206 protein-coding genes, 4 tRNA genes, 2 rRNA genes and 2 riboswitches (1 of these 214 cut by a window edge) are annotated in these 230,686 nt (G+C 37.4%); of the genes, 126 read left to right on the top strand and 86 right to left on the bottom strand.

Annotation, left to right across the window (positions count from 1 at the left end; translation table 11 throughout):
- Nucleotides 1-22: 22 nt before the first annotated feature.
- Both rrf (FNN08_RS01920) and rrf (FNN08_RS01925) read left to right on the top strand, forming a co-directional pair.
- A 5S ribosomal RNA gene (gene rrf / locus FNN08_RS01920) occupies nt 23-137 on the top strand.
- Nucleotides 138-260: 123 nt separating this feature from the next.
- Nucleotides 261-375: ribosomal RNA gene (gene rrf, locus FNN08_RS01925) — 5S ribosomal RNA — on the top strand.
- A gap of 589 nt (nt 376-964) precedes the next feature.
- Here rrf (FNN08_RS01925) and FNN08_RS01930 read toward each other — a convergent pair.
- From FNN08_RS01930 to FNN08_RS01940, 3 genes are all read right to left on the bottom strand, one after another.
- Nucleotides 965-1,375, bottom strand: a complete 411-nt coding sequence (locus FNN08_RS01930) for a GNAT family N-acetyltransferase (RefSeq protein ID WP_143582973.1) — start codon at nt 1,373-1,375, stop codon at nt 965-967.
- 76 nt (nt 1,376-1,451) lie between these two features.
- Nucleotides 1,452-1,949 (bottom strand): acetolactate synthase small subunit, encoded by a 498-nt coding sequence (gene ilvN, locus FNN08_RS01935; RefSeq protein ID WP_143582974.1) that lies wholly within the window; start codon nt 1,947-1,949, stop codon nt 1,452-1,454.
- Nucleotides 1,949-3,673, bottom strand: a complete 1,725-nt coding sequence (locus FNN08_RS01940; RefSeq protein WP_143582975.1) for an acetolactate synthase 3 large subunit — start codon at nt 3,671-3,673, stop codon at nt 1,949-1,951. Before FNN08_RS01940 ends, ilvN begins: the two co-directional genes overlap by 1 nt.
- A 355-nt stretch (nt 3,674-4,028) precedes the next feature.
- On the opposite strand from FNN08_RS01940, the gene astB reads away from it, so the two are divergent.
- A complete protein-coding gene (gene astB / locus FNN08_RS01945; protein ID WP_143582976.1) occupies nt 4,029-5,375 on the top strand; it encodes an N-succinylarginine dihydrolase in 1,347 nt (448 codons plus the stop codon).
- A gap of 75 nt (nt 5,376-5,450) precedes the next feature.
- Here the strand turns inward: astB and ltaE are convergent, their stop codons facing one another.
- Nucleotides 5,451-6,461: a low-specificity L-threonine aldolase gene (gene ltaE, locus FNN08_RS01950; RefSeq protein WP_143582977.1), complete on the bottom strand. Its 1,011-nt coding sequence runs from the start codon at nt 6,459-6,461 to the stop codon at nt 5,451-5,453.
- 166 nt (nt 6,462-6,627) lie between these two features.
- Nucleotides 6,628-6,779: riboswitch (cobalamin riboswitch) on the top strand.
- Nucleotides 6,780-6,873: 94 nt separating this feature from the next.
- Here ltaE and FNN08_RS01955 point away from each other — a divergent pair.
- From FNN08_RS01955 to FNN08_RS01965, 3 genes are read left to right on the top strand one after another with little or no spacing between them, the layout of a single operon-like run.
- Entirely contained in the window at nt 6,874-8,820 is a 1,947-nt protein-coding gene (locus FNN08_RS01955; protein WP_185962542.1) for a TonB-dependent receptor plug domain-containing protein, read from the top strand.
- 14 nt (nt 8,821-8,834) lie between these two features.
- Nucleotides 8,835-9,377, top strand: a complete 543-nt coding sequence (locus FNN08_RS01960) for a DUF6580 family putative transport protein (RefSeq protein WP_143582979.1) — start codon at nt 8,835-8,837, stop codon at nt 9,375-9,377.
- Complete coding sequence (locus tag FNN08_RS01965; RefSeq protein ID WP_143582980.1) at nt 9,377-10,300, top strand: cobalamin-binding protein; 924 nt, start codon at nt 9,377-9,379, stop codon at nt 10,298-10,300. The genes FNN08_RS01960 and FNN08_RS01965 overlap by 1 nt, the downstream gene beginning before the upstream one ends.
- Here the strand turns inward: FNN08_RS01965 and FNN08_RS01970 are convergent.
- The 7 genes from FNN08_RS01970 to FNN08_RS02000 all read right to left on the bottom strand — a co-directional run bounded on the left by FNN08_RS01970 (nt 10,297) and on the right by FNN08_RS02000 (nt 17,228).
- Entirely contained in the window at nt 10,297-11,265 is a 969-nt protein-coding gene (locus FNN08_RS01970; protein ID WP_185962543.1) for a cobalamin-binding protein, read from the bottom strand. The two genes, FNN08_RS01965 and FNN08_RS01970, sit on opposite strands and share 4 nt — an antisense overlap.
- A gap of 2 nt (nt 11,266-11,267) precedes the next feature.
- Nucleotides 11,268-11,870, bottom strand: coding sequence for a cob(I)yrinic acid a,c-diamide adenosyltransferase (cobO, locus tag FNN08_RS01975; protein WP_143582982.1), 603 nt, complete (start codon nt 11,868-11,870; stop codon nt 11,268-11,270).
- Nucleotides 11,871-11,928: 58 nt separating this feature from the next.
- Nucleotides 11,929-12,918, bottom strand: a complete 990-nt coding sequence (locus FNN08_RS01980; protein WP_143582983.1) for a FecCD family ABC transporter permease — start codon at nt 12,916-12,918, stop codon at nt 11,929-11,931.
- Nucleotides 12,908-13,714, bottom strand: coding sequence for an ABC transporter ATP-binding protein (locus FNN08_RS01985; RefSeq protein WP_143582984.1), 807 nt, complete (start codon nt 13,712-13,714; stop codon nt 12,908-12,910). The genes FNN08_RS01980 and FNN08_RS01985 overlap by 11 nt, the downstream gene beginning before the upstream one ends.
- An 88-nt stretch (nt 13,715-13,802) precedes the next feature.
- Nucleotides 13,803-13,965, bottom strand: a riboswitch (cobalamin riboswitch).
- Between the two features lie 51 nt (nt 13,966-14,016).
- Nucleotides 14,017-15,270: a hydroxymethylglutaryl-CoA reductase gene (locus FNN08_RS01990; RefSeq protein ID WP_143582985.1), complete on the bottom strand. Its 1,254-nt coding sequence runs from the start codon at nt 15,268-15,270 to the stop codon at nt 14,017-14,019.
- 134 nt (nt 15,271-15,404) lie between these two features.
- Complete coding sequence (yfbR, locus tag FNN08_RS01995; RefSeq protein WP_143582986.1) at nt 15,405-16,001, bottom strand: 5'-deoxynucleotidase; 597 nt, start codon at nt 15,999-16,001, stop codon at nt 15,405-15,407.
- Nucleotides 16,002-16,004: 3 nt separating this feature from the next.
- Complete coding sequence (locus FNN08_RS02000) at nt 16,005-17,228, bottom strand: pyridoxal phosphate-dependent aminotransferase (protein ID WP_143582988.1); 1,224 nt, start codon at nt 17,226-17,228, stop codon at nt 16,005-16,007.
- A gap of 152 nt (nt 17,229-17,380) precedes the next feature.
- Between FNN08_RS02000 and FNN08_RS02005 the strand changes: the two genes are divergently transcribed.
- Nucleotides 17,381-17,983: a lecithin retinol acyltransferase family protein gene (locus tag FNN08_RS02005; protein ID WP_143582989.1), complete on the top strand. Its 603-nt coding sequence runs from the start codon at nt 17,381-17,383 to the stop codon at nt 17,981-17,983.
- A gap of 107 nt (nt 17,984-18,090) precedes the next feature.
- Here FNN08_RS02005 and FNN08_RS02010 read toward each other — a convergent pair whose 3' ends face one another.
- From FNN08_RS02010 to gloA, 13 genes are all read right to left on the bottom strand, one after another.
- Nucleotides 18,091-19,134, bottom strand: a complete 1,044-nt coding sequence (locus FNN08_RS02010; protein WP_143582991.1) for a GMP reductase — start codon at nt 19,132-19,134, stop codon at nt 18,091-18,093.
- Nucleotides 19,135-19,323: 189 nt separating this feature from the next.
- On the bottom strand, nt 19,324-21,318 hold the full coding sequence (locus FNN08_RS02015) for a flavohemoglobin expression-modulating QEGLA motif protein (RefSeq protein ID WP_143582992.1): 1,995 nt from the start codon (nt 21,316-21,318) through the stop codon (nt 19,324-19,326).
- Entirely contained in the window at nt 21,302-22,336 is a 1,035-nt protein-coding gene (gshB, locus tag FNN08_RS02020; RefSeq protein ID WP_143582994.1) for a glutathione synthase, read from the bottom strand. Before gshB ends, FNN08_RS02015 begins: the two co-directional genes overlap by 17 nt.
- 561 nt (nt 22,337-22,897) lie before the next feature.
- A complete protein-coding gene (locus tag FNN08_RS02025) occupies nt 22,898-24,613 on the bottom strand; it encodes a proline--tRNA ligase (RefSeq protein WP_143582996.1) in 1,716 nt (571 codons plus the stop codon).
- Between the two features lie 117 nt (nt 24,614-24,730).
- Nucleotides 24,731-24,916, bottom strand: a complete 186-nt coding sequence (locus tag FNN08_RS02030; protein WP_143582998.1) for a hypothetical protein — start codon at nt 24,914-24,916, stop codon at nt 24,731-24,733.
- Nucleotides 24,917-25,058: 142 nt separating this feature from the next.
- Nucleotides 25,059-26,039 carry a rhodanese-related sulfurtransferase gene (locus FNN08_RS02035; RefSeq protein ID WP_143582999.1) on the bottom strand — a complete coding sequence of 327 codons (981 nt, stop codon included), beginning with the start codon at nt 26,037-26,039 and terminating at the stop codon, nt 25,059-25,061.
- 139 nt (nt 26,040-26,178) lie between these two features.
- Complete coding sequence (gene tsaA / locus FNN08_RS02040; protein WP_143583001.1) at nt 26,179-26,895, bottom strand: tRNA (N6-threonylcarbamoyladenosine(37)-N6)-methyltransferase TrmO; 717 nt, start codon at nt 26,893-26,895, stop codon at nt 26,179-26,181.
- A 27-nt stretch (nt 26,896-26,922) separates the two neighbouring features.
- On the bottom strand, nt 26,923-27,330 hold the full coding sequence (rcsF, locus tag FNN08_RS02045; RefSeq protein ID WP_143583003.1) for an Rcs stress response system protein RcsF: 408 nt from the start codon (nt 27,328-27,330) through the stop codon (nt 26,923-26,925).
- Between the two features lie 106 nt (nt 27,331-27,436).
- Nucleotides 27,437-29,827 (bottom strand): ATP-binding protein, encoded by a 2,391-nt coding sequence (locus FNN08_RS02050; RefSeq protein WP_143583005.1) that lies wholly within the window; start codon nt 29,825-29,827, stop codon nt 27,437-27,439.
- Between the two features lie 138 nt (nt 29,828-29,965).
- Nucleotides 29,966-31,810, bottom strand: a complete 1,845-nt coding sequence (locus FNN08_RS02055; protein ID WP_143583006.1) for a DUF885 domain-containing protein — start codon at nt 31,808-31,810, stop codon at nt 29,966-29,968.
- A gap of 261 nt (nt 31,811-32,071) precedes the next feature.
- Nucleotides 32,072-33,418: a M28 family metallopeptidase gene (locus FNN08_RS02060; RefSeq protein ID WP_185962544.1), complete on the bottom strand. Its 1,347-nt coding sequence runs from the start codon at nt 33,416-33,418 to the stop codon at nt 32,072-32,074.
- A 17-nt stretch (nt 33,419-33,435) separates the two neighbouring features.
- Nucleotides 33,436-33,978 (bottom strand): YaeQ family protein, encoded by a 543-nt coding sequence (locus FNN08_RS02065; RefSeq protein WP_143583010.1) that lies wholly within the window; start codon nt 33,976-33,978, stop codon nt 33,436-33,438.
- Between the two features lie 29 nt (nt 33,979-34,007).
- Nucleotides 34,008-34,397 (bottom strand): lactoylglutathione lyase, encoded by a 390-nt coding sequence (gene gloA, locus FNN08_RS02070; RefSeq protein WP_143583012.1) that lies wholly within the window; start codon nt 34,395-34,397, stop codon nt 34,008-34,010.
- A 256-nt stretch (nt 34,398-34,653) separates the two neighbouring features.
- On the opposite strand from gloA, the gene FNN08_RS02075 reads away from it, so the two are divergent.
- A complete protein-coding gene (locus FNN08_RS02075; protein WP_143583015.1) occupies nt 34,654-35,358 on the top strand; it encodes a hypothetical protein in 705 nt (234 codons plus the stop codon).
- Nucleotides 35,359-35,396: 38 nt separating this feature from the next.
- Here the strand turns inward: FNN08_RS02075 and nth are convergent, their stop codons facing one another.
- The 8 genes from nth to FNN08_RS02115 all read right to left on the bottom strand — a co-directional run bounded on the left by nth (nt 35,397) and on the right by FNN08_RS02115 (nt 44,416).
- Nucleotides 35,397-36,029 carry an endonuclease III gene (gene nth / locus FNN08_RS02080; RefSeq protein ID WP_143583017.1) on the bottom strand — a complete coding sequence of 211 codons (633 nt, stop codon included), beginning with the start codon at nt 36,027-36,029 and terminating at the stop codon, nt 35,397-35,399.
- Between the two features lie 47 nt (nt 36,030-36,076).
- The gene (locus tag FNN08_RS02085) at nt 36,077-36,784 is read right to left on the bottom strand and encodes an electron transport complex subunit E (protein WP_143583019.1); all 708 of its coding nucleotides are present in this window, start codon (nt 36,782-36,784) and stop codon (nt 36,077-36,079) included.
- Entirely contained in the window at nt 36,777-37,418 is a 642-nt protein-coding gene (gene rsxG / locus FNN08_RS02090) for an electron transport complex subunit RsxG (RefSeq protein WP_143583021.1), read from the bottom strand. Before rsxG ends, FNN08_RS02085 begins: the two co-directional genes overlap by 8 nt.
- A 1-nt stretch (nt 37,419) precedes the next feature.
- A complete protein-coding gene (rsxD, locus tag FNN08_RS02095; RefSeq protein WP_143583023.1) occupies nt 37,420-38,478 on the bottom strand; it encodes an electron transport complex subunit RsxD in 1,059 nt (352 codons plus the stop codon).
- A 2-nt stretch (nt 38,479-38,480) separates the two neighbouring features.
- On the bottom strand, nt 38,481-41,204 hold the full coding sequence (rsxC, locus tag FNN08_RS02100; protein ID WP_143583025.1) for an electron transport complex subunit RsxC: 2,724 nt from the start codon (nt 41,202-41,204) through the stop codon (nt 38,481-38,483).
- Nucleotides 41,205-41,214: 10 nt separating this feature from the next.
- On the bottom strand, nt 41,215-41,769 hold the full coding sequence (gene rsxB, locus FNN08_RS02105) for an electron transport complex subunit RsxB (RefSeq protein WP_143583027.1): 555 nt from the start codon (nt 41,767-41,769) through the stop codon (nt 41,215-41,217).
- Nucleotides 41,769-42,350 carry an electron transport complex subunit RsxA gene (gene rsxA / locus FNN08_RS02110; RefSeq protein WP_143583028.1) on the bottom strand — a complete coding sequence of 194 codons (582 nt, stop codon included), beginning with the start codon at nt 42,348-42,350 and terminating at the stop codon, nt 41,769-41,771. The genes rsxB and rsxA overlap by 1 nt, the downstream gene beginning before the upstream one ends.
- A gap of 152 nt (nt 42,351-42,502) precedes the next feature.
- On the bottom strand, nt 42,503-44,416 hold the full coding sequence (locus FNN08_RS02115; RefSeq protein WP_143583030.1) for an EAL domain-containing protein: 1,914 nt from the start codon (nt 44,414-44,416) through the stop codon (nt 42,503-42,505).
- 279 nt (nt 44,417-44,695) lie between these two features.
- Here FNN08_RS02115 and FNN08_RS02120 point away from each other — a divergent pair, with 279 nt between their 5' ends.
- The 5 genes from FNN08_RS02120 to FNN08_RS02140 all read left to right on the top strand — a co-directional run bounded on the left by FNN08_RS02120 (nt 44,696) and on the right by FNN08_RS02140 (nt 48,585).
- Nucleotides 44,696-44,923 carry a ferrous iron transport protein A gene (locus FNN08_RS02120; RefSeq protein ID WP_143583032.1) on the top strand — a complete coding sequence of 76 codons (228 nt, stop codon included), beginning with the start codon at nt 44,696-44,698 and terminating at the stop codon, nt 44,921-44,923.
- Between the two features lies 1 nt (nt 44,924).
- On the top strand, nt 44,925-47,156 hold the full coding sequence (gene feoB / locus FNN08_RS02125; protein WP_143583034.1) for a ferrous iron transport protein B: 2,232 nt from the start codon (nt 44,925-44,927) through the stop codon (nt 47,154-47,156).
- The gene (locus FNN08_RS02130; protein WP_143583035.1) at nt 47,122-47,376 is read left to right on the top strand and encodes a FeoC-like transcriptional regulator; all 255 of its coding nucleotides are present in this window, start codon (nt 47,122-47,124) and stop codon (nt 47,374-47,376) included. The genes feoB and FNN08_RS02130 overlap by 35 nt, the downstream gene beginning before the upstream one ends.
- 56 nt (nt 47,377-47,432) lie before the next feature.
- Nucleotides 47,433-47,837, top strand: coding sequence for a diacylglycerol kinase (locus FNN08_RS02135; protein WP_143583037.1), 405 nt, complete (start codon nt 47,433-47,435; stop codon nt 47,835-47,837).
- A gap of 94 nt (nt 47,838-47,931) precedes the next feature.
- The gene (locus FNN08_RS02140) at nt 47,932-48,585 is read left to right on the top strand and encodes an outer membrane beta-barrel protein (RefSeq protein ID WP_143583039.1); all 654 of its coding nucleotides are present in this window, start codon (nt 47,932-47,934) and stop codon (nt 48,583-48,585) included.
- A gap of 36 nt (nt 48,586-48,621) precedes the next feature.
- Here the strand turns inward: FNN08_RS02140 and FNN08_RS02145 are convergent, their stop codons facing one another.
- Nucleotides 48,622-50,682 (bottom strand): transporter substrate-binding domain-containing protein, encoded by a 2,061-nt coding sequence (locus tag FNN08_RS02145; RefSeq protein WP_143583041.1) that lies wholly within the window; start codon nt 50,680-50,682, stop codon nt 48,622-48,624.
- 203 nt (nt 50,683-50,885) lie between these two features.
- Between FNN08_RS02145 and FNN08_RS02150 the strand changes: the two genes are divergently transcribed.
- The 3 genes from FNN08_RS02150 (at nt 50,886) to FNN08_RS02160 (ending at nt 54,260) form a co-directional block, all read left to right on the top strand.
- A complete protein-coding gene (locus FNN08_RS02150) occupies nt 50,886-52,712 on the top strand; it encodes a protein kinase domain-containing protein (RefSeq protein ID WP_143583043.1) in 1,827 nt (608 codons plus the stop codon).
- Between the two features lie 12 nt (nt 52,713-52,724).
- The gene (locus tag FNN08_RS02155) at nt 52,725-53,114 is read left to right on the top strand and encodes a VOC family protein (RefSeq protein ID WP_143583045.1); all 390 of its coding nucleotides are present in this window, start codon (nt 52,725-52,727) and stop codon (nt 53,112-53,114) included.
- Between the two features lie 75 nt (nt 53,115-53,189).
- Nucleotides 53,190-54,260 carry a patatin-like phospholipase family protein gene (locus tag FNN08_RS02160; RefSeq protein ID WP_143583047.1) on the top strand — a complete coding sequence of 357 codons (1,071 nt, stop codon included), beginning with the start codon at nt 53,190-53,192 and terminating at the stop codon, nt 54,258-54,260.
- Between the two features lie 32 nt (nt 54,261-54,292).
- Here the strand turns inward: FNN08_RS02160 and FNN08_RS02165 are convergent, their stop codons facing one another.
- The 3 genes from FNN08_RS02165 to cmoA all read right to left on the bottom strand — a co-directional run bounded on the left by FNN08_RS02165 (nt 54,293) and on the right by cmoA (nt 57,439).
- Entirely contained in the window at nt 54,293-55,639 is a 1,347-nt protein-coding gene (locus tag FNN08_RS02165) for an anti-phage deoxyguanosine triphosphatase (RefSeq protein WP_143583049.1), read from the bottom strand.
- An 85-nt stretch (nt 55,640-55,724) separates the two neighbouring features.
- Nucleotides 55,725-56,690, bottom strand: coding sequence for a tRNA 5-methoxyuridine(34)/uridine 5-oxyacetic acid(34) synthase CmoB (cmoB, locus tag FNN08_RS02170; RefSeq protein ID WP_143583051.1), 966 nt, complete (start codon nt 56,688-56,690; stop codon nt 55,725-55,727).
- A gap of 17 nt (nt 56,691-56,707) precedes the next feature.
- On the bottom strand, nt 56,708-57,439 hold the full coding sequence (gene cmoA, locus FNN08_RS02175; RefSeq protein ID WP_143583053.1) for a carboxy-S-adenosyl-L-methionine synthase CmoA: 732 nt from the start codon (nt 57,437-57,439) through the stop codon (nt 56,708-56,710).
- Nucleotides 57,440-57,722: 283 nt separating this feature from the next.
- Here cmoA and FNN08_RS02180 point away from each other — a divergent pair, with 283 nt between their 5' ends.
- The 5 genes from FNN08_RS02180 (at nt 57,723) to ruvB (ending at nt 65,005) form a co-directional block, all read left to right on the top strand.
- On the top strand, nt 57,723-60,545 hold the full coding sequence (locus tag FNN08_RS02180) for a transporter substrate-binding domain-containing protein (protein WP_143583055.1): 2,823 nt from the start codon (nt 57,723-57,725) through the stop codon (nt 60,543-60,545).
- 147 nt (nt 60,546-60,692) lie between these two features.
- Nucleotides 60,693-62,483 (top strand): aspartate--tRNA ligase, encoded by a 1,791-nt coding sequence (gene aspS / locus FNN08_RS02185; RefSeq protein WP_143583057.1) that lies wholly within the window; start codon nt 60,693-60,695, stop codon nt 62,481-62,483.
- Between the two features lie 138 nt (nt 62,484-62,621).
- Nucleotides 62,622-63,149, top strand: coding sequence for a crossover junction endodeoxyribonuclease RuvC (gene ruvC / locus FNN08_RS02190; protein WP_143583059.1), 528 nt, complete (start codon nt 62,622-62,624; stop codon nt 63,147-63,149).
- A gap of 132 nt (nt 63,150-63,281) precedes the next feature.
- Nucleotides 63,282-63,908: a Holliday junction branch migration protein RuvA gene (gene ruvA / locus FNN08_RS02195; protein ID WP_143583061.1), complete on the top strand. Its 627-nt coding sequence runs from the start codon at nt 63,282-63,284 to the stop codon at nt 63,906-63,908.
- An 86-nt stretch (nt 63,909-63,994) separates the two neighbouring features.
- Complete coding sequence (gene ruvB, locus FNN08_RS02200; protein WP_143584512.1) at nt 63,995-65,005, top strand: Holliday junction branch migration DNA helicase RuvB; 1,011 nt, start codon at nt 63,995-63,997, stop codon at nt 65,003-65,005.
- On the opposite strand, the gene FNN08_RS02205 is transcribed toward ruvB, so the two are convergent.
- Nucleotides 65,002-65,586, bottom strand: coding sequence for an NTP transferase domain-containing protein (locus tag FNN08_RS02205; protein ID WP_143583063.1), 585 nt, complete (start codon nt 65,584-65,586; stop codon nt 65,002-65,004). The two genes, ruvB and FNN08_RS02205, sit on opposite strands and share 4 nt — an antisense overlap.
- On the bottom strand, nt 65,583-66,566 hold the full coding sequence (locus FNN08_RS02210) for an XdhC family protein (RefSeq protein ID WP_143583065.1): 984 nt from the start codon (nt 66,564-66,566) through the stop codon (nt 65,583-65,585). The genes FNN08_RS02205 and FNN08_RS02210 overlap by 4 nt, the downstream gene beginning before the upstream one ends.
- Nucleotides 66,567-67,081: 515 nt before the next feature.
- Between FNN08_RS02210 and ybgC the strand changes: the two genes are divergently transcribed.
- The 12 genes from ybgC (at nt 67,082) to FNN08_RS02270 (ending at nt 74,553) form a co-directional block, all read left to right on the top strand.
- Nucleotides 67,082-67,498 carry a tol-pal system-associated acyl-CoA thioesterase gene (gene ybgC, locus FNN08_RS02215; RefSeq protein WP_143583067.1) on the top strand — a complete coding sequence of 139 codons (417 nt, stop codon included), beginning with the start codon at nt 67,082-67,084 and terminating at the stop codon, nt 67,496-67,498.
- A complete protein-coding gene (tolQ, locus tag FNN08_RS02220; protein WP_143583069.1) occupies nt 67,488-68,180 on the top strand; it encodes a protein TolQ in 693 nt (230 codons plus the stop codon). The genes ybgC and tolQ overlap by 11 nt, the downstream gene beginning before the upstream one ends.
- A 7-nt stretch (nt 68,181-68,187) precedes the next feature.
- Nucleotides 68,188-68,610 (top strand): protein TolR, encoded by a 423-nt coding sequence (tolR, locus tag FNN08_RS02225; protein ID WP_143583070.1) that lies wholly within the window; start codon nt 68,188-68,190, stop codon nt 68,608-68,610.
- A 14-nt stretch (nt 68,611-68,624) separates the two neighbouring features.
- On the top strand, nt 68,625-69,653 hold the full coding sequence (gene tolA / locus FNN08_RS02230; protein ID WP_260679258.1) for a cell envelope integrity protein TolA: 1,029 nt from the start codon (nt 68,625-68,627) through the stop codon (nt 69,651-69,653).
- Between the two features lie 20 nt (nt 69,654-69,673).
- The gene (tolB, locus tag FNN08_RS02235; protein WP_143583072.1) at nt 69,674-71,029 is read left to right on the top strand and encodes a Tol-Pal system beta propeller repeat protein TolB; all 1,356 of its coding nucleotides are present in this window, start codon (nt 69,674-69,676) and stop codon (nt 71,027-71,029) included.
- A gap of 58 nt (nt 71,030-71,087) precedes the next feature.
- Nucleotides 71,088-71,636, top strand: coding sequence for a peptidoglycan-associated lipoprotein Pal (pal, locus tag FNN08_RS02240; protein WP_143583074.1), 549 nt, complete (start codon nt 71,088-71,090; stop codon nt 71,634-71,636).
- 40 nt (nt 71,637-71,676) lie between these two features.
- Complete coding sequence (gene ybgF / locus FNN08_RS02245) at nt 71,677-72,426, top strand: tol-pal system protein YbgF (RefSeq protein ID WP_143583076.1); 750 nt, start codon at nt 71,677-71,679, stop codon at nt 72,424-72,426.
- A 170-nt stretch (nt 72,427-72,596) separates the two neighbouring features.
- A tRNA-Lys gene (locus tag FNN08_RS02250) sits at nt 72,597-72,672 on the top strand.
- A 50-nt stretch (nt 72,673-72,722) separates the two neighbouring features.
- Nucleotides 72,723-72,798, top strand: a tRNA-Lys gene (locus tag FNN08_RS02255).
- Between the two features lie 55 nt (nt 72,799-72,853).
- Nucleotides 72,854-72,929, top strand: a tRNA-Lys gene (locus tag FNN08_RS02260).
- Between the two features lie 215 nt (nt 72,930-73,144).
- Nucleotides 73,145-74,203, top strand: coding sequence for a quinolinate synthase NadA (gene nadA, locus FNN08_RS02265; protein ID WP_143583078.1), 1,059 nt, complete (start codon nt 73,145-73,147; stop codon nt 74,201-74,203).
- A gap of 262 nt (nt 74,204-74,465) precedes the next feature.
- Nucleotides 74,466-74,553, top strand: a tRNA-Ser gene (locus FNN08_RS02270).
- 143 nt (nt 74,554-74,696) lie between these two features.
- Here FNN08_RS02270 and FNN08_RS02275 read toward each other — a convergent pair.
- The 3 genes from FNN08_RS02275 to FNN08_RS02285 form a co-directional block, all read right to left on the bottom strand.
- Nucleotides 74,697-75,188, bottom strand: coding sequence for a dual specificity protein phosphatase family protein (locus FNN08_RS02275; RefSeq protein WP_143583080.1), 492 nt, complete (start codon nt 75,186-75,188; stop codon nt 74,697-74,699).
- Nucleotides 75,189-75,201: 13 nt separating this feature from the next.
- Entirely contained in the window at nt 75,202-76,224 is a 1,023-nt protein-coding gene (gene arsB, locus FNN08_RS02280; protein ID WP_143583082.1) for an ACR3 family arsenite efflux transporter, read from the bottom strand.
- A 61-nt stretch (nt 76,225-76,285) separates the two neighbouring features.
- Nucleotides 76,286-77,143, bottom strand: coding sequence for a PA4780 family RIO1-like protein kinase (locus FNN08_RS02285; protein WP_143583084.1), 858 nt, complete (start codon nt 77,141-77,143; stop codon nt 76,286-76,288).
- Nucleotides 77,144-77,310: 167 nt separating this feature from the next.
- Here FNN08_RS02285 and FNN08_RS02290 point away from each other — a divergent pair, with 167 nt between their 5' ends.
- Both FNN08_RS02290 and FNN08_RS02295 read left to right on the top strand, forming a co-directional pair.
- Complete coding sequence (locus FNN08_RS02290) at nt 77,311-77,916, top strand: protein-disulfide isomerase (RefSeq protein WP_143583086.1); 606 nt, start codon at nt 77,311-77,313, stop codon at nt 77,914-77,916.
- A gap of 338 nt (nt 77,917-78,254) precedes the next feature.
- Nucleotides 78,255-78,470, top strand: coding sequence for a TIGR02450 family Trp-rich protein (locus FNN08_RS02295; protein WP_143583088.1), 216 nt, complete (start codon nt 78,255-78,257; stop codon nt 78,468-78,470).
- A gap of 20 nt (nt 78,471-78,490) precedes the next feature.
- Here FNN08_RS02295 and FNN08_RS02300 read toward each other — a convergent pair whose 3' ends face one another.
- On the bottom strand, nt 78,491-78,712 hold the full coding sequence (locus FNN08_RS02300; RefSeq protein ID WP_143583090.1) for a TIGR02922 family protein: 222 nt from the start codon (nt 78,710-78,712) through the stop codon (nt 78,491-78,493).
- A 107-nt stretch (nt 78,713-78,819) separates the two neighbouring features.
- On the opposite strand from FNN08_RS02300, the gene FNN08_RS02305 reads away from it, so the two are divergent.
- Nucleotides 78,820-79,047, top strand: a complete 228-nt coding sequence (locus FNN08_RS02305) for a glutaredoxin family protein (RefSeq protein WP_143583091.1) — start codon at nt 78,820-78,822, stop codon at nt 79,045-79,047.
- A 72-nt stretch (nt 79,048-79,119) separates the two neighbouring features.
- Here the strand turns inward: FNN08_RS02305 and FNN08_RS02310 are convergent, their stop codons facing one another.
- On the bottom strand, nt 79,120-80,124 hold the full coding sequence (locus tag FNN08_RS02310; protein WP_143583093.1) for a YhdH/YhfP family quinone oxidoreductase: 1,005 nt from the start codon (nt 80,122-80,124) through the stop codon (nt 79,120-79,122).
- A gap of 206 nt (nt 80,125-80,330) precedes the next feature.
- Between FNN08_RS02310 and FNN08_RS02315 the strand changes: the two genes are divergently transcribed.
- The gene (locus FNN08_RS02315; protein WP_143583095.1) at nt 80,331-80,756 is read left to right on the top strand and encodes a potassium channel family protein; all 426 of its coding nucleotides are present in this window, start codon (nt 80,331-80,333) and stop codon (nt 80,754-80,756) included.
- Nucleotides 80,757-80,827: 71 nt separating this feature from the next.
- A complete protein-coding gene (locus FNN08_RS02320; RefSeq protein ID WP_185962545.1) occupies nt 80,828-81,721 on the top strand; it encodes a prenyltransferase in 894 nt (297 codons plus the stop codon).
- A 14-nt stretch (nt 81,722-81,735) separates the two neighbouring features.
- Here the strand turns inward: FNN08_RS02320 and FNN08_RS02325 are convergent, their stop codons facing one another.
- The 4 genes from FNN08_RS02325 to FNN08_RS02340 form a co-directional block, all read right to left on the bottom strand.
- Entirely contained in the window at nt 81,736-82,776 is a 1,041-nt protein-coding gene (locus tag FNN08_RS02325) for a succinylglutamate desuccinylase/aspartoacylase family protein (protein ID WP_143583099.1), read from the bottom strand.
- Nucleotides 82,767-84,242 (bottom strand): hypothetical protein, encoded by a 1,476-nt coding sequence (locus tag FNN08_RS02330; protein WP_143583101.1) that lies wholly within the window; start codon nt 84,240-84,242, stop codon nt 82,767-82,769. Before FNN08_RS02330 ends, FNN08_RS02325 begins: the two co-directional genes overlap by 10 nt.
- A gap of 121 nt (nt 84,243-84,363) precedes the next feature.
- A complete protein-coding gene (locus FNN08_RS02335) occupies nt 84,364-84,663 on the bottom strand; it encodes a DUF3301 domain-containing protein (RefSeq protein ID WP_143583103.1) in 300 nt (99 codons plus the stop codon).
- Between the two features lie 4 nt (nt 84,664-84,667).
- Nucleotides 84,668-85,702: a DUF3549 family protein gene (locus tag FNN08_RS02340; protein ID WP_143583105.1), complete on the bottom strand. Its 1,035-nt coding sequence runs from the start codon at nt 85,700-85,702 to the stop codon at nt 84,668-84,670.
- Between the two features lie 89 nt (nt 85,703-85,791).
- On the opposite strand from FNN08_RS02340, the gene FNN08_RS02345 reads away from it, so the two are divergent.
- Both FNN08_RS02345 and truC read left to right on the top strand, forming a co-directional pair.
- Nucleotides 85,792-86,145 (top strand): YqcC family protein, encoded by a 354-nt coding sequence (locus FNN08_RS02345; RefSeq protein WP_143583107.1) that lies wholly within the window; start codon nt 85,792-85,794, stop codon nt 86,143-86,145.
- Nucleotides 86,138-86,920: a tRNA pseudouridine(65) synthase TruC gene (gene truC / locus FNN08_RS02350; protein WP_143583109.1), complete on the top strand. Its 783-nt coding sequence runs from the start codon at nt 86,138-86,140 to the stop codon at nt 86,918-86,920. Before FNN08_RS02345 ends, truC begins: the two co-directional genes overlap by 8 nt.
- A gap of 83 nt (nt 86,921-87,003) precedes the next feature.
- Here truC and FNN08_RS02355 read toward each other — a convergent pair whose 3' ends face one another.
- Nucleotides 87,004-87,387 (bottom strand): hypothetical protein, encoded by a 384-nt coding sequence (locus FNN08_RS02355; RefSeq protein WP_143583111.1) that lies wholly within the window; start codon nt 87,385-87,387, stop codon nt 87,004-87,006.
- 392 nt (nt 87,388-87,779) lie between these two features.
- On the opposite strand from FNN08_RS02355, the gene FNN08_RS02360 reads away from it, so the two are divergent.
- Complete coding sequence (locus FNN08_RS02360) at nt 87,780-87,989, top strand: cold-shock protein (protein WP_143583113.1); 210 nt, start codon at nt 87,780-87,782, stop codon at nt 87,987-87,989.
- A 266-nt stretch (nt 87,990-88,255) separates the two neighbouring features.
- On the top strand, nt 88,256-89,890 hold the full coding sequence (locus FNN08_RS02365; protein ID WP_143583115.1) for an AMP-binding protein: 1,635 nt from the start codon (nt 88,256-88,258) through the stop codon (nt 89,888-89,890).
- 104 nt (nt 89,891-89,994) lie between these two features.
- Here FNN08_RS02365 and ychF read toward each other — a convergent pair whose 3' ends face one another.
- The 6 genes from ychF to lolB all read right to left on the bottom strand — a co-directional run bounded on the left by ychF (nt 89,995) and on the right by lolB (nt 95,155).
- On the bottom strand, nt 89,995-91,086 hold the full coding sequence (ychF, locus tag FNN08_RS02370) for a redox-regulated ATPase YchF (RefSeq protein ID WP_143583117.1): 1,092 nt from the start codon (nt 91,084-91,086) through the stop codon (nt 89,995-89,997).
- A gap of 22 nt (nt 91,087-91,108) precedes the next feature.
- Nucleotides 91,109-91,702, bottom strand: coding sequence for an aminoacyl-tRNA hydrolase (gene pth / locus FNN08_RS02375; RefSeq protein ID WP_143583119.1), 594 nt, complete (start codon nt 91,700-91,702; stop codon nt 91,109-91,111).
- A gap of 16 nt (nt 91,703-91,718) precedes the next feature.
- Nucleotides 91,719-92,351, bottom strand: a complete 633-nt coding sequence (locus FNN08_RS02380) for a 50S ribosomal protein L25/general stress protein Ctc (protein WP_409574592.1) — start codon at nt 92,349-92,351, stop codon at nt 91,719-91,721.
- Nucleotides 92,352-92,584: 233 nt separating this feature from the next.
- Nucleotides 92,585-93,532, bottom strand: a complete 948-nt coding sequence (locus tag FNN08_RS02385; RefSeq protein WP_143583123.1) for a ribose-phosphate pyrophosphokinase — start codon at nt 93,530-93,532, stop codon at nt 92,585-92,587.
- A gap of 133 nt (nt 93,533-93,665) precedes the next feature.
- Nucleotides 93,666-94,523, bottom strand: a complete 858-nt coding sequence (ispE, locus tag FNN08_RS02390; protein ID WP_143583125.1) for a 4-(cytidine 5'-diphospho)-2-C-methyl-D-erythritol kinase — start codon at nt 94,521-94,523, stop codon at nt 93,666-93,668.
- Nucleotides 94,523-95,155, bottom strand: coding sequence for a lipoprotein insertase outer membrane protein LolB (lolB, locus tag FNN08_RS02395; protein WP_143583127.1), 633 nt, complete (start codon nt 95,153-95,155; stop codon nt 94,523-94,525). The genes ispE and lolB overlap by 1 nt, the downstream gene beginning before the upstream one ends.
- A 270-nt stretch (nt 95,156-95,425) precedes the next feature.
- Between lolB and hemA the strand changes: the two genes are divergently transcribed.
- From hemA to prmC, 3 genes are read left to right on the top strand one after another with little or no spacing between them, the layout of a single operon-like run.
- Complete coding sequence (gene hemA / locus FNN08_RS02400; protein ID WP_143583129.1) at nt 95,426-96,706, top strand: glutamyl-tRNA reductase; 1,281 nt, start codon at nt 95,426-95,428, stop codon at nt 96,704-96,706.
- A 39-nt stretch (nt 96,707-96,745) separates the two neighbouring features.
- Entirely contained in the window at nt 96,746-97,834 is a 1,089-nt protein-coding gene (gene prfA / locus FNN08_RS02405; protein ID WP_143583131.1) for a peptide chain release factor 1, read from the top strand.
- An 8-nt stretch (nt 97,835-97,842) separates the two neighbouring features.
- Nucleotides 97,843-98,715, top strand: a complete 873-nt coding sequence (prmC, locus tag FNN08_RS02410; protein ID WP_185962546.1) for a peptide chain release factor N(5)-glutamine methyltransferase — start codon at nt 97,843-97,845, stop codon at nt 98,713-98,715.
- A gap of 33 nt (nt 98,716-98,748) precedes the next feature.
- On the opposite strand, the gene FNN08_RS02415 is transcribed toward prmC, so the two are convergent.
- Nucleotides 98,749-99,489, bottom strand: coding sequence for a YciK family oxidoreductase (locus FNN08_RS02415; RefSeq protein ID WP_143583133.1), 741 nt, complete (start codon nt 99,487-99,489; stop codon nt 98,749-98,751).
- Nucleotides 99,490-99,726: 237 nt separating this feature from the next.
- On the opposite strand from FNN08_RS02415, the gene FNN08_RS02420 reads away from it, so the two are divergent.
- The 3 genes from FNN08_RS02420 (at nt 99,727) to FNN08_RS02430 (ending at nt 104,073) form a co-directional block, all read left to right on the top strand.
- A complete protein-coding gene (locus FNN08_RS02420) occupies nt 99,727-102,141 on the top strand; it encodes a VolA/Pla-1 family phospholipase (RefSeq protein ID WP_143583135.1) in 2,415 nt (804 codons plus the stop codon).
- A 149-nt stretch (nt 102,142-102,290) separates the two neighbouring features.
- Nucleotides 102,291-103,322, top strand: coding sequence for a protease SohB (gene sohB, locus FNN08_RS02425; protein ID WP_143583136.1), 1,032 nt, complete (start codon nt 102,291-102,293; stop codon nt 103,320-103,322).
- Nucleotides 103,323-103,425: 103 nt separating this feature from the next.
- Nucleotides 103,426-104,073, top strand: coding sequence for a thiopurine S-methyltransferase (locus FNN08_RS02430; RefSeq protein WP_143583138.1), 648 nt, complete (start codon nt 103,426-103,428; stop codon nt 104,071-104,073).
- Between the two features lie 83 nt (nt 104,074-104,156).
- Here the strand turns inward: FNN08_RS02430 and FNN08_RS02435 are convergent, their stop codons facing one another.
- Complete coding sequence (locus tag FNN08_RS02435) at nt 104,157-105,491, bottom strand: dicarboxylate/amino acid:cation symporter (RefSeq protein WP_143583140.1); 1,335 nt, start codon at nt 105,489-105,491, stop codon at nt 104,157-104,159.
- Nucleotides 105,492-105,729: 238 nt separating this feature from the next.
- Here FNN08_RS02435 and FNN08_RS02440 point away from each other — a divergent pair, with 238 nt between their 5' ends.
- From FNN08_RS02440 to cysB, 3 genes are all read left to right on the top strand, one after another.
- Nucleotides 105,730-107,874: an Ig-like domain-containing protein gene (locus tag FNN08_RS02440; protein WP_143583143.1), complete on the top strand. Its 2,145-nt coding sequence runs from the start codon at nt 105,730-105,732 to the stop codon at nt 107,872-107,874.
- Between the two features lie 362 nt (nt 107,875-108,236).
- Nucleotides 108,237-110,927, top strand: a complete 2,691-nt coding sequence (topA, locus tag FNN08_RS02445) for a type I DNA topoisomerase (protein WP_143583144.1) — start codon at nt 108,237-108,239, stop codon at nt 110,925-110,927.
- Between the two features lie 172 nt (nt 110,928-111,099).
- The gene (cysB, locus tag FNN08_RS02450; protein WP_143583146.1) at nt 111,100-112,074 is read left to right on the top strand and encodes an HTH-type transcriptional regulator CysB; all 975 of its coding nucleotides are present in this window, start codon (nt 111,100-111,102) and stop codon (nt 112,072-112,074) included.
- A gap of 106 nt (nt 112,075-112,180) precedes the next feature.
- On the opposite strand, the gene FNN08_RS02455 is transcribed toward cysB, so the two are convergent.
- The 3 genes from FNN08_RS02455 to pabB all read right to left on the bottom strand — a co-directional run bounded on the left by FNN08_RS02455 (nt 112,181) and on the right by pabB (nt 115,661).
- The gene (locus tag FNN08_RS02455; protein ID WP_143583148.1) at nt 112,181-113,557 is read right to left on the bottom strand and encodes an L-serine ammonia-lyase; all 1,377 of its coding nucleotides are present in this window, start codon (nt 113,555-113,557) and stop codon (nt 112,181-112,183) included.
- 106 nt (nt 113,558-113,663) lie between these two features.
- On the bottom strand, nt 113,664-114,233 hold the full coding sequence (locus FNN08_RS02460; protein WP_185962547.1) for a CoA pyrophosphatase: 570 nt from the start codon (nt 114,231-114,233) through the stop codon (nt 113,664-113,666).
- A 30-nt stretch (nt 114,234-114,263) separates the two neighbouring features.
- A complete protein-coding gene (pabB, locus tag FNN08_RS02465) occupies nt 114,264-115,661 on the bottom strand; it encodes an aminodeoxychorismate synthase component I (RefSeq protein ID WP_143583152.1) in 1,398 nt (465 codons plus the stop codon).
- 174 nt (nt 115,662-115,835) lie between these two features.
- Between pabB and FNN08_RS02470 the strand changes: the two genes are divergently transcribed.
- The 3 genes from FNN08_RS02470 (at nt 115,836) to FNN08_RS02480 (ending at nt 120,985) form a co-directional block, all read left to right on the top strand.
- Complete coding sequence (locus tag FNN08_RS02470; RefSeq protein ID WP_143583154.1) at nt 115,836-117,359, top strand: fumarate hydratase; 1,524 nt, start codon at nt 115,836-115,838, stop codon at nt 117,357-117,359.
- 129 nt (nt 117,360-117,488) lie between these two features.
- Nucleotides 117,489-119,507, top strand: a complete 2,019-nt coding sequence (locus FNN08_RS02475) for a prolyl oligopeptidase family serine peptidase (protein ID WP_143583156.1) — start codon at nt 117,489-117,491, stop codon at nt 119,505-119,507.
- Nucleotides 119,508-119,695: 188 nt separating this feature from the next.
- Nucleotides 119,696-120,985, top strand: a complete 1,290-nt coding sequence (locus tag FNN08_RS02480) for a DNA recombination protein RmuC (RefSeq protein WP_143583158.1) — start codon at nt 119,696-119,698, stop codon at nt 120,983-120,985.
- A gap of 111 nt (nt 120,986-121,096) precedes the next feature.
- Here the strand turns inward: FNN08_RS02480 and FNN08_RS02485 are convergent, their stop codons facing one another.
- Entirely contained in the window at nt 121,097-122,434 is a 1,338-nt protein-coding gene (locus FNN08_RS02485; RefSeq protein WP_143583160.1) for a sodium-dependent transporter, read from the bottom strand.
- 171 nt (nt 122,435-122,605) lie between these two features.
- Between FNN08_RS02485 and FNN08_RS02490 the strand changes: the two genes are divergently transcribed.
- Nucleotides 122,606-123,235 carry an MBL fold metallo-hydrolase gene (locus tag FNN08_RS02490; protein ID WP_260679291.1) on the top strand — a complete coding sequence of 210 codons (630 nt, stop codon included), beginning with the start codon at nt 122,606-122,608 and terminating at the stop codon, nt 123,233-123,235.
- Between the two features lie 194 nt (nt 123,236-123,429).
- The gene (locus FNN08_RS02495; RefSeq protein WP_143583162.1) at nt 123,430-125,514 is read left to right on the top strand and encodes a PD40 domain-containing protein; all 2,085 of its coding nucleotides are present in this window, start codon (nt 123,430-123,432) and stop codon (nt 125,512-125,514) included.
- A gap of 166 nt (nt 125,515-125,680) precedes the next feature.
- Here the strand turns inward: FNN08_RS02495 and FNN08_RS02500 are convergent, their stop codons facing one another.
- Nucleotides 125,681-126,193: an RNA methyltransferase gene (locus FNN08_RS02500; protein ID WP_143583164.1), complete on the bottom strand. Its 513-nt coding sequence runs from the start codon at nt 126,191-126,193 to the stop codon at nt 125,681-125,683.
- Between the two features lie 598 nt (nt 126,194-126,791).
- On the opposite strand from FNN08_RS02500, the gene FNN08_RS02505 reads away from it, so the two are divergent.
- Nucleotides 126,792-127,160: a hypothetical protein gene (locus tag FNN08_RS02505; protein ID WP_143583166.1), complete on the top strand. Its 369-nt coding sequence runs from the start codon at nt 126,792-126,794 to the stop codon at nt 127,158-127,160.
- On the opposite strand, the gene FNN08_RS02510 is transcribed toward FNN08_RS02505, so the two are convergent.
- Both FNN08_RS02510 and FNN08_RS02515 read right to left on the bottom strand, forming a co-directional pair.
- Nucleotides 127,117-128,940 (bottom strand): reprolysin-like metallopeptidase, encoded by a 1,824-nt coding sequence (locus FNN08_RS02510; protein ID WP_143583168.1) that lies wholly within the window; start codon nt 128,938-128,940, stop codon nt 127,117-127,119. The genes FNN08_RS02505 and FNN08_RS02510 overlap by 44 nt on opposite strands.
- A 176-nt stretch (nt 128,941-129,116) precedes the next feature.
- On the bottom strand, nt 129,117-130,955 hold the full coding sequence (locus FNN08_RS02515) for a M2 family metallopeptidase (RefSeq protein ID WP_143583170.1): 1,839 nt from the start codon (nt 130,953-130,955) through the stop codon (nt 129,117-129,119).
- Nucleotides 130,956-131,307: 352 nt separating this feature from the next.
- On the opposite strand from FNN08_RS02515, the gene FNN08_RS02520 reads away from it, so the two are divergent.
- The 3 genes from FNN08_RS02520 (at nt 131,308) to FNN08_RS02530 (ending at nt 134,426) form a co-directional block, all read left to right on the top strand.
- Nucleotides 131,308-131,934, top strand: coding sequence for a TetR/AcrR family transcriptional regulator (locus FNN08_RS02520; protein ID WP_143583172.1), 627 nt, complete (start codon nt 131,308-131,310; stop codon nt 131,932-131,934).
- 77 nt (nt 131,935-132,011) lie between these two features.
- Entirely contained in the window at nt 132,012-133,034 is a 1,023-nt protein-coding gene (gene nagZ, locus FNN08_RS02525) for a beta-N-acetylhexosaminidase (RefSeq protein ID WP_143583174.1), read from the top strand.
- 24 nt (nt 133,035-133,058) lie between these two features.
- The gene (locus FNN08_RS02530) at nt 133,059-134,426 is read left to right on the top strand and encodes an SLC13 family permease (protein ID WP_143583176.1); all 1,368 of its coding nucleotides are present in this window, start codon (nt 133,059-133,061) and stop codon (nt 134,424-134,426) included.
- A gap of 56 nt (nt 134,427-134,482) precedes the next feature.
- Here FNN08_RS02530 and FNN08_RS02535 read toward each other — a convergent pair whose 3' ends face one another.
- The 3 genes from FNN08_RS02535 to nhaB form a co-directional block, all read right to left on the bottom strand.
- Nucleotides 134,483-134,911, bottom strand: coding sequence for a hypothetical protein (locus FNN08_RS02535; RefSeq protein ID WP_260679259.1), 429 nt, complete (start codon nt 134,909-134,911; stop codon nt 134,483-134,485).
- A gap of 375 nt (nt 134,912-135,286) precedes the next feature.
- The gene (gene dsbB / locus FNN08_RS02540) at nt 135,287-135,817 is read right to left on the bottom strand and encodes a disulfide bond formation protein DsbB (protein ID WP_143583178.1); all 531 of its coding nucleotides are present in this window, start codon (nt 135,815-135,817) and stop codon (nt 135,287-135,289) included.
- A gap of 107 nt (nt 135,818-135,924) precedes the next feature.
- The gene (nhaB, locus tag FNN08_RS02545) at nt 135,925-137,511 is read right to left on the bottom strand and encodes a sodium/proton antiporter NhaB (RefSeq protein WP_143583180.1); all 1,587 of its coding nucleotides are present in this window, start codon (nt 137,509-137,511) and stop codon (nt 135,925-135,927) included.
- Between the two features lie 201 nt (nt 137,512-137,712).
- On the opposite strand from nhaB, the gene fadR reads away from it, so the two are divergent.
- The 4 genes from fadR (at nt 137,713) to FNN08_RS02565 (ending at nt 140,253) form a co-directional block, all read left to right on the top strand.
- Nucleotides 137,713-138,423 carry a fatty acid metabolism transcriptional regulator FadR gene (gene fadR / locus FNN08_RS02550; RefSeq protein WP_143583182.1) on the top strand — a complete coding sequence of 237 codons (711 nt, stop codon included), beginning with the start codon at nt 137,713-137,715 and terminating at the stop codon, nt 138,421-138,423.
- 154 nt (nt 138,424-138,577) lie between these two features.
- Nucleotides 138,578-138,910, top strand: coding sequence for a Grx4 family monothiol glutaredoxin (locus tag FNN08_RS02555; protein ID WP_143583183.1), 333 nt, complete (start codon nt 138,578-138,580; stop codon nt 138,908-138,910).
- Between the two features lie 143 nt (nt 138,911-139,053).
- The gene (locus tag FNN08_RS02560) at nt 139,054-139,659 is read left to right on the top strand and encodes a peroxiredoxin (protein ID WP_143583185.1); all 606 of its coding nucleotides are present in this window, start codon (nt 139,054-139,056) and stop codon (nt 139,657-139,659) included.
- Nucleotides 139,660-139,857: 198 nt separating this feature from the next.
- The gene (locus FNN08_RS02565) at nt 139,858-140,253 is read left to right on the top strand and encodes a hypothetical protein (RefSeq protein WP_143583187.1); all 396 of its coding nucleotides are present in this window, start codon (nt 139,858-139,860) and stop codon (nt 140,251-140,253) included.
- Between the two features lie 89 nt (nt 140,254-140,342).
- On the opposite strand, the gene rnt is transcribed toward FNN08_RS02565, so the two are convergent.
- Nucleotides 140,343-141,008 carry a ribonuclease T gene (rnt, locus tag FNN08_RS02570; protein ID WP_143583190.1) on the bottom strand — a complete coding sequence of 222 codons (666 nt, stop codon included), beginning with the start codon at nt 141,006-141,008 and terminating at the stop codon, nt 140,343-140,345.
- 236 nt (nt 141,009-141,244) lie between these two features.
- Here rnt and FNN08_RS02575 point away from each other — a divergent pair, with 236 nt between their 5' ends.
- The gene (locus tag FNN08_RS02575) at nt 141,245-143,095 is read left to right on the top strand and encodes a M1 family metallopeptidase (RefSeq protein ID WP_143583192.1); all 1,851 of its coding nucleotides are present in this window, start codon (nt 141,245-141,247) and stop codon (nt 143,093-143,095) included.
- Between the two features lie 97 nt (nt 143,096-143,192).
- Here the strand turns inward: FNN08_RS02575 and FNN08_RS02580 are convergent, their stop codons facing one another.
- Complete coding sequence (locus FNN08_RS02580) at nt 143,193-143,573, bottom strand: hypothetical protein (RefSeq protein WP_143583193.1); 381 nt, start codon at nt 143,571-143,573, stop codon at nt 143,193-143,195.
- A 250-nt stretch (nt 143,574-143,823) separates the two neighbouring features.
- On the opposite strand from FNN08_RS02580, the gene FNN08_RS02585 reads away from it, so the two are divergent.
- A complete protein-coding gene (locus FNN08_RS02585) occupies nt 143,824-144,705 on the top strand; it encodes a RimK family alpha-L-glutamate ligase (RefSeq protein ID WP_143583194.1) in 882 nt (293 codons plus the stop codon).
- Between the two features lie 109 nt (nt 144,706-144,814).
- Entirely contained in the window at nt 144,815-145,075 is a 261-nt protein-coding gene (locus tag FNN08_RS02590) for an RNA recognition motif domain-containing protein (protein ID WP_143583195.1), read from the top strand.
- An 83-nt stretch (nt 145,076-145,158) separates the two neighbouring features.
- On the opposite strand, the gene cysZ is transcribed toward FNN08_RS02590, so the two are convergent.
- A complete protein-coding gene (gene cysZ, locus FNN08_RS02595; RefSeq protein WP_143583196.1) occupies nt 145,159-145,926 on the bottom strand; it encodes a sulfate transporter CysZ in 768 nt (255 codons plus the stop codon).
- Between the two features lie 211 nt (nt 145,927-146,137).
- On the opposite strand from cysZ, the gene smc reads away from it, so the two are divergent.
- The 5 genes from smc to FNN08_RS02620 all read left to right on the top strand — a co-directional run bounded on the left by smc (nt 146,138) and on the right by FNN08_RS02620 (nt 154,872).
- Complete coding sequence (gene smc / locus FNN08_RS02600) at nt 146,138-149,614, top strand: chromosome segregation protein SMC (RefSeq protein WP_143583197.1); 3,477 nt, start codon at nt 146,138-146,140, stop codon at nt 149,612-149,614.
- 12 nt (nt 149,615-149,626) lie between these two features.
- A complete protein-coding gene (zipA, locus tag FNN08_RS02605) occupies nt 149,627-150,814 on the top strand; it encodes a cell division protein ZipA (RefSeq protein ID WP_143583198.1) in 1,188 nt (395 codons plus the stop codon).
- Between the two features lie 77 nt (nt 150,815-150,891).
- Nucleotides 150,892-152,925, top strand: coding sequence for an NAD-dependent DNA ligase LigA (ligA, locus tag FNN08_RS02610; protein WP_143583199.1), 2,034 nt, complete (start codon nt 150,892-150,894; stop codon nt 152,923-152,925).
- A gap of 496 nt (nt 152,926-153,421) precedes the next feature.
- Complete coding sequence (locus FNN08_RS02615; protein WP_143583200.1) at nt 153,422-154,381, top strand: 3-hydroxyacyl-CoA dehydrogenase; 960 nt, start codon at nt 153,422-153,424, stop codon at nt 154,379-154,381.
- Nucleotides 154,382-154,623: 242 nt separating this feature from the next.
- Nucleotides 154,624-154,872 carry a DUF3297 family protein gene (locus FNN08_RS02620; RefSeq protein ID WP_143583201.1) on the top strand — a complete coding sequence of 83 codons (249 nt, stop codon included), beginning with the start codon at nt 154,624-154,626 and terminating at the stop codon, nt 154,870-154,872.
- A gap of 54 nt (nt 154,873-154,926) precedes the next feature.
- Here the strand turns inward: FNN08_RS02620 and nhaR are convergent, their stop codons facing one another.
- Nucleotides 154,927-155,820 carry a transcriptional activator NhaR gene (gene nhaR / locus FNN08_RS02625; RefSeq protein WP_143583202.1) on the bottom strand — a complete coding sequence of 298 codons (894 nt, stop codon included), beginning with the start codon at nt 155,818-155,820 and terminating at the stop codon, nt 154,927-154,929.
- Between the two features lie 112 nt (nt 155,821-155,932).
- Here nhaR and FNN08_RS02630 point away from each other — a divergent pair, with 112 nt between their 5' ends.
- From FNN08_RS02630 to FNN08_RS02680, 11 genes are read left to right on the top strand one after another with little or no spacing between them, the layout of a single operon-like run.
- Entirely contained in the window at nt 155,933-156,445 is a 513-nt protein-coding gene (locus FNN08_RS02630; RefSeq protein WP_143583203.1) for a hypothetical protein, read from the top strand.
- 8 nt (nt 156,446-156,453) lie between these two features.
- Nucleotides 156,454-156,750 carry an HPF/RaiA family ribosome-associated protein gene (locus FNN08_RS02635; RefSeq protein WP_143583204.1) on the top strand — a complete coding sequence of 99 codons (297 nt, stop codon included), beginning with the start codon at nt 156,454-156,456 and terminating at the stop codon, nt 156,748-156,750.
- A 51-nt stretch (nt 156,751-156,801) separates the two neighbouring features.
- The gene (locus FNN08_RS02640; RefSeq protein ID WP_143583205.1) at nt 156,802-157,272 is read left to right on the top strand and encodes a Na+/H+ antiporter subunit E; all 471 of its coding nucleotides are present in this window, start codon (nt 156,802-156,804) and stop codon (nt 157,270-157,272) included.
- Complete coding sequence (locus FNN08_RS02645; RefSeq protein WP_143583206.1) at nt 157,272-157,562, top strand: monovalent cation/H+ antiporter complex subunit F; 291 nt, start codon at nt 157,272-157,274, stop codon at nt 157,560-157,562. Before FNN08_RS02640 ends, FNN08_RS02645 begins: the two co-directional genes overlap by 1 nt.
- Nucleotides 157,563-157,913: a monovalent cation/H(+) antiporter subunit G gene (gene mnhG, locus FNN08_RS02650; RefSeq protein WP_143583207.1), complete on the top strand. Its 351-nt coding sequence runs from the start codon at nt 157,563-157,565 to the stop codon at nt 157,911-157,913.
- 32 nt (nt 157,914-157,945) lie between these two features.
- Nucleotides 157,946-158,923 (top strand): Na(+)/H(+) antiporter subunit B, encoded by a 978-nt coding sequence (locus FNN08_RS02655; protein ID WP_260679260.1) that lies wholly within the window; start codon nt 157,946-157,948, stop codon nt 158,921-158,923.
- The gene (locus tag FNN08_RS02660) at nt 158,923-159,306 is read left to right on the top strand and encodes a cation:proton antiporter subunit C (RefSeq protein ID WP_143583209.1); all 384 of its coding nucleotides are present in this window, start codon (nt 158,923-158,925) and stop codon (nt 159,304-159,306) included. The genes FNN08_RS02655 and FNN08_RS02660 overlap by 1 nt, the downstream gene beginning before the upstream one ends.
- On the top strand, nt 159,303-160,775 hold the full coding sequence (locus tag FNN08_RS02665) for a monovalent cation/H+ antiporter subunit D family protein (protein ID WP_143583210.1): 1,473 nt from the start codon (nt 159,303-159,305) through the stop codon (nt 160,773-160,775). Before FNN08_RS02660 ends, FNN08_RS02665 begins: the two co-directional genes overlap by 4 nt.
- Nucleotides 160,772-162,304, top strand: a complete 1,533-nt coding sequence (locus tag FNN08_RS02670; RefSeq protein WP_143583211.1) for a monovalent cation/H+ antiporter subunit D family protein — start codon at nt 160,772-160,774, stop codon at nt 162,302-162,304. The genes FNN08_RS02665 and FNN08_RS02670 overlap by 4 nt, the downstream gene beginning before the upstream one ends.
- A 3-nt stretch (nt 162,305-162,307) precedes the next feature.
- A complete protein-coding gene (locus tag FNN08_RS02675) occupies nt 162,308-162,631 on the top strand; it encodes a hypothetical protein (RefSeq protein WP_143583212.1) in 324 nt (107 codons plus the stop codon).
- Complete coding sequence (locus tag FNN08_RS02680) at nt 162,618-164,318, top strand: Na(+)/H(+) antiporter subunit D (RefSeq protein WP_143583213.1); 1,701 nt, start codon at nt 162,618-162,620, stop codon at nt 164,316-164,318. The genes FNN08_RS02675 and FNN08_RS02680 overlap by 14 nt, the downstream gene beginning before the upstream one ends.
- Nucleotides 164,319-164,387: 69 nt before the next feature.
- Here FNN08_RS02680 and norR read toward each other — a convergent pair whose 3' ends face one another.
- Complete coding sequence (gene norR, locus FNN08_RS02685; protein ID WP_143583214.1) at nt 164,388-165,977, bottom strand: nitric oxide reductase transcriptional regulator NorR; 1,590 nt, start codon at nt 165,975-165,977, stop codon at nt 164,388-164,390.
- A gap of 195 nt (nt 165,978-166,172) precedes the next feature.
- Between norR and FNN08_RS02690 the strand changes: the two genes are divergently transcribed.
- From FNN08_RS02690 to hmpA, 3 genes are read left to right on the top strand one after another with little or no spacing between them, the layout of a single operon-like run.
- Complete coding sequence (locus FNN08_RS02690) at nt 166,173-166,445, top strand: hypothetical protein (protein ID WP_143583215.1); 273 nt, start codon at nt 166,173-166,175, stop codon at nt 166,443-166,445.
- Entirely contained in the window at nt 166,446-167,675 is a 1,230-nt protein-coding gene (locus tag FNN08_RS02695; RefSeq protein WP_143583216.1) for an NnrS family protein, read from the top strand. It begins immediately after the preceding gene.
- Nucleotides 167,676-167,717: 42 nt separating this feature from the next.
- On the top strand, nt 167,718-168,899 hold the full coding sequence (gene hmpA / locus FNN08_RS02700; RefSeq protein WP_143583217.1) for an NO-inducible flavohemoprotein: 1,182 nt from the start codon (nt 167,718-167,720) through the stop codon (nt 168,897-168,899).
- A gap of 63 nt (nt 168,900-168,962) precedes the next feature.
- Here hmpA and FNN08_RS02705 read toward each other — a convergent pair whose 3' ends face one another.
- The 3 genes from FNN08_RS02705 to FNN08_RS02715 form a co-directional block, all read right to left on the bottom strand.
- On the bottom strand, nt 168,963-169,637 hold the full coding sequence (locus FNN08_RS02705) for an NAD(P)H-binding protein (RefSeq protein WP_143583218.1): 675 nt from the start codon (nt 169,635-169,637) through the stop codon (nt 168,963-168,965).
- An 812-nt stretch (nt 169,638-170,449) separates the two neighbouring features.
- Nucleotides 170,450-170,866, bottom strand: coding sequence for a YeeE/YedE family protein (locus tag FNN08_RS02710; RefSeq protein WP_143583219.1), 417 nt, complete (start codon nt 170,864-170,866; stop codon nt 170,450-170,452).
- A 1-nt stretch (nt 170,867) separates the two neighbouring features.
- On the bottom strand, nt 170,868-171,290 hold the full coding sequence (locus tag FNN08_RS02715) for a YeeE/YedE family protein (protein WP_143583220.1): 423 nt from the start codon (nt 171,288-171,290) through the stop codon (nt 170,868-170,870).
- A gap of 100 nt (nt 171,291-171,390) precedes the next feature.
- Here FNN08_RS02715 and FNN08_RS02720 point away from each other — a divergent pair, with 100 nt between their 5' ends.
- Nucleotides 171,391-172,284: a LysR substrate-binding domain-containing protein gene (locus tag FNN08_RS02720; RefSeq protein WP_143583221.1), complete on the top strand. Its 894-nt coding sequence runs from the start codon at nt 171,391-171,393 to the stop codon at nt 172,282-172,284.
- A 131-nt stretch (nt 172,285-172,415) separates the two neighbouring features.
- Entirely contained in the window at nt 172,416-172,694 is a 279-nt protein-coding gene (locus FNN08_RS02725; protein WP_143583222.1) for a hypothetical protein, read from the top strand.
- An 11-nt stretch (nt 172,695-172,705) separates the two neighbouring features.
- Here the strand turns inward: FNN08_RS02725 and FNN08_RS02730 are convergent, their stop codons facing one another.
- Nucleotides 172,706-173,881: a retropepsin-like aspartic protease gene (locus FNN08_RS02730; protein WP_143583223.1), complete on the bottom strand. Its 1,176-nt coding sequence runs from the start codon at nt 173,879-173,881 to the stop codon at nt 172,706-172,708.
- Nucleotides 173,882-174,208: 327 nt separating this feature from the next.
- Here FNN08_RS02730 and FNN08_RS02735 point away from each other — a divergent pair, with 327 nt between their 5' ends.
- On the top strand, nt 174,209-175,123 hold the full coding sequence (locus tag FNN08_RS02735) for an FAD:protein FMN transferase (RefSeq protein WP_260679261.1): 915 nt from the start codon (nt 174,209-174,211) through the stop codon (nt 175,121-175,123).
- Here the strand turns inward: FNN08_RS02735 and FNN08_RS02740 are convergent, their stop codons facing one another.
- Entirely contained in the window at nt 175,124-175,645 is a 522-nt protein-coding gene (locus FNN08_RS02740; RefSeq protein ID WP_143583224.1) for an Lrp/AsnC family transcriptional regulator, read from the bottom strand.
- Nucleotides 175,646-175,853: 208 nt separating this feature from the next.
- On the opposite strand from FNN08_RS02740, the gene FNN08_RS02745 reads away from it, so the two are divergent.
- The 7 genes from FNN08_RS02745 to FNN08_RS02775 all read left to right on the top strand — a co-directional run bounded on the left by FNN08_RS02745 (nt 175,854) and on the right by FNN08_RS02775 (nt 186,687).
- A complete protein-coding gene (locus FNN08_RS02745) occupies nt 175,854-178,001 on the top strand; it encodes a TonB-dependent receptor (RefSeq protein ID WP_143583225.1) in 2,148 nt (715 codons plus the stop codon).
- A gap of 217 nt (nt 178,002-178,218) precedes the next feature.
- Nucleotides 178,219-179,421 (top strand): cytosine permease, encoded by a 1,203-nt coding sequence (locus FNN08_RS02750; protein ID WP_143583226.1) that lies wholly within the window; start codon nt 178,219-178,221, stop codon nt 179,419-179,421.
- 170 nt (nt 179,422-179,591) lie between these two features.
- Complete coding sequence (locus FNN08_RS02755) at nt 179,592-180,698, top strand: DUF917 domain-containing protein (RefSeq protein ID WP_143583227.1); 1,107 nt, start codon at nt 179,592-179,594, stop codon at nt 180,696-180,698.
- Nucleotides 180,699-180,929: 231 nt separating this feature from the next.
- A complete protein-coding gene (locus tag FNN08_RS02760) occupies nt 180,930-181,889 on the top strand; it encodes a helix-turn-helix domain-containing protein (protein ID WP_143583228.1) in 960 nt (319 codons plus the stop codon).
- A gap of 100 nt (nt 181,890-181,989) precedes the next feature.
- Nucleotides 181,990-184,413: an efflux RND transporter permease subunit gene (locus FNN08_RS02765; protein ID WP_143583229.1), complete on the top strand. Its 2,424-nt coding sequence runs from the start codon at nt 181,990-181,992 to the stop codon at nt 184,411-184,413.
- A gap of 158 nt (nt 184,414-184,571) precedes the next feature.
- A complete protein-coding gene (locus FNN08_RS02770) occupies nt 184,572-185,402 on the top strand; it encodes an outer membrane lipoprotein-sorting protein (RefSeq protein WP_143583230.1) in 831 nt (276 codons plus the stop codon).
- A 55-nt stretch (nt 185,403-185,457) separates the two neighbouring features.
- On the top strand, nt 185,458-186,687 hold the full coding sequence (locus FNN08_RS02775; protein WP_143583231.1) for a hypothetical protein: 1,230 nt from the start codon (nt 185,458-185,460) through the stop codon (nt 186,685-186,687).
- A gap of 174 nt (nt 186,688-186,861) precedes the next feature.
- Here FNN08_RS02775 and FNN08_RS02780 read toward each other — a convergent pair whose 3' ends face one another.
- Nucleotides 186,862-188,751: a DUF885 domain-containing protein gene (locus FNN08_RS02780; RefSeq protein ID WP_185962548.1), complete on the bottom strand. Its 1,890-nt coding sequence runs from the start codon at nt 188,749-188,751 to the stop codon at nt 186,862-186,864.
- Nucleotides 188,752-188,906: 155 nt separating this feature from the next.
- Here FNN08_RS02780 and FNN08_RS02785 point away from each other — a divergent pair, with 155 nt between their 5' ends.
- The 6 genes from FNN08_RS02785 to greA all read left to right on the top strand — a co-directional run bounded on the left by FNN08_RS02785 (nt 188,907) and on the right by greA (nt 196,563).
- Nucleotides 188,907-189,719 (top strand): M48 family metallopeptidase, encoded by an 813-nt coding sequence (locus FNN08_RS02785; RefSeq protein ID WP_143583233.1) that lies wholly within the window; start codon nt 188,907-188,909, stop codon nt 189,717-189,719.
- 113 nt (nt 189,720-189,832) lie between these two features.
- A complete protein-coding gene (locus tag FNN08_RS02790; protein ID WP_143583234.1) occupies nt 189,833-190,447 on the top strand; it encodes an FKBP-type peptidyl-prolyl cis-trans isomerase in 615 nt (204 codons plus the stop codon).
- 232 nt (nt 190,448-190,679) lie between these two features.
- Complete coding sequence (dapB, locus tag FNN08_RS02795) at nt 190,680-191,483, top strand: 4-hydroxy-tetrahydrodipicolinate reductase (RefSeq protein ID WP_143583235.1); 804 nt, start codon at nt 190,680-190,682, stop codon at nt 191,481-191,483.
- Nucleotides 191,484-191,711: 228 nt separating this feature from the next.
- Nucleotides 191,712-192,845 (top strand): glutamine-hydrolyzing carbamoyl-phosphate synthase small subunit, encoded by a 1,134-nt coding sequence (carA, locus tag FNN08_RS02800; protein ID WP_143583236.1) that lies wholly within the window; start codon nt 191,712-191,714, stop codon nt 192,843-192,845.
- Nucleotides 192,846-192,868: 23 nt separating this feature from the next.
- Nucleotides 192,869-196,087: a carbamoyl-phosphate synthase large subunit gene (carB, locus tag FNN08_RS02805; protein WP_143583237.1), complete on the top strand. Its 3,219-nt coding sequence runs from the start codon at nt 192,869-192,871 to the stop codon at nt 196,085-196,087.
- Nucleotides 196,087-196,563, top strand: coding sequence for a transcription elongation factor GreA (greA, locus tag FNN08_RS02810; RefSeq protein ID WP_143583238.1), 477 nt, complete (start codon nt 196,087-196,089; stop codon nt 196,561-196,563). Before carB ends, greA begins: the two co-directional genes overlap by 1 nt.
- Before the next feature lie 137 nt (nt 196,564-196,700).
- Here greA and FNN08_RS02815 read toward each other — a convergent pair whose 3' ends face one another.
- Nucleotides 196,701-197,468 carry a hypothetical protein gene (locus tag FNN08_RS02815; protein WP_143583239.1) on the bottom strand — a complete coding sequence of 256 codons (768 nt, stop codon included), beginning with the start codon at nt 197,466-197,468 and terminating at the stop codon, nt 196,701-196,703.
- Nucleotides 197,469-197,763: 295 nt separating this feature from the next.
- Between FNN08_RS02815 and FNN08_RS02820 the strand changes: the two genes are divergently transcribed.
- From FNN08_RS02820 to FNN08_RS02840, 5 genes are all read left to right on the top strand, one after another.
- Nucleotides 197,764-198,153 (top strand): hypothetical protein, encoded by a 390-nt coding sequence (locus FNN08_RS02820; protein ID WP_143583240.1) that lies wholly within the window; start codon nt 197,764-197,766, stop codon nt 198,151-198,153.
- A gap of 263 nt (nt 198,154-198,416) precedes the next feature.
- Entirely contained in the window at nt 198,417-199,106 is a 690-nt protein-coding gene (locus tag FNN08_RS02825) for a hypothetical protein (protein WP_185962549.1), read from the top strand.
- Between the two features lie 8 nt (nt 199,107-199,114).
- Nucleotides 199,115-199,723 (top strand): cytochrome c oxidase subunit 3, encoded by a 609-nt coding sequence (locus FNN08_RS02830; protein WP_143583242.1) that lies wholly within the window; start codon nt 199,115-199,117, stop codon nt 199,721-199,723.
- Nucleotide 199,724: 1 nt separating this feature from the next.
- Complete coding sequence (locus tag FNN08_RS02835) at nt 199,725-200,039, top strand: cytochrome C oxidase subunit IV family protein (RefSeq protein ID WP_143583243.1); 315 nt, start codon at nt 199,725-199,727, stop codon at nt 200,037-200,039.
- 179 nt (nt 200,040-200,218) lie between these two features.
- On the top strand, nt 200,219-200,980 hold the full coding sequence (locus FNN08_RS02840; RefSeq protein ID WP_143583244.1) for a DUF481 domain-containing protein: 762 nt from the start codon (nt 200,219-200,221) through the stop codon (nt 200,978-200,980).
- A 62-nt stretch (nt 200,981-201,042) separates the two neighbouring features.
- Here FNN08_RS02840 and FNN08_RS02845 read toward each other — a convergent pair whose 3' ends face one another.
- Both FNN08_RS02845 and FNN08_RS02850 read right to left on the bottom strand, forming a co-directional pair.
- Entirely contained in the window at nt 201,043-202,008 is a 966-nt protein-coding gene (locus FNN08_RS02845; protein ID WP_143583245.1) for a DUF4382 domain-containing protein, read from the bottom strand.
- Nucleotides 202,009-202,329: 321 nt separating this feature from the next.
- Entirely contained in the window at nt 202,330-204,768 is a 2,439-nt protein-coding gene (locus FNN08_RS02850) for an FAD-binding oxidoreductase (protein ID WP_143583246.1), read from the bottom strand.
- A 131-nt stretch (nt 204,769-204,899) separates the two neighbouring features.
- Between FNN08_RS02850 and FNN08_RS02855 the strand changes: the two genes are divergently transcribed.
- The 12 genes from FNN08_RS02855 to FNN08_RS02910 all read left to right on the top strand — a co-directional run bounded on the left by FNN08_RS02855 (nt 204,900) and on the right by FNN08_RS02910 (nt 215,879).
- Entirely contained in the window at nt 204,900-205,772 is an 873-nt protein-coding gene (locus tag FNN08_RS02855) for a helix-turn-helix domain-containing protein (RefSeq protein ID WP_143583247.1), read from the top strand.
- 143 nt (nt 205,773-205,915) lie between these two features.
- Complete coding sequence (locus FNN08_RS02860) at nt 205,916-207,097, top strand: CaiB/BaiF CoA transferase family protein (RefSeq protein ID WP_143583248.1); 1,182 nt, start codon at nt 205,916-205,918, stop codon at nt 207,095-207,097.
- Nucleotides 207,098-207,263: 166 nt separating this feature from the next.
- Nucleotides 207,264-208,415 carry an acyl-CoA dehydrogenase family protein gene (locus FNN08_RS02865; RefSeq protein ID WP_143583249.1) on the top strand — a complete coding sequence of 384 codons (1,152 nt, stop codon included), beginning with the start codon at nt 207,264-207,266 and terminating at the stop codon, nt 208,413-208,415.
- Between the two features lie 549 nt (nt 208,416-208,964).
- The gene (locus tag FNN08_RS02870; RefSeq protein WP_143583250.1) at nt 208,965-209,471 is read left to right on the top strand and encodes a DUF4381 domain-containing protein; all 507 of its coding nucleotides are present in this window, start codon (nt 208,965-208,967) and stop codon (nt 209,469-209,471) included.
- Nucleotides 209,468-210,514, top strand: coding sequence for a vWA domain-containing protein (locus FNN08_RS02875; RefSeq protein WP_143583251.1), 1,047 nt, complete (start codon nt 209,468-209,470; stop codon nt 210,512-210,514). The genes FNN08_RS02870 and FNN08_RS02875 overlap by 4 nt, the downstream gene beginning before the upstream one ends.
- Complete coding sequence (locus FNN08_RS02880; protein WP_221931759.1) at nt 210,507-211,502, top strand: VWA domain-containing protein; 996 nt, start codon at nt 210,507-210,509, stop codon at nt 211,500-211,502. The genes FNN08_RS02875 and FNN08_RS02880 overlap by 8 nt, the downstream gene beginning before the upstream one ends.
- On the top strand, nt 211,496-212,170 hold the full coding sequence (locus FNN08_RS02885) for a hypothetical protein (RefSeq protein WP_143583253.1): 675 nt from the start codon (nt 211,496-211,498) through the stop codon (nt 212,168-212,170). Before FNN08_RS02880 ends, FNN08_RS02885 begins: the two co-directional genes overlap by 7 nt.
- Entirely contained in the window at nt 212,157-213,536 is a 1,380-nt protein-coding gene (locus FNN08_RS02890; protein WP_143583254.1) for a BatD family protein, read from the top strand. Before FNN08_RS02885 ends, FNN08_RS02890 begins: the two co-directional genes overlap by 14 nt.
- 84 nt (nt 213,537-213,620) lie before the next feature.
- Nucleotides 213,621-214,343: a DUF1538 domain-containing protein gene (locus FNN08_RS02895; RefSeq protein WP_143583255.1), complete on the top strand. Its 723-nt coding sequence runs from the start codon at nt 213,621-213,623 to the stop codon at nt 214,341-214,343.
- The gene (locus FNN08_RS02900) at nt 214,343-215,116 is read left to right on the top strand and encodes a DUF1538 domain-containing protein (RefSeq protein ID WP_143583256.1); all 774 of its coding nucleotides are present in this window, start codon (nt 214,343-214,345) and stop codon (nt 215,114-215,116) included. The genes FNN08_RS02895 and FNN08_RS02900 overlap by 1 nt, the downstream gene beginning before the upstream one ends.
- On the top strand, nt 215,116-215,466 hold the full coding sequence (locus FNN08_RS02905; RefSeq protein ID WP_143583257.1) for a P-II family nitrogen regulator: 351 nt from the start codon (nt 215,116-215,118) through the stop codon (nt 215,464-215,466). Before FNN08_RS02900 ends, FNN08_RS02905 begins: the two co-directional genes overlap by 1 nt.
- Nucleotides 215,463-215,879: a CBS domain-containing protein gene (locus FNN08_RS02910; RefSeq protein ID WP_143583258.1), complete on the top strand. Its 417-nt coding sequence runs from the start codon at nt 215,463-215,465 to the stop codon at nt 215,877-215,879. The genes FNN08_RS02905 and FNN08_RS02910 overlap by 4 nt, the downstream gene beginning before the upstream one ends.
- Before the next feature lie 129 nt (nt 215,880-216,008).
- Here the strand turns inward: FNN08_RS02910 and FNN08_RS02915 are convergent, their stop codons facing one another.
- Together FNN08_RS02915 and FNN08_RS02920 are read right to left on the bottom strand one after the other, a co-directional pair.
- Nucleotides 216,009-216,344, bottom strand: a complete 336-nt coding sequence (locus tag FNN08_RS02915) for a DUF1971 domain-containing protein (RefSeq protein WP_143583259.1) — start codon at nt 216,342-216,344, stop codon at nt 216,009-216,011.
- A gap of 225 nt (nt 216,345-216,569) precedes the next feature.
- Nucleotides 216,570-217,508 carry a LysR family transcriptional regulator gene (locus FNN08_RS02920; RefSeq protein ID WP_143583260.1) on the bottom strand — a complete coding sequence of 313 codons (939 nt, stop codon included), beginning with the start codon at nt 217,506-217,508 and terminating at the stop codon, nt 216,570-216,572.
- Between the two features lie 329 nt (nt 217,509-217,837).
- On the opposite strand from FNN08_RS02920, the gene FNN08_RS02925 reads away from it, so the two are divergent.
- Complete coding sequence (locus FNN08_RS02925; protein ID WP_221931760.1) at nt 217,838-219,436, top strand: DUF1254 domain-containing protein; 1,599 nt, start codon at nt 217,838-217,840, stop codon at nt 219,434-219,436.
- 91 nt (nt 219,437-219,527) lie between these two features.
- Here FNN08_RS02925 and FNN08_RS02930 read toward each other — a convergent pair whose 3' ends face one another.
- On the bottom strand, nt 219,528-220,466 hold the full coding sequence (locus FNN08_RS02930) for a LysR family transcriptional regulator (protein ID WP_143583261.1): 939 nt from the start codon (nt 220,464-220,466) through the stop codon (nt 219,528-219,530).
- Between the two features lie 200 nt (nt 220,467-220,666).
- Here FNN08_RS02930 and FNN08_RS02935 point away from each other — a divergent pair, with 200 nt between their 5' ends.
- A complete protein-coding gene (locus FNN08_RS02935; RefSeq protein WP_143583262.1) occupies nt 220,667-221,731 on the top strand; it encodes a DUF1254 domain-containing protein in 1,065 nt (354 codons plus the stop codon).
- Between the two features lie 57 nt (nt 221,732-221,788).
- Here the strand turns inward: FNN08_RS02935 and FNN08_RS02940 are convergent, their stop codons facing one another.
- Together FNN08_RS02940 and FNN08_RS02945 are read right to left on the bottom strand one after the other, a co-directional pair.
- On the bottom strand, nt 221,789-222,730 hold the full coding sequence (locus FNN08_RS02940; RefSeq protein WP_143583263.1) for a LysR family transcriptional regulator: 942 nt from the start codon (nt 222,728-222,730) through the stop codon (nt 221,789-221,791).
- A gap of 68 nt (nt 222,731-222,798) precedes the next feature.
- Nucleotides 222,799-223,731, bottom strand: a complete 933-nt coding sequence (locus FNN08_RS02945) for a LysR family transcriptional regulator (RefSeq protein ID WP_185962550.1) — start codon at nt 223,729-223,731, stop codon at nt 222,799-222,801.
- Between the two features lie 225 nt (nt 223,732-223,956).
- On the opposite strand from FNN08_RS02945, the gene FNN08_RS02950 reads away from it, so the two are divergent.
- The 3 genes from FNN08_RS02950 (at nt 223,957) to FNN08_RS02960 (ending at nt 228,179) form a co-directional block, all read left to right on the top strand.
- A complete protein-coding gene (locus tag FNN08_RS02950; RefSeq protein ID WP_143583265.1) occupies nt 223,957-225,000 on the top strand; it encodes a DUF1214 domain-containing protein in 1,044 nt (347 codons plus the stop codon).
- 584 nt (nt 225,001-225,584) lie between these two features.
- Nucleotides 225,585-227,120 carry a DUF1254 domain-containing protein gene (locus tag FNN08_RS02955; protein WP_221931761.1) on the top strand — a complete coding sequence of 512 codons (1,536 nt, stop codon included), beginning with the start codon at nt 225,585-225,587 and terminating at the stop codon, nt 227,118-227,120.
- Nucleotides 227,121-227,363: 243 nt separating this feature from the next.
- Nucleotides 227,364-228,179, top strand: a complete 816-nt coding sequence (locus tag FNN08_RS02960; protein ID WP_143583266.1) for a transporter — start codon at nt 227,364-227,366, stop codon at nt 228,177-228,179.
- Nucleotides 228,180-228,246: 67 nt separating this feature from the next.
- On the opposite strand, the gene FNN08_RS02965 is transcribed toward FNN08_RS02960, so the two are convergent.
- Nucleotides 228,247-229,233: a GlxA family transcriptional regulator gene (locus FNN08_RS02965; RefSeq protein ID WP_185962551.1), complete on the bottom strand. Its 987-nt coding sequence runs from the start codon at nt 229,231-229,233 to the stop codon at nt 228,247-228,249.
- A 101-nt stretch (nt 229,234-229,334) separates the two neighbouring features.
- On the opposite strand from FNN08_RS02965, the gene FNN08_RS02970 reads away from it, so the two are divergent.
- Both FNN08_RS02970 and FNN08_RS02975 read left to right on the top strand, forming a co-directional pair.
- Nucleotides 229,335-230,318: an NAD(P)H-dependent flavin oxidoreductase gene (locus tag FNN08_RS02970; RefSeq protein ID WP_143583268.1), complete on the top strand. Its 984-nt coding sequence runs from the start codon at nt 229,335-229,337 to the stop codon at nt 230,316-230,318.
- A gap of 93 nt (nt 230,319-230,411) precedes the next feature.
- A protein-coding gene (locus FNN08_RS02975; RefSeq protein ID WP_143583269.1) for an acyl-CoA dehydrogenase family protein crosses the window boundary here: on the top strand, nt 230,412-230,686 show its start. Its footprint extends 952 nt past the window's final position; 275 of the gene's 1,227 nt are visible here — the first part of the coding sequence; it begins with the start codon at nt 230,412-230,414; the stop codon falls past the right edge of the window.

Raw genomic sequence — 230,686 nt, forward strand, 5'->3', positions numbered from 1 at the left:
ACGTTATTAACAACAGTTTTTGTCTAGCGACAATAGCACTGTGGAACCACCTGATCCCATGCCGAACTCAGAAGTGAAACGCAGTAGCGCCGATGGTAGTGTGGGGGTTCCCATGTGAGAGTAGGTCATCGCTAGGCTCCTAATTTAAAAAGCCCGTATCTACGGGCTTTTTACCCTCTGGGTTTAATTGATTTAAGATTTTAATAGTATTAAATCAATTACATCTTGAAGGCATAACGCCTTATTGATAAAAGCTTTTGTCTAGCGACAATAGCACTGTGGAACCACCTGATCCCATGCCGAACTCAGAAGTGAAACGCAGTAGCGCCGATGGTAGTGTGGGGGTTCCCATGTGAGAGTAGGTCATCGCTAGGCTCCTAATTAGAAAAGCCCGCTCATTCGAGCGGGCTTTTTGCTTTTTGAAGCATAGCTCTATCCCTACTCGTAGGTCACCGCTCATTGCCATCCATGGCATCGCGGCATTAGTGCATCCATGCACTTCATCCCTAGGCTCCCATTTCGAAAAGCCCTTAGCTAACGCTAAGGGCTTTTTTCGTATGGAGCCTTTTGTGACCTACGTATTTGTAGGCATAGCACCGAGTATCCAATTCAAGCACGCCACTGCCGCAAGAGGTCCCCGATGTCGCTTGAGCTCGACAACTGCTCCTGCGTTGTTCTACCTAAGTGCGTCCATGCACAAGTCCTCGAGGATGACGTTGTAAGTAAACTCACACAGTGCATTAACTTTAAAATCAAAACACACCAGAACAAAAAATATTTATAATCACGCTATAAAAGAAAAAATACAACGTCATTCTGTACGAGCCAAAGCGAGATACAGAACCTCCATAATTGACAGCGTGCTTATGTACAGGACCTCCCTAATTGACAGCGAGCTTCTGTAAATAGTTTAAAACATATTTCTAAAAATACTAAAACAAAGAAAAATTTAAAATTTTATAATTTAAACACAAGCTCTAAATGCACTAAGCTGGTTATTCTTCTTATGATAGCAAAAAAATCTTGTTTGTAATTGTTCGGGAAGGATAGATGGATCTATTTGGATATAGTTATTGGCGCTATACAGTGGATTTAAAGAGCGATCTGCAAAGCAGTATAACGTTGAGTGCTTAACTAATGAGTGCTTAAGCAACTGGCTAGCTAAGCCTTTATGTTGGTATTTGTTATTTACCACTAATGCGTGTAAAAAATTACAGTCATCAATATTTGAAATTACTACAGCTGCAATGATTTCATCATTTAGTTTCATTAGGTAACAAGTATCATTACCCATAAAACTTGCAGAGTAATTATTGTTTTTGTAAAAGCGTTTAATTGATTTTTTGTCAGACTTTTCTGCTAACTGTATTTTCATTGTAATAAATTAATTGGTTTCCATAAAAAATGCCAGAGCAAGTCTGGCATTTAGTTAAGTATTTACTGATGTTTCTTTAAACTCTTAAAGCTTTTTCACCACGAGCTATACCTACAGTACCTGAGCGAACAACTTCGATGATCTCTGTTTCATGATTTAATACATCGATAAAAGAAGAAATTTTATCTTCGTCACCGGTTAACTGAACCGTATAAATTTGCTTGCCAACATCAACAATATCGCCTCTAAAAATATCGGCAATACGTTTTACTTCGGTGCGTGTTTTATTATTCATTGCTAACACTTTAACTAACACTATCTCACGTTCAATATGAGGGCGTTCGGTTAAATCTGCCACTTTAATCACGTCTACCAGTTTATTTACCTGCTTAGTGATCTGCTCTAGAACTTTATCATCACCAAAAGTTGATATTGTGATGCGAGATAGAGTTGGCTCATTAGTTTCTGCTACACATAAACTTTCTATATTGAATGCACGTTGTGAGAAAAGGCCTACAATGCGAGAAAGAGCCCCTGGTTCATTCTCTAATAATATTGATACTATACGGCGCATTATACTTTCTCTCCTTTTTTCAGCCACATTTCATCTACAGCTCCAAAACGAACTTGCATTGGATATACATGTTCTTTTTCATCAACTAATACATCAACAAACACTAAACGATTTTTTATTGAGAATGCTTTTTCCATTGCTGAATCTAATTCATCTGGATGGTTTACTTGCATACCTACATGACCATAAGCTTCTGCTAATTTAATAAAGTCAGGTAAAGATTCCATGTAAGATGATGAATGACGTCCACCATAAATCATATCTTGCCATTGGCGTACCATACCTAATGAGCGGTTATTTAGAGCAACTATCACAACTGGAATGTTATATTGCAAACAAGTCGACATTTCTTGAATATTCATTTGAATTGAACCGTCACCAGTAACACAAACTACATGGCTGTCAGGGAAGGCAACTTTTACGCCCATTGCTGCAGGAAAACCAAAGCCCATAGTGCCTAGGCCGCCAGAGTTAATCCATTGGCGTGGCTTTTTAAATGGATAATATTGAGCCGCAAACATTTGGTGCTGACCAACATCTGAACAAATGTAAGCATCGCCTTGGGTATGTTTATAAATAGACTCAATAACCTGTTGTGGTTTAATTAACTCGGCAGATTCTTCATAGCTAAAGCTGTTTAAAGCGCGCCACTTGTTAATTTCGTTCCACCATTCTTTGTAGTCGTCTTTATTTGGTTTATGGCCAATAGCATCAAGCTCTTCAGTAAGTTGATCAATAACAACATCAACTAAACCAACAATAGGTACATGTGCATTAACTGTCTTTGAAATAGAGGTTGGATCAATATCAACATGGATAATTTTTGCATTTGGACAGAATTTTTCTACCTTATTGGTTACTCGGTCATCAAAGCGAGCACCTAGCGCAAGAATAACATCTGCATTAGCCATAGCTTTATTTGCTTCTGCTGAACCATGCATACCAAGCATACCAATAAAGTTTTCATGAAGGCCGCTAATGCCACCTAAGCCCATTAGTGTATTGGTACAAGGTGCATTTAAACGCTCAACAAGAGCCGTTAACTTTTCAGCCGCATTAGCGATAACAATTCCACCACCAGTATAAATAACTAAGCGCTCAGCTTTTGTTATTTTCTCAACAGCCTTTTTAATTTGTTTTGTATGACCTTTAATATTTGGGTTATATGAACGGATTTGTACATCTTTGTTCATTACAAATGGGGCAGTATTATCAGGCACTAAAATATCTTTTGGTAGCTCAATAACAACAGGTCCTGGACGTCCTGTCTCAGCTAAATAGAAGGCTTTAGCGACAACATTTGGTAGTTCTTCAACACTTCGACAGTTAAAGCTGTGTTTAACAATAGGGCGTGAACAGCCGACAATATCGGTTTCTTGGAAGGCATCACCACCGATCAGACCAGAAGCTACTTGTCCAGCAAGAACAACCATTGGGATAGAATCCATATAAGCGGTTGCAATACCGGTAATACAGTTTGTATTACCTGGACCTGAAGTGGCTAACACTACACCACATTTACCCGTAGCACGAGTATAGCCATCGGCCATGTGCGTAGCAGCTTGTTCATGACGAACGAGTAAGTGGCTTACTTGGTCCTGTCTGAAAATAGCATCATATATATCTAATACTGAGCCACCTGGGTAGCCAAAGATATACTCTACATCTAATTCAGCTAGAGCTTTTATTAATAACTCCGCCCCTGAAAAACGTTCTATTGTCATTTTTATGCCTTTTTATAAATTTTTTTTCGTCCAGAAAAAACAAAACCCTCGATTATTTAAGCGAGGGTTTATTGAATTATTATGCTATTTCTAATTATTCAGTCAAAACCCATGCCTTGGTAGTAAAACCACGACTAGCAGGAGTTTAAGGAATAAATGGGTAAATTTCATCAATAATTTTTTATTTGTTTAACATTGATTTATATTTAATAAGTTTGGGCATGAATGTCAACAAGTAATTCACAATACGGCGTAAATAACCGTAAATTAAGGCATTCGGTCATTTACTAGTACAAAAAAGTCGCTACAATAGCCGCAAAGTATAAACTTAAATAAATTAAGTTCGGGAGTGAAAATGAATAGTTTTGAAGCTAATTTTGATGGCTTAGTAGGTCCAACTCATAATTATGCCGGTTTATCTGAAGGTAATGTTGCCTCTAAGCTAAGTGCTAATGATATTTCGAGTCCAAGAAATGCCGCATTGCAGGGCATTAATAAGATGAAGGCACTTCACGATTTAGGTATGACACAAGGTGTTTTTGCGCCGCAAGAGCGACCTGATATTTTTTCTCTACGCCGTTTAGGGTTTTCAGGAACCGACGCAAATGTATTAGAGCAAGCATATAAAGTTGCTCCTAGCGTACTTTCTGCTTGTTGCAGTGCGTCGAGTATGTGGACAGCCAATGCCGCAACTGTTTCTCCATCTGGTGACTCTCTTGATGGAAAGATTCACTTTACTCCTGCTAACCTTACCAATAAATTTCATCGTTCATTAGAGCCTGAAACAACGGGTAACATTCTTAAATCAGTCTTTAATGATGACAAGTATTTTAATCATCACTTACACTTAAATGATAACGATCATTTTGGTGATGAAGGCGCCGCTAACCATACTCGTTTATGTGGTAGCTACGGCGAGCAAGGTGTTGAAATTTTTACTTTTGGTAAATATGCCTTTAACGCAAGTATGCCAGCACCAAAAAAATACCCTGCAAGACAAACACTAGAAGCAAGCCAAGCGGTTGCTCGCCTGCACGGTTTATCTGACGATGGCGTTGTTTACGTACAACAAAACCCTGATGTAATCGATCAAGGTGTTTTCCACAATGATGTTATCTCGGTAGGTAACCAAAATGTGCTGTTTTATCATGAACAAGCGTTCTTAAATACAGACGTATTCTTAAATGAGCTAAGTGAAAAGTTTGCAAAAACAAGCTCTGAGCAATTGCACTTTATCAAAGTTCCTACAGAAGAAGTAAGCTTAGAAGATTGCGTTAAAACTTATTTGTTTAATACCCAAATTATTACTTTAAATGATGGAACAATGACAATTATTGCGCCTATGCATTGTCATGATAACCCGAGAGTTAAAGCTTATTTAGATAAATTAGTTACGCAAAATACGCCTATTAAACAGGTTAAATATTTTGACGTGAATGAAAGTATGAAAAATGGCGGTGGACCTGCTTGTTTAAGGTTACGAGTAGCCATGACGCAGCAAGAGCTTGGCGCAGTTAATCAAAACTGTTTAATGAACGATGAACTTTATAGCAATCTAACTGCTTGGGTAAATAAACACTACAGAGACAGTATTTGCTTTGACGACTTACGTGACCCAAGCTTATTAGTTGAATCTAGAACTGCGCTTGATGAATTAACTCAGTTATTAAAACTTGGCTCAGTGTACCGCTTCCAGCGATAATCATTAACACGGTAAAAAACTTATAAAAGGATCTTGTTTAAGATCCTTTTTTTATTTCACTTGGCATTACTCTCTTTACATTAAACTCAAAATATCTTTAATTGTATCTGCAGTGTATATGATATCGGCTTTATCAATATTTAAGTGGGTTACTAAACGTAACGTTTGGCCGGCAGAGACTTTTATACCTTCTTGTAATAATAATTTTGCCATAAGCTGAGCATTAATTTTTTCATCTAAAGTGATATAAACCATATTAGTTTGAGGCTCTGTAATGGCTAGCTCATCACAGTCAGATAATAAATTAGCTAATAACTTAGCATTTGCGTGATCATCAGCTAATTTAGAAACATTGTGCTCTAAAGCATAATCCATCGCTTTAGCGATAAGACCTGCTTGGCGAGTACCGCCACCGACCATTTTTCGAATGCGTCTTGCTTTATTGATTATTTCTTTACTGCCACAAAGCACCGAGCCCATAGGTGTGCCTAAGCCTTTCGAAAAACAAATAGAAATTGAATCAACGTACTGGCACATTTCAGCTAACTCAATATTTAGCTCAGTGAGAGCGTTGAATATTCTGGCGCCATCTAAATGAATAGCTAAATTATGTTTATTGGCAAGCTTACGAGCTTTAATAAAATAATCTAATGGGATCACCTTACCGCAATGAGTATTTTCTAGGCTTAATAATTTTGATTTAGCAAAGTGTTGGTCATCTTCTTTAATTACCGCCTCTATGTCGTTAAACGCTAGCTCTCCTGAAGGTTGTACTGATATAGGTTGAGGCACAACGGAACCTAATACTGCTGCTCCTCCTGCTTCATAAAGGTAGGTATGATAACCTTGGCCAACAATATACTCTTCGCCACGACTGCAATGAGCGAGAAGGGCGCATAAGTTTGATTGCGTACCTGAATTAACTATCATGGCTGCTTCAAACCCGGTAAGAGCGGCCATTTTTTTCTCAAAAGCATTTACTGTTGGATCGTCGCCATAGACATCATCGCCAAGCTCTGCGGTGATCATTACCTCTAGCATTTTTTGACTTGGTTTGGTTACTGTATCAGAGCGGTAGTCGATCATTTTATCTTCCAACAATTTTATTATTTAAAAAATTATACATGAATTTGATTATAAAAAATGGACAATGGGAACATCATTTATAGTTCATAAAATAGTGTTAAGTTTGTGAATATATAGGATTAATTAGTTATAACTTAAATGTTGCCCATTAAGTATTCAGTCTATACAATAAGTTCATTAATTAGGTGGTGCAGATTAAACTTTGCATCTTAAATGGGAAACAGGTTCAATTCCTGTGCTGCCCCCGCAACGGTATATGGATTTATATTTTGTATGATATCCACAAGCCCGATACCAGCCCAGTTAATTTACCTCAAATTTTTTAATTTGATTACGATGAAGCGGAGGGCTCCATCGGTGAACTAACAAGTGTTAGTATTCGCTGCCCCTCCCCCAAAATATGGGGATTTCCATGTATAAAAAAATAATAGCTAGTTCGCTAGCAAGTATTCTAGTTCCACTTAGTGCTTCTGCACAACAGTCAGCTGACGCCGATATGGATGTTATTTCGGTGAGTGCTGCACGTACCTTATTATCTGATAATAACTTAGGTAGCACGGTAAGTACGATAAACGAAGATGAATTGAATTTACGACCTAATATCTCTGTTGGTGAGTTACTGCGTACGATTCCAGGTGTTTCAGTAAGTCGTTCAGGTGTTCATGGCTCACAAACTCAGTTGCGTATGCGCGGCGGTGAAGCTAATCAAATCCTTGTTTTTATTGATGGCGTTAAAGCTAATGATATTGCTCAAGGTAGTGAGTTTAATTTCGCCCATTTACTTAATTATGATATTGAATCTATTGAAGTTATCCGCGGTCCGCAGAGTGCCTTATGGGGAAGTGATGCTCTTTCTGGGGTGATAAGTATAACTACGAGGCAAGCATCTCAAGGTTTTAAGGCCGACGTATTTGCTGAAGGCGGAAGTAATGACTGGAAAAATGCTGGAGCCACGATGCGTTATGGTAACGATAAGTTTAGCGGCAAATTAAGTGTTTCATCTGTTGATACACAAGGGGAAAATATCTCCCGACAAGGCGATGAAGATGATGGTTATGAAAATGATACTGTAAGTATGAATGGCCAATATAATTTTTCAGACAATTTCAATGTTAACGCCATGGTTCGGGGAGTAAACAGTAAAAGTGAATTTGATGGAACAGATTGGGCTACGGGCTTGCCCGCAGATACTAGTGATTATGTTGAATCGGAACAGATTTACTCAAATATTGCTGCAAACTGGAGTAATTTTGATAGCCGTTTAAACAGTAAATTAAGCTATAGCTATGTAGAATCTGATAACAAAAATGTAGTCGAAGACGCATTTTCTGTGACAGGTTTTACTACAACTAAAGCTATTTCAGATAGCACCACTGTCGGCTATCAGGGAAGTTATCAATTTAATGAGAGCTATCAATTAACTCTTGCAGTTGAGAACTTAGAAGAAGACTTTAAACAACGCGGGCCGGCTAGTTTCTTTGGCGATCCTAATCGTGATGAATCGGTGAGCACAGACTCTTATATTGTTGAACTTCAATCTATGTTAACGCGTAACATTACCTTATTACTTAGCGGTCGACATGATGACAATAGCGACTTTGGTGATAGCACAACCGGTCGAGCAACTGCTGCTTGGATGTTAAACAACAATAACACCAAACTGCGTGCATCATTTGGTACAGGGGTAAAAAATCCAACGTTTAGTGAGCGATTTGGTTATTTCACTAACTTTGTTGGTAATCCTAACCTCGAGCCCGAGGAGTCAACAGGCTGGGAAATAGGTATAGATAATAGCTTTTTAGCTGGTGATTTAAATGTCAGTGTTACTTATTTCTCAGAAGAATTAGACAATGAAATAAATGGTTTTGTACTTGCCGATCCCGTTTTATATACCTATACATCTGCAAATGAAGATGGCACTAGTGAACGTTCAGGTATTGAAATTGAGAGTGACTGGCAACTAACTCAGTCACTGAGCCTAGGTTTTGGCTATACCTTGCTTGATGCTACAGAAGAAGATGAAAATGGCTCTCAACAAGATGAAATTCGCCGTGCACGACACAGTGGTAATGTACATTTTACTTGGATTTCATCAAGCGAACTTGCCAATATTAACTTCAATGTTGATTACAATAGTGAAATGGATGACTTCTTTTATCCGCCAACACCACCGTACTTTGAACGTGTAGAGCTAGATTCATATACGGTAGTAAGTATTGATGCAAGTTATCGTTTTACTTCTAATTTTCAAGCCTATACACGTATTGAAAATGCTCTAGATGAAGACTACGAGGAAGTGTTTGGTTATCAGGCTCCGGGTAGTAATATCTACCTTGGGTTTCGTTATTTACTTAATTAATGGGTATTTAGCTAATGACACTTAAAAATTTACGAGAAGAGCATTTAATTTTTGCCTTTATTATAGTCATCGCTTGCTTAAGAATGATCCCGCACCCATGGAATTTTACTCCTATAGGAGCGTTAGCATTATTTTCAGGTGCTTATTTATCCAAAAAAGGCTATTTCATTATTCCTTTAGCTGCATTATTAATTGGTGATGCCTGGTATGGTTTTTATAATGGTATTGTTTTCACCGCAGTTTACTTAGGCTTTATTGCTAGTACGCTCGTTGGACATAAGCTCTTAGCCGATAAATACAGCCATACACGTTTAGGTTCATCAATTGGTTTGGGAGCGCTTAGCTTCTGGTTAATTTCTAATGCTGGCTCATGGCTCGCGTTTTATCCATTAACATTTAACGGCTTAATACAGTGTTATGTCAACGGCATTCCTTATTTAGGGCGTAGTTTAATTGCTGATGGATTGTATGCAATATTGATTTTTTCAGTATTTCACGCGATAAAAAATAAGATTTTTAACATCAAGTTGAATAACTTAAATAGTAATATTGCCTAATGAGAATAGTATCTTTACTACCGAGTGCTACAGAGATCATCTGTAGCCTTGGCTTGGAGCCTTATTTAGTTGGTGTTACCCATGAGTGTGACTTCCCTTTAACCGTGCAAGGTTTGCCGGTGATCACACAAACTCGCATACCCAAAGGCTTAGCCAGTAGCGAAATTGATGATATTGTTCGTAATCAGCTAGAAACTAACAGCGCATTATATTCATTGCGGATGGATATATTGGAAGAGCTTCAACCCGATCTTATCGTGACTCAAGCATTATGTGATGTTTGTGCTGTATCTGGTGATGAAGTTATACAGGCGGCTAGAAAGTTAGCGAGCAAGCCACAAGTTGTTAACCTTGAACCTTCTTCATTAGAAGAGGTGTTCGATACCATTAAACTTGTCGGTAGCGCTGCAAATGCTGAACATGATACTTCGATTTATTTACAGTCACTTCAGGCAAGAGTGGTGGCAATAACTAAGCAAAGTGATTTGATCGCAATGTCAAAGCGCCCTAAGGTTGCTATGTTAGAGTGGTTAGACCCTTTGTTTAATGCCGGGCATTGGACTCCACAATTAGTTAATATGGCCGGGGGCGTTGAATGCCTTGGAAAAATTTATCAAGCATCCCACACGATTAATTGGCAAACGCTTGCCGACTGTGATGCCGATGTGATTTGTATTGCTCTTTGTGGATTTGATATTGAGAGAAGTAAGCAAGACTTAATTTATCTAACCGAGCATAGCGGCTGGCAGTCGTTGACAGCAGTTAAAAATAAGCAAGTATACGTGGTTAACGGCAATGCTTACTTTTCTCGCTCCGGTCCAAGGTTAGTTGATTCATTAGAGTTAATTGCGCACTTGTTGCATCCGCAATTATTTACCTTACCTAGTTACATTGAACCCACTATTAATATCTTTGATGCCTAACTTTTATTTTCGTTAGTTCCATTATTAAGCCGTTGGTAATACTGGCGGCTTTTATCAATATTAATACACAGCTTTTCTAATTCTGGTATTAATCGATAACTCATGCGATGTAATAAATCGGCATTGGGATACAGCATTTGCTGATGGATAGAAGCTTTAATTTTCGGGTACTTTTGCCAGTTTATAGCATCTACATGTTTCTCACCGTTTGAATTTGGCTGAATAATTATTTGCGGATCAGCTATTATTACTTCTTCCAGATTAACTTGTGGATAATCTTTTTTGATTTTACTAAAAGGATTTTTAGCACCGCATACGTTTAAAGCTAGTTGCGGCCACGCCTTATTGGCAACGGTAGTTACCGGTTTTGACCAGAGTTCATAAAACACTGTGATTGGATCTTTGTTTGCATAGTGTGCGGTTAACCGAGCCAGTTTTTTTTCAAAATTTAACGCTTTTTCCTCAGCCAATTTTTGAGTACCTGTTAAGCGTCCTATTAAGCGGTAATCTTTACTTACATCAGCTAGGGTTGTAGGCTTTGAATAAACCACCTTTATGCCAAGTTTTTCTAATTTAGTTAAATCATCAACCGGATTACCAGTGTGCCAGGCAATTATTAAATCAGGCTCAAGGGCTATGATTTTCTCTATTTTTAATTGCGCATAATTACCGACTCGAGGAATGTTTAAGGCTTGCTCAGGAAAGTCAGAAAACTCAATAGTGCCAATTATTCGATCACCAATACCTAAATCAAACAATAACTCGACTAAATGAGGGGCTAAAGTAATTATTTTTTGCTGACTATAATCTTTATTTTCGTCATTTTGTTCTCGCTGCTGGTTGTCGATGGCTTGATCTGAAACCACTTCAATTGGCGTGCTAGATGAGTAGACGGTAACCTTAACAGTCCAAGCGACAAGTATTAAACTTAAAACAACTAAAACTGAGAGTTTTTTATTCTTCAAGTTTACCAATCAATACCTGCCTGGGCTTTTATGCCATTGTCAAAAGCATGCTTTATTGATTGCACTTCTGAAACGGTATCAGCAAGCTCGATAAGTTTACGATGACATGCTCGCCCTGTAATGATGACATGTTGGTGTTTCGGACGGTTGTTAATACAGGTGATAACGTCTTCTAAGTCAATATAACCATAAGTTACCATGTAAGTTAGCTCATCAAGAAGAACTACATCCGTTTTATCGTCGTTAAGTAATTTTTTTGCGTCTGTCCAAGCAATTTGAGCGGCCGCGGTGTCACTTTCTTTGTTTTGCGTATCCCAAGTAAAGCCTGTTGCCATCACTGAAAAATTTACACCATGAGACTCCAAAAGGTTGCGTTCACCACATTCCCAGCTACCTTTAATAAACTGCACTACATGAGCAGTTAAACCATGACCCACAGCTCTTGCAACAGTGCCGAAACCAGAGGTACTTTTACCTTTACCATTTCCGGTTATCACTAAAAGTAAGCCTTTCTCTTTCGTTGCGTTTGCTACACGTTGATCAACTTTTTCTTTTAATCGTTGCTGGCGTTCTTTATGGCGCTCATCTTTAATTTTGTCATTCATTGTATTTATCTCAGTTTATAATTTGTTTTGTTGTTAGCACAAAATCTTTTTCTCTGGTTTACATTTTCCGCATTAATAATAGAAAGAATACGCTACCTAATGCTGAAGTAATAACGCCAATAGGTAACTCTTGCCCGCTAAGAGCTGTACGAGCTATTACGTCGACAACAACTAAAAAACAGCCTCCCAACATACCTGAGCCAATAATAAGTTTCGTCGTTGTTATCCCTACATAGTGACGAACTATATGTGGGATCATTAAACCAACAAAGCCTATACCACCGCAAAAAGCAACAATAATAGCGGTACTTGCGGCGCAAGTTGTGAGTATTAATATTCGTAAACTTTTAACATTAACCCCTAAAGAACGTGCACTTTCATCACTTAATAATAAGGCATCTAGCTGGCGCGCCATTACTATTGAAATAAACGTCGACAGTAATATTACAGGAGCTATCCAACCAAGAGCATTAAAGTCTGCATTTGATAACGAGCCCATTAACCAAAAAATCACCCTGTTGGTAGCAAAGGCTTCTCCTGTATATAAAATAAAACTAGTCATTGAGCTTAATAAGAAGGAAACAGCGACACCGGCTAATAATAAGTGCTCTACACGTCGCCAATTATTATTTAACACTACTGATAATACGAGAGTGATAGCTAATAACGCACCAATAAACGCAGCAATAGGGGTTGAAATAAAAGCAATACTCTCTGGTAGTAAACTTGCTAATGTGGCGCCTAAACCAGCACCGGCAACGATACCAAATAGATAAGGATCGGCTAATGGATTGCGAGTTACGTTTTGTAATAATGCACCAGCTATGGCCAAGCCAAATCCTGCGATGAAACCTAATAATACTCGAGGTAAGCGGATATCAAATAGAATAGTTTTATATATTTCTTGTTCACATTGACCGGTAAAACATTGCCATACTGCAAGATGATCTACACTGCTAACACCAAAGCCAACTGAAAAGACAAAGGTTATAAATACTAAAATTAGTAATAAGCTGTACGCATATTTGTTGTTGAGTTTATGTTTCATTACATATCTCCTGATGTGAGGAGATATTATTAGCAAAAGTTATTCGAGGTTTGTTCGTGAAAGGATTTTCATCGATTGCACAATCTAAATTAAATACCTTTTTAAGGTTTTCTGCAGTAAGAACTTTTTCAGGGGTATCATCTGCTACAACTAAACCTTTATCCATAAGTACAATTCTATCGCAATACTCGGCTGCTAAATTTAAATCATGTATGGTAATTAACAAGGTAATATTTAAACTTTTTACTAAGTTAAGTATTTGATGTTGATAGTAAATATCTAAATGATTGGTAGGTTCGTCCATGATTAATATATTTGCGGCTTGTACAATAGCTTGTGCAATTAATACTCGTTGTTGTTCACCACCTGATAAAGTATTAAATACTTGATGTTGCTTATTAAGTAAATCTACTTTGTTAAGAGCCTGTTGAATTTTTTCTAGGTCACTTTGAGTATCGCCATCAAATAAATTTTTATGAGGGATCAAGCCCATACGTACAATATCGATTACCGATAAATTAAATGTGGATTGATTATGCTGACTTACAACAGCTATTTGTTTGGCAATTTCTTTGTTGTTTATAGTATGCAAAGGCCTGGCGTTTAATGTTATTTCACCACTGTAATTTGGGGATTGGCCATTTAAACATTTTAATAGAGATGTTTTTCCAGCACCGTTAGGTCCAACAATAGCAACTGTCTGACCTTGGTAGAGAGCAAAGTCGATAGCATCGATAATTGTTTTATCTGTTACTTGCCAAGTTAACTTTGTTGTCTGTAGTACTGTTTTTGCCATGTTATTGATCTTTATAAGAGCAAGCAAAAAAGAAGGGACTATTTAACTAAACAGTCTTGATCTTCTTCGTGTTACCCGCACGTGTTAATCGGACTTGATAAATAAAGGCTGGCATTCTGGCTTACAACATCATCATTTTTAGAAACGCTTATGTTGTTTACAGTTGCGGGAACAGCTATGGACTTTAACCATATTCCCAATTAAGTCTAAAGTTAAAACTAACCGAAGACACCTTAAAATTAATTCTTGATGTTAGCAGTTTAGTTATTGTTTTAATATGAAAATTTTGGCCTATGGTAAGTTTATCGAGCGAGTTTTTTATGGGCTTTAGCAAAATGGCCTGCGCAAAACGCACCTATTATCGAAAGCTCACCGGCTAAACATAGGCTAGCACAAACTTCAGCAAGGGCTTGTGCATTACCTGAACCTGCTAAGCCCAGAAGTTGCAAGTTAGCTTGCTGAGAAGGAAGCCCAGTGCCACCACCAACGGTGCCAACCATTAAGTTCGGTAAAGTTACAGCGGCATATAAACTGCCGTCATCATTTAATTCCATACGAGTAACGCCAACTGCAGATTCAGCTACACAAGCAGCATCTTGGCCACAGGCAATATATAACGCAGCTAAGCCATTGGCATAATGACCTTGCACGCCAACAGAGCCACTTAACACGCCGCCAACCGTTGACATGCGCCAAAAGTCAGCCATACGCTCCGGTGTTGTATGCAGGCGTTTTTGCACAAGGTCTGCAGGAATGTGAACTTCGGCGGTTACCTTTTTTCCACGTACGCCATTAAGTGTTTGTGATGTTGCTTTTTTATCGCCTGATAAGTTAGCGTCTAAAAAGGCATATTTAATATCAATAGGGGACTGCTCTAAAATATGCTCTAATACCGTGTTGGTAGCAATAGTAACCATATTTTGCCCAGATGCATCGCCAGTTAAGTAATCAAAAATAAGATAAACGTGGTTACCTTCGACGTTTATTTTAATATCTTTTAATGTCAGATGATTTGATGTTTTTTCAGCAATCTCAGTCAGCTCTGCTATTTTAGTGCTTACCCAAGCAACAAACTGACCTGATTGAATCAATGACTCAAAAGCAAAGCCTGGCGTGCGGCACACACCTTCATTAAGTAGTATAGCGCTACAACCACCTGCTTCAGAAATTAATAATGCCCCTCGGTTATATGAGGCAACTAAAGCTGCTTCTGTTGTCGCTAGCGGAATAAAGTAATCATCTTTAGCAAATAAGCCATTAACTCTAAGAGGGCCGGCAATACCGACAGGAATTTTTACTGTACCAATAAAGTTTTCAATGTTTTTTTGATATTGCGCCATTGAGGCTTGGGTCAACTCATCAAGTAATTCTGTTTTAGCGTGATCACAATCAAGCACTTGCCAACGTTTATTAACGGCTTTATCACTAATGAACATATTAAGAGGTTGGCGTCTTTGCAAAGGAGAGTAATGTGCAGATAAATTCTCTATTGAGTCTTGCTTGTTAAGTAGGCTATTGCCTTCGGCATATACATTACCATGATTATTTTTTTGCATTTGATCTTCTATTTGCTCAAGCTTGATCGCTTTACTATTTTATGGAGTTTTGTAAAAGGCTAAGTTAAGCCTTTTACAAGCAAGGCATTGTATAAGGCTTAAGCTATGGTGAAAAGGGATTATTAAATAAACTGTTAGCTATGTTTGGTTAAGTTATCGACAGAGGCTGTACAAAAACGAAGAAAAGTTGCCATAAAGTATTCAACTTCGGGCATTGTCTGGGAAAACTCATCTAACTTTGCTTTTAAACGTTGTTCTACGTGTTCAAATTCTGGGTTGTTATGGTTTAGCTCATCAAGAGATTTTATATAAGCAACTAAAATATCAGCAGCTTTTACTATGCTTTTATACTCTTCATCAACGTTATCTTGCACGATTATATCGGCAAATATATCGCGAAATTCTTCTGGTAAAGAATCCAAACACTCTTGCTCGGCAATACGCTCAATCTTTTTAAACTCTCGTGCTATTTCTGGATTAGCGTATTTAGTTGGATTAACAATATCGCCATATCTAGTTTCGCTAGCTTCATGATATAAAGCTGTTGTAGCAACTTTGTCCGCATTTATAGAGCCATTGAACTTCTTATTACGGATCACCGCAAGTAAGTGCGCAACAATAGCAACTTGGTGGCTATGCTCGGCAATGTTTTCTTCTTTAACACAGTACATTAATGCCCAGCGCTTGATCAAAGGCATGCGAAACATCCAAGCTAAAAATGTACTTTCCATTATTTAAACCTCTTCTTGAGAGTAATGACTAAAAAAGTGCTTTAAGCGTGTAATTGCTTGTACTAGATCTTCACTGTGCGGTAAAAATACTAACCTAAAATAAATACCATCAGTTAAGTTAAAGGCACTACCTTGCACTAACAAGATTTTTTCTTGGCGAAGAATGTCTAACACCATTTGCTCATCATCATGAATTTTTAATTTATCGGTATCAACTTTAACGAATAAATACATTGCACCTTTAGCTTTATGACAGCTTAAACCATCAATTTCATTTATCATTTTATGAGCTATATCGAGCTGTACTTTTAAACGCCCACCTTCTGTGACTAACTCATTTATACTTTGATAACCACCAAGTGCCGTTTGAATCGCGTGTTGACAAGGTACATTCGCACACAGCCTCATCGAGGCTAGCATAACTAAGCCTTCAATGTAGTTTTCTGCCTGATGTAATGGACCGGTAAGCATCATCCAACCAGCTCTAAAGCCGGCGATGCGATAGTTTTTAGATAAGCCACCCATAGTGACCACAAGTACGTCTTCAGTTAAACTTGCTGTTGGTGTATGAGTTGCACCATCGAATAATACTTTATCGTAAATTTCATCTGAAAATACAATTAAGTCATGCTCTTTAGCTAAGGCAATAATTTGCTCCAAAACCTCTTTCGGATAAACGGCACCTGTTGGATTGTTTGGGTTAATTAATACAATCGCTTTGGTTTTACTGTTTATTTTACTCTGAATATCCTCTATGTCTGGATACCAAAAGTTGGCGTCATCACAACGGTAATGCACTGCTTTACCACCAGATAATGACACGGCAGCAGTCCAAAGAGGGTAGTCTGGAGCCGGAATTAGTACTTCGTCACCACTATTTAACAGAGCTTGCATAGCCATTACTATTAGCTCACTTACGCCATTACCAATAAAAATGTTATCTACACTTAAATTGAGTAGACCAAATTGTTGATAATATTGCATAACAGCAACGCGAGCAGAGTAGATGCCTTGTGACTCACTGTAACCTTGTGCGGTAGGTAAGTTATGAATTACATCGCGTAAAATATCATCTGGGGCTAAAAAACCAAATGGGGCAGGGTTACCTATGTTCAGTTTTAATATTTTTTGGCCTTCTTCTTCCAAGCGTTTAGCTTCGGCGGCTACAGGGCCTCGAATGTCATAACATACGCCAGATAATTTTTGTGATTTTAAATACTTACTCATGGGCTACTTACTGCGTTTAATGGTCTTCCTTTATAGAATACTTAAATACTAGTCTTTTGAAACACTTGCTGACACTTTTTTTGTGATATTTTGTGATTTTTTGCTTATAACTAATATTAATAGAGCTATTTATAGCAAGTAGAAGGTGATTTATGGCATTACCGTTAATTTTATTAGGCGCCGCTGTAGTTTCTGCTGTGGCCGCGAGTGAATTAAAAGAGCATCAAAAAAAAGCTGATAAAAACCGTAGGTTAGATAGCAATAAAACTATCAGGGATGAATTTGATCTGCACAGCAGTGGTATTGCTAAATACCCTTCTGAAATTTTTGCATCAACGCATTTTGCTAAAATTAAACCTGGTGCATTAGTGTGTTGTGGTTTAGGCGGGGTATTAGATCATACAGGTATACTAATTGATAAAGATACTATAGTGGAATTACACGGTAGTGGCTTGATTAAAGCGATTTCTCCACAGCGATTTTTAAAAGAGCGTTCAGGTAATGAAATATTTGTTGCTTGTGACGCCAAAGGAAATGCTTTGGTTAATGATTTAATTGCACAAAGGGCAATTAAGCAGATATTTAATTATCAAGAATATGATCTAATTAAAAATAATTGCCATCGATTTGTTTGGCAATGTATTAGTGGGACGAATGCTGAACTAACAACCTTTCATCAATTAAATAAGCTGTTTTCGAAATATTTTAAGCAAAAAATTTATTGGGATAAGTGGCAATTCGAGAAACGATTTTGATGTTTTCTAGAAACTAGAAACTTTTTTTTACTAATAAAAAGGCCTGTATTCACATAGAGTACAGGCCTTTCGCTATTTACTTGTAAGAACGTTTCTTATGGTAAAGTTTATTCTTTACCAAAAACGTTATTTTCTTGCTCTTGTACTCGGATAAATGTAGTTCGTTTAGTTAGCTCTTTAAGCTTAGCCGCACCAACATAAGTACAAGTAGAGCGTACGCCGCCCATAATGTCTTGAATTGTTCCTTCAACGCTGCCACGGTATGGTAATAACACTGTTTTACCTTCTGCTGCACGGTAATTAGCAACACCACCTGAATGCTTGTCCATTGCACTTTGTGAAGACATGCCGTAAAACTTCATAAAAGATTTACCATCTTTTTCGAACACTTCACCACCACTTTCACTGTGACCTGCAAGCATGCCGCCAAGCATAACGAAATCAGCACCGCCACCAAAGGCTTTTGAAACATCACCAGCACAGCTACAACCGCCGTCACCAATGATCATGCCACCAAGGCCATGAGCAGCATCAGCACATTCAATAATTGCAGAAAGTTGTGGGTAACCAACACCTGTTTTAACACGAGTAGTACATACTGAACCTGGGCCAATACCAACTTTAACAATGTCAGCACCAGCTAAAATAAGTTCTTCAACCATGTCACCAGTAACTACGTTACCCGCACTAATGATTTTGTTAGGGAATTCAGCACGTACACGCTCAACGTATTCTACTAAATGCTCTGAGTAGCCATTAGCAATATCGATACAGATAAAAATTAAGTCGTCTGAAAGCGCCATAATGTCTTTCGTTTTTTGAAATTCAGCTTCAGAAGTACCAGTTGATACCATCGCGTTGTTCAATACACTTGCGTCGTAGTTTTTAACAAAGCCAGCCCAATCATCTACTGAGTAGTGCTTGTGAATAGCCGTCATTACGTTATGTTTTGATAAAGCTTCTGCCATTTCAAAACTACCTACAGAGTCCATGTTAGCGGCAATGATAGGTACGCCTGACCATTTACGGCCACTGTGTTTAAAAGTATATTCGCGATTCAATTCAACTTGGGAACGACTTTTTAAAGTCGAACGCTTGGGACGGAAAAGCACATCTTTAAAACCTAATTTTAAGTCTTGTTCAATACGCATGGTATGTCCTTTAATCTTTAGCTATTAAATAAAATATAAGTGTCCTGGTTAGCTAAGAACAGCACACTAAAAAAATTCCAAAAAAAAACCGGGATGTCTGGTAATCAGACGCCCCGGTTTTCAGTATTATATGTTGAGATATTTAATTTACAACTTAAATTTTTGATAATTCTGTAACTAAAGGTTAAGTTATTGAATTGCTGAAACTAAATAATCGATAATTTGCGTATCAGCTTTCGGCTCAATCGTTAACGGAAATAATGATTGAGCTCTTGGGATGAAGCCGCGTTCAATCATTTCAGTCACAACAGGTAAATCCACTAAGCCAGTTTTACCTACCAATAGATTATCCAGAGGATGTGTTTTACTTAATGCAACTATATCTCTAAAGCCTTTTAAATAAAGGTAGTCTTTAGTAAAACCGCCACCACGATAGGCTCTTGTCGCTAAGGTGAATGCTTGCTCTCTGCTTACTTGATAATTATCAATAAGGGCTTGGTATGTTTTAGTAAAGTCATTGTGTTCAAGCATAAACTTAACTGCCATTACACGCAGAGCCAACACTTTTAAGCGACTGAGAGTTAAGTTGCCAGAACAATACTCACTAAATATAGCTAAGCCTTCTTGAGTATGGGTATTACCCACTAACCCTAAGGAAAATACTTTCAGTTTTTGGTTTTTCGCATTGATGGTGGTTAACATATGTATGCCAAGCTCATGATAAGCAAATGCTTTTAATTCTTTTTCAGAAAATAACGCATCTTTATTGACCAGTAATAGGCCTTTTTCATTATTAACCATGGCTTTTGCCACTATGCGAGCTGACTTTTCTATCTTACATTTTAAGCCCCATTGTTTGGCTATTTCAGTAAAGTATTGCACCACATAATCGGCATTATGTATTGGCTCTTGGGCATCACCCTCAAGCATTGGTGCGCGCAATATAAATTCAGCATTGGCAATATCATTATCATCGGGTTCGCCATAATATTTTAATGAGTTATAGACAAAATCATCGTTACCAATAGAGCTAAGTAGGTCAATTTTTGTGGCGTAATTCTCAATGACATGACGATATAAATGATTAATATCAGGATCAATTATCTCATCAATCGCAAGCTTATAAAGCTTTTCTCTAAACTGGTGCGGATTGATGTTTAACTGTTTGTACCTAAATTGTGGGTTCTTTTGTGTTTTACTTGATAAAAATTTCTTACGTTCACTGGCAATATTAATCGGATTAATAAAGTTTAAGGTCTCTATTTTTCGGCACAAACTATATAATTTTTTATCAACTGCTAATATCTCAGGGGCTAGGGAAGAAGCGAGCATATCGACTTTACTAACGGATTTCTTCTTTGCATAACGGCGCATAAAGAATGCCGCGGTTTCTGAGATAGCATTCTTAATGCCTGCTTGTAACTCTTCTAAAACTAATGGATAAAGTTCACCATTAGTTTCATTCATAAATACTTTTTTGACCTCTACAGGCAATACCAAGGTATTATCGAAGTGTGCGTTAACATGGGTAATTAAATAACCTCGACCTTGAAATACTTCATTAGTTGCGGCTCGGGCATTAAGGTTTGGTAGTTCAATCTTATGCAACTGCTTTTCAAAATGATTAGCGATTGAACCCCAACGTTCAATATCTATTTGAGCAGAGCCGATATTAAATGTTGGCGTGTCTTGTTCGATGCGCTTGAAGTTATAAGAGTGAATATCAAAGACAATACTGTTTTTAAATTGTTTTTCAATTTTAGCTATAAGCGCCTCAAGTACATTATAAAAAGACTGGTGCTTAGCGTGACTCACTGCTCTTTGTTTAGGGGTTAGCGGTTTTTGCCAAACTTGTTTATCCCAAGCTGTTTTAAAATATGTTGAGAGCGTTTTTGCTCGATTTAAGTCATACTCAAATCGAGAATCATTACCACAAATAGTGATAGGGAAAGAAGATATTAGGTCGTAAGTATACGGATCTTCTTCATAAAAACGCTCATCATCGCTTAATAAAAAAGCTTTTTGTAAATCATCGCGCAGGTTATGGCCATTATGTATCGCTGCGCAGATAACAGGGCAATACTCATCAATTTTTATAATAAAAGCAGCGTTTTCTACTTCGGCATGAAAACACTCACCTTTATTAATCAGCGCAATACATTGTTTCTCAGATAGCGTGAGCATCTTTTATCGCCTTTCTAAATTCAGTTTTACGTAACGTTAATGCTTCTTTGGCGTTAATAACACTCTCGATAAAATCAATTACTTTCTTTTGTAATTTAACATTGTTTAAACGGTTAATACGCATGATGCCACCTGGGCTTTGCACGTTAACTTCAATCAGTTTTTCATTGATTAAATCAATGCCAACAAAATACAAACCATCGCGTACTAATTTAGGCCCAATATGCTTACAAAGCGCTTTTTCTTTTTTAGTTAAACTGTGCTTTACTACTGTGCCACCAGCATGGACATTTGAGCGAACTTCGCCATCTGAAGGAACACGTTTCATTGCCCCAATAGGCTCACCATTAAGCATTAAAACTCGTACATCACCGGCATCTGCCCCTTCCACATACTCTTGTAAAATAACGTAGTTACCACCTTTACCACTGTTAATGTAAAACTCTAATAGGGAATGGAAACTTTTTTGAGCGTGCTTTTCAACTAAGATAACACCAGCACCGCCATAGCCATCGAGGGGTTTCATGATCATTTTATCGGTTGCAGACTCACGCAATACTTCTTCTAAATAATCTGGTGTTTTAGATACATGAGTTACTGGAATAAATTTATTGTTAGGATCATCAAATGAGGCTGTGTACAACTTGTTATTGGCAATACGTAAACCGTCAATGTCATTCATGATGAACACTTCTTCACGCACCGAATCTAAAAAGTTTAAGGCGATTGGATCTAGTGGAGGGTTGGCACGCATAATAATAGTGTCAAAACCAGCAAGTGGCAGCCTTGATTTTTTAAACTTGGCTTTTTTATAAAATGAGACAATGTTTGCTGGTGTCGGCGCCTGAGAAAACACCTGACAAAATGCACTGGCAACTGAGTCGCGCATAGTTAAATTATTTGGTGTGGTGATTGCTACTGTATGACCGCGCGAAACACATTCGTGAATTAAACGTAAGGTAGAGTCTGTTTCAGGATCAATTTTATCCCACGGATACATCAAAAAGAGTATATTCATTTATAACGCCTTGCATAAGGCAGTCTTCAGAATTTCTTTGTAAAGAACTAGGTAAGTTTGCTAATGAAGACCGCAAAAGTTAAAAACAACTAAGTCATCTAGTTACTTTATATTTACTGGCTGAAAGCGAGTGTAACTGTGATGAAATAAACAATTAAAGCAAAAATCTAAATGATAATTAATGAAGATAAAGTTCTTCTACCATTTAATTTAGATCAATAATTTTAAAATGTAGAATTAATGAGTAAATATTTTTCAAAAGCTAATCTGCTTTTGTATTTATCTCTACATTCGATTTATTTGTTCTCCATTAAAAACAGCAAAACCGCTACCTTATAAGGGCTACAGCTAGGCTATTAAAAATAATAATTTACTTAAAGGCTGCATTAGAAGTGCATAAGTAAGACATTTATGAAGGGCTAAATCTAGCTCTATTCATATTTTGCTAATATTAAACGATTGTTAATACTGAAATCTACTAATAAATTGTATTTTTTAGTGCAAAAAAAAAGAGCATCAATAGATGCTCTTTAGACTTTAACTTAGAATAAATATAAAGGTTTACTTATTACAAATAAACTCAACAACATCAGCTATTTTTAATGTTTCTTTATCGCCTCCACGGCGGTGTTTGTATTCAACTTCTTCATTATCTAAATTACGTTCACCAACAATAATGCTGTGTGGAATACCGATTAATTCAGCATCTTTAAACATTACTCCTGGGCGTTCTTTTCTGTCATCAATAATAACTTCAACACCTGCAGCTAACAGTTCACTGTAAAGCTTTTCTGCTGTTTCTTTAACACGAGCAGACTTATGCATATTCATTGGCACAATAACTACTTTAAAAGGAGCAATAGCATCAGGCCAGATAATACCGTTTTCATCATGGTTTTGCTCAATTGCAGCAGCTACAATACGTGAAACACCAATGCCGTAACAACCCATGGTCATGGTTTGGTTTTTACCGTTGTCGTTTAATACCGCAGCGCCCATGGCTTTGGCATATTTATCACCTAATTGGAAAATATGGCCAACTTCAATGCCGCGCTTGATTGTTAAACTACCTTGACCACATGGGCTAGGGTCGCCTGCAACAATATTACGAATATCGGCAACTTCAAATTCAGTGATATCGCGTTCAAAGTTTGCGCCTGTGTAGTGGAAGCCTGTCTCGTTAGCACCACAAACAAAATCAGCTAAATGTGCAGCTGTTCTGTCAACTACTACACGAATATTTAAGCCTACCGGACCGATTGAACCAGCATCACAGCCAGCGGCATCTTGAATTTGAGCATCATTTGCAAACGTAAGTGGTGAAGCTATACCTGCAATTTTCTCTGCTTTAATTTCGTTGAGTTCATGGTCACCACGAAGTACTAAAGCGACTACAGGTGGTGTTTCACCGTCTTCACATTCACCTAAAACTAATAATGTTTTAGCCACTTGCGTTGCATCAACATTTAAGAAGCTAGATACTTCCTCAATGCTATGTACATTAGGCGTTGCAACTTTTTCTAACGCTTTAGTTGCAGCTGCACGTTCGCCTGCTGGCGCTAATGCTTCTGCTTTTTCAATGTTAGCGGCATAATCACTTGCATCACTAAAAGCAATATCATCTTCACCTGAATCGGCAAGTACATGGAATTCATGAGATGCATCACCACCAATTGAGCCGGTATCGGCTAATACTGGGCGGTAAACTAAACCTAAACGATCAAATATACGACAATATGCAGCATGAATTTTTTGGTAAGTCGCTTCTAAACACTCTTGATCTAAATGAAATGAGTAAGCATCTTTCATTAAGAACTCACGGCCACGCATTACACCGAAACGTGGACGAATTTCATCACGGAATTTAGTTTGAATTTGATAAACCGATAAAGGCAGTTGCTTGTAGCTGTTTAGCTCAAAGCTGATAAGCTTAGTGATAACTTCTTCATGAGTTGGGCCAAGTACAAATGAACGGTTGTGCCTGTCTTTAATACGAAGTAATTCTGGGCCGTAATCTTCCCAACGACCAGATTCTTCCCATAAATCAGCAGGTTGTACAAGTGGCATAAGCATTTCGATAACGCCTGCGCGGTCCATTTCCTCACGTACTATGTTTTCAACTTTCTTTAAAACCTTCAGGCCAGTGGGTAACCAAGTATATAACCCTGAAGCTACAGAGCGAACAAGGCCCGCACGTAACATATATTGATGACTGATAACTTCAGCATTTGCTGGCGTTTCTTTTAACGTAGAAAGTAGGTATTGGCTGGTACGCATTGCTGTACAATTCCGAATAAAATGAATAGAAAATTGTCGCTATTCTATCAGCCTCACGGGTAAGGAAAAAGCACAATTTGATGTTTTTGTCTTTTTAAATTGATTGAATACTATTAACTAATGTTTTCGGCGAATAAGGTTGCGCTTTAGGTTGTTGTGTTTATGGCATCGGCGGCGTATGTTTAACCACCACATAGAAGAATGATTATCTGTATCTGCTTGTTCAATCTCGTCAGAAACATTGCTATTTAAACTTTGATTTTCATCTTTTAACTCATCAAAATTTGAAATATCGTCAGCCATAATATAAAACCTGTGTGGTTAATTATTGTACAATTTTAAGCCATCATTAAGTTATTTTCAAATCACAATGTAAGGTGTTGAATTAGTAACAAAAAGGCCAGCGTCTATGCTGGCCTTAAAATTATTTTATATTGCTGCAACGTTATGAACTAGTTCTTTGTTGCTCTATTCTTTGCTTTTTAATCGCTTTACGCTGTTCAATGGTTTTAGCTGCGCCACTACCAATATGTTCTTCACCACGCTGTTTTGCCAGGTTCATTTGTTTTTCACGTTCGGCATAACGAGCACGTTGCTGGTCAGTTACTTTATTAATACAGCGATGACAGCTAACACCTTTTTCATATTCAGGTAGTTGCTTTTCTTTTTCAGTGATAGGCATTCGACATGCATGACATTGATCATATTTACCTTTCTCTAAAGAGTGATCAACCGCAACTCTGTCATCAAAAACAAAGCAATCGCCTTGCCACAGGGTATTCTCTTCTGGTACTTCTTCTAAGTATTTTAAAATCCCGCCTTCAAGGTGATAAACTTCTTCAAAACCTTGCTCTTTCATATAAGCAGTCGATTTTTCACAACGTATACCGCCGGTACAAAACATTGCCACTTTTTTATGTTTAGCAGGATCTAAATTATCTTTAACATATTGAGGAAACTCACGAAATGTTTCTGTATTTGGATTTACGGCATGCTTAAAAGTACCAATCTCAATTTCGTAATCGTTGCGTGTATCTACTAATAATACTTCAGGATCTGAAATAAGAGCATTCCAATCTTGTGGCTTTACATAAGTACCAACAACTTGCTTAGGGTCAATACCTTCAACACCCATGGTAACGATTTCTTTTTTTAGTTTAACTTTACAGCGTTTAAATGGAGGCTCTTGGGTAAATGATTCTTTGTGAGAAAGCTCGCTCAAACGCTCATCGCTTTTTAAAAAAGCTAAAACATTGTCTATGCCTTGACGTGAACCAGCTATAGTTCCGTTAATACCTTCTTTAGCAAGCAATAAAGTACCTTTGACATTATTTTCTTGCATGGTGTTATGGATAGGATTTCTTAATTGCTCAAAATTTTCGAGCGTGACAAATTTGTATAGTGCAGATACAACTATATTGGACATGGTATTTCCTCGTGCTGACCGGAACGTAAATCCGGCGCGGTTATTAAATTGTTTGCCTTTGTTATTTTATGTGATCAAGGCGGCGCAATTATACACAGCAAAGGACACAAAGCAAAATTAAGGGAAGGGGGTCTAGCTATTATTGCAGATTAATGCTGATAACCTCGCATTGGTTATCTTTAACTTGCCACCTTATATTTAAATCATATAAATTCATGCCATACTCTTGCATGTTTTTATTTAGCTTTTTATATGCAGGGCGAGGATCTTGCTTAAGCACTTGTGTGATCAATGTTTCCAATTCAGGGTAGTTAGAGGCTAGTGTATTTAATTCAATGCTTGCTTGTTCGCTAAAACTTACTAATAACTCTTGCTCTGGCGCTGTATTAGCCATGGCCGAATGGGCGCTTGCTATCGAGTCGCTATAAGGGATGTAAGGTTTTATATCCAAAACAGGTGTACCATCTAATAAATCTAAACCTGAGATGTTTAGGTAAATTTTACTTCCTTGCTTAACAACACCCTCTAGCTTGACTACTGACATTCCGATAGGGTTTGGTCTAAAAGTGGAGCGAGTAGATAACACCCCAGTTTTCTTATTGCCGCCTAAGCGGGGGGCTTTTACTAATGACTTCCAACCTTGTGCTTGGGTGGCATGAAAAACAAAGATTACCCACAAGTGACTGTGTTGCTCAATATCTCTAACAAGCTCAATATTACTATAGTCGGCAACCAATTCTATTTTTCCATGTGCGGCACTAACTAGACCCGGTTGGCGGGGAATGGCAAACTTCTGTTTATATGGAGAGTGTACAACTGCAATGGCATTAAAATTAAATGTAGGGCTGTTAGTCAAAATAGTCACTTTAAATAAATAGGCAGATTATTGTTTATCTACGACTTGATAAGCTTTGCCGTAACAAACCATCATTTCAAGACATTGCTGATCTTCAATTAGCGTACATGAGGTAAAAACAACTGCGTTTGCGTTTAATTGTGCAGCTTTTTTACGTGCTTGTGTTCTTGCATCTGCGGCATTAGCAGGCACGCTATTTTCTTTTGCTTTACAGCTTTCACCTTCGACAATGCCAACAAAATTAGATGGACCATTAAATTCATTTTCATCTTGGTAAACGGTTACCGAACCGGTAGCAAAGTAATTCTCAAAATTTTCGGCATCTAAATTTGTTTCTACCTCAACATTACTGCTACAGGCTGTAATTAAGCATAAAATAGTGAGGGGAATAACATAGCTGCGTTGAAATTTATTGATTATATTTAGTGGCTTCATAAAAGTGTCATATTAAGTTGCTAAGTTAGTTGCAAGCGTACACGTACCCCGTGCAATCGTTTATACCAATTTATTGGTGTTAGCTAATGCCATGCATTAGCTTTTTTTATTTTAGATGTTTGAGAATAATTTTTTCTATATCTGCAAGCATAAATGGTTTTGATAAAAAGTCATTCATTCCCGACGTTATACATTTTTCCATATGCTCTTTTTGGGCATCCGCGGTTAATGCGATAATGGGTAAATCATCATATTGAGCTTGTGCTCTTATTTTTTGAGTTGCTTCATGTCCATCCATTACTGGCATATGAACATCCATAAAAATCATCCGATATTGATTTTTTTCAACTGCCGCAAGCGCTTGCTGACCATCCTCAACAATATCAACTTGTATACCAAGTTTTTCAAGTAATCCTTTGGCTACTATCTGGTTTAGTTTAAAGTCTTCAGCAAGTAATACTTTAATGCCATTAAATGCTTTATCTTCATTAATATCTTTTGAGCTCGGGGCCTGTATTTTTAATAGGTTTAGTATTTCTGCAAAAATCAGCGGGCAATGAATATTTACCTTATCGCTTTTATAACTAAACTGCTCTCTGTGCTCTGTTTGGTTGATATTGGTTAAAGTGACCAAGTTGACTTTTTCACTTTCTAATATTGCTTTGTGTTGCTGTGCAATTTTTGCCACTGTGCTTGTTGTTAATGAGTGGCAATCGATAATTACTAGGCTATCTTGCTTAAATTCTTCTATTTCTTGTTCTAACTGCTCGATTGAACGAAGGGTGAGCTCTAAGTCATAAAATTTAGCATTCGAGTCACATAGCTGTTGATGATGTTCATTATCTGAATAGAGTACAACCGGCATTTTATTTAATTCAACCGCAGTGTTGTTTAACTCTTTAATAATAGGCAAGGCGAGGGTGAAGGTACTGCCCTTATTAAGTGTAGATGTAACCGTTAACTGGCCATTCATTAATGCAGTTAAACTATTACAAATAGTTAAACCTAAACCTGTGCCACCAAATTTACGCGTAACTGAGTTATCAGCTTGTGAGAATGGCTTGAATATATGCTCAAGTTGCTCATTACTTAAACCAACACCTGTATCGATAACTGACAGTAATAATTGCTCGTTTTCAGTGCTTAATTTTATTGTAATACTACCTTGCTCGGTAAACTTTATCGCATTTGAGGTTAAGTTCATTAATACTTGCCCGATACGGATAGGATCGCCGTAAAACTGCGTTGGTAGCTCTGCTGGTATGTCGTATATTAGCTCTAAGTTTTTGTCACTTGCTTGAATTGCTAGGACATTGCTAATGCGATCAAATAATGTTTTTAGGTTAAATTCAATAGTCTCAATATGCAGCTTTTCTGAGTCAATTTTTGAAAAATCTAATATGTCATTGAGGATATCTAATAATTGCTGAGCGGATAATAAAATTTTATCAACGTAGGCTTGTTCTTCAACGCCCAATTTTTGTTGCTGCAATAATTGGCTTAGGCCTATTATGCCATTCATTGGAGTACGGATCTCATGGCTCATGTTTGCTAAAAACTCACCGCGACTCTTATTGGCTGACTGAGCTTGATGCTTAGCTTGCTCTGCAAGTGCTGTTTGAGCTTCAAAACGAGATAAAGTTTGCGCTATATCCCCCTGCATTTGCTGCATCGACTTTGCAAGCAAGGTAATATCGGCAGTATCTGTTGTAATTTTTACTTCACTAGAAAAATCACCTTTAGCAATTTTCTTTGCATAGCAAGTTAATGCCGTAAGTGGACTGCTTACATTTTTGATTAAAAAGAAGCGTATTGATAAAAGCGTTAATAAAAACGTAATTTGTAAAAGTAATTTAGTGAACTTAGCCCATTTTATTTGCTGCTCTAATTTTGATGTTTGTTGAAAATGCCATTTATCGTAAGCAGATTCAAAAACGTCAACTTGTTCCATCATTTCACTTTTTAGTTTTAAATAGTGCTTACCATACAACAAGGTTAACGCTTGTTCTTTACCAGAACGTTGATCTTTATTATATAAATTAATAGCTTGTAGCTCTATTTGGTTTATATTGTCGGTAAGTCCCACGGCATTTTTTAAAATTAACAAATGCTCTTCTGGCGTGATCAAGCTGCTAATTATGTCTAGTAGTGGCACTTCTCTGCTTATGCTTCGTTCTGCTCGGGTATGAAGTTTATCCCAGTAAATACTAAAATAATGCTCGGGGCGAGGGCGCTTACCACTATGAATATCTAATATTTCATTAAAATATCTTTCGTAAGTTTTATCTCCTGTAACTACGTAGGTGCGCGAGGTTCTGGTTAGTTTGTTTGAGGTATCACGGACTTGCGCTGACAACTCCATTATTGCTAGGCGGTCGTTTTGTAAGTCACTTAGTTGCTGCTCTGAATGTTGGTAAAAATAAAATGCTGAAATATTTGCCGTGATAACAAATAGTAGGAGTAGAAAAATACCGTTGAAAAAGCGATTTATAGTCATAAAAACAACAAGTGGTTAATAAGTATTATTGATTCTAAGTTTATCATTAGATTACTTTTTTTGCATTATCAACGTTATTTTGCCTATAAAAAAAGCCGCAAAGCGGCTTTTTTATAATAATGTTAGCTGAGAATATTATTATGCAGACTTTTTACTCGCAATATATTCTTTAACCATTTGTTCTACGATATCCATAGGTAGAGGACCATTTTTTAAGTAAACATCATGGAATTCGCGAATATCGAATTTTTCACCCAACTCTGTTTTAGCCATATCTCGTAAGCGTAAAATCTCTAGCATACCTACTTTGTATGCGGTTGCTTGAGAAGGCATTACCGCGTGGCGCTCAACCATTTTAATCGCATCTGATTTAGCGTTTGGTGTATTTTCTACGTAGTAGTTAATACTTTCTTCACGGGTCCATTTTTTAACATGCATACCTGTATCAACTACTAAACGACAAGCACGCCATAATTCCATAGCTAAACGTCCAAAGTCAGAATAAGGGTCAGAGTACATGCCAATCTCTTTCGGTAAAAACTCAGTGTATAAGCCCCAACCTTCGCTATAAGCTGTGTAACCACTGAACTTTCTGAATGTAGGAATACCTTCAAGCTCTTGAGAAATCGCTAATTGCATATGATGACCAGGAATACCTTCGTGGTAAGCTAGAGCTTCCATTTGGTAAGTAGGCATTGCCTTCATGTCATATAGGTTCGCGTAGTACATACCAGGACGGCTTCCGTCTGGTGCTGGGCGGTTGTAAAAAGCTTTACCTGCTGACTTTTCACGGAATGCTTCAACTCGCTTCACGATTAAATCGGCTTTAGGTTTAACTAAAAACAATTCATCTAAATGAGTTTTCATCGTATCGATATAAGCCGTAGCTTCATCTAAATAGCGTTGCTTACCTGCTTCCGTATTTGGGTAGTAGAATTGGTCATCATTACGCATGAATTCCATAAACGCAGCTAAATCACCTTTGAAACCAACTTTATCTTTAATTACACGCATCTCTTCATGAATACGAGCAACTTCGTTAAGGCCTGTTTGGTGGATTTCTTCCGCGGTAAATTTAGTTGTCGTCGTTTTCGCTAAAGCATTGTTATAGAACACATCACCTTCTGGGAATTTCCATGCGCCAGCATCAGCTGTTGACTTAGCTTCTAGCTCGATTAAGTAGTCAACAAGATCTTGATACGCAGGACGTACTTTAGTAAGTAATGCAGTACTTGCTTGGTTAAGTAATTCAGATTTCGCACTTTCTTCTATTTCTAAAGCATTAACTTTCTTTTTAAAGTCAGCTAAAAGAGTAGAATCATCGCCGTTATCAAATGGTGCGCCAGCAATTAAGTTTTGAGAATCACGAATTACATGAGGGAAAACAAAACTTGGTGCGATAATGCCCATGTCTTCACGAATTTTTAATTGAGTGATCAATTGCTCAATTACTACATCAATACCATTTAAACGACTAACATAAGCATTAGCTTCGTCTAAATTTTTAACTGTGTGTTGATTGATTAAGAATGAAGGTACATTTGAGTGAGTACCAAACATTTGGTTAACTGGGTAGTTATGGTAGCGCCATTTATAATCAGCTATTTCTCTTTCCATTGACTGTTTTGCCAATGTGTAGCTGATTTTTGTTTGCTCATCTAAAGCGTCGTAGTCAAAAGTTTGTAATTGCGCTAAATTATCTTTAGTTATTTGCAGCTCTTTCTCAGCATTCGCTTCTGAATTGTCATCCCACTTATCGTAATCATCTTTAATACCTAAGTAAGTTTGGTATTGTGGAGAGCGCATAACTGCATCCATAAACGACTTTTCAAAGAAGGCATTTAAACGCGCTGATTCAGTTTCAACTTGTGTTGCAGTTTGCACTTGCTCTGTAGTTTTTGTTTCAGGTGCAGTCGTGTTATTACAACCCCCGATAAATGCAGCAGACAATGCTAATGCGACAATAGACTTTTTAACTTGCATATTAACTCTCTATAGATTCTATATTTATTTACTATTACTTAGCTCATAACTTATTACAAAACAGCACTAAGTGTAATCTTGAATGTTAAGTTACGCGATAAACACACAAATTTACAGGTTGTGTGACATATAGTTACAATTTTCGTGGTAGAGAGTGTAATGAAATCGATACTGTTATAGCAACTTTATTAATTAACTATCGATTTTAACAAGTAAAAATCGATAGTTAATCGCTTAAGTTGAAAGTATTTTTAGAAGGTGTTAGTAAATTAACCTTGGCGCTTTAGGTTCGGCTAACTCAATTTTAGAAGGCGTATCTTCACCATTTATTAAAGATTTGGAGCCCATTGCAATCGACTTTATTACATCCGTCATTTGAGCTAAATCGAGAGATGCTAAATCATCACTCGCTTGATGATAATCTTCATCATTACTTATTTGAGTACTAGAAAAACTATGGGCAGCAACCCCAAGTTTTGCCAGTGAAGCATTGTCTGAGCGATAAAATAGTCCATATTTTAAATAAGGGTCAGCATAAACTTGGCTATCATTAGGTTTTAAGTTCTTATTGAAAATATCAGCTAAGTTAGAACGTTCAAACCCTGTCATCCAGTATTTTCCTGCACCAAACTCAGACGCTTTACCGATCATTTCAATATTAATCATGGCTTTGATTTTGTCTGCATCAATAAAGTCAGTAAAATATTTTGAACCAATCAAGCCACTTTCTTCAGCAGTGAAGGTGACAAACATAATGCTACGTTTATGTTCAGTTTGACTAAAGTGGCGGGCTAAATTTAATACCGCAGTAACACCAGATGCATCATCATTTGCGCCATTATAAATCTTATCTGCATTTGAATTTTGTTTAACACCTAAATGGTCATGATGAGCCGAAAATATTATAAACTCATCCGCCTTTTCGGTTCCTGGTAATACTGCGACCATGTTAGCGACATTCATTTTATTTTGCGTAACTTTGGCTAAAACCTTAAGGCTAGTCACTTTAGGTAAGTCGGTAAGAGCGAGTACTAGGCTAGAACGCTGTTTTTGTGACGTTGTTTTTATACCACGTTGAAATGATTTTTGATAACGAGTAAATAGCTCAGCATGGTTTGGGTGCACTAATACTAGGGCATTATCTCCTTGGCTATTTAAGTTATTCATTACCTCTTTAATATCATCATCTGCTGATACAGAAACCACATTAACTTTTTGCTCGTTCCAATCGATAGTTGGCGCAGTCCCGATAAATGCGAGATTTTCTTTCGCTATTGATTCGTTATTTAGAGTGACATTAATTTCTGTAGGTAAAAAATGATGAAGTTGGAACTTTTGTTTAAAACTCTCATTGTTACCATAATATTTTAAACCAAGGCTTTTAAATTGAGCGGCAATGTAATCCTCCGCCTCCAAGATCCCTTGGCTGCCTATACTTCGACCTTGGCGTTGATCTGAGGCTAAAAATTGCATGTCTTGTTCGACAGCGTGTAAGTTGATGGTTTTATCAATACTCGTATTGCTACTTGGACTATATGTCGCATTTACCTGTGAGGTAAATAAACAGGTTGTCGCAACAACAGAGAGTAAAATTTGGCGAGTTTTCATCATTATTCTTATTCTGATTATTTTATTTCGAGTAGTTTTTCAGGTTCAATGTGCACTGTGTGTTCATTATTACCTAACCAAACTTGGCCTGAATCTATAGAGCATTGCAAGTCCATAGTACGAGAGTGTAATTGCAGTAATTGCTCACAGGTATTCTCATCTATATGAGTGATAGATAAATTATTAAAACCGCCAAGCTTATTTTGAATTTTTTGCCACCAAGTATCTGCTGATGATCCATAAGTGTATAAGTGCATTTTCTTGGCGCGAGAGCAGCCTTTCTTGATACGCTTTTCATCAATTTGACCAAGTTCAACCCAAAGTTGTAAAACATCGGAGTAATCTTTTAGCCAAATTTCAGGCTCGTCGTCTTCACTTAAACCTTTGGTAAATTGTAAACCTTCTTGGGCGTTAAGAATAAAGGCAAGAATACGTACCATTAATCTGTGCTCTGTTTCTGATGGGTGTCTTGCTATCGTTAAATTGATAGTGTCGTAATAATGCCTGTCCATATCAGAAAGCTGGATGGTCGCTTTATATATCGTTGCTTTTAAAGCCATAATTTTTATTAAAATAAACTAATGGGTAATTAGTCTTCTTTCGCCTGTATTAATTCGATGGCGTATCCATCTGGGTCTTTTACAAAAGCGATTTCGGTAGTACCGCCTTTAACGGGGCCTGGCTCGCGAGTGATCACGCCGCCTAAGGTTTTTATTTTTTCACACGCCCGATATACATTATCAACTTCAATAGCAATATGGCCAAAAGCCTCGCCAAGATCGTAATCGGTTACGCCCCAGTTATAGGTCAATTCAAGTACGGTGGAGTGTGCTATATCGTCGTAGCCAAGGAAAGCTAAGGTGTATTGATACTGTTCATTTTCACTGCGTTTTAATAAGCGCATACCAAGAACATCTTGATAAAAACTTATAGAGCGCTCCAAATCACCTACTCTGAGCATGGTATGTAAAATTCGCATGTCGATTTCCTATTCTAAAATTCTTCTGCGATCACTTTTAACAGTTTTACTCTACATTATCAACGGTTTTACCTGTTGCTAATTTGCTAGTGTTCGATAAGTGCTCAATATTGGCCTTAACCTCAATATTCGTCCTGCTAAAGGAAAATTAAGACAAGTAATATTGTGGTGAAAAAGCTCAATTAAAGATTAAATTTTTAAAAATAGGAATTTTGACTACACTTATGGATTCACTTTTTCACCTTTTAGGGATGCCGTGAGCTCTATACATTATTCACATGATCAACTATTTTTCACCAGGCTATCTGCGGGTATATCTGTATTTATCGTTTTTTGTTTTGCACTCCATGCATATAAAGGTTTTGTTGATATAGCAACTACACCTATATGGGTACATTTACACGGCTTCGTCTTTATCGCTTGGCTATTGCTGTTTGTTGTTCAAAACTATCTCATTTTACAAGGGAAACTTGTCTTTCATCGTAAGATGGGAAGGGCTGGTTGTTTCCTGTTAGTCTTAATGTTTATATCAGGGATATATACCACAATAACAGCGGTATCTTTGGGGAGAGTCCCCCCTTTGTTTGATAATGCTTATTTTCTTGCTTTAGGGCTTATTGATATAACCAGTTTTTTTTGTATTGTTTTATTTTCCGTTTATCAGCGAGCTGATACTCACGCCCACCGCAGGTGGATGCTTGTTGCTACTATAATCTTAATGGAGCCAGCACTCGGTCGAGTATTGCCTTTTGATCTTCTTGGCGTTTATTTTTCTTGGGCGCAACGCTTTTGCCAATTGTTAGTGATTGCAATTGCGGTTATTCATGACATTAGAGTCTATAACAAGGCTCATTCTGTCTGGTGGTGGGGAGCAGCCATTATACTAACTTCGCATTTTATAATCTTATTTTTAAGTCAGTCTTCTATTTTTATAAATTTAAGTAATTCAATAGCTATGTAGATATCTTATAATTGGTCGTAGCTTAAATTGATATTTAGCTATTCAGTTTTATCTTTATACTCACATAAGTCTTCGATGATACAGGCACCGCATCGAGGCTTTCTTGCTACACAAGTATAACGGCCATGCAGGATAAGCCAGTGATGTACGTCTACTTTAAACTCGGCAGGTACAACCTTTAAAAGCTTTTGCTCAACTTCTACCACATTCTTACCCATGGCAAATTTAGTGCGGTTTGATACGCGATCTATATGAGTATCAACTGCTATAGTCGGCCAGCCAAAAGCGGTGTTAAGCACAACGTTGGCGGTTTTTCGTCCAACTCCCGGTAGTGCCTCTAATGCTTCTCTATTTTCAGGTACTTCGCCGCCATGCAAATCAACCAACATCTGGCAAGTTTTGATGGTGTTAACCGCTTTGGTATTAAATAAGCCAATGGTTTTTATATAATCTTTAAGCTTATCTAAGCCCAAATCTAAAATCGCTTGTGGGGTATTTGCCACAGGATAAAGTTTGTCAGTTGCTTTATTAACGCTAACATCTGTAGCTTGTGCTGAGAGCAAAACCGCAATTAATAACTCAAACGGTGATGAGAAATTTAACTCTGTTTCAGGTTTAGGGTTATCATCACGAAAACGAGTGAGTATCTCTATTCTTTTTTGTTTATTCATCGATAATTCTTTATTTTTATTGTTGGCAACATCAACTGAGCTAATGCTTAGCCTTCAAAGTTTACTCTGACACGTTCAATGGTTTTGTCAGTTTCTACTTTCGGCTGCTTTTTCTCGATGTAAGCATCAATGGCATTTTTACCAGCAATTAAAAAACCCATCGCGATAAATGCACCTGGGGGTAATATCGCGAGTAAGAATTTACTGTCAAAAGTAAATATTTCAATTCTAAGTACGCTTGCCCAATCACCTAATAGCAGATCTGCACCGTCAAACAGCGTGCCCTGACCAAGGATTTCACGGATACCGCCAAGTAGTATTAATACCAAAGCAAAACCTAATCCCATCATAAAACCGTCAAAACTTGCTTGTTTAACTGGGTTTTTAGAGGCGTATGCTTCAGCTCGTCCGATAATAGCGCAGTTAGTTACTATTAGAGGTAAAAAGATACCAAGAGATTGGTACAAACCAAAGGTATATGCATTCATTAATAACTGTACGCAGGTTACGAACGCGGCAATAATTAATACAAAAATTGGGATACGAACTTCTTTAGGTACCCAATTACGAATAGCGGAAACGGTAGCGTTAGAACAAACTAAAACTAATAATGTTGCCAAGCCTAAACCTATAGCATTAGTAAGGGTCGTGGTTACAGCAAGTAAAGGACATAAGCCAAGTAACTGCACTAGGCCAGGATTGTTTTTCCATAATCCTTGCCAAGTTAACTCTTTATATTCATTACGCTCAGTCATTGCTTTCTCCACATGTTGAAGTTGGCGCAGCTAAAATGTCGTCTTTATTTTCATTAAAAAATAGCGCAGTATTTTTTACTGCTTTAACAACAGCTCTTGGAGTGATTGTTGCGCCCGTAAATTGGTCAAACATACCACCATCTTTTTTTACAGCCCAGCGTAAATCATTCACCGATTCAACGGTTTTATTATCGAAGCTGTATATCCAATCATTTTTTCTGGTTTCTATTTTATCACCTAAGCCTGGAGTTTCTTGGTGTTTAAGTACTCGCACACCACTAACACTGCCATCGACATTTAAGGCGACCATTAAGTTGATTTTACCATTATAGCCATCAGGAGCTGTTGATGTGATGGCAACAGCTACCGGAATATTATCCATGCGGGCTATATAAGCTGTTTGTTGTTCTGTATTGCCTAAGTAGTCATTGCCTTGAATAATTTGGCAGTCATGATAAAGATCGTTATTTAAACTCATCGCAGGAATAACTTCATATAAGGTATTAAGTAATTGCTGTTGTTGCTGGCGCATAATTGTATCTTTGGTAAACCAGCTTACTAAGCTAACCAGAGCTGTACAGGCAATGGCGAATAAGGCTAAAACTTTGGCATTATTTTGAACTGCTACTTTCATTTTAGTTTACTCCCTTATGCCCATAAGTGCGGGGACGACAGTATTGGTCGATGAGTGGCACAGCCATGTTACAAAGTAAAACGGCAAATGCTATCGCATCAGGGTAACCCCCAAATTTACGAATTAAATATACTAAAAGGGCAGCTAACACGGCATAAAGTACACGGCCTTTTTTGGTGGTAGCTGCAGAAACAGGATCGGTTAAAATGAAAAACGCTCCAAGCATGGTGCCACCAGAAAGCCAGTGGAACATGGTTGATGCACTGCTGTCTGGGCTTATCGTATAAGCGATGAACGAAAATACTAACAATGCCCCAAGAAAACTTACAGGAATAACCCAATCAATAGCCTTTTTAGCAATAAGTAGTATTCCGCCTAATAAAAAGCCGATGTTGACCCATTCCCAGCCAAGACCTATAAATTCGCCAAATACAGGGTTAGCAAAGCTCTCGTTTACAGTTAAACCTAAAGTTAAATCTGTTTTTAAAGTATCTAAAGGTGTTGCCATCGTAATACCATCAACACTCATTCTTATCTGTTCAACAGAGAAACCTTCCCAAGTGTAGCCGGTTAAAATCAGCCAAAAATGATTAAATAAACTGATATCTTCTACTAATAAACTGCTGACAGGTTGCCATGAGGTCATTTCTAATGGGAACGAAATTAACAATAAAACATAAGCCGCCATTGCCGGATTAAATAGGTTAAAGCCTAAACCGCCATAGAGTTGCTTAACAACACAAATTGCAAATATGCTTCCGATGGCGGTGATCCACCATGGTGCTAAAGAAGGTACGCTAATACCAATAAGCAATCCTGTTAATACCGCAGAGAAGTCAGTTATTTGCGATTTAATATTTTTGTCTCTAGCAGCTAAAAATGTAATTTCTGCAAGTACAGCAAATAAAATTGCTAGCGCTATTTGAATTATTGTGCCCCAACCAAAAAAATACCATTGTGCAAATACACCGGGGATCGCAGCTAAAATAACGAGTCGCATTAAAGATGGCGTGGCAGCTTTGATGTGATTATGAGGGGAACTTGCTATCCAAAATGTCATAATTATTCTGATTCTTCTTGATTAATTGATGGTGACGACTTTTTTGCCTTCGCTTTTGAAATTGCGGCTGATATCTTTTTCTTTTTATCGTCATCGGATATAGAGGTTGAAGTACTCTTTGCTGAGCTCTTATTTGCTTTAGCTTTGGCAATAGCCTTAGCTATCTTAGCTTTTTTCTCATCGCTAGCACTTAGCTTTGTTTCTGCTGTACTAGTTTCAGCATCAGCATCAGCATCAGCAGAGGCTTTAACTGGAGCTGAATTATCTTTATCAGCTTGCTGTGCTTGCTCTTTGGCTAACTTTTTAGCTTTTGCTTTTGACGCTGCTGCTTTAATCTTGGCTTTTTTCTCATCACTAGCACTTAGCTTTATTTCTGCTGTACTCGTTTCAGCACCAGCACCAGCACCAGCACCAGCACCAGCATCAGCAGAGGCTTTAACCGGAACTGTATTATCTGTATCAGTTTGTTGAGCTTGCTCTTCGGCTAATTTTTTAGCTTTTGCTTTTGCAGCAGCGGCTTTAATCTTGGCTTTTTTCTCATCGCTAGCACTAACACTTGTTTCTGCTGCACTAGTTTCAGTATCAGCTTCAGTATTCGCAGATGCTTTAACCGGAACTGTATTATCTGTATCAGTTTGTTGAGCTTGCTCTTTGGCTAATTTTTTAGCTTTTGCTTTTGCAGCAGCGGCTTTAATCTTGGCTTTTTTCTGATCGCTAGCACTAACACTTGTTTCTGCTGCACTAGTTTCAGTATCAGCTTCAGTATTCGCAGATGCTTTAACCGGAACTGTATTATCTGTATCAGTTTGCTGAGTTTGCTCTTTGGCTAATTTTTTAGCTTTTGCTTTTGCCGCCGCGGCTTTAATCTTGGCTTTTTTCTCGTCGCTAGCACTTAGCTTTGTTTCTGCTGTGCTAGTTTCAGCACTAGCTTTAGTATTAGCAGAGGCTTTAATAGGATCCGAACTATCTTTGTCTGCATTAGCTACTTTGTCTTTAGCAAGTTTTTTGGCCTTAGCTCGAGCAATCGCTGCCGCCGCTTTTGATTTACTATCATCAGCAATATTAACTTCGTTTGCGCTAGACTGCTGCGCCAGTTTTTTAGCTTTTGCTCGCTCAATGGCTTGTGCCGCTCTAGATTTTACATCTGCATTATCTGTTGCATCAGGCATTGCTGTATCGCCTGTTTGAGCTTTTTTAGCTTTAACACGAGCAAGTGCTGCTGCAATAGCTGAATTATTTGCTTGGCCTTCACTCGTTTTAGCTGCTGCTCTGCGCGCTGCTAAAGCTTTCTGATGTTTTTCTTCTCGTGCAACTTTTTCTTTTTCTAAGCGGACCTTTCTTGCTTCAAACCTTAGTTTTGCGCGTTCAGCTTTGAAGTCTTGAACTCTGTTATGCCTGATCTCAGCTTTGGCAACACGATAGTACTGAACTAAAGGGATTTGACTCGGACATACATAAGCACAAGCGCCACATTCGATACAATCAAAAAGATTTAACTTCTCAAGCTCATCGTATTCTTTTGCTTTGGCTTGCCATTGCAACTCTTGAGGGAGTAGGGAGCTAGGGCACACATCTGCACATTGGCCACAACGAATACATTCTAACTCCTTCATTGCCGGAGATATTTCTGCATTGGTTGGGGCTAAAATACAGTTTGTTGTTTTTACTACAGGCACTTGTAAGTTTGGCAAGGAAAAGCCCATTAATGGACCGCCCATAATAACACGTTGTTTTTCTGTTTGATTAAATCCGCATTGCTCAACTAAGTGCTCAATTGGAGTACCGAGCAGCGCCCAAACATTTTGAGGTTTACTTAGTGCTTGCCCTGTAACTGTTACTACTCTTCTTAGTAGTGGTATATCGTTGATAATTGCTTCAGATATAGCAAATATAGTGGCTACGTTTTGCACCACGATACCTAGCGAACGCGGGATCACACCACTTGGCACCTCTTGCCCTGTAAGTGACTGAATTAATTGTTTTTCACCGCCAGTAGGGTATTTTGTTGGTAATACACATACTTTTATTTTGTCATTTTTTTTACTGGCTGCTTGTAGTGCTGCAATAGCTTCTGGTTTATTATCTTCGATGCCAATTAAAATAGCTTTTGGCTCTAATAAATGATCAAGAATATCAATACCATTGATAATTGCCGATGAATGCTCCCTGATCAGTAAATCATCAGCCGTGATGTATGGCTCGCACTCTGCGGCATTAATGATTAAAAAGTTTAGCCCTGGTGAAGTATTAACTTTAATGCTGGTAGGAAAACCCGCACCGCCCATACCTGCGATACCTGAATCAGAGATTTTCTCAACAATTTGCTTTTTAGATAGGCTATAAAAATTTTCTACTATGTTTCTCTTCACCCAACGTTCTTCGCCATCAGGGATTAAAAAGATACATAACTCGGCCATGCCTGAAGGGTGGGCGATTACTGAATTTTTTATTGCCGAAATTGTGCCCGAGGTTGGCGCATGAATAGGCACACTCATTGGGTTTTCGCTGCGAGTTAGTGCTTGCCCTTTTAATACTTTATCGCCGACTTTTATTAACAACTCGCCTGTATTACCAATATGTTGCTTAAGCGGCAGAATTAATTCTTCAGGTAAACGTAAGTTTTTAATTGGTTTATCATTGGTTAAAAACTTTTGTTCTGGCGGATTTATACCACCTGGAAATTTCCAAAATTGGTTCTTATTGATGCGCTCTAGTACAGAATCCACAGCAACCTCTCTAATCTATCTGTACAACATCAATTGACTGTAAATCCCATTGCCACGTCTCTGGCGTTTGTTTAATTGGGATCATTTCAATACAGTCAACTGGGCATGGATCAACACATAAATCACAACCAGTACATTCATCGGCAATGATAGTATGCATTACTTTGGCGGCTCCGGTGATGGCATCAACAGGGCAGGCCTGGATACACTTGGTGCACCCAATACAATCTTCTTCAATAATAAAGGCTACTTTGGGAGCATTATCAACACTATGATTTTCATCTAAAGGTTGAACCTCGACACCCATTAAATCAGCAATTTTTTTAATGGTGTCATCGCCACCAGGTGCGCATTTATTAATAGCCTCGCCATTTGCAACAGCATCAGCATAGGGTTTACAACCCGGGTAACCACATTGTCCACATTGAGTTTGTGGCAATAACGCATCGATTTGTTCAACTAAAGGATCACCTTCTACTTTAAAACGAACGGATGCATAGCCAAGTAGTGCGCCAAAGCCTGCAGCAATAAGGCCAAAAACTACGATAGAGATTAATATTTCCATTACAGTTTCACCAGACCAGTAAAGCCCATAAAGGCTAACGACATTAAGCCCGCGGTGATCATAGCGATAGCTGCACCTTGAAAAGGTTTTGGTACGTCAGCATTGGCGATACGTTCACGCATTGCCGAAAACATGATTAACACAATAGAAAAACCAACAGCAGCGCCAAAACCGTACACAATTGATTCGAAAAAGTTATGTTGCTCATAGAGGTTTAATAATGCAACGCCAAGTACGGCACAGTTGGTGGTAATTAATGGTAAGAAAATACCTAATAAACGATATAAGTTGGCACTAGTTTTATGCACAACCATTTCAGTGAATTGCACAACTACGGCAATAACCAAAATAAAGCCCATGGTAGTTAGGTGTTCAAGACCGAGAGGCTGTAATAAATAAGTGCTAAATAAATAACTTAAAAGAGAGGCTAAGGTAAGTACGAATGTTGTGGCTAAAGACATACCTATAGCGGTTTCTGTGCGAGAAGAAACCCCCATAAACGGGCATAAACCTAAAAATTTAACTAGAACAAAGTTATTTACAAATACCGTTCCAATTAAAAGAAGTAGATAATCAGTCATTTATAATATTTTTATATGAAATTATTTGAATTAATAAACTATTATCCTAGTTTCTCGACGAATAAACAACTTGTTGTTTGTAGGGGTATTTCAGTTGTTTAATTAATGTTCAGCAATCATGATGCTGCTGAACATTAAAAACGCGTTGAAATTTACAGATTTTCAGGCTTCCCTAAATAATAACCTTGGCAGCCATCCATAAATATCTCGTCAAATGTGTATTTCTCTTCTTGAGATTCAACACTTTCTGCTATTACTCGAATACCAAGGCGGTGGGCAAGATCGATCATTAAGCGTAAGAAGTATTGGTTATTCTTATCATGCTGAATATTTCGAGTATAACTGCCATCCATTTTTATGTAATCAGGCGATAGCTCTCTAAAGAATTTAAATGAAGTAATACCAACACCAAAATGCTCAACACAAATACGTGCGCCGACACGATGAATCATGTCGATAAAATGCGAGCTGCCTTTAATATTTTGCTCTAAGCCATATTCACTGATCTCGAAAACTAAACGAGTGGCAATATCGTGATCTTTAAGTAAACGGCGCTCTAACCAAATGACAAAGTGCTCATCATGAATAGAGCGGGTACTTAAATTGATACCAAAAGACTGGCTTGTTAAGTTTTTCTCTTTGATTTCAGTAAGGGTTTTTTCAATAACCAAACGGTCAATAAGTACGATTTTATCTAATTTTTCAGCCATAGCGATAAATGGTGCGGTAGGCAGTACCTCACCTTCAGAGCTAGTAAAACGAGACAGAATTTCGTGATAAATTTTATTATTACGGCTGCTTGGATGAATGATTTGAGAAAGTAAATTAACACTTTGATTTTCAATCACATAGTTTATTTCTTTAGTCCAGTTTTGATTGCCCAAACTGCTTGTTTCATTTTGCAATAAGCTTGTATCGGTTTGGATAAACCAAGAGTTTTTATGGCGGGTTTGTGCCATGCTAATTGCTGTATCAGCAAGTGCCAACATTTCGCCTAAAGGTCGCTGAGTATCAAGTTTAACAATGCCTGAATAGGCAACTGAATCGAAATCGGCTAATTGCTGGTACTCGTTAAATAAGTTGGTAAGTTCATTACCAACACGTTCAGCGATATTCAATGTTATATTTGGCAAGAAGGTCGCAAAATCAGAGCCATTTAAACGAAACACTCTAGCTTGATCAAAATTCACCACTTGGGTTTTTAATATATTGGCTACTTGGCAAATGTAGCGATCGCCTTCTTGATAACCATGAACTTGGTTAATAGTCATTAACTCTGAACAACGAGTAATGATTAATACTCCAAAGCCGGTATTTTTGTTGGTTTGAGTAAATTGACCAAAGAAGTCAACAAATCCACTGCGATTTTCTAAGCCGGTAAGTTGATCAACATAAGCGGTTTGTTCTAGCTCCTGAGTTTTCTCAAATTTGTTACTAACAAATATTTTTAAATGTGATAGAACTTTATTTACTTCTTCAAACTCGGTCGGCAGGTTTAGTGTATTACTGGCTTTATCATCTCTGTTATTGATTGCTGATTTAATTTCATCGGCTATTAAATCAGAGATATTCTTCGATGCTTTTCTATTAGCACCAGTTGTGATTGTACTTGTTATAAAGGTGCCGACTAAGATCACCAACAAAGTAACAATCAGGATAAATGTGGTTAAGGTGTAATAAAGAGAAAATAATTCATCATGATTTAAACGATAATTTATGTAGATACCTAAATTATTATTTTTTAACTTACTTAGCTCAGGCTCTGCGCTAAACATACTTAAAAAGTTAAATGTAGGATTGGCATTTTTATAAGAGTAAATACCAACGCTATCTAAATTGGTAATGACTAATTCGTCATATTTAAATGCAAGTTTAAGCTGTCTTGAGAAACCTTTTAAGTCGTCCCCTTGATAGTGTTCAGTGATTTTGCTTAAAGCTACGTGGTGGCTTTTTTGCTTTTCACTGATAAAACTCTGCAGACTTAAAACACTAAAACTGAAGTAACAAATGCAAAATATTATCGCTATTACGATATTTTTTATTAATATGCGCGAGAAGGTCGACATAAAAAATAGTATTCCTTTAAAATTATTCTTGTTTATCTAAAACAGTTAAACAAACTAGTTTAAAACAGAGGTTTAGATACTTTTTTATACCTATACAATATGCAAACTGCCAATATAAAGCAATATAAAAAGCGTCATAGCCTAATCTTTATAAACTCGCTGCATACAAAGGCGCAGGTAATGATAATTTATGTCGATACAATTTGATTCAATCTAATGGTTTACCTAGTTTAAATCTAATGTATAATAATAATCATTCTCATTAACGGATGTTTTACCATGACATTATCAGAAGTTAACGTAGGCGCAACAGCCATTATTAGTTCATTATCATCAAATCAACTGATCCGAGCTAAATTGCTCGATTTAGGTATGATCCCCGGTACGCAATTAACAATAAAACGTCAGCTTTCATGGAGTAGATCTTTACAAGTTAATGTACGCCAAGCGGATTTAATTATTCGCCACTCTATGGCCGATGAAATTAAAGTGCAGGTTGTTAAGTAGTATGCAAAAAGAAGTTCTTTTAGTTGGTAACCCTAATGCTGGTAAATCAACTTTATTCAATCAGTTAACCGGTTTAAAGCAACACGTCGGTAATTTCCCTGGTATCACGGTTGAAAAAAAATTCGGCTCATTTAATTCTAGTAAGTATCAAGATAAATTTCAGGTTGTTGATTTACCTGGCGTTTATTCGTTGGTTGGACAACAGCAAACATCAGAAGATGAGCGTGTAACATTAAAGTACTTACTTAATTCAACAAACTCTATTGTATTAAATGTTATAGATGCAACTTGTTTAGAGCGCCATCTGTATTTAACTCTGCAATTAAAAGAGTTAGGTCTGCCTATGATCATTATTTTAAATAAATGGGATATGGTAGAGCAATCAGACTTACAAATTGATGTCGATACATTTGCCAAAGAATTAGATTGTAAAGTGCTAACAATAAGCTCATCAAAGCAAATTGATATTGATGAGATAGCACAAGCCGCTGATGCGGTAGCTACTCCTGAAATTAACTCGTTCAAAATAGAATATAACGCTGAAACAGAGCAAAAACTAAGCGCGAGTCAAAACCGTTTTGTTGAAATAAACAATTTAATTGACCAACAATATTTGGGCAATATCAGCACCGATGTTGAGCTAGATGTCGCTTCGATGCGTTATCAACGTTGTAATGAAATTTGTCAAAATAGCATAATTCAGACTCATCAAGCTCAGCATAAGTTAACAGAAAAACTCGATCATTACTTTATGCGCCCTATAGTGGCTCTGCCGCTATTTTTACTTTCAATGTATCTAATGTTTATGTTTGCCATAAATGTTGGTGGTGCATTTATTGATTTCTTCGATATTGCAGCAGGCGCTATTTTAGTTGATGGTTTAGCACATTTACTTAATTCTTGGTCGTGGCCACAATGGCTTGTGGTATTGCTTACCGATGGTGTTGGAGCCGGTATACAAACGGTTGCGACATTTATTCCATTAATATTCTGTTTGTATTTATTCTTAACCGCGCTTGAGCAAACAGGTTATTTGGCTCGAGCTGCAGTAGTAACTGATAGATTAATGCAAAAAGTAGGATTACCAGGCTCAGCTTTTGTGCCAATGATCATGGGCTTTGGTTGTACTGTACCTGCGGTTATGGCAACCCGAACATTAAAACAAAAGCATGAACGAATTCTTGCCGGAGCTATGAGTCATTTTATGGTTTGTGGTGCGCGTTTACCTGTTTTTGCTTTATTTGCTGCCGCATTCTTTTTAGAAAACGCACTACATGTTGTTTTCTTATTATATATCTTAGGTATATGTGCCGCCGTTTTAACTGGTATTGTCTTTAGACGAACGGTTATTAAAGGAGAGGCCAGCCCTTTTGTGATCGAATTACCACAATACCAATTGCCACACTTTGCTGATTTAATGCATAGAACCTGGCAACGAGTTAAATCATTTGTATTTGGTGCCGGTAAAACGATTGTTATTATGGTGACCTTACTTGGTATTTTTAACTCACTAGGTAAAGACGGAAGTTTTGGCAATACTGGCACAGATAACTCTTTATTAGCCGTAGCAAGCCAAACAATTACACCCGCTTTTGCGCCTATGGGAATTGAAGAAGATAACTGGCAAGCGACGGTTGGTATTTTTACCGGTTTATTTGCTAAAGAAGTGTTAGTGGCAACTCTGAATAGTCTTTATCAAGATAATGAAGAGTCAAACGAGGAGTTTGATTTAGGCGAGCAGCTTAATGAAGCCGTAGCAAGTATTGGTGATAACTTAATGGGGATTGCTGAGTTAGTTTTAGATCCATTAGGTTTAACTTCAGCTGATGTTGCTAGTGTTGAAGAAGCGGCCGAAACTCAGGAAGTTTCAATGACTACTATGGAGCGACTAGCCAGTCATTTTGACGGTAAACATGGCGCATTTGCTTACTTGTTATTTATTTTACTGTATGCGCCTTGTGCGTCGGCGCTTGGTGCAATCGCCCGTGAATTTAATGGTCGTTGGGCATTTTTCATTGCGCTTTGGACTACCGCTCTTGCCTATATTGTCGCTGCATCTTACTATCAGGTGGTAACTTGGACTGGTTTACAGTCGTCTCAAACATGGACTTTAGCTGTTATACTTATTGTTAGTGTTATCATTTATCGATTGATGAAGTTACCGCAATTAGCTGACTGGCTTGATAGGGGGGTTAAACGTGTTAAAACAAATTCAAACGCTACTTGTCACTAACGAAATAATGACGGATAAAACCCTAGCTACTAAGTTAGGGGTTGATCTAAGTGCTTTAGAGGGCATGCTTAAATTACTTCTTAAACGAGATCAAATAGAGTTAGTCGTTGGTGGTGACTGTGAAGGTAGCTGCGGCTGCGTTAATGCGAAAGTTAATGCGTATCGCTGGTTAGATAAAAAATTAACCGCAACGCCACTAAGTATTATCTCTGTTAATTAAAGCAAGATTAGCTTCGAGCGTACTTATTAGACGCTATTGAGATAAAGGGACTTGAGATGTCAAAACAACAAGCAACAACCAACAAACCTAATGGTGCAGGCTTAGCTAGATTATTCAAAGCTACTCGATGCTCAATGCAAGGTTTTGCCGCTGCTTGGCAACATGAAGCGGCATTTCGTCAAGAATTGTTACTAACCAGCATTTTATTTCCTTTTTCTTTTTTTCTGGCGAGCTCGATCAATCACTGGCTCATTTTATTCTTTAGTTTATTGTTTTTATTATTTGCGGAAATTGTGAATTCTGCTCTTGAAGCTTTAGCCGATAAAGTTTGTTTAGACCATGATGTTTTAATTGGCCGTGCAAAAGATTTAGGCTCATCACTCGTCTTTATCGCTTTGGTCTTTATGAAAGTGGTTTGGCTACTTGCAATCTTACAATACTTTAATCTTATCTCTAGTTAATACAATAACCTATCTTTGAGCTGAACCCTTCAAAACAGTAAAATTTGCCTATACTTATAACAATCTTTGGTTAGTTTTAAATTAAGTTGGGCAAATGAAATCTATTTTTCTTATTACTTTGCTTTTGATCCCTAATTTGGTGTTTGGTCAGCAAGACCTAGCTTTTGAAGAAGAGTCTGAGCCAAACCATTCCTCTCTTTATTTAGGCCTTATTTTAGGGAGTGCCAGCACAAAAGAAGATTTTGATCATGTGTTTAATAGTGGCGGACAAGAATATCAGCAGGAAAGTGAAAATTTCAGTTTTGGCATCTACGCCGGGTTTAATTTTGCCGATGTATGGGCACTGGAATCATCGATAGTAGTAACACCAGGTCTAGATAAGCGACCATCTGAGCTTCCCATTGATGAGGTTTACTTAACCACAATCACTCTAACGCCAGTTTTACATATGGAAGTCACAGAGCAAATAGGGCTTTATGTGAAGGCCGGGTTAGGTTTTCTTATTTATGTTGAAGATTATAAAAAACATAGCGTATTTAATCACAAGGACGGAGATTATTGGGCTGGAGTAGGTTTGTCTGTTGGTCTCGGACTAGATTTTAAAGTGAATAAAGCGATTCATTTGCGCTTAGGTTTTGATTATATTGCCGCAGAAATGGACGCCGATGAAGAAAACCACCACATTAATTTAGATGATATTGATGAAGAGTATTCATTAATATCTATGGCAATGCATTATAATTTTTAGCCGCCAATTTTATTACCTAAATTGGCGGTATAAATTTTAAAAGCTATTAACGCTGACAGCGTGGCTATATATTTCATATTTATGACGGATGTTTCTTACGTAGTTTACCGGCTCTTTGCCTCGCACATAGCCATAACGAGCTTTTGATGAGTACTTTCTTTGAGATAGAAGTAACATAGCTCGTTCAACATTATCGAACCATACATCATCTCGCCAGCCTTTTTGTCTAGCAAGCCTTCTTGCATCATTAACATGGCCGTATCCAGCATTATATGAGGCGAGTGCAAACCAAATAACTTGATCTTGTTGTACATTCCAACGCTCAACCCTTTCGGTTACCCAACGTAAATATTTAACTCCGGCATGTATGCCATTTTCTGGTAAATACATATTAGAAATTTTCAGCTCTTTAGCTGTTCTTGGCATTACTTGGAACAGCCCTTGTGCTCCTGCGTATGAACGAGCTTTTGGGTTGAAATTACTTTCTTGATGCATTTGTGCGATTAATAAATGCTTATCAAAGCCATATTGCTTGGCATATTTATCAACAACATCATCATAAGGAGATAGTGCGCCACCAGATTTTTGTAAATTAAAGTCTTGATGATGGCTACTAGTTAACTTTTCATTTTCAAAATATTTATTGTGCAATATATTGTAAAACAGCCCTCGGTAAGTTTTTTTAATGTATGAATCTACATTAGCAAGAAGCTCAGTATTGCCTGTTTTGACTACCCAACTTTGTGCTTTTTCTTTACCCATATAAATGCTTGGTAAAATATCGTCACGCAGGCTCAATTCCATATCTATTAAGTGATTATCCGCTATGGTTAGATCAAATTCTCCTGAAGCTACGCCTGCAATAATTCGCTCGGTATCGTATTCTTCAGGTGCAGCAGTTAGTACTATTTCAGGAATAAGTGTTTGTAAGTCTTTTATGGTATTCCAGTAAGAGCTAGATTTACGTACGGTAATGTTGCGATACTTTAAGTCTTCTACCGACTTGATGTTAAGATCTGATGTACCTATTACTAACTGCTCTGTGGCATAGTGGTATGCTCTTGAAAAAGCTAAACCACTTTTTATTCTATCTTGTGTTGGGGTAAAAAAGCCTAACGCAATGTCGGCCTTTCCGCTGCGGATATATTCAAACATTGCTTCGTTATCTGGCGCTACAATTATTTCATAACTGAGCTTGTTTGCTCTGGCAAAGTGGCGAGCAAGTTCATAATGAAAGCCCATTAACTCGCCTTTCCACAAATAATAAGAAGCAATATTGTTACGCATAACAAAGCGAATGTTTTTGCGTTCTTTGATCAAATCCCAATTGGTTTTAACCGATACTGTATTATTTATGGTGATTTTTTCTAAGAGCAAAAAGTTATTAAGAGCTGTCTTGAGTAGCTTATTTCGTTTATGCACAGCCCAGCCAACTTGTTTGGCACTATTAGCCTGTAAACTTTTCTTAATGTCAGAGCGATAAACTAGCGTAGATTCAAGTATATTACTGTCATTAATGGTGATGTCATATTCGCCACTCGCAATTTTGTCAAAAATTTCATCATGGCTCATCTCTGCTGGAATTTGGGTTATTTTTAAAGAAGGGTAAACTTTAGCTAAACCTATCGCGGTTAACGCAAAACTAGTGCCTGATTGAACCGCTATACTGCGATTAGCTAGGTCTTTTGCAGAAGCTAAAGGCTTAGCACTTTTACCCATTACCATGTATTCAGTGGTTTCTAATAAAGGTAAGGTAAAATCGACTTGGCGTTGACGCAAAGGATTTATGGTAAGGTTAGAGGCGATAACATCACCTTTACCTGCTTGCAGAGCAGGAATTAACTCTTCAAAGCTTTCTACATAGATTATTTCTACTTGTAGTTGATTTTGCTCGGCAAAACGAGAAATGTATTCTTTATCTAAATTTGGTGGCGAGCCAGCTCTTGGTAAGTATTGTTCATTTCCATTCCAAGTAAGTACACGTAGTACTTTTGCTTCTTTAATTTCATCAAGGTCACGAACTTGAGCATGACTTGTTGGCAGATAGATACTGCAAGTAAGTATAAGAATTAAAAGTAAATTTAATAAAATACGCAATTTTTACTCCGCCAAAAATGATATTGTTATATTTGAATTCTATCATAGAAAAAAATAAGCACTATGATATTTAGGATGCTTTTAACGATTTAACTAATTTGTTAACTGGTGGTTAACATTTTGCGGTTGGTTTTGTTAAATGGCTAGATAATAGCTTCTAGTGTGTAATATCATTAACTAAATCTTCAATATTGGGTACTGTTTTGTCAGAAAAAAAACTCCAGCATTTTTATATTGCTGAAGAGCAGTCAATTTATTTACTTAGCCATAAAGACGCCACTAAATTAAAACAGTGGCTTGAATTGTGTCATTCACAATTAGCACAACTTGGTTACCAACATATAGAATTATTAGGCAAGGGCGCTTATGGCTTTGTTTTTTGTGGCACTAATTCATTAGGCCATCAGCATGTATTTAAATTTTCACGAGTTACCTTACCTCAACATGTACAAGACCGATTAGCCGAAGAAGCTGAAATGCAGGCGATGATTAACCACCCGAATATTCCAAAACTGATTGAGTACATGAAAATAAAGCGTCAATCAATTGTGCATATGACTCGCTCTCCTGGCTTAGATTTAGAAGTGATCTCCCATCAACAAGGACCTCTTGCAGTTGAACAAGTCGTTAATATAACTATTCAGCTAGTAGAATTGTTAAAGTTTATACGAGACCCTAAAAATAATACTAAGGGTAAACCTATTGTTCATGGCGATATCAAGCCATCAAATATAGTGCTAAATCCAGAAGATAACACCTTACAACTTATTGATTGGGGCTCTTCTGTGTGGGCTCAGTGTGATAAAGATGGTCATAGTACATCAATCAATGTTATGGATTTAATGAGTGGCGATATACAACAAACTAACTCTCGCATGGGAGATATTTACTTTATAGGTGAAGAGCAGTTAAATGGCGGCTTGTCTTCGCCAAGATTTGATGAACAAGGCATGGCTGCGACTATCTATGCATTAGCCTCAGGACAATCGAGTCGATATGGCTATAAGGTTATAACGGCGTCATCGTTAGGTTTACCGCAAATGTTAGCTAAAGCATTAGACGGTATGTTAGGTGATGATGAAAAACTAAGAAAGCAAGCTGGCGATTACCTATTTAATAACTTAAACCTGCTTAAAAATACTGTGTTATCAGCTACTGAAACAAAACCGAAACTTGCTAATGCAATTCCTATTTGGTTGAAAGACACAAATGAGGAAATTGATACGGTAGTGTATGGTTCAAGGAAGTCTTTTTTAAGAGAACGCTCTCTTGAGGATAGCTTAGTTGATATTGATGATGTACAGCTTGAGAAGTATTACAAAAACTTCTTAGTAGGTATGGGGGCAACGGAAAAAGCTTTTGTAGCCGCGGTAAGTCGGTTAGCAAAATATCCTGTTGTAGGTGGTTTAGCTATTCGTTGGGAAAAAGACGGTGTTTATGTCGACTCAAGCTTGACCTTATTTGATTCTAGCCTTGAATATGCGTTTAAGTCAGCGATCCAAAACATGATCACTCTAGCGCGAGGTATATTTAGGATTGGTATTTTTAAGTCTTGTTTGTTTAATGCCAGAAAAACCCTACATGTCGAGCGAGAAAGTAGTTCTCAACCTTTTATTGCTGACAACACTCAGCAAATTCCTTTTGAATTGAGCAAGCTTAGCGACCTTGATAATGCAACTCAGTTGCACTCTTATTTTGAAGACGGCAAAGATCCTGACGAGTATCTGCATTTACCTGATGAAATGATGGCGGTTCTAAAACGTATGAACCCTATTCATCATACTGGTTGTATTATTTTTGAAGTACTCGAAACTCATTTAAAAATTCATAGTCATTTAGTCTTACTTAACCATGAGATGAAAGATGAATTTGAACAATGTTTACAAGAAATACTTGAATTATTGCCTACTATTAAAGGAATAGGCATCTCTGGATTTATGAAATTACCATACAAAGACACTCGATTCTTTGAGCATGTGAATGAGTTACCAGAGCATTTTTATCCAAAAAATCCAAAATTAAGCAATTAGCGAGGAAATAAAATGGCACACTCTGTTGGCGATATGGCTTGGCTCGACTTAACCGTTACTAATGCTGAGCAGGTAAAAGACTTTTATGCCGATGTTATCGGTTGGCAAGCTGAAGGTTGTAGCATGGGGGATTATGAAGACTTTACCATGATGAGTGCAACGACAGGCGAAGCAATAAGTGGCGTGTGTCATGCCAAAGGCGTTAATGCTGATTTACCACCTGTGTGGATGCCTTATTTTTTAGTTGCTGATATTGACCAATCGGTTAACTCGGTACAGGCTAAAGGTGGTGAGTTACTTACCGAAATAAAGTCGATGGGAGGAGAAGATAAATACGTAATTATTAAAGATCCTGCCGGCGCTGTGTGTGCTTTATACTTCAAAGCTCCCGAACAAGACTAAAATCAAGAGGGTCAGATCAACTTGAAATGTCGCTGCTAATTAACTGGTTTAATATAAGAAATTAAGGACAATACATTGAGTAAAGCGTTAGCTGTATTTGCAGGTAAATCTGCATTAGCGCATATAAAACAACACGGTCTTGGGCAAGAGCAAATTAAAATGATGGTTGGCGCCAGTGGCGGCCCTAAATGGTTTGTGCTTGCTGGCTTAGACCGCTATTTTTGTGGTGATTATTTTAAAGACAGAACCCAACCTTTATATACATTAGGCTCTTCTGCTGGAGCATGGCGCTTTGCTTGTTACGCTCAAAAAGGGCCTCTAGAGGCTATCAATCGCTTAATTCATGGTTACTCGCACATGTCTTATCCTGAAAAAGCTACGATTGCACAAATTACAGAGCAAAGTGAGCAGTTACTTAGCCATATCCTGGGTAAAAATGGGGTTGATGAAGTTGTGCAAAACCCTATTGTTAAATCGACCATTATTGTCGCTAAATCGCTTGGCCTTACTAAATTTGAACATAAAGCAATACAATTACCTGGCTTAATCACCTCAGCAATAGCGAACCGGATTAACCGAAAAAATCTGGGTAAATATTATCAACGAGCGATATTTACTAGTGATACTAATAATATCCCTTTTGACTTTAATGACGGTATTAACTCTCAAGTAACCGAAATAAATGCTAGTAATTACCAACTTGCTCTGCAAGCGACAGGAGCGATACCATTAATTATTAATGGCGTAAAAAATATCCCTGATGCAGGAACTGGTATGTTTCGAGATGGCGGTATTATTGATTATCACTTTGACCAACCCTTTTTAGGTGGAGAAAGCGCTGAAGGTATCGTGCTTTATCCTCATTTTTACAATGAATTTAAACCGGGCTGGTTTGATAAGTACGTTAAGCATCGTTTTGCCAATAAACAGCATTTTGATAATGTCCTGGTAATAGCGCCAACACCAGAGTTTGTCGCTAAGCTGCCATTTGCTAAAATCCCTGATCGAAAAGACTTTACTCAATTAACTGAAAAAGATCGAATAGCTTATTGGAATATAGTCGTCAGTGAAAGTGAGCGCTTAGCACAAGAATTTTTTGAGCTGGTTAATAGTGATAATCCTGCAGATAAAATAACTCTTATTTAATTTAAACAGTCCTAGTAGACAAATTTAAAGAGTTAAAATCCGTGTTCATCAACACTATGGTTTGCAGTGGCTAAAAATAAACTGTTGTAAACTTTAGTTGCGTATTCATCAGTCATTCCAGATAAATAATCAGCGATAACTCGATGCGGGTTTTGACTATTTTCACAGGCATAAAGCCAGCGTTTACAAGTAGCAGTAGGTAATAAACGTTGAGGATCACTAGCAAATGCTTCAAACAACTCCATAACCACTTGTTGTCCTTTGTATTCCATGCGCTGAATATCGGTTTGTTTAATAACAAACCGATAAACATAAGCTTTAAAAATAGCTAATGCTTGTGCAACTGTATCTGGTAGCGCTGCATTAAAGCGCAGTAAGGGCTCATTAAAACTAGTCTGTTTGGTTTTATTTAAATCGATTAACTCAATGGCGGTGATCAAATAATTGACCAAAGAGCCAATTGCTTCTTTTTGTAAGTGATGTTGCTTAGAAAATAACTTGTTAGCTAACTCATCTACAGCACTATTAAGCCAAGTGTCATTGAGCTGTTTTAATGGCTCGATAACGAATGCAATAAAACTCTCTTTGCTAACTATGCCGGTAACAATCGCATCTTCCATATCATGGATGCCATAGGCGATATCGTCTGCTAACTCCATAATAGAGCAATCAAATGATTTGAATTGCGTTTTTTGATGACCATTATTTTGCACTTTATGTTGTTGAAACTGCGCTTTGTCATCGCTCGATAGTGGCTCTAACACCCAATTGAGACAAGCTAAGTCATCATTATATAAACCCTTAGGCGGGTGCCAATCACTGGCTTTTAACTGTCTAAAATTAACCGGCGCAGCAGGTGTTTCATGCTTAGCTAATTTATCAATTAATTGTGGGTATTTAAGCAGCCCAAGCAAAGTTCTTCGGCTTAAATTCATACCGAAATGTTCGGTATAAGGCTCAAGGTTGGTGACAATTCTAAAGGTTTGGCCATTACCTTCAAAACCACCAAAACTGTGCATCATATAGTTAAGTGCTACTTCGCCGCCATGTCCAAAAGGAGGGTGACCAATATCATGGGCTAAACAAATGGCTTCGATTAATGAATCATCTTTTGGTAATAGATTTTCGCTTTGTTGTGGGTATTTTGAACGTAATTGTGCGGTTATTCCTGAGCCAATTTGCGAAGCTTCTAAGGAATGAGTCAAGCGAGTACGATAAAAGTCCGATTGACCAACCCCCATGACTTGAGTTTTTGCTTGCAGACGTCGAAAAGCTGCGGAGTGTAGAATACGAGCTCGATCTCTTTGAAAAGGAGAGCGATGATCTTGCGCTCTAGATACACTGGAATTTAATCTTCTTTGCAACCAATTTTCATTCATATAAACCACAATTCAGTATGTTAACTACAGAGATTGTATTTAACATACTGAATTGTGGCGTAAATACCAAGGAAATTGTTAAAAATTAGATGTTAGCAACAATAATAGCTCTTAGTGGAGCAGGGTGACCTTCGATTGTTTTACTTGCATCATTTGGATCAAGAAAATCTTGTAGTGATTCAGTATCTATCCAATCGGTTTTTCGTTGTTCTTCATAAGCGGTTTGGTCTGTATTTACTACACGCACATTTTTAAAACCAAGGCGCTCCATCCAATGTACTAAGGCATCACCACTTGGTAAGAACCAAACATTACGCATTTTTGCGTATCTCTCGCCAGGAACTAAAACCGTGTTTTTATCGCCTTCTATGATAAGCGTTTCTAGGATCAACTCGCCACCAGGTGCTAATTGTGCTTTTAATTGCTGTAGAAAATCAATTGGTGACCTGCGATGGTATAGTACTCCCATGGCAAAAACCGTATCGAAAGCTTTTAATTCAGGCAGGTGCTCTACACCTAATGGTAGTAGATTGACGCTATCATCTTGGATAAAGTGCTGAATTGATAAAAACTGCATCATAAATAACTGAGTAGGGTCAACACCAACAACGAACTTAGCGCCATCACCACGCATACGCCATAAGTGATAGCCACTACCACAGCCAATATCAAGAACATAGCGACCTTTTAAGTCACTAATGTGTGGACGCAAACGGTCCCATTTAAAGTCACTGCGCCATTCGGTATCAACGTGAGTGCCATGTACATGATAAGGCCCTTTACGCCATGGCTTAAAATTTTTCAGTAAATTTTCAATACGCTTTTGTTGTCCCGCAGGAATACTATCTGCACTACCAACGCTTACACTGTTTTTTAAGTCAACATCACTAGGTTCAATTTTTGGTAAGGCATCTAATGTTTTTTGCCATTTAGCAAACTCGCCATGTAATTCATTCTTTTGCCAATCGGCTAATTGTTTAGGTAAACAGGTTAACCAATGGGCTAAACGGTTGGCGGCAATTTGTTGATAAAATCGGTTAAATAAACTCATTTAAAGTCACTTTTTTGTTATTTGATAGCAATTAAAGAAAAGAAATTGAAGCATTGGAACCAAGGCGTGGCATGGTTGAAACCTGCGGAAGATAAACGCTGTAAATGAATCTCTAGATGATCGGGTAACATAACATTTTCGATAGCTGTACGTTTTTGCGCAATCTCTAAATCGCTGTAGCCGTTTGCTCGTTTAAAATTATGGTGTAAATCATTAAGTAAATCTTTACAGACAACATCTTGATCGTAAATTTTTTCAGATAAAATGAAAATGCCACCAGGCACAAGCGCTTTCGCTATTTTGTCCATCAGTTCTTGACGTTTTTCAGGATCAATAAATTGTAGCGTAAAGTTAAGTACGATAACTGATGCGTTATGCATATCTTCAACTAAAATATCACCTTGCTTTACCTCACACGGTGTATCGGCTTTAAAGGCATTTACATGGATGTCGCAGCGTTCAGCCATTTCTGGTGAATTATCAATGGCAATAATTTTACAGTTATCGGCTTTGATTTTTTGACGCATTACTAAACTTGCTGCGCCTAAAGAACAACCTAAGTCATAGATGTTGGTGTTATCTTGGGCATAACGTTCACTTAATTGACCAATTGTTTCAATAATGGTGTTGTAGCCCGGAACAGAGCGTTTGATCATATCAGGGAAAACTTCAACAACACGAGCATCAAAGCGAAAATCTTCAACTTTGGCTTGTGGCGATGAATAAATTAAGTCTTTGTCGTTTGCCATTTGTGCTTACTGTAAATAGTTATTTAATCTAACTATTTTATCTCAAATATAAGCTAATACCAATCCACATCTAAGCTATTTACTTTGATGGAACATTTTTATTCTTTACCCCCATCATTTTAATAGTCGTTAATTGTTTTTTAGAAGTTTGTACAAAACATTACTTGGATAAGCTTTATTTTGATCTTGTATTAACTATAATCAAGTGATTAAAGTAATAAAATTCATTTACTTGCTTAGCTTTGATAATAAAATAATTCCCTTAAATAAGTAGATTTACTGAATGATATTGAATATTTTTAAAACGATAACTTGTCTTTTTCTGCTCTCTATTAGCGTATTAGGCAATATTGCTAGCGCAAAAGATAGCTACAAAGTTGCTATATCCGAAACATCATATCCTTTTCATTTTGTCGAAAATAAAAAACAACAGGGATTAATGGTGGAGTTTTGGCAACTCTGGGCACAAAAAACTAATTCAACGGTTGAATTTGTCCCTCTACCTTGGCAACAAACATTAGAGCAAGTGGAACAAGGAGAAATTGATTTTCATGCTGGCCTTGCTTTCACGCAAGAACGTAGTAAAAGGCTGAGTTTCACTCAAAATATTTTTGATAACCCTTCTTGGTTATATTTCCCCATTAGTTTTAAACATATTGATGATATCGATAAACTACAACCTTATAGTATAGGCGTTGTCGAGGGCAGTGTTGAACAAGATATCCTTCATAAACAATATCCAAATTTAAATATCGATACATTTGCATCTAGGGCCAAGTTATACGATGCAGTTTTAGCTAAAAAAATTCTTATCTTTGCTGATCACAACAACAATAATAAATTTTATCAGCATTACCTTACCCTAAGAAAACTCTACCCGTTAACCAACCGAACTAACCTTACCGTACAAAATTTTGGCGGAGCGGTGAAGAAAAATAACTATGCCTTGATACAAAAAATTAATGATGGCATTAGCCTGATCACCCCACAGGAAAAATCGGCTCTTTATGAAAAATGGTATTCTCTTTCTAATGTCGATGGTGCCATTACATTAGGTTTTTCAGATGATGTGCCTCCGTTTATGGATGCTGATGAAAATGGCAATGTACGTGGAATATTCATCGATATTTGGCGCTTATGGGCAAATAAAACTGGTCAACAAATAGAGTTCATACCGGTTAATCCAAAAGATTCAAGGCAGTTGGTAAAGCAAGGCAAAATAGATGCCCATGTTGGGCTACCATTAACTGTTGAAGAAAGCGCTCAATTTAATATCCCTACAACTATCTTCAGTACAATATCTTCTGTGTACGTAAAAAATAGCCGCAGAGATATCAACACGATAGAAGACTTAAATGGTAAGTATCTTGGCGTTTTTGGTCATGCTAATTATATAGACGAATTACGAGAAAAATTTCCTGGTATTCACTTAGTTTACATGACAAATATCCCTGAGATGATTGCAGGTGTTGAGTCTGGCAAAATTGATGCTTTTCTTTCATCTTTAGAGACAACTAATAGATCATTAGATTTAGCTAATTTATCTGCTGAATTTAAAACATTGCTCTCGCCAAATTTCGAGATTAGTTTTGTGAGTTTTAGTCAATCAAAAAATTTAGATTTATATAATGTTTTATACGAAGGCTTTAAGTTGATTGAAGCCGAAGAGGTTTTAAAAATAGTAAACTCATGGCAAGTGAAGGAGCAGAGTTCTTTAAAGAAAATCAATTCATACCTTAAAAGTTTGTCTAACGAGGAAGTAACTTTTTTAGCTAAAAATAAACGTTTTTCGGTAGGCGTTTTATCTAATTATAAACCAGTGGAATTCGTTAATTCTGATGGTGAGTTCAGTGGTATTAATGCCGACATACTTGAGCATATATCAAAGCAAACCGGTGTTGAGTTTGATTATAAAATTTATCAAGACTGGAGTGTGTTATTTCATGATTTCCAAAATAATAAATTTGATGTGGCATTAGGTATCACGCCATCAGTCGATCGTAAAGATAAAATGCACTTTAGTGAGCAGTATTGGCAAACGCCTTGGGGCGTTATTGGTGATGAACAATATGAAAATAATATTTCTGATTTATCAGACTTACAAGGTTTAGATGTCGCTATCATTCAAGATTATAAAAGTGTTAATTTTATTAAGAAAAACTATCCTTTAATTCGCTTGCGCTTGGTAGCAGATATTGAAGAAGGAGCTGAACTATTGCTTAATGATGAAATCGACCTTTACATCGATTTCTTTCCTATATTAACCAACATGTTACTCGATTATCCTATTAAAAGTTTTAAGATTAAGTATTTAAATGAGTTGCCGCCTGAGCAGAACCACATGGCGATAAACAAAGAATTAAAACCTTTAGTAGGCATCATCAATAAAGGCATTAATACATTAACTGAATCTGAACTTGAAAGTATTCGAGACTATTGGTTAAGAGTTATCATTGAAGAAGGTTATGATAAAAATGTCATCAATCAAATAGCTCTTTCATTTGGCATCATAGTATTTATCACTATTGGCAGTATATTATTTTGGAACAGGCGCCTTAAAAAAGAAGTTGATATACGTCGTAAACTAGAAGATAAACTAAGACATTTAGCGACTCATGATGGTTTAACCCAACTCGCTAATAGGGGCTTGTTTGAGCGCTATTTGGCCAAGTCTATTTCATATCATAAACGTCATAAACAGACATTGGCCGTATTATTTATTGATATAGATGGTTTTAAAGCGGTGAATGATACCTTTGGGCACGCTTTAGGTGATGAGTTATTAGTAAATTTGAGTCAAATACTTACTGACAATGTAAGAGAGTCTGATGTGGTATCTCGATTTGGTGGTGATGAATTTGTTATTTTATTAAAAAATATCGATAACTATTACGGCGCTCATCAAGTAGCTAAAAAGATAATCGATAAGATAAGTAAGCCGATTAATTTTTCCGGGAAAGAAGTTAATGTTGGCGCGAGTATTGGCATTTCTCTGTACCCAGATGATAACAATAAAGTCGATACATTAATTGCTCATGCCGATGCCTTAATGTATGAAGTCAAAAAGAAAACTAAAAATAGTTTCTTATCTAATGCAAACCGTTAAATTTATCACTTGTTAAAGGTGACATTAGCGCTGTTTGCTTTATAATAGCCGCTTTTAAAAAGTCATAACTCTGTGCCTTAAATACAAGAGCGGTTAAATTTAACAATTACCCCCCTAAAGGCACAAAAACATCAGGATATATAAACAATGCGCAGCTTATTTTGTGGTGAGGTAAATGAATCTCACGTTGGTCAAGAAGTTACACTATGTGGTTGGGTAAACCGTCGTCGAGATTTAGGTGCGGTGATTTTCGTTGATCTACGCGACCGTGAAGGTATTGTGCAAGTTGTATTCGATCCTGATCTACAAGACGTTCTAGCAGTAGCCAACACATTACGTAATGAGTTTTGTGTACAAATCAAAGGTAAAGTTCGTGCCCGTCCTGAGAGTCAAGTTAATAAAGATATGGCAACAGGTGCTATTGAAGTACTTGGCTTAGAATTAAACATATTAAATAAGGCTGCGCCTCTTCCTCTTGATTCAAACCAAGAAAATAGCGAAGAAAATCGTCTTAAATACCGTTACTTAGACTTACGCCGTCCTGAGATGACCGAGCGTTTACGTTTTCGTTCAAAAGTAACATCACAAGTAAGAGCATCTCTAGAGTCACAAGGCTTTATGGATATTGAAACGCCAATTCTTACTGCTGCTACTCCTGAAGGTGCGCGTGATTACTTAGTGCCATCTCGTACGCAAAAAGGTAACTTTTTCGCACTACCACAGTCACCACAATTATTTAAACAATTGCTAATGATGTCTGGCATGGAGCGTTACTACCAAATCGTTAAGTGTTTCCGTGATGAAGATTTACGTGCCGATCGTCAACCAGAATTCACACAAATCGATATTGAAACCTCATTTATGAGCGCTGAGCAAGTAATGAATGTAGCAGAGACAATGATCCAGGAATTATTCCAATCATTATTGAATGTCGATTTAGGTACTTTCCCACACATGACTTATGCAGAAGCCATGACGCGTTACGGCTCTGACAAGCCTGATTTACGTAACCCACTTGAGATCGTTGATATTGCTGATATCGTTAAAGATGTTGAATTTAAAGTATTATCAACACCTGCAAATGATCCTCAAGGTCGTGTTTCTGTAATTAAAGCACCGGGCGCAGCAGCGCAGTTCTCGCGTAAAAAACTTGATGACTTAACTAAGTACGTTGGCATTTATGGTGCTAAAGGTATGCCTTGGCTAAAAGTTAACGATATAGAAGCTGGCCGTGATGGATTACAATCACCTATTTTAAAATTCTTATCTGATGACGCTGTAAACGAATTATTAGCACGAGTAAATGCAGCGACAGGCGATATTATTTTCTTTGGTGCAGATACCTACAATGTTGTTACCGAATCTTTAGGTGCACTTCGTCTTAAACTTGGTGAAGATTTAGACTTAGTTTCTGATGAGTGGAAGCCGCTTTGGGTTGTTGACTTCCCAATGTTTGAAGAAATTAATGGTGGCATGCATGCCTTGCATCACCCATTTACTGCACCAACTAAGTTAACGGCAGAAGAATTAGAAGCAAACCCAATTGGCGCATTATCAAATGCTTACGATATGGTTCTTAATGGTTGTGAGTTAGGCGGTGGTTCGGTTCGTATTCACGATGCAGAAATGCAAGCCGCGGTATTTAGAATCTTAGGTATTAGCGATGAAGAAGCGCAAGAGAAATTTGGGTTCTTATTAGAAGCATTACGCTACGGTACACCACCACATGCAGGTTTAGCGTTTGGTTTAGACCGCATTGTTATGCTCATGACTGGCGCTACGTCAATTCGTGACGTTATGGCATTCCCTAAAACAACAACTGCGGCATGTCCATTAACTAATGCACCAGGTAAAGCAAATCCTGCACAATTAGTTGAACTAGGTATTCAAGCCATTCCAGCTGATGAGTCTGCAGAAACTGAAGCTGACGCAGAATAGTTTAGTGTAAACTTATTAAAATGGCTGATTGTTATGATCAGCCATTTTTTTTATCTACAAAATACCCTAGTATTAAATATCAAGGTGTCAGACACCTTGAAAATAACATTACCAACTTGCAACTGAGCATAATAATAAATGAGCATCATATTAGGCATAGATCCCGGCTCTCGTTTAACAGGGTACGGAGTCATCGAAAAACAAGGTAGACACTTTAATTACCTTGGTAGCGGTTGCATTAAAACTCTATCGGCTGGGGATAACCATCCTGAGCGCTTACAAATTATCTTTGCTGGTGTTTCTGAACTCATATTGCAATTTAAACCCGATATGTTCGCCATTGAGCAAGTTTTTATGGGGCTTAATCCTGGGGGCGCGTTAAAACTTGGCCAAGCAAGGGGAGCGGCAATTGTAGCAGCAACTAATAGTGGCATTGAAGTGGCAGAGTATTCAGCTCGGCAAATTAAGCAAGCCGTTGTTGGTACTGGTGCTGCAGATAAGTCGCAAGTTCAACATATGGTTAAATCATTTCTAAAGCTTCCATCGACTCCACAAGAAGATGCGGCAGATGCCTTAGCCGTTGCTATATGCCATGGACACAGTTATGACTCATTAATTAAACTTTCTGGGCGGGCGAAAAAAACTGTGCGCGGCAGATTACGTTAATTTATATAAAAACAGCACTCGCTGATTAATTACATAAATATTTAAAAACTCACCTGTAAATTTATTTACTATATATTTATACAGTGCTATTGTGTGCAAAGATACTGTATAAACTAATGAAAGGATAGTTCCGTGATAGGACGTTTACGTGGCATTGTTATTGATAAGCAAGCACCAGAAATACTACTTGAATGTAATGGCGTAGGGTATGAAGTTACCTTGCCTATGACCAGTTTTTATCACCTGCCAGCACTAGAGCAAGAAGCAATTATATACACTCATTTTGTTGTACGTGAAGATGCACAACTATTATATGGATTTGCCAATACTACTGAACGTAAATTATTTCGCTTACTTATTAAAGTTAATGGCGTGGGTCCCAAATTAGGCTTAGCTATTTTATCGAATATGTCAGCATCGCAATTTGTTCACTGTGTTAATCTTGATGACGTAGCTACTATAGTTAAGATCCCTGGCGTTGGTAAAAAAACGGCTGAACGTTTACTTATCGAAATGCGCGACAAATTAAAAGATTGGGGCCAGGAAATCGCTACGCCAGTAACCGATGGTATTGCCATTGATACTATTAGCACTGAATCAAGTATTGTTAGTGTTACTAACCATAAAGATGATGCTATAAATGCATTAATTTCATTAGGTTATAAGTTAAATCAAGCAGATAAAGCAGTTAAAGCTGTTTATACATCGGATAAAACTAGTGAAGAATTGATCCGTGATGCATTAAAATCTATGCTGTAAGAGTTTGAAGTTGCTATAAATACTAATAATCTTATCAATAACCTATATACGTAAAAGACTGAAATATTATGATTGAAGCCGATCGCATGATCCAACCAGAGCGAATTATCGAGCCTAAAGCAAGCCGAGAAGAAGAAACGATTGATCGTGCCATTCGTCCTAAAATGCTTGCTGATTACACCGGCCAAGATCATGTTAAAGAGCAAATGGAAATCTTTATTCAGGCGGCAAAAAATCGTAATGAACCACTTGATCATTTACTTATATTTGGTCCTCCGGGCTTAGGTAAAACAACGCTTGCTAATATTGTAGCTAATGAAATGGGCGTTAATATTCGCACCACATCAGGTCCTGTTCTAGAAAAAGCTGGTGACTTAGCCGCGCTTCTTACTAACCTTGAAGAAAACGATGTATTGTTTATTGATGAAATTCATCGCTTAAGCCCAATGGTTGAAGAAATACTGTATCCGGCGATGGAAGATTATCAACTCGATATTATGATAGGCGAAGGGCCTGCGGCACGTTCAATTAAATTAGATTTACCTGCATTTACCTTAATTGGTGCAACCACACGAGCTGGCTCACTTACCTCACCATTGCGTGATAGATTTGGTATTGTGCAACGTTTAGAGTTTTACAAAGTAGGGGACTTAACCGACATTGTTGCACGCTCAGCACATTTTCTTAATGTCGACTTACAACACCAAGGTGCTATTGAAGTAGCCAAGCGCTCTCGTGGTACGCCGCGAATTGCTAATCGGTTATTACGCCGAGTTCGTGACTATGCTGAAGTTAAAACACAAGGTGCTGTGGGTGCTGATACCGCCTCTAAAGCATTAAATATGCTTGAGGTTGATACCGAAGGTTTTGATTTAATGGACCGTAAATTATTGCTCGCAATTATTGATAAATTTGGTGGTGGTCCGGTTGGCTTAGACAACGTAGCCGCGGCTATTGGTGAAGAGCGAGAAACTATTGAAGATGTTATTGAACCATTTTTAATTCAGCAAGGCTTCTTACAACGAACTCCAAGAGGACGAATTGTCACTGACAACGCTTATATTCATTTTGGTTTAGATAAAGTAAATAAAGATTAGCTATGCCAGTCAGTCGCTGTATCTATGTCTTTAATACAGCCTTGATCATTAACACTCACGCAGATTAAGTTTTGTTTATTACGTCTTAATATTATTTTTGCACCCTCATCTCCACACAGGGTACTAAGCTGCTTTAAATAAGCCTTACCAAATATTACCGGGTGACCTTGTTGCTCGGCAAATGTAGGCCTCACTATTGAGTTTTCTTTAGCTACGGATAGTAATGACTCAATGGTTGTATCGAGTAAGTAGGGCATATCAGCTAAAAACAAACTTATTGTTGCACTGTTTTTATACTTCTCATTGGTTAAAATAAACTTAGCTGCCGTTGCAATTGAAGTGCCTAAGCCTATGCCATACTCTGGTGCGCTCACTAAATCTACATTAAGATGTTTTAACTTATTAATAAAAAGCTCATCGTCATCAAATCGGTGTACAACAATGACATTACAATAGTGTTTACACACTTTTTCTATGCATTGAACGCCAAGAGGGGTTGTAGTACCTGATAGCCTTTTATCACTACCGTATCGTCTGGAAAAGCCAGCCGCTAGAACCACTGCAATATGTGATTTAATCATATGTCTTGCTTATTCACTTTGTTCTTTACTCTAATAACATCGGCTAATATCGATATAGCTATCTCCATCGGCGTTTTACTACCAATATGCAATCCAATAGGTGCATGCAAACGGGCCAACTTGTTTGCGCTTAAGTCACAAATTCTGCTTAAGCGCTCAAGGCGATTATTAGTGGTGCGTTTAGATCCCATAGCGCCAATATAAAAAGCTTGGGTGTCGAACACACTCATTAATGCAACATCATCAATTTTAGGATCATGGGCTAGTGCTAAAACAGCGCTACGCGTCGTTGCGTTTTGCTCGACAAATAAGTCTGGTGATTGCCAAGTGATATCGATGCCACCATGGCGGTGATCAAACTTCCAAGTCGGGCTTAATTCTTTGCGCATATCACAAATTTTCACCTCAAAACCAGACATTAAGCTTAACTGAGCTACATGGTGTGAAACTTGCCCAATACCAATGATCAATACAGTCCATACTTGCGCGTATGCTAGAGTTACAAGACTTTCAGATATAGATACTTGCGCACATGACTCTTGGCTATTATGTTTTACCGTTTTATCTGGGCTTAACAAATTAACTTCACGGATAAACGGTAACTTTTCATTGGCTAGAGCCAGTAAATCATCTATATGAGCGCTGTTATTGGTATTTGCAGGTATATATTCAACTAATAGTTGAATAGTGCCGCCGCAAGGGAGCTCTTTAACGATATCTTGCTCATTAGCATGATCGCCATAAGAAAATATTTCTGCGGGTTTGGTGAAACGTTGAACTTTAATAAGTTCAATAAAGGCATCTTCAAGGCAGCCTCCAGATATAGAGCCTGAGCGTGTAACACCATCAGTGACAAAAATTGAGCCAATTGGCCGAGGAGCTGAGCCATAGGTATTTAATATTGTACAAAGCCAAATATCTTTACCATTTTTAAGCCATTGCTGTGCTTGCTTGATAACTTCTAGATCGGTTAATTGCATAACAAAATATTATTGATTAAATATAGTTAACAATTTACTGGTTATAGTAGCTTTAGGCAAAAATAATTTATTGTTTTGCAGATAAAAAAAAGCCCGCTAGTGTTAGCGGGCTCAACAATCATGTTGAATATAGGAAGTTAAATAAATCTAGGAACAATTAAAATACAGGAAATGTTCAAAAGATGGCGCTATTTTATTTGTTAAAATTTTAATTAACAAACTAAAAAAATTTTAACTATCCATTAGAAAAACTAATGTATTTTATTTTGTCTTGCTATATCTTTCTTTGCTATGGCTTGATTTTTCCATATTTAACTAATTATGTATTATTATTTGTGCTGTTTTTGGCTTAATAAAAATAATGCACAAATGTAAATGAATGGTTATGTGTATTTGTTTAGTAACCCATGTATTAAAAAATAACAAAAAAAGTAGCCATAAAGGCTTTCTATTACTTGAGTGTAATGCCTTAAATCGCGTACTATAAAGCGATAATAATTAAATAAACAATTTGTATGGCTGACGAAAACAATACCTTCCAATATCAAGTACGAGTCTTTTATGAAGACACCGATGCCGGTGGAATTGTCTATTATGCAAATTATTTAAAATTTGCTGAACGCGCTCGCACTGAATGGTTACGTAGTTTAGGGATCAACCAATCTTATTTTTTGGAACAAAACTTTGGTTTTGTGGTCAGAAAAGTTGAAATGGATAACAAAGCATCGGCAAAGCTCGATGATTTATTAACAATCCACTCTAAAATAACAAAAACGAAAAGAGCAAGTCTCGTGTTTAATCAACAAATTTTCAATCAACACTCACAACTTTTGTGTGAAGTATCAGTACTTGTCGCTAGCGTAAATCTTAAACTAGCAAAGCCATGTGCTATACCAGAAAACATTTTAGGAGCTTTAACTAGTGCACGCTGAAATTTCATTTTTTGATTTGTTTTTACAAGCAAGTTTACTTGTAAAATCTGTAATGCTTTGTTTATTGGCTTTTTCTATAGCCTCGTGGACAATGATTATTCAACGCAGTAAAGCAATAAATAAAGCACAACTGCAATCGATGAGCTTTGAAGATACGTTTTGGTCGGGTGCTGATTTAAGTAGATTATATAAAGATATTTCAGCGAAAGGCGAACCTGAAGGCATTGAAAGTTTATTTGTTGCTGGTTTTAAAGAGTTTGCTCGTTTACGCAAAACTCAAGACGCATCACCACAAGCTGTTATGGATGGTACTCACCGTGCTATGCGTGTAGCGCTTTCACGTGAAGTAGATAAATTAGAAACGCACTTATCTTTCTTAGCAACTGTTGGCTCTATCAGTCCTTACATTGGTTTATTTGGTACTGTTTGGGGAATAATGAATTCATTTATTGCGCTTGGCGCAGTTCAACAAGCAACTCTTGCTATGGTAGCTCCTGGTATTGCCGAAGCACTAATTGCAACAGCAATGGGCTTATTTGCTGCTATTCCAGCGGTTATGGCGTTTAACCGATTTTCTCATAGCGTAGAAAAACTTGAAAATAGTTACGGTAATTTTATGGAAGAATTCTCAAGTATTTTACAACGTCAATCAATTGCCTTAAACAAACAACAAGCTCAGTAGGTTAATCATGTACGTTAGAGTTAAGCGCAAGCGTGTAGCAGAAATAAATGTAGTTCCCTACATTGACGTTATGTTGGTGCTACTTATTATCTTTATGGTTACCGCTCCTTTGATCACGCAAGGGGTTAAAGTTGATTTACCTAAAGCCGATGCACAAGCAATGGATCAAGATACTAAGCCACCTTTAGTAGCTAGTGTTGATATTGACGGTAAGTACTACCTTAATGTTGGCGATAGTAAAAGTGATGCGTTAGAGCCAGATGAATTAGCCACTTTAGTTGCTGCTAGATTAACGGTTGACCCTGATACTCCTGTTGTGGTCAATGGCGATGGTAATGTTTCTTATAACTCAATTATTCAACTTATGGTGTTGCTGCAAAATGCTGGTGTGCCTTCAGTTGGCTTAATGACCGATTCGCCAGAGAGTTAATCTAGATGTTGCTATTGAAAAAATTTATTGCTGATATTGTCGATAAATGCATGTCGGTGTTTACTATGTTGCCAGATGGCAAAACGCCTAAGCAATCGCTTTATATTGCTATTGCGGCAGCGGTAACATTGCATTTAATGCTGGCAATTTTGCTGTCATTAAATTCAGATAGTGAAACAAAGCCTAAACCAGTTCCACAAAAGCAAATGCAAGTAATTGATGCCGTTGTTGTTGATGAAAGTAAATTAAAGCAACAAGTTGATAAGATTAAAAAAGAAAAAGCGGCAGCAAAAGCTCGAGAAGATAAACGCATTAAAGAATTAGAAAAACGTGCTGCTGATGCGAAAAAGAAACGTCAACAAGAAGCAGATCGTATTAAGAAACTTGAAAACGATCGAAAAATAAAAGAAAGAGAAAAGAAAAAAGCTGATGACGCAGCTAAAAAAGCCAGAGCAAAAGCGGCTAGCGAAGAGAAAAAACGTAAGCAAAAAGAAGCTGAACGTAAAAAGTCTGAGCAAGCAGCTGCCGCAGCGAAAGCTAAACGTATAAAAGAAGAAAAGGCAGCAGCAAAAGCTGAGGAAGATCGTCGTAAGAAGAAGCTTGCTCAAGAGAAAGCTGCAGAGGAAGAGCGCCGTAAGAAAAAATTAGCTGAAGAAAAACGCAAGAAAGAAGCCGCAGAGCGAGCTGAACAAGAGCGTTTATTAGAACAGCAAATGCAAGAAGAGATGGCCGCTCGTAATAGTGCTCGTAACCAGCAAGTAATGAGTGAAGTTGATAAATACGGTGCATTAATCGTAAGTAAGATTAATAACAACTTAATTAGCGATGAAAGCACGATGAAAGGTAAGTCTTGTATTGTAAAAGTATCACTAGCTTCTGATGGTTTTGTGGTAAGTGCAACGCCAGATAAAGGTGATAGAGTAGTTTGTGATGCTGCGGTTAAAACCATATACAAACTGCAAAAATTACCTGTATCTAGCGACCCAGCTGTTTTTAGCAAGATGAAAAACTTAAAATTAACTATTGCTCCAGAATTTAACTAATTGGAATATTTACACGTATTATGTTTAAAAAGATTTTAACCTCTATCGCAATTATTTGTTTAACAATATCTAATGCTTATGCTGAATTAGAACTTGTTATTACTGGCGGTGTTAATACTGCTCGTCCTATTGCTGTACTGCCTTTTACTTATGAAGGTACCTCGCAATTACCAGAAAATATTGCCAAAGTTATTAGTGATGATTTGCTGCGCAGCGGTAAATTTAACCCAATCAGTTCGCTTAAAATGCCGCAACAGCCAAAATCAATTGCAGAAATTGACTATCAAGCTTGGACCGACATCGGTGTTGAAGCGGTTGTTATGGGTAATATTAAGGAAGTATCGGCGAATAACTTTTTAGTATCATTCCAATTAGTTGATGTTATTCGAGGGCAAATGACTGGCGGAGCAGGGCGCTCGCTACAAAATGGTAAACTGGTAAAGAGTAACGATCATATCTTGATCAACTCAAAACCTAATCAATACATACCCGCTAAACTGTTTAGACCGAAAGCTCACCAAATATCAGATAGTGTGTTTGAAAAACTAACCGGTACTCGTGGCGCGTTCTTAACTAAGATTGCGTATGTGATTGTTCGTGATAGTGGTGCTAAAAAGTATCAACTAGTAATTGCTGACTACGACGGTTACAACGAGCAAGTATTATTAAGTTCATCTGAGCCGTTAATGTCACCTACTTGGTCTCCAGATGGCACTAAATTAGCTTACGTAACATTTGAAAAACGCCAAGCTCAAATTTATATTCAAGATATTTATACCGCTAAGCGCGAAGTACTTAGTACGTTTAAAGGTATTAATGGCGCGCCACGTTGGTCACCAAATGGTAAAGAAATGGCAATGGTGCTTTCAAAAGATGGCAATCCTGAAGTTTATGTAATGAATATTGCGACAAAAAAGTTACGCCGTGTAACCCGCCATAGAGCCATTGATACCGAGCCAAATTGGACGCCTGATGGAAAATCTTTAGTAATTACTTCAGAACGGGGTGGAAAACCTCAGTTATATCGCGTAAATTTAACAAATGGTAAAGTGGCTCGCTTAACATTTGATGGTGAAATGAACCTTGGTGGTTCTATCACTCCAGATGGAAGCCAACTAGTAATGGTTAATCGTACACAAGGACAATACCATCTTGCGAAGCAAGGATTAGGTTCGAATAACTCGATGCAAGTGTTAACTAAAACTCGATTAGACGAATCGCCAAGTATTGCCCCTAATGGTGGCATGATAATTTATAGCACCTTACATAATAATCGTCAGGTGTTAGGATTGGTTTCAGTAGATGGACGCTTTAAAGCCCGATTGCCTGCTAAAAACGGGCAGGTTAAAGCGCCAGCTTGGTCACCATATTTATAAATAATAACAATAACTAAAATTTAGCAATTTTAAAATTCACTAAAAATAAGGAAAACTAATGCGTTTAAATAAACTAGTTAAAAGCATTGCAATTGCACTACCATTAATGACTTTAGCAGCATGTAGCTCTAATGATACAACTGATGAAGAAGCGCAAATCGCTGCTAACCAAGCTGCTGCCGCTGAACAAGCTGCTGCTGAAGAACAAGCTGCACAAGCTGCTGCCGCTGCTGAAGTTGCACGTTTAGAGCAAATCAAAGCAGAAGAGCAAGATAAGCTGCAAGCTTCTAACACTATCTACTTCGACTTTGATACTTCTAAGCTTCCAAGTTCAGTTGCTGAATTATTAGATATGCACGCTGCATTCTTAGTAGCTAACTCTAATGCTCGTGTTGTTGTTGAAGGTCATGCCGATGAGCGTGGTACTCCAGAATACAACATCGCACTTGGCGAACGTCGTGCACAAGCTGTTCAAAAATACCTAGAAAACTCAGGTGTTTTACCTTCACAAATCGAAACAGTAAGTTACGGTGAAGAAAAGCCAGCAGTTAGTGACCGTACTGAAGCAGCCTTCTCTAAAAACCGTCGCGCTGTATTAGTATACTAATAACAATTATATCTACGGATATAAGTTTTTAGGATAACAAATGAAATCGTATAATCTTTTATTAGGTTTAACGGTTACTGCTTGTGCACTTGGTGCACAAGCAGCTCAACCTGCCCCTGTTTCTGATATAAACCAACAACCTGCTTATACTTCTCCTGATGTTGAAGCGCTGCAAAGAATGCTTGCCACACGCAATAGAGCATTAAATGATATGCAGCAACAACTTGAAGAGCTACAAACAGAAATTAGCGAGCTTCGCGGTGTTACCGAAGAGCAAGCACATACCATAGATCAAATCTTGCAACGTCAACGTGAGTTGTACCAAGAAATTGACCGTCGCTTAGCGGCTGCTGCAGCTAAACCTGTGGCCAATACAAATTCTAATGCGTCTACTAATGTAAGTTACTCAAACAACTTGAGTGAAAACGAAGCCTATGATCATGCGGTAAATCTTGTATTAAAAGATAAGCGTTACGATCAAGCGATAACCGAATTTACAGCATTTAATAATAAATACCCAAATTCGAGTTATTCAGCTAATGCTCATTACTGGTTAGGTCAGCTTTTATTTAATAAAAATGATTTAAAAGGTGCTGAGAAAGAATTCAGTATCGTCATTAATAATTTTGAAAGTTCAAGTAAGCGCAGTGACGCGATGCTTAAATTAGGCATGGTTGCCCAAAAACAAAATAATAATTCAAAAGCTAAATCAATTTACAATAATTTAATTAAAGAATACCCAGGCACATCTGCTGCTCAGTTAGCAAAATCTCGCGTAGCAAGCTTATAATTGACAACACAAAGTTACATTTGTTGACTGTAACTTGCTCTGTTTGCTTTGTTTTTGTACAAACGCGTTTTTTTTTATAAAAAAACTAAATTTGTTGTTGCACTAAGTTTTTTTATGGGTATTATATGCCCCGCACTGAAGCAGCAAGTCAGGGCAATGAAAAATTACGGCGGCCGTTAGCTCAGCTGGTAGAGCAGTTGGCTTTTAACCAATTTGTCGAAGGTTCAAATCCTTCACGGCCGACCACTTTCTTTTCTTACAAAGAAAGCTATAATTTTTCTGTTAAGTATTTATGTCGGCCGTTAGCTCAGCTGGTAGAGCAGTTGGCTTTTAACCAATTTGTCGAAGGTTCAAATCCTTCACGGCCGACCACTTAATCCTTTTAAGTGGTATGGCATATAAACTTAACAACATTTAGAAATCATGGCGGCCGTTAGCTCAGCTGGTAGAGCAGTTGGCTTTTAACCAATTTGTCGAAGGTTCAAATCCTTCACGGCCGACCACTTCTAAAATATCTTTTCAAAACTTCAAAACTTCAAAACTTATTTAATAGTAATCGGACTCTAAATAATTCGAAATTTTTAACGATCTTTAATTTATTCTGATAATCGTTCCTCGTTCCTCGTTCCTTGCACACAAATTTCCCTAGTTCCAATTTGCGCTTTAATCTTTTATAATGCGCGGATAAATTAATACACCTCAAACGAGCTTCACAACCATGTTAGAAACCACTTTAGCAGTAGATTTTGATTATACTTTCCCAGCTAAACCTGCACCGCTTAATGATGCAGAACGCGCTGACTACAAAGCAAAGATCAAACAACTGCTTGTTGAAAAAAATGCGGTACTTATAGCCCATTACTACACTGACCCTGAAATCCAAGCATTAGCAGAAGAAACAGGTGGCTGTGTAGCTGACTCGTTAGAAATGGCTCGTTTTGGTAATCAACACCCTGCACAAACTATTATTGTCGCTGGTGTAAAGTTTATGGGTGAAACGGCGAAAGTATTAACACCTAATAAAACGGTATTAATGCCAACTCTTGAAGCAACCTGTTCGTTAGATTTAGGTTGTCCAATTGAAGAGTTTAATAAATTTTGTGATCAACACCCAGACCGCACCGTTGTTGTTTATGCTAATACTTCAACCGAAGTTAAAGCACGAGCAGATTGGATAGTTACTTCTTCATGTGCTTTAGAAATCGTTGAGCACCTTGATGAAGAAGGGCAGAAGATCCTTTGGGGACCAGATAAGCACCTTGGCGCTTATATTAAAAAGAATACTGGCGCTGATATGATCATGTGGGATGGCGCTTGTATCGTTCATGATGAATTCAAGACTAAAGCATTAAAAGACATGAAAGCATTACACCCAGATGCTGCTGTTTTAGTTCACCCTGAATCACCATCGGATGTTGTTGATTTAGCTGATGCTGTTGGCTCAACTAGCCAGCTAATTAAAGCAGCTCAAGACATGCCTAACCAAAAATTCATTGTGGCGACAGATCGCGGTATTTTCTACAAAATGCAGCAATTATGTCCTGAAAAAGAATTCTTTGAAGCACCGACTGCAGGTGAGGGCGCTACGTGTAAAAGTTGTGCTCACTGTCCTTGGATGGCAATGAATGGCTTAAAGGCTATTCACGATGCCTTAATCGACTCTACAGGCCGCGAAATCGAAGTTGATATGTCTTTACGTGATGGAGCATTAAGCTCTTTAAATCGCATGTTAGACTTCTCTGCATCGTTAAAGCTAAATCAAGCAAATAACACTTAAGATTTAAATCGTACAAAAATGGTATAAATAGTTAAATTGCAACTATTTATACTTGCGTATGTTAGTAATATTACCTAACATACGCGCTCTTTAGAAACAGACGAAATGTTCGTTTTATCGATAAAATAGCATTTAACGATAAAACAGTCTTTAACGATAAAACAGTCTTTAACGATAAAATAGTATTTAACGATAAAATAGTATTTCCCTATTTCATCGTCTTTCCCTCGAAGGAGGGAATCTAAAATCAAAATCTGAATTAGGTGACGTGTCCGAGTGGCTGAAGGAGCACGCCTGGAAAGTGTGTAAAGGGCAACCTTTCGAGAGTTCGAATCTCTCCGTCACCGCCATATATAAAAAGGCACCCTCGATATATTTCGAAGGTGCCTTTTTTAATTTATAAGCCGTTAAAATATGCCAAACCAGAAAGGTACAATAGCAACAGCGCTAGCTTCAACGAGTTACTAATAGCACTGCCATTAATTAACTTCTATTATTGAAACTCATTGAAAAATGAAAGTTGTAACGGGTTATAAAGCGCCTTTGGTCGTATTTTTTGCACTTGCTTAATTATGTCTGTCTTGTCGTAGCCTAGCTTGTACATAAGTATTGCAATAACTAAGCCTGTACGACCAGAGCCTCCTTTACAATGCACTGCAATAGTACCTTGTGAAGATAAAATAGATAGCATATCTTCAATATGAGATTTGAAGGCCACAGCAAAATCTTCATTAGGGGCATCGTCATCTAAAATAGGCAGCTGAAACCATTTTATACCAAGCTCATTACACACTTGAGGAAGCGTATCAGCTTCATTGGCTTTCATTTCAGCGTCATACATTAAAGTAACCATTGCCTGTGCACCAGCGTCCTTTAATTGCGATATCGACGTTGTTAAGTCAGCTTCTTTTGTTCCGGGACAAGGTGTAAAGATAAAGCTAGCGCCGCTATCAAGACTAAGTTTGTCATAAGGATGCGTATTCATAAAACCTCTCAAATTATCTATTAAACCAATGTTTTGTTCTGTTCACTATAGCAACAAGGGACAGCATAACTGGTACTTCAACAAGTACACCCACTACTGTTGCTAATGCCGCACCTGAATGTAAACCGAATAAGGAAATCGCAACTGCTACTGCTAATTCAAAGAAGTTTGATGTACCAATTAAACATGCAGGAGCCGCAATGTTGTGTTTAAGCTTAATTTTTATCGCAATAAAATAGGTAATGATGAAAATACCATAAGTTTGGAGAATTAGCGGTATCGCGATTAATACAATATTTAGTGGTTGCTCAATAATGGTATTCGCCTGAAATCCGAATAAAAGCACCACTGTCGCTAATAAACCAATGATGGAAAACGGTTTTAACTTACCTAACAAGGTCGTTATAGCTGCTTCATCGCGAGCTGAGCTATTTAAGGTTTTTCTTGTTAGTATTCCTGCAATTAAAGGTAGTAATACGTAGAGTACTACAGATATAAACAAGGTAGACCAAGGAACATGGATATCTGTCACCCCTAGTAGTAAACCTGCAATTGGGGCAAATGCAAAAATCATGATAATGTCATTGACTGAAACTTGAACCAAAGTGTAGTTTGCATCGCCTTTAGTTAATTGTGACCAGACAAATACCATCGCCGTACAAGGAGCTACTCCAAGTAGAATCATACCAGCAATGTACTCTTGAGCTGTTTCTGCTGATACAAAATCGGCAAATACCCCTTCGAAGAATAACCAACCCAATGCCGCCATAGAAAATGGCTTTATAAGCCAGTTGATCACTAAAGTTAATACAAGCCCTTGAGGGTTCTTGCCAACTTCTTTGATAGTTGAAAAGTCCACCTGAACCATCATAGGATAGATCATCACCCAGATGAAAACTGCAACGACCACGTTAACATGAGCGATTTCTAGCTTTGCAATAGCTTCAAAAATTGGCGGGTAGGTAATGCCTAACGCCACACCGACGGCAATAGATATTGCTACCCAAAGAGATAAATAGCGTTCAAAAATTCCCAAGTTTGCTCTCCTTTTTTACAGCCTTTCGATACACGAGTTTGACAGTCACTTATCGCAATTATCAATCGAGTTCATTCGCTTCTTTTATACGTTCTAAGCGTGCCTCTTCTTCTTCAAAAGCTGCTTTAATTTCGTCCATTACACTATTTACATCGGCGTTGCCTGAAGTTTCGGCAAAATATCCGGTTAATTCACTTTCTGGTGTAAGCTCACTTTTTTCATACAAAGCCCACATCTCTTGGGCGTATTTACTGCCAAGTAATTCTGGCGCAAATTGGCCGTAGTAATTTGTCATATTGTCAACATCGCGAATAAGCATCGCTTTTGCATTGTTATTGGCAGCAGCATCTACGGCTTGTGGTAAGTCGATTATGACCGGGCCATAATCATCAACTAAAACATTAAACTCGGATAAGTCACCATGTACCACGCCCGCGCAAAGCATTCTTAGCACATAAATCATCACTTCTTCATGATCTTCTATCGCTTGCTCTTTCGACATAACCACATCGTTTAATCGAGGGGCTACTTCACCGTTATCGTCGGTGATTAACTCCATTAATAAAACACCATCGTAGCAGCCATAAGGCTGTGGCACACGAACACCAGCATCGGCTAGTAAGTACAATGCATCCACTTCTGCATTTTGCCAAGCTTTTTCTTGCTGAGCTCGGCCAAACTTAGAGCCTTTTTCCATAGCTCTAGCTCTGCGGCTATTTCTACTTTTACGACCTTCTTGATACTGTGCTGCTTTTTTGAAGCTGCGTTTATTCGCTTCTTTATAAACTTTTGCACAAATGATCTCTTCACCTGTACGTACCATATAGACAGTAGCTTCTTTGCCGCTCATCAACTGACAAATGACTTCGTCTACTAAGCCATCATCAACCAGAGGTTGTATTCGTTTTGGTATTTTCATTGCGCCGTTATACCTTAGTTGCAGGTTAATTAAAATAGCCGGAGCATATTTATTGTTTGAAAATTATTCAGTTTTATTTTTGCTTGATTACAAACTGATATAGATTATTCCTGCTAAACTATTTAAAATTACATATTATTAATATCATTTGAATCAAGAAGTAAGCCATGAACTCAGAATTGTTTTTTATTTATGACTCGCATTGTCCTTGGAGTTACGCAACAACAGAACTAGTAAACCAAATTGCTAAGGCTTACCCTGATATGCCAATGCATTTATGGCACTGTGCTCATTATAATGGTAGCGATAGTGCAGGCTCTAAAGCGGCAAGTATTGTTGAGCAGCAGTCTGTGGCAAAATTTGATGAAAGCTATACTCGCTTTGCGGATAGCCCGCAAGATGCAACTATGACAGCTAACTTCATGGCATGGGTACAAAATAAAAACTCTGCTAAGGCGTTAGAGGTTTTATCTGCAATTCAAAAAGAACATTTTTGTGACGGTAATGCTTTTAATAATCAAGATGATTTTGATGGCGTGTTATCAGAATTTAGATTATCTCCACCAAAGAAAGTATTTAAAAATGAATTGGGTAAAGAAGCGCAATACGTTTTAGGCGATATTGCTGAAATTCAAGAAATTATTCAAACAACGGCTTTTCCGGCTGTTTTATTAGCTGTGAATGAACGATTAGTTTTATTAAATCATAATTTATATTTAACTAAGCCAGATGCTATCGTTGAAGCTGTTGCTTTAGAGATGAAGCAAGGTTAAAGATAATTGCTAGTTATATCTGTCCATTAATTTAAAAGTCCCTCAGGGACTTTTTTTATGTCTGAAAATCTTTATTGAACATTAATGCGTATAATACCAAGTCCATTAATTAACTGCTCATTTTTAATGGTTAAAATGAATAACTACGGCGTTATAAAATTTATAAATAGAATAACTACTTACTAAATTTTATGCCTTGCCTACATGGAAGTAGGTACTTAGGTTATGTTTGGAACGTATAACCTGTGTATTTATCCATTTTTCCTCATGAAAAAGTTGATCACAAACTTAATGGAATTGGTATAACTAATTAAGATTATTGAGAATAGGGCATCGACATGAATTTAGTATCACCAAAAAAATTACTGCATAGTAAATGGACAAAAGTTGATGTGTTGAATAAAGAAAAGCACTTTAGCATTATTGATGTTGAATATAATGATGAGCAAAAAGTGCTCAAGTGCATTATTCGTGCAGAAATTAATAATAACGAATACGATATAAATTGGCGTATATTAAAAGATCCGAAGCAATGGAAAATCGGTTGGCAATAGCTTTGTCTTATAAAACGTTATTAGGCTACCTTTATTTGCGAGGTTATTCTATCGCCCATACTGTTGATTATTTTTGCTTTACCTTCAATAATCGTTACGATAGATTTGTTTCGCTTGAATGCATCAGGAATGATCACTCTGCCATCTCTACTTTGTTCAAGTTGTAGAGTGTCATACATAAGCTCTAAAGAGCTATTATCATAAAAAATAACAGTGACTTGTTTCAAACAAACGATGTTCATATTAATCTCCTAATGCGATTAAATAATTAAACGAGTATTAGGTATATTTAGATCACTTTGAATTTGTTGTTATAATTTAACTGTTGGTCATTACTAGAAAGGTATTTATGAAAAGAGTCACACTATACACTAAGAATCGTTGTCCTCACTGCGAGACAGCTAAAAAGTACCTAGATCAGCAAGGTATAAAGTATCGCCTGTGTAATACTAGTTCGCCAGCAGGATTAAAAGAGTTTAGAGGAACTGGTTTTCGCGGTGTACCTTTGCTGAAAATTGGCGACCAATTCTTAAATGGATTTTCAATAAAGCAGTTTCAAGCGATGTACAATAAATAAGCCAAATAGATAAAAGCTTATCGAAAACCAAAAGAGTTAGGTGAAAGCATAACTCTTTTGGTTTTATGAGTTTTAAGCCTGTAAATTAACCACGTATCTGCCAACTACCTTACCGTTAATAAAACGATCTAAATATTCTGGTGTTTGCTCAAGCGTTATTTCTTCACTTAGCTCATCTAGATTAGGGAGTTTCATATCGGTAGCAACGCGTTGCCATATATGTTGCTTGTCTTTAAGGGGGATATAAACAGAATCAACGCCCAGTAAAGATACGCCGCGGGTAATAAATGGTAAAACGTTGAGTGAAAAGAATGGCGAGGATGCCAAGCCACAAGCAGATACAGCACCGCCAGGTTTTAATTGTTTAACTACATTAGCTAAATAATCACCACCTAATGTATCTATGGCATTGGCCCAAAGAGGTCTGCCTACAGGTTTGTCATTTACTTTATTAATGTCATCACGGTGTAATACTTCATCAGCGCCAATGTCGATGAGGTGCTGGCTTTGCTCTGGTTTACCAGAGAATGCCACTACGCTATAACCCAGCTGCTTTAATAGGGCAATACTGACGCTTCCTACACCACCAGTAGCACCGGTAACCGCAACAGGGCCATCAGCCGGTGTTGCGCCCATTTTCTCTAACTTTTCAATACACAATGCAGCTGTCAATCCACCGGTTCCGTAAGTCATGGCTTCTTTTAAGGTTAAAGTTTCTGGGCATTTTACAGCCCAATCGGCAGGAATAGATATACGCTGAGCAAGGCCGCCAGGCGTGTTCATTCCTAAGTCGTAACCAAAAACTACTACTTGTTCCCCACAACTAAATGTTCCACTTTTATCACTAATAACAACACCTGCTGCATCAATACCTGGCGTGTGAGGATAGTTTTGTGTGATTGCTTTGTTACCTGAGGCAGACATCGCATCTTTAAAATTTAATGAGGAAAAATGAACCTCTATAAGTAGGTCATTATCGGGTAAGTCAGAAATATTTCTGGAAACAATTGATTTGCTAAATTCTTTATTAGTAAGTTCTTCAACAAGCAAAGCTTTAAACGTTGTGTTATTTGGCATAGATAGGAAATCTTTAGTTTGGTTTTAATTATAAATAACCTTAGCAAGTAAACCAATTTATCGCGAGTGCACTTTAGTCTATGCACAACGCTTATATTTAGAGAAGGTTAAAAGCAAATTTTAGAATTCTATAATTTTTAAGGTTGAGAACTGCGAATAAATAAGACAGTATTATAATTAGTAAACTATTATGAATTAAGGCAAATATGCTTACTTTAACGCTAATCAATATTGTTGTTGTCGCTGCCGTGGTGCTCTTACATTATGAAGTTCTACTTGGCCTTTCTCGAAAACTTCCTTATCTACACTATAAAAATAAATATCAGATAGTTATTGGTGTTTTTGGGGCATTAATAGCTCACTGTATCGAGATTTGGATTTTTGCCGTAGCCTATTTTTATATGCTTAAAACCGACCGGTTTGGGCATTTTGAAGGTAATTTTGACGGTAGCTTACTTGATTGCGCTTATTACTCTTTTACCAGTTATACCACGCTTGGTTTTGGTGATATAGCTCCTCATGGTGCGATCCGGTTTTTTACTGGAGTTGAATCATTAACAGGCTTAGTTTTAATTACTTGGACTGCCTCTTTCTTGTTTTTAGAGATGCAACGCTATTGGAATAAACACTAATAACTCTATTACCCATGGATAATTTAACCAACAAATCAATCATGGTAAATGTGCGTACTTTAATAAAAACTATGCGTCTATCATTTTTAACTTTAACATTATTTTGTGTGCTCGTTGGCTTTGCCACTGCCGTTTATGCAGGAACTGAGATTAACTGGTTGAGCTTTAGCTTATGTTTAATTGGTGCGTTAATTGCCCATATTGCGGTGAATACTTTAAATGAGTATCAAGACTTCCAGTCTGGTTTAGACTTTAAAACGGATAAAACCCCATTTAGCGGTGGTAGCGGTGGGCTTGTTGAAAACCCTAATGCGGCGTCTTTAGTATTAAATTTTACTTATCTTTGTATTGCTCTTGTTATCTTTATTGGCTTGTATTTTATTGCTACCACAGGGTTAGGCATTTTACCCTTTGGTTTAATAGGTATCGTTATTATTATTACCTATACTCGCTACATTAATACTCAGGCTTGGCTATGTTTATTTGCGCCAGGTTTTGCCTTTGGCTTATTAATTGTGGTTGCTACAGATTATATTTTAACCTTGAATTACTCACTCTCAGCCCTTGCAAGTGGTGTCGTTTGTCTATTTCTAGTGAGTAATGTTTTACTATTAAGTCAATTTCCAGACGCTAACGCTGATAAAACTGTTGGTAGAAAGCACATAGTTATTGCTTATGGTAAAAAGTTTTCATTGAGTGTGTATTTAATTTTTACCATCTTTGCAGGCATTACACTTATACTAAGTTGTTTTTATGATGTATTACCTAAACTTGCTTATTTGGCTTTAATCCCAATGTTAGCTGGCGTTGAGGCTTGGCGTACTTTATCAAAGTCGTTAGTTGGTTCGAAAATAGCAAATCAGCCGATGAATAAGGCATTAGCACTAAATGTTATTGCTGCTAATGTTACGCCATTACTTTTATCTATTTGTATTTTAGTTGCTAGTACGAGTCAAAGCTCTTAAGCATAAAGCTTACATTACATCTTATTCTTATTAGGAACTAAGTACAGTAGGCAATCACTTTTAGCAATATTAATTACTTTGGTTGCCATAAATATATTTAAATCTATTTTACTAATCAATTGATTACCACGCAGGGTAAAATATTGATTAATACAATTATTCCCTTGCTTGTCGATAATTTGTAAATTATCTAAACCTAATTGATCTAACCAACCTAACATTTGCTCTGCACGTAAAACGCCATAATTAAACTGTTCAATATTAGTTATCAGAGTTAATCCTGAAAAGCCCTCATCAATATCGGCATAATTAAGTTCGACACCTGGTTTAACCTGTAATCTAAGAGGGGTTAAGAATACATCAACATCTCGGTGATAATGGCATGCTTGAATATTATCAATACTGGCTAAATGACAGATCCCTTGATAAGCGACTTCATGAGATTGTTGATCTTTGCTACCGCCACACTCTACCGTTAGTGTTTGGCAATCAAAGTCTTGCTCCATAATTGCGCCTAGTTTGATTTCAGATAAAATCACCGATGAGCAAAACAGTGAGCTAAGTGATAGAGCTAACTCGGTTTTATTAACACTTACAGCAAAAGCGGGGCCACAACCAGAGGTATTATGTAAATCGATTAACACTTCGGGTTTTACCTCATTTATGGCCTTGCAGATCAAATTTGCGCGTTTAAAGTAACCGTAATCTAGGTTATGGCCAAAGCACCTGTTTAAATCTAAACCATCTTCAAGGTAACGATGGGACAAGGTCGGTGGCACACTGGCAACATCGGGTGAGCAGATAATAAAACGCATATTGGTTACCGGTCTATTAGTCGAACTTAAATTAGTTAACCAGCGATGCAAAGCAATGAGCCCTGAAGGTTCATTACCGTGGATTAAAGTGGTAATTACTCGGCATCTTGTTGGATCGATACCTGCAACATCGATAACGGTGGGGCCACAAATAGATAACAAAAACTGTAAATGATCTGATTTTAAAGTAAACAGATCTGGCTCAGATAAATAGTTTATTTCGGCAAAGTCTATAGCCATGGTTTACTCCAAGTTGCAACGGGTTGTGCTGTTTTACAGTTTTCTATATATAGCTTGAGCATTTGCTCACAGGCTGCATTTTTATCTAATATTTGTTTTAAGTATTTCAAGGTTTTCTTTTGCCAAATAGCACCCGTCATTTGCTGTTGGCAACGATCCTCTATTATGGCTAAGTACGTGTTAATTTCGTCTTCATCAATATCTAAACTCTTTAAACCTTGTTTAGCTATTGGCAATAGTTTTTCTATTACCTCGCAGATAGGTGTTTCGTTAGTTTTAAATTGCTGAGGATCTGGCCATAAAATTTTAGCGTCTAAGCCATGCTGCGCCGCACGATAAAAATTATACTCGGCAAACCTAAACGGGATTAATGGCAAATATTGCTCAATATCATTGGCTAGTCCATTAGCTAAACCGATAGCAAAAGCGGCATTGGCAACCATATCTATATTTGTAGGACCTGCAGGAATCGCTCTAAATTCAATGCGCATATGACCATTACCATGGTGATCATAAACGGGACGATGCCAAGGCCATAAAGTGCCCATATGCAGACTTAATTCTTCAAATTTAGGTAATGAAGTCTTGTTATTTGTTGGCATCAGCACAGGCAGAATCGGTTGGTGCAAAGAAACCGCTTCAGCAAAAAGCTCCCATACACTATGCCTTAGCCAGCCAAAGCCAAAGTTAACTCGGGTTGGTTGTTGCCATTGGCATTTATCTCGGTGACGTATATCTAAAGACTGTTTAAATAAGGCGATACGTGTTTCATCCCAAACGCTATTGCCAAATAATATAGGTGAGTTAGCTGCAATGGCGGTTACCAAAGGTAAGGTAAGCTGTGCGGCATTAAATACATGATTAAAGCGTTTAAAGTCGGTCATCATATGCACTTGAAAGGAGGTATTTGCGCCCTCAGTGCAAATGTCTTTAAATTTTTTATTTACCGGCTCTTCACCGTCAATATTGATAGTGAAATCGCTGCTTTTTTGCTGGTTTAATTGTTTTGCTAAGCAATGGTAGCGGCCTAAGTCAGTCATATTCTCACTCTTAATATCTTCAGCTTTAAGAGTTGGTAATATGCCAATAGGTACAATGGTAATATTTTGCTTTTCGGCTAACTGTTCTAATCGACTGGTTTTACTTTGCATTTCTTTAAGTAAATTAGAAAAAGGCTTACCAGTTTGCATTACCGGGGAAAGGTTTAGCTCTAAATTGTATTTATTGAGCTCAGGTTGGTATTGAGAGTCATTTAATTTAGACAATAAAAGTTGGTTAGATAAACTCACTTGGCCGCTGTCATCGACCAGGTACATTTCAAGCTCGGCACCAAATTGCATTGGCTCATCGCCAAAACTTTCTTGGCTAAGCACACCTTTAAGTTGAGTTAATTGCTGCCTTAACACTTGTTGAAATGCTTGAAAATCTTGTTCTGAATATTCTTTTATTTCAATATTTTTACCCATGCTTTCTAAACCAGTGAGTGAATACTGATTTAAGAATGCATGGAATTGAGGTGTAAGGTTTTGATTGAAGTCAAATTAATGATGTTAAGTTTTTGTATGCAGGGCAGATGAAAATTCAGTATTAAACTTTATACGGAGGTAACTCAAAGCCAGCAGGTTTAAGAGCATTCATGGTTAAGTGACCAACATAGCTGCTTTCACCGTCACCGCTAAATTCAAATTCATACACTGTTTTAACAAAAAGGCCTAAACGTTTTGAGGCGCTAAAACGGGTTTTAACGCGAGCAATAGCAATAAACTGTAAGCTTGCATTCTCACAATACTGCTCAGTGAGTTGTTTCGCTTTTTCCGATACATTACGCAAAAACCAAAAATACCAAATCACTAAACATACGAGCAATAAAATATAGATATCAGCCAAGGGATCATCCTTTTACTTGTGAAAATAATAAACCAATTGCATTACTTAGTGCAGGGCTTCGCTCTGGCGTTCGAATGCTTTGCAGTAAAGCTGGGCGCACAGCTGGTAGAGCAACCAAGTCTTGGAAGATAGCAACAAAGATGTCTTGCTCAACATTGCTGACTAATGTTTCAAGGTATAGAAGTAGAGATTCAATTTCAGTAATTGCTAACCAAGCACGAGCTGAAATAGTGACCAGTATATTTAAATCAATCGCTTCATAGTCATTTAAAATGCCTAAGATAAGAGCTTGCACATTTTGGTGGGCAGCATTAGCTGAAAGAGCTCTTAAAATATTTGTTAAACGAGCAGGTGTTAACTCAGTTGATTTGGTTAATTCAATAAATGCGTTTATGGTGTTTATTGATAATGTTTGATTTTCTAAAGCTGAACATAAAGGTGCAAATACTTGTTCAGGTAAGTGAGGTAGGGCCGCAATTAAATACTGCTCATTTTTATCTTCGCCAATACGCGCTGCAAAATCACAAATGCCTTGTACAGCAACCCCTTGCCAATTATCGAAACCTAGTTTGCCAGAGAAGTATAATTGACAATGTTCGTAATATTGAGATGCTGCTTGTTTTAAATCGCGCTTAATAATGCTGTTCATTGAAGCGAGTTTATATTGCGCAGGCGTGAAGTTATACGGATTCGCTTTAAGTAACTCTTCTTGTTTCTCACTTGGGTCTTGGCTTAAGTCGCCACCTAACGCTTCTAAAATAATAGCAATAAAGTGATTGCGAGCAGCTTGGTTTAATAAACCACGCTCATCTAAAGGAAACTTAACAAACCAGATAAATGGCGTTGTTGCTTTTTTTTGCCAAAAAATGATGGCCAGTTCGGCGTGACCTTGTACGGGATAAGGGTAGGGCTGCATCGCCTGCTCTACTTTTTCAAAATCTTGCTTGCTTATTTTACTTACTTTTCGACCCATATCGAAAATACGGTAAGAGGAGTCGGATAACTTTAATAATTCTGAAATAGTAGAAACTTGGTTCATAGTGCGCTTTTTTGCATATTGTCGTCGAATAATGACGCCATTATAAATATAATGGCGGGAGAAGTTAATTTATTTAAGACAAACATGGCATGAACACCGATTTAATTCATCAACAGTTGCAAAAGTTACTTATACAATTGGCGCAAGAGCTTAAAAATAATAACTTATGGCAACAACAAGCTCCATCTGTAGAAGCTTTATCAAGTACGGCGCCGTTTTGCTACGATACATTATCTTTTGCACAGTGGTTGCAATTTATTTTTCTCAAGCGCATGCAAATTATGGTGCAAAGCAAAACGCCATTACCTAGTGCTATTTCATTATGTCCTATGGCCGAAGAAGCATTTAAACAACACGATGCCAGCATTGTTAAGTTAATTACTATAATTGCCGATATAGATGAATTATTAAGTGGCAAGCGCGAGCAAACTAGACATGAGTGATAATTTAAATAACGACAATTTAGGTGAAGAAAATCTTGAGCTGCTAGAGCAAGCGCCGAAGTTAACTATTTTATATCAAGATGAGCATTTAGTTGCAGTGAATAAACCCAGTGGTTTATTTGTACACCGCTCGTTTATGGACAGAGATGAAAAGTATTTTGCTTTGCAATTAGTGCGCGACATGGTGGGACAATATGTTTATCCGTTACATCGATTAGACCGCCCTACATCAGGTGTGCTTTTGTTTGGCTTATCGGAAGATGTCGCTCGCAAGATGGGGCAGGCGTTTACAGACAAAAGTATCCAAAAAACCTATTACGCTATTACCCGTGGTCATTTAGTCGATTCTGGCCAAGTTGATTATGCTTTAAAAGAAAAGCTCGATAAGCTTGGTGATAAAAACGTTAACCCTGATAAACCTGCACAAAATGCTATTACCGATTATAAAAGTATCGCTATAGCAACATTACCTATTGCCTTAGGTAAATATCCTAGCATTAGGTATTCATTAATACAGTTAAAACCTCATTCAGGTAGACGTCATCAAATTCGTCGTCATTTAGCGCACTTACGCCACCCTATCATTGGCGATATTAATTATGGTGATAATAAACAAAACCCTTTCTTTGCTAAGAACTTTGGCTTTAAGCGCCTTATGTTGCATGCACAAAAGTTAGAATTTACCCATCCTGTTACCGCTGAGCCTGTAGTCATTGAAGCTGCGTTTGATTCAGACTGGCTCGCTTTATTCGACCAGTTTGGTTGGACTATTTGATCTCGAAAACGAGGTAGTATTGCACTTAGTAAAGTAGGGATAAAAAGCGAGCTGTCTTTATTATCCCTTTTACCGCTAAAGCATTAATATCGGCGTAATTCTTCTTCGCTGATCAGCCCTTGTTTTTGCAGTTGCGCTTTAATTGAGCCAACCGTTCGTTCTAATGTTGCCGCCAAAGACTCAAAGCTAGCACCGTTGTTAAATGCTTGCTCTAATTGCTCTTTAGTACCGTCGGTCCATAACATGCCACAATTTTTGGGTAAGCCTTTTTTGATATTCTCTTGTTGGCGCTCGGCCGGACTTAACTTGGGTTTTGGTGATTTATTAATATATTCAATACAGGCAAATAAGGCTCGAATTATTTCAGGGTTGTTATAAGGTGAGTCGCTAGTGAAACTTTCTCCTGTAGTGGGGTTAATTCCATTTGCTAAGGTATTAATTGTCTCCATAGACTGATGAATATCCATATTCAATTCTCCATTTGATTTAAATTTTATTAAGTAGTAATCATTGCTACTTTGTCATGACCTGCCTATTAGCTTGCAATGCTAATACTCTCACAGGAACTTCTAAGCATAGTATAGCTGCGGGGATTTATACAAAGATATCTGGTTGAGCAATAAAGCGTTAAATCGAATATTTATAATTAATGCCGTTATTAACTGATTAAAAACTTGCCAAGTTATTGATATTGGGTATACTCAATTTCGCAAGCTTGAAATGCAATACGTTTTATATCGATATAAAAAAGTTCCATAGATGTACCTACATCTCGACATAATAAGTAAAACATATATAAGCTCAAAACTCTCATGTCGAGAGTAGCAAAACATTTAATTTATACATTTAGGAAGATATTATGTCTGACGTAAAAAACGGCACAGTAAAATGGTTTAACGACGAGAAAGGTTTTGGATTTATCGAGCAATCTTCAGGTCCTGACGTTTTTGTTCATTTCCGTGCAATCCAAGGTGAAGGTCGTAAGACTCTTACTGACGGTCAACAAGTAGAATTTGAAGTAGTTGACGGCCAAAAAGGCCCACAAGCTGAGAACGTAAAACCTCTTTAAGCTTTAGCTACTTATGAGAAAGGCCAGTGCGGATTATCCCACTGGCCTTTCTGCTTTCTGTTGGTGCGAAATTTTTCGCACGTTATAATATATTTTTTCGCACGTTATTAGATATTTATTCGTACGTTATAAGATAATTTTCGCACACTATAATAGCCATAATAGTTCCCCCGTTTATTTAAATAAGTTTCTATATAACAATTTATAACCATATTTAACGTTGAAATATCCTATACTTAGTAAATATCCAATAATGAGCCTTTGCCATGACGCAACCTACAATTCTTGCTAATTTTTTAGTAAATAGCCATAAACACGCTGAACAGCCGTTTTTACATCAACCGATCAACTCTCGATGGCAAACATTTAGTTTTTCTGATGTTGAAGTGCAAGCAAGAAAAATAGCATCTGCGTTACTTGATCAAGGATTTGTTGCTGGCGATAGAATAGGTATTCTTTCGCAAAACTGTGCTCAATGGTTTATTGCCGACTTAGCCATAATGATGGCTGGCATGATCAGTGTGCCAATTTATGCAACGGCGGGCGCTAAAACCATTTCTTATGTGGCCAAGCACAGTGAAATGAAGGCTATATTTGTTGGTAAGTTGGGCCCTACTAAAGCGGCAGAAGAGGGCATTCCAGATAATGTTTTAACTATCGACTTTCCTTATGTAACGATGAAAACGGATGTGCAATGGCAATCTTGGTTAGATCAATACGCTCCTTTGGAAGAATTGCATCAAGCTAATGAACAAGATTGTATGACAATTGTTTATACATCGGGTACTACTGGTGACCCTAAAGGGGTTGTGCTTTCTCATAAAAACATTACTAGTGCCGCTATTTCTGCAATCGAGACTGTTACCGTTTTTGACTATGACCGCTGTATGTCTTATTTACCTCTGGCTCATATTACTGAGCGCAGTTTAATTGAAGGCACCTCACTTATTACCGGTATGCAAATATTCTTTGTCGAAGGCTTAGATACTTTTGTTGATAATGTTCAACATGCACAACCTACTTTATTTTTGTCTGTACCACGTTTATGGATGAAGTTTCATGCCAAAGTTTTGGTTAAACTTCCACAGAAAAAACTGAACGTATTATTAAGCTTACCTTTTATTGGTCGTTTAGTTGCTAAAAAAATACGTAAACAATTGGGCTTAGCACAAACTACTCGATTTGCATCTGGTTCAGCGCCTATTCCGGTAACATTACTGCAATGGTATCAAAGCTTAGGTATCAATATTATGGAAGGGTGGGGTATGAGTGAAACCTCAGGGCTATCCTGTGGTAATATTCCGTTTAATGCTGAGCGCCTTGGCTCTATAGGTACGCCTTTATCTTGTGTTGAAATGAAAATATCAGAAGATAAAGAAATATTAATTAAAGGCGATGCCGTTTTTAAAGAATATTATCTCAATCCACAAGCGACAAAAGAAAGCTTTGTCGATGGCTGGTTTAAAACCGGTGATTGTGGTGACGTAGATGTTGATGGTGTATTTAAAATTGTTGGCCGAATTAAAGAGCAATTTAAAACATCAAAAGGCAAGTACGTCGTTCCTGTTCCAATTGAAAAACAGCTTTGTATTAATGAAGATATTGAGCAAGTATGTGTTATGGGCGCAGGCATGCCACAACCAATAGCGCTGATCGTTCTTGCTGAAGGCATAAATGCTAAAAACAGCGAAGTACAACAAGAGCTATTAAAAACACTTTCTAGGGTTAATAAAGGCTTAGAAAGCCATCAGCGATTAGATTATCTTTATGTATGTAAAAAAGCTTGGACTGTGGATAATGAGCTGCTGACGCCAACCTTAAAGTTAAAGCGTAATAGTATTGAGGAACACTTCACACCTTTACTACCTGCTACTCCAGAAAAACGTCTCATCTTCGAATAAAATCAAGGGGGTCAGATGAACTTGATTTTCAAGTTCATCTGACCCCCTTGATCTTTGATACAAAAAAGCCGGGCAAGCCCGGCTTTTCTATGAACTGATTTAGCTTATACGTTAAATCTGAAGTGAATTACATCACCGTCTTTAACTTTGTATTCTTTACCTTCTAAACGCCATTTACCTGCTTCTTTCGCGCCAGATTCACCATTAAATTCAACAAAGTCTTCGTAACCGATAATTTCTGCACGGATGAAGCCTTTCTCAAAGTCTGTATGGATCACACCAGCAGCCTGTGGAGCTGTAGCATTCATTTTTACGGTCCAAGCACGTACTTCTTTAACACCCGCTGTGAAGTAAGTTTGTAGGTTTAATAGGCCGTAACCTGAGTTAATCACTCGGTTTAAGCCTGGCTCGGTAATACCAAGATCTTCCATGAACTCTTCACGCTCTTCTTCGTCCATTTCAGATAATTCAGATTCTATTTCAGCACATACAGCAACAACTACTGCGCCTTCTTTTTCTGCAATTTCACGAACTTGATCAAGGTATGGGTTATTCTCAAAACCGTCATCATTTACGTTTGCAATATACATGGTTGGTTTTAACGTTAAAAAGTTAAAGTAAGCAATCGCTGCCTTTTCTTCTTTAGTTAAATCTAATGAACGGATCATCTCGCCGTCTTCAACATGCTTCAGAATTTTTTCTAATACGCTGATCTCAAACTTTGCGTCTTTATCACCGCCTTTAGCTTTTTTAGCTTGGCGCTGGATAGCACGCTCTGCAGTATCCATGTCAGATAATGCAAGCTCCGTATTAATTACGTCAATATCATCAGCAGGGTTAACACCACCAGCTACGTGGACAATGTTTTCATTGTCAAAACAACGTACAACGTGACCAATCGCGTCTGTTTCACGGATGTTTGCTAAAAACTTATTACCTAAGCCTTCACCTTTTGATGCACCCGCAACTAAACCTGCAATATCAACGAATTCCATTGTCGTTGGTAATAGACGTTGTGGTTGTACTATTTCGGCTAGTTTATCTAGGCGAGGATCAGGTACAGGAACAACGCCAGTATTTGGCTCTATGGTACAAAAAGGAAAGTTAGCTGCTTCAATACCAGCTTTAGTTAATGCATTAAAAAGGGTAGATTTACCAACGTTAGGTAAACCAACGATCCCGCACTTAAATCCCATGATATGTTCCTATGATATTAAATTAATTAGTTGCTTTAAAAGTATGTAATCTGTTTTGAGCTTTCTTTAAACCATCTTTTTCCCAGATCTCGAAACAACGAGCTCCTTCATCGATAGCTTGCTCAAGTAAGTTCTGTTCATTTGCTGGCGCTTTGCCTAGCACGAAACCGGATACTCGGTCTCTGTGACCAGGATGGCCTATGCCGATCCTAAGTCGATAAAAATCTTTGTTATTGGCCATGCACGCAATAATATCGCGTAGGCCATTGTGACCGCCATGGCCACCACCTTTTTTGATTTTGCAAACACCAGGATCTAAATCTAGTTCATCATGAGCGACTAGAATATTCTCAACTGGAATACGGAAAAAGTTTGCGAGAGGCGCTACGGCTTTACCGCTGCGATTCATAAAGGTTGTTGGGATAAGTAAATGTACAACATTTGCGCCAATAAGGCCTTTACCATATAAACCATGGTACTTTTTATCAGGAGATAATGAGATGTTGTATTGTCTTGCTAGTTCTTCTACGAACCAGACACCGGCATTATGACGGGTTTTGGTATATTCGGGGCCTGGATTACCCAGGCCCACAACCAACTGAATATTAGTCGTCAAGGAAATTCCTCAGCGATTATTCTTCAGTTGCTACTTCTGCATCACCTTCTGCAGCTGAATCTTCATCTGAAGAGCTAGCAGCTTTAGGTGTAGTAGCTGAAACTACAGCAGAGTTGTGATCTTCGCCTTTACCTAACTCAACTGAAGATACGCCTTTTGGAAGAACGATATCAGATAAGTGTAATGGGTGACCAACTTCTAAGTTAGCAACGTCTACTTCGATAAACTCTGGTAAGTCTTTCGGTAAACATGCAACTTCGATTTCATTTAAGTTGTGAACAACAACGTTACCCGCTTTAGTAATTACGTCTTCGTTGATGAAGTGTAAAGGTACTGAAGTGTGTAATTCTGTTTTAGAGTTAACGCGTAAAAAGTCCATGTGCATAACTTCATCACGGAAAACGTGACGTTGCATGTCTTTGATTACAACTTTAACTTTTTTCTTACCAATGTTTAATGTTAAAACATGAGAGTAAAAAGCTTCTTCTTGTTGTGCACGCCAAACTTTATTGTGCGCTAAAGTGATAGATACTGGCTCTTCACCTAAACCGTAAACGATAGCTGGAACTTTGTTCGCATGACGTAGGCGGCGGCTCGCACCTTTCCCTAGATCTGTACGTACTTCAGCATCTAATGTAAATAAATCCATAATGATTCTCTATTTAATAGTAAAATTTTATTACTCCTTGCGACCAGGAGTAATCGTTTTGCCAATATTGGCATGCCTTTTTAAGCAACTAAATGCAATAAAATTGCAGCTTAGTTAAAAAAGGCGCCGAATGATAACACTTTGCCCGCAATTTGCACAGAGTAAATAAACAAAAAGTGCGCTAATAAGCGCACTTTTTTGAAACTTTGTGTAAATCTGAAGTAAAGTTAACTTTAAGCTTCAAACATCGCCGAAATAGACTCTTCGTTACTTACGCGACGAATCGCTTCAGATAACATACCTGAAAGGCTTAATTGACGAACATTTGGTAGAGCTTGAATTTCTTTCGATAATGGAATTGAATCCGTTACGATCATTTCATCAATTACTGAGTTCTTAATGTTTTCAGCAGCGTTGCCAGATAATACAGGGTGAGTTGCGTAAGCAAATACACGACGAGCACCGTGTTCTTTAAGTGCTTCAGCGGCTTTACATAAAGTACCACCAGTATCAATCATGTCATCAACAATAATACAGTCACGGTCCGTTACATCACCAATGATATGCATTACTTGTGAAACGTTGGCTTTCGGGCGACGTTTATCAATGATTGCAAGGTCAGCTTCATTAAGAAGTTTGGCTACCGCACGAGCACGAACAACACCACCAATATCTGGAGAAACAACGATAGGGTTGTCCAAATCTTTATTAAGCATATCTTCAAGAAGAATAGGTGAACCAAACACGTTATCTACAGGAACATCAAAGAAGCCTTGAATTTGTTCTGCATGAAGGTCAACAGTTAAAACACGGTCAACACCTACGCTAGATAAGAAATCAGCTACAACTTTAGCTGTAATTGGTACACGAGCACTACGTACACGACGGTCTTGACGAGCATAACCAAAGTAAGGAATTACTGCGGTAATACGGCCAGCAGAGGCACGACGCAAAGCATCAACCATTACAATAAGTTCCATTAGGTTATTGTTAGTTGGCGCACAAGTTGATTGGATAATAAAAACATCCGCACCGCGAACGTTTTCGGTAATTTCAACGCTGATCTCACCATCGCTAAAACTGCCTACTTTTGCATCACCTAAGCCCATGTATAAGCGGTCTGCAATCTTTTTAGCCAGTTCAGGGGTGGCGTTACCCGCAAAAATCTTCATGTCAGGCACTGTCAGTTCCTCAGAAACTTTGACAACAAATTAAGTACATTGGCTATTAAATAATAATATCAATGCTGTGTGTGCTAACTAATGTTAGCTTAACCAGACTCTTATGGCTAAGATCTGATTTTTATAATTCAACCTAAAGTAATTCATTAATTACAGGAGATTGAGATAAACCTTTAGCTACAAACGACTTTACGCCATTTGGTAATTTAGATTGTAGGCTTAATGCAGACTTTTCATCTTTAAAAGAAGAAAATATACATGCACCTGTACCCGTCAATCTTGATGGCGCGTATTCTAACAACCAAGTCATAAGCTTGGCAACCTCAGGATAAAGTTTAATCACCAAGTTTTCGCAATCGTTATGACATTGATCAATATTTATTTCATTAAGGTTAATGCTATTTATATCGATTGGTGGCGTATTTCTTGGTAAATCGGCGGCACCAAAAATAGCTGCGGTAGATATTTCACAATCAGGAATAGTAACAAGAAACCAAGGGGTATCTATATCTACAGCAACTAAATGTTCGCCAATACCATGCGCAAATGCAGTAAAACCATGAACAAATACCGGCACGTCAGCGCCAAGCTTTAAACCTATCTTGGCTAATTCAGTTACGCTTAAATTTAAATGCCAATGTTTATTTAATGCTAATAGTGTAGTCGCTGCATTTGAAGAACCGCCACCTAAACCACCGCCCATAGGTAAGTTTTTTTCTAACTTTATATCTACACCTTGTGTTGTCGAGCAATATTGCTGTAGTGCGGTTGCTGCTTTGACAATTAAATTGGCGTTATTATCAACACCAGCAATCGGCGTTAATAAATTAATCTCGCCGCTTGTATTAACTTTGAAATGCAAATAGTCGCCGAAATCTAAAAACTGAAAAATCGTTTCTAATTGGTGATAACCATCATCACGTTGGCCTGTTATGTGTAAAAAACGGTTGATTTTAGCTACGCTGGAGTATTTTATAAAAGCTGATGACATTAATTTATTTCCCAAGAACTAATCGCCATTTTTATGGTTAAGTCATTATGTTTAACGGTTAACTTATTTGCTAAGCGGTATTGATCAATGAGTCGATAACTTTGATATTCAATTTGCCAAAATTTATTATTAGCCCAGGCTTGCAGCTGACTTGGCAGGGCATTCGTTGCCGAGTAAGTGATAATGTCATCGTTTGATGCTTTTAAGCCTTTTACCCAATAAATTAAGGAGTTAACAGGTAAGTTGAGGTTAGTCACTTGGCTCAATAATTGATCTAAGTTTTCATTTCGCCAAGTTTTGCCATCAGCTTTTAGAGTATATAAACCATCGTCAGAATTTAACGACAATACATTAACGCCTAAAAATGTCGTTAATTTAAGGGTGATTTTATCTTGTTGTTGCTGCCAAAATAAATTGGCACTTTGTTTTTCTTGTGGACTAATAAAAGCAATTTTTCCCTTTATCGTCCAATGTGTGACATTTTCTAATTGCTGACTGCGTTGATTTTCATCTTGAAACAGCTCTGCATCAGTTGCCTCAGGAGTGGAACTGCAACCAGAAAGAGAGAAAAGTGCAGCAATAATTAGTGCGCATAAAAGCTTTAGGTGTGCTAATTGCTGAAATTTCGGCATGAGAGAATGATTTATCCAAACTGTTTATATTTTTATTGCAACATATTTTAACTAACCACGCCACCGAAAATCACAACATTAGTTAGCCATTTTTATAAAAAAACTGATCCATTATGTTAATTAATCAATTTTTATCTGTGGATTCAGATAATACGCTTTCATTCATAGCGGTAATTTCGTAAAATTAGAGATTACATGACAATTTTATATGTGTTTTTGGTTTTAAACTCATATTTACGTATTTTTACTTACAGGCTTATTTTTTCGTTTATGTCCATATTTGCAGTCGGAATTAATCATAAAACAGCACCAGTTTCAGTGCGGGAGAAGGTTGCCTTTACTCCTGACAATCTAACGCACGCGTTACAGCAAATGATTGATGATTTAGGATGTAAAGAAGCTGCCATATTATCTACCTGCAATCGTACCGAGCTTTATTTTGTGCAAGATAAGCCTTTAAATGATGTGCAATTAGCTATAACTCATTGGTTAGAAAACTTTCATAAAGTATCTGCTAGTATGATATCTCCAACCTTGTATTGGCATCATGACCAACAAGCGGTAAATCATATGATGCGAGTTGCCTGTGGTTTAGATTCACTTATTTTAGGTGAACCACAAATTTTAGGGCAAATGAAACAAGCATACAGCCAAGCTAAAGCTTCGGGCTCTATGCATCTTGTTATGGAACGTTTATTTCAACGTACTTTTGGTGCGGCTAAGCAAGTAAGAACCGATACTGATATAGGCTCAAGCGCCGTTTCTGTTGCATTTGCTGCGGTTAACTTAGCCAAACATATTTTTGCCGATTTATCTAAATCAAAAGTGTTACTTATTGGCGCTGGTGAAACCGTTGAACTTGTTGCTAAACATTTATATGACAATAAAGTTCAGCAAATTACTGTGGCTAATCGTACGGTAGCAAGGGCGGAAGAATTAGCGAAAGCAGTTGGCGCCGATGTTATCACCTTAGCTCAAATACCCGAGCATATTGGCGATGCAGACATTGTTATAAGCTCAACAGCATCAACATTACCTATTATTGGTAAAGGTATGGTCGAAACTGCATTGCAACAACGCCGCCATCGTCCTATTTTTATGGTTGATATTGCCGTACCTCGAGATATAGAAGAACAAGTAGGCGATTTAGAAGATGTGTACTTATACACCGTAGATGATTTACAGGGTATAGTTGCACAAAATATGGAAAATCGCCGTAAAGCCGCACAAGAAGCCGAAAGTATTGTTGGTAGTCAAACCAAAGATTTTATGGCGTGGCTGAGAGGATTAAATACCCAAGATGCCGTGATCTCTTATAGAAATCAGTGCATGGAAAAACGTGATGAACTATTATTAAAAGCAAAACAACAACTTGCTAATAATAAAGATGCTGAAGCTGTGTTAGCTGAATTAGCAACAAAGCTTACAAATAATTTAATGCACGCCCCAACTCGCGCTTTACAAAGTGCAGCACAAGGTGGCGAGCTTGATAAAATTATCTATTTACATGATGTATTCGACTTAGACAAAAAGAGTCCTAAGTCTAAATAATACTGAAATCATATTAACCTTTTGGTGAAAATAAAATAAATGAAAGAATCTGTATATCAAAAGCTAGAAGTATTAGTAGAGCGCTTTGAAGAAGTACAAGCGTTATTATCTGATCCAAGCGTTATTAGCGATCAAGATAAATTCCGTGCGTTATCAAAAGAACTTTCGCAATTAGAAGAAGTGACTAAAGTATTTGGTGACTTTAAAGGCGCTGAAGACGATTTTGCCATGGCTCAGGAAATGTTGAAAGACGATGATCCTGATATGCGAGAAATGGCACAAGAAGAATACAAAACAGCAAAAGCAACGATTGACACTCTAGAGCAAGAATTACAAATATTATTATTACCGAAAGATCCGCGCGATGATAATAACTGTTTCCTTGAGATTCGTGCCGGTGCTGGTGGTGATGAAGCGGCAATATTTGCTGGTGACTTATACCGCATGTACTCTCGTTATGCAGAGAAAAAAGGCTGGCGTATGGAAGTCATCACTATGAACGAAAGTGATCAGGGTGGCTATAAAGAAATCATCGTTAAAATGTCAGGTGAAAGCGTTTACGGCGAAATGAAATACGAATCAGGTGGTCACCGAGTACAACGTGTACCTGAAACTGAATCGCAAGGTCGTGTTCACACGTCAGCTGTGACAGTGGTTGTTATGCCTGAAATTCCAGAATCAGAAGCAATTGAAATTAACAAAGCTGATTTAAAAGTTGATACGTTCCGCGCCTCAGGTGCCGGTGGTCAGCACGTTAACAAAACCGATTCTGCTATTCGTTTAACCCATATACCAACGGGTGTAGTGGTTGAGTGTCAAGATCAACGTTCACAGCATAAAAACCGTGCGCAAGCTATGTCAATGCTACAATCACGTTTACAAGCAGCTGAAGATGAAAAGCGTCGTAGCGAAGAAGAATCATCTCGTCGTAACTTAGTGGCAAGTGGTGATCGTTCAGAGCGTATTCGCACTTATAACTACCCGCAAGGTCGTATGTCAGATCACCGTATTAATTTAACCTTATATCGATTAAATGAAGTGATTGAAGGTAACCTACAATTAGTACTTGAACCTCTGATGCAAGAAAACCAAGCTGATTTATTAGCCGCTCTTGCCGAGCAAAATTAAGCATACTCTTGTCACACACATCCTCAGAATTATCCGATGTAAATACTATCGAGCAACTTTTCCAATATGGGAAGAGTTGCTTATCTTCTATAGTCGATGCTCGCGATGCCAAAATTGATACTCAAGTATTACTCACTACAGTTTTAAATAAACCCACTAGTTACTTGTTAACTTGGCCTGAAAAACGTGTCTTGGACGCTGAAAAGTCTTTATTTTTTGATTTTTTAAATCGCCGCTTAAAAGGTGAGCCAGTTGCCTATATCACTGGTAAAAGAGAATTCTGGTCACTGGATTTTTTAGTGGCACCTTGCACGTTGATACCTCGCCCGGATACTGAAATATTAATTGAAGCTGTGCTTGAAAATAATACTGACAACCGGGTATCTGTATTAGATTTAGGCACAGGTACCGGCGCTATCGCTTTAGCTTTAGCATCAGAGCATGCTAGTTGGGATATTGATGCGGTAGATTTTAATGAGGAAGCGGTTGCTCTCGCACAAACGAATGCTAAACAATTATCCCTAGAGCAAGTAAAAATCTATCAGAGTGATTGGTTTAGCAGCATAGATACAGACAAAAGGTTTAATGTGATCGTATCTAACCCGCCATATATTGCCAAAGATGATGAGCATTTAGCCCAAGGGGATGTGCGCTTTGAACCTTTATCTGCATTAGTTGCAGAAGATGATGGCTATGCTGATATAAAGCATATCGTCGAAAATGCCCGTAACTTTCTTAGTAGCAACGGGCAATTATATTTAGAACACGGGTTTGAGCAACACGTACAAGTACAAAATATTTTAAACGATTACGGCTACCAAAACATTAAAACCTTTAATGATTATGGTGGTAACCCACGCATTACCATGGGCACCCTTTAAAATAAATATCAAGGTGTCAGACACCTTGATAGTTTAAGCTTGTGCGTCTAAACGTTGGCCGTTAACGTGCTTAGAGTCATCAGACATTAAGTATAAGTAAAGCGGCATGATATCTTCTGCACTTGCTAAAGAGCCTTTATCTTCAGCAGGGAAGGCACTTGAACGCATGTTAGTGTTTGTCGCACCTGGATTTATCGCATTGGTTCTTAAACTACTACCTTCATATTCATCGGCAATAACTTGCATCATACCTTCGGTGGCAAATTTTGAAATGCTATATGGGCCCCAAAAAGCGCGGCCTTTATTGCCGACACCTGATGTTGTAAATACTAATGAAGCTGAATTAGATTGAGTCATTGCTGGTATTAATGCTTGCGCTAAATACATTTGAGCATTTAGGTTAACTTGCATTACATCGTCCCAAGTTTGTTTATTAATTTGGGTAAATGGTGTTAGCTCACCAAGTACTGAAGCATTTAATAATGCGCCATCTAAACTAGATAATTGCTCAACAATGGTGGTCACCATATCTTTATAATGCTGAGGTGTTGCACCCTTTAAATCAAGAGGGATAATAGCTGGCTCTGGGTAACCTGCGTTTACGATTTCATCGTAAACTGCTTCCAGTTTTTTTACTGTTTTACCAAGTAAAACCACTGTTGCGCCATATTTAGCGTAATTAATAGCTGCCGTTTTACCTATACCCGCACCAGCTCCAGTGACAAGAATAGTTTTACCTGCAAGATTATTTTCAGTCGGTTGATATTTAAACATTTTATTTACATTACCAATGATATTTGTAGCTATTCTACCTCTAGCTCGACTAGCTTTGTAGGTAAATTATAAAAATTATGTGTTTTTTATTGATTAAGTCAAAAATTGCTAGATCAAAATGTAATCTTAAGTTAAGTTATGGGTAATAAGTGTAACTGGTCATACTTGTTAACATATAAATAACATCCCATAGAAAAATAATAAGAACATGGGCACGAATTATCCTTTGGGGGAAAAATGAAAAAATTGATGATTAGCCTCGCCGTTGTGAGTGCGCTAGGTTTAACTGCGTGTGATGATGAAACCATCGCCGATATAGAAAAAGAAAATGCAGAAATTGCTCCTGTAAATCCTACTGCACGAGTTGTCTTCGACCCATCTGGCGGTAATCTATCAGTGCCAAATGATTTATTGTTAAGTTCTTCTGATTTAACCTTAAATATTCCTGGCGTTGTTGACCCGACAGATGTTTCTGATCCTTACGTTGGCCTTAATGCTACTGATGGTTGGTCAACTCATCAACCTTTCGTAATTGGTATCGACTTTCCTGATGGCGTATCACTTGACCCTACTAGTGTGTTTAACAGTGGCGGCGTAGAAGTGTATAAAGCTATTATGGGTTTAGATTTAAATGACCCTGAATGTACTTTAGCGGTAGCACCAGGACATGCTTGTAAGGGCGTATCTAAACTTGTTATGGGTGAAGACTATATAGTACAAGCTGAAGGCAATGATTTAGCCTTTGTACCGTTAAAGCCACTTGAGGCTAAAACAACTTATATAGTAGCGCTAACTAGTCGTCTACAAGATACTGACGGTAACCCAATTGCAGGTTCATCTACGTATGAATTAGTTAAACAAGATATTAATGAGTCGCCAATTGCAGATCCAGCAATCCAAGGTTTGCAATCTATCATCAACAGTTATGAAATGGTTGCAGAAGGCTTTGGTGCCAACCGTGAAGAAATTATCTACACTATGGCAATGACAACTCAGTCTGTTTCAGATGTGCTTACTACAGCAAAACAATTAATTGTTTCAGATTTAGCTGACCCAACTGACTTAACTAAAGTTCCTCATGTGGGTGTTCAACAAATAGGTTTCCTTGCCTCGCATTTACTCTTTGGTGAAGCTATTGCCGACCCTAGCGATCCTCGTTTTATTTATAATGCGGCTAGTGTGGTTCCGGGTAAAGTAATGAATGCTCGTTACTACAGCGGAGTTCCAACATCTAAAAACCCAACAGCACCATTGAATCAACCTTGGAAAGCTGAGTGTGACTCTGCAATTATGGTGCTAGGTGCACCTGAAGGAGCAATTCCTGAAGGCCCGATCAACGAAGAAGATGCTTATTGTATGGCATTTGGTTTACGTGATGTTGGTATCGATACTGAGCGTAACTTAACTAAGTACAATCCAATTCCTAAATTGATTGAACGTCAAGACTTAGACATAGTTATGACAGTACCTGAATTAGGCACAGTGAATGCTATTCGTGCGAGTTTAATGCTAGACCCTATTGCTAAACCTGAAAATGGCTGGCCGGTAGTTATGCTACAACACGGGATTACGGGTTATAAAGAGCAAATGCTAGCTGTTTCAGGTGTATTGTCTGTATACGGTTTTGCAACGGCTTCAATTGATCACCCATTACACGGTGTGGCAAATCCAATTTTCCCTGAAACTCGTGGTTACGGTGAAATTAATGCATCATCTGATCCTACTGCTTACTTAAATTTAGCGTCGCTACTTAATGGCCGCGATAACCTTCGTCAAAGTGTTGCTGATGCATTAACACTGCGTATGGCTCTAAATAATGTATTTGATGTAACTTCTGGTTCGCCAATGCCTTTAGGTATTGATGGCAATGATGTTTACTATGCAGGTATGTCGTTAGGTGCTATTACTGGTACTGAGTTTATGGCAATAACTAACACTTCATTAGGTAATGCGAACCCTGCAATTGACCCTGCTATTGTTGACCCTATGTTTAAGGTTAACGGCGCTGTATTATCTGTACCTGGTGGCGGTATTGGTAACTTCTTATTAGAGTCTCCAGCGTTTGCGCCACTAGTTAAAGGTTCTTTAGCTTATGCTGACTCTCCTGATTTCCAAGATTTTGTTAATAGCGGCATCTCAGGCACAGCAGATTTAGGTGAGAACTGGACGATGTTTTCATCACAATTAGCACCTGCTCAATCAGGAGCATTTGCTGGTTTATTTACAGGATTTACTTTTGCTGCACAATCGATCATTGATTCAGCAGACCCTGTGAATTACTCAGCGATGTTAGCGGCAAATGGTTCAAATATCCTTGTTCATACGGTTGTAGGTAACGGTGTTGATAACCTTGAAGATCAAGTTATACCAACTAAAGCAGATGCATCTGGTAACCAGATTTCAGGCTCTAACCCATTAATTTCACTTTTAGGTTTAGATTTAGTGTCAGATATGGCAATGAATGAAACTGGTGTTTCTGGTGCTGTTAAGTTTGTTAACGGTCATCACGGTTCGTTATTAACTCCTGAGGCAGAAGCTTATTCAATTAATGAAGCTCGCGTTACTCAAGAAATGCAAACTCAGATGGCAGTGTTTTTTGCGAGTAAAGGTACTTTAATCAAAGTATCAGATGATGAGCTTGTATTAAAATAATTAATTCTTACAAAGAATAAACTAAAAAGGAGGCTTAGCCTCCTTTTTTTTATCGCAACGAATATCCATTCGTGTAGAATTAGCATAATTTAAAATAAAACTATTTAATCAACAAACTCTGTTATTTGGCAGGTTTAGGAGAATAAAACTTGGAATTTTTGTACGAATACGGCTTGTTTTTTGCCAAAGTAATTACTTTCGTTATTGCTGTCATTGCCATTATCGCTGCTATCGCTGGTGCCGCCCATAAACAAAAACATAAAAAAGGCGAGCTAGAAATAAATGACTTAACAGAACAATACGCTGATGTTGAACAGCACATGTTAGAGCACTTGTTAAGCAAAGAAGAGTTAAAAAAGCATGATAAAGAGCTAAAGAAAAAAGAAAAAGAGCAAGCTAAAGCGGCTAAATCCGGTGAAGTTGAGACTAAGCCACGTTTATATGTTGTTGAGTTTAAAGGTAGCATTGACGCGAAAGAAGTTGATAGCTTACGCGAAGAAATTAGCGCAATATTATCTGTTGCGACTAAAGAAGATGAGGTGTTTGTTCGTTTAGAAAGTGGTGGTGGTATGGTTCATGGCTACGGGCTTGCATCTTCACAACTTGATCGTATTCGCCAACAAGGGATCCCTTTAACCGCTTCTGTAGATAAAGTTGCTGCCAGTGGTGGTTATATGATGGCTTGTGTTGCCGATAAAATCATTGCAGCACCATTTGCCATTCTTGGTTCAATAGGCGTTATTGCTCAAATACCAAACTTTAATAAATTATTAAAAAAGAGCAATATTGAATTTGAACAATTAACCGCTGGTGAGTACAAGCGTACTTTAACTATGTTCGGTGAAAATACAGATAAGGGCAGAGAAAAGTTCGTTGAAGAGTTAGAAGAAACTCATGGTTTATTTAAAGACTTTGTTGGTGAACACCGTCCAAGTTTAGACATTGCTAAGGTGGCAACGGGTGAGCACTGGTTCGGCACAAAAGCTAAAGAGCTGGGATTAGTTGATAACATCCAAACCAGTGATGATTACTTACAAAATGCAGCTAAAGAGCGCTCAGTTATTGCGGTTAAATATTCAGTTAAAAAAGGCTTAGCCGACAAGTTTGCTAAAGCCGCTAGCTTATCAATAGAGCAAACAGCAGGAAAATTGCTGCAAAAGAATCGTATTTTCCCAAGCTAAGTTTAAAGACTTAGTTATTTAGACTAAGCTAGCTTCATAATACTTTATTGAATTTACCCAGTTTGGAGCGATCTGAACTGGGTTTTTAAGACTAGGGGGATAGATGAAACAAGATTTTTGGCATCAGTGTTGGGAAAATACCCATATAGGCTTTCATCAAGACGAGCTACAACCTTTATTAATAGAATACTTTCCACAATTTATTGAAGCCGAGGACTCTAGAGTTTTTGTTCCTTGTTGCGGTAAAAGCTCTGATTTACTTTACTTTTCAAAACGCTTTAAAGTTATCGGTAATGAGTTAAGCGCTATTGCATGCCGCGATTTCTTTCATGACAACCACTTAATCCCTAATATAAAACAAACCTTACGCTTTAATGTATTCGAACAAGGCAATATTAGTCTTTATCAGGGCGATTTTTTCTCATTAAAGTCAGATTCATTTAAGCCATTTGATTGGATCTACGACCGAGCTGCTTTAATTGCCTTTCCTGAAGATATGCGCAGCCAATATGTAGCGCATTTAAAATCATTTATACAGAGCAATACTCGTGTGTTTCTGCTGACTCTTGAGTTTCCACAAGGGGAGATTATCGGCCCACCATTTTCAGTAACACAAAGCGAGGTTGAAGGCTTATTTCAAGGTTATGAGATAACTAAAGTAGCAACTAGGGATTTGACTGGGCAAAAATTTGCCCGAAGAAGTCTACCTGTATCTAAGTTAGTTGAGAGTTTGTATATAATTAAAGGGTAAAGTTATCTGATAAAGAAAAGGGCCGCTAACTTTTAGTTAGTGGCCCTTTTGCTAAGTTACTTATTAGGGGTAACCCTAAAGAATTATTCTTTTAAATGATGGAAGTCAATTCTATCTTTACTAGTATCATCTTCGCTGTTGTATACAGCTTCATCTAATTGACCTTCAGACTTACCAACGATAACCGTTACCATCGAATCACCTGTAATGTTTACAGCAGTACGAACCATGTCTAGTAAACGATCAACACCGATGATTAAACCTATGCCTTCTACAGGTAAACCAACCTGAGCAAGCACCATAGCAAGCATGATAAGGCCAACACCAGGAACACCTGCTGTACCAACTGAAGCAAGAGTAGCGGTAACGATCACCATTAAGAAGTCGCTTACCGATAAGTCAATGTTGAATACTTGCGCAATAAATACCGTCGCAACACCTTGCATAATTGCCGTACCATCCATATTGATGGTCGCACCAAGAGGAACCGTAAATGAAGCGATTGAGTTATTTACACCAAGCTTTTTGGTCGTTGTATTCATTGTTGAAGGAATTGTTGCGTTACTACTTGCAGTGCTGAAAGCAAATAAAGCGGTAGTGCGTAACTTCTTAATAAATATAACCGGGTTTAATCCAGTCATTAGTTTTAATATTACCGGGTAAGTAACCAAGGCATGGATTACTAATACGCCCAAAACTAGTAAGAAGTATTTTACTAAGCTGGTAATTTTTTCAAATTCTAACTCAGTAAATAGGGTGGTCATTAAACAAAATACACCGTATGGCGCAAGGTTCATTAATATAACCACTAAACGCATGATAACTTCGTTGAAGTCTTCAAACATACTCGCAATGCGCTCACCAGATTTACCAGCTAATGCAACTGCTAAACCAAACAATAAAGCAAAGACAATAATTTGTAGCATGTTACCTTCAACAAACGCATCAAATGGGTTGCTTGGGAACATATTGATAATAACTTGTGCTAACGATGGTGCTTCTTTAGCGCCATAAGTAACATCGGAGGCCATATTAACCCCTTCGCCAGGCTGTACAATTAATGCCGCGATGATTGCTAAAGTAATAGCAATCGCTGTGGTTAATAAATACAAACCTACGGCTCTACCGCCGATACGACCAAGTTTAGAGGTATCGTTTAATGAGCAGGTACCACAAATTAGTGACACAAAAACCAGAGGTACAACAAGCATTTGTAGAGAAGAAACAAATATCTTGCCACCTATCTCAAATATTCCATCTACAAAAAAGCCTCTGACAGAAAAGTCAAAAAGGTATAGAGGAATAAGTAAATCTCCACCCTTAGGAAGCATTGCTTGGAATATTGTGCCTAGTAGGATACCAGCAAACATACCTATAACAATGCGGCGGGTTAAACTGTTAGCGCTTTCTTTATTCATAAGAACCGTCTTTAAGTTAGATTAAAAATTAAAATATGACATTAATTATATAGTGTATTAGATAAAAGGTGTTAACACTATGTTAATGATATTGCTAAGGATAAACTCTATCTTGCATTGTTGAATATTTAAATTGTGTTGAGCAATATTTTTTTTGTGTTTAAAGGTAACTATTTTGTAATTAATCAGTTACTATGAAAAAATTGAAAATAAAAATAAACTCAGGGAGAGCGCTCATATGAAGCATTTTCAAAATTTAATTTATCCATTGGCACTAATTTTTCTAGCTGCCTGTAGTGGCGATTCATTAGATGGTTCAGATGATGTGTCCGTCGATGGCAGTGCAGAAGAGGTTCTTACAGATACTGGAGAGGTATCAAACCTAACCTTAAGTATTGATCTAGTATCGCCAAATACTTCTGATGAGATCACTGCTATCAGTGTTACAACCCCTGGGCAACTAGTGGTTAATGTTGGAGGCCTTAGTGGACCTGCAATAGTTACGTTTAGTTCAGATATAGGTGAAATCCCTATTCCTACAGCTATTACAGATGATAATGGTCAAGCAAGTGTTGATATTTATGCTGGTAACAAACTTGGTGCCGGTACAGTAACTGCAACTTTAAAAGATGGTGAATCGATAGATAAAATTATTGTCGTTGGAGCTACTGAATTACAAATGGGCTCTGGTTCGCCATTTACAGAAAATGCAGCAGAGTTAAGTTTAAGTCAAATTTCAGCTGGTGGTACTAGCGTTGTTAGTGTCAATATAATTGACGAGAGTGGTAATCCTTACACTTTACCGGTAGAAGTAAACTTTAGCTCTAACTGTTCTTCTCAAGGTACAGCAAGTTTAAGTACTGGAGTTACTGCTAGCGGCGGAATCGCTTCAAGTACATATTTAGCTAAAGGCTGTGTGGGTGATGATCCTATTACAGTTTCAGCTAATGCCGGTGGTGTGAACTTATCTGCAACAGCGACAATAAATGTTTTACCATCAGATGCTGGTAGTGTTGAGTTTATTGGTGCAACCCCGCAACATATTTCATTACAAGGCATTGGTGGTACTGAAGTTTCTACAGTAATTTTTAGAGTGTTAGATGAAAACGGTAACCCTGTTAGCAATACTGAAGTTGAGTTTTCATTGAACACTGATATCGGCGGTATAGAACTTGATAATAATATAGCAACATCTGGAGAAGGCGGTTTAGTACAGGTAACTGTTAATTCAGGGACTGTATCTACTCCCGTTCGTGTAACAGCTACTATTGTTGATTCTTTACCACAAATTTCATCTCAATCAAGCTTGTTAGTTATCTCTACAGGCATTCCTGATCAAGATAGTTTTAGTTTATCAGCTAGTAATGTCAATGTTGAAGGTTTGCATATTGATGGTACAACTGTTGATATTACAGCTCGTTTAGCAGATGCTTTTAATAACCCGGTGCCAGACGGCACAGCTGTTTATTTTACTGCTGAAGGCGGCTCTATTACACCTGAATGTACAACTGAAGGCGGTGCTTGTAGTGTTCAGTGGGTAAGTCAAAACCCAATTCCTGCAGGTCAAGAGTTAGACCCTGAAAATAATATTTTACCTGAAATTTTAAATAATATGGGGCAGGAATATGGTGGTCGAGTAACTATACTCGCTACTGCGATTGGTGAAGAGTCTTTTGCAGATCTAAATGGCAATGGTCTATTTGATGTGGGCGCTGAAGCTACTCAGTTTTTAAATGGCCAAGATGTTGCTAATCATCCATATGATATTGGTGAAGCTTATGTTGATCATAACGAAGATGGGATTTTTAACCCTCAACAAGCTGGTGGTGAAGTAGGAGGCGAAAATGAAGAATTTGCCGATTTTAATACTGACACTATATATGATGTAGCTGACTTAAAATACAATGGAGTACTTTGTTCAGAAGAAGCACAAGCTAATAATTTATGTTCAGATGTAAAATCAGTAAACGTTCGAGGTAGTTTAGTTATTGTTGCATCTGGAAGTCATGCTTACCTTGCCGTTGATAAAACAATTGATGCTCATGACGACATTAGCCTTAACCTTCCTGACGATAACGTTGTTAATATTACTGGTGAGAATACAGCAGCGGCGAGTGTAATCATTGCAGATATCCATAATCAACCGATGCCAGCGGGTACCATTATTGAATTTACAGCCACTGCCGGTTCAATTGTTGGTCCTGATACATTTGTTTGGCCTAATGATAATCATAATGGTGGACGAGCATTTAGTGTATCAATTGAAGGTGAAGATGAGCCTAAATCAGGTAGTCTAATTGTAGAAGTTACAACGCCTTCTGGTGTGAAGACTACATATTCACCTATCAGTATTGTAATTACAGCTCCGGTAGTCGTTCCTTAGGAAGATTATGCTTCTAATAATAAAAAGCCTCTTTGAGGCTTTTTTTATGGATAATGGAAATTAACTGCAGCACTTTGTTTAAATAACGAACATATTTGTCTGCTAGTCGTAAATAAATAAATAATTGCTTTATATTTCACATAAAAATTTATTATGATGGCGCACTTAAATTACCCCGAAAATAATACTCTTTCATAAAAAAGAATCATAAAGAGTTAAAATAATTGCTTGTAAGTAAGAAAAATTACATATATACCTAATAGCAATTGACTAATTTTTTTGAGTTTTATAACTATTTAACTCATTTATATACTATTTCAGATTGAATAATCAGGCCTGGCTTAACAGGAAAGTAAACGTTTATGGCAAAATCTCTGGTAATTGTGGAGTCTCCAGCAAAGGCGAAAACAATTAACAAATATCTCGGTAAAGACTTCATTGTTAAATCAAGTGTTGGTCACGTACGAGATCTACCTACAAGTGGCACAGGTAAAAAAGCAGCAACTAAATCTCCTGCAGAAGTTAGGGCGATGACGCCTGCTGCAAAAGAAAAATATAAAGCAAAACGTGAAAAAGTAGCTTTGTTCAATCGTATGGGTATTAATCCAGAAAAAGATTGGGCTGCTACTTATGCTGTACTACCAGGTAAAGAAAAAGTCGTCACCGAATTACAAACTCTCGCGGACAAGGCCGACATGGTTTATCTCGCAACCGATTTGGATAGAGAGGGAGAGGCGATAGCTTGGCACTTAAAAGAGCTTATCGGTGGAGATGATAGTCGTTTTAAACGCGTTGTTTTTAACGAAATTACCGAGTCAGCAATTCAAGAAGCGTTTAAGCAACCAAGTGAATTGAACATGCACGGCGTTAATGCGCAACAAGCACGTCGTTTCTTAGACCGAGTAGTTGGCTTTATGGTTAGCCCTCTATTATGGAAGAAAGTTGCTCGAGGCTTATCTGCAGGTCGCGTACAGTCGGTTGCAGTTAAGTTAGTTGTTGAGCGTGAGCGTGAAATCAAAGCGTTTGTGCCAGAGGAATATTGGGACATTGAAGCTGATACCATCGCAAAAGGCGATGAAGAGTTAAAGCTTGATGTCACTCATCAAAATGGTAAAGCGTTCAAGCCTACCAACGAAACCGACGCCATGGCTGCGGTTAGTGCATTAAAAGCTGCTAACTATAAAGTAAGTAAAAGGGAAGATAAGCCTTCTAAAAGTTCACCATCAGCACCTTTTATTACCTCAACATTACAGCAGGCCGCGAGTACTCGCTTAGGATTTGGTGTTAAGCGTACTATGGGTCTAGCTCAGCGTTTATACGAAGCTGGTCACATTACTTATATGCGTACCGACTCAACCAACTTAAGTAAAGAAGCGGTTGAAAGCTGTCGAGAATTTATTGGTAAAAATTTCGGTGATAATTATTTACCTGAAAAAGCTAAAGTATTTGGCGCTAAGTCTAATGCACAAGAAGCGCATGAGGCTATTCGTCCATCAAATGTAAAAATGGAAGCCGCTTTATTAGACAATATGGAAGCAGATGCTCGTCGATTATACGATTTGATCTGGCGTCAATTTGTTGCCTGTCAAATGACAGCTGCACGTTATGATGTGTCAACGATCACGGTTACTGCGGGTGAGTTTGACTTAAAAGCTAAAGGTCGAGTGATGCGTTTCGACGGTTGGACCAAGGTTCACAGTCGTAGTGCTAATAAAACCGGTAGCGAAAAAGACACACACTTACCTGATTTAGCGGTGGGCGAAGAAGTTAAATTAAAGCATCTTGAGCCTAGCCAACACTTTACTAAGCCGGTTGCTCGTTTTGGTGAAGCATCTTTAGTTAAAGAATTAGAAAAACGTAGCATTGGTCGTCCATCAACGTATGCGTCGATTATTTCAACAATTCAAGATCGTGGCTATGTGCGCCTTGAATCTAAGCGTTTTTATGCTGAAAAAATGGGTGAAATCGTAACAGACAGTTTATCTGGTAGTTTCCAAAAGTTAATGAATTATGACTTTACTGCCAATATGGAAATGCGCCTTGATGAAATCGCTGACGATAAAGCATTTTGGAAAGACGTATTAACTGAGTTTTATACCGAGTTTACTAAACAGTTAGCTATTGCCGACAAGGGTATGGATGAAGGTGGGATGCAGCAAAACTTACCTGTACTCACTGATATCGACTGTCCTACCTGTGGACGTAAGATGGGCATTCGTACCGCATCTACGGGCGTATTCTTAGGATGTTCTGGTTATAGTTTACCGCCAAAAGAGCGTTGTACTAAAACCATGAACTTAACGCCTGGTGAAGAAGCGGTAAGTGTTACTTCTGAAGATTCAGAAACTGAAGCGTTAATGGCGATGAAACGTTGTGGCAAATGTGGCACAGCAATGGATAGTTATTTAATTGATGAAACTCGCAAGTTGCATGTTTGTGGTAATAATCCTGTATGTGATGGCTACGAGCTCGAATTGGGCGAATTTAAGATAAAAGGTTATGACGGTCCGGTATTAGAGTGTGACCGCTGTGAATCTGATATGGAGCTTAAAAACGGTCGCTTTGGTAAGTACTTTGATTGTACTAACGAAGACTGTAAAAATACGCGTAAACTGCTAGCAAGCGGTGAAGCGGCTCCACCAAAAGAAGATCCTGTGGATTTACCTGAGCTTAAGTGTGAAAAGTCTGACGCCTTCTTTAAATTAAGAGATGGCGCAGCGGGTATTTTCTTAGCGGCAAGTACTTTCCCTAAATCACGTGAGACTCGCGCTCCTAAAGTTGCTGAATTACATCGCTTTAGAGATAGGATTTCTGAAAAATTCTACTACTTAGCTGATGCACCGCAACAAGATAGTGCAGGTAATTTAGCTGTTGTTCGTTACTCTCGTAAAACCAAAGAGCAGTATGTGATGACCGAAGTTGAAGGTAAAGCAACCGGTTGGGTAGCAAAATACGTCGATGGTAAATGGGTAGAGGAAGAGACTAAGAAAAAAGCTCCTGCCAAAAAAACGGCTAAGAAACCAGCGAAAAAAGCAGCAGCTAAGAAGAAGTAAGTTTTAGCTTAGCTAAGATTATTAAGGGCCTAATTTGTATTTCAAGTTAGGCCTTTTTATTTTCAATCTCAAGCAAATTTTTGAAGATTGTTAAACAATGGTTAAAAAGTTATAGATTAAAAATAGAGAATGATATATATTTTGATTATAAGAAAGCTATTATTTATAACTAATGAAACTACAACAATTACGCTATATCGTCGAAGTCCTTAACAATAACCTTAATGTCTCTGCTACAGCAGACAGTTTGTTTACTTCTCAGCCAGGAATAAGTAAGCAAGTAAGAATGCTTGAAGATGAACTCGGCGTACAAATTTTTGGCCGTTCAGGTAAACACTTAACTCATGTGACTCAAGCAGGGCATGAAATTATTCGCATATCGTCTGATATTCTATCAAAGGTTGAAGGCATAAAATCTGTTTCCAGAGAGTATACTCAGCCAGATGAGGGTAAGCTCAGAATTGCGACGACGCACACTCAAGCTCGTTATGCACTACCTGATGTGATTAAAGGCTTTGTCAAAAAATACGACAAAGTGTCACTGCATATGTATCAAGGTACTCCTGCGCAAATAAGTGATGCAGCAGCTAAAGGTGAGGCTGATTTCGCTATCGCGACAGAATCATTGCACTTATACAATGATTTAATCATGTTGCCTTGTTATCACTGGAATCGCAGTATCATAGTACGTAAAGATCATCCATTAGCTCAGCTTTCTAAACTTTCGATAGAAGATGTTGCGGCGCACCCATTAGTAACCTATGTATTTGGCTTTACTGGCCGTTCGGTTTTAGATAAAGCATTCCAACAAGCAAACTTAGAGCCTAAGATTGTATTTACCGCAACCGATGCTGATGTTATTAAGACTTATGTTCGATTAGGTGTTGGTATTGGTGTAGTCGCGACTATGGCCATCGATCCTGAGCAAGATTCGGATCTAGTTGTTTTAGATGCAAGCCATATTTTTGAGCAAAGCACGACTAAAATAGGCTTTCGAAGAGGCTCTTTCTTACGTAGTTATATGTTTGACTTTATTGAGCGTTTTGCACCTCATTTAAATAAAGACATTGTAACTAAAGCTATGCTACTTAAGAATAATCAAGAAGTTGATAAACTTATTGGTGATATTGAATTACCGGTAAGGTAATTAACTACTTAGGCATAAAAAAAGACGCATTAGCGTCTTTTTTTGTTTATTGTGTTTCTAGTTTCTAGTTTCTAGTTTCTAGTTTCTAGTTTCTAGTTTCTAGTTTCTAACACTCAATAATATTAACTGCTAAGCCGCCTCGAGATGTTTCTTTATACTTAGTTTTCATGTCGTTACCCGTTTCCCACATGGTCTTTATTACTTTATCTAAAGAAACCTTTTGTGTGCCTGTGCCACGCATTGCGAGACGAGAAGCGTTAATGGCTTTAACTGAGCCCATAGCATTGCGCTCAATACAAGGTACTTGTACCAAACCACCAACAGGATCACAAGTAAGGCCTAAGTTATGTTCCATGCCAATTTCAGCTGCATTTTCAACTTGCTTAGGATCGCCACCTAATATTTCAGTTAGTGCACCAGCTGCCATTGAGCACGCTACGCCAACTTCACCCTGACATCCTACTTCTGCGCCTGAAATAGATGCATTGGTTTTATATAAAATACCAATAGCGGCGGCGGTTAATAAATAACGAATACAATCTTCGTCAGCAACTGGTTTAACAAACTTGTTGTAATAACATAATACCGCCGGCAGGATACCGGCAGCGCCATTTGTTGGAGCCGTTACTACTTGTGAGCCAGCCGCATTTTCTTCATTAACTGCTAAAGCAAATAAGTTAACCCAGTCCATTGCTTGTAAAGGGTCGGCATTTTTTTCAACGGTAAGTAGTCGGTGTAAGCTTGGCGCGCGGCGAGTTACTTTTAAGCCGCCAGGTAATATACCTTCAGTATTTATGCCGCGTTCTACACAGGAGAACATAGCATTCCAAATTTTAATTAATTCGCTACGAATAAAGCTTTCTTCATTTAAACATTTTTCATTTGCCATCATTACCGAGCTAATACTTAAGCCTGTTTCTTTACAAATAGATAGCAGTTCATCAGCTGAAGAAAAACGGTATGGACGCTCAATATTACTGTGTAGAGAAAGCGCTTTGTCTTTTTCTTTTTCAAACTCGCTGTCTTCTACAATAAAACCGCCACCGATAGAGTAGTAAGTTTTTTCAAGTATCAGATCATTATCATTGAACGCATATATAGTCATTGCGTTAGCATGTGCAGGCAGTGTTTTACGGCGGTGGTAAATAATGGCATCTTCTTTTGGAAAGTCGATATCCATTTCATTATTTAAAACAACTTTTTCAGTCGCTACGGTTTGTTCAAGAATTGAGTCAATTTTATCTACCGCTACCGACTCCGGTGCTTCGCCATGTAAACCTAAAATAACGGCTTTGCCAGTACCATGACCAATACCTGTTTGTCCAAGAGAACCAAAAAGCTCTACTTTAACGCGGTTAACTTTATTGAAACTGCCATCATTTTTTAATGACTCAATAAAGCGATTGGCGGCGCGCATAGGGCCTACGGTATGTGAGCTCGAAGGGCCAATACCAATTGAAAACATATCAAATACACTAATCATGCTTAAACCTGAATAAATGAGCGGTATGTGCCGCCTTGTTAAAATAATGTTCGGATTCTAACGTATAAATCCAAATGTTAAAACAATAGTTGTGCTTATGTTTGAATTATTTCAAATGCACAACCAAATCTTTTAATATTGCAGCCGTTGCACCCCAAATGTTGTAGTTTAAATATGGCATAAAATAAATATTATGCTTAATACCTTTACGTTTAACCTCTATATCTAAATGATTCTTTTCATTGATAAAGTGATTAAATGGTACGGTAAATATTTCAGATACTTCATTATCATCTTTAACGAAAGGGTAGTCCCTTGGAATAAAAGCCACTATAGGTGTTATATTGAACCCAGTTATGGTGTGATAATCTTTGAGTTGACCGACAATGTCTACATCTGCAGGACGTAAGCCAATCTCTTCATGCGCTTCTCTTAACGCTGTAGAAATAATGCTATTATCAAATTCTTCAACTTTTCCGCCTGGAAAACTGATTTGACCTGCGTGATGCTTTAAGTGTGCGGCTCGTTTAGTTAATACAATTTCAATGCCATCATCTGAATAGGTCAGAGGGATGAGGACACTGGCTTGTTTTAGTTGTCCATGATGTAAATAAGGACTACTGATGTTATCAAGACCATGAAAAGAGAAACGTTGTAAAAACTGCTGTTTATTCAAAACTACACCTATACTGCTATTGTAGTACTACTATAGTTTCAGTATAGGCAAAATTTTGTTAACTTTATCAAAAGTTTCTTGGTATTCACTGTCAACTTTTGAATCAGCAACTAAACCGCCTCCTGCCCAGCAATGAATTTTGTCAAATTCACAAACTAAAGTTCGGATGGTGATACTGGTATCAATTTTTCCACATGCTGAGATATAGCCTATTGAGCCACAATAAACACTACGTCTATTAGGCTCTAACTCTTCAATAATTTCCATTGCTCGAATTTTTGGAGCTCCGGTTATTGAACCACCAGGGAAGGCGCCACGGATTAAGTCCGTGCCATCGAAATTACTTTGTAGCATGCCTTCAACAGTGCTTACTAAATGATGTACTGCTGGAAAGCTCTCAATTTCAAATAGAGATGGCACATTTACCGTACCGGCACGGCATACCTTACTAATATCATTGCGTAGTAAATCGACGATCATTAAGTTTTCAGCTCGATCTTTGGCTGAGTTTTGCAATTCAATTGCATGCTCTTGATCAAACTCGGCGATATTGCTTCTAGGACGCGTGCCTTTGATTGGCTTACTTTGGACTTTTTGATTTTTTAGCTGTAAAAAACGCTCTGGAGAAATGCTTAAAATAACGCCTTCTTCAATGCGCATAAAAGCTGAAAAAGGTGCATTATTACTGGCACGCAGTTTTTTATAAGCAGCAAATTCATCGCCTTCATACATTGCACTAAAACGTTGCGCTAAATTAATTTGGTAGCAATCCCCCGATAGTAAATACTCTTGTACTTTGGCAAACTTTTCGCGGTATTGCTCTTTAGTCATATTTGCGCGCCATTCTGAGGTAAGCTCAAATGTGCTATTTATAGCAGAGTTTGCTGCTAATTTTGTGCTGATTTTCTCAATTAATTCGCTTAGGTTATTATCGTGAGAGACTAAGGTAAACAGCTTAGTTTTATTATCAAAAATAATCGCACTGCGATAAATGCCAACAGCCATATCTGGTAAACCAATATCGATGACTGAAGTTGATGGCAGCTTCTCAAAACGGCGACCTAAGTCATAACTAAAATAGCCAAGAGCACCGCCGCAAAAAGGGATGTCATTATGCTCATTAATTGTCTCAGGAAATATCTTACTTTGTAATTGTTTAATTAATAAAAGCGGGTCTTGGTTTGATAATTCTAACTTATCTTGTGCCGGCCAATAAATTCGAGTGCTAGTTATGGCTGTTTTTAATGTCACAATTGGCTCAAATACGAAAATATCAAAACGACAATCAACGTGGGAGCTATTGCCTGAGTCTAACCAAAATGCCCAGTTATCGTTTGAGAACGCTGAAAATAACTGCTCAGGTGTTAAATCTTTAGCAACGCTTAACTCGCATGTAAAGTAAGGTAGTGAAGAGGTGGTATCGTTCATTACTCGATTGAAATTCCCAGTCTTAGACAAAATTGTCCAATAGATATTATTGGCGTTATTGTAGCAAAAAAATATTACGAATATAGCTAAATGTCTAGTTGTTGAAGATATTTGCCTGTTGTATTATATGGTCACTTTTACATTCCATTACATAACATAACAAACGAGAATATTATGACTGTTATTAAGCAACAGGATTTTATTGATAGCATTGCCGATGCTTTACAATACATCTCTTTTTATCACCCTTTAGATTTTATCCAAGCGCTTGAAAAAGCTTACAATAAAGAACAAAGTCAAGCTGCTAAAGATGCGATAGCGCAAATATTAATTAACTCTCGTATGTCTGCTCAAGGTAAACGACCTATCTGTCAAGATACCGGTATTGTTACCTGTTTTGTAAAAGTTGGCATGGCTGTGCAATGGGATGCAACTGATTTAACGGTACAACAAATGGTTGATGAAGGTACACGTCGTGCTTACCTTAACCCTGATAATCCGCTACGAGCATCAATTGTTAAAGACCCTGCTGGCAAGCGTATCAACACCAAAGATAATACCCCATCGGTTGTACATATTGACTTAGTTCCAGGCAACGAAGTTGAAGTAATGATCGCTGCTAAAGGTGGCGGTAGTGAAAATAAAACTAAAATGGTTATGTTAAACCCAAGCGATTCAATTGCTGATTGGGTTGTTAAAACATTACCAACAATGGGCGCGGGTTGGTGCCCACCAGGAATGTTAGGTATAGGTGTTGGCGGTACAGCTGAAAAAGCTGGCGTGCTTGCCAAAGAAAGCCTAATGGATCCGGTAAATATTCAAGAGCTAATTGAACGTGGTCCGCAAAATGCTGAAGAAGAGCTACGTTTAGAAATTTTTGAACGCGTAAATAAATTAGGTATTGGCGCACAAGGCTTAGGTGGTTTAACTACCGTAGTTGATGTAAAAATTAATTCAGTACCAACTCATGCGGCTTCTAAACCTGTGGTTATGATCCCAAATTGCGCGGCGACTCGCCATGTACATTTCCATCTTGATGGCTCAGGACCTGCAGATTTAACGCCTCCTAAACTGGAAGAGTGGCCTGAAATTACGTGGGAAGTTGGTGAGAATGTGCGCCGAGTTAACGTTGACGAACTAGCTAAAGCAGATGTGAGTGAATGGAAAACAGGTGAAACTGTTTTACTTTCAGGCACTATTTTAACTGGTCGTGATGCTGCCCATAAACGAATTCAAGACATGTTAGCTAAAGGTGAAGAGTTACCTGTAGATTTCACTAACAAGTTTATTTATTACGTAGGCCCTGTTGATGCTATTGGTGATGAAGCGGTAGGCCCCGCTGGCCCAACAACTGCAACACGAATGGATAAATTTACCGAGATGATGTTAGCCCAAACCGGCCTGTTAGGCACTATTGGTAAAGCTGAACGTGGTGCTGCAACAGTTGAGTCGATTAAAAATCATAAATCAGTTTATTTAATGGCTGTTGGTGGCGCGGCTTATCTGGTTTCAAAAGCAATTAAAAAAGCGAAAGTAGTAGCTTTTGAAGATATGGGCATGGAAGCAATCTATGAATTTGAAGTTGAAGATATGCCGGTAACGGTTGCTGTAGATAGCACTGGTGAGTCAGCTCATGTAACTGGTCCTGCTATTTGGCAAGCCAAAATTCAAGACTTAGACGAAGCGCTTAAAGCCTAGTTTAACGCTTGGTGTAACACAAACGCCCATTAGGGCGTTTGTTATTTTTATGGGTAAAAAATATCAGCCCAGTTGAAATAAAAACAATAATAATTTCAATAATTAATATAAATGTACAACAGAGAAACTATGAAAACTAAATTACTTCCCCTAGTAGCATTAATGGCTTTGCCATTGGCAACTACCACTTCTGCCGAGGTATTAACGGTAGATAAACTTAATAGCTTAAATCAATTACACGATGTTGCGATATCTCCAGACGGTAGCCAATTATTATTTGGCTTAAAGAAAGGCCAAGAAAAAGGCAGCAATCATTTATACCTGCAAAATATTAAAGATAATAGCGTAACTCAATTAACCAGTCACAGCAGTAGTGAAAGCTCGGCTGTTTGGGCTAATGATGGCCAAGGGGTGTACTTTCTTTCAAGTCGCAGTGGTTCAAACCAGCTATGGTACATAAGTGTTAAAGGCGGTGAAGCACAGCAATTAACTAACTTTCCTTTAGATGTTGAAGGTTTTAAGTTATCTAATGATGAGAAACAACTGGCCTTAAGCTTTACGGTTTTACCTGGTTGTAAAGATTTCACTTGTAGTTTAGAAGCATTTGCCAATGAAAAAGCAAAGAAACATAACACTCGTGCTTACGATAAATTAATGGTGCGTCACTGGGATGTTTGGTTAAACAAATTTAAAAGCCATTTATTTGTCGCTAAATTAGAGCAAGGTAAACTAACAACTCAAGCTCAAGATTTGATGGCTGATTGGGATACTGACTTTGCCGGAATGGGGCAGGTGTCATTTAACCCAAATGGTGAAAGCATTGCTTTTTCAGCGAAAACTCCCGGTGTTGACCATGCATGGACAACCAATTGGGATATTTTTGAAGTTAGTTTAAAAGACAACAGCATAGTTAACCTTACTGAGAAAAATACGGCTTGGGATGCTATGCCAGTTTATTCGGCAGATGGACGTTATTTAGCTTATAAGGCGATGAAAACTCCTGTATATGAGTCAGATAAATTTAGCCTTATGGTAAAAGATTTACGTACTGGCGATGTCAAAGATGTTGCTCCTTTGTGGGATCGTTCAATTTCTAGTTTCCAATTTTCACAAGACAATCGCAGCGTTTATGCTGTTGCGCAAGACCTTGGGCAAAAGAGTATTTTTGATATCGATGTGCAGTTTGGTGAAGTAACACCTATTTATAATCAAGGCTACGCTGGCGATGTAACATTTTCTGGCAATGACTTGTATTTTACTTTGCACAACTTAGCGGGTCCAAGTGATGTTTATACCATCAAAAAAGATGGCTATGGGTTTAAGCAAATCACTGATGTAAACAAAGCTAAAATGGCTGATGTTAAGCTTGGTGAGTTTGAACAGTTCACTTTTAAAGGTTGGAATAATGAAACAGTACACGGTTACTGGGTTAAGCCTGCTAATTACAAAGAGGGCGAAAAGTATCCTATCGCATTTTTAGTCCATGGTGGTCCGCAAGGCAGCTTTGGTAATATGTTCCATTACCGTTGGAATGCTCAGCTTTGGGCTGCTCAAGGCTACGGTGTTGTTATGGTAGATTTCCATGGTTCAACTGGTTATGGACAAGAATTTACCGATTCAATTTCACACGATTGGGGTGGCAAACCACTTGAAGATTTACAAAAAGGTTTAGAGTTTATTACTAAACAGGAAAAGTGGTTAGATCGTGACAACGCCTGTGCACTTGGTGCTTCTTACGGTGGTTACATGATGAACTGGATCATGGGCAACTGGAGTGACGGTTTTAAGTGTATTATCAACCATGCTGGTTTATTCGATATGAAGAGCTTTTATAACGTAACTGAAGAGCTTTGGTTCCCTGAGCATGACTTTGGCGGTCCAATTTGGGAAAAACCAGAAGAGTACTCTAAATTTGATCCATCGCGTTTTGTTGATAATTGGAAAATGCCAATGTTAGTGATTCAAGGTGAACTAGATTACCGAGTGCCATACGGTCAAAGTTTAGGTGCATTTACTACCTTACAACGTAAAGGTATTGATTCTCGTTTGGTTATGTTTCCTGATGAAGACCATCATATTCGCAAACCAGATAACTTAAAAGAATGGTATCGCGAAGTATTTAGTTGGATGGAAAAATACGTTAAATAATTTAGCTTAGTATATTCTACTTATATCATTAAAAATCTCGATTCAATATCGAGATTTTTTTTACTTAAAAACAATTAGCTACATTGTTTATTAGCGTATTAACTTGACTGTAAAGCTAACTAAAGGTTAAGTTAACTGTAAATATAGACAGTGTTTAAGTCTGCTCACAACTATTAATAAGAATTACTATGAACGATATTCCTCATTTCTCCATTATTACCATCTCCTTACTAAGTGTTTTAACGCTTTTTTGTTTGATTTTATTGAGCAAAGTTTCATCGCTAACTACATCGTTACAGCAACAAAGCAAAGATAATTCAATTGTTCAAGACCGGTTAAAACAGTGGCAAGAGCAGCAACAATTAGGTCAACAACAACAAGAGAAATTACGCAGCAATCTTGAGAATTCAAGCTCGCAATTACAAATTAAATTATTACAGCAATTGAATGAACATAAAGAACAATTCAATAAAAATCAGATGTTTGCTATCAATCAACTGATTGCTCACTTGAATAAGTCAACCAAAGAAAGTCGGGAAGAGTTAGCGAAGTCATTAACCACTAATTCAGAAGTTATGGCCAAACGAATGAGTGAGTTAACGCAAAATACAGATAAGCGTTTACAAGATATTTCAGCCGGCGTTGAAAAACGTTTATCGGATGGTTTTGATAAAACCACTAAAACTTTTAACGACATATTAAAGCGCTTAGCTCTAATTGATGATGCTCAGAAAAAAATTACCGAGTTATCCACTAACGTGGTTAGCTTACAAGAAGTATTGGCCGATAAACGCTCTCGTGGAGCTTTTGGTGAAGTGCAGCTAAATGCTTTAATACGTAATGTATTACCCGAAAAACACTTTTCACTACAGCACACACTATCTAATGGTAAAATTGCCGACTGTATTTTATTTTTACCAAAGCCAACGGGTAACGTTGTTATAGACTCGAAGTTCCCATTAGAAAGTTACAAGAAAATGACTAATATAGAGCTAGGTGAGAGCGACAGAAAGCTTGCTGAGCGTCAATTTAAAACAGATATTAAAAAGCACATTAATGACATTAGCGATAAGTACTTAATTGACAATGAAACCTCCGATGGTGCGATTATGTTTATTCCTGCTGAAGCTATTTTTGCTGAAATCCATGCTCATTATCCAGATCTTGTTGAAGAAGCTTACAAAAAACGAGTGTGGTTGTCTTCGCCAACGACCTTAATGGCCATTTTAACTACGGCTCGCTCGGTACTTAAAGATGAAGCAACACGCAAACAGATACACCTAATACAAGAGCATTTATCCTACCTTGGCGCAGACTTTGGCCGCTTTAAAACTCGCTTTAATAATCTTGCCAAGCATATCGACCAAGCAGCACAAGATGTGAAGCAAATTCATACCTCAGCCGAGAAAATCTCAGGCCGGTTTGAGAAAATTGAACAAGTAGAATTAACTGATGACACGCAGGCTAAATTAAACTAAATATCAAGGTGTCAGAGTTGTTGAAACTATGCATAGCTTCAACGACTCTATCAAGGGGGGCAGATCAACTTGAAAACTTGATGATATCAAGTTGATCTGACCCCCTTGATTTTATAATGACATTAGTACGTTGATAAAGACGATTGATAGTAATATTGGGCAGACATAGCGTAAGTAGTTACCTAATAATTTAAGCCCAGGCTTGCTTGCTATTAATGATTTATCAGCGAGTTGATTACCTCGTTTCCAAATCCAGCCAACTACAATAAAGTAAAATAAGCCCATTATTGGTAATTGGAATGAGTTCACCCAAGTGATCACTGCGCCAAATAAACTGTCAAAGTTAAACACAATAGACATACAAGCAATTAGCACAATTATTGAAACAATTATTGTCGCTTTACTTCTTGAATATTTCTTATCTTCAACAAGATAAGATACTGGTACCTCAGTTGAAGAGATTGTTGACGTTAATGCCGCCATAGACATTAATGAGAAAAATACCAAGGCAACATAGACACCAATACTGCCCATTGAATCAAATAGGGTCGGCAGAATTGAAAAAATGAGTTGTGGCCCACCAATGAGTTTGCCTTCTGAGAAAACTTCTAAGCCCATGTGCTGGGCAACAAACAATGTTGGGATAATCAATAAACCGGCTAAAAATGCAATCAAGGTATCAAGAGCACCAATTGATATAACCAATTTACCCATTTGTGCATTTCGTTTCATGTAGGAGCCGTAAACCATCATCCCACCAACACCTATTGATAGTGAGAAGAATGCTTGCCCCATTGCTGAAATGATCAACATAGGATCTTTAAGCTGGCTAAAGTCAGGCATTAAATACATGGCCACGCCTTTGCTTGCGCCAGGTTGTTGCAGGATATAAATAATTAAGCCAACTAATAAAATAAATAAAATAGGCATTAAACGGGAAGACCAGCGCTCAATCCCTTTATGAACACCATTATTTATGATTAGTGCACCAAGAATAATGAATATAGGGGTGAAGGCTAGATTGCGAGCATGACTTGATTGCGATAACCAATGTGCTGCGTCAGTAAAACCGAGTAACTCCATCAGTGGTGATAAAGCATGTGCTAGCATCCAACCAGCAACTATGGTGTAAAAGCTCAGCATTAAAATAGCACCGAGTAGACCAAATAAACCTGCGTATTTACCTAGTTTCCTTGATACATTTTCACAAGCATCAGCTAATGCGCCTACTGGATTTTTTTGTGCTTGATTGCCTATGTACATTTCTGCATATAGAGCAGGAATAGCTAATAATACCGTTACAATTAAATAAACAAATACGAAAGCTGCGCCACCATTGTTAGCGGCTTGCGTTGGAAACCCCCAAATATTACCTAAGCCTATCGCGGCGCCTGCTGCTGCAAGAATAAAACCTATACGGGAGTGAAAAGAATCTCTGTTTGAACTCATAACTTTCTTATTTTAATAATTGTTAACTAGAGCTTACCTATAACTAAAAACGTTTGGCAAGATATATTGTTATTTCCTTATAGTTTTTATCTAAATGATGCTTTTAAAGTAGAAATATTGAATAAAATCCTTATTATGTTCACTTTATTTCTACCTAAGTACGTACCTATGCTGCAATACAAAATAGTTCCTGTTACTCCTTTTCAACAAAATGCCACTATATTTTGGTGTGATCAAACCCTAGAAGGCGCCATTATTGACCCAGGTGGTGAAACAGATAAATTACTATCTGTTGTTGATGAGTTAGGGATTAAGTTAACTAAGCTATTATTAACCCATGCCCATGTCGATCATGCCGGCGGTACGCAAGATATTGCGGATAAACTTGACTTACCTATTGAAGGTCCACATAAAGCTGATCAATTTTGGATTGATATATTTGAACAGCAAATCAAGCAGTTTGGTTTTCCCGAGGCTCGAAAATTTAAAACTGATCGCTGGTTGGAGCAAGGTGATGTAGTTAAGCTTGGTAATGAAGAGCTTGAAGTCTATTTCTGTCCAGGTCATACCCCAGGACATGTAATATTTTTTCATCGGGAAAGTAAATTAGCACAAGTTGGCGATGTGTTATTTAAAGGTTCTATTGGCCGTACAGATTTTCCAAAGGGTTGCCATGCAACTTTAATTAATGCCATTAAGAGCAATCTATGGCCATTAGGAGATGACGTTCGTTTTATTCCTGGTCATGGACCAATGGGGATATTTGGCGAAGAGCGAAGAACTAACCCTTATGTAAGGTAAGTAAATGCCAATTTAAGCCTGTTTAAAATATAAGCGTTAATTACATTTAACTACATCTGGTAACGTTTTCTGCGTACTATTAAAAAGCAGGTTGTAATAAAATTGTTATACTAAAATTTAGTCTGAATAAGTTATTTTTATAGTTTAGCTTAATTCAAAAATATATTGATAATATAACAACATACGGTACTTTAATGATTGAACTTCCTCATCACCATTATACTCTTGGCAGATTTACTATAAACTGCCAGGATTTAACCATATCTAATGGTGAGCAATCTAAAAAAGTGCCGGTTAAAGTTTTCGAACTTTTAAAGCTCTTTCTTCTTAATGAAGATCACTCTGTCCATAGCTCGGAAGCCATCGAAAAAATTTGGCTTGGTAATGAGGGCGTTGGTAAACGTGGTTACACCAATGCAATGTGGCATTTGCGTAAAGCGTTTAGTGATTTAGGCGCTGAGTCTGAAGAAGTTTTTAAAACCTTACATAAGGTTGGCTATGTTTTAGTAATAACCCCTGAACCTGTTATTGATGAAGTTAAAATTGAGAAACAACCATTTAGCTTAAATAACATTAAGGTTTATACCGTATTTGCTTTTACCGCCCTTGCTTTATCATTAATTGCGGTTATCTATTTAAGTTTAAATAAAGATTATATTCAAACCTTCACCGGACCTGTATTAGTAGCCCATACTGATTTACAGGGGATTGAAGACCAGCCTGAAATTTCAAATAATGGCCGCTTCTTAGTTTTTAGGTGGCATAATGAAGATATTAATTCGCAACTTTATATAAAAGATTTAGAGAATGAAAACTTACCGGTTAAAGCTCTAACTAAAAGTCGTTTTGAAAAAAGCTCTCCAACTTGGTCTCCAGATGATCAATCTATTGCTTATATGCGTTTATTGGATGATGGTAGCTGTCAAGTAAGAGTTAAGAACTTACTCACTGAGACAGCCAAGCTCCTTGATGACAAATGTATATTTGAAGAAAACAGACAAACACTTTCATGGTCAAATAATGGTTTAAAACTATTATATCCAAAAGATGTTGATGGTAACTCAACATTGTTTAGTTTAGATATGATAAGTAAGAAACTGAGCCAAGTTAGCTTTCCTCAAGATGAAGAGCAAGATATTAAAGGTGTTTTTTCTGAGGATGATAGTGAAATAATTTTTATTCGCGAGGAAAAAAGCAAAGCCAAATTAATGCGTTTAAAAGCGAATGGTAAAGAAAAAACAGTGATTGATTATCAAGATGGTATTGTGGGTTTAGCATGGCACTACGCCAGCAATGATGTTTACTTTAGCTTATTTGAGAAAGGTGAATATACAACCTATAAATACAATTTGATGGCGAAAAAACTGATCCCTACCGATCATATTGATTCATCTTCAAAAATTAGTATTAATCAAAGCGCAAATAGACTTTATTTTTCAAAAATGTCGAATGCCGAATATATCGTGCAGCACTCATTAATAGATGAACGTGAAATTCATCGAGTATTTGGCGTTAATAGTAGTTTCTATGGGCGTTACGTACCTAAAACCGCTGCGGTGATTTATATTTCGGGCCGCTCTGGTTATTTAGATTTGTGGATTCAAACCGCAAAAGGAAAAAGAAACCTAACTCGTGGGAAAGGTGGGGTGTTAAGTGCCAATGTATCACCTGATAGTGAGCACTTTGTTGTAAATTTAAAAGATGATGATAGTAATAAGTATCAACTATTGATTGGTGACTTACCCAAAGGCGACCTTACTCTAATTGAAACGGGCGATTTGATCCCTAAAAACCCTACGTGGAGTCGAGATAATAAGGCAATTTACTTTAGCTCTAAATCAAAAGAAACGTCAGGTATTTTTAAGTTTGAAGTGGCGACTAATGATATTACCCAGATCAGTAGTTCTAATGAAATTTATGCAATTGAAGGTAGTGATGGTTTTATTTATATGGCCAGTGAAGATTACTTAGGTATTTTTCAATTTAACCCGCAATCCCAAGAGCGTAAATTGATAGTTAATGATTTAGATAAAGATGACTTTGCCAACTTCTTCTGGGAAAACGAGCGTCTATATTATCTATCAAGAAATAATAACCGTGACCGTCTAATGATGTATGTGCCAGATGGCGATGATAAAATTGTCACCACCTTTGCTGAAGACACTGTTGCTAATTTTCTTGGTGTTGCTCCAGCAGATAAAGAGAGCTTTTTAATGACGCGTAAACGAGTTGATGACTCAAGCATTTATTCTACAATGATAATTTCAACCAATAATTAATCGTTTGTTAATTGCTTTTTAGCCTGAGAAAGAAAGCTTAATCGGGCTAATATCAGTTCTCTTAATTAAGTGGTTTACTTTTTTATGAGGGAAAATGGCTAAGTACACAGGTTATACGTTCCAAACATAACCTAAGTACTACTTCCATGTAGGCAAGGCATAAAATTTAATAAGTATTATTAACCTTTACTTTATTATTTGTGTCTCTACTTGATTTAATTAGCTCGTCGCCTTGCAGCCTTTCTATGTTCTTAGCTAATCTATCATAAAGAACTACATTTACCGTTGCCGCTAAATTCATACAGCCAATTGTTGGCACATACACGACCGAATCGGCATTATCAATTATCTCTTGATCAATAGTTCCATCTTCTGGGCCAAATATATAATAAGCATTGCTCGGATGTTTAAACTCAGGAAGAGAAATTGCGCCTTCAACTAAATCCACACAAACTATTTTAGCGCCTGAGGGCACACAAGAGAGTAATGATTGTGTTTCGGTTAAAGGAATTGTTGCAGATGCATTTTTGGTATCGGTATGAAACTTTGCTGCATGGGTATACCTTGAACCAGAATAAAATACTGAATCAACTTGATAACAGCCACTTGCTCGCATAATTGAGCCTACATTGCTTGGGCTTTTTGGGTTGACTAAACCTATCGTTGCTTTTTTTAACATGATTCATCCACAGTTATTAACTGGGCAAATTATATAATAATTTAATGGGGTTTTGGAAAAAAAGACGAGCAGCTAAACTGCTCGTTAATCAGACATATTGAGGGAAGAAATTTTTCAATCAACTAACAATGACTTTGTCGGTTTAACTTCGTAAAGTCAGTCATGTAATAAGTTTGATAAATATCACTATGGTTTATTAGCTGCGCATAATTTTGTGCAGAGAAAACTTTTGCTGAGCTCGTTGTAATAAGAGCCGTGAAAATAATAATTAAGGCCGTAGCCAATTTGTTCATAACTAAATTCCTTATTTGATTAAGCTTAATTTTATATATCTTTTGGCTGTAATTTATATTGAGAAGGTTATTTTTAAAGGATTAAATATTTAATATATAAAACAGTGTGTTGCGTTCAGTATTTGGACTTTTTCTTGTAGTCATTTTATTTTCATCATGTTTATTTAATTAAAATCAACACGATTTTCGAGTCGAAAATTATGTTTTGTTGTTGTTTTTGTAATATTACAAAATAACTTTCATTTTGTGTTTGTTTTCTGTTAACATCCTGAAAAAATAAAGTTGTATGTAGTTGGAGCGTTACTGTGAAAGATTCTATAAAAATTAATATTTGTTTAAATGGGCATGAACAGCAATGTCATAATGCGCTATCAAAAGTGATTTCTGAAAAGCTATTACTAAAAAAAATTGAGTTTTATGAGCGTATGGCTAGAGTGTCTCAGCAGTATGATGAAAGAGCAGGGGTTGACCTAAACTCTTTAACAATCAACAAACTTAGCTTAAATGAAAATTCAGGTAAAGTGGATGTAACATATCTTTGGGATGCGTATCATGATTTTGAAGATATTAGCGCATCCGCTCAAGTGCAAGATATTTGGCGCTTTCGTGTTGAAAATAATCAGGCTGTATTTAAATTAGATTTGCCTGAACAGCATTTAAGCCACGAAATTTAAACCTTACAATTATTGTCTTTAGCTGTGTTCTTCTCAATATAATAAATACAATGAACAATATACTATAGAGGTGGCAAGTCCCAGAGCCACTCTCTTTAGTAGCGCTTTTAATACTAGTTGTATTTTGTTGTTCTATTGTTTTATCAATTGCCTTGTCATTATCAATTATCTCAATAATTACCCTTTCCAGTGAGTTGTTTTCAGGGGTAGTTAATATCAAATTAAAGCGCTCATCTTCTTCATAAAGTTCATCATCAATTAACTGCAAGTTAATACTTGCTATCTCTTGCTCACTAGCAAATTCAATGTTGAGCTCTGGTTGAATAAAATCTTGGATCAATTTGGCGGAATCGGTTTCAACTGAAAGTTTTGCACTTAGAGGGCCACTTGTACCGCCAACCCTTATTAGCGGTATGGTTATTTGTTGATCATTTTCGTTAAAAGTAAATATATGTCGAGTAAAGCTAATACTACCTTTGTGGTGATTATTAATGAGAGGGTTTAATTTTTGCTTAATTTCGTCATTGTTTGTTATGCCATCTTTATCAAAATCTAAGTTTTCTTGGCTGTTGTCACAATTTAATGGCGGGGTAAAATTTGCAACATTTGCAAATAACTTAATGTAATTAATTTGCCAGCAATAGATAGGGTTATTAATTAGGTTAAGGTTAAGCCAGTACTTTCTTTGATTTAATATCGGTGAAATATCATTTATTTTATTATGACTCAGATTTAAATTAATTAACCTTGGTAACGACTTAAGGCTGTCAATCGATTGAATTGAGTTATTGCTAAGATCTAAAGTATGTAAATTAAAAAACTGCTCTAATTGATAAACATTATCTATGGCAAGTTCTTTACAGTTAAGTTTAGTTATTAACCCTGAGTAGCTAGTGCGTGCCTTATTGAAGGTGTTTGTTATGCATTGTTTAAGTTTAGTATCTTCAATTCTATCAATGGAGCTTACTAATAAAGTTTTATCGGGTAAGTCGCGCAGTAAATCTTGAGCCTGAAAACGAACTAAATTTAATGCTTTACTCGCATTTGCACCATCTCTAGCATCTGTGTTTTTAACGCCACATGCTTGGTTTTCGCAGCTAAGGTTAGGGTTTGAAAAAATAAACTTACGATTATTGCTATTGAATGTTTCGGCATGTGCCATCACGGTGATGAACTTTTCATTTATGCCATAGCCTGTAGCATAATCAAAGCTAAAGCCTTTATTAGGTAGCTGCTTACGAGAGTGGCTTAACCCTAAGTTATGGCCAATTTCATGGGCAAGAATATAGTCTTCATCATCAATACTTACGTAGCTAAACATAAACTCTGAAAAGCTACTGATATCTCCCAAGTAGCCATTTTTCCATGAAAATCCACCAATTTGTGAAGCATTACTTGGCCTTAGTAATGCCACTAAATCGGCCCCAGCTCTGTACTTTTTATTAAGGATATCCAAAAACGCAGGATGACTAGCATTAGTTAATAGTTGCAAAGCATCAATGGCTGAATAGCTATCTGGAAAATCAACTTGTATAGTCCCTGCCGATTTCAAACTAATTTTAACTAAACTATCAGCAAATATTTTATTTGTTGTTGCAATTAGTTCATTGATACGTTTTTGAGGGTCACCAGCATAGAGAGTGTTTACTGTTTTAGAATAGACAAACAATACTTTAATTTCTGCTTGTCCGGGTAATTCAATAGGCTCTTCTATGCTATGAGTTGTAGTCGCTGCAATTAAGCAAAAGATCGCAAACATTTTTAATAAGTGTTGAGACACAATAAAACCTTATTCCTTGGTTTGTTCTTATTATTAAATGTTAAAGTGGGGTGATTATATAAATTTTTGTCGCTAAGTTAGTCTAAGCATAGTTCAATAACTCCATAGTTATATTTTTAAATAAAAAAAGCCTGATAAAATCAGGCTTTGAATAACGTTAAACTAGAGTGTTGTTGTTAAAAACCACACTGTCTACCTTGGTTTTTTTGATCTAACCAAGCTTGTAGCGGCGCAAAATAATCAAGGATTGCTGTCGCATCCATTTGCTCAGAGCCGGTTAAAACTTTATGAGCATTTTGCCAAGGTTGGCTTGAACCCATTTCAAGTACTTGGTTCAATTTAGCGCCTGCGGCTTTATTATTGTAAATAGAGCAGCGGTGAATTGACTCTTCATTACCGGCAATCTCACATAGTGATTTATGAAATTCAAATTGTAAGATATGTGCCAAGAAATAACGTGAATAAGGAACATTACCAGGTACATGGTATTTTGAACCAGGATCAAAGTCTGTTTCTGCACGTGCTATCGGAGCTTGCACACCTTGATATTTCTCACGTAATTGCCACCAAGCATCGTTATAGTTTTCTGGTGTAATTTCACCGTTAAATACTTTCCAGCGCCATTGATCAACCATAAGACCAAATGGAATAAAGGCAATTTTTTCTAATGCCATTTTCATTAATAGGCCAATATCTTTTGACTCATCAGGCACATTATCAATTAAGCCTATCTCTTTAAGATAGCTAGGCGTAACTGAAAGGGCGATAGTATCCCCAATTGCTTCATGAAAGCCATCGTTAGCACTATTTTGGAAGTAAACTGGTTGGTCTTTATATGCTCGTTGGTAGAAGTTATGGCCTAGCTCATGGTGAATGGTTGAGAAATCTTCGCCATTTTTTTGAATACACATTTTAATTCGAATGTCATCTTGAGAGTCTAGATTCCAAGCGGATGCATGACAAACAACGTCTCTATCTGCAGGTTTAGTGAATAAAGAGCGCTCCCAAAAAGTATCAGGTAATTGTTCAAAGCCAAGTGAGGTAAAGAATTTTTCTGCCCCTTTAACCATGTCAATTTCTGTGTATTCATGTTTTGCTAATTGCTCAGTTACATCATAGCCAGGATCGGCATCTTCAGGTCCAACAAGATCATAAACATTGCCCCAACTTTGTGCCCACATGTTACCTAATAAATGAGCCGGTATTGCTTGGTCTTGAGGAACTTTATCTTCACCATAGTGCTCGCCTAACTCAGCACGAACGTGACAATGCAAAGCATCGTATAAAGGCTTAACTTGCCCCCATAGTCTATCTAATTCTTGAGCAAATTCATCTGATGACATGTCATAGTTTGAACGCCACATCGCACCTAAATCACTATAGCCTAAGCCTTGTGCGCCTTCGTTGGCTAATTCTACTTCACGCTCGTATAAAGGTTTCATTTTAGGGCTAATTGTACGCCAACCCTGCCAAGCATCGAGTAACTCATTGTAGTCACGCGAAGAAGCCATAATTGCAGATAAATCACCTAAGCTTTGTTTTTCACCTTCAGCATTGGTGTAACTGCCTTTACCATACATACCGCCAAGCTCTGCTGCAATTTTTGCAAGCTCTGCGCTTTTAGCACTATCTTGAGGGGCTGGTAATACTAAGGCTTGTTTTAATATGTTTAATTTACGGCGTTGAGCATCACTTACTTCGATGTCGTCAAACTTAGCTGCTTGCAGAGCAAAGCGCACACCTGCTTCCGTGTATTCTTGAGCGGCTGCTGCTGATAAGTCAGCTGAATCTTCGGTAATAAAATTTTGATAGATCCATTCAACTTTTGCCCCTTCATTATTAAGGCGCACTAATTCTTTTTCAGTTTCAGCAATAAAGTTGTTAACATCTTGTACTGTATAAGTTTTTTGTACAGATGATTTGTTTTCCGATGAGGGGTTAGTGTCACAAGCACTTAGGGCTAATGATGCTGCAACCATGGTGGCTGCTGTAGATAATTTAAATTTAGATAACATTTTGTGTACTATTGTAATTATTTGTATTGTTAATAGCGGAGTATATTCGAAACTAGACAAGAGAACAAAACTTTCTATTTATGACAGGTAAAAAATAGACCCAGAAGCGATTTGACAGATCGGGCTAATGGGTCCAGGGAGAATCGTATTATGTATTTAATTATGGCGCAAAAATTATATTTTGCTTAGTTTTTGTGCTGTTATTTTTTTATCAATAAAGCCCTACTTAAAATAAAAAATAATTCTGTTTAATTTGCCTAAAAAGCACTTGTTACTTGACACTTTTATTTACACCTGTCATTTTAAACGGGTGTTTGATATTTGGAATTAATAAAATAATTTGGCGTAGTTAATGGATACAAAAACAAAAATACTTAATGCGGCTGAGCTATTGTTCGCTGACAAAGGCTTCACCGGGACATCTCTGCGCGAAATCACCAGTATTGCCGAAGTGAACTTAGCTGCGGTTAATTACCACTTTGGCTCAAAAAAAGAACTTATTAAAGCGTTAATGAAACGCTATTTAGATGAGTTAACCCCATCATTAGTGAAATCTTTAACCGAAGTTTTAGAATCAGAAGAAGAGCAAGACCTTGAGGATGTATTTTCTGCATTTGTGGAGCCCTTGCTAAGCCTTAATGAACTTAGAGAAAATGGCACGAGTAATTTTTTACAACTTCTAGGGCACAGTTATACTGATAGCCAAGGTTTCTTGCGTTGGTTCATTACCACTAATTATCCTGGAATTATTGACAATTTCACCGCAGCGGTTCATAAAGTTTATCCAGAGTTATCTTCAGAAGACATCTTTTGGCGTTTACACTTTACTATGGGGACGGCAGTTTTTACCATGTCATCGACTGAGGCTTTAATTGATATAGCCAGTAATGATTTTGGCTTAAAATTAGATGTTGCCGATGTAATTAAGCGAATAATTCCTTATGTTGCTGCTGGTGTTGGTGCACCAATTTCAAAATAATAACATTTAAAAACTTAGTTAATGTAAAATCGAGCTTTTTAAATATGGCTTAAATAGCCTTTTATAGTTGAGTAAATATGTCTAGCTTAATGATTGACGTACTTGGTACGCTCCTTACCGCCGAAGATCGAGAGGTGATAGCTCACCCTAAAGTTGGTGGTTTAATACTTTTTGCTCGTAACTACGAAAATCCTCAACAACTAATTGAACTTGTTAGACAAATTCGTAACGTTAAACCTAATATCCTTATCGCTGTCGATCAAGAAGGTGGACGCGTACAACGTTTTCGTGATGGTTTTTCTAAACTTCCTTCCATGGGAAGTATTTATCAACATGCTCAGAGTCAAGCAACTAATACTGCTGTTATCCTTGAAAAGGCTAAGTTTTTATCGCAAAAAATGGGCTATTTAATGGCATTGGAAGTTCAATCTGTAGGAATTGATATTAGCTTTGCACCGGTACTTGATATCGATGATATTAGCGATGTTATTGGTGATAGAGGGTTTCATAAAGACCCGCAAATAGTTACGTCTTTGGCTGCCAGCTTTATTGATGGAATGCATCAAGTAGGAATGAAATCAACAGGTAAGCACTTCCCAGGTCATGGCAGTGTTAAAGAAGACTCCCATATAGCAATGCCTGTCGATAACCGAAGCCGAGAATCAATTTTTAGCCATGATATGAGTGTGTTCAAAACTCTTATTCAATCCAATCATGTTGATGCCCTCATGCCTGCCCATGTTATTTATCCGCAAGTTGATGATTTACCCGTTGGATTCTCTCCATATTGGCTGCAAACCGTTCTTCGCAAAGAGCTAGGTTTTAACGGCGTTATCTTTAGTGATGACTTATCGATGCAAGGAGCAACATCTGCTGGAGGTTACGCTGAGCGCTGTGAAGCAGCTTATGATGCCGGCTGTGATATGCTTTTAGTGTGTAACGACCGAGACGGTGCTGTAACGGCAATTGAGCAAGCGAATTTAAAGATAAACAAAGCCAGTGAACAACGTGTACAAAATTTACTTTGTCAGAGTAAATTAGATTTTTCACAACTCGCATCTGACCCTCATTGGCAACAGTGCCAAAACTTACTTTTTTAATAATCTAAATTAGGCGCTACCTAAATGCATAAAAAACAATTTATCTACTTAGCGCCGCTGCTATCTTTTGCTTTTTACTATTTATTAGCAAGTATGGGGCTTGAATCAAAAGCCGCCATAACAGCAGGTATCACTCTGTTAACTGTGCTTTATTGGGTTACGGAAGCTGTTCCCATTCCTGCCACTTCACTTATTCCATTTGCGTTATTGCCATTATTTGGCATTGTCGATCATAAATCAGTGTCATCAGCTCTTGGCTCGCACGTGATCTTGCTATTAATGGGCGCTTTTATGTTATCTAAAGCCCTAGAAAAGAGCCAAGCGCATCAACGCCTTGCTGTTTATATGATTAACCTTGTTGGTGTTGCAAGCGGTCGTAGATTGGTACTAGGCTTTATGCTTACAGCCAGTATCTTGAGTATGTGGATCTCAAATACAGCCACCGTACTCATTATGTTACCAATGGCTATCGCAATCTTAGCTCATGTTGATAATCAAAAACTTAAAGTCGCGCTTATTTTAGGTATTGCTTACGCTTCAAGCGTAGGGGGTATAGGCACTCTAATTGGTACTCCGCCAAATGTTATTTTTATGGGTATTTATGAAGGCATCACCGGCGTTGAATTTGGCTTTTTAGATTGGATGAAAATAGGCGTGCCTGTGGTATTAATTTCGATTCCTATTATGGCCTTTTGGTTAACTCGAAATGTAAGCTTAAATAGTAATATTAATTTACCAGACCCAGGAAAATGGCGAACCGAAGAAAAGCGCACTCTTACTGTATTTGGCTTAACCGCGCTTGCTTGGATAACACGAAATGACCCTTATGGCGGCTGGAGCGAACTGTTTGACTTACCTTTAGTTGGTGATAGTAGCGTGGCATTATTTGCCGTGGTATTAATGTTTATTATTCCCAATGGTAAAGGCTCTAGATTACTTGATTGGGATACGGCAAAAACCATCCCTTGGGGTATGTTGTTATTGTTTGCTGGCGGTATAGCCTTAGCTAAAGGTTTTGTGGCCTCTGGTTTAAGCGATATGCTTGGCTCTTGGTTAACTTCTTTAGCCGGAATGCCATTATTACTTATGTTATTAACAATTTGTTTAGTAGTCACTTATCTCACCGAAATTACCAGTAATACAGCGACAGCAACATTATTAATGCCTATCTTAGCTTCAGCAGCTATCGCCTCAGGTTTTGATGCTAAGGTATTTATGATCCCTGCAGCTATGTGTGCTAGTTGTGCATTTATGCTCCCTGTTGCAACCGCGCCAAATGCTATTGCTTATGGAACAGGTGAGATTGAGATAAAGGATATGGTGAAAGAGGGGGCTATTTTAAGTGTGTTAGTGTCTTCAATCGTAGCCATTGTTTGCTATTTATTAATTTAAGCTAACCTGTGATTGAGCAGGTTAGCTTTGGTTATTATTGTAAAAAGCCTAGTAACTTAGCTGAGCCAAGCTGAGTCTTTTGCTTTAACACTTAAAAAGACTAACAAACAAGCAATCACAATAACCATCAGCGGCATAATTGCACCTCCCGGCCCAAATACTTCCCAAGAGTTCGAAATAAAATAAGCATGGAACATCTGAATCAATACTGAGAGTAATGAGGTTATGAGTAGGGGCGTTGCTATAGACTTTTTCAAGATTAATGTTAAAGAGCCTAAAGCGCCAAAAATAACCGCACAAGCAAAGGCTATATTAGCCCATAAAGGTGTTTGTAAATAAAGAGTGCGCTGTGCATCAGGTAAAGCATTGAGTGCCGCATCGTTCATCACGGGCCCCATAAATAGTGCCATAACTCCCATTAAATTCCATATTAATGCGATAACCGCCACGACAGTAAACCATTTAGGTATGTGAGTATCATTCATAATTAAACCTTATTTTTTTTATTATTAATAAGGTTTACTATAAAAGAGCTTAAGGATTTTGCAAATTGATGAAGTGGTTATTGCGCTATTGAAGTGTTTAATAGCGCAAATAAAATATTGGACTAAATGCTACTTATTTAGTTTTTTAAACAAGCTAGTAAGGAATACTAAGGAGAATACTATAAATAGGGCACTATATACGCCATAAACAACTATCATCCTATTATTGCGCATTGATTAATCTATGCGTATTTACTTATTCAGTTTTTTAAAAAAGCTAGTAAGGAATACTAAGGCGAATACTATAAATAGGGCACTATATACGCCATAAACAACTATCATCCTATTATTGCGCATTGATTAATCTATGCGTATTTACTTATTCAGTTTTTTAAAAAAGCTAGTAAGGAATACTAAGGCGAATACGATAAATAACGCACTGTATACAGCGTACACTACTATCATCCATTGCGGCATCGAGTAACCTAAAAATGACCATGATATTTCACCACAATCACCAGTGGCTTCAAAAATGCTTGGGATCCATTCATGTAAAGGTAGCCACGATGGAAAGTTTGGTATTATGTCGCAGGTGTAAAAGAATGAACCGGCATTACTTTGTATTTCTACATGCTCAATAGCAATTAGCAAGCCCCATATCGCGCTAATTCCCCAAATAATGAAAGCTTCAAACTTTATAATGGTCCATTGTTTAGCGAAATAACCACTCAGTCCAGCAACCATTAAGCCTATGATTGCTACTCGTTGATAAATACACATGATACAAGGCTCTAAACCCATACCATATTGAAAGTATAAAGCACATAACTCAAGAGCGAATGCTGATGCTGCTAGAAGCAACCAAGATAATGGGTTATCAACAAAAGAGTTTAAGCGAGACAGCATATAAATTTCCAAAAATAATGATTTAACTATAAAAAAGCGCCCAATTGTGAGCGCTTGATATTATGGATAGTAATTTGTACTAATTCAATACAATTTACGTAATGTTATTAATGACCTGAAGGCGCAGTTGCACTTTCAACACTATGGTGGTTAATAACTCCCATGTCATAAAAAGTATTGGTGTATTCAACCAATGAACCTGAAGATATCATTACTAAGCCAACAAGAGTTAGTACAATTGTGTAAGGCAGAGCCATCCAAACCATGCTGCCATAAGATAGTCTAATTAGCGGAGCTAAGGCCGATGTTAGTAAGAATAGAAACGCAGCTTGGCCATTAGGTGTTGCTACCGATGGCAAGTTTGTACCTGTATTAATTGCTACCGCTAACATATCAAACTGATCGCGTGTGATGACACCGTCAACAAGTGCTTGCTTAATTTCGGTAATATAAACCGTACCAACAAAAACGTTATCACTCACCATAGAGAGTAAACCGTTAGCAATGTAGAAGTAGACTAACTGCATGTCACCTTCTTGTGCTAATACCCAAGTAATCACTGGACCAAATAACGACTGGTCAACAATTACCGCAACTACAGAGAAGAATACCGCTAAAAGGGCAGTAAATGGTAAAGCTTCTTCAAACGCATGACCAATTTGATGCTCTTCAATGATGCCTGTAAATGCAGTAGCAAAGATAATTACGGTTAAACCGATCAAGCCAACTTCAGCAACGTGGAAAGCTAAACCAAGTATTAACCAAACAGCGATGGCTGATTGGATCATTAGCTTTGCTTTATCAGCTATAGTGCGTTTAGCGCCTTCTTCACGATCAAATTCAACCAAAATTTGTCGAACATTCTTTGGTAGTGGCGCTCCATAGTTAAATACTTTAAATTTTTCAACGAAGAAACAAGTAAGTAAGCCGAAAATAAATACCGGCAGAGTTACCGGAGACATACGAATCGCAAATTCAACAAAATCCCAACCAGCTTGTTCACCTATAATTAAGTTTTGTGGCTCACCAACGATTGTCATTACGCCGCCAAGGGCTGTACCAACACCGGCGTGCATTAATAAGTTACGTAAATAAGCTCTAAAGCCTTCTAAATCTTCACGTGAGTATTCAGGTAATTCGTGATCGCTTGTGTGATCATGGCTAGTTTGTATGTGTTTGCCCGATGCAACTTTATGATAAACAGAGTAAAAGCCAACAGCAACGCTGATGATAACGGCTATAACTGTTAGAGCATCTAAGAATGCAGATAAAAATGCACTAACAAAACAGAACAATAATGACACTGTGGTTTTAGAGCGTATTTTGGTGATTATTTTAGTAAAGACTAATAACAATAAGCCTTTCATAAAGTAGATACCCGCAACCATAAATATCAGCAATAAAAGCACTTGTAAATTTAAGGTTATCTCATGATAGACCTGGTCGGGAGATGTCATGCCGATAGCAACAGCTTCGATGGCTAAGAGACCACCTGGTTGCAGTGGGTAACACTTTAAAGCCATGGCTAAAGTGAATATAAATTCAATCACCAATGCCCAACCGGCAATATATGGCGAAACAAAAAAATAGAGTAGAGGATTAATAATAAGGAAAGCAATAATTGCTTGTTTATACCACTTAGGTGCTTGCCCTAAAAAGTTACCAAAAAATGCCGAAGAATAGGTGGTGTGCATGAGCGCCTCTCGATGTTAATTTCGAGTAAAATTATTTTTGTGCGCGCATTCTAAGCTAGTATCTAGATTCGGTAAATAGTAACTTGGTCTAATATATAAATTAATTCGCCGATTAAGCTTGACATAATCTGGTACAATCAGTTTATATACAAGGTATGCTATGAATAAAGGTCGTCATAAGGCCTGTTTATTGGAAATAAAATGGTAATAAAAGCACAGAGTCCTGCAGGATTTGCAGAGCAGTATATTGTTGAATCTATTTGGAATGGCGGATTTCCACCTGGTTCTATTTTACCTGCAGAACGAGAATTATCAGAATTAATCGGGGTAACAAGAACAACTCTAAGAGAAGTTTTACAACGATTATCTCGCGATGGCTGGTTAACCATCCAACATGGTAAGCCAACAAAAGTAAATGATTTTTGGGAAAGTTGTGGTTTAAATATATTAGGTACTTTGGCGCAGTTAGACCAAGAAGGTATTCCTGATTTAGTTGAAAACCTGTTGTCAGCAAGAACTAATATAAGTGCTATCTATATACGTGCTGCGATTAAAAACTCTCCGGAAAAAGTTATTGAATTATTAACCGCTGGCCTTGAAGCAAACGGTGATGGTGTTGACTTTGCTGAAACGGATTATCAATTACATCACGATTTAGCCTTAGCGTCGAAAAACCCTATTTATGTTTTAGTATTAAATGGCTTTAAAAACTTATATTCACGTTTAGGTGGGTTTTATTTTGCCAATCAAGAAGCTAAGTCACTTACTTTAGATTTCTATAAAGAGTTAATCGAACTAGCTAAACAAGGGAAATTCGATGAGTCTGTGTATGCTGTTCGTAAAAACGGCTTACAATCAGCTCAAGTTTGGAACAATTTAAAAGATGACGTGCTAAAAGAATTAGCTTACTAGTCAATAATTTTATTTGTAATAGCACTTTCATTAATCAAATTGCTATTTTAGCAAAATAGTGCTTTATCCCTACCTAAAGTCCGAGTAAAATACTCGGACTTTATTTTTTCAGCTGTTTAATAAATAACAGCTATATTTTGTACCCGAGGAATCTATGGAAACTATCGACAAAATCAAACAGCAAATCAGTGAAAACCCAATTTTACTTTTCATGAAGGGCTCACCTAAATTACCTAGCTGTGGTTTTTCTTCACAAGCATCGCAAGCATTAATGTCATGTGGCGAAAAATTTGCTTACGTTGATATTTTACAAAACCCAGATATCCGTGCTGAATTACCTAAGTACGCAAATTGGCCAACTTTCCCGCAACTATGGGTAGATGGTGAATTAGTTGGTGGTTGTGACATCATTATTGAAATGTTCCAACAAGGTGAATTACAGCCTCTTATTACAGAAACTGCAGCTAAATATAGCGAAGCTGAATAAAAATTTTTTATTGCCCTTGTTTTTAATAAAAATAGATCAATATCTATTACTAGCTTTAGAAGCAAAGACAGTATTTCAACAAGCTGGTTAATATAAATTAGCCAGCTTGTAAAACTTTAAATAATAATTACTTGGAGAAAACCATGAGCGTATTAGTTGGTCGTCCTGCACCAGACTTTACTGCTGCTGCCGTATTAGGTAGTGGTGAAATTGTTGATAACTTTAACCTTAGCGAAGCTATCAAAGGTAAAAAAGCAGTTATCTTTTTCTACCCATTAGACTTTACTTTCGTATGTCCATCAGAGCTAATTGCTTTCGATCACCGTATCGACGATTTTAAAAGCCGTGGCGTAGAAGTTATCGGTGTATCAATTGATTCACAATTCTCACATAACGCATGGCGTAACACTCCAGTAAACGAAGGTGGTATCGGTCCTGTTCGTTACCCTCTAGTTGCTGATGTTAAGCACACTATTTGTCAAGCATACGACGTTGAACATCCAGAAGCTGGTGTTGCGTTCCGTGGTTCATTCTTAATTGATGAAGCTGGTAACGTACGTCACCAAGTAGTTAACGACTTACCACTAGGTCGTAATATCGATGAAATGTTACGTATGATCGATGCTCTACAATTCCACGAAGATCACGGTGAAGTTTGTCCTGCTGGTTGGAACAAAGGTGATTCAGGTATGACTGCTTCTCCAGACGGTGTTGCTGCATACTTAAGCGATAACGCTGATAACTTATAATTTAAGTTTTCACGGAAATCTTAAAAAAAAAGCTGCTTTTGCAGCTTTTTTTATTTGCGCTAAACTTTAAATAGGAAGATAATACTGACGCAAAATTATACAGGTAATAATTTTGCTAAATGGATTTTACATTTTAAGTCTCTTGCCTCTCATACCTTTGTTGGACAAGATTCAAATTATTAACTCACGGATTGAAACATGAAACTTAGCAAACCGCTTTATGAAAAACTGCCTCTCATCTATTTTGTTAGCTCATTAGCTGTATTTTTTAATTATAATTCACTTATTACGAATATAAGTGCCGCAGTAATATTTTTTGTATCTGCTTTAGTTTGGGTTAAACGCTCTGATTATCGTCGCCAGACAAGGATCAATCAAACGGTAAATCATTTTCGTTTACCGCAAGTTGTCTATGAATATTACCCTTTCGTTTTTTTAGCAATAGCCTTTAGCTTAGTTAAATATTATCCACAACCTTTAGGGTTAGCTATTGCGCTTATCTTAACTCTGATAGCGGTTAAAAATTTATTTGTTAGACATCAATCGCGCATGAACCCACTTAAGTTTGGTGGCAATCACATTCACAAGTCGTAATGTCAAACAGCTTTCCTGATGACATAAAAAAGGTTAATTAGTCATACTAATTAACCTTTTTTGACAACTAAATTTAGTTAAAGCTAGGATTAGTCCGTAGTTGACTCATCTAATGTTTCTTCAGGAGGAAGCGGCCATCCGCCAAGTTGCTGCCATTTATTAACGATATAACAAAATAACTCAGCTGTTTTTTCAGTATCATATAATGCTGAGTGCGCTTCACTGTTATTAAAATCAATTTTTGCCGCCACACAAGCTTTAGCTAGAACAGTTTGCCCTAACGCTAAACCTGCTAATGTTGCCGTATCGAAGTTAACAAATGGGTGAAAAGGGCTGCGTTTAATATTACAGCGCTCTGTTGCTGCGTTAATAAATCCTAAATCAAATGCTGCATTATGAGCAACCATGATCGCGCGCTGACAATCGTATTCCTTCATCGCTTTGCGAATTTTTTTGAACATGGTTTTTAGAGCTTCGTCTTCACTTACTGCACCACGAAGAGGGTTGGTTGGATCAATACCGGTAAATTCAAGAGCGGCAGGCTCAAGGTTAGCACCTTCAAATGGCTCCACATTAAAGCAAAAAGTTTCTTTAATTGACATTAAACCGGTAATTTCATCCATATGTAAAATACTGGCAGCAACTTCTAGTAACGCATCTGTTTGAGAATTAAAACCGGCAGTTTCAACATCGACTACTACAGGGTAGTAACCGCGAAAACGTGAGGCGAAAATAGATTTTTTAGCTTCTGTCATATTTACTTCTAATAAAATTTTACTGGATAAATAAGTTGCCGAATTATCGCAGATTAATCACAGTTATGCATTAAATAAGTTAATTGTATGGCTTTGCTTAAATACTTTTTGGCTGTACACTAGCGGCAAAATTACAAGTGCTTAAATTTGAATTTTACCAACAATTTAATTTATGCATGTTTAAAGTTGTTTGGGACTTTTTTAGTCTTACAATTATTATTAAAAATGGGAACACTATGAAAAAGTTATTTGGCAGAATATTTGCTGCTTTCGTTTTATTTACCAGTGTAAGCACTAATGCTGCTGTAAATGACGATCTCACTTACGCTAACTACGATCAAGTTAAAGTTAGCCATGTTTATTTAGATTTAACCGTTGATTTCGATGAAAAAGCGCTAAAAGGTTTTGCTGATTTATCGCTTAATTGGTTAGACAAGCAAAGCTCTACAATTTATTTAGATACTCGCGACCTTAAGATATTTAAGGTTATGGCGCAAAATACTAACTCAGACTGGATTAAGGTTGACTTTACTTTAGCTGCTCGTGATGACGTTATGGGTTCTAAACTAACAATAAAGCCGGGTTTTCAAGCTGAAACGGTTCGTGTTTACTACCAATCTACCGAAGTTGCTTCAGGTTTGCAGTGGTTAGCGCCAGAGCAAACGGCCGGTAAAAAACATCCGTTTATGTTTAGCCAAAACCAAGCGATTCATGCTCGTAGCTGGATCCCAATTCAAGATACACCAGCAGTTCGTTTAACTTACACTGCTCGTATTCACACATCAAAAGACTTACTTGCCGTAATGAGTGCGAATAATGAGCCAACTACAAAGCGCGATGGTGATTACTTTTTCTCTATGCCACAAGCTATTCCTCCTTATTTAATTGCAATTGGTGTTGGTGATTTGCACTTTAAAGCAATGAGCGAGCAAACCGGTGTTTACGCTGAATCATACATTTTAGATGCATCCGCAGAAGAGTTTAGTGATACGCAAGCTATGATCACGGCATCAGAAGCATTATACGGTGAATACCGTTGGGGTCGTTATGATCTACTTATGCTGCCTCCTAGCTTCCCATTTGGCGGTATGGAAAACCCTCGTTTATCATTTATCACTCCAACAGTAGTTGCTGGTGACAAAAGTTTAGTAAGCTTAATCGCACACGAATTAGCACACTCTTGGTCAGGTAACTTGATCACTAATGAAAGCTGGCGCGATTTATGGCTAAACGAAGGTTTTACCTCGTATGTTGAAAACCGTATTATGGAAGTCGTATTTAGCCGTGACCGTGCCCTAATGGAGCAGTCTTTAAGCGTAAGTAGCCTAGAAAGTGACTTAAGCGAGTTACCTGCAAATGACAGCGTTTTGTATTTAGATTTACAAGGGCGAGATCCTGATGCGGCATTTAGTAATGTGCCTTACGTAAAAGGGCAGTTATTTTTAATTTTCTTAGAAGAGCGTTTTGGCCGTGAGCGATTTGATCCGTTTGTATTGTCTTACTTTAATAACTTTAGTTTCCAAAGTATCGGTACACATGACTTCCTTGAGTATTTAGATATAAACTTAATCAGCAAATACCCAGGTGTAGTTAGCAAAGAAGAAGTTAACGAGTGGGTGTTTGGTCAAGGTTTACCAAGTTATGCACCAGCGCCACAATCAAATACTTTTGATAAGGTAGCTAAGTTATCTACTCAATGGCAAGCCGGTGACAAACAACTTAATGAATTGCCTACAGCACAGTGGACAGTTCATGAGTGGTTATATTTTATTAATGAATTACCACGCGATTTAAGCAATGAGCAAATGGTTGCACTTGATCAAGAGTTTAAGTTAACAACAAGCAGTAATGCCGAAATAGCTCACGCTTGGTATTTATTAGCACTAAATGCTGGTTACGATGTTATTAAGCCACAATTAGAAGAGTACTTAATTAATATCGGTCGTCGTAAATTGATTGTGCCTTTATACAAGCAGTTAGCAGAGTCTGAAGAAGGTTTAGCTTGGGTTAAAGCTGTATATATTAAAGCTCGCCCGGGTTACCATCCGTTAGCTCAGGGTACTGTGGATGGAATTTTAAATAAGTAAGTTTGTTACTTATTAGCAAAAATTGAAAAAGCCAGATATGTGGATATCTGGCTTTTTTTATAATTTATGAAATGAAGCTGTAAAGCTTAGATAAGAACTATTCTTCGACTTTCGCTACATCTTGCACAATCACATTGACTTCACGTTTTGTTTTTTGATCATCAACAATTACTCTGATCGGGTGATCCATGTGGATATATTCTAATTCTAAACGACCATATTGAGTTTGTTCATCAACGGGTGCGCCATATTGCTCAGAATAAAATTCGGTAACTTCATCATAAGAGCTACTAGTAAAATAAGTTAAAACAGCAGGGTATTTATCATCTAATTTAGAAAAAACTTGGCCGTCACTTAATACCGGAATGCTAATGGTTTCAACAGGCTCTTTAACTTCAGTTGCAGGTGTTTGTTGAGCTAAAGCTGCTGAACTGAGCAGACAAAAGCTGGCGATGAGCAAAGATGATTTTATTGACATTATATTATTCCATTAAGCTTATTATTATTTATAGCAAGCACAATAATCGACTGAACTTACTACTACACTGTGCAAACAGTTTTAAATCATAGAGTTAATTTAAGGTTTTTCCGTCGTTTGCGCAAGTTAAAAAGCATTTCAATAAATTACCATAGCGCAATGCCGTTGTTTTTCCTCAATAGAATTGATATCCGCTTTCTAGTAAACTGCTTCGCAATTTAAATATAAATAGTTCACTAAGGAGAAAAGTTTGAAGCATTGCGCAATTTTATCGATGGATAATTTAGATGATTTTGAAGCTTATGATTATTTACTCGATCAGCCGATGGCTCAGCTTGGCTGGAAAAATCACTTAGTTTCTTGGCATGATGAAAGTATCAATTGGAATGATTATGATGTGGTATTAATCCGCACTCCTTGGGATTATCAAGATGATGCTGAGAAATTTCTAGCGGTATTAGAAAAAATTGAACAATCAAGCGCATTACTGGAAAACAGTATTGATATTGTACGTTGGAATATCAATAAAAAATACCTGCAAGAGTTAGAGCAAAAGGGCGTAACCATTGTCCCTACAATCTGGAAAGAGTCATTTGATGAGTCGGAGCTACTAAGTTATTTTGAGCATTTTAATGTTGACCAAATCGTAATTAAACCTTGTGTCTCAGCTAATGCAGATAATACCTTTTGGCTTAAAAAAGACACGTTTACTACTTATATTAACGAGCTCAAACTTGCTTTTGCTAAGCGTGATTTTATGGTTCAACCCTTTATGCAAAGTGTTATCGATGAAGGCGAGTTTTCATGTTTTTATTTTGACGGCCAATACAGCCATAGCATATTAAAAACCCCAAAAGATAATGACTTTCGAGTACAAGAAGAGCATGGCGGTCGATTAAAACTGATTGAGCCTGAAGCAAAGCTAATCGCCCAAGCACAACATTCTCTTGCACAAATTAATGAGATGCCTATGTACGCAAGAGTTGATTTTGTTAGATTTGGTGATGAGTTTGCGATGATGGAAGCTGAGCTTATTGAACCATCTCTCTATTTTAATATGGACCCTAATTCTGCGCAGAAATTTGCCGATGCCTTTGTTGCTCGAATGGCTCGATTATCTGCACAATCTTAATCAATCGTGTTAATTAACGCATTGTTACACCAACAATTAAACTCAACTGACGGAACTCTGTTATACTTAGCTCAATTGAAAAAGCACAACAGAATTTAAAGAGATTAAAATGAAAATATTAGTTCGTAATTTAGCTCGCACTACACAGGAACATCAGATCAGAGCCATGTTTGCTGCCCATGGTACAGTACAATCATGTACTTTAGTGATGGACACTCTGCAAGGCACATCAAAAGGTTTCGGTTTTGTTGAAATGCCTAATCCTGGTGAAGCAAAAGCTGCGATTAAAACTTTAAATGAGTCAAATGTTGATGGTAAAAAAATTCGCGTTAAGGTGGCTGAAGAGAAAAAACAAGTAAGAGAAGCTTAATCTTAAGCTCCCTATTTAAAACTAAAAAAGGACGTTAACGTCCTTTTTTAGTTTTTGTATTAGTTTTTAGGTTAGTCTTAATATTAAACTCTATATTCGTCTTTAAAGTGATCAACCCACATAGCAGTCGCCCCACAAATAGCAACAGGCATAAGCACTAAATTAACAATAGGCACCATAGCAAATAAGGTTACGGTTAAACCAAAGCTAAAACATTTACCTTTATGCTCTCCTAGCTTTTGACGCATCTCGATAAAGCCAATTTTATGATTGTCAAAAGCATAGTCACAGTATTGAATCGCCATCATCCAAGCGATAAAAGCAAACCAAATAACTTGCCCAAAAAACGGCAGCATCCATAAAATTAAAAAGAAACCTATCGCTCTTGGTAGATAATAAACCAGCTTACGCCATTCTCGCCCTAAAGTTCGAGGTATATCTTTAATGATGTCGATAAAACCGCCATCAGCAATGCTTTTACCGCACAAATAAAGCTCAATTTTTTCACTGAGCAAACCATTGAAAGGCGCAGCTAACCAGTTTGCTATGGTAGAAAAGAAAAATGAAAAACAAATAATCGCGGTAAAATACAGTAACGGCTCGGCAAAGTAAGTTAACCAAGTTAGGCTCTCAGGTAGCCAGTTTTCAAAGTCGGCAATTAACTCTGAAATATAGCCTGATAAATAATAAAACGCACCGCTAAATAAAATTAAATTAACCAGTAAAGGCACAAAAACAAAACGTCTGATCCCTGGCGTTCTGATCAATTGAAAACCTTTCATAAAATAACCCGCGCCACTTTGTGCTATCGGCGCTGTTATATGAGTGTTGGAGTGTGTTGTTATAGCCATACTACTGGTATCCGTTCCCTAATTAATACTGTAATTACATTAAGTATATTCGCTAACTAACGATATTTGAATATTTTAAATGTTACAAAGGATTAGAATATTTGCTAAAGTGGCTAATACCTATTTTGTACAACAATACCGATATTTATTGTGCAAGGTAGTAATACCAAATTGGTATAAAACAATAATAACCATATAATTACCCAACACCATGCGCTTAAAACAAATCAAACTTGCAGGTTTTAAATCTTTTGTTGATGTCACAACTGTGCCATTTCCGCAAGAGATGACGGCCATTGTTGGACCAAATGGTTGTGGCAAATCTAATATTATCGACGCTGTACGCTGGGTTTTAGGTGAAAGCTCTGCTAAAAATTTACGTGGCGATAGCATGACCGATGTTATCTTTAATGGCTCTACGTCGCGCAAACCAATAGGTCAGGCGAGTGTTGAATTAGTCTTTGATAATACCGATCAAAGAATCCAAGGCTCTATGGCTGATCGAACACAAATATCGATTCGCCGAGTGGTAAACCGTGACTCGCAAAACACTTACTTTTTAAATGGCAGTAAATGCCGCCGTAAAGATATTACCGATATCTTTCTTGGCACTGGTTTAGGCCCAAGAAGCTACGCTATTATTGAACAAGGCATGATCTCAAAGTTAATTGAGTCAAAACCACAAGATTTACGTGTTTTTATTGAAGAAGCCGCTGGCGTTTCTAAATATAAAGAGCGCCGCAGAGAAACCGAAACCCGTATTAAACACACTCGTGAAAACTTAGAACGATTAGCTGATATTCGCCAAGAGCTAGGCATTCATATTGAGAAACTGTATGGCCAATCACAATCTGCCATTCGATTTAAAGCGCTCAAAGCCGATGAACGCTTATTTAAGGCGCAGCTAACCGCATTACGTTGGCAGCAAAGTGAACAAAAACTTGCCGGTCTTAAACAAAAGCAACTAGCAATAGAGAATCAATTAGAGCAATTAACTACTAAACAACGTAGTGCTGAATTATCAATAATTGAAGTGAAGTCTAGCCAAGGCGGAAATTCAGACAATATTGAAGAGTTGCAAAAGCGCAAGTTAGCACTTAATACTGATATCACTCGCCTTGAACAAAACTTAAAGCACAGCAAACAGCAAAAGATTGATTTGTTAGCGCAGCAAGAAAAGTTAGCAAGCAGCTTGTCTTTGTTAAAGCTAAGTGTGCAAAAAGAGTCGCTAAACAAACAGCAACTACAGCTTGAATTAGAAGCTCTTTTACCGCAGTTAAGAGAACTAAATGCTCAGCTTGATGATGCTCAACAAGAATTCTCAAAAGCGCATCATCGTCAACAAGACTGGCAGAGTCATTGGGATACATTTCAACAAGAACACGGTAATTATTTACAGCAAGTAAATATTGTTGAAACAAAAATCAGTGCTACTTCTGACTTAATGAGCAAAACAGAGCAACGCCTAGAGCAATTAACCTCGCAGTTGCAAACTATGCAATTAGAAGGGCTTTATAAAACTCAGCAAGAATTAACAAGCAAACTTAATACGAAACAAGCTTTATTAAGCTCATTGCAAAGTGAACACGATAATTTAAAGCAACAAAGTAAAGAGTTAGAAGCAAGCCTAGCGCAAACATTCAAACAACGGGAGAAAGTACAACAAAATTACCGCAGCTTATTAGCAAAAAGAGATACTTTACAAGAGACTTTAACTCAACAATGTGATTGGCAAGTAGAGCAAAATAATGCGCTAAAACAAGAGGGCATAACACAGGTCACATCTTTACTTTCTCAGCTACAAGTAACCTCTCCTTGGGAGCACGCTGTTGAGATGGTTATAGGACAATGGTTGCAAGCTAGTGTGGTGCCTAAGTGGCCACAGCAGTATGCTCCGGATATAGCTTTAATGGTGAAGTTACCCACTAATCAAGTAGCGGTTAAAGGCTCTTTAGCTGAATTTGTGCAAGGAGATAATCCGTTTATAGATTTGCTGAATACGATTAAAGCGGTAGAAACGAACGAGCAGGCTCAAGAGCTAGCGAGTAATTTAAATGACGGTCAATCGGTTATCAGTGTGCAAGGGCACTGGTTTGGACAAAATTGGTTTAAAAAGGGTAATGCTGGTGAGCAATCGGCCTTACTCAAACGCGCCAATGAAGTTAAGCAATGTAATGAAGAACTTGAGGTTATCAACAACCAAGAATCCGAGCTAGATAATATATACCAAGGTGCTTTGCAAAAATGCCAAGCAGTAACACAGCAGCTTAATAGCTGTAATCAAAAGCTAACTGCATCTGAGCAATCACAAAGTTTATTAAAGCAACAATTGTCATTACTTGAGCAAGAAATATCATTAAAACAACAGCAACACACTAACTTATCCGATGACATCGCTCGCTATTCAACAACTTTAGAAGATGAATTAATAAAATATCAAGCCTTGTTAGTTGAGCAAAAATCACTTGCCGGCTCTGCTGCTAACTTCAAACAAAATAGTGACGCATTGCAATCTCAGCGCACGCAATTAAATCAATATGTTCAGCAGCTGCAATTAAATATAAATGAAATTACTGAAAACAAGCACCAATTAAGTTTAACACTTGAGCAAACCAAGTCGGCTCTACAGCTGGTTGAGTCAACGATTAATAAAGATCAAGAGCAAATTAGTCAACTTGAACAGCAGCAACAAGATCTTTTATTTACTCTTGAAGAAACTCAGCGCCCGATGGGAAATTTTGAGCGAGAGCTGCAGCTACTACTAGCGCAAAGTAATGACATAGATATTAAGCAGCAAAAAATTAATAGCGCATTAGCCAGTACCAATGAGCAAATAGAGCAATATCAACAAGTACAACAATCTATGCTTAAACAAGTGGCGGCACAAAAAGAATCACTGTCTAAGCTGCAAATAGATTCACAAACCTGCAAAGTTAAGCAAAATGCAGCAATAGAGCAGTTAACCGAGCTTGGCGTAACGATTGAAGAAATACTTACCGACTTACCTGTTGAAGCCAAAGAAGGGCAGTGGCAAATAAAATTAGCTCGAACAACGAAAGAGATAGAGCAGTTGGGGCCAATAAATTTGGCAGCAATTGATGAGTATGAAGTAGAAGCACAGCGTAAAGAATTTTTAGATACACAAAATAATGATTTAGAGTCGGCATTAACCACTCTTGAATCCGCAATTAATAAAATAGATAAAGAAAGCCGTCAAAAATTTAAAGAGACCTTTGAACAAGTCAATAAAGACCTTAAAATGCTGTTTCCTAAAGTGTTTGGTGGTGGTAGTGCCTACCTTGATTTAACTGGTGAAGACTTGCTCGATACAGGTGTTACTATCATGGCAAGACCACCGGGTAAAAAAAATAGCACAATTCATCTACTTTCTGGTGGAGAAAAAGCGCTAACCGCATTATCATTGGTATTCGCGATTTTTCGATTGAACCCCGCACCATTTTGTATGCTCGATGAAGTGGATGCTCCTTTAGATGACGCCAACGTTGGTCGATTCTGTAATTTGGTTAAAGAAATGTCGCAATCGGTACAGTTTATCTACATAAGTCATAATAAAATAGCGATGGAAATGGCTTCACATTTAACAGGCGTAACTATGCATGAACCTGGCGTTTCTCGTATGGTTGCCGTTGATATTGATGAAGCAATTGCCATGGCAGAAGCATCATAAGCAGGCTAGGAAATGGAACTTAATTTTAGAGATATATTAATAATTATCAGTGTTGTTGCTATTTGCGGCATATACATCAATGGCCGTTACAAAATTCGTAAAGGCAAAAATCCGTACAAATTAAAATCAAAACAAGCACCAGAAGTAACTGAAGAACCTCTTAATGTAGCACCAAGAGCTTTTGACCCTGATGGTTTTGACCAAGACGGCGTAGGTCGTCCTAAACCAGTAATTGATGATCATAAATTAGTTGAAACTACGCCTGTTGATTTAGTATCTGCGCCAATAGTATCTGAAGAAGAAAGCCTAGAACAAACCTTGACTGAAGCTGATGTTGCTCAGTTTGAGCAATCTTTTGAACCCGTTGTTGAGCCTTATGAGCAAGCTGTAACAGAACCATTGGTTGAAGAGCCTCAAATGAGTGAACAAAAGGCTCCAGAAACAGTTACAACGAAAAGCAAAACTGAAAATACGAGTAAAGCAAAAATTAGTAAACCTGTTTTCGATGAGCCAGTTTACCAAGAGCCTACTTTTAAAGAACCTGTCTTTGCAGAGCCAAGTATAGAAACACCTCAAGCTGAATCTAGTTCTGAAGAACTTCCTGCAATGAGCGCGTTAGATGAAGGTGAAACGGCTAAACCGGCTAAAGTAGCAGAGCCTAAGCCTGCAAAAGTTACCAAACTTAAAGCCAAGACTCGTGCTGAATTAAAACGTGACCAACTTGAAATTGATTTTGATGCAAGCCAAGAGAAGAAAAAAGTTGAAATAGAGCAAGAAGTGCTCGCCTTATCTGTTGTCATGCCAGATAACCAAGCTATTTCCGGTGCTGCATTATTGCCAAGTTTATTAACCTTAGGAATGAAGTTTGGCGAAATGAATATTTTTCACCGCCATCAAGACAATGCCGGTAACGGTCAAATTACCTTTAGTTTAGCTAATATGGTAAACCCTGGCACATTTGATGTGGACAATATGGAAACATTCAGCACTAAAGGCTTAACTTTATTTATGACCCTACCTAATGCAGGTGAGCCAGCTAAAGTGTTTAACTATATGCTAAGTGCAGCTAAGCAACTTGCACAGGAATTTGGTGGTCAAGTACTAGATAGTAAGCGTAGCGTTATGACCAAGCAAACTGAACAACACTATTTATCTCAAATCCGCGAATTCGACCGTAAAAGTCGACTCGCTGGATATTAATCAACTTGGGATAAAAAACTATTCATTATCAAGCCTCCCAATGGAGGCTTTTTATTCAATAAAAATTAAGTAATATTATGTCTGATCTAAAACAAATATCTAAACAAATTGCTACCTTATGTGAGCAAATAAACAGCTACAATCATCAGTATTACGTTTTAGATGAACCTACCGTTCCTGACGCTCATTACGATAGATTAATGCGCGAATTACAAGCCTTAGAGCAAGAGTATCCACAATTAAAGCAAGTTGACTCTCCGAGCCAAAAAGTTGGCGGAGAAGCGCTGAAATCTTTTACGCAAGTTGAACATCAAATTGCCATGTTATCTCTCGATAACGTATTTAGTGAAGATGAATGGCAAGCATTTGTTAAACGAATTACAGACCGATTATCAGACAAACAAGCGATTGAGTTTTGTGCTGAGCCTAAGCTTGATGGCTTAGCGGTAAGTATTCGTTACGAGCAAGGGGTATTAGTACAAGCTGCCACTCGCGGTGATGGCAAAACAGGTGAAAATATTACCGAAAATGTTCGCACTATTGGCTGCATTCCACTAAAGCTTCAAGGTAGTGGTTACCCTGAAATACTTGAAGTTCGTGGTGAAGTATTTATGCCTAAAGCGAGCTTTGAAGCATTAAATGAAAATGCCATTAAAAAAGGCGAAAAAACCTTTGCTAACCCTCGCAATGCTGCTGCCGGTTCACTGCGCCAATTAGACTCAAAAATTACCGCTAAACGTAACTTAGCATTTTACTCTTATGGTTTAGGTTATGTGAGTGATGAAAGTTGGCTAGCAGGCAGTCATTACCAACGTTTGATGCAAGTAAAAGACTTGGGCGTACCTGTATGTCCAGAGATTAAATTATTAAGCGATCAAAGTTTATGTGATGATTTCTACCAAGATATTTTAGCTAGGCGCGAGCAGTTAAGTTATGAAATCGATGGCGTGGTATTAAAAGTTGATAATATTGCTGCACAAAAAGTTTTAGGTTTTGTTGCTCGTGCTCCGCGCTGGGCAACGGCCTATAAATTCCCTGCACAAGAAGAGTTAACGCAACTTCTAGATGTTGAATTTCAAGTAGGTCGTACAGGCGCAATAACTCCAGTTGCTCGTTTAGAGCCGGTTTTTGTTGGCGGCGTTACCGTAAGTAATGCAACATTGCATAACCAAGATGAAATAAACCGTTTAGGCTTAAAAGTTAAAGATACGGTGATCATCCGCCGTGCTGGTGATGTGATCCCACAAGTGGTGAGTGTAGTACTAGAAAAACGACCTGATGATGCGACTGAAGTTACTTTTCCAGCAACTTGCCCTGTTTGTGACTCCGCGGTTAAACGCCTTGAAGGTGAAGCTGTACTGCGCTGTACGGCCGGTTTGTTTTGTGAAGCTCAGCGCAAAGAAGCTATTAAGCATTTCTCATCTCGTAAAGCCTTAGATATTGATGGTTTAGGCGATAAGTTAGTTGAACAATTAGTTGATGAAAAACTTATTTCTACTCCTGCTGATTTATTCCAGTTAAATGAGACGATATTAACCACACTTGAACGCATGGGCTTAAAATCAGCACAAAATATTGTTGCCTCATTAGAAAAAGCCAAGCTAACAACCTTGGCTCGTTTTATTTATTCACTAGGGATCCGTGAAGTAGGGGAGACTACAGCCAGTAACTTAGCTCAACACTACTTAACTATTGATGCGATAAAATCAGCAGACTTAGACAATTTACAATCAGTACCGGATGTAGGCGCTATCGTCGCTAAAAACATAGTTAACTTTTTTGCAGAAGAGCATAATAACCAAGTTGTTGAACAGTTAATTCAAGCTGGCGTTCACTGGCCTGAAATTGAAGTTAAATCGGATGATGAACTACCGCTTAAAGATCAAACTTTTGTTTTAACCGGCACACTAAGCCAAATGGGTAGAACCGAAGCCAAAGCAAAATTACAATCTTTAGGAGCTAAAGTTTCGGGCAGTATTTCAGCTAAAACTCATTACTTAGTTGCTGGCGAGAAAGCCGGTTCAAAACTAACTAAAGCCAATGATTTAGGCGTTAAAGTTCTTAGTGAAGACGACATGGTTGAGCTACTTTCTAGTCATAATGTAATCTAGATAAGCAACTCATCAATATTTTTGAAAATAGCACTGTATTCTTCAGTGCTTTTTTATCAAATTCCCTCCAGTTTTGAAATGGCTCGAACGGCTGAAAAATGCCAGCTGCGCCATACGATGTTAGAAAAAATACTCCGTCATTCCAACCAAAAACACGATGTAATCACGATGCCATTTTTCTTATATTGTGAATTGCATTTTGTGACGTATAGATCTATATCGATAGTCTTCTTAGAGTTAATTATCTAATAGTGCTGCCATTTTTAATGTTATTTATTCATCAAACGTCACTTCAAATATTTTGAAGTGAAATATCAAATCATTGCGTTATTTTTATTAAAAAGTTTATTTTAATATAGCTTCATCAAATAGAAATGGCTTAAAAGAAAGGCGAGTAGCTTTCCTTTAAGTATAAATAAAATGTTTAATAATTAATCTATGCTTAGGCTAGTTTTACTAAACTACTTCTAACTTAAATAATATTAAGGAAAAGATGATGACAGTTTCAAAACTTGAAAATTTAACGGTTGCAGGCGCTGGTGTACTTGGTGGTCAAATTGCATGGCACAGTGCTTTTAAAGGCAAAAATGTTGTTGTATATAACCGCAGCGAAACAGGCCTTGCAAGTTGTCGTGTTGCTCATGAAACTTATGCAAATATTTACAAGCAAGACCTTGGCGCAACAGACCTTGAGATTGAGCAAACGAAACAACGTTTAGTATTTACAACAGACTTAGAAAAAGCGGTAAGTAATGCTGATATTGTTATTGAAGCAATACCAGAGATCCTTGATGTAAAAATTAAATTTTACCAAAGCATGCAAGAATTTTTGCCTGAGCACACAATTTTAGCAACTAATTCATCTACGTTACTACCAAGTGATTTTGCTGAGCACACGGGTCGCCCTGAGAAGTTTGGTGCATTACATTTTGCTAACCTTATCTGGTCAATGAACCTTGCAGAAGTAATGGCGCATGAAGGCACCTCAGAGCAAACATTAATTGATACAACTCGATTTGCAGTTGAGATAGGCATGGTACCTATCCCAGTAGAAAAAGAATATAACGGCTATGTAATTAATGCCATGTTAGTGCCTATTATTAATGCCGCACAAAGCTTAATTACTAAAGGCGTTTCGACACCTGAATATATTGATAAAACTTACATGATCTTCAACCGTGGTACATCTCTTGGTCCATGTGGGATTATGGATATTGTCGGCTTTAAAACTATTTATAATGTTTTAAGCTATTGGGGCGAAGTTAAAAATGACCAAGATATGCTAGATAATGCTCAATACATTAAAGAGAATTTTGTCGACAAAGGCATTCAAGGTATTCAAGGTGGCAAAGGTTATTATCAATATCCAAACCCAAGCTTCCAAGCTGAAGATTTCCTAGATGTACCGGATATTTCTAAAGCTGAAGAAATTGCCAAAATGGCCTTGCTAGCATAATGTAATGAGCGATAGTTATTGGCTGTGCTAAAGCAATATTAGCTAATATATAACTCATACAATATCTAATAAATATAAAGTTAGTCGATGAAAGTCGGCTAACTTTTTTTATTAAAATATCATCTAATTTTTATAAATTTAACTTGAGTGAAAAATTGGAAGCTAAATGCCCACAGCTTTCTTGAGCACAGGGTGGATCTTGTCTACAATAGACTACTTTATATTTACTTTAGGCCATTAAAATGAATGACACTAAATCACTACCCGAATTACCAGATAGACTTTCTTGTAACCCTCGCAGCCCACATCATGTAGAAGAGGTTTTTGAACACAATATCGGTATAAAAATTAACGGTAAAGAGCGTACCGATGTTGAAGAGTATTGCATTAGTGAAGGTTGGATAAAAATTCCTTCTCCAAAAGCACTAGACCGTCGTGGCCAGCCACTTTTAATAACACTTAAAGGTAAAGTCGAAGCCTTTTATTGTTAAGCTATGCTACACATCTAATCTTTAAAGAAGCTTAGATGTGTATTAAACACCTCATTAGTTATTTTCTGTAGCTGAATTTACTATTTCTAGAATCGCTGGATGCTTTAATCTTCGTTCAGGTGAAATGATATAGTAAGACTCTTTGATTTCTTTGGTACGCCCAAGTACTTTTACTCCGTATTTTTCAACGATATGCTCTTCAATAAGCGTAGGGCTACAAAAGACTCCAGAGCCTTGTTTCGCAAACGACTTCATTAGTGCACTGTCATCAAATTCAGCAATAATATTGGCTGAAATATTATGCTTTTCTAACCACAATGAAATAGATGCTCTTACCGCCGATTGTTTACTTTGGATAAGCCAAGGTAACTGGGATAAATTTTCAGGGAATTCTTTGCTGCATGTTTGCAGTAATTCCTCTGTTGCAAAAAAACTAAATCCGCTTTCTATCAACTGGTGGTTATAAGCCTTTACGTGGCTACCAAGCTGTAAAGGTTGATCGGTTAATATACAATCAATTTTATTGATGGAAAGATCGGCTAATAAATGGTTTTGTTCACCTTCTTGGCAAATTAACCGCACTGATTCATTCATTTTTAAAACAGGGGATAATAGTTGGTGGCCTAATACTTTTGGGATGACGTTGGTTATACCAACGGTGAAGGTATGCCATAGTCCAGGTTGTTTTCTTTGTAAGATATTTTTTATTTCATCGCCTAGCTGAAAAATTTCTTCAGCGTAACTAAAAATAAGTAATCCCATTTCAGATAAATATAATTTTTTACCTTTACGGTCAAATAACTTAACTCCAATTTGCGTTTCAAAGTTAGCAATTTGGCCGCTGATAGTCTGAGGTGTCAGACTTAATCTTGTGCTTGCTTTGGTAATGCTTCCTTCAGTAGCAACAACATAAAAGTAAAAAAGATGATTGTAATTTAAAGGACTCATGGGATTATTGTCAGTTTTTTTCGAATTAAAAGTTAATAATATTCGAATTTACCAACAACAACAAGTAAGCTATAAAAGATATAACTTATAATTTTTATTACTATGGAAAATAATGACACGTTATAAAAAAGACTCTTTCTTATCCGCTGTTTGTCCATTAACTTTTAGAGTTAATTCCTTGAAAAATAAAAAATTAAGTTTTTTACTAATATCGATAATGCTGTCGTTTTCTTCTGTTGCTAAACAGCTAGATGATAAAGAAAAGCACATAGTTGACTCATGTAATGCTTACAAATACAGCGATGATGAAACCGCGACACTAGCTTGTGGGATTTATATTCGAGGCTTTTTCAATGGCATGCTCAACTCAGCCAATACCGATGTTAAAAAGATTGAGAAAAATAGCAAAAGCACATCCAGTTTTGTGGAAAGAGCTTACGCTAATAGGGTTGGCAAAAGAGGGGAGCGTAAGGCGAGAAATTATTCCTGTTTAACGGTTGATGAGTTGCGAGATAAAATTTTAGTAAGCCTTAGTGATGATTCCCGTAAACCTTTTAATTCACTTAATCATATAAATAAGTTTCTAGTTAATAAATTAACTGCAGCTTGTTCATCAAAAAAATAAACTAGTCGATGAAGATCAAAGTTCAAAATGATTTGATAGATATTGATCAATCAATAACTGAGTATATTCAACGTATGCTTCGACTTGGTTTGTCAAAATATTCAACCAATATATCGTCTATCAACTTTTTGGTATCTAGGGTTAAAGAGCAAAGAGATAAAGATGATAAGCATTGTGTTCTAACTATTACGCTTGTTAATCGCGAGAATATTGTTGCCGAGGAAACTCAGCCCGATCTTAACTTTGCCATTGATCGTGTTATTCAAAAAGCGACTAGAAAAATTACACGAAAACTTTTATCTTAATAAAAAAGTAAATATAGTGTTAGGCTTTAGGGAGAGCTCTATTGAGGATTTATGAAACATACAATTAGTCTATTTATAACTTTAGCTGCTTTTTGGCTACTTAATTCAGGACATTACAGTGTCTTGATTTTGTCGTTAGGTTTAGCGTCTATAGCTTTGATTATATACATAGCGAATAAAATGGATGTTGTTGATCAAGAATCGCAACCGCTGTACTTATCTCGCAAAATATTTGGCTATTATTTTTGGCTTATTATCGAAATTATTAAAGCAAACACTACTGTAGTTAAACATATTTGGCTGGGTAAAAAGACGATATCGCCTACTCTTAAAAAAATTAAAGTAACGCAACAAACTGATATGGGCAAAGTGATATATGCAAACTCTATTACGCTTACTCCAGGTACTGTTGCGATAGACATAAATGAAGACGAAATCCTTGTACATGCTTTAATCGCAGAGGATCTTGATTCATTAGAATTCGGTGAAATGGATCGCCGAGTAACCTCATTGGAGAACTGATGTTAATTGCCGCAACAGTAGCTATTTTTATCGCCATGCTTTTAGCAATCTTTCGAGGGATTGCTGGACCTACATTATATGACCGCATTTTGGCCGTTAATACGTTTGGCACCAAAACTGTGTTGATGATTTCCCTATTGGGTTTTGTGATGGGACGCCCTGAGTTTTTAGATATTGCGATTGTGTACGCATTGATTAACTTTATCAGTGTGATCGGTGTCTTGCGTTATTCTGATACCGACCAGTTTAAGCATACTCCGCCTAATAAAAAATCTGAGGAGGAGCTATAAATGGAACTTTTGATAACCATTGTTAGTGGTCTATTTTTATTAGTCGGTAGCTTTCTTTGTCTTTCTGGCGGAGTAGGCATTATTCGTTTCCCAGACTTTTATACTCGCATGCACGCCGTTGGCGTAACAGATACTTTAGGTTCGGTCATGATCTTAACCGGGTTAATGATGCAAAGTAGTGATTTATTGGTGATTGCAAAGCTTATTATGGTGTTGTTGCTTATTTTATTAGTTGGTCCTACAACTAGCCATGTTCTTGCCAAAGCAGCTTTTCATAATGGCTTACAGCCCAAAGGTTTATCTACAGAAAACAAACATAATAATAAGGAGTCTTCCTCATCGAATACTTGATTAATATAGTACTGCTAAGTTTATTAGTAGTAGTGGCTATCGGTATCATTCGCATGAAAGACTTATTTGCAGTGGTCATGCTTACTGGTATATACGGATTATTATCGGCAAGTTTCTTTGTTGCTATGGATGCCGTTGATGTCGCTTTTACTGAAGCTGCCGTGGGGGCAGGTATTTCAACTTTACTTATGTTAGTTGTTATTACAATGACAGGGCGTAAAGAAAAAGCAACTCGTCACAAACCATTCGCAGCGCTGTTTGTTGTTGTCATTACTGGCGGCTTACTGGTTTATGGCACATTAGATATGCCACTTTTCGGCTCTGCTGATGCACCTATTCATAATCACGTTGCCCCACGCTACCTTAATGATTCAATGCAAGAAATAGGTATCCCCAACGTTGTTACCTCAGTATTAGCAAGTTATAGAGCATTTGATACTTTTGGTGAAGTCGTGGTTATTTTTACTGCTGGTATCGGTGTTTTGGCAATGTTATTTGCTCATCGTCGCCGCGAAGAGGATGAAAAACTTGCTGCAATAAATGATTCTATGCATGAAAAGCATCTTGTTATTCGTATTGTTACTAAAATGCTGATCCCATTTATCTTATTGTTTGCGCTTTATGTACAGTTTCATGGGGACTACGGCCCTGGTGGAGGCTTTCAAGCAGGGGTGATTTTTTCATCTGCTATTGTCTTGTATGCCATGTTATTTGGCTTAAGTGCGGCACGTAGAGTGGTTAACCAAGGCTTTATTCAATTAATGGCTGCATTTGGCGTGCTGTGTTATGGCTGTGTTGGTATTGCTTCATTGCTCAATGGTGGTAATTTCTTTGATTACAACGTGTTATCTAACGATCCTGTTGCAGGTCAACACTTAGGTATTTTGTTAATTGAATGGGGAGTAGGGGTTACCGTAGCGTCTATTATGATAATTATATTCTTTAGTTTTGCCGGACGACGTGAGATACAGCAGTATGTTGAACAAAATAAAAATAAGGAGTCTGTGTAATGCTCATCGGACTTTTTAATAATTGGGTAGTTATTGTGCTGATGATGAGTGGTTTGTATATCGTTATTGCTCAAGGTAATTTAATTAAAAAACTTGTTGGTTTAACAATATTCCAAACCTCGGTATTTATTTTTTATATTAGTATGGCGAAAGTCAGTGGTGGTAGCGCCCCAATTTTAGACCAAGAGATCTCTGTATATTCTAACCCATTACCTCATGTTTTAATTCTTACCGCGATTGTTGTTGGTATTGCGACCACGGCATTAGGCCTATCATTGGTGGTTCGTATTAAAGAGTCTTACGGCACGATTGAAGAAGAAGAAATTCAACAGCAAGATAATTTGCAAAACCAAAAAGAAAACAAAGTGGAGGTGAAAGAGTGATTGCACACCTTCCCATTTTACAAGTAGTTATTCCGCTGATGGCGGCACCTATTTGTTTGATCTTAAATCGCTCTAAACTCGCCTGGTTATTTGCTTTAATCGTTAGTGGCGTATCATGTTTGGTGAGTATTTTATTACTGCAACAAGTAATGACCACTGGCGTGATTTCATATGAACTTGGTGGTTGGCAAGCGCCTTGGGGAATAGAGTATCGAATTGATGAACTCAATGCCTTGATGTTGTTAATCATTTCCGCTATCAGCACCATAGTTTTATTTGCTGCGCCGAAAAGCATAGATAAAGAAATAGTTAAAGGTAAGCACACTTATTTCTATGTTTTATATCTACTCTCGCTTACGGGAATGTTGGGTATTGTTGCAACCGGTGATGCGTTTAATGTCTTTGTCTTTTTAGAAATTACTTCGCTGTCCGCCTACGCGCTTATTGCTATGGGTAAAAAGAAGCAAGCGGTTTGGGCGTCATTCCAATACCTTGTTATGGGAACCATCGGCGCTACATTTATCTTAATAGGTATTGGTTTGATGTATCAAATGACCGGTACGTTAAATATGCAAGACTTGTCGCAACGTTTACCTGAAGTTGCCCAAACACGTACTGTCTTTACCGCTTTTGCCTTTGTTATCGTTGGCGTTTGCTTAAAGTTAGCTATGTTTCCGTTGCATCTATGGTTACCAAATGCGTACGCTTATGCGCCATCAATTGTTACCTCATTCTTTTCAGCAACCTCAACTAAAGTTGCCATTTATTTATTAATCCGCTTTACCTTTTCTGTGTTTGGTCTGTCGTTCTCTTTCACCACAGTACCACTACAAACACTGTTTATGACACTGGGTTTAGTGGGCATTTTTGTTGCATCTATTTCGGCAATTTATCAGCACAATATTAAACATCTTTTTGCTTACTCAAGTATTGCGCAAATAGGCTATATGATTGTTGGTTTTAGTATCAGCTCGGTAGCTGGTTTAACTGCCACCTTATTGCACTTGTTTAACCATGCATTGATGAAAAGCGCAATATTCTTAGCGTTAGCCGCTGTAGCTTATAGGGTCGGTAATGTTCGACTTGATAGCCTTAGAGGATTAGGTCGCCAGATGCCATTGACTATGGCAGCCATTGTTATTGGCGGTTTAAGTTTGATCGGTGTGCCATTAACCGTTGGTTTTGTGAGTAAATGGTATTTACTAAGTGCTTTAATCGAACAAGGCTGGTGGCCTGTTGCCGTGCTAATTTTGTTAGGTTCAATGTTAGCGGTTATCTATGTTTGGAAAGTTGTCGAAGTCGCTTACTTTAAAGAGCCTGTTGGCACACCTGTTAAAGAGGCGCCTATTGGATTTCTTATCCCAATATGGATACTGGTTTTAGCTAATGTTTATTTTGGTATTGATACTCGCTTTAGCGTACAGGTAGCGCAAGCTGCTGCCGAAAGTTTGTTTGGAGGTGCGCTATGAACTTGTCTTTAGACTTGATGTTACAACTGGCAATTATATTGCCAATATTATCAAGCTTTGCCATTATCGCCGCCGGACGTTACCCTAATCTTCGAGAAAGTGTGACTATAACAACTTGCTTAATATTAATTTATTTAGTGGTTAACTTATATCAAGGGCTATTAGCCGATGAAACTATTAGCGTCTTTTGGTGGGAGCTATTACCAGGGTTAAATGTTAGCTTTGATATTGAACCGTTAGGCATGCTCTTTGCCTTAATTGCCAGTTTTCTTTGGTTAGTAACTACCTGTTATGCCATCGGCTATATGCGCAGCCATAATGAAAAAAATCAAACACGTTTTTATGTTTGCTTTGCCATCGCTATTGGCGCGGTGATAGGCCTTGCGTTTTCTGCCAACCTTTTCACCTTGTTTATCTTTTATGAAGTACTTACTTTATCGACTTACCCACTTGTAACTCATGCTGGGACCGAAAAAGCGAAACAAGGTGGTCGAACTTATCTGGGGATCTTATTAACCACATCTATTGTGCTCTTTTTGCTTGCCATTGTCGGTACTTGGTTTGTTGCCGGCACATTAGATTTTAAACTTGGTGGTATTTTTAGCGATGATGTCAGCATTTTCGTTGCTAGTGCACTTTTAGTGTTATTTATTTTTGGTATTGGTAAAGCCGCTATTATGCCTTTTCATCGTTGGTTACCAGCAGCTATGGTTGCGCCAACTCCGGTAAGTTCATTATTACATGCCGTAGCGGTAGTTAAAGCCGGCGTATTTACCGTATTAAAAGTATGTGTATTTATTTTTGGTTTAGACTTACTTGCCATCTTACCAACCACTCAGTTTTTACTTTATTTAGCTGCTGCGTCTGTTTTACTCGCATCGATTGTCGCTATGCGTCAAGACAACCTAAAAGCTAGGCTAGCCTATTCAACGGTGAGTCAATTAGGATATATCACTATAGGTGCATTACTAGCAACATCGACCGGCGTAGTCGGTAGTTCAATGCATATTGCCATGCATGCATTTGGTAAAATCACTTTATTCTTCTGTGCCGGTGCAATATTAGTTAGCTTACACAAATCAAAGATAAGTGAAATGGTTGGTATTGGCAAACAAATGCCAATAACCATGGCCGCATTTTTTATCGCTAGCCTTAGTATTATTGGCGTTCCACCTACCGGTGGTACCTGGAGTAAATGGTATTTAATGATGGGGGCGTTAGAGACTGAGCAATTTATCATAATGATGGTGTTAATGCTAAGTTCATTACTTAATATTGCCTACTTATTACCCATCCCTTTTCATGCTTTTTTCCCTAACTTAACAGCATTTAAACCGATAGAGCAGGGAGCTAGTAAGGTCATTCAAGAAAAGCAAAAAATAGACGCTGGCTCTGATATACAGATCAAAGAAGCACCATTACCTTCTTTAATCGCTATTGTGGTAACCGCCTTAGGTTGTTTAATTTTATTTGTGCATCCCCAGCCTTTATTTGAGCTGGCAACATCAGTTCTAACGGGGAGAGGCTAGTTAATGAAGAATGAAAAGAAGTACTTATTTGATGATCCTAAAAATATTAAGCGCTTAATGCATATATTTTATGCCTGTTGCGTCGTTTTAGTTGTTTTAGATTTTGTTATACATCGCCATGTAATGCATGATTGGGAAAATCTTTGGGCGTTCTATCCTATCTATGGATTTATTGGTTGCGTAGTACTTGTGGTGGTAGCTAGTTGGATGCGTACCTTTTTAATACGCAGTGAAGATTATTACGATAAACCTAATACTAGCGATGTTAATGATGGCTCGGTAACTGACACTTCTGCTATTAAAGGAGCTAACCATGTGGATGATTGATATACCACCTTTTGTTCCTTTTTTTATAGGAGCACTGTTATTAATAGTTAGTCGCGGTTTGTTGCGCAGCGCTATTATGTTAGCTATCCCTATATTAAGTGCGTTGCACTTAATGATGGTACCTGAAGGTATTCATCTGCAATTTACATTTCTTGCTTATGATTTAACTCCTTACCGGGTAGATAAATTAAGCATAATGTTTGGTTATGTTTTTCATATAGCGGCCTTAATTGGCATAATTTACTCATTACATCTGCGTGATACCCTACAACAAGTTGCTGCGATGATGTATGCAGGTAGTGCCTTAGGGGCTGTTTTTGCGGGGGATTTATTAACCCTGTTTATCTTTTGGGAACTATTAGCTTTTACTTCGGTATTTCTTATCTGGGCTCGCAAAACTCAGCGCTCATATCACGCCGGTATGCGTTATCTTATTATCCAAGTATTATCTGGGGTTATTTTACTCGCTGGTGCGCTTTTTTATGCCGGTGAGAATAATTCGTTAGCGTTTGGCTACATCGGTTTAGATAGCATTGCTGGTTGGCTTATTTTTATTGCCTTTGGCATAAAGTGTGCTTTCCCTATCGCCCACAATTGGCTAACCGATGCCTATCCTGAAGCTACCGTCACCGGCACTGTATTTCTTAGTGCATTTACCACTAAGGTTGCGGTTTATGCGCTAGCTCGTGCTTATCCTGGTACTGAGTTATTAGTGTATATTGGTGCTGCGATGACCTGCTTCCCAATATTCTTTGCCGTTATTGAAAACGATCTACGCCGGGTATTGGCTTACAGCTTAATTAACCAAGTAGGCTTTATGGTTGTGGGTATAGGTATTGGTACTGCGCTTGCTATCAATGGCGCGGTATCTCACGCTTTTAATGATGTTATCTTTAAAGGCTTACTGTTTATGTCAATGGGCGCTGTATTGCATATGACCGGGCGTATTAACGGCTCTGATCTCGGAGGCTTGTATAAAACCATGCCTAAAACCACCATACTCTGTATTGTTGGCGCCGCGTCAATTTCAGCATTCCCTCTATTTAGTGGCTTTGTCAGTAAATCTATGGTTATGTCTGCCGCTTTAGAAGAAGGCTTTGACTGGATATGGTTAATGTTATTATTTGCTTCTGCTGGCGTATTTCATCACGCAGGTATAAAAATTCCATATTTTGCTTTCTTTGCTCATGACTCTGGCATACGAGCAAATGATCCACCTAATAATATGTTACTTGCTATGGGTATATCTGCTGCGCTTTGTATTGCTATTGGTATCTACCCGCAAGCGTTATACTCGTTATTGCCATATGATACTGGCTACAATCCGTATGATGCCACTCATGTGTTGGCACAAACGCAATTATTATTCTTCTCGGCGTTAGCGTTTGTTTGGCTTAACCTTAAAGGTTTGTATCCACCAGAGCTGCGCTCTACGCATTTAGACTTTGATTGGATATATCGCAGGGCAATGCCTAATGTATTGCAATATAGTTTTGCTGTTATTTGGCGTGTGGATCGCGCATTACGAGATGCATTTAAATTAAGATTAAATGCCTGTATCAATTATTTCGCAGGTAAGAATGATCGTATTAGTTTATTGCTTTCCCGTGATTATCCGTCAGGAAGTATGGCTATGTGGGTTGCCGTAGTTCTGGCCACTTACTTATTCCTTAGCTTTATTCAGTAATGCCAAGCAACAAATACTCTCTACTAGATAAATACAATTACCCAGTAGAGAGTGTTATTTGGTTTAATGCTATTTAATTACTTTTAAGACCTTAATGTCTAAGCGTTTAGCTGTTCTGTTTAAATTACCTCTGTCTGTAGATAACAGTCTAGCGGCTGCCGCCCAATTGCCATTTTCTTGTTGCAGTACTTTAGTGATTAAACCTCGTTGAAAGTTTTCGGTAGCATCTCTTAAACTTATCGTTTCTTTGGCTATTTGTTCGCTAGCGTTGCTTAATTCATCGCTCATCACTGTGCTTAATAAATCTTTTTTTAGTAAACTCACTAAGTTGCCACAATCTTTTACTTCGATGTTTACTATCTTGTTATTACGCTGCCTAGCGCTGGCTTTTAATGCTGCACGGCTAACAACATGCTCAAGCTCTCGCACATTACCTGGCCAATCATAACTAGCTAAATAGTCAATTGCAGCCGTTGATGCTTTGAGTTGAGATATGCCTAATTTTCTTCTGCTGTTTTCAATAAAATATCCGGTTAATAATTCAAGATCGCCATCGCGCTCGCGTAATGGCTCAACAGTAACTGGGTAAACACTTAAACGATGGTATAAATCGGCTCTAAAGCGACCTTCATCGACCTCTGTTTTTAAGTTGCGATTGGTTGCAGCAAAGATACGAACATCGACTTGCTCGACTTTATCTTGGCCAACGGGCTGTATTTCATTATTTTGAATAGCACGTAATATTTTACTTTGGGCGCTAAGTGGTAGCTCGCCAATTTCATCTAAAAATAGCGTGCCGCCATCGGCAATTAAAAACTTACCAGCACGGTCTTTTTCGGCACCAGTAAAGGCTCCTTTTACGTGGCCAAACAGCTCACTTTCAATTAAATTTTCAGGTAAGGCTGCACAGTTAACATACACCAGAGGTGCGTTAGAGCGATTTGAGTACTGATGCAAAGTTCTTGCAACTAACTCTTTACCGACGCCGGTTTCACCATAGATTAAAATATTAAAATCTGACGGCGCGACAATTTTTATTTCGTTCTTTAATTTTGTAATACTTGGGCTTTGGCCAATGATCTCGCCGCCATCCCTGTTCAGGGCTTCTTTCGTTAATTCATTAACCACGTTTTGATTGTGTATCGCTTTGCTTTCTAGTTGCTCAATCATTAATGCTGTATTGAGCGTATTTGCCGCAATAGAGGTGATGGCATCTAAGGTTCTGCTTGGAATATTATCGAACACATGAGGTGTTAAGCTGTCGATAGTGAGCAAGCCTAATAGCTTGTCGTTAAAATATAGAGGTAAGCCCATGCAAGCATGTACGGGCAAATCTCCCTCTCTATCAGAAAGTAGACCATCGTATGGATCGGGTAGGGGACTATCAGCTGAAAACCTTACTGCAGAGCTTGAATTACAAAGCACTTCAAATCTTGGATGTTCGCTAATATAGAAGCGCCTACCTAAAGTGTCTTTAGTTAATCCTTGTTGGGCTATAGGCTTTAATAAATCTTGATGAAAAGAAAGCAAAGCAACGGCATCACAAGGGATGGTTTTTCTTACTGTATCGAGTAAACGACTGAACCGATCTTTCGAACTTAAACTGCTGGTTAAATCAATCGCCAGTTGCATTAATGTATTTGTCGTTATTTCATTCATAAGGAGCACTGTTTATTTAGGTTAGTGTTTATATGTTACATCAGAGTCATTATGACATCAATTTTAAAGTGTCATTATGACTACTTGTTAATGTGGTTTTTGGTTAAAACCCTTATATAACAATGCGTTGAAAAGTTGGCATCGCATTTGCTCTGTTATAGATATAGAGAATGAAAAACAAATTAGGAATTCAACATGTACGCACAGTTTTTTATAGCAAACCAACTTCCACAAATTGACAATGCACTTAACTTTCAAAAATGTTTAGTAATTGGTAACTGGTTAATGGTTACTTCATTATTAATCGTAGCGGCTTGTATCGCCCTTACTTTTGGCTTTGAAGATAACTTTGGAATTCCGGCTCAAGTTTCAGCTCATATTGCTACTATCGTTTTTGCGGGTTTATTAAAAATTGGTTACGTGCTTCGTTGTGTTGCTCTACATGCATTTGGAGCGAAAGTTTTTTAAATGATTTCTATTCACGATCCTGAACTTGTGCAATTACAAAATGACGCTAATAGTCAGCACAGTACGTTTAAAAAATTAACTAAGCATGCCTTATTTGATTTACCTTTTCGTTCATTCTTTTTAATTGCGGTACTAGCGTCGATTCTTTCTCTTGCACTTTGGTCCGCTTATTTAAATGGCAACATTAGTTTGTTAACCGGTAAGCTTTCAACAACCGTGTGGCATTTACATGAAATGTTATTCGCATTTGCTGCAACTGTCGCGGTCGGTTTTATTTTAACGGCTGCACAAACGTGGACAGGAAGAGCCAGTATTAAAGGGCTACCTGTGATGGCCTTACTCACTCTTTGGCTTTTGGTTCGAATTTGTTTATTAGTTAATAGCAGCTTTTTTGTGTACTTGGCTGTCGGCTTGCAAGCAATATGGTGGATTAGCGTAATCATTATTTTTGCTAAGCTTGTTTTACCCGCAAAAAACCGCCGTAATTACTTATTTATTCCTCTATTAACTGTATTAATGCTGCTTAACTTAGGCATCTTATTATTTGATTTAAATGCTCGCACAGACTTAGCCTTACACTTTGCAAGGGCTGCAGTACTAATGTTTGGTTTGATGATGGGGATTATGGGCGGACGTGTTATTCCATTTTTTACCACAGCGGCAACCTGTACCTCTAAAATAGTTACACCATGGTTTTTAACGCCTATTTTACTAGCAACTTCAATAGCCGGCATTAGTGTATTTTTTATTGGCCAGTTTATTAACTTACCTTTTACTCCTGCAGCGCTAATGATCGCTAGTGGTGTATTACATATTATTCGCTTAGGCTTTTGGCGCAGCACAATAACACTTAATACACCGCTGTTGTGGTCGTTACACTTATCATACTTTTGCCTAGGCTTAGGTTTGATACTATTAGGAGCAAGTTATTTAATTCCTGCGCTACAGTTTAGTGATGCTATGCATCTGTTAACTATTGGCGCGATGGCATTAATGATCTTTGCCATGATGAGCAGGGTTTCTTTAGGGCATACGGGACGTAGTTTACAAACTCATTTTTTAGTGCCAATTAGTTTTGCACTCCTTATTAGCGCTGCATTTATTCGAACGTTTTTGCCACTTATACAACAACACCAAGTAGCTTGGCATTTAAGTGCTACGCTATGGATATTCGCGGGTATTATTTTTCTCTTTATTTATAGCCCGATTTTAACCAAACCTAGATCTTAATTTTAATAATTTTATTTTCCCAACCATTTTTTTGGAGTACTTATGTTAACTGATGCACATATTGATATCGTAAAAAGCACTATCCCTTTATTAGAAAATGCAGGTTCAGCATTAACTAATCATTTTTATAAAAGAATGTTTTCTCATAACCCTGAACTGCAAGATATCTTTAATATGTCGAACCAACATACTGGTCGTCAACAAGTCGCTTTATTTGAAGCCATTGCTGCTTATGCTAAGAATATTGATAACTTAGGCGCATTAACTAGTGCAGTAGAGCGTATCGCCCATAAACATACTAGTTTTAATATCCAAGCTAAACATTATGAAATAGTGGGGATGCACTTAATTGAAACTCTGCGAGAGTTAGCACCAGAAGCCTTTACTTCGGATGTTGAAGAAGCTTGGACACAAGCCTACTTATTTTTAGCGCAAATCTTTATTACGCGCGAGAGTGAATTATATAAACTACGTACTGAAAGTTTTGGTGGCTGGGCAGGAACTCGTAAATTTAGCATTATTGAAAAAAATACCGAATCGGAATTAGTCACAAGCTTTGTTTTTGCACCTGTTGATGGCAAGCCAGTAATAGATTTCGTACCTGGCCAATACCTCGGGGTTGAAGTTACGCCAACAGACTCTAAATACAAAGAGATACGCCAATACTCTTTATCAACAGCTGCAAATGGTAAAACATATCGTATTTCAGTTAAACGTGAGGTAAATGGCGTACCAGGCCTAGTATCAAATTACTTACATGATAGTGTTAATGTGGGTGATGAAGTTAATCTCTATGCGCCTGCTGGTGATTTCTATTTTATTGATAGAAAAGCTCCTGTGGTATTACTTTCTGCAGGTGTTGGCATAACGCCTATGCAGTCAATTTTAGAAACATTAGCCGCTAATGAATACTCAGAGCCAGTACATTACTTACATGCTTGTGAGAACTCGCAGCAGCACTCATTCATTGAGCGTGTAAAGCAGTTAACTGCTGATAAACCATGGCAGCAATACACTTGGTATAGAAATGAAGAAAGTGATAATGAAAACATTGGCAATGGCGTAATGGATTTATCTACGCGCAATTTACCACTGTCTAATGGGGATTTTTACTTATGTGGTCCTATTGGCTTTATGCAATTTGCCAAGCAACAGTTACTTAAGTTAGGAGTGGCTGAGGACAGAGTGCATTATGAAGTGTTTGGTCCTCACGCAGCGCTTTAATTAACAAAAGCTTAGCTCTTTTAGTAAAACTAAAGCAAGCCAGTGCTTATAGCTCTGGCTTTTTTATTGTTTTTTATTTGTAATGGCATAGGACTTTACTTCTAAATAGCTAGGGGCTTGGTAATTATTCTCATTGGCACTAAGGATCATTTGCTCTGCTAGTGTGCTTGCCTGAATTGGTGAAAAACGTTTTAGCGAGCCAATAAATAAAAAGGCCATCAACTTAAACAAGTAACTACCAAAGCTTTCTAACAAGCGAGTCTCATTGCGCTTACCTAACAGTAAACTTGGCCTAAATATAACTAGGTTATTTAAGTTGATATCTTTTAGTGTTGTTTCCATAGCGCCTTTAGTTTGCGAGTAAAAGCTTAATGAATTTGTTGCAGCGCCAATAGCGCTAATAACGATAAATTGATCTACATTTTGTTGCTTACTTATTTTGCCAGCAGCAACGACAAAGTGAAAATCTACGTTTTTAAAATTTTGTTTTGATTTCGCTTTTTTTATGGTTGTGCCTAAACAGCAAAATACATCGTTCACCTTAAATTGCTCACTATGCTTGCTCAGATCACTAAAATCGGCAATGTGCTGCTCAAGTTTGTTGCTATCAATATCAAGTTTATGTCTAACCAAAATAATGATTCTTGTGTAGTTTGGGTTGTTTAGCAACATGTCTAAGCAATGTTTGCCAGTAAGTCCTGTCGCACCCAATAATAAGGCGGTTTTATTGTTCATCATAAAGGATTCATTTGTTACTCGGATAAGCAAAATATCATAACGTTATTTTGAGTGATAGCAATGAGAGGCAATCAAATTTTTAATAAAATTTAAATGTTAATTTTTTTTGTTAAAAATTGATAAAAAAATAAAATTTTATAAAAAAAATGCTTGCAATAAACTAAGCCAGTAAGAATAAGGCATTGCAAAAGTTATCCACCGTTTCTGTGTAAAACTTTAAAAAAGTATAAAAATAAAAGTGTAACCTAAATGTAACCTTACATTATTTTGTAATTGTAATTTAGTACTTACGCTCTAGTCGTTATTTTCATTGGTTTTTATAAATTACTAACAAAGTTATCCACAGGGTGTTGCGGAGGAGGTTTTATACATTTTTCAGTTGTGTATAAAAAAATAAATAAATTTATTTTTAATTTTTTTATCACTTAATTTTTGGCTGATTAATGCTTTTTTGCACCTTTGTTGCAATTTTTTGGCACGAAATATGATAGGTAAGATTTTTTGAAAGAAAAGTACTGTATATTGCTACAGATAAGGTGGTTATTGATGTGTGGCCTTGATCTGTTTGCAACAATTTCAGCAACTTACCCGTAAATGATTAATTGACATCGTTATTTTATTTGAACTTAGCAAAACTAAGCGCTGCAAGGCGGCAGGCTAGTTTGTTGAATTAGCTTAAGTGGGTAATTAGCCAAGTTGGTTTTTGTGAGAAAGTGATGAAAAGATTAATAAACTAGAAATTGGTTAAGTTATCAACAGCACCAAAATAGTGCTTAAAGTTGACCAAATCAGTCAACTTTAAGCGAAAATATTTAAACTTTGTTAGCTAGTTTTTGGGCGACAAAAATGCCAAGAGTCATTGCTAGTATAAAAACGATAACTTTAACATTGCCTGAGCTAAGGTTCGCAATTGCAGGACCCGGGCATATCCCTGATATTCCCCAACCGATCCCAAACAATGCCGAGCCTGTAATAAGACGTTTATCAACATTTTTTTGTTCAGGTAAAGCAAACTCTTGTGCGCACACAGGGGCTTTCATTTTTTTGATAATAAGTTGGTAGGTAATAATGTAAATCACAAGAGCGCCACCCATAACAAAGGCTAAGCTTGCATCCCAAGTACCAGCTAAATCTAAAAAGTTTAATACTTTGTTTGGTGACACCATTTGTGCAACAGTTAACCCGGCGCCAAACAATACACCACATACTAGAGCAATTATATTATTCATCTTAAACTCCTAATACATGACGGATAACAAAAACGGTAATAATACCTGAGCTCATAAAGCACATTGTTGCAATAATAGAGCGCGCAGATAAGCGTCCTATACCACAAATACCATGGCCACTTGTACAACCTGAACCCATTCGACTACCAAAGCCTACTAAAAATCCGCCAATTATGATTGCAGGCCAACTAATATCAATGCTTTGTGGTAAGCTAAAACCGAAAGGGCTGGTCAATAATGGTCCAATAATTAAGCCTATAATAAAGCATATTTGCCAATTTAGTTTTTTAGAAAAATTAAAACATAAATTGGCAAATATGCCACTAATGCCTGCAATTCTACCATTTAGTAATAATAATAAAAAACCTGATAAGCCTAATATAGCGCCACCTATTAAAGCTGAGTAAGGAGTAAATTCTGTCATTTTATTTCCACCATTAACTTTTATTACCTTCTATTATGCATCTTGATTGATTACAGGTATATACTGTTATTACATCATTTAGTTAAGAGTTGTGTTCATCATGACAAGAAGACTTCCACCTTTGCACTTATTTACTATTTTTGAAGCTTCAGCGCGCCACCAAAGTTTTAAGCTTGCAAGTGAAGAGTTATTTATTACACCTTCTGCGGTAAGTCATCAGATTAAATCATTAGAAGAGTATTTAGGGTTTGAGCTGTTCACTCGCAAAAGTCGAGGCTTGAGTTTAAATTCAGCGGGCAAGGTGTACTTAGGTTATGTTCAGAAAAGCTTAGAGTTACTTGAAAGCGGTACTAAAGCCGTAAAGAATCAATACAATGCACCAACTTTAAAAATATCTACGTTTCCGTCAATGACGGCTAATGTAATTATTCCGCAATTAAGTTTATTTCAACAAGCTCATCAGGATATAGATATTCGAATTGAAACGGGGATGAATGTTATTGACCTAAGATACGATGATGTTGATTTAGCGATTCGAATTGGTGATGGCAAGTGGCCAGATGTACAAGCTAAGAAATTGCTAGATATAAATATTGCTGCTGTTTGCTCTCCAGATTTTGCCAAAAAACATCAATTAACTAAAGTGTCGCAGATTAATGAGGTGCCACTTATCGATTTAACTAATATGGAACATATTTGGCAAACCTGGGCTAAATCTTTTGGTATCGATAACCTCAACCCTGAGCATAAATTAAGTTTTAGTCATTATGATGCGGCACTACAAGCGGCGGAGCAGGGATTAGGTTTAGCCTTAGCTATGATGCCGATAGAGCAATCATTAATTGAACGTAATCTACTGTGTAACCCATTTAATAAAACCTTGCCATATCGTTCTTCCTTATATGCGGTCTATAGAAAAGAAGATGAAAAAAGGCACGATATATCATGCTTTCTTGACTGGTTGCTAAAATCAAGAAACCTGCAAGTAAATTAAGCATTTGTTATTTTATGCAAAGCAAAGTTTGAGGTGAATCACATTCACCTATGCGATGAATATTATCCTTTTGTCGATTAGATGATTATTTCCTATGCTGTATTTACACCGTAATAGGGAGTAATTAAATCATGAAACCAACACATATTATTATCATCTACAGAATACTTAGCATTTTAGTTATTTTAGCGCCATTGGCATTTTTAAATGTATTTAAAGCAGAGATTATCTATTCGTTGCTTTATGTTCCTGGGTTTATTTTAGGTTTAGCATTAATTTTTAAATACGTAGATTTTCATTTGGTACGAGTGCTATTGACTATGCAAGTACACAAACATTCGACTAAAAATATTATTAAAGTAGTTAAAACTAGTGGCCTAACAGCTAAAGAGCAAAATAGAGCCGCTTAAGTCAATCTGATTTATTGATGAGGCTCTAAATATAAATGGGCATTATTTTGGTCGATGCTGAATTTAAACTGCTTTAAAAAGTTCATACCGAGTAAACCATCAGCTTTATCAAAATTAGGCAGTTCCATAACCACTACTTCAAAATTGTTGAGCACATAACCGCCAATCGAAAATTGATCTACTTTAATTGAGAATGCTTGCTCGTCACCTCCTGCAGTATTGATGACCATATCGCGGGCTTTTTCATAACCTTGATGGTTTTGCAATAACTCAAAATAATCTTTGGAAATAACTGTGATTGATGCGCCAGTATCGATCATTAAAGCGCTATCGTGTTGGTTGTTAATTTGCGCATCAACAATAAAGTGTTCATTAACTTTGGTTAACGCTATGGCATGGGCGATATTATTTTCAGCGTCGATTAATTGATATAAATACTGAATTTTAGCCTGATAGTTTTCATCATAGCGAATACTGTCTAAGTAACTTATCGCACTGGTTGCATCATCTTGATATATGTAGGCTTCGCTTATGGCTAAAATATAAGGAACATAATTTGCGTCATAGGATAAAAGTAGGGCACAAAAATTAATTATTTCTGACCATGATTTATGCTCTTTTAAATACAATAGCTTTTGCAAAGCCATTATATGCATTTGCTCCGTCCATACTTTTTCTTTATCTAAATCAAAAGCATGTCTGATCAAGTTTTGATAGGCCTCAACGGCTTCTGCTATTTTATTATTTTTTTTAAGCCACTCAATTTTTAGCAACAACCAGTCATGATCGTATGGTTGTATGTTCAAGGATTCAGATAAAAAGTTTGATACTAATGAATATTGATTTTGATTTACCCATTGGTAAGCCGCAGCTAACCAATCGCCTTTTATTTGCTTAGCACTCAGTTCATCCATTTCTTCCACTTGGCTATAATAGTCCATTGCATCAGTAAATAAATGAGCACTAAAAAATTGTTCTGCCTTGGCAATTAATAAATTTAATTCATCGCTCTTTTCTGGTTCCGGGTATTCGCTCGTTGTAGATGTGTAAACATGACTGTTTGATTGTCCAACTGATGGGATAACATTATTGGTAATTGTTTCTATATTCTCATGACTTATAGATGGTCTAGTTTGTAATGGATCATTTAAACTAGCTGTGCTTGTTGCAAATGGCTTATTATCCAATAGCAAAAAGCTATTAAGACCAATGGATATAGTCAACGCAAAGGAGAGAATAATAATAAGCTTGTTCTTCAATGTTTAATCCATCTTGCGATAGTTAGTTATGTTTGTTGGTTATCTTATACCAATTTGATTAATAAAGTGATCTACTTTTTCATGAGGAAAAAGGGATAAATACAAGGCATAAAATTTAGTAAGTAGAATTCTACTTATAAATTTTATAACGCAGTAGTTATTCATTTTAACCATTAAAAATGAGCAGTTAATTAATGAACTTGGTATTGTGATATTGTAAAACAAAGTTTAAGGTTAATTTATGCAGGTTCTAATTTGAGTGTTGTTAAAAGACAAACCACTATTACAGCAACCGAACGCGGATTTAAAATAATGTTTCATGCTATGGCGAGTCCGTGTGAAGTATTACTCGATTGTCTCAATAAAAACATCGCTGAAGAACTTGCCACCGCTATATCTAATGAAGCATGGCGTATTGAAGACAAGTACAGTAGATATTTACCAACAAGTGTCTGCAGCGCAATCAATCAAAGTAATGGTAAGGCTATAACTGTTGATGAAGAAACAATTAGGCTGTTAGAGTTTGCTCAGCAATCTTTCTTACTCAGTGATGGTTTATTTGATATCACTTCAGGAGTACTTCGCAATGCTTGGAACTTTGATGGCAGTGATAATGTACCCGAGCAAGAACAAATAGATGCCGTCTTACCTTTCGTTGGCTGGGATAAAGTTAAACTTACTAAATCAACTATTACTCTTGAGCCCAATATGCAAATTGACCTTGGTGGCTTGGGTAAAGAGTACGCTGTCGATACCTGTTTAATTATTGCAAAATCAATAACCGACTTTCCGGTATTAATTAATTTTGGCGGCGATATCGCAGCAACATCACCTCAGCAAAATAGTACACCTTGGCAAGTAGGAATTGAACACCCAGGTGTTGCACCTTCAGACCCTCTATATAAGCAGCCTCTAGTGGTGAAAATATCGCAAGGTGCAATAGCGACTAGTGGCGATGCCAGACGCTACTTATTAAAAAATAATAAACGTTACAGTCATGTCCTCAATCCTAAGACCGGTTGGAGTATGACAAATTCTCCTAAATCAATTACCGTTGTTGCCCCTAATTGTATTCAAGCTGGGTTTCTTGCCACATTAGCATTGCTGCAAGGTGAGCAAGCTGAACAATTTCTAATTGAACAAGACATTGGTTCTTGGTGTATTTGGTAGTTAATCTTCTCGCTCTGAACTTTCATTATCATCAAGCCATTTTAACTGCTCAAGCGGGTAGCCTAAGAACCATTTAGCTCGGTCTAAAACAATTCGGGTTTTTATGCGAGTAATACCTAATGCTGGGTTATCACTTAATTGGCTGCAGGTATCATTTAATGCTTTTATGTTGGGGAAACAACTCAGTGAAATAAAATCAATATCACCACTTAATTGCATACAGTCCATAATTTCAGGAATATCTTTAATGGTATTGGCAAATGCTCTGCAAACCGGAGCGCTGTTATTATCTAAGGTAAACTCTATATAGGCCATAACGTGTTCACACAATTGCTCTAGATTAACGTCGGCGTGAAAAGTTCTAAAGTATCCTGCTTCTTTTAAAGATTTTACCCTTTGAAAACATGCGCTTGCTGATAAGTTTACAATTTCAGCTAACTCTATGTTGGTTAAATCTGCCTGCAAGTGCAAGGTGGCTAATATCTTTTTATTGTATCTATCTATTTTAATTGTTTTTTTCACTTAACTACCTTAAACGAGAATCGTTACCAAGAGTATTATCTCTAATTATTCACTAATATTTATTAGATTTAATCGATAAGCAAATATATTTTCTTTCTATGTTCGATAATTACAAAATATTATTTTGTAACAAGTGTGCACAATGAATGTAAGTTAACAAATAAATAACAAGTATCAATTAATGTTACATAAACCTAAGGGCACAGGTATGAGAAAAGATAACACGCAATATTTTGTAAAGTCGATATTGGCTTGTTCATTAAGTTTAGCATTGTTTTCACCAGCATATGCACAAGAAAGCGATGAGAACAAACTTGAGGAAGACATTGAGACCATTGTCGTTTCTGCCCGTGGGCGCAGTGAATCCATTCAATCCGTACCAGACTCTGTTACCGCATTCAGCGCTGATATGATTGAAAGTTCAAGAATTACCAGCTTTAGAGACGTTGCCGATATGACGCCTAATTTAAGCCAACTCGATAACTTCCGCCCAGGTATCGCTAGGATCACAATACGTGGCTTGATCACTCCGCAAGTGGGCGATCCGCCAATTGCGTTTGTTGTTGATGGTGTGACAGCCCCTGATTTAGAATTTATTAACCAAGATTTAGTTGATATTGAACGTATTGAAGTAATGCGAGGGGCTCAAGGTGCCTTATATGGTCGAGGTGCTGTTGGTGGTGCTGTTATTGTGACTACTAAGCAACCGATTGAAGATTTTGAGGGCTCGGTAAAAGGCTCTTATGGCAATGGTAATAGCTACAATCTAAGTGGTGTTGTTTCTGGCTCTTTAAACGAAGCTGATACTGCCTATTTCCGCGTTGGTGGTTACACCAAAAGTACTGATGGTTTAATTGATAACGAATTTTTAAATGATGAAGCTGACAACTTAGAAGAAGAGTCGGTGTTTGCACAATTGCAGTTTGAAATGTTTGACGATACTAGTTTAAATTTAAGAGGTCGTTTTACCACCAGTACAGCCGGATTTGCCTATTATCAGGGTGTTACCGAAGAAAGCAAAGACAATTATAATATCGATACATCGCAAAACGTGATTAATAATGATGAGCGAGATGTTTATGAGTTAAGTGCCAAGTTAACACAAGAATATGACTTGGGTACTTTTGATTTTATTACCGCTTATAGCAGCTCTGAAAATGAGCACTTTTATGATGGAGATTATTCCGCAGATCCAACATTTATAGATGAACCTGACTTTTTCAGAGCACCTTTTGCGACTGAAGGGTTATTTGATATTGAGTCGTTTACGATAGAAACTCGCTTTACTTCGCAAAGCGATCAAGCACTACGCTGGGCCGTATCTGCGTTTTATCAAGACCGAGATAAAGACAATGAAATCAATTTTTATGATGATTTCTTTGGTGATATTCCGTTAACACGCGCAGACTTTCCTGCAGACAATATTTATTTAACCATAGCGGATAAAAATAGCAGTAAAGCATGGGCTGTAGCTGCTCAAGTGAATTATGATTTCAGTGACAATTTAGAGCTTACCGCTGCATTACGTTATGATGAAGATGAGCGTGAATCGTATGATCCAAGCTTTAAAGATGAAACTTATGCAACCGACACTTACAGCCAATTACAGCCGAAACTGACGGTAGCTTATCAAGTTAACAAAGATTTCTTAGTTTACACTGGCTATTCAAAAGGTTTCCGCAGTGGTGGATTTAATGAGCCAGCACCGGGTATTAATAGAACTTTTGATCAGGAAGTCTCTGATAGCTATGAGGCTGGTTTTAAATCAACCTTACTAGATAATAAATTAACCATAAATACTGCGCTATTTGCAATTGACCAATCGGATGCACAAATTACCCAGTTTAATGTTGATACATTTACTTTAGAAAATTTAGCCATTGATGATGTTGAAATTCGAGGTGTTGAGCTTGAAGTTGCATACGCGGCAACTGAAAACTTAGATATTCGTTTGAGTGCTGGCTTAATTGATTCTGAAATTGTTGCTTTTGAAGAGCGCCCCGAGCTTGAAGGGAAATCACAAATTTATGTTTCCGATTACAACTATGCATTATCGGTAAATCATTACTTTGATTTAAATAGTGACTGGTCAATTATCTCACGTGCGAGTGTGCAAATTACAGGGCCACAATCGTTTGATATTGAAATTCCTGATGTTGAATCAGAAAGTGGTACCTTTGTTAATGCAGGATTAGGCTTAAAGTCAGAAAATTTCACTGTGCAAATGTATGCTGATAACTTAACTGACGAGCGCAGTATCGAAGATATTTTCTTATACGCTGATGGTGTTACAGAGCTAGCTCGTCAACCCAATAAACCAAGAAGCTATGGTGTTGAAGTCATTTATAACTTTTAGCAGTTATATTGCCGATATAAATATAGAGCGTACAGATTTACTTTTATACCATTTCCATTAATTATGTGAGCAATTGAGCAGAAACATAATGGGATTGGTATTATATTTCTGCTTTACACATTAAGGATTAACCATTAATAGCAACAACGATATCTTTGAAGATTACGCAACCACCCCGGTACCTGAGCATAAAACTGTCGGCGGTGTAAGAATAGGTATGGTAAATGGTGGTTTAGCATTTGCAGTTCCTGGTCTTATTACTGGTCTTGAGTTAGGTAGTGCACTTGGTTTAGAACAAAGCATTTATGTGTTTTTATTAGGTGGCTTGATCTTGTCAATCTTAGGTGTTGTTACTGGCCTTGTTGGTATGCATAGCCGTTTAGCTTCTTGTATGACAATGAAATTTGTTTTTGGCAAGCAGGGCGCTAATGTTTTAAGTTTTGCATTTGTTGTTGCCTTGTTTGGCTGGTATGGGGTCAATATTGATTTATTCAGTAGTGTTACCCAGCGGCTGCTTTTAGATGGCTTTAATATATCTTCACAAATTTGGATGTTGGAAATTATCTTTGGAGTAGTTGTTACTTTAACCACCATCTTAGGGTTTAAGCTACTAGATAAACTGTCCAGTTTATTTGTACCAGTAATGTTTTTATTAGTGGTGTATATGGTTTATCAAAGCATTCATTATGATCAAACCATTAATGACGTTGCCACCAGTGCTATAAGTTTTAGTTTTGGTGAAGCGATATCTATTGTGGTTGGCAGTTTTATTGTTAGCGTGGTTTTAATGCCTGACTTTACGCGTTTTTCAGAAAATAAAACAGCCACCGCAATATCATCATTTTTACCCTATTTAGGATTAAGTACCTTTGTTTATATCGCATCTGCATTTGCTGGTTTGGCGGTAATGGAAAGTGATATTCTAAAGGTTATGCTGGCCCTTGGGTTAGGCTGGTTTGCTTTTGCGTTATTAATTTTATCTAGCTGGGTTACCAATGTGGTTAATCTCTATAGCTCGGCTTTAGGACTATCGGCGATTAATTCTAAATGGCAAGAGTGGAAGGTGATAGTTGCTGCCGGTCTGCTCGGTACTGTTGTGGCTACATTCAACTTACTCGATAATTTTACTGACTTCTTATTTGGTTTATCCATTATTTTTGTACCAGTAGCTGCTATTTATGTTACCGACTTCTTTATCTTACGTAATCAAAAACCTTATCAAATAAAAGAGTTAGAAAGCCTTGATAATGTCAATGTTAGCGCCTTAATTGCCTGGTTTATTGGTATGGCGGTAACCGTGTTTGTTAATAAGGGCTATATCACTTTAACCACAATTGAAGTGTGTGATGCGATTTTGGTTACCACCCCCGTATATTATTTTCTAAGTAAGCGCATAAAGCGCGAGAACAACGTAAATTAAACAAGCAATAAGTATTCGATATTTAATGAAATCAAATGCTAACAAAATATTATTTTTTAAGCTCAGTAGCCATTCAAAATTTAACAGTGCAGGAGCGTAAGTTTACAAAACTTAAATTTGTGTAAAAGCATTAAAATATTACCAATTAACGAGTAAATGGTCCCAAGTATATGAACGTAACAACACTAAACAAGCAAGACTTATCTGATGTTTTATATGGCTGTACCATCTTTGGTACTGGCGGCGGCGGAGAACTTGATGAAGGTTTCGACTATATAGATTGGGCATTAGCAGCAGGCAAAGAATTTAAACTAGTCAGTATTGATGATGTACCTGATACTGCCAAAATTTGTACACCTTATATGCTCGGGGCTATTTCACCGCTAAGTGCTAAAGAAGAATTAGCCTATAAAGAATTGCCACGCAGTAAAGAGCCATCGATAATGACTGCCTTTAAGCGTTTAGAACAATATACCGGTGATTCCTACTTTGGTACTGTTTGTTGTGAATTAGGTGGTGAAAATACGGCTATTTCTTTCTACCTTGCGGCAATGACTGATGGTTATATTATTGATGCTGATCCTGCAGGTCGAGCTGTGCCAGAAATAACGCATTCAACCTATTATTTAAACAATTTACCTGCTGCACCTATTATTACCGCGAATGAGTTTGGTGAATGTTTTGTTTGTGAAAATGTTAAAGACGATTTTAGAGCTGAAACTATTGTTCGAGCATTAGCTCAAGTGAGCCGAAATGATATCGCCGCAATAGACCATGCCCTTGAAGCGAAAGAACTTAAAAATGCACTGATCAAAGGCACGATTTCTAAATCCTTAGAAATGGGGAGGGTCTACCGACAAGCAAAAACTAATGGTAGTGACTTAGCTACAGCTATCGCCAAACAAGGTGGGGGAATTGTTGCTTTTAGAGGTAAAACTAAAGACTATTATTTTGCATTAGAAAACGGTTTCACCGTAGGTTATGTCAGTATTGAAGGTTTAGATGAATATCAAGGTAACACTTATGATATAGAAATCAAAAATGAAAACTTGGTTGCAAGGCTTAATGGCAAGGTTGATGTAACCATTCCTGATTTAATTTGTTGTATTGACTTAGATCGCGGTGAACCAGTGACTAACCCTAACCACATAAATGGTATGAATATAGCCGTTGTGATTTTACCTGCTCCCAAAGAATTCACAACAGAGAAAGGTTTACAAACGTTTGGTCCTACTTATGTTGGACTTGAGCAAACTTATGTGCCGGCTATTAAATAGCAATAAAAAACAAATTTAATACCAATTCCATTAATTAAGAGATCTACTTTTTCATGAGGGAAAAGGGATAAATACAAGGCATAAAATTTAGTAAGTAGTTATTCATTTTAACCATTAAAAATGAGCGGTTAATTAATGGACTTGGTATAATAATCGCTTTATTTACATTTTTGTCACATTTAGTCGATAAATATTACAGTTCATAAATCAGTGACATGTTATAAATTAGTTATGAACTTTAGCAATTACTACCAACAACTCCCAAGCGATATCACCTTATCTTTTGCTAGTGCAGAGGAGAATGAAGAGTTGATGAAGGAAATGGATGTTAATCAACTAGTTACTCAGCTTGGTAAAGGCGAGTTTCATTGTGGTGTTGCTGAGCGAGTTATTGATGATGTCACTTTAGTATCTGACCGATTTAATACTGCCATTTCGGTTTATCTTGAACCTCCTGAAGATACTATTTGCTTAATGTTAGCGACAGCCCCTGATAGTGAAATATCAATATGCGGGCAAACGCTTGAACATGATGTTATGACTTTATTACCCAGTAATTATGCTGTTGATATAGTCAGCAAAGGTATGTCTGGTTCAGATTCAATAATGTTATCTAAAGCAAGGTTTGCTCAAATTAGTCAATCTGTTACACCTTTTGAGGAGGTGATTGATGTTGCGACACATATTCAAATCAATAGAGCTGAGGCTATGCTTTGGCGTAATGCAATTGTTAATAGTATAAATAACAATATCGAGCCTGAAGCTGTTGCCAACATGATGAGTGTATTTATCGCGAGGATTTCTGAAGGGGCAGGCAGTAATTACTCTGACTTACCTATTTACGCCGATAAACGGGTAAAGGTCGCGAGGCAAGTTCGAGACTACCTTCATGCGCATTATCAGCAAAAAATAAGTTTGGATATTTTATGTGAACAAATAGGTATTAGCATGCGTTCTTTACAACGCTGTTTTAAAGATTACTTTGGCTGTTCTATTTTAGCGTATTTACAAGCGATGCGTTTAAAGGCTGTACACAAACAAATTATCAATAATCAACACTTAACGGTAAGTGATATTGCCATGCAGCATGGTTTTTCTCATCTTGGTCGTTTTTCAACTGAATTTAAAAAACACTTCGGTATTTCTGCAAAACAATTACAAAGCTCTTACACAAGAAAACAATTCTCTTAAGCTTGTGTCGCTATCTGGATACTTTTTATTTAGATAAACTCTATTATACTCATCTATATTTTTAACTTCGTATCTACATAATATTGTTGAGGAATTCACTTTGAGTAGCAATGATAACTTTCAAACAAAGGCCGACAACGCTTTTGCTAATATCGGTAGTTTTATTTACCGTTTTCGCTGGTTAGTACTAATTCTTTTTATTGGTCTTAGTTTTGGTGCATTAACATTATCGGGCACAGTTCGTACTGATAATAGTTTTGACGCTTACTTCCAACAAAGTGATAGTACTTACAAGAATTACATCGATTATCAAAAAGACTTTGGCTCGGATGAGGTGACTTATATTCTTTATAACGCCCCTGATAAAGAGCATGGTCCATTTGATATGGAAGTGATGAAAAAAATCACTAAATTAACGCAAGAATTAGAAAATACCGTACCTTTTGTTGAAGAAGTAACGAGTTTATCTAATGTTGAGTTTATCGATGCTGATGGCGACTCAATGCAAATTCGTAAAATCGAATTAGACTTTCCAGAAAGCCAACAAAAGTTACTTGAACGCCGTGATTCAATGCTTGATAAGCCTATTTATATTGACAGTTTAGTTAATAAAGAAGGCAGCGATGCCGCAATTATTATTGAAATGTCACGTACAAGTAGCGATCCTATTGAAACATTACGAGTAGATCCTGAAGCGGGCGACGTATTACCTAATTTATACCCACAAGCCTCGAATCAAAAAATTAATGAAATTTTAGCAAAACCTGAATACGCGGGTATTAGTTTCTACCGCACTGGTGATGTGCCGATGAACGCGAATTACAATGAAATTGTTACCGCTGAATCTGAATCATTTATGCTGCTGTCTATTATCTTAGTAGCGATTATTACTATGCTTGCCTTCCGCTTACATTTAGCGACTATTTTAGGCCCTATGGTTGTGGTGTTAGTTGGTGTTTTTGCTACGCTAGCATTTATGGGCGTAGCTGATTACAGCGTAGGCTTATTATTCTTAATTGCGCCAACATTAATTACTGCAATTGGTGCTGCGCAATCTGTGCACTTTATTTCTGAGTTTCAGCAACAACGCCGCAATGGTGAAACAAGACAAGTTGCTGTTCGCAACACATTAAGCCACGTTGGTTTACCAAGCTTATTAGCTGCTTTAACTACCGCTGCAGGTTTCTTTGCCATGAGTGGCTCAAAAATTAAAGCCGTTGCCGATCTATCTGTTTATTTAGGTGCTGGTGTTATTGCCTTATTCTTTATCACTATTTTAGTGATGGTCGTATTCTTATCATTTGGTAAAAATGTACCCGTAAAAGAAAAATCTTTAACACCTAACCGCCGTGAGAAGTTTTTACAAGGCACATTAAGTTCTGTTTATAACACGGTTATTGCTAACCCTAAACGTGTGATTGTCGCTTTCTCTTTAATGTTGTTAGTTGCAGTGGCTGGCCTTAACCAATTAAAAGTTAGCTTTAACTTTATTACCGACTTTAATGAGTCGGCTCCTATTCGCGTTGAAACTGAATTTGCTGAAGATAAAATGGGCGGTATTTTAAATGTGGTTTATGTATTTAATACCGAACAAGCTGATGGCGTTAAGTCTTTAGCGGTACTTGAACAAGTAGAAGCATTACAAAACAAAGCCAATGAATATGACATCGTTTCAAAAACCTATTCAATTGTAGATTTATTAAAAGATATTAACCAAAGTTTCCATGGCGGAGATAAGGCCTACCATAAGTTACCTGAATCGGATGAGTTAGTAGCACAATACTTATTAATGTATGAAATCTCTGGTGGTGAAGACTTAGATGATTACCTATCAGGTGATTACTCAAAAGCGGCATTAGAGCTACGCGTACAAAGTCAAGATTCATACTTAGTTACCGACTTTATGAATGATCTTAGCCAGCACCTGCCAAGCGCTGAAATACAAGCAAATACAGCTAAAGTTGAAGAAACTGGTGTTGGTGCATTATGGATGAAAATGGCCGAGTACATTTCAGAAAGTCAAATTTCAGGTTATTTCTACGCATTTGTAATGATCGCAGTATTACTTTGTTTAGTATTTGGTTCGGTTAAAGTTGGTTTAACAGCGATGATCCCAAATCTACTGCCAATTATTATTGTTTTAGGTTACATGGGCTGGGCGGGATTACACTTAGATTATTTCCGTTTATTAATTGCAACCGTTGCCATTGGTATTGCTGTTGATGACTCTGTTCATATGATGCTGCGCCTACGTCGTGAATTCTTTAAAACAGGTAACTACGCACAAGCGATTAAAAATAGTTTACAAGGTGTTGGTGCTGCATTAATGACGACATCATTTATATTAATTGCTTCGTTCTCAATCTACCTTACGTCACAAATGAATGTATTAGGTAGCTTTGGTAGCTTACTAACTCTGTGTATCGTTATGGCTTTACTTGCTGACTTATTCTTGCTTCCAGCATTGATGTTAGTATTAAAACCATTTGGTAAAGAATTTAATGTTGTAGCTAAACAAGCTTAATATTGTAAAACAAGCAAACGAGTTAGATTAACTCGTTTGCTGCCTTTGCCCCATATATCGTAGGCTAATAACGACATTAGCATGCATTATTAGGGAAATTTAATGGATACATCGTTGAATTCCCCTAGTAATGTAAATAATAAACTTAAGGATCTGTAATGTACCTTACATCTCAAAATAACCGAATAAAATCTATGTTAGGGCTAGTTTTCGCTTTCACTATTTTACCTTGCGCTGCACAGGCTGATGACACTGCAAGCAGTAGTTTAGACAACAAAGCTAAGGGTAGACAAATTGCCGTAGAAGCAGATAAGCGTGAGAGCGGTTTTGGTAATAGTGAAGAGTTACTAAAAATGACCTTACGAGACAGTCGAGGTAATGAACGCACTCGAGAAATGCGTATCAGAGTTCTTGAACGTCCTGATGGTGGTGATTGGAGTATGACCGTTTTTGACAATCCAAGAGACGTTAAAGGCACGGCTTTACTAACTTATGGTAATGGCTTAGAGCCAGATGACCAATGGTTTTATTTACCAGCGTTAAAGCGAGTAAAACGCATTTCATCTAAAAATCGTTCAGGTTCATTTATGGGTAGTGAATTTGCTTTTGAAGATATGAGTGCTTTTGAAGAAGTAAAATACGATTATGAATTTATTCGTGAAGAAGCTTGTGGCGAGCAAACTTGCTTTGTTACCCAGTGGACACCATTGTATGAAAACAGTGGTTACTCAAAGGCTCTTGTTTGGCAAGACACCACAGAGTACCGTACTCATAAAATTGAATTTTATAATCAGCAAGGCGAGTTCTACAAAACCTTAATCGCTAAAGATCATAAGCTTTATAAAGAGCGTTTCTGGCGTCCAATGACATTAATTATGACTAATCATAAAACCAAAAAAGAAACATTATTACACTATAAAGATTATCAATTTGATCTAGGGTTTACGGAAAGTGACTTTACTCAAAGTGCACTTAAGCGATTCCGTTAAATTTTGAATGTTGTTTTATTCTAATTAAATCGAGTGGTATTAATAAGGTAAATCCATGCAGTCGAGTAAGCTTAAATCAATAGTAACCGCATTATCGTTAACTTCTTTAGCAATAAGCCATAGCTTGGCCTATGCTGATGATGGCATGTTAGGCGGTGCTGAAATAAGTGGTAATGTTGCCGGTGAGTACCGCCACTTTGAAGCAGACAAACAACGTAGTGGTCAATCAAACTCAAATTTATCCGTATCATTTGAGCCAGAATTTTATTGGCAAATAGAAGATAGTAATAACTCAGTTGAGTTTCAGCCTTTTATCCGTATCGACGAAACCGACTCTAATCGAACTCATGCTGATGTGCGCGAGCTTTATTGGCATCATTATGATGACACTTGGGAAGTTAAAGCAGGCATTAGCCAAGTATTTTGGGGAGTAACTGAAACTATCCACTTAGTTAATGTTATTAACCAAACCGATGCCGTTGAAAACCCGGATGGCGAAAGCTTTCTTGGGCAACCTATGGTTAACCTAACTTTGATCAATGACTGGGGCTTAGTTGATTTATTTGTACTGCCAGGATTTAGAGAGCGAACTTTTAATGATCGAGATGGCAGGCCAAGTAGCCAAATGCTAGTCAGTGATAGTCATGCCGTTTATGAATCATCAGCGGAAGAGTTACATACCGATTTTGCTGTGCGTTGGTCGCATAACATTGAAAGCTGGGATATTGGCGTATCACACTTCTACGGAACCAGCAGAGCGCCGCGATTTAGCGAAGATGAAGTTTATCTCAATAACCATAACGAAGTCGTTTATGTGCCAATTTACGATATCATTAATCAAACCGGTTTAGATCTGCAAACAACATTTGATGCATGGTTATTAAAGTTAGAAGTCATTCATCAAAATAATGCCGTTGGTAACTTTTATGCCGCCGCCGGTGGTTTTGAATATACTTTCTACTCGGTGTTTGATAGCGCGTCTGATATAGGGATTATCGTTGAATATTTATATGATGAGCGCGATGGCGAAATGGCCGATGATGATGTCAGTATCGCTGTGCGCTGGACCTTAAATGATATTGACTCAACAGAACTACTTGCCGGTGTTACTCAAGATGTTAATAACCAGTCGCAATACTTCTTTGTTGAAGCACTTACGCGTATAGGTAACGACTTTACTTTGTCTCTAGAGTCTAGAGGAGTAACTAATACCGATCCTGATGATGCTAGTGCTATGCTCAAAGACAGTAACTATATGCAGCTAGAATTAAGTTATTTTTTCTAAATAACTACCTGGTAACTTTAAACGTCACCTGATTAATGCCAGCAAATAAGTTCGCTATCTAAGGTGAAGCAGAGCGCCAGTAAATGATTCGAAATATCTTAAGTTGTTAATACAGCCTAAATTGGCAAGATATTCTTAATTCATTTATAAAGCGCTCACATTACTATTTAGGTCTTATTTAGATGCTATCCATTCATTTACCTTTTGCTCAAGCAGAGTCAGTGGCATAGCTCCGTTAAGTAAAACCACATCATGAAATTCACCAATGTCGAATTTATCTTTTAGCAATTTCTTCGATTGTTCTCTTAACTCAAGTATTTTTAGCATACCTAATTTATAACCAAGGGCTTGTCCGGGCCATACCATATAACGCTCTATTTCAGCCTTAACTTCGACATGCGAGTTACCAGTAACATCCATCATATATTGTATTGCTTGTTCACGACTCCAGCGTTTATGGTGAAGTCCGCTATCTACAACTAAGCGAGCAGCCCTAAATAATTCTGCTTTTAAGCGTCCTAAGTTGCCATAAGGGTCTTTTTTATACATTCCCATTTCATAGGCAACTTGCTCAGAATATAAGGCCCAACCTTCTACGTAGGCATTGTATGGCGCAAGTTTTCGTAATAATGGAAATTGCTGTGCCATATTTAATGATATTTGCCAGTGATGCCCAGGGTTGGTTTCATGGAAAGTAAGTGTTGGCATATCAAACTTGGTTATGCTTGACATTTCTCGTAAGTTTATCCAGAAAACTCCAGGTTTCGAGCCGTCTAAATTAGGCGGTGAGTATTGCCCTCCGGCACTTGTTTCTTCTACTTCTTTAGGGAAAGCTTTAACGGTAACATCGTATGGGATAGGCGTTTTAAATTGAGAGCCGATGACTTTATTGATGTCTGCTATTTGTTGGTTTAAGTCGGCAATTAATTGCTCTTTACCTTGCTTACTATCTTCATATGAAAAGCGTACTTCTTTTGCTAAGGCATTCATACGTTTGGCAACACTGCCATGCTCATAACCTAATTGCGACAATATCGAGTCCATATCGGCACTAATACGAGCAACTTCAGCTAAACCAAGTTGGTGTATTTCTTGTGCGGATAAATTACTATCACCGTGAGTTTTAATTGCATATTGATAAAATTTATCGCCATCGGGTTGTGCCCAAATACCATCGCCTTTAGCTGCTTTATCTTTGTATGCGGTTAAGGTGTCAGCAATACGATTAAAGCTAGGGTATAAATCATTACCAACAATATGCTTAACGTCACTGGATAGCTGCTTTTGTTCAGCTAAATCAATACCTGCAATATTGGATACGTTATCTTGAAAGTGGCTTACTAAGCTGTTTTTATCAATGTTGATTTGAGTGTAATTACTTACGTAACTGTGGGCTGAGTTTAAAATAGCGAGTGGTGGTACCCAGCCATTACTAGCATCTGCGATAAATTTTTCATGTACTTGCTTAGTTTGTACAACAAAAGCGTTTAAACGCTCGATAAAGTCTTTAGCATCTTTAACGTTTTCTATTTTGTGGTTATTAATTAACACTGAAATAGAGTCGATTAATGGACCATTAATTTGATTTATAATAAATGGTTGATGGCCAAAATAAGAGTCAATAAAACCAACTGGGAAGTCTTTTTTGCCAGCGTAGTATGAATAAATGTTGGCAAGTATTAAGCGATTATCTTCAGTTAACATATCGTCACTGGCTTCATGTTCAAGCATTTGTTGCGACTTAGCGGCCATAAAATTTCGAAATAATAAATCGTCAGCACTGTCGTAATTATCAAGTTTGTTAAAATAATAGTGGCCAACAGCGCTTTGTTTAGCAGCAACTTGTGAAGCTAATTGAGGTCTTGCTTTAAAAAACTCATTATTGGCTTCACTAATGATTTGAGCAAGAGGTATTAAATTGGCGTCATCATTTACCCCTATCACATCGAGTACTGGTTGCTTTTCTTGTTTTATCACTGTGATCGTTTGCTCTTGTTCTGAGCAAGCAAACAAAGTAATAAATACAGAGCTTATTAGTGAAAGTTGTAATGAGCTTTTTTTCATTGTTATCGCCATGAGTTTATTTTTTTAATTAATATCAATCAATATAAGGTATTAGTGCAAAGAATACTTTATTTTTTATAAAAACTTGGTTGTTTAAGCACAAGCTTTTACAATGTATTTACGATTTAAAAATTACATTATAAGAATATATTTAGATGAAAAAATCACTCATAGCATTGTTAGCCCTAACTACAGTTGTCGCTGCTTGTTCAACATCTCCTACAGGAAGAAAACAGCTTTTGTTTCACTCATCAAGTCAGCTAGATGCTATGGGAACATCATCGTTTGAACAAATGAAAAAAGAACAAACGATCAGCACGGATAAAAAAGTGAATGCCTTTGTTCAATGTGTCACTGATTACATTACGCCTAATGTGAATTCAAAAGTGCATAAAGGTGAATGGGAGGTTGTGGTCTTTGACTCTAACCAAATTAATGCCTTTGCTCTGCCTGGCGGTAAAATTGGTGTATATACCGGAATATTGAATGTAACAGAAAACGCAGGTCAATTAGCGGCAATTATTGGTCACGAAGTAGGGCATGTTATTGCTCAGCATTCAAATGAACGTTTATCATCAAGCCAACTTTCACAAGCAGCACTGGTTGTTGCCGGTACTACCATGGCTGCCAAAGATGTTGATAATAAGACCTTATTATTAGCCGGTCTTGGTTTAGGGCTACAATACGGCGTATTAATGCCATACGGGCGAGCGCATGAAACCGAGGCGGATATTATCGGCCAAGAGTTAATGGCGGTTTCAGGCTTTGATCCTAAAGAAAGTGTGAAGCTATGGCAGAATATGGCAAAACAAGGCGGCGCGGCGCCACCTGAGTTTTTTTCAACGCATCCATCAAATCAAACTCGTATTAATGGTTTAAATAAGCATTTATCGAAAACCAATCCTATGTACGCACAAAGTAATGTTAAGCCTAATTGTGTTAAACCGGCGATCCCTAAAAGTAAATAAAAGTGCTGTATACAAGCAATATTTACTTAGCAAGAGTTTGCTATATTTTTCTGGAATAATTGGGCGGTAACATGCTATCATTTCGCCCGAATTTTTTCATATAAGAAGTAATCATGACTGACTTTACAAGTATCGAACAACGCGTAAGTTACGGCGTGGGCCGCCAATTAGGTGACCAATTACGTAATAACCCTTTTAAAGATTTTGAAGTAGCAGCTGTACAAGCTGGTATCGCTGATGCACTAGCTAACGCAGCTAGCCAAGTAAGCCAAGAAGACTTACAAGAAGCATTCACTATCGTGTCTCAAAAATTACAAGCTCAAGAAGCTGAGTTAGCTAAAGAAGCTGCTGCAGCGGGTGAAGCATATTTAGCAGAAAATGCTAAACGTGATGACGTAATTGTTACTGAGTCTGGTTTACAGTACGAAGTATTAGTTGCCGGTGAAGGCGAAAAGCCAACAGCAGCAAGCACTGTTAGCTGTCACTACCACGGTACATTTGCAGACGGTTCTGTTTTTGATTCATCTGTAGAACGTGGTCAACCTGCTGAATTCCCAGTAGGTGGCGTTATCGCTGGTTGGACTGAAGCATTACAAATGATGCCTGTTGGTTCAAAATGGCGTTTACACGTACCATACAACTTAGCTTACGGCGAGCAAGGCTCACAGGGTGCTATCCCTCCGTATGCTACTTTAATATTCGACGTAGAGCTTTTATCTATCGTTTAATGTTATTGAAAAAGCCGGGTATTTCCCGGCTTTTTTATAATTAAACTAATGTAGCTACATTAGTTTAATTATAAGAGTATGTTAGAGACTAGAGACTAGAGACTAGAGACTAGAGACTAGAGACTAGAGACTAGAGACTAGAGACTAAAAGCAAACACATTTGTCATGGTAATTAGCTTAGTTGCGATGACAAAAATGTTTAATTCGAAATACAAAAAACAAGAGAATAACAATGACAACTAAAGTTGCAATTTTAGGCTGTGGCGGACGTATGGGCCGTAATTTATTACAAGCAGCTATTGAGCATGAAAGTATTGAACTCGTTGGTGGATTCGTGCGTGAGTCATCTACCTTAAAAGGTATAGATGCTGGTGAATTATGTGGTCTTGGTCATAAAAGTTGCCCGGTAACATCCCAGCTTAATGACTTACTTGCTGCTGATGTATTTATCGATTTTACTTCAATCGAATCTACCATGGCTAATGTTCAGTGGTGTAATGAGCATGGTAAAGCCATCGTTATTGGCACAACGGGCTTTAATGACGATGAAGTAGAACAATTAAAAGCTGCGGGTAAAGATATTCCTGTGGTATTAGCGCCAAATACAAGCGTTGGCGTTAACTTATTATTTAAGTTATTAGAAATAACAGCAAAAGCTATTGGTGATTCTACTGATATCGAAATCTTTGAAGCTCATCACCGCTTTAAAAAAGATGCACCATCTGGTACCGCCATGAAAATGGGGCAGGTGATTGCCGATACATTAGATAGAGATTTAAATAAAGTTGCTGTTTATGGCCGAGAAGGCATAACAGAAGAGCGCTCTAAAGATACCATAGGTTTTGCAACCGTGCGTGCTGGCGATATTATCGGCGAACATACCGCATTTTTTGCCGACCTTGGTGAGCGTTTAGAAATTACTCATAAAGCAACATCAAGAATGACATTTGCACTTGGTGCAATGCGCGCAGCAGCATGGCTTAAAAAAGCACCAAATGGTTTTTATGACATGCAAGATGTGCTTGGTTTGAAATAGATAACTAGGTTTTTTAGCTGCTTAAGTACTGTTTTTGCTTAAGTAGCCAATTAATGACTAAATTGTTTCAATTTGTTATGGACGAATTGAGCTGTAACGCGTAGAATACGCCGATTTTGCCAAAAAATAATTTTTGGCAGGAAATATATATAATAACTACTAATATTTGACTAACAAGTCATTAACACAGGGTGGTTATTACTACTTTGATTCATTATGGAGGTTAAATTGACTAAATCTGCCATCTTGGTACTGGAAGACGGTACTATTTTTAAAGGCACTGCCATTGGCGCAGAAGGCTCATCAGTTGGTGAAGTTGTTTTCAATACAGCAATGACTGGTTATCAAGAGATCTTAACGGATCCATCATACGCAGAACAAATTGTCACTTTGACTTACCCACATATCGGAAATACCGGTACTAACGCTGAAGATGCTGAATCTGCAGATGTTTGGGCGAAAGGCCTGATCATTCGTGACTTACCGCTATTAGCAAGTAACTTCAGAAATGAACAAAGCTTAAGTGAATACTTAATTGCCAATAATATTTTAGGTATTGCCGATATTGATACACGTAAACTTACTCGCATTTTACGTGAGAAAGGTGCTCAAAACGGTTGTATCCTTGCTGGCGATAACTTAGATGTTGATGAAGCGTTAGCAAAAGCTAAAGCATTCCCTGGCCTTAAAGGTATGGACTTAGCTAAAGAAGTAACGGTAAAAGAAACTTACCAGTGGACCGAAGGCAGCTGGCAGTTAGGTAAAGGTCATGTTACTCCTGACGAATTGCCACACCATGTAGTTGCTTACGATTTCGGTGCAAAACGTAACATCTTACGCATGTTAGTTGACCGTGGTTGTAAACTAACGGTTGTTCCTGCGCAAACTCCTGCAGCAGATGTATTAGCAATGAATCCAGATGGAATATTCTTATCAAATGGCCCAGGTGACCCAGAGCCATGTGATTACGCAATTACTGCGATTAAAACTTTCCTAGAAACAGATATTCCAGTATTCGGTATTTGTTTAGGACACCAATTACTTGGTTTAGCAAGTGGCGCACAAACAGTTAAAATGAAGTTTGGCCATCACGGTGCTAACCACCCAGTTAAAGACATCGAGCGCGATGTGGTAATGATCACTTCACAAAACCACGGTTTTGCTGTTGATGAAAACAACTTGCCTGCAAACTTAACTGCTACACATAAATCATTATTCGATGGTTCATTACAAGGTATACACCGCACCGACAAACCAGCGTTTAGCTTCCAAGGTCATCCTGAAGCAAGCCCAGGTCCACACGATGCAGCACCTTTGTTCAATCATTTCATCGATTTGATTAACACTCGCAAAGCCCAATAGACTGATTAGATAGAGTAGATAAAATGCCAAAACGTACTGACATAAAAAGTATTCTTATATTAGGTGCAGGTCCAATTGTAATTGGCCAAGCCTGTGAATTTGACTATTCGGGTGCACAAGCTTGTAAAGCACTGCGCGAAGAAGGTTACCGAGTAATTCTTGTTAACTCAAACCCTGCAACAATCATGACCGACCCAGATATGGCCGATGCAACTTACATCGAACCTATTCACTGGGAAGTTGTGCGCAACATTATTGAAAAAGAACGTCCAGATGCCGTATTACCAACTATGGGCGGTCAAACTGCACTTAACTGTGCATTAGAGCTTGAAGCTAAAGGCGTACTTAAAGAATTTAACGTTGAAATGATCGGTGCTACTGCTGACGCAATTGATAAAGCAGAAGACCGTAGCCGTTTTGACGTGGCAATGAAAAAAATCGGTTTAGAAACACCGCGCGCTAAAATCGTTCATTCAATGGACGAAGCAATTGCAGCTTCTGAATTCCTTGGTTTCCCATGTATCATTCGCCCATCATTTACTATGGGTGGTACTGGTGGTGGTATCGCATATAACCGAGAAGAATTTGAAACCATTTGTACTCGTGGTTTAGATTTATCTCCAACGTCTGAATTATTGATTGATGAATCATTAATCGGTTGGAAAGAATACGAAATGGAAGTGGTTCGCGACAAAAATGATAACTGTATCATTATTTGTTCAATCGAAAACTTCGACCCTATGGGTATTCACACTGGTGACTCAATTACCGTTGCTCCGGCGCAAACATTAACAGATAAAGAATACCAAATCATGCGTAACGCTTCAGTTGCGGTATTGCGTGAAATTGGTGTTGAAACAGGTGGTTCAAACGTACAGTTTGGTATTTGTCCTGATACTGGCCGTATGGTTATTATCGAGATGAACCCTCGTGTTTCTCGTTCATCAGCATTAGCATCAAAAGCAACAGGTTTCCCAATTGCTAAAATCGCAGCAAAACTTGCTGTAGGTTACACGCTAGATGAATTAAGTAATGATATTACTGGTGGCGCTACTCCAGCGTCATTCGAACCAACAATCGATTACGTAGTAACTAAGATCCCTCGTTTTAACTTCGAGAAGTTCGCAGGCGCTGAAGACCGTCTTACTACGCAAATGAAATCTGTTGGTGAAGTTATGGCTATTGGCCGTAACCAACAAGAATCAATGCAAAAAGCATTACGTGGCCTAGAAGTTGGCATGAACGGTTTCGACCCGGTTGTTGATGTAACTAAGCCTGGTGCTAAAACTAAAATCATGCACGAATTGCAAGAAGCTGGTGCTGACCGTATTTGGTATGTAGCAGATGCATTCCGTTTAGGTTTAACCTTAGAAGATGTATTCCGTACAACTAAAATTGACCGTTGGTTCTTAGTACAAATTGAAGACATCATCAAAGAAGAGAAAGCTGCTTATGATGGTGGTTTATCTAGTTTAACTGAAGAGCGTTTACGTAAGCTTAAGCGTAAAGGTTTCTCTGATAAGCGCTTAGCTGATGTTATCGGTGTAAGTGAATCGGAAATTCGTAAAAAACGTCATAAAGCTGAAATCTTCCCGGTTTACAAGCGTGTTGATACTTGTGCAGCAGAATTTAGTTCTGATACTGCTTACATGTACTCTACCTATGATGAAGAGTGTGAAGCCAACCCAACTGATAATGACAAGATCATGATCATCGGCGGTGGTCCTAACCGTATCGGTCAAGGTATCGAATTTGATTACTGTTGTGTACATGCGGCATTAGCATTACGTGAAGACGGTTATGAAACAATCATGGTTAACTGTAACCCTGAAACGGTTTCAACTGATTACGACACATCTGATCGTTTATATTTCGAACCAGTAACGTTTGAAGATGTATTAGAGATTGTTCGTGTTGAAAAGCCAAAAGGCGTGATTGTTCAGTACGGTGGTCAAACACCACTTAAACTAGCTCGTGCATTAGAAAACGCTGGTGTACCAATTATTGGTACTTCACCTGATGCCATCGATAGAGCAGAAGATCGTGAACGTTTCCAAGCAGCTGTTGACCGTTTAGGTTTATTAACGCCTGAAAACGCTACAGTAACTTCACTTGATGAAGCGGTAGCTAAATCAAAAGAGATTGGTTTCCCATTAGTTGTTCGTCCTTCTTATGTATTAGGTGGCCGAGCAATGGAAATTGTTTATGATGAAGCTGATTTACGTCGTTACATGACGGAAGCGGTAAGCGTATCAAATGACTCTCCAGTATTACTTGATCACTTCCTTGATGATGCGATTGAAGTAGATATTGACGTTATCTGTGACGGTGAAGAAGTTGTATTTGGCGGTATCATGCAACACATTGAACAATGTGGTGTTCACTCTGGAGACTCGGCTTGTTCATTACCTCCGTATAGCTTAAGCAAAGAAATTCAAGACGTAATGCGTGAGCAAGTATCAAAGCTTGCATTTGAACTTGGCGTAGTTGGCTTAATGAATACACAAATGGCTGTTAAAGATGGCCAAGTTTACTTAATCGAAGTAAACCCTCGTGCTGCGCGTACGGTACCATTTGTATCGAAAGCGACAAGTATTCCTTTAGCAAAAGTAGCTGCTCGTGTTATGGCTGGTACATCACTTGCTGAACAAGGCGTTAGTGGTGAATTGATCCCTGATTACTTCTCAGTAAAAGAAGTTGTTATTCCATTTAACAAGTTCCACGGTAGTGACCCTCTAGTTGGCCCTGAAATGCGTTCAACTGGTGAAGTTATGGGTACAGGCGAAACGTTTGAAGAAGCTTATGCTAAAGCAAACTTAGGCGCTGGTGTTACACTTCCTAAAACTGGTCGTGCATTAATTTCTGTACGTAACAGTGATAAAGAGCGTGTTGTTGACTTAGCAAGACAGTTAGTTGCATTAGGCTTTAAACTAGATGCTACTCACGGTACTGCAGTGGTTCTTGGTGAAGCTGATATTCCTGTTCGTTTAGTGAATAAAGTTGAAGAAGGTCGTCCACATATTGTTGATAGAATCAAAAATGGTGAGTACAGTTATATTATTAACACCACTGAAGGTCGTAAGGCTATAGAAGATTCTAAAGCAATTCGTGGTAGTGCTTTACGTTATAAAGCTACTTATACAACAACATTAAACGCTGCATTTGCTGCATGTATGGCGCACTCTGCAGACGACAGAACTCGAGTTAGTTCTGTGCAGGAACTTCATAAAAGGTGTAAATAATGACTAAGTTTCCAATGACAGTGCAAGGTGCTGATGCTTTGCGAGAAGAACTTGTTTACTTAAAGCAAACTAAACGCCCTGAGATTGTAGCTTCAATTGCAGAAGCGCGTGAACACGGCGATTTAAAAGAAAACGCTGAGTACCATGCTGCACGTGAAGAGCAAGGTTTCTGTGAAGGTCGCATTCAAGAAATTGAAGGCAAACTAGGTAATGCTCAAATAATTGACATCACTAAAATACCAAACAATCACAAAGTGATCTTTGGTGTGACAGTAACTTTGCTTAACATTGAAACTGACGCAGAAGTAACTTACCAAATCGTTGGTGATGATGAAGCTGACATTAAGAACAACCGAATAAGTGTTAACTCACCAATTGCGCGTGCTCTTATTGGTAAAACAGTTGATTCAGAAGTTGAAGTGAAAACGCCAGGTGGTGTGGTTGAGTTTGAAATTATCTCAGTAGAGCATAAATAAAAAATCAAAGGGGTCAGATCAACTTGAAATCGACTATTGAACTTAGCTAGTTTGTTCAAGTTGATCTGACCCTCTTGATTGATAAAAAAAAACGTGGCTTTTGCCACGTTTTTTGTTTTTAGGATTTAAAAATTGAGTTAGTCATCACTTATACTTAAGTCATCGCGTTTCATCCAAACGGTTGTCTGTGCGGAATTAAAATTACTAGTCCAATCGGCAAAAACTGCATCAGCTTTATCTTCACTGCCTAAATGTTCAGCTAAAGACTTGCCAAAACTCTTTTCCAGTGGAGCCATATCTGCATAATCTTCAAATGGTACTACTAACATTAAGCCACCATCTCCGGCGCTGCGCCAAGACCAACCCCAACTATGTGCCCATTTCATAGCTTTAGCATGATCGCTTATCACCTTTTTACTTTGCTCGGTGTTTTTTCCATGTCCCATTTTTACGTCATAAGTAGTGACTTCGAAAAACTTATATTTTTTGCCATTGTTAGGCCAGTGGCCATTTTCTAAATCGACTCTATCGAAGTAGTGCTCATATTTAGCAACATAAGCTGCGACGGTATTATTCCAGTGTTCGCCGATTTTGTTTTTATTAGCCCAATCATTATAAGCACTAACATCTTTAAACGCAGTGCAGCAAAAGCGGACTGTGTAGTTGCTAAGATCTTTACCTATCGTTGGTACGTAGGTGTTCCAGTTGCGAGGATCGCCTTTAGATTTACGATATTTAAGGTGTTCGATAAAAGCCTGTTCAAATTTTACTACTTGTCCGGGATTAGGGGTCATAAGCCAAACTTCAGCTAACGATTTTACTTCTTTGTCTGCCGCAAAAGCTGGAGGGATTAATATGAAAAGCATAGTAAATATGCTAACGATGGTGTTTCTTAATATTTTCATTGTTACCTTTCCTTGAAGTTGAATACCACTTTATGGCGTTTAACAACCAACTCTTACAACAATTACTTAAACTTAAGTACAACAATTTTAGAATTAACTACGAACGTTCCCTTTATATGTAAGGGAATTAATGGCAAGTTCAGCTATAGACTAGTAAAGTATTTGATTAATGCCACATTTGCCAATATTTACATTTTAAAAAAAGTGTCATAAATCACCCCTTTGGGTGTTTTTAAAAAGTACCAAGATTATTAAGGTGTTAACTTTAAATATAATTATAACTAAAAGAGATAACATGATTATTTACAACATTACTGCAAAAGCTTTAATAGCATTGGGCGTATTATTTTTCAGTTCGATATTCTTAAAAGTCATCGCAGGCATTGATTTAATACCTGATTCAACTTATTTAAGTCATTACTTTATTAGCTTTGCTGGTGCTATGGTTCTAGCTTGGGGCTTAGTGATGAATAAAGCCGCTAATAATAAACAAGCTTTTCCTATTGTGGCCTATGCCACCGGTGTTATGTTTATTTTGTTAGCCGTTATGCGAGTTGTTGCATTTTTTGTTGCTGAGCAAGTGTTTGACTTTGTGCCTAGTTTAATTGCGCACGCATTACCAGCAGTTGAAAGCGTAACATTTTTTGTTTTAGGCTTTGTTTTCTTAACCCGTTATAAGTCCTAAATAATAACGCGTTTGGTTTTTATACCATAATTGCTTAGTAAAAATTCTGAAGGCCGGTCACTGATAATGTGACTGGCCTTTATTTTATGAGTAAATAAAGTAATCAATGATTGGTGTTTTATATAATTCGTAGGTTATTCTTATAAAAAACGATTATTTTATATCTATGTATTTACCGATAAAGCTAAGTTGTTATGAGCGTAATATACAAAGAGTCTGTAATTAACAGGCCGGATAAAAGATTATTTAAATAGGGAATGAAAATGAATGATAGTTATTTAAGACTGTGTTCTTGGGGTGGTCCAATCTTTTGCGTATTGTTTTTAATTGGCTTTATTGGGTTTGCTGATTTTATGCCGCCAATTTCTCCTGCTAATAGTGCACAAGAGGTTGCTGATATTTACAAAAATGACGCTACATCAATTAAAATTGGTCTGATTTTTATGATGATAGCTACTAGTTTTACTATGCCGTTTGTTTCGGCAATCATCACTCGTATGAAGCAAATGCAAAACTCTAGCCCGACGCTAGTAACGACCTTCGTCATTGTAAGTGCAGCATTATCTTGCTTCTTATTTGTATTGATTTGCTCTTGGGCTGTATCAAGCTTTAGGGCGGATAGGGCACCTGAAATTATTCAGGCATTTAATGACTTTGCCTTTATCTTATTAATTTGGCCGGTGTCTCTAATTCCTGTTTCCTACATTGCGCTAGGTTTAGCTATATTGGCGGATAATAAACAACAGCCTATATTTCCTCGTTGGTTTGCATTTTTAAACTTTTGGTTCGCTGTGCTTGCTTATGGTGGTTGTCTGTTAATTTTCTTCCATGAAGGACCATTTGCTTGGGATGGTTTAATTGCTTTTTGGATCCCTGCGGTTGCATTTTTCGGATGGTACATTGTAACTTCAGTCGTGTTATTACAATCTAAAAGTCCAGCACTCGAGAAATAAATAGCAGTATGTCCTCTTCTGAAAGTACAGTTGCATTAAGCACTGATAGTAACAATAATCATCAAGCTTACTTGCCAAGTGAGCTTGGTGTATGGATGTTTGTCTTTGGCGATTTGTTAATATTTTCAGTGTTGTTTGCTAGTTATGCATGGGAGCGGGTGCAACAGCACAGCATATTTTTAATTTCGCAAAATGAGCTTAGTCAAACGTTTGGTGTGATTAATACCATATTGTTATTAACTGGCTCATTGTTTGTGGTCTTGGCTTTGCACTCTGCTCGCAATAATAAATTAAGTCAAACTAAAAAACTTTTACTTTTGGCCATTGCTACCGGTGTGGGCTTTTTTATTAATAAAGTGTTTGAGTATAAAGATAAGGTTAGTGATGGTTTTACTTTACTAACAAATGATTTTTTTATGTTTTATTACATGCTAACAGGCATACACTTACTGCATGTTTGTGTTGGCACAGGCGCGTTAATTTATTTATATAAGCGTTTATCTTGCCAAGGTATATCAACCGATAATATTAAACATTTAGAAAGTGGCGGTATTATTTGGCACATGGTTGATCTGCTTTGGATTGCACTGTTTCCACTATTGTACCTAATTAAATAATATGACTAAACACACAAGCACCCCAATGCAACTACAGCAAGCTCATACGTCGTCATTAACCAAAGATATTATTATCTGGTTTGGCTTAGTGGTATTTACCTTAATTTCATTTGTTATTGGTCATGAGCAATCCCTCAGTGCTGAATATGCAACTATGGCTATTCTGTTAGTCAGTTTTATTAAGGTACGATTAATTATTCGTTACTTTATGGAAGTAAAATACGCGCCTAAAGCATTAAAAATAGCATTTGATTTATGGTGTCTTATTGTTTGCGCCATGTTAATTTTTATTTTACTTTTCAGCTCCGCTATTTAATCTCAGCACTTATATATCACTCATTTATAGATGTAGCATCCGACCTTGTTTAATCCTTGAGTGGGTTACAATCTTGTAGCTTTATACATTGTTGAAATGTTATTATTTGTAGTCTTATAAATACAAAAATTTCCAGCGACATCATCGTTCACATTCATCAATAGTTAACTTCCCACAATATGAAAAAAATAATATTCCTAGCGGCTTTTATCGCATCGCCAAGTTACGCCATTACAAATTTAGAGTTTGCTCGAGCTAATGCCCAGCAAAAGCCACTTTATGGTGAACTTGAATTTTCCATGTCAGGTGAACAAGGTAATAAAGAATCACAAAAAACAGAAACCGGTGGGGTACTTTCCTTCAGTGATGAAAAAAATCATTATATGGCAATTGCCGAACACGTTTGGCAAGAGCGTGATGATGAAGTCTATAAAAACCAAGGCTTTCTGCACTTAAGATATACTCGTACCTTGTCAAAGACTGAAACCGGCAGTGACAACTTTGAAATGTTTGTGCAAGGTCGACGAGATAAGTTTCTAGATCTTGAATCACGCCGATTAGCCGGAGCTGGATATCGGAAACGTTTTTATAAGGCAGATGCAAAATACAGTAATGCGTTTGGTGCTGGTGTTTTTTATGAAAGAGAAGAAGCCACCGATAACTTAGATAATGAAAAAAATAATGACTGGCGCTTTAATGCTTACTGGCATTTTAAATCAACCGCTGTTGATCGTTTAACTATTGAAAATGTGCTGTATCTACAGCCATCGTTAAAATCATCTGATGATTATCGAATTCATGATGAAATACGCGCAACCAATCACTTTACCAAGCACTTTTCTGTTGGTTTCTCAGTGGTGTATTCTTACGATTCTGCGCCATTAGGTGATATTGAAAACTATGATTTAAGCTACGGTTCGTTTGTTAAATACGTTTTTTAAATCAAAATTAGCCCACAAAAAAGCCATAATGCTGACACACTATGGCTTTTAGCTTTTAGTTGTTACTGTTCACTATCGACTATAAAGACAACCTCAGTATTCGTGTCTACAGCAACATTAACTTCTTCTGTGTCAACAAACTGAATATCATCATCAAGTTCTGCATCATCATCCGTGTTACATGTAAATGCTGCAGTATAATCACCAACAGGTACAAAACCAATTTCAAAACTATGATTACCAGCACCATCGGTTGTTAAGACTGAACTTGCTAAGGGCTCGAGTGCATCGTCAGAATAAACGGCCATATTATCTTCAAGCAGCGTTTTTTCATCAGCAGGGTAAATATATACAGCGGCAAGTGCTACATCAACTGGCAACTGGTCTAACTCACAATTGTTCATAATAAATGCATCATCAACACTACCCGATAAACTACCTATTTGATTGTCATCAACTAACCTTACACCTCGTGGTTTAAGGAAGTATTCATCTTTCCCTACAGGGTTAGTCATTGATTTTCTTAAATCAAACTCTAATGTATAAGCTGTGCTACCGCCTTGTGCAACGGTAAAACCATCTAATTTTAATTCATTCGATGGAACTGTAACAGGAATCTGTTCGTCTAACTCATTTCCATCTTCGTCCATAGGCACAGCATAAGAGCCTTCGCTCATTGTTAAGCGTAACTGCGTGTATTCACCAGCTTCAACATCGACGTTGCTCAATAATGAAATTGAATTAACTCCAGTATAAGCTTTTAAGTCTATACCAACGGTATTTGGTGTATCACCACAAATGCTATCAGCGGGTAAAACTCCAGCATCATCACCAACGGTAAATACTTTACTTTTATCACCGCCTTTTAGCTCAACTTGGTTAAAACAAATAACTACTTGTGACAAACCATCAACAGGAGCGTCGCTTATACCGAGCGAAAATGTAGCTGACTCATCAGATGAACCACCACATGCAGTAAGTAAAAGAGCAGGTATTATTGCTGATAGTAGCGTTTTTTTAGTTAACATACTTAAATCCTAGTTTAGTTATTATTTTTTGTATCTTCTAGGAAAAGTCAAATGAGGCAAAAACGAATGTTTTTGTTGATCCAATAAGCTGCGCTGATTGAAATCCATTGATAGACTTTTTCGTTAGAAAAAATGTCTTTAACAGCTAAAGACACGATTGTTTTTATACAATTTATCAATTACGTATAGACTATAACTGAAAAAATTAACAAATTATATACATTTTTTAGCTAGTGTTGAGTTCAGTTAGAAGATGCTTAGGTGTGTTTAAAACCATGCCATAAATTTACATTTATGGCATGTGAAGTGGTGAGTATTGTTTTATGCTTTTACTTGCTTTGTTATAGCATGCTTTTTGTCGGAGCTAAATAGAGCATTCTTAAGGACCTTACAGAACATCTTAGGCTTCATTAAGGTTAATACATGCTTGTTAAGATGGGCCACGTGTAAATAAGTATTAAAGGCATCCCCATCTTTACTGGCTAAATCTAGTACTTGGTTTACATACCAAGTTAGCATTGGCGTATAAAATGGGCGCTTACCATTAACCCAAGGGTAGCGTAAGTTTTGCTCACTAATAACAAACCAGATGTAGTCAAATAGCCGCGCAGATTTTTTATAATACTTTTTAGTAATTGTATTTACTTGTTTTGGCTTGCGCTGCAAAACTTTGCCTAACTCAAGAGCTTCTAATACCGCTTTAGTCATTCCGGCTCCAGAGATTGGATCAGCACTACCTAAAGCATCGCCGATCGCGATAAAGCCGTTAGGTACATTATTAAGCTTTTCATAGTGACGACGGAACATTTTTGGGTACTTAAATGTTTTAATTTCAGTTGTTGGCGTTAAGTCTTTAATAAATTCGTAGACATCATCACGCACACATTCTTTAGCTTTTGTTAAAAATTCTTCGTGTGAACGAACCACCTTATGACAGTCGTACGAGCCGATAGTAATTAATAAGTTGCGCTTCTCTTCACCATAAAGAGCGGCATAGCCAATTTGCTTAGTTTCAGGTCTACGGCCATAAAGTAGCAACATCCCCCAGTCAGGCACTTGCTCAGGTGTAAGTTCGAATAAGCAAGTGGTGTAATAAATATTAACGTTTTGATCAGTTTGTTCAGGCTTAGCAAAACCATGCTCTGCAAGTAAGTTAGGTAAGCTAGTATTTTTGCCTGAAGCATCAATCACTAAATCGGCATCGATATATTCGCCGTCTTTTAATTTAACTCCGCTAACGGTATTGCCGTCGGTAATTAATACATCATCAACACTGCTACTGTAGCGGTAACTGATATTGTTATATTTATTAAGCTGGCGTCTTAAAACTGTTTCAAATACTCTGCGCGGCGCTGCCATAATAGGAATGCCAGACTCATAAACATATTTCCAATGACCATGTTGGTATATGCGGTAATCACGAGACGAGTCATAGGCCTGTGTACCTGCGGCTTTTAAATCATCTAAAAAGCCCGGGAATAAAGTATCAAGCTCTCGCTGGCCTCGTTGCAGTAAGTGATGAGCGTGGTGTGCTTGTGGAGTACTGCTGCGAACTTCGTCAATATGATGGTGTTTATCGCGCTCTAGTACTACAACTTCTTGGAATGTGTCACTTAATACGCGAGCTGCGGCAATACCGGCAATACTACCACCAATAACAACTGCTCGTTTATATTGCTTGCTTAAATCTGGCTGTTTAATCACTGTTTTTTCAGCGGCTATACTTGATGTTTTTGCTGCCTGAGTTGCAACAAATTTCTCAGCGTAAAATTTAGTATTGGTAATATTGCTATCTTTAAACCAGCCTTTAATGGCATTAAGCATTGGAGGTGGTCCACACATATAGCAATCGGCATCACCATCAAAGCAGGCATCAGATGATAATAAATCAGTAACAAAACCTGTAGCACCTTGCCATTGCTCATTAGCGGTTACCGGTACTAAGTGTACGGTTAAGTTAGGAAGGGCTTGTTGTAAACTGGCTAGCTCATCTTGACAGCAAAACTCTTCTACTTGATTTACGCCGTAGTAAAGGCTGATTGGTTGGTTATTTGAACCGCCATTTTCGGCAAGTTGTTTAAGCATAACAATAATGGCTGAAATGCCTGTGCCACCAGCAAAAAATAATGCTGGACGGTTAATTTCTCTTAAATAAAAGCTGCCCTTAGGGTGCTTTAATTCGATATTATCACCAACTTCAATATTACTGCGCAAGTAGTCACTCATCACCCCTTGCGGCAATAATCGAATGATAAATTCCCAAACATTGTCGGCATTACTCACATTAGCAAAAGAGTATGAACGCCATTCATTACTACCTGGAATATTCATTGATACGAACTGTCCCGGTTGATAATTTAGTTGGCTTATATCATTGGCTGCCTTTAATACTAATTTAGCGGTGTTTTGTGATACTTCATCAACAGATACTACTGAGGTGGCTATTGTGCTGTTCTCACTAGGCTTACATAAGCTTTTTGGGTAATCGAAGTGGATTTCGGTATCACTGCTAACATGCATTGTGCAAGGGAGTACCATACCAGCGTCTTTTTCACTTGCGCTTAAAGCTGTATCTTCGGTTAATTCATATTTACCTTTATTACAATTTCCCGCACATACTCCGCATAAACCCTCGCGGCAATCGTTCGCCAAAAATACACCGTGCTGTTCAGCTTTTTCTAATAAGTTTTCTTTCTCGGTGATGCTGAATTCGGTTTTTTCATTATCGCTAAAATGAAATTTAACTTGATGAGCCGTCATTTTAACTCCCTAAAATTTAAATTATTTATTCATTGTATTTAGCTTACGTGGTTAAAACATAATGGTCTTTTATAAAAAGTTGCTGTATTTTATAAAAAACGCTTATTTATGTTGTAAAGGTAAATGCAGTAGTGGATACAATTAACACGTTAGATCAAACCAAAAAAACTATCCGTACTATGTTGGGAGTAGAGCCGGTAGCAAGCTTTACTTTAGGCAAAAAATCACCTTTTGGCTTAGAGCGCTTTGTATGTAGAGAGGTTAAGGGAGTCGTACCTAAATTTGGCTCTTTAGTCATAGGAGTCCAATTTTCAGGAGCGAATATTAAAACATTTTCAAGTTTGGGCATTGAGGATAAATCAACGACCAGCATGATAAGTATTTTTCCAACGGATGTTGAAATTTCATTTTCAATGTTAGGTGATGTCGATTTTGCTTTGCTTGAAATTGTTCCCGATACTAGTGCGTTAGCGAATAAGCTGTATCAAATGGCTAAGTCATTAGTAGCGGTTATGTTAGTTGGTGATGCTTTACTCGACACCTTGATCAGGCAATTGCTATTACTTGCCCAAGAAAATAACCAGGATGAAGAGTATATTGATTCGTTATTGTATACCATCATGTTGCACACTCAGCGTTTATTACAAAAACAACAAACCAATAGTTTTACTTCTAATTCATTACAGTTAAACCGTATTCGCAGTAGTGTTGAATATATACATCAAAACTTACAGGAGCAGTTGTCAGTGCAATTGTTGGCAAAAAAATTAGATGTAAGCGAGTCTTATTTTAGGAAAATATTTACTGATGTTATGGGCAAAACAGTGCACCAGTTTATTTTACAAACAAGACTTAACAGGGCTCGAGAGCTGCTTATACATAGTGCGTTATCAATAAGTCAAATTGCACAAAGCTTAGGTTTTAGTAGTCAAAGCCATTTAACTACGCAATTTGCCAAAGCCTATGATGTTACGCCTGCGCAATATAGAAGAAACATTCGCTGATTTGTTGCTTAGGCTAACCGTCTTAATCTAAAAGTTTCATCGATGCACTGAATTTAACCCGAAAGGGCTATGATATTTTTCATTTAGCTAGGCTAAGTTAATAAATAGAATAAATTTATTATAATTGTTAAGAAGAATATTGTATGTCAGGTCCACTATCTAAATTAAAAGTACTCGATTTATCGACTCTCCTTCCAGGTCCTTATGCCAGCATGTTGATGGCAGATATGGGCGCAGATATTTTAAGAATTGAAGCCATAGGTCGCCACGATTTGGTTAAATCATTTCAGCCAAGTCACAATGGCAGTTCGTATTCATTTTTAACATTAAACCGCAATAAAAAAGCAATCGCCCTCGATTTAAAACAAAGCAGTGCGGTTGAGTTAGTGAAAAAGCTTATTAGTGAATACGATGTTGTGCTTGAGCAGTTTCGCCCTGGTGTTATGGCTAAACTTGGCCTAGATTACGACACATTAAAAGCAATTAACCCTAAGCTGATCTACTGCTCTATTACTGGTTACGGTCAAAATGGCTGTTTAAAAGATAGAGCAGGGCACGATATTAACTATTTAGCCCTAAGTGGTTTATCAAGCTTTAGTGGTACGCAAAAGTCTGGGCCAGTTTTAAGTGGTACTCAAATAGCAGACATTGCTGGCGGCTCACACCATGCGGTCATGGGAATATTAGCTGCAGTTATCGAGCGCGGTACAACTGGGCTTGGTCAACATTTAGATATTAGTATGACTGATGCAGCCTTTGCTTTAACTGGAATGTTTGGGGCTGGTGGTGTTGGCGCTGATGTTGATCCTACCTTAGGCGGCACAGTATTAAACGGCGGCCATTTTTATGATTATTACCAAACACAAGATGGCCGTTATTTAAGTGTTGGCAGTTTAGAGCCAAAATTTGCTCATATATTCTTTAGCAATATAGGTCGTATTGAGTGGCTAGAGCGAAGTAACTCAGTTAAGCCTGAAGAGCAGCAAGCTTTAAAAAACGATATAGCGTCAGTTATTGCAGAGAAAACACTAGAGCAATGGGATGATATTTTCTCTAAATTAGATGCCTGTGTTGAACCTGTTTTAACCGTTTCACAAGCGGCTAAATCTCAGCTTATGAGCGATCGAGAAATGGTGGTAAATGTACAAACTGTTGATGGTGATAGCGTTAAACAAATTGCCCCTGCGATAAAATTTAACAATAACAGCTTATCCTCTATGTATGTAACTGAGCCCAACAGCGCTGATACTAAAAACTTACTTACCGAGTTTGGCTATAGTGAGCAAGAGATAGATGCGATGGTGTCTGCAAAAGCGCTTAAATAGCATAAAAAGATAATTTAATAGTACTTTTGTGACATTGTTTGCTAGAGGGTAAGCGCTTAAATTAAAACCATAAAATTAATACCGTAAAATAATACCAACTAATTAACTTGGTATAAGCAATCGCATGCAATTGATAGTGCAGTTTGAATAACGAGAAGAGATTATTATGAGAAGTGAATTACAAGAAGAATTAAACATTTTTAGAGAAACGGTTGTTCGTTTTATTGAAAATGAAATCGCTCCACATTATGAAGAGTGGGAAAACAATAAAATAATTCCAAAAGCATTTTATGAAAAAATGGGTGCTGAAGGTTTACTTTGTTGTGACATTCCAGAAGAGTTTGGTGGTTTTGGCGTAAGCGTTGATTTTAACATGATGGTTGTTGAAGAAATTGCTAAAGCGGGCTATTTTGCACTTGCTTGTAATTTAATCGTACATTCAGATATTGCAGCTCATTATGTATTAAATATGGGCACAGCTAAGCAAAAACAAAAATACTTACCTGGTATGATTGATGGTAGTTGTATTGGCGCTATTTGTATGACAGAGCCTGGCGCAGGTAGTGACTTGCAAGGTATGAAAACTACAGCAACACGTACCGACAGCGGTTGGAGCTTAAGCGGCTCTAAAACCTTTATCTCTAATGGACAAAATGCATCATGTTATATTGTTGCGGCTCGCACTAACCTTGATGCGCCTGGTTCAAAAGGCATGACTTTATTCTTAGTTGATGGTGATAAAGCGGGCTTTACTCGTGGTCAAAACCTACACAAAATGGGACAAGCTGCCTCAGATACCTCAGAACTATTCTTTGATAACGTAGAATTAACCCAAGCGGATGTTTTAGGTAATGTCGATGAAGGCTTTATTGGCTTAATGCATGAATTACCACGTGAACGTTTAGCGTGTGCATGTATTGGTACCGCTCATGCTGAAGGTGCATTAGCGTTAGCCGTTGAGTACATTAAAGAACGCCAAGCATTTGGCGCACCTATTGCTCGTTTACAAGATATCCGTCAAAAAATTGCTCATATGGCTACGCAAACTGAATTACATCGTTTGATGATGGAGCAATACAAGCTGCTATTAACTGAGAAAAAGCTAACAACTGTACAAGCAAGTATGGCGAAATACTCAGCGTGTGAAATGGAGTGTGAAGTTATTGATACTGCGCTGCAAATGTTTGGTGGTTACGGTTACATGAAAGAATATCCAATTTCGCGTTTTTATGTTGATGCTCGTGTACAACGTATTTATGGCGGAACATCAGAAATAATGAAAGAGATCATTGGTAAGGGCGTTATCGGTAAAGTTTAAACTATTTAGTTTTTGAATAAATGATTGCAAAGTTAGCTTCTAAATAGGTTAACTTTGCAGTTAAAAGTCTTAAAGTACCATTCTTCTATAAAATAATTAAACTCATAATCGATTACGCACCTTGTTAAATGAGTCTATTTACCTTCCATTCCTTTCATATTCCAATCTATCGCTTACATGGTATTTGTTTACTATATACTTGTTATCAAGTATTCCTTGTGGTTATAGCTGCAAATAAAAATAATTCATTTTAATAATGAAGCATTGATCAATATACTAATACCTACTTATAAAATATTGAGAATGATACTCTCAAACAATTTAAGTAGTCGATTTAGTCTGAATATATTTAGCTTTACGTTAAGTTTAATGGTGTTATTGCGATATCGTAACTATAATTTGTTTCTTATCAAATAGTTAAATTGTATCTGTTGGCATAAGTTTATACTTGAAGTATGCGTTTTTTACTTTTCAATTGCTTATCTTTAACTGAGAATAAATTTAGTAAATGATTAGAATTTAGTGTTGGTAGTAGGAATAATGTGAACTATGAAAGTGCAAGAAAGTAACTCGTTTACTCCTAAAAATGGCAATCCGATGCTTGAAGAGTTTCTAGAAATATCAACCCCTGATAAAATTAGTTGGTTGCCTGAAACGCTTGGCTGGCAGATTGTTGTGTTTCTTTTTGCCTTGCTTATCTTATATCGTCTGTATCTTAAATTTAAATATTACATGGATAATGGCTATCGACGTTGGGGTATCCAACAATTAGAGCTATTATCCGAAAGTACTGAAGATCTGCAAAAGTTGCCGATATTACTCAAAAAAACCGCGATTTATGCATATAAAAGAGAAAATGTTGCCGAACTCACAGGTTTAGCATTTGAGACTTGGCTGGATCAAGAATGTCCACAAAGTGAATTTTCGAAGACTCCAATATCAGGATTGCTTAACCACTTATCTTATAGTCCTGCGCCAGTACTAACCAATGAGCAGTTTAATAAACTTAAAATCCAAATTAGTCATTGGATTAAACATCATCAGGGGGAGTTATGATAGAACTCGCTTACCCTTGGCTGCTTTGCCTAATAGTGTTGCCTTTGCTGGTCTATTGGTTGTTTCCAACTTATAAGGAACAAAAAGATTCGCTCCAAGTTCCTTATTTTCAACGATTGGTCAGAGTATCGGGAGAGCAACCCAAAAAAGGCGCAGTAAAGCTAACTCGCGGTGTGTTACAACGAATTTTATTAGCTATAGGTTGGCTTGCTTTAATACTCGCTGTTGCCAAACCTGAATGGGTTGGAGAGCCAATAGAGCAGAAAAAGTCTGCGCGAGAAGTTATGTTTGCTTTAGATTTATCTGGTTCGATGGCTGAACAAGATTTTACTGATCAATCCGGTAATAAAATTAGCCGTTTAGAAGCTGCCAAAGCGGTATTAAATGAATTTGCTAGCCGTCGTCAGCATGACCGACTGGGTTTAATTCTTTTTGCTGATGCACCCTATTTACAAGCGCCATTTACTCAAGATATTGCCACGTGGCAGCAATTACTCAATCAAACTAAATTAGGTTATGCAGGTTTTAAAACAACCTTTGGTGACGCTATTGGTTTAGCGATTAAAATTTTTCAGCAAGACAGTAACAAGCAACGAGTACTTATTCTTCTTACTGATGGTGAAGATACTGGCTCTGCCATGCCGCCGGCTAAAGCAGCTGAAATAGCAGCCCAAAATGATATCAAAATTTATACCATCGCAGTGGGTGATCCCAGTAGTAAAGGCGACTATAAAATGGATATTAAAACTCTTGAAAAAGTCGCGAGTGTTACTGGCGGTAAAAACTTCCAAGCACTAAATAAAGAAGAGCTAAGCAAGGCATACGATACAATCGATAAGCTAGAAAAAGAACTTTATGAAGCAGCGTCCTACCGACCAAGAACGAGTCTGCATCACTGGACTATTGGCATTTATTTTGTCATCAACTTACTGGTTGCCATCTTATTCTTAATGGCTAAATTAGCTCGAGGTAAGCAAGCACTATCAATAGCAGAGTCCAAGGCTGAAACAGCAGATGAGATGAATGAGGTGGATCGTGTTTGATTTATTAGCTGATAGCATTAATAGCCTAGCTTTACACCAACTGGCTGACTTTCATTTTATAAGACCATGGTGGTTGTTGGCCATCATCCCTATGTATTTATTTATGCGCTTTGTGATCAAGAGTGAAGAATCATTGTCACAATGGAAAGCTCATATGTCAGATACAATGATCTACCACTTAGCGATCAAAGAGCAACAAAAAAGGCGATTTACACCCAAAAAGCTATTTATGCTGTTTGCGGTGATAATAACCCTTGTAATGGCTGGGCCTACATGGCAACAACAACCAACGCCATTTTTTACTGATGAATCAGTATTGATAATTGGTTTAGATGTATCAGCTACTATGAATAAAAGTGATGTGCAACCATCAAGGCTTCTTCGTGCTAAGCAAAAAATAAATCAAATATTAGAAAAACGAGGGGACGCAAAAACAGCTTTAATTGCTTTTTCTGGTTCTGCTCATGTTGCCATGCCTATTACTCAAGATAAAGAAATGATACGCCACTTTTTGGATGTATTAGACAGCAGTATGATGCCGACAACAGATAAAGTACCGCAATCTGTAATACCACAAGCTAAGGCGTTATTAACTCAGGTGAAAGCACCATCAAGTATTTTGCTGTTAACGGATCAAACAAATCAGATAGCGATTACTGGCTTTGGCAATTTATTAGCGGATACGCCGCACCAACTAGTCGTTTGGGCTATTGGTGAAAACCCCGATAGTGGCTTAGAAAATAGTACAGGCCTAAGCTCGAGTGAGTTAAGCTCGCTTACACAACTAGCACAGGCTGGTAATGGTAATATGGTGCCTTTTACTCATAACTCTGATGATGTTGAGACGGTATTACGTTCATTAAATAATACCTTACAAAATGTTGACGATAACTCGCTTCCTTGGTTCGATGCCGGCTACTTATTATTGTTTTTACTGATCCCACTGCAAGCGCTTTGGTTTAGAAAAGGGTGGACAATGCAATGGTAAATACTATCAATACGGTAACTAAGGCATTCAATAACAAGGCTTTTACAAAGTTAAGCGAAAGCATTAAAACTTATAAAACTCGTTGGTTAATAACGGCTATTTTACTCATTACAATGAGCATTTATAGCAACCCTCAGTCATTTGTTAATTTATGGCTTAGCCGAGATCAACAAGCCATGCTTATGGTTGAACGTGAAGAGTTTGGCAAAGCGGCATTGACATTTTCCGATCAACATTGGATTGCTTATAGCTATTATGCCAATGGTGAGTTTTTACAAGCCGCGAATGTTTTTGCTCAAATTCCAGGGAAGCAGGCATTATTTAGTCAAGCGAATGCATTAATGCATGCGGGCAATATCAACTTAGCCATAGCAAGGTATGAAAAGCTGTTAGAGATAAATTCACAACACGCTAAAGCTTTGCATAACTTAGCTGTTGCAAAAAAATTGGCAGAAAATCAGGTTAAAACTCAAAGCAAAGGTGGCCAAGGCCCATCGCCTGACAATGCAGTAGAAATGAGTGAAGAAGAATTAGCGAAAATAAAAGCAAAGCAACAAAAAAAACAGCCTCCTTTGACAGGAGAGATGTGGTTGCAGCAAGTAGATCAAAACCCGACTAAATTTTTACAAAACAAGTTTCAACAGGAGTATGTAGATGCAAACCGTTAATGCATTATTTCAATGCTCTATGCATAACTTTATAAAGCTGTTTTTAAGCGCTTTAATAATAACACTGACTAGCTTTACTTCGGCTAATGCAGCAAGCTCAGCTTCTGTTGATGATTTAATACAAAATGGACAGTTAAAGCTATCTATAAATTTGAAACCACAAAGTCAAATCGTTCTTGGTCAGCAAGCAATATTAGAAATAAAGTTAATTAGTCACTATGACTTTAGCGATAATATGACGGTTGATTTTTTCAATATTGAAAATGCCATTGTCGCCAAGCCTTTTGCTAGAACAGACTTTAAAATAGACACAATAGATGGTAAAAAATGGTTTATACAAACAAAAGAAGTGGCGCTGTATCCAATTAAAGAAGGGGAGTTTTATGTAGCCCCAATTTTAACCGAAGCCTTTATTAGTGTTGAAGGAAAAGCCGTTTATGGCAATATTCAAACACCTGACTATACATTTAGTATCACTCAAGCAGATAAACTTACGGCAAGAGATGATTATATTGCCAGCTCAAAATTAGACGTTGTTAGACAAGTTAGTAAGCAGCCAGAGCAACCACTTAGGATTGGCAGCGCTGTGACTTTAACTAGACAGATCCATGCAGATAATTTACATAGTGTTATGTTACCTGATCTTCAGCCGATTAAATTTGAAGGTGTGCAGATTTATGAAAAACCACAAACAAAGTCAGATAGCTATGACGTACTTCGCGAGATAAACATAGCTAATTTATCTTCATCCGTAACATTGATTTTTCAGCAAGAAGGTCTGTTTAAACTTCCTGCTGAGACTATCTTTTGGTGGAACACGAACAAGAACCAACTTGAAACAATAAAAGTGCCAGAGATGAGTTTTCAGGTTGGTGAATCAAACGATGAAATCATCGCCAATGCTCCAACAAAAGCAGACGGTCAACAACAAATTAGCCTAAGTGGGATTAATTGGTGGTTAGTTATCGTAATTTGTACTGCGCTTTTTTTTACTTTAGCTATTGCTAAAGTTATCAAGCAAAACAAACAAGCGATAGTTGCGAATTTTAAACACCGTATATATTACAAGCAGTTAATTAATCGATATTTCAACGCAATTGAGCAGAATAAATATCAACAGGCACTCGCTTGCTTATATAAAATATCCGATATTAAACATAATAATATGCCGGCATTAAAGGCTTTGGTTAAGAATGAGCAAGCACAAGCAACCCTTGAGTTACTTTTTACTTTAGCCTTTGGTAAAAAAGTAGCAACAGACTCTATTTCTAAACAAAGTGCTAACGCCTTATTACAAGCCATTATTAACAAAAAATTTGAAACGAACTTTTTTACTCCTGTTAAATATAATATGAAGTTAAATTGATCTAGATTAAGCAATGCTAAGTTGTTAGCAATATAATGAATTATTGTTATTTTTCTGTAACTAATAAGAAGATATTCCTAATAAATGAAAGCATTTTTTCAGGCAATGTTGGCTAGTTTTAAAGACTTGCTACCAATTATAATTGTAATAGCCTTTTTCCAGTTGATGGTGTTACAACAGCCTCTTCCTAACTTCATCGAAATTATCATCGGACTACTTATGGTGGTCACGGGGTTAACATTTTTTGTGTTTGGCTTAGAAAAAGCTCTTTTTCCTCTTGGTGAAAGTATGGCTGATGCTTTTGCTCGCAAAGGAAGCGTGTTTTGGTTAGTTATGTTTGCCTTCTTTCTTGGCTTTGGCACAACCATTGCCGAGCCTGCTCTTATCGCTGTTGCAGCAAAAGCCGGAGATATTGCCGCTAAAGCTGGCGCTATTGTTGATACACCTGAATCCATCGAAAGCTACGCATTTGGTTTGCGCTTAACGGTCGCTTTCTCTGTAGGTTGTGCAATTATTTTAGGTGTCATTCGTATCTTAAAAGGCTGGCCAATTCAGCGAGTAATTATCATTGGCTATATCTTAGTTGTGGTGATGACTTATTTTGCTCCGAAAGAAATTATAGGTATCGCTTATGACTCTGGCGGGGTAACCACATCGACTATCACAGTACCTTTAGTAACAGCCTTAGGTGTTGGTTTAGCATCAGCAATTAAAGGTCGAAACCCTATGCTTGATGGCTTTGGTCTCATTGCTTTTGCATCACTGCTGCCGATGATTTTTGTTATGGCTTACGGGATGATGTACTAATGAATTACTTTAGCGATTTACTTAGCACTTTTATACAAACCATTGTTGACGTTACGCCGATTGTACTTATTTTAGCGGTTTTCCAATATGGCGTATTAAAGAAACAAGTGCCACAACTTAAAGAAAAAGCCATTGGTTTATTTTACGTAATTCTAGGACTTTCCCTCTTTTTACTTGGCCTAGAAAAAGCTCTGTTCCCACTTGGAGAGTTAATGGCAGAGCAACTTACCGCTCAAGAATTTATCGCCAGCAGTAAAGCAGGACCTGTCGATTGGACAAGTTACTACTGGGTCTATTTATTTGCCTTTGCTATTGGATTTTCAACAACTATCGCAGAACCATCATTATTAGCCGTGGCAATTAAAGCCAACCAAGTATCTGGTGGTGTAATAGGTCTGTGGGGATTACGAATTGCAGTAGCTTTAGGTGTTGGTTTTGGTATTACCTTAGGTGTTTATCGTATTGTGGTTGGGGATCCAATTCACTATTACATTATTGCAGGCTATATTTTAGTAGTGATCCAAACTAATTTTGCCCCAAAAATGATAATCCCCTTGGCTTATGATTCTGGTGGTGTAACAACATCGACAGTAACGGTACCGTTAGTTGCCGCTTTAGGATTAGGTTTAGCGAGTACTATTGAAGGCAGAAGCCCGTTAATTGATGGATTTGGCTTGATAGCTTTTGCTAGCCTATTCCCAATTATATCTGTAATGGCCTATGCCCAAATCATTGAATATATTAATAAAAAAGTAAACTCAGGAGCACAATAATGCATTTTAAACTGATTGTTGCATTCGTTAATGATGAAGTCACAGACAAGGTTCTTGATGCTGCACGCGAAGCTGGTGCAACCGGGGCTACAGTGATCAACCATGCACGAGGCGAAGGTCTAAATAAAAAGACAACATTTTTTGGCTTAAATCTTGATATCCAAGTAGATGTTATTTTATTTGTGGTAGAAGAGCATTTATCTCGCCATATATTAGAAACCATTGATGAAGTAGGTGGTTTAGATAAAAACTCTGGCGCAGGTATGGCAATACAGCTTGATGTTGAAGACGCTATTGGCGTGCAGCATCAAATCAATAAATTAGAAGATGTTATTAAGGGTAAGTTATGAGCACTAAAAGAATAATCCAAGTTCAAGAGGCAATGAACAATCGGTTTATTATTTGTGATGGACTAGAAACTGTTTCTGCAGCAATAACTAAAATAAAAGAAACTAATGTAAGTACTATTATTGTTGAAAAACGAGATGATAATGATGAGTACGGAGCTGTGTTTTTATCAGATATTGCTAAAAAAGTTATCGCTCAAGACCGCTCACCTAACCGCGTTAATCTATATGAGATTATGACTAAGCCTGTACTTAGCGTATTGCCCGATATGGACGTTAGATATTGTGCTCGTTTGTTTGAACAATTTGGTATTTCACGAGCGCCAGTAATAAAAGATCATAAAATATTAGGCATGATCAGTTACTCCAACATTGCCTTAATATCTGGTGATAGTGATAGTGATAGTGATAGTTAAATTATATTAATTAAAAACAACAAACTAATTTAGGCCTACAGGCGCTAAGTTAGTTTGTTCAGCTTACTGCATTGGATCTTTTTATTAGCTAAGAATTAAGGGGGCTCTTAGCTATGATGCAGCAAATTGTTACTCATTTCTTTCTGATAAATTTTGCTTCACAATCTCTGAGTCTTGTTGAGCGTAAAACTCAACTTTAAATTCGGTATCTTCTGTCATTAATTCTACTTTATGCCAATACTCAGGTGGCGATACGGCAAAGTCGCCAGCTTTTATGGTAATTTCTTGTTCAACAGCGCCGCGGCGCTCACTAAAACCGTAAAACTTTAACTCACCTTTGCTAACACAAATTTTTCCATAAACGCCGGCTTTGGTGTTGTGTTCAAATAAAAACATTTTTGGAATGTTATCTTTATTCATCACAAATGTTGTTTTGTAATTTACAAAATCATTAGGAATACTCATTGTTTTACTCTTAGTTGTTGTACTTAGTTTCTGTATTTTGTTGTCAGGTTAAGCTTTAAATAATACCAATTCCATTAAGTTTACGATCTACTTTTTCATGAGGAAAATGGATAAATACAAGGCATAAAATTTAGTAAGTAGTTATTCTACTTATAAATTTTATAACGCAGTAGTTATTCATTTTAACCATTAAAAATGAGCGGTTAATTAATGGACTTGGTATAATTACACTAGCTTACCAATATGGTTGAGCAGTTTTTCTTTAAACCATCGATGCGCAACGCTGTTTTCTGTACGTTTGTGTTCAAGTAGGAAAAATTCAACCATATTATCTCCGGCTAAATCAAAGGTATATAAAGGAGCAAACTGCTCAGCGAACTCTTTTGACTCACTCAACATACTCATACCAATAAGCAGTGCATCTGTGCTGCGTAATATATCGGTTAATACGTACATCTGGCTTGAGCGATAGACCGATTTAGGCATCACCCCATGCTTAATTAATAAAGAATCCACCGGGTTACTAAATTTAACGTGGGAGTCGTTTTCTACGATTAAACCTAAAAAGTTACAATCCATACAATCGGTTAGCTTTAAATTTTTTATCTTAAATAAAGGGTGACCTTTACGGGCATAAATAATCGGGTTTACTTTACCAATAGGAGTAGAGATAAACGATGGGTGATAATCTTTTGATACATGAACCGCAAAATCTAATGTACCTGATTCTAAATAGTCAAATGGGTTTGATTTAGCCGGGTATTCCGATAAATTGATGTGCGGTGCTTCTTTAAGTAACTCCTTAAACATAGGTAAAATTATCGATTGCCCCATTATCGATGGAATAGAAATACCAAAGTGCTCTTTACTGGTACTAGGATCGAACTCATTATTTTCTAGAATATGTCCTAATGACTCCATTAGTTCCGGCAACATTTGCTCTATACGAGCGGCTTTTGCCGTTGGACTAATACCTGTAGATGTACGATAAAATAATGGATCATTAAATGTATCACGCAGGCGTTGTAACGTTCGGCTCATTGCTGGCTGTGACAAATAAAGGGTTTGTGCCGCTTTACTCACATTACGTTCTTTTAGAAGTATGCTAAGGGACACTAGTAAGTTTAAATCAACTCTAGATAATTTTTGTTCTAACAAATTCATGTATGTCACCCATAATTAATGTTTAAAAAATTATACTTCATCATCTAGCTATTATCCACTTTGGTAATATTGCTTTTTTAAATAAGTCATTATACAGAATAATTCATTACATCTATCATAGCTTCATCGATAGGGTTGACGATTGATTAAATTAATATAGTTTGATTTATACGCTTAACCCTTTGTTTTCTTGTTATTAATTGTAACCCCATATTGGAAGTTTTAATCCAATAGTCTACTGTTAATGGTGAGTAAACATAAAGTAATAAAGTAGTGCTTAAGCTAAGTGGGTTAAGTATTATCTGTTAATATTCACAAGGAGTTTTATCTTGAAATTTGTAAATAAGAAAACCATTATTGCAATTGCATTAACAAGCCTTTTAGGAGCTTGTGCGCAAACAAATTCTTCAGCGCCAGCTGGTTTTGACCAAGCCGCCACTGATGCTGCAAACCACCGCTTTGAAAACCAGTATAAACCAGGTGAATTAAAATCAATTCAAACCCCAAATACCGTTGAAACATCAATTGGTACCTTACAGTTTATCGATGGTGCGCCAACACCTGAAACCGCGCAAATGGCCTATGATCATTTAGATACCGCGCGAGCGGCAGATGTATTTTTAAAGGCAATGCCAGCTGCATCTGTTAAAGGTCTTATGGATGGCCCAAGAGCAATTGGTGCAGATGATTACAACAAAGTAATGATCATGGATAAGTTAATGAACTCTAAGTCATTATTTTTAACAGCTAATACATCTACTCTATATGTAACACCTGTACTTGATTTGAAAAAAGACGGTCCTATGGTAATTGATGTGCCAAAAGGTATGTTAGGTGCATTTAACGATGCATGGTTCCGCTATATGGGCGATATCGGTCCATTTGGTCCAGATAAAGGCCAAGGTGGTAAATTCTTAGTATTGCCTCCACATTATGAAGGTGAAGTGCCAGAAGGTTACCATGTAGTTAAGTCTAAAACTTACCGTGTATGGACATTTATGCGTGGTTCTATCGCAAACGGCGTAGAAGCAGGTGCTAAAAACATCACTGATAATTTAAAAGTGTATCCTCTTGCTAAAGCGGCTAACCCAGAGCCTACACAATTTATTAGTGGTTCTGATGAATACTTTAATACAATTCACTCCAACGATGCCTCGTTCTATCACCACGTAGATGAAGTTATCCAGTATGAGCCTATTGATGCTATCGATGTTGAAACTCGCGGTTTATTAGCATCGATTGGTATTGTAAAAGGTCAAAAATTTGCACCTGATGCTCGTATGCAAAAAATATTAGAAGACGGTGTTGCTATTGGTAATGCAACCGCTCGCTCAATTGTTTGGTATCCACGTGTTGGCGGTAGTGTAAGTAACATGAAAGGTGTTCAAGCTTACCCTGATACAAACAGCTCATGGATCATGGCTTGGGTAGATAAAAACGTGTTCTTTAATGGTCAAGATAAAAATACCATGAACTCTGATGCACGCGTTATGTTCCATTACCCATACACAGCGGTAACACCTGCAATGGCTGTATCTATTCCTGGTAAAGGTTCAGATTACGTAATGGCGTTTACAGATAGCGAAAAGCAGCCACTTGATGGTAGCAAAACCTATAAAGTAACATTACCGGCAAATGCACCTGCAGCTGACTTCTGGGCATTTACTATTTACGACTCACAAACTCGTTCAATGCTACAAACAAGTCAACCTTTCCCTACCTTAGGTAGTCAAGATAAGGGCTTAAAAGCAAATGCAGATGGTTCTTACACTGTTTACTTTGGTCCTAAAGCGCCAGCAGGCAAAGAAAGTAACTGGTTAGAAACTATTCCTGGTAAGAGTTGGTTTAATATCTTACGCATGTACGGCCCAGAAAAAGAATGGGTTGAAAAAACATGGCGTCCAAGTGAAGTTATTGAAGTAAAATAATTTCAACTTGAGATAAGTAAAAACTTAATAAGGCCTCTACAGTAATGTAGAGGCCTTTTTTCTTGGGTATTTAAATGCTTGATTTGTTGATTTATCGAATAGATTTTTCTAATGAATTAATCAAAACCTGTTTTAACCACGCATGTGCTTGACTTGTATGGGTGCGTTCATGGTCGACAAGGTAAGTTTCAACGGGGTATTTTTTTTCATCAAAAGCAAATACGGTTGCAAAGTTGTTTTGTTGTTCAACTGAGTTCATTAAAAAATGAGCGCTGATCAGTAAATGATCTGAATGTTTTATAACTTCTGTTAATAAACCTAATTGGCCGCTTTTCATCGCTATGGTTAATTCTAAACCATGATCGTCGATGAACTTTTTGGCTGGATTATTAAATGGTAAATTTGCGTGGTTGTCTAAAATAATATCGACAAATTTATACTGTAAGCAATCTTCAATAGTAACTTTTTTTAATTTAGTTAAAGGGTGATCCTTGCGAGCAAAGATAACCGGGTAAGCATTGCCTAAAAATGTTGACGTAAATGTAGATTTTGGAAGCTTATGTACGTGGATAGAAAAGTCGAATTCGCCATTTTCTAAATGTTTGCCTGGCTCTGATGTAGCAGGGTGCTGCGCTATAACTACATTAGGAGCAAGTTTAGCTAGGTCATTAATAATAGGAAACATTAATGTTTGGCTCATTAATGATGGCAGTGAGATATTAAATGTTTTATTGCAAGTGTTTGGATCAAACTCTTCGCCATTAATAAAGTCATTAACAGCAAAAAGTAATTGATCAAGTTTAGCTTCTATCTCAATAGCTTTAACCGTTGGGCGCAGGCCCGCAGATTCACGGTGAAATAAAGGATCATCGAGTAAATCACGCAGTTTCTTTAACGTGCGACTCATCGCTGGCTGAGATAAAAATAGCTTATCTGCTGCTCTAGACACATTCTTTTCTTTTATCAATACACTTAATGAAACTAATAGGTTTAAGTCAATCCTTGATAGCTCTTGCTCTACGCTACGCACTTTATCTACCTCTGTTTAATCAGCTAATGAATTATTGTGATATCCATTAATTGTATATCAGATATTGAATTAAGTCATTTCATTGTATATCACAGGTTGGCTATAATTCTTTCATCAACAACGGGCAGCGGATAATTACATAATTTTATCAATAGCTTGTTGCAAAATTTTTATTATTAAATTTTTATAGAGGCTCCATCATGAAAAAATTATTACTAAGTTCAATAATCACTGCGTCACTTGCTTTAACTGCTTGTGGTTCAACAGATGAAACAGCAACAACTGAAGTAGCGCAAACAGCGCAAACTACTTACCCAGTTGATTTTAAAAAGTTTGGTATGACACCAGAGCAATACGTTCGCGCAGAAAGTGACATCAACATGGATTTCTACTTTCAAAAGCAACCAGCAATTAATGAATTAATCCACCTTAAAAAGCCTATCTCTGTTGCTGGCCAAGTGGTTGTTCGTTCAAATAACGATACTTTATATTCATTAGGTGTTGTCGATGCTCGTAACGGCTTTACTATTAGTCTTCCTGATACCGGTGATCGTTATCAATCGGCTTATGTGATTAACCAAGATCACTACCCTGAAGAAGTATTCTACGGTGAAGGCACCTACGAAGTTGAAGCTGATACTGATTATGTATTTATTGTTGTTCGCACCCAAATGAACCCTTATGACGAAGCTGATGTTGCAAAGGTTGTTAAAGATATTCAACCTAAGATTACTATCGAATCAAATTCAGCAGTACCTTTTACTATGTCAAAATTTGATAAAGAACAGGTTGTTGCGTTACGTACTGAATTAGATAAAGAAATGGCTAAAATTGGTTCATTTGACGGAACTATGGATGTTAAAGGTAAAGTTGACCCATTCCTACATGTACTAGGTGCTTCTTCAGGTTGGGGATTATTACCTGAAAAAGATGCATCTTACACAACTGACCCGGTAAACTTACCTGCTGACGGGTGTTACCAAGCAACTTACGCTAAACCACCTGTAGATGGTTTCTGGTCAATCACTATGTATGATAAAGGTACATTCTTATTTACTGATACAAACGGTATCTTAAATGATTATAACGTTACATATAACGATGATGGTTCTTTCACTGTGAACTATGGTTCTATCGAAGACTGTGGTGATGTAGCTAACCGTTTAGAAATTACCGAAGGTTGGAACTACTTAATGCGTTTCTACAAACCACGTTTAGACGAATTAAAAGATTACCAGTTACCTGAAATCAAAAAAATTAAATAACCCTTTTTTAAAGTAAATATATTAAAGCCCTTGAGAAGTAATTCTTAAGGGCTTTTTTTATATTAATACTTGCGTTAATATTTGAATTAATTGCTGTTTCATCCATTGGTGAGCAGGGCTTTGTTCAATACGTTTATGCTCAATCAAAAATAGGCCAATTTGTGATTCTGGTTTTGATTTAAAATGAAACAGTGGAGTTATTGATGATTGTAAGTCAGAGTCATTAAAGCTCTTTGCTGGTCCAACTAATAAATGATCTGTTTTTGCTAATAGTGCTATTACTGTTTGTAGTTGGTTACTGGCAAAAATAATATCCCGTTTTAAATTCCGCTGTTTTAGCACGGCATCAACTGGGTGAACAAAATTGGTATTGTCGTCATTATCAATGAGTAAATCTAAAAAGTGATAATTTAAACAGCTCTCTAAATTGGTTTTGCCTGCTTTTGCTAAAGGGTGTTCGCTACGTCCAAAAATAGCTAAATCGGTGTGGCCAATATAAGTAGAGTTAAAGTTTTCTGGCGCAGAGTCATTAGTTGAGATAGCAAAGTCTACGGCGCCCGATTCAAATGCATGAAAAGGGTTTGTTTTTGGTGCGACTTCATTAATAACTATTTTAGGAGCAATTTGGTTGATCCCCAAAAACAGCTCGGTTGCAATGGCATGGCCAATTAATAATGGGATTGAAATCGAAAACCTTTCTTCGCATTCATGGGGAATAAAGCTATCTGTATTTAAAAGTTTTCCAACCGTGGCCATTACGGTCTGTGTGTGTTTTGCGATTTCATCTGCTTTTGCTGTAGTGATCCATTCATTTCTACTTCTAATAAACAGCGGGTCATCAAATAAATTTCTTAATTTTGCCAAGCTTTTACTCATTGCTGGCTGAGTTACATAAAGTATCTCTGCCGCTTTACTGACATTTTTTTCTGCATAAAGCACATTGAAAGCAGTAAGTAAGTTTAAGTCTATACGAGATATTTTTTGTTCGAGACTTTGCATATTAGTACTAAACCTTTAAATGAGTGTTGTTTTATTTTAAATGATGTTTGCTTTTGTGTTTATTTTAATTATTCAAACTGCTCTAAAATTTTTTGTTTTAACCATTGATGAGCAAGACTATTAGTTACTCGTTTGTGTTCAATTAAATAGGTTGGCAGCTTATTATCGTCAGATACTTCAAAAGTATATATGGGTTTAATTGTTTTTCGTAAATTGGATACTTTTAATAACTGTTCCGGGCCAATATATAAAGAGTTAGTTGTTGCCAATAATTCGGTGATCAAGAGTAATTGATTACTCTTAAATACTAATTTATCAATATACCTTGGGTCTTTAAAAATACCATGGATAGGTGACGTTATTTGAGTATGCGGATTATCACCATGGTTCATCGCGATAAAGTTATATTCTAAGCAATCATCAAAATTAACCTTGCCTTTTTGGGTAAGGGGATGATTAATTCCTGCAAATACTGCGAGAGTATATTTACCACAAGGCGTTACGGTAAAGTTAGGGTCTGGGTTATCCGCTAAATGTATAGCAAAGTCGATATCATTATTTTCTAACATATTATATGGGTCGACTAGCGCAGGAAGCTCTGTAACTTTTATTTTTGGAGCTTGCTCAGCCAAGGTTTGCAGAAGTGGCAATAAAATAGAATGGTTCATTGAAGCTGGCACTGAAACCGAAAATGACATGTCACAAGTAGCAGGATCAAACTTTTCACTTTGAATAAAGTTACTTAGTGAGTCGAGCAAACTAGGGAGCTCCTTGCTTAGTTGCTCGCCTTTAGCAGTAGTGTGCATTTTGTTTGCGCTACGAAATAATAACTCGTCATTAAATACTTCTCGCAACCGTTTAAGTGTTTTACTCATTGCCGATTGAGTTAAATATAAAGCATCGGCTGCTTTACTCACATTTTTTTCTTTTAGTAAAACGCTAAGAGCGATCAATAAATTAAGATCTACACGGCTTAACAACCGCTCATTGTAATTATCCACTTTGCTCACCTAGTTATTATTAGCTCTATTTTAGGTATGAATGTAATTCATTCGCTTTCGGAAAATAAAGCATTCGCGTTCATATTAGGTGGTTGCTATTATTATTTCAAGTTTAGAGCAGAGCGGGTGAACTAATAACAGCGGTATCTGCTTAACAAAATTATTTACAAACAATTTATTTTATTACTAGGTTTAACCGTTAAGGTTATCAAGAAGGTGTTCAAAATGAAAAAATCAATTATTGCATTATCAATCGTTTTAGCTGTTGCTGGTACTACAGCATGTACTTCAACTGAAACTACTAATACGACTGTTGAAGCTGAGCAAACTGCTAATGGCATTTTAGTTACTGAAGAAAACTACGCACACGCAGAAACAACTCGTAACTTTTCTAACTGGGTTAAAACTGGTGGTGATAACAAGTTACAAAACTGGAAAAAGCTTTCTCCAATTGGTAACAAAGCACCAACTATTCGCATGAACCTAGACACGTTATACAGTGTTGCAGTACTTGATAACTCAACTCAAAACATCCAAATCACTATCGGTGAAGAAGACGTTTTCCAATCAGTATTAGTTATTGATGAGTTAGGTTACTCTGTTCATTACGTTCAAAAACCAGGTACATTCACTATTGATTCAGAAAGTGCTTGGGTTGGTTTAATCTTCCGTACTACGGTTGAAGATGCAGCAAGTGAAGCTGACTTAAATAAAGCTCGTGCAGCGCAAGAGTCATTTAAAATTACTGGCCAAGGTCCAAGCAAGTACACTCCAACTAAATACGATGCAGATTCTTTAGCTGCTTACTCACACATTTTAGCTGAAGAGTTTTTAGCCGGTGACGGTGAGTTAATTTACACACAAAAGCCAGGTCAAGCAGACGAACGTAAACGTTTACAGTCTTTATCAGCCGGTTTTGGTGGTATGCATGACCAAATCAATACATACAACTCTTCAGCGCCACTAGATGCAAGCGTTTGTCAGCAAGTAACGTTTGAAGATCCGCAAGTTGGTGAATTCTTCAGCTTTACATTATACGACCGTGCTGGTTACTTAATGCCGGGTAAAACATCAATTAATAGCTACACTATGAAGCCAAATGCTGACAAAACTTACACTGTAAGCTTTAACTGTGGCGACGATGCTATCAACAACCTTGTTTCTTACCAAGGTCAAGAGTTTAACTACATTGTACGTACTTACGATGCATCTCCACAGGTTAAATCTAAAGAGTGGAACCCAATTGTTCCTACTGTAGTTTCTAAGTAATAACGATGAAGCGGCTACTATTACAGTAGTTGCTTAAATAATTAAGCTAACATCAGTGTTGGCTGAAATAAAAGCAGCTTAGCCTTGGTTAAGCTGCTTTTTTATTATTTGAATAAAATATTAGTGAAATATACAAACACTTTAAACTGAAGTAGATGTTTATGTTTACTGATAGCTAGGGAAGTAAACATAAAAACCAAACAATTTGCTAATTTATTGATAAATATAAAACTCTCAACTATTTTTTATATCTCTAGCAACAGCTTGTATTTGTTATATGCAAGCAGATGATATAGTAATATTCACTTTGTGCATAATTATCATAAAGCTAAATCATTAGATGTTATAAAGGATAACATCTACAATGATTTCAAGTTTTAGCCAACAGCAAAATTTATATTTTTACACCGTGTGTAACACTGTGAAATATTAAGTAATTAAGTGTAATGTTGGTTGATTTAAACATTGAATACTATAAAGTTAAGTCATTGTTAATTGATTGTTAAGTTTGTTTGGCAAACCTAACGACAAGTTCAAAACTTAATTTTGAAGCATCCGTTTTTATTTTTAAAGGAAATGTAAATATGAAACAATTTACTAAAAAACTTTCAGTAATCGCTTTAGCAACTATGACGCTTGCATGTACTGCAACTGCTGATAACACTGTGCAAAACGCACCAAAGTATGCAGCTGATGTTCCAGCTTCATTAATAACACCTAATTCAGTAGACACTAAATACGCAGGCGAATTAACGTTTGTTGATGGTTTCCCTACAGATGAAACGTTAGAAAAATCATACGATTTCTTAGATACAGCACGCGCTGTTGAATTATTTGAATCAGGTATGGCAACAGCGTCAATGTACGCAATGTTACACGGTCATGCTGAAATTGGTTTTGAAGCAAATAAAACTGTTGGTGTTACTGAGCAGTTAATGGATGCTAGATCACTTTGGTTAACACCAAATACAACAACGCCATACATTCACACTGAAATTGATGTTAAAAATGGTCCTGTTGTTGTTGAAATCGGCTCTCCAGTAATTGCTATTGTTGATGATGCTTACTTTAAGTACGTTGGTGATATCGGTGCTGCTAACCCAGCAGATCGTGGTAAAGGTGGTAAATACTTGATCGTTGGTGATGACTACAAAGGTGAGATCCCTGAAGGTTACATCGTAATGAATACTAACACGTACCGTCATTGGTTAATTATCCGTGCAGTTAAGTTACCTGGTCAAACATTAGAGCAGTCATTAACTGCATTTAAAAATGGCTTTAAAATGTACCCTCTTGCAGATGCAGCTAATCCAGAGCCGAATGAATTTGTTAACTTATCAGGTAAAAAGTACAACACAATTCACGCCACAGATGCTAGCTTCTACAATGAATTAAACGAAGTAATTCAATACGAACCTGCTGGTTCTGGTGACCCAGAAATGCTTGGTTTAGCTCGTGCGATTGGTATTGAAAAAGGTAAGCCGTTTAACCCTGATGAGCGTATGCAAGGCATTTTAAAAGAAGCTGCTGCATTAGGTAATGCTGCTGGTCGTGCAATTATGTACAAGCCACGTGATCCAGATGTATACTTCTACCCAGATCGTCAATGGTTCTCACCATTAGCAGCTGGTAGCCACGAATTTATCGATGCAAACGGTGCTCGTTCGATTGATGACCGTGTAGGTTTCCACTTTTATGCAACAGGTGTAACACCATTTATGGTTAAGCCTATGATTGGTAAAGGTTCTGTTTATGAAATTGCTACAACAGATAACTCTGGTGAAATGTTAGACGGCGGAACAACGTACTCAGTAACATTACCTGGTCCAATTCCAGCACGTGCATTCTGGTCGTTCATGGTATATGACAACCACACACGTTCAATCTTAGAAACAGACCAAAAAACTGGTGGTGTTGATTCGATGAAAGAAGGTATGAAAGTAAGCGAAGATGGTACTGTAACAATCTTCTTTGGTCCTAAAGCTCCTGCTGGCCAAGAAAACAACTGGGTACAAACAATGCCAGGTAAAGGTTACAACGTATTACTACGTTTATACGGTCCAGAGCAAGAATGGTTTGACCGTACTTGGAAACCAAGTGACTTTATCCCAGTTAAATAATTATATTTAATAAAGCGTATATAGTTTAAACGCTTTAACTAAATATCTAATAAAACGAGACCTAAATGGTCTCGTTTTTTTTGCCTTATTTTTATCGCTACAAAATAACTAATGCTCTGTTTTTTATAACTTTATATATAAAAATACTTGGTTAGTTATTGGATAATCTAAAACTCCTGAACTATGCTGAAAAGAAGTCTTTTAAAAACTTAAAATATATAAGAGTATTCAGGGAAATTTAGTATGAATAAAAGTAAACTTTTTACGCCGTTAGTTAAAGTGTCTTTAGGCTTATCGCTAGCATTTAGCTCTAATGTGTTCGCAGAAGAAAGTGCAGAAGCGTTAGCCAAAAAACTTTCTAACCCAGTCGCTGCCTTGATCAGCATTCCAGTTAAATATAACTACGATGAAAATATCGGCGTAGATGATAAAGGAAGTCGCTCCACGATTACTATTCAGCCAGTTATCCCTTTTGATATAAATGAAGAATGGAATATTATTTCAAGAACCATTATCCCGATTGTATCGCAAGAAAAAATCACCGGTTTACCTGATGAGGATGGCTTAGGTGATGTACTAACCACTAATTGGTTTTCACCTAAACTGCCAAGTGCAAGCGGTTGGATATGGGGTGTTGGCCCGGTAATTAGTTTACCTACAGCATCTGAAGATATTTTAGGCACAGAAAAACTCTCAATGGGACCATCAGCCCTTGCGTTAAAGCAAGAGGGGCAAATAACTTACGGCTTTTTAGCGCATCACCTTATGGATGTTGCGGGTGAGGACGATAGGGGAGATGTGAGTAGCACCTTCTTACAACCGTTTTTTGCTTATGCAACTAAAACCGGTATGTCATTTTCATTTAATACAGAATCAACTTATGACCATGAAGCAGAAGAGTGGTCTATTCCTATTAATGCCAAAGTATCGCAAGTAACTAAAGTCGGCGGGCAGTTAATGCAGTTCGGCGCTAACTTAAGATATTGGGTTGAATCTCCTGATATGGGACCTGAAGGTTTTGGTATTACTTTAGATATGGTGTTTTTAATTCCAAATTAAGCTCATAATCATAAATAATATAGAGCCCCATTAAATAATATTTATGGGGCTTTTTTGTTTTTGTTGATTAGGTTTGACTAAACTGCCTGCGGTAACTCATCGGTGGTAAACCAACACTAGCAGTAAATAATTTACTAAACGCCGATCTATCTTTATAGCCAACTTTATCGAGAATATCATCTAAAGTAAGCTCACTTGATTCAAGCAAATATTTGGCGCTATTAATTCTTAACGATTGAATATATTTATTGGGTGTTACGGCTAGTACTTCCTTAAATTGTCTGTTCAAGGTTCGCTCACTTGTCGCTAAAGTTGATGCAAGTTCGTTTACGGTAAAGCTTTCATGCAAATGATTATTAATCCATTCCTGTGCATCTTGTACTAAGCGATTAGTGTGCTCGCGTGCAACATTAAGTAACTGCTCGGGGGATACATGCACTTTACGAGTATCAATAAGCATGGTTTTTGCTGTTTGTTGCGCGATTAACTCAGGTACAAACTTTTTAAGCAGTAATAATCCTAATTGAAAATGCGATGTGGCAGCACCTGCCGTTATAACACGGTCTTGCTCTATAATGAGTTGATCAAACTTTAAATCTATTTGCTTATAATTTGCTTTAAAAAGATGCTCTAACCACCATACCGTGGTTGCGGTTTTATGATTAAGTAAATTGGACTCGGCAAGGAAAAAAGTAGAGGTGCAATTAGCGCAAATAATTGCGCCTTGTTGGTATTGATTCGCTAGCCATTGGTAAAGCGGATTCAACGACTTTAATTTTGCATTAAAAGCTTTCGTACCTTGGTATAAAACACCTGGAATAAATATAACATCAAAATTATCAGCGCTTAACTCAGCCTGTGGATGATTCATGGTTAAACCGTTGCTGGTTTGAATACTGCTGTTATCACTGGTAAAAAATTCCCAGCTGAAAAATGGTTCGTTATTGCCTGATTCTTTACGAATATGAGCATTGGCCACAACCAACACATCGACTAAGCCATGCAAACTTGAGCCATAACAACCATCGAGCGCAACTATTGCAAATTTCACCATTGTGTCTGTAATCCCCATAAAGTTGTCATAAACTGCAATATACTCTGAAGCACAACACTCTACAATAAGCTTATACAAATTTTTATATTTAAGGTTTTCATATGGCATTACCAAAGTCTTTCGAAGGCAAACTATCTCTTCCTGTGATCAGCGCGCCAATGTTTTTAGCATCAACACCAGCAATGGTTATTGCTAATTGCATTAATGGTGTTATCGGTACTTTTCCTGCGGCTAATCAAAGAACAACTGAAGGGTTAGAGCAGTGGATTATTGAAATTAAGCAAGAAATTGCCGAGTTTGAACAATCAACAGGTAAACAAGCGGCGCCGTTTGGCGTTAATTTAATTGTTCATAAAAGTAATCCAAGAGTTTATGAAGATCTTAAAGTATTAGTTAAACATCAAGTTCCACTACTAGTGACATCTCTTGGCGCGGTAAGTGACGTAGTTGAAGCCATTCATTCTTATGGCGGCGTTGTCTTTCATGATGTGGTTAATGCTCGTCATGGTAAAAAAGCGATGCAAGCAGGCGTTGATGGCTTAATTGCTGTATCAACAGGTGCTGGCGGCCATGCTGGTGATTTACATCCGTTTGCATTAATTCAAGAATTACGTAGCTTTTTTGATAAAACCATTATTCTTTCTGGTTGTATATCAACAGGTGCAGAAGTAGCAGCCGCACAGTGTTTAGGCGCCGATCTTGCCTATATGGGCACCCGCTTTTTAGCCACTAAAGAATGCCAAGTTAATGAGCGTTACAAAGAGTTACTAGTTAATTCAACTGCCAACGATATTATTTATACCAATGCAATTTCAGGTATTCCTGCCAACTTTATTAAACAAAGTGTGACTGATGCCGGACTTGATTTAAATAATTTACCAACCCCTGATGGTTTTGATATTGGCGCAGAAATGGGAGATGAAGAAACTCACAGTGATAGCGCAACGGTTGTAGCAAAACCTTGGAAAGATATTTGGTCTGCAGGGCAAGGGGTTAGTGCAATTAATGATGTGCCAACTATTAGCGAGTTAATTAAGCAATTAGATAAAGAGTACAAAGAAACAAAGACTCGAATGCTGAATTAGAAGTTATGAATTAGCTTAGCTCTATCTAAAAATTAATAAATAAGTAAAAAAATAAAGCCGCTTTAAGGCTAATATAGAATAAAAGGAAACAACATGAGTGATTATCCAAAACGTATTATGGATTCTGTCTATGATGATATGTTCTTACCAGAAGAAACTATCGCTGTACGTAAACAAGTAAGAGATTTTGCCGACGAAGTACTTCGTCCTATCGCCCATACTATTAATAACACTCCAGAAAGTGTCGATGCTTTTCCGTGGGAGCTACTCAAAAAAATGGGCGATGCGGGTTTATTAGCGATTCCATTTGAAAAACAATATGGTGGGGCGGGGCTTGAGTATCCAACTCTTGCAACTATGGTGATGCT

It is taken from the genome of Thalassomonas sp. M1454 (assembly GCF_007097525.1).
Classification (GTDB): domain Bacteria; phylum Pseudomonadota; class Gammaproteobacteria; order Enterobacterales; family Alteromonadaceae; genus Thalassotalea_A.

What these genes read in the sequence shown, in the direction of transcription:
- FNN08_RS02715 (WP_143583220.1), bottom strand. Translation starts at nt 171,290, where the DNA reads ATGACAGAATTTACTCCTTACTCAGCTTTAATAGGTGGCGCTATATTA.
- FNN08_RS02770 (WP_143583230.1), top strand. Translation starts at nt 184,572, where the DNA reads ATGTACCTTACATCTCAAAATAACCGAATAAAATCTATGTTAGGGCTA.
- FNN08_RS02660 (WP_143583209.1), top strand. Translation starts at nt 158,923, where the DNA reads ATGCTCATCGGACTTTTTAATAATTGGGTAGTTATTGTGCTGATGATG.
- FNN08_RS02710 (WP_143583219.1), bottom strand. Translation starts at nt 170,866, where the DNA reads ATGAATAATATAATTGCTCTAGTATGTGGTGTATTGTTTGGCGCCGGG.
- rsxB (WP_143583027.1), bottom strand. Translation starts at nt 41,769, where the DNA reads ATGGAAATATTAATCTCTATCGTAGTTTTTGGCCTTATTGCTGCAGGC.
- nhaR (WP_143583202.1), bottom strand. Translation starts at nt 155,820, where the DNA reads ATGAGTCCTTTAAATTACAATCATCTTTTTTACTTTTATGTTGTTGCT.
- nadA (WP_143583078.1), top strand. Translation starts at nt 73,145, where the DNA reads ATGTTAGAAACCACTTTAGCAGTAGATTTTGATTATACTTTCCCAGCT.
- FNN08_RS02300 (WP_143583090.1), bottom strand. Translation starts at nt 78,712, where the DNA reads ATGAACATCGTTTGTTTGAAACAAGTCACTGTTATTTTTTATGATAAT.
- dapB (WP_143583235.1), top strand. Translation starts at nt 190,680, where the DNA reads ATGACAACTAAAGTTGCAATTTTAGGCTGTGGCGGACGTATGGGCCGT.
- ilvN (WP_143582974.1), bottom strand. Translation starts at nt 1,949, where the DNA reads ATGCGCCGTATAGTATCAATATTATTAGAGAATGAACCAGGGGCTCTT.
- ispE (WP_143583125.1), bottom strand. Translation starts at nt 94,523, where the DNA reads ATGTCATCAGCTTTTATAAAATACTCCAGCGTAGCTAAAATCAACCGT.
- norR (WP_143583214.1), bottom strand. Translation starts at nt 165,977, where the DNA reads ATGAATGAAATAACGACAAATACATTAATGCAACTGGCGATTGATTTA.
- pabB (WP_143583152.1), bottom strand. Translation starts at nt 115,661, where the DNA reads ATGAACGATACCACCTCTTCACTACCTTACTTTACATGCGAGTTAAGC.
- FNN08_RS02820 (WP_143583240.1), top strand. Translation starts at nt 197,764, where the DNA reads ATGATTATTTACAACATTACTGCAAAAGCTTTAATAGCATTGGGCGTA.
- FNN08_RS02305 (WP_143583091.1), top strand. Translation starts at nt 78,820, where the DNA reads ATGAAAAGAGTCACACTATACACTAAGAATCGTTGTCCTCACTGCGAG.
- FNN08_RS02115 (WP_143583030.1), bottom strand. Translation starts at nt 44,416, where the DNA reads ATGTCGACCTTCTCGCGCATATTAATAAAAAATATCGTAATAGCGATA.
- FNN08_RS02055 (WP_143583006.1), bottom strand. Translation starts at nt 31,810, where the DNA reads ATGCAAGTTAAAAAGTCTATTGTCGCATTAGCATTGTCTGCTGCATTT.
- FNN08_RS02345 (WP_143583107.1), top strand. Translation starts at nt 85,792, where the DNA reads ATGAACACCGATTTAATTCATCAACAGTTGCAAAAGTTACTTATACAA.
- FNN08_RS02480 (WP_143583158.1), top strand. Translation starts at nt 119,696, where the DNA reads ATGAACGATATTCCTCATTTCTCCATTATTACCATCTCCTTACTAAGT.
- mnhG (WP_143583207.1), top strand. Translation starts at nt 157,563, where the DNA reads ATGGAACTTTTGATAACCATTGTTAGTGGTCTATTTTTATTAGTCGGT.
- FNN08_RS02825 (WP_185962549.1), top strand. Translation starts at nt 198,417, where the DNA reads ATGAATGATAGTTATTTAAGACTGTGTTCTTGGGGTGGTCCAATCTTT.
- rsxA (WP_143583028.1), bottom strand. Translation starts at nt 42,350, where the DNA reads ATGACTGATTATCTACTTCTTTTAATTGGAACGGTATTTGTAAATAAC.
- FNN08_RS02050 (WP_143583005.1), bottom strand. Translation starts at nt 29,827, where the DNA reads ATGACTATAAATCGCTTTTTCAACGGTATTTTTCTACTCCTACTATTT.
- carB (WP_143583237.1), top strand. Translation starts at nt 192,869, where the DNA reads ATGCCAAAACGTACTGACATAAAAAGTATTCTTATATTAGGTGCAGGT.
- FNN08_RS02910 (WP_143583258.1), top strand. Translation starts at nt 215,463, where the DNA reads ATGAGCACTAAAAGAATAATCCAAGTTCAAGAGGCAATGAACAATCGG.
- FNN08_RS02695 (WP_143583216.1), top strand. Translation starts at nt 166,446, where the DNA reads ATGATTTCTATTCACGATCCTGAACTTGTGCAATTACAAAATGACGCT.
- FNN08_RS02780 (WP_185962548.1), bottom strand. Translation starts at nt 188,751, where the DNA reads ATGAAAAAAAGCTCATTACAACTTTCACTAATAAGCTCTGTATTTATT.
- topA (WP_143583144.1), top strand. Translation starts at nt 108,237, where the DNA reads ATGGCAAAATCTCTGGTAATTGTGGAGTCTCCAGCAAAGGCGAAAACA.
- FNN08_RS02965 (WP_185962551.1), bottom strand. Translation starts at nt 229,233, where the DNA reads ATGGTGAAATTTGCAATAGTTGCGCTCGATGGTTGTTATGGCTCAAGT.
- zipA (WP_143583198.1), top strand. Translation starts at nt 149,627, where the DNA reads ATGGAACTTAATTTTAGAGATATATTAATAATTATCAGTGTTGTTGCT.
- cmoA (WP_143583053.1), bottom strand. Translation starts at nt 57,439, where the DNA reads ATGGCAAACGACAAAGACTTAATTTATTCATCGCCACAAGCCAAAGTT.
- FNN08_RS02885 (WP_143583253.1), top strand. Translation starts at nt 211,496, where the DNA reads ATGGTAAATACTATCAATACGGTAACTAAGGCATTCAATAACAAGGCT.
- yfbR (WP_143582986.1), bottom strand. Translation starts at nt 16,001, where the DNA reads ATGGAAAGTACATTTTTAGCTTGGATGTTTCGCATGCCTTTGATCAAG.
- FNN08_RS02310 (WP_143583093.1), bottom strand. Translation starts at nt 80,124, where the DNA reads ATGCCAAATAACACAACGTTTAAAGCTTTGCTTGTTGAAGAACTTACT.
- FNN08_RS01960 (WP_143582979.1), top strand. Translation starts at nt 8,835, where the DNA reads ATGACACTTAAAAATTTACGAGAAGAGCATTTAATTTTTGCCTTTATT.
- gshB (WP_143582994.1), bottom strand. Translation starts at nt 22,336, where the DNA reads ATGAATATACTCTTTTTGATGTATCCGTGGGATAAAATTGATCCTGAA.
- FNN08_RS02785 (WP_143583233.1), top strand. Translation starts at nt 188,907, where the DNA reads ATGAAAAAATCACTCATAGCATTGTTAGCCCTAACTACAGTTGTCGCT.
- FNN08_RS02640 (WP_143583205.1), top strand. Translation starts at nt 156,802, where the DNA reads ATGAAACATACAATTAGTCTATTTATAACTTTAGCTGCTTTTTGGCTA.
- smc (WP_143583197.1), top strand. Translation starts at nt 146,138, where the DNA reads ATGCGCTTAAAACAAATCAAACTTGCAGGTTTTAAATCTTTTGTTGAT.
- FNN08_RS02325 (WP_143583099.1), bottom strand. Translation starts at nt 82,776, where the DNA reads ATGGCTATAGACTTTGCCGAAATAAACTATTTATCTGAGCCAGATCTG.
- FNN08_RS02950 (WP_143583265.1), top strand. Translation starts at nt 223,957, where the DNA reads ATGAAAAAATCAATTATTGCATTATCAATCGTTTTAGCTGTTGCTGGT.
- FNN08_RS02670 (WP_143583211.1), top strand. Translation starts at nt 160,772, where the DNA reads ATGAACTTGTCTTTAGACTTGATGTTACAACTGGCAATTATATTGCCA.
- FNN08_RS02615 (WP_143583200.1), top strand. Translation starts at nt 153,422, where the DNA reads ATGACAGTTTCAAAACTTGAAAATTTAACGGTTGCAGGCGCTGGTGTA.
- tolR (WP_143583070.1), top strand. Translation starts at nt 68,188, where the DNA reads ATGTACGTTAGAGTTAAGCGCAAGCGTGTAGCAGAAATAAATGTAGTT.
- FNN08_RS01930 (WP_143582973.1), bottom strand. Translation starts at nt 1,375, where the DNA reads ATGAAAATACAGTTAGCAGAAAAGTCTGACAAAAAATCAATTAAACGC.
- ychF (WP_143583117.1), bottom strand. Translation starts at nt 91,086, where the DNA reads ATGGGATTTAAGTGCGGGATCGTTGGTTTACCTAACGTTGGTAAATCT.
- FNN08_RS02065 (WP_143583010.1), bottom strand. Translation starts at nt 33,978, where the DNA reads ATGGCTTTAAAAGCAACGATATATAAAGCGACCATCCAGCTTTCTGAT.
- hmpA (WP_143583217.1), top strand. Translation starts at nt 167,718, where the DNA reads ATGTTAACTGATGCACATATTGATATCGTAAAAAGCACTATCCCTTTA.
- FNN08_RS02155 (WP_143583045.1), top strand. Translation starts at nt 52,725, where the DNA reads ATGGCACACTCTGTTGGCGATATGGCTTGGCTCGACTTAACCGTTACT.
- FNN08_RS02535 (WP_260679259.1), bottom strand. Translation starts at nt 134,911, where the DNA reads ATGAATGATACTCACATACCTAAATGGTTTACTGTCGTGGCGGTTATC.
- FNN08_RS02355 (WP_143583111.1), bottom strand. Translation starts at nt 87,387, where the DNA reads ATGGATATTCATCAGTCTATGGAGACAATTAATACCTTAGCAAATGGA.
- FNN08_RS02690 (WP_143583215.1), top strand. Translation starts at nt 166,173, where the DNA reads ATGTACGCACAGTTTTTTATAGCAAACCAACTTCCACAAATTGACAAT.
- FNN08_RS02775 (WP_143583231.1), top strand. Translation starts at nt 185,458, where the DNA reads ATGCAGTCGAGTAAGCTTAAATCAATAGTAACCGCATTATCGTTAACT.
- FNN08_RS02845 (WP_143583245.1), bottom strand. Translation starts at nt 202,008, where the DNA reads ATGTTAACTAAAAAAACGCTACTATCAGCAATAATACCTGCTCTTTTA.
- FNN08_RS02750 (WP_143583226.1), top strand. Translation starts at nt 178,219, where the DNA reads ATGGTAAATGGTGGTTTAGCATTTGCAGTTCCTGGTCTTATTACTGGT.
- FNN08_RS02860 (WP_143583248.1), top strand. Translation starts at nt 205,916, where the DNA reads ATGTCAGGTCCACTATCTAAATTAAAAGTACTCGATTTATCGACTCTC.
- greA (WP_143583238.1), top strand. Translation starts at nt 196,087, where the DNA reads ATGACTAAGTTTCCAATGACAGTGCAAGGTGCTGATGCTTTGCGAGAA.
- FNN08_RS02870 (WP_143583250.1), top strand. Translation starts at nt 208,965, where the DNA reads ATGAAAGTGCAAGAAAGTAACTCGTTTACTCCTAAAAATGGCAATCCG.
- FNN08_RS02010 (WP_143582991.1), bottom strand. Translation starts at nt 19,134, where the DNA reads ATGCGTATTGAACAAGACTTAAAATTAGGTTTTAAAGATGTGCTTTTC.
- FNN08_RS02285 (WP_143583084.1), bottom strand. Translation starts at nt 77,143, where the DNA reads ATGAAAATACCAAAACGAATACAACCTCTGGTTGATGATGGCTTAGTA.
- FNN08_RS02580 (WP_143583193.1), bottom strand. Translation starts at nt 143,573, where the DNA reads ATGTCAATAAAATCATCTTTGCTCATCGCCAGCTTTTGTCTGCTCAGT.
- FNN08_RS02005 (WP_143582989.1), top strand. Translation starts at nt 17,381, where the DNA reads ATGGCATTACCGTTAATTTTATTAGGCGCCGCTGTAGTTTCTGCTGTG.
- FNN08_RS02030 (WP_143582998.1), bottom strand. Translation starts at nt 24,916, where the DNA reads ATGGCTGACGATATTTCAAATTTTGATGAGTTAAAAGATGAAAATCAA.
- FNN08_RS02320 (WP_185962545.1), top strand. Translation starts at nt 80,828, where the DNA reads ATGCGTCTATCATTTTTAACTTTAACATTATTTTGTGTGCTCGTTGGC.
- pal (WP_143583074.1), top strand. Translation starts at nt 71,088, where the DNA reads ATGCGTTTAAATAAACTAGTTAAAAGCATTGCAATTGCACTACCATTA.
- FNN08_RS02635 (WP_143583204.1), top strand. Translation starts at nt 156,454, where the DNA reads ATGAAGATCAAAGTTCAAAATGATTTGATAGATATTGATCAATCAATA.
- nth (WP_143583017.1), bottom strand. Translation starts at nt 36,029, where the DNA reads ATGAATAAACAAAAAAGAATAGAGATACTCACTCGTTTTCGTGATGAT.
- FNN08_RS02415 (WP_143583133.1), bottom strand. Translation starts at nt 99,489, where the DNA reads ATGTTTAAATATCAACCGACTGAAAATAATCTTGCAGGTAAAACTATT.
- FNN08_RS02840 (WP_143583244.1), top strand. Translation starts at nt 200,219, where the DNA reads ATGAAAAAAATAATATTCCTAGCGGCTTTTATCGCATCGCCAAGTTAC.
- FNN08_RS01990 (WP_143582985.1), bottom strand. Translation starts at nt 15,270, where the DNA reads ATGCAAAAAAATAATCATGGTAATGTATATGCCGAAGGCAATAGCCTA.
- ybgC (WP_143583067.1), top strand. Translation starts at nt 67,082, where the DNA reads ATGGCTGACGAAAACAATACCTTCCAATATCAAGTACGAGTCTTTTAT.
- FNN08_RS02760 (WP_143583228.1), top strand. Translation starts at nt 180,930, where the DNA reads ATGAACTTTAGCAATTACTACCAACAACTCCCAAGCGATATCACCTTA.
- FNN08_RS02815 (WP_143583239.1), bottom strand. Translation starts at nt 197,468, where the DNA reads ATGAAAATATTAAGAAACACCATCGTTAGCATATTTACTATGCTTTTC.
- FNN08_RS01965 (WP_143582980.1), top strand. Translation starts at nt 9,377, where the DNA reads ATGAGAATAGTATCTTTACTACCGAGTGCTACAGAGATCATCTGTAGC.
- FNN08_RS02475 (WP_143583156.1), top strand. Translation starts at nt 117,489, where the DNA reads ATGAAAACTAAATTACTTCCCCTAGTAGCATTAATGGCTTTGCCATTG.
- FNN08_RS02915 (WP_143583259.1), bottom strand. Translation starts at nt 216,344, where the DNA reads ATGAGTATTCCTAATGATTTTGTAAATTACAAAACAACATTTGTGATG.
- FNN08_RS02790 (WP_143583234.1), top strand. Translation starts at nt 189,833, where the DNA reads ATGACTGACTTTACAAGTATCGAACAACGCGTAAGTTACGGCGTGGGC.
- FNN08_RS02000 (WP_143582988.1), bottom strand. Translation starts at nt 17,228, where the DNA reads ATGAGTAAGTATTTAAAATCACAAAAATTATCTGGCGTATGTTATGAC.
- FNN08_RS01940 (WP_143582975.1), bottom strand. Translation starts at nt 3,673, where the DNA reads ATGACAATAGAACGTTTTTCAGGGGCGGAGTTATTAATAAAAGCTCTA.
- FNN08_RS02560 (WP_143583185.1), top strand. Translation starts at nt 139,054, where the DNA reads ATGAGCGTATTAGTTGGTCGTCCTGCACCAGACTTTACTGCTGCTGCC.
- prfA (WP_143583131.1), top strand. Translation starts at nt 96,746, where the DNA reads ATGAAAGAATCTGTATATCAAAAGCTAGAAGTATTAGTAGAGCGCTTT.
- cysZ (WP_143583196.1), bottom strand. Translation starts at nt 145,926, where the DNA reads ATGGCTATAACAACACACTCCAACACTCATATAACAGCGCCGATAGCA.
- dsbB (WP_143583178.1), bottom strand. Translation starts at nt 135,817, where the DNA reads ATGCTGTCTCGCTTAAACTCTTTTGTTGATAACCCATTATCTTGGTTG.
- FNN08_RS02835 (WP_143583243.1), top strand. Translation starts at nt 199,725, where the DNA reads ATGACTAAACACACAAGCACCCCAATGCAACTACAGCAAGCTCATACG.
- ruvB (WP_143584512.1), top strand. Translation starts at nt 63,995, where the DNA reads ATGATCCAACCAGAGCGAATTATCGAGCCTAAAGCAAGCCGAGAAGAA.
- FNN08_RS02970 (WP_143583268.1), top strand. Translation starts at nt 229,335, where the DNA reads ATGGCATTACCAAAGTCTTTCGAAGGCAAACTATCTCTTCCTGTGATC.
- FNN08_RS02205 (WP_143583063.1), bottom strand. Translation starts at nt 65,586, where the DNA reads ATGATTAAATCACATATTGCAGTGGTTCTAGCGGCTGGCTTTTCCAGA.
- FNN08_RS02500 (WP_143583164.1), bottom strand. Translation starts at nt 126,193, where the DNA reads ATGTTAAAAAAAGCAACGATAGGTTTAGTCAACCCAAAAAGCCCAAGC.
- FNN08_RS02035 (WP_143582999.1), bottom strand. Translation starts at nt 26,039, where the DNA reads ATGTCCAATATAGTTGTATCTGCACTATACAAATTTGTCACGCTCGAA.
- FNN08_RS02470 (WP_143583154.1), top strand. Translation starts at nt 115,836, where the DNA reads ATGACTGTTATTAAGCAACAGGATTTTATTGATAGCATTGCCGATGCT.
- tolB (WP_143583072.1), top strand. Translation starts at nt 69,674, where the DNA reads ATGTTTAAAAAGATTTTAACCTCTATCGCAATTATTTGTTTAACAATA.
- cmoB (WP_143583051.1), bottom strand. Translation starts at nt 56,690, where the DNA reads ATGAGTTTATTTAACCGATTTTATCAACAAATTGCCGCCAACCGTTTA.
- feoB (WP_143583034.1), top strand. Translation starts at nt 44,925, where the DNA reads ATGCAAAAAGAAGTTCTTTTAGTTGGTAACCCTAATGCTGGTAAATCA.
- FNN08_RS02530 (WP_143583176.1), top strand. Translation starts at nt 133,059, where the DNA reads ATGCATAAAAAACAATTTATCTACTTAGCGCCGCTGCTATCTTTTGCT.
- FNN08_RS02645 (WP_143583206.1), top strand. Translation starts at nt 157,272, where the DNA reads ATGTTAATTGCCGCAACAGTAGCTATTTTTATCGCCATGCTTTTAGCA.
- FNN08_RS02675 (WP_143583212.1), top strand. Translation starts at nt 162,308, where the DNA reads ATGAAGAATGAAAAGAAGTACTTATTTGATGATCCTAAAAATATTAAG.
- FNN08_RS02620 (WP_143583201.1), top strand. Translation starts at nt 154,624, where the DNA reads ATGAATGACACTAAATCACTACCCGAATTACCAGATAGACTTTCTTGT.
- FNN08_RS02680 (WP_143583213.1), top strand. Translation starts at nt 162,618, where the DNA reads ATGTGGATGATTGATATACCACCTTTTGTTCCTTTTTTTATAGGAGCA.
- ruvC (WP_143583059.1), top strand. Translation starts at nt 62,622, where the DNA reads ATGAGCATCATATTAGGCATAGATCCCGGCTCTCGTTTAACAGGGTAC.
- FNN08_RS02705 (WP_143583218.1), bottom strand. Translation starts at nt 169,637, where the DNA reads ATGATGAACAATAAAACCGCCTTATTATTGGGTGCGACAGGACTTACT.
- FNN08_RS02920 (WP_143583260.1), bottom strand. Translation starts at nt 217,508, where the DNA reads ATGAATTTGTTAGAACAAAAATTATCTAGAGTTGATTTAAACTTACTA.
- FNN08_RS02630 (WP_143583203.1), top strand. Translation starts at nt 155,933, where the DNA reads ATGACACGTTATAAAAAAGACTCTTTCTTATCCGCTGTTTGTCCATTA.
- FNN08_RS02340 (WP_143583105.1), bottom strand. Translation starts at nt 85,702, where the DNA reads ATGAACCAAGTTTCTACTATTTCAGAATTATTAAAGTTATCCGACTCC.
- ltaE (WP_143582977.1), bottom strand. Translation starts at nt 6,461, where the DNA reads ATGATCGACTACCGCTCTGATACAGTAACCAAACCAAGTCAAAAAATG.
- cobO (WP_143582982.1), bottom strand. Translation starts at nt 11,870, where the DNA reads ATGAATGACAAAATTAAAGATGAGCGCCATAAAGAACGCCAGCAACGA.
- ybgF (WP_143583076.1), top strand. Translation starts at nt 71,677, where the DNA reads ATGAAATCGTATAATCTTTTATTAGGTTTAACGGTTACTGCTTGTGCA.
- FNN08_RS01985 (WP_143582984.1), bottom strand. Translation starts at nt 13,714, where the DNA reads ATGGCAAAAACAGTACTACAGACAACAAAGTTAACTTGGCAAGTAACA.
- FNN08_RS02180 (WP_143583055.1), top strand. Translation starts at nt 57,723, where the DNA reads ATGATATTGAATATTTTTAAAACGATAACTTGTCTTTTTCTGCTCTCT.
- FNN08_RS02565 (WP_143583187.1), top strand. Translation starts at nt 139,858, where the DNA reads ATGAAACTTAGCAAACCGCTTTATGAAAAACTGCCTCTCATCTATTTT.
- cysB (WP_143583146.1), top strand. Translation starts at nt 111,100, where the DNA reads ATGAAACTACAACAATTACGCTATATCGTCGAAGTCCTTAACAATAAC.
- FNN08_RS02520 (WP_143583172.1), top strand. Translation starts at nt 131,308, where the DNA reads ATGGATACAAAAACAAAAATACTTAATGCGGCTGAGCTATTGTTCGCT.
- FNN08_RS01955 (WP_185962542.1), top strand. Translation starts at nt 6,874, where the DNA reads ATGTATAAAAAAATAATAGCTAGTTCGCTAGCAAGTATTCTAGTTCCA.
- lolB (WP_143583127.1), bottom strand. Translation starts at nt 95,155, where the DNA reads ATGCCGAAATTTCAGCAATTAGCACACCTAAAGCTTTTATGCGCACTA.
- FNN08_RS02290 (WP_143583086.1), top strand. Translation starts at nt 77,311, where the DNA reads ATGAACTCAGAATTGTTTTTTATTTATGACTCGCATTGTCCTTGGAGT.
- FNN08_RS02455 (WP_143583148.1), bottom strand. Translation starts at nt 113,557, where the DNA reads ATGATTAGTGTATTTGATATGTTTTCAATTGGTATTGGCCCTTCGAGC.
- FNN08_RS02725 (WP_143583222.1), top strand. Translation starts at nt 172,416, where the DNA reads ATGAAACCAACACATATTATTATCATCTACAGAATACTTAGCATTTTA.
- FNN08_RS01980 (WP_143582983.1), bottom strand. Translation starts at nt 12,918, where the DNA reads ATGAAACATAAACTCAACAACAAATATGCGTACAGCTTATTACTAATT.
- FNN08_RS02890 (WP_143583254.1), top strand. Translation starts at nt 212,157, where the DNA reads ATGCAAACCGTTAATGCATTATTTCAATGCTCTATGCATAACTTTATA.
- truC (WP_143583109.1), top strand. Translation starts at nt 86,138, where the DNA reads ATGAGTGATAATTTAAATAACGACAATTTAGGTGAAGAAAATCTTGAG.
- FNN08_RS02420 (WP_143583135.1), top strand. Translation starts at nt 99,727, where the DNA reads ATGAAAAAATTGATGATTAGCCTCGCCGTTGTGAGTGCGCTAGGTTTA.
- rsxD (WP_143583023.1), bottom strand. Translation starts at nt 38,478, where the DNA reads ATGACATTTTGGATAGCAAGTTCCCCTCATAATCACATCAAAGCTGCC.
- FNN08_RS02900 (WP_143583256.1), top strand. Translation starts at nt 214,343, where the DNA reads ATGAATTACTTTAGCGATTTACTTAGCACTTTTATACAAACCATTGTT.
- FNN08_RS02515 (WP_143583170.1), bottom strand. Translation starts at nt 130,955, where the DNA reads ATGTTATCTAAATTTAAATTATCTACAGCAGCCACCATGGTTGCAGCA.
- FNN08_RS02875 (WP_143583251.1), top strand. Translation starts at nt 209,468, where the DNA reads ATGATAGAACTCGCTTACCCTTGGCTGCTTTGCCTAATAGTGTTGCCT.
- FNN08_RS02940 (WP_143583263.1), bottom strand. Translation starts at nt 222,730, where the DNA reads ATGCAAAGTCTCGAACAAAAAATATCTCGTATAGACTTAAACTTACTT.
- FNN08_RS02135 (WP_143583037.1), top strand. Translation starts at nt 47,433, where the DNA reads ATGTCAAAACAACAAGCAACAACCAACAAACCTAATGGTGCAGGCTTA.
- rcsF (WP_143583003.1), bottom strand. Translation starts at nt 27,330, where the DNA reads ATGAAGCCACTAAATATAATCAATAAATTTCAACGCAGCTATGTTATT.
- astB (WP_143582976.1), top strand. Translation starts at nt 4,029, where the DNA reads ATGAATAGTTTTGAAGCTAATTTTGATGGCTTAGTAGGTCCAACTCAT.
- FNN08_RS02485 (WP_143583160.1), bottom strand. Translation starts at nt 122,434, where the DNA reads ATGAGTTCAAACAGAGATTCTTTTCACTCCCGTATAGGTTTTATTCTT.
- FNN08_RS02060 (WP_185962544.1), bottom strand. Translation starts at nt 33,418, where the DNA reads ATGAAAACTCGCCAAATTTTACTCTCTGTTGTTGCGACAACCTGTTTA.
- FNN08_RS02120 (WP_143583032.1), top strand. Translation starts at nt 44,696, where the DNA reads ATGACATTATCAGAAGTTAACGTAGGCGCAACAGCCATTATTAGTTCA.
- aspS (WP_143583057.1), top strand. Translation starts at nt 60,693, where the DNA reads ATGCGCAGCTTATTTTGTGGTGAGGTAAATGAATCTCACGTTGGTCAA.
- nagZ (WP_143583174.1), top strand. Translation starts at nt 132,012, where the DNA reads ATGTCTAGCTTAATGATTGACGTACTTGGTACGCTCCTTACCGCCGAA.
- FNN08_RS02745 (WP_143583225.1), top strand. Translation starts at nt 175,854, where the DNA reads ATGAGAAAAGATAACACGCAATATTTTGTAAAGTCGATATTGGCTTGT.
- rsxG (WP_143583021.1), bottom strand. Translation starts at nt 37,418, where the DNA reads ATGAAAGTAGCAGTTCAAAATAATGCCAAAGTTTTAGCCTTATTCGCC.
- FNN08_RS02960 (WP_143583266.1), top strand. Translation starts at nt 227,364, where the DNA reads ATGAATAAAAGTAAACTTTTTACGCCGTTAGTTAAAGTGTCTTTAGGC.
- gloA (WP_143583012.1), bottom strand. Translation starts at nt 34,397, where the DNA reads ATGCGAATTTTACATACCATGCTCAGAGTAGGTGATTTGGAGCGCTCT.
- FNN08_RS02850 (WP_143583246.1), bottom strand. Translation starts at nt 204,768, where the DNA reads ATGACGGCTCATCAAGTTAAATTTCATTTTAGCGATAATGAAAAAACC.
- FNN08_RS02435 (WP_143583140.1), bottom strand. Translation starts at nt 105,491, where the DNA reads ATGAATAAAGAAAGCGCTAACAGTTTAACCCGCCGCATTGTTATAGGT.
- FNN08_RS02360 (WP_143583113.1), top strand. Translation starts at nt 87,780, where the DNA reads ATGTCTGACGTAAAAAACGGCACAGTAAAATGGTTTAACGACGAGAAA.
- FNN08_RS02380 (WP_409574592.1), bottom strand. Translation starts at nt 92,351, where the DNA reads ATGGATTTATTTACATTAGATGCTGAAGTACGTACAGATCTAGGGAAA.
- FNN08_RS02755 (WP_143583227.1), top strand. Translation starts at nt 179,592, where the DNA reads ATGAACGTAACAACACTAAACAAGCAAGACTTATCTGATGTTTTATAT.
- FNN08_RS02935 (WP_143583262.1), top strand. Translation starts at nt 220,667, where the DNA reads ATGAAAAAATTATTACTAAGTTCAATAATCACTGCGTCACTTGCTTTA.
- FNN08_RS02575 (WP_143583192.1), top strand. Translation starts at nt 141,245, where the DNA reads ATGAAAAAGTTATTTGGCAGAATATTTGCTGCTTTCGTTTTATTTACC.
- FNN08_RS02330 (WP_143583101.1), bottom strand. Translation starts at nt 84,242, where the DNA reads ATGGGTAAAAATATTGAAATAAAAGAATATTCAGAACAAGATTTTCAA.
- FNN08_RS02210 (WP_143583065.1), bottom strand. Translation starts at nt 66,566, where the DNA reads ATGCAATTAACCGATCTAGAAGTTATCAAGCAAGCACAGCAATGGCTT.
- FNN08_RS02015 (WP_143582992.1), bottom strand. Translation starts at nt 21,318, where the DNA reads ATGCTCACGCTATCTGAGAAACAATGTATTGCGCTGATTAATAAAGGT.
- FNN08_RS02905 (WP_143583257.1), top strand. Translation starts at nt 215,116, where the DNA reads ATGCATTTTAAACTGATTGTTGCATTCGTTAATGATGAAGTCACAGAC.
- FNN08_RS02315 (WP_143583095.1), top strand. Translation starts at nt 80,331, where the DNA reads ATGCTTACTTTAACGCTAATCAATATTGTTGTTGTCGCTGCCGTGGTG.
- FNN08_RS02165 (WP_143583049.1), bottom strand. Translation starts at nt 55,639, where the DNA reads ATGAATGAAAATTGGTTGCAAAGAAGATTAAATTCCAGTGTATCTAGA.
- FNN08_RS02495 (WP_143583162.1), top strand. Translation starts at nt 123,430, where the DNA reads ATGATTGAACTTCCTCATCACCATTATACTCTTGGCAGATTTACTATA.
- FNN08_RS02590 (WP_143583195.1), top strand. Translation starts at nt 144,815, where the DNA reads ATGAAAATATTAGTTCGTAATTTAGCTCGCACTACACAGGAACATCAG.
- FNN08_RS02295 (WP_143583088.1), top strand. Translation starts at nt 78,255, where the DNA reads ATGAATTTAGTATCACCAAAAAAATTACTGCATAGTAAATGGACAAAA.
- FNN08_RS02955 (WP_221931761.1), top strand. Translation starts at nt 225,585, where the DNA reads ATGAAACAATTTACTAAAAAACTTTCAGTAATCGCTTTAGCAACTATG.
- FNN08_RS02720 (WP_143583221.1), top strand. Translation starts at nt 171,391, where the DNA reads ATGACAAGAAGACTTCCACCTTTGCACTTATTTACTATTTTTGAAGCT.
- FNN08_RS02555 (WP_143583183.1), top strand. Translation starts at nt 138,578, where the DNA reads ATGGAAACTATCGACAAAATCAAACAGCAAATCAGTGAAAACCCAATT.
- FNN08_RS02895 (WP_143583255.1), top strand. Translation starts at nt 213,621, where the DNA reads ATGAAAGCATTTTTTCAGGCAATGTTGGCTAGTTTTAAAGACTTGCTA.
- FNN08_RS02440 (WP_143583143.1), top strand. Translation starts at nt 105,730, where the DNA reads ATGAAGCATTTTCAAAATTTAATTTATCCATTGGCACTAATTTTTCTA.
- FNN08_RS02430 (WP_143583138.1), top strand. Translation starts at nt 103,426, where the DNA reads ATGAAACAAGATTTTTGGCATCAGTGTTGGGAAAATACCCATATAGGC.
- FNN08_RS02025 (WP_143582996.1), bottom strand. Translation starts at nt 24,613, where the DNA reads ATGCGTACCAGCCAATACCTACTTTCTACGTTAAAAGAAACGCCAGCA.
- hemA (WP_143583129.1), top strand. Translation starts at nt 95,426, where the DNA reads ATGTCCATATTTGCAGTCGGAATTAATCATAAAACAGCACCAGTTTCA.
- FNN08_RS02365 (WP_143583115.1), top strand. Translation starts at nt 88,256, where the DNA reads ATGACGCAACCTACAATTCTTGCTAATTTTTTAGTAAATAGCCATAAA.
- FNN08_RS02085 (WP_143583019.1), bottom strand. Translation starts at nt 36,784, where the DNA reads ATGACTGAGCGTAATGAATATAAAGAGTTAACTTGGCAAGGATTATGG.
- nhaB (WP_143583180.1), bottom strand. Translation starts at nt 137,511, where the DNA reads ATGCACACCACCTATTCTTCGGCATTTTTTGGTAACTTTTTAGGGCAA.
- rnt (WP_143583190.1), bottom strand. Translation starts at nt 141,008, where the DNA reads ATGACAGAAGCTAAAAAATCTATTTTCGCCTCACGTTTTCGCGGTTAC.
- FNN08_RS02830 (WP_143583242.1), top strand. Translation starts at nt 199,115, where the DNA reads ATGTCCTCTTCTGAAAGTACAGTTGCATTAAGCACTGATAGTAACAAT.
- ligA (WP_143583199.1), top strand. Translation starts at nt 150,892, where the DNA reads ATGTCTGATCTAAAACAAATATCTAAACAAATTGCTACCTTATGTGAG.
- FNN08_RS02275 (WP_143583080.1), bottom strand. Translation starts at nt 75,188, where the DNA reads ATGAATACGCATCCTTATGACAAACTTAGTCTTGATAGCGGCGCTAGC.
- FNN08_RS02140 (WP_143583039.1), top strand. Translation starts at nt 47,932, where the DNA reads ATGAAATCTATTTTTCTTATTACTTTGCTTTTGATCCCTAATTTGGTG.
- fadR (WP_143583182.1), top strand. Translation starts at nt 137,713, where the DNA reads ATGGTAATAAAAGCACAGAGTCCTGCAGGATTTGCAGAGCAGTATATT.
- FNN08_RS02865 (WP_143583249.1), top strand. Translation starts at nt 207,264, where the DNA reads ATGAGAAGTGAATTACAAGAAGAATTAAACATTTTTAGAGAAACGGTT.